The following is a 230,686-nucleotide window of genomic DNA, read 5'->3' as shown; positions in this document are numbered from 1 at the left end:
GATCCGAAATATGGACCGAAAAAGACAATAGACTTCGGCGGACAAGTATTACATGCTGGAATTTTAGGATTCGATCACCCTGCATCTGGAGAATATATCCAGTTTGAAGCACCACTTCCTGCTGATTATGAACAATTATTAAATGATTTACGAAATAGGGATTGACGGATAGTAAAAGAAGGTCTATACTAACGACAGTGAAATGAACAACTTAACTAAATATTCACCTTTAATGGCAGTCCAGAGAGGCTGAGAAGGTATATGTGATTGTGTTGTGAAAATTTGTGCTGCAAATTTTTTCGACATGCTATTTAAACATGTATTCAACCCTCTCAGGCTATTCGCCTCGAGAGGTTTTTTTATGGACACATGACCAACAATAGATAGAAGAAAGGAGGAAATTTACATGGCACAAAATGAGCTATTAGATGGCCCATCAATGGCAAGAGCATTAACACGAATTGCTCATGAAATTATTGAACGTAATAAAGGGATCGATGAATGTATTTTAGTCGGCATTAAAACGCGAGGTGCTTTTCTCGCGAGACGCCTTGCAGAAAGAATTGAAAAAATTGAAGGTAAAGCAATTCGTACCGGAGAGCTTGATATTACACTTTATCGAGATGATCTATCAACAAAGCATGAAAACGAGCAGGCACATGTTGAGCAAGTTGATATTGATTACGTTGTAGCGAATCAAAAGATCATACTTGTTGATGATGTATTATACACTGGGCGTACAGTACGAGCAGCACTAGATGCAGTGATGGATTTAGGGCGACCTGGACAAATTCAACTGGCAGTCCTTATCGACAGAGGTCATAGAGAGCTTCCAATACGAGCTGATTATGTTGGTAAAAATGTTCCAACATCTGGATCCGAGCGTATAGTCGTAAATTTACAAGAGGTAGACGACGAAGATTGCGTCATTATTTATAAAGAAGACTAACAATAAAGTGAGGAAACACTATGTCAAAAGCAGTATTAGATATTCAGGATAAACCGACTCCAGTCCAACTAGTGACATTAAGTTTCCAACACATGTTTGCCATGTTTGGGTCAACGATCTTAGTCCCTCAATTGGTAGGTCTTAGCCCAGCAATTGCTCTTTTAACGAGTGGGATTGCTACACTTGTTTTCTTATTAGTAACACAGTTTAAAGTACCAGCATATCTAGGTTCATCATTTGCTTTCATCTCACCAATTCTAATTGCAGCGAATGGATTAGATGCAAATAATGCTAGTGTGAATCCGGGGAATGCTATGATTGGGGCACTAGCAGTCGGCCTAGTTTACGGAATTGTGTCTTTAATCATTTGGAAGACAGGCTATAAATGGTTAATGCGTTTGCTACCACCAATTGTTGTGGCACCCGTTATTATCGTAATTGGTTTAGGACTATCAGGTACAGCAGTAAATATGGCAATGAATATAAATGTAGAACAGGTGAATGAGACAACAGGGGTTGTTGAAACAGTATCTCAATACAGTGGATTACATTTTTCAGCAGCTTTAGTTACTTTATTAGCAGCCATTATATTCACGGTATACTTTAAAAATATTTTAAGTGCTATGCCTATTCTGATGGGTCTAATTGTTGGATATATCTACTCAGTGTTTATTGGAATCGTTGATTTCACTCCAGTAAAAGAAGCATCATTATTCGCTTCACCGGATTTTTTGATTCCAGGTGTGGACTATGAATTCAATATTACAGCTAAAATTTTACTTGCAATGGTACCAATCGTCATCGTAACGATTTCAGAACATATTGGTCACCAATTAGTTTTGGGGAAAGTAGTAAATCGAAATTATGTCAAAGATCCAGGCCTTCACCGATCAATTTTAGGGGATGGTTTAGGGACATTACTGAGTGCCTTAATCGGCGGACCACCGAAAACAACATACGGTGAAAATATAGGTGTTTTAGCAATCACACGTGTCTATTCCGTATATGTTATCATGGGAGCAGCAGTCATTGCGATTGTCGTGTCATTCTTTGGGAAAGCCATGGCATTAATTTCAACAATACCAACCGCAGTTCTTGGTGGTATTTCAATCTTATTATTTGGTATTATCGCGTCTAGTGGTTTACGTATGCTAGTTGAAAGTAAAGTAGACTTTGGGAATAATCGAAACATGGTTATTTCATCTGTAATTTTAGTAGTTGGAATCGGCGGTGCTGCACTTAGATTCTCTGAGTCATTTGCCCTTGAAGGTATGGCATTAGCAGCAATTATAGGTGTGATTTTAAACTTAGTATTACCAGGGCGAGAGAAAGAAATTTTAGAAGATTAATTAAATAAGTAGTACCTTTTAATGAATTGTCCAGAGAGGCAAAAAAAGGGAAGTTGTAGACAAGCTAAACGTAGGAATATGTTCTGCTCTAGTTTGTCACGCCTCCTTATGCCTCGCTGATGACATCAGCGGGGCTTTTACTATATTCAGCTTACTGAATACGGAACGTTTATACATAGACGTTCACGAAACACAATCTAATGGAGGCATATGATGAAGAACTTATTATCGATGGAACATTTAACAACTGAAGAAATTAACCACATTCTAGATCGTGCGCAAGCTTTTGAAAATGGTGAAGCATCATTGTTATCTAGAGAATACAACGTAGCAAACTTATTTTTTGAACCGAGTACACGTACGAAAACGAGCTTTGAAATGGCAGAGCGTAAAGTTGGCTGTATTGTTATCCCATTTGATGCGGGTTTTTCAAGTGTCACTAAAGGGGAAACAATGTACGATACGGTAAAAACGTTAGAAATGATTGGTATAGATGCAGTAGTCATCCGCGCAAAAGAAGACGAGTATTACAATGAACTGCTAGAAGGCATTAATGTGTCAATCATTAACGCAGGTGATGGTGCAGGTCAACACCCATCCCAATCATTATTGGATCTTTATACAATCAAAAAAGAGTTTGGTTCTTTTGAAGGGTTGAATGTAACAATCGCTGGGGATATATCCCATAGCCGTGTAGCAAAATCAAATGCATCAGCGTTACAGCGATTGGGGGCAAATGTTCATTTCCTTTGTCCAGAAGAGTGGGCCGGCGGTTTCGAAGCACATCACTCTTGGGATGATTTAATCGAAATAAGTGATGTGATTATGTTACTTCGTGTGCAGCATGAACGTCATAAGGTAAATAAAAGCTTCTCAAAAGAGAGTTATCATAACGAGTACGGTTTAACCATTGAACGTGAAAAACAAATGAAGGAAAAGGCAATTATTATGCATCCAGCACCGGTCAATCGTGATGTGGAAATTGCTTCAGAGCTAGTAGAAAGCGAGCGTTCTCGAATTTTCGAGCAAGTTCGAAATGGTGTCTATACTCGGATGGCTATTGTCGAAACAATTTTAAAGGGGAGAGAATAATATGACAAAGGTTCTTCAAAATGTACAAATGTTAAATGAACAAGGCGAGCTGCAAACAGTCAATATCGCTATGGTAGATGGCAAAATTACTGAAATTGGACAAAACGTAAATGTAGCAGGCGCAGAAATTATCGAAGGTAAAGGTTTAGTTGTTGCACCAGGCTTTGTCGATGTACACACACATTTACGTGAGCCAGGCTTTGAACATAAAGAAACAATTGCTACAGGTTCTGCATCGGCAGCTAAGGGCGGTTTCACAACAATTTGTGCGATGCCAAACACAAAACCAGTGCCAGATTCAGTAGAAAACATGCAGTTGATTAACGGTCTGATTAAAGAAAGTGCAGTCATTCGAGTACTTCCATACGGCTCTTTAACAAAGGACATCTCAGGTGAGGTTCGCACAAGTATTGAAGAATTAAAAGCACATGGAGCTGTTGCATTTTCAGATGATGGTGTTGGGATCCAGCTTGCATCAACAATGTATGAGCAAATGAAAGATGCGGCACAGCATGATGTGGTAGTTGTAGCACACTGTGAAGACAACTCATTAATTTACGACGGTGTTATGCATGAAGGGAAGCGTAATCAAGAACTTGGTTTACCAGGAATTCCATCGATTTGTGAATCCGTTCAAATTGCACGTGATGTTCTACTAGCAGAAGCTGCTGGCGCACGCTACCACGTATGTCACGTATCCACAAAGGAATCTGTACGTGCAGTACGAGACGCTAAGGCAGCAGGTATTCGTGTCACTGCAGAAGTTTGCCCGCATCATTTATTACTTGAAGAAATGGATATTCCATCAGATGATGCAAACTGGAAAATGAACCCGCCATTACGTGCTGCTGATGATAAAGACTCACTTCACGCAGCGATGCTAGATGGCACAATCGATTGCATCGCTACGGATCACGCTCCACATACAGTAGAAGAAAAATGCTGTGGCATGGTAGGCGCACCGTTTGGCATTGTAGGCTTTGAAACAGCCTTCCCACTACTTTATACACAATTTGTAGAAACAGGGAAATGGACGTTAAAACAGTTGATCGACTGGATGTCTGTAAAAGCAGCTCAAATTTTCGATTTACCATATGGCACACTAGAAGTTGGATCTTCAGCAGATATGATTTTAATAGATTTAAATAAAGAACAAACAATTGATGCAGAAGGCTTTGTATCTAAAGGGCGCAATACACCATTCAATGGATGGGTTGCAAAAGGATGGCCAGTTCTTACAATTTTTGAAGGCAATATCGTATACCAGGAGGCAGAGTAATGAAAAAACGTTTACTTATTTTAGAAGATGGCACATTATTTACAGGTACAGCGTTCGGTAGTGAGCGAGCTTCACAAGGTGAGGTCGTATTTACAACAGGGATGACAGGTTATCAGGAAACAATTTCAGATCCTTCTTTCTACGGACAAATCGTAACGTTAACTTACCCTTTAATCGGTAATTACGGTATTAACCGTGATGATTTTGAATCAATCACGCCTGCTATTCGTGGCTTTGTAGTTCGTGAATTAGCAAAAACACCTTCAAACTTCCGCTGTGATTTAACAGTTGATGAGTACTTAACATCAAAGGATATTCCAGGGATTGAAGGAATCGATACACGAAAATTAACGCGTATTATTCGTAGCAAAGGGTCAGTAAAAGCTATTTTAACAGCGGCTGATGAAGAAGTGAATGTGGATGAAATCGTGGCAAAATTGCAGGCAACACCAGCTATTACAAACCATGTACATGAAGTATCACCGAAAGCAGCCTACCCATCACCAGGTCGTGGCAAACGCGTAGTATTAATAGACTTTGGTATGAAACATGGTATTCTTCGTGAGTTAAACAAACGTGATTGTGATGTGCTAGTTGTACCTTACAATACTTCAGCAGCAGAAATTTTAGCGTGGCATCCAGATGGCATCATGCTTTCTAACGGCCCAGGTAACCCTGAGGATGTGCAAGAAGGTATTGAAACAGTTCGTAATTTAATTGGAAAAGTACCGATGTTCGGTATTTGTTTAGGGCACCAAATCTTCTCACTAGCATGTGGTGCACGAAGCTTCAAATTACCATTCGGTCACCGCGGTGGTAACCATCCAGTAAAAGATTTACGTACTGGCCGTACGGATTTAACATCTCAAAATCATGGCTATGCAATCGACATCGATTCATTAAAAGAAACAGATTTAGAGTTAACACATATCGCATTAAATGACGGTACTTGTGAAGGGGTACGCCATAAGAAATATCCAATCTTCACAGTGCAATATCACCCAGAAGCATCACCAGGTCCAGAGGATTCAAATCACTTATTTGATGAATTTATCGAAATGATGGAAGTAGAAGCAGGGAAGGGGAAACAACATGCCTAAACGTACAGATATAGAAACTATTTTAGTAATCGGATCAGGTCCAATCGTTATCGGACAAGCAGCAGAATTTGACTACGCAGGAACACAAGCTTGTCTTTCACTAAAAGAAGAAGGCTATCGCGTTATCTTAATAAACTCAAACCCTGCGACAATTATGACAGATACAGAAATTGCAGACAAAGTATATATTGAGCCAATTACACTTGAGTTTGTATCACGAATTTTACGTAAAGAGCGCCCAGATGCCATCCTACCAACACTTGGTGGTCAAACTGGTTTAAACATGGCCATTGAATTAGATCAATCAGGAATTCTAGATGAGCTTGATATTGAAATTCTTGGTACAAAATTAGAGGCGATCCATAAAGCAGAAGACCGTGATCTATTCCGTAATTTAATGTATGAGCTAGGTGCTCCAGTACCTGAATCAGATATTATCCATAACTTAGACGAAGCGAAAAACTTTGTAGCGAGAATTGGCTATCCAGTAATCGTTCGCCCTGCCTTCACACTTGGTGGTACAGGCGGCGGTATTTGCTACAACGATCAAGATCTAGAGGAAATTGTGACATCTGGTCTAAAATATTCTCCAGTAACACAATGTTTACTAGAAAAATCAATCGCTGGTTATAAAGAAATCGAATATGAAGTAATGCGTGATGCTGCTGACAACGCAATCGTTGTATGTAACATGGAAAACGTTGACCCAGTTGGTATTCATACAGGTGACTCCATCGTAGTTGCACCTACGCAAACACTTTCAGATCGTGAAAACCAAATGCTACGTAATATCTCTTTAGATATTATCCGTGCACTAAAAATCGAGGGTGGCTGTAACGTACAATTAGCTCTTGATCCATATAGCTTTAATTACTATGTAATCGAAGTAAACCCACGTGTATCTCGTTCATCAGCGTTAGCGTCAAAAGCAACAGGCTATCCAATTGCAAAGCTAGCAGCAAAAATCGCAGTTGGTTTAACATTAGATGAAATCAAAAACCCTGTAACAGGTTCAACGTATGCTTGCTTCGAGCCAGCTCTAGACTACATCGTGGCGAAAATCCCACGCTGGCCATTCGATAAATTTGAATCAGCAAAGCGTAATCTTGGTACACAAATGAAAGCGACTGGTGAAGTAATGGCACTTGGTCGTACATTTGAGGAAGCGATGCTAAAAGCAGTGCGTTCTCTTGAAACAGGTCAAGTTCACTTAGAGCTGAAACATGCAGAAGAAAACACTGATTCTTGGATTGAAAAACGTATTCGTAAAGCAGGTGACGAGCGTCTATTCTTCATCGGTGAAGCACTTCGTCGCGGTGTAACAATTGAGCAAATTCATGAATGGTCAGCTATTGACTTATTCTTCTTAAATAAATTCAAAAACATCGTAGATATGGAGCAAACACTTGCTGACAATAAAAACGATAAAGACGTATTACGTACAGCAAAACGTCTAGGCTTTGCAGATAAGAAAATTGCCGAGCTTTGGGAAACAACTCAAGAGGAAGTATACGCATATCGTAAAGACCATGGCATTATCCCAGTATATAAAATGGTCGATACATGTGCAGCGGAGTTTGAATCTGAAACACCATATTTCTATGGCACATATGAGGATGAAAACGAATCGATTAAATCAGACAAGCCATCAGTTATTGTACTTGGTTCTGGTCCAATCCGCATTGGTCAAGGGGTGGAATTCGACTACGCAACAGTACACTCAGTATGGGCAATTCAAGAAGCGGGTTACGAAGCAATTATTATTAACTCGAATCCAGAGACAGTATCAACGGACTTCTCGATTTCAGATAAATTATACTTCGAGCCATTAACAATCGAAGATGTTATGCATATTATCGATCTTGAGCAACCGATTGGAGTAGTTGTACAATTCGGTGGTCAAACAGCTATTAATCTTGCTGATAAATTAGCTGCTTATGGCGTGAAAATCCTAGGTACATCACTTGAAGATATCGACCGTGCGGAAAACCGAGACAAATTCGAGCAAGCATTACGCGACTTGAACATTCCACAGCCACTAGGTCAAACAGCTATATCTACGGAAGAAGCACTTGCTATTGGTGAACGTCTAGGCTTCCCAGTGCTAGTTCGTCCTTCATATGTATTAGGTGGACGTGCGATGGAAATTGTCTACAACCAAGAGGAATTAAAACACTATATGGAGAACGCGGTAGAAGCCTCTCCTGATCATCCAGTTTTAGTAGACCGCTACTTAACTGGTCAAGAAATTGAAGTAGATGCCATTTGTGACGGTGAAAATGTATTAATCCCAGGTATTATGGAGCATATCGAGCGTGCAGGGGTTCACTCTGGCGACTCCATCTCTGTATACCCTCCACAAAAACTAACGCAAACGCAAAAAGATACGTTAGTGGATTATACGACTCGCCTTGCAAAAGGCCTTGGCATCATAGGCTTAATGAACATCCAATACGTTATTTCACAGGGCGAAGTATATGTCATCGAGGTTAACCCACGTTCATCTCGTACAGTACCGTTCTTAAGTAAAATTACAAACATTCCGATGGCGAATATTGCGACGAAAGCGATCCTTGGTAAATCAATTGTAGAACAAGGCTATCCAACAGGCTTAGCGGCTGAGCAAAAAGGTGTCTTCGTTAAAGTGCCAGTATTCTCATTTGCTAAATTACGTCGTGTAGACATTACACTAGGACCTGAAATGAAATCAACAGGTGAAGTAATGGGTAAAGATGCAACATTAGAAAAAGCACTTTACAAAGGCTTAGTTGCAGCAGGTATGGAAATCCGCACAGAAGGCACAGTATTGTTCACTGTGTCCGATAAAGATAAAGAGGAAGCAATTGCGCTGGCAAAACGCTTCTCAACAGTAGGCTATCGTATTGTCGCTACTGAAGGTACAGCTAAAGCGTTTGAAGCAGCAGGTGTACGTACAGATGTAGTTGGTAAAATCGGTGCAAAAGGTCAAACATTAATCGATTTAATTCAAAACGGTGAGGCACAGCTTGTTGTCAACACATTAACAAAAGGTAAGCAACCGGCACGTGATGGCTTCCGAATCCGTCGTGAGTCAGTTGAAAACGGCGTACCTTGCTTAACTTCATTAGATACAGCAGAGGCGATGGTACGTGTTATTGAGTCAATGACATTTACAGCAGAACAAATGCCAAAAGCGGAGGTAGTACACTAATATGATTCGTCAAGAGAAAATGACGGTCGTCTCTCAAAAGCAAATTGCGACAAACATTTTCGAATTGACACTTCGTGGTGAACTGGTTCAGGATATGACTCCTGGCCAGTTTGTCCATGTAAAGGTGTCAGATTCAATGGAGCCGCTTTTACGTCGACCAATCAGTATTGCAAATATAGATAAAGACAGCAACGAATTTACGATGATCTATCGTGCGGAAGGTCGCGGAACAAAAGTTTTGGCGACAAACCGCGAAGGGCAGCTCGTCAATGTACTCGGTCCAATTGGAAATGGTTTCCCTGTTGAGGCGGTAAAAGAGGGCGGTACTGCACTTTTAGTTGGCGGAGGAATCGGAGTACCACCATTACATGAGCTTTCTAAACAATTGAATGCTCGTGGTGTTAAAACAATTCATGTACTTGGCTTCCAAACAGAAGATGTATGCTTCTATGAGGAACAATTCAGTGCGCTTGGAGAAACACATTATGTAACGGTTGACGGCTCTAAAGGAACAAAAGGCTTTGTTACAAATGTATTAGAGTCACGAGCACCTGAATTCGATGTATTCTATTCTTGTGGTCCGCTACCAATGTTAAAAGCATTAGAAGGCTTCTATCCAGAAAAAGAAGGTTATTTATCATTTGAAGAGCGTATGGGCTGCGGTATCGGTGCTTGTTTCGCATGTGTATGTAAAACAACAGACCAAGTAGCAAAAGATTATGTCAAAGTATGCTCTGACGGTCCAGTTTTCCCGAAAGGTACGGTGGCATTATGAGTCGATTAACTATTCAATTACCAGGTTTAGAATTAAAGAATCCAATAATGCCAGCTTCAGGCTGCTTCGGCTTTGGTCGTGAATATGCGCAGCTTTACGATTTATCAAAGCTTGGCGCTATTATGATAAAAGCAACGACTGTAGAAACACGTCCTGGTAATCCAACTCCGCGTGTAGCAGAAACAGCGGCAGGGATGTTAAATGCAATTGGTTTACAAAATCCCGGCATTGAAAAAGTAATGAATGAAGAATTAAAGTTTCTAGAAGCATATGATGTGCCAATCATTGCGAACGTAGCGGGAACTGAGACAGCGGATTACGTAGAAGTAGCACAACGTATTTCGACTGCACCAAATGTGAAAGCATTAGAGCTTAATATTTCTTGTCCGAACGTTAAATGTGGTGGGATTCAGTTTGGTACAGACCCAGCAACAGCGCGCGAGTTAGTGAAAGCTGTAAAAGCTGTTTCTGAAGTGCCTGTATACGTGAAATTGTCTCCTAATGTAACGAACATCGTAGAAATTGCACAAGCTGTTGAAGCAGGCGGTGCAGATGGTATTACAATGATCAATACATTAATCGGTATGCGTTTAGACGAGCGTACAGGTAAGCCAGTGATTGCCAATGGTACAGGTGGCTTATCTGGTCCTGCTGTAAAGCCAGTTGCAATTCGCATGGTCTATGAGGTGTATAAGGCTGTCAATATTCCGATTATTGGCATGGGTGGCGTGACAGAAGCGCAAGACGTTATTGACTTTATGTCGGCCGGTGCATCAGCAGTTGCTGTTGGAACAGCAAACTTTGTCGATCACTTCGTTTGTCCTACTATTATTGATGAATTACCAGCAAAGCTTGATGCCTTAGGTATAGAGCATATTTCAGAAATTATCGGAAGGAGCCATCGTTCATGAATACAAAACCAATACTTGCACTAGATTTTCCTGGAGAAGCAGAAGTATTCAATTTTCTAAAGCATTTTAATGAGCCTCTTTTCGTGAAAATTGGTATGGAATTATATATGCAGGAAGGACCGGATATTGTCCGCAAGGTAAAAGATCTAGGTCATGATATTTTCCTTGATTTAAAGCTACACGATATTCCGAATACAGTTGGCTCTGCTATGAAAGGCTTAGCAAAATTAGGGGTAGATTTAGTCAACGTTCATGCGGCAGGTGGACGTCCGATGATGGAAGCAGCACTTGAGGGGCTTGAAGCGGGTACTCCTGCAGGGCGTGAACGTGCGGCATTAATTGCAGTAACACAACTGACTTCTACAACAGAAGAGCAAATGCAGGCAGAGCAAAAAATTGCTTTATCTTTACAGGAATCTGTATTACATTATGCAAGCGTAACAAAACAAGCTGGTTTAAATGGAGTTGTCTGCTCCGTACATGAGGCAAAAGCAATTGCTGAAGTATGCGGTGAAGATTTCTTACGTGTGACACCTGGTATCCGCTTAGCAGGCGGCGACGCACACGACCAAAAGCGCATTGCAACACCAGACGGCGCAAAACGTGACGGTTCTTCGCTAATCGTCGTAGGACGTGCCGTAACAGGTGCACAAGATCCAGTAGCAGCATATAAAATCGTAAGTGAATTATGGGAGGCATAAATATGACATTACAAAATGAAATCGCACACGCTATGTTAAAGGTAGGTGCAGTAGAATTAAATCCAACAGAACTATTCACATGGGCTTCAGGCATTAAATCGCCAATCTACTGTGATACACGTCTAACAATTTCTGACCCTGTAATTCGTAAGCAATTAGCAAACGGTTTAGCATCTCTTATTAAAGAAAACTTTGGTGCAACAGAAATCGTAGCAGGTACAGCAACAGCGGGCATCCCACATGCTGCTTGGGTAAGTGATATTTTAGAATTACCTATGGTTTACGTACGTTCTAAAGCAAAAGAACATGGCCGTGGCAACCAAATCGAAGGGAAATACGCAGCTGGTCAAAAAGTTGTAGTCGTAGAGGACATCGTTTCAACAGGCGGCTCATCCATTACAGCTGTAGAAGCCCTACGCGCAGCAGGCTGTGAAGTACTAGGTGTAGTTTGCGTCTACACATACAACCTTCCACGTGCTGAACAAGCATTTGAAGAGGCTGGCATTAAATATGTATCTCTAACAAACTTTGATTATTTAATTGAAGCAGCTAACGAATCAGGCGCTATTAATGAAGGAGACATCCCATTCCTTAAAGAGTGGCATGGCAAATTAAAAGCAGGCGAGCTTTAATTGATTTAAAAAAGGGTGGTATGAAAATTTCTCATACCACCTTTTCATTTGCTGAAAAACTATTGCGTCAAAATAAATAAAGCATGGCTCTTCAGGCAAAACGAGGGGTTGATTTCCGTTCCGACTGGGCGCTTTGCCGCTGACGCTTCGCTTTCGCGCAGATAAAACATTGTCGCTGACGCTTCGCTTTCGCACAGATAAAACATTTGCCGCTGACGCTTCGCTTTCGCGCAGAGCAAAGCTTCCTGGGGGCGTCCGATGCTCCAAAATGCCAATCGCTGATAAAGTGCCGAGAATCGCTGATAAAATGCCAAGAATCGCTGATAACAACATGAAAATCGCTGATAAAATTTCGAGAACCGCCGATAGCATCATGAATCGACCTGTAGTAAAGCGGTAGGCTGGAATGGAAATCATCCTCATTTTAAGCGCATCAACATTAACAAAGATTTCCTTGGCCATTTAAGACTGTAAACATACCCGAACAATATCGGGTATGTTTACAGTCTTTTATATTTTTTAACTTAAAGTAGGGGAGAAATGAGTCGCATAAGAGATTCGAGCATGCGTTTTTGAATACTTCGCTTTTGAAATGACGCCCATGTAATTTCTATGGAGTCTTTAAAATCTTGTTCAAAATCATTTTTTATATCTAGAACCGTGTTAGATTCATATAGGACCGCAATGAGTTCATAATTAAGCTCAAAGCTACGAATATCCATATTTGCTGTACCAATTGTTGCAACTTCATCATCAACAAGTACAATTTTAGCGTGCATAAAGCCATCTTTATAGCTGTAAATGGAGACTCCCGCTTTTAGAAGTGGTGTAAAGTATGATTGGGATGCTTGATCACTAATGACGCTATCGCCTTTTCCAGGATATAAAATTCGAACATCTACTCCGGAAAGGGCACTCAAACGTAATAATGTTAATGTTTCCTGATCAGGAATGAAGTATGGAGTGGCAATCCAAATTGACTTTTTGGCAGAGCCCATAATTTTCAATAGAGCATTTCGAATACTTGTATCATCTGAGCTAGGTCCACTTGCAATGATTTGAACGGCACCTTGCGCCTGATGAATTCCTTGACTTGGAAAGTATGCTCTATCCATAAATTGATTCCAAGAATAAGCATTTAAACTGTTAGTGGCATAAAGAAAATCTTCTAGGAAAATGGCCTGCAGTTTATATAATGCTTTTCCTTCTATTTTTAAATGACTATCACGCCAAATAGGAAACTTCTTCGAACGACCAAGATATTCATCCCCGACATTGAGTCCACCTGTAAAACCGATTGTCCCATCTACAATAACAATCTTACGGTGATTACGATAATTGACGGTTTCTAATAGCCAAGGTGAAAGTATAGAATCAAATTCGATTACTTCAATCCCTGCTTCTTTCATTGGTTGTAAGAAACTCTTCCGTAATTTATTACTTCCGAGCCCATCGTAAAGAAAGCGTATGATCACGCCAGATTTTGCTTTCTTTATTAAGGCATCTCGAATTTCTGTGCCGATTTCATCTGATCGATAAATATAGTATTGAATATGAATATGATGTGTAGCATTTTCAATCGCTTGTATGATTTCAGTAAATGTTTCATCACCGTTTGTTAAGAGCTTTGTTGTAGTTTCATTAGCAGCAGGACCACCACCAAATTTTTGTATAACTTGAGTCAAATAGGTGGATCGTTCATTTAAAGGAGGGGAGTTTTCTAAATTAAAACTTTTCCCTTCTAAAATCTCACGAAATATTATTCTCCTTTCTTCTGAACGATGTAAATGCTTCCTTCTTCTCCAGTGACTTCTTCCGAAAAGTAAGTACATAAATACACCAATACCAGGGAGAATAGCTAAAACTAAAAGCCAAGCTAATGTACTTTGCGGAGAACGGTTTTCAATAAAAATAACGAAAGCAATCCCTATAAGTGTGATGGGCCATAATAAGCCGATTAAGGTAGATAAGGGAATGATGGACTTATTTAAGAATATGAGCATAATTGCTGCAATTGTAAATAAAAATAGTAATTGGACAACCCGATTTTTCATATGATGCATTTTCACCTAGTCTTTCTTAAATATAATTTTCATAAGAGGAAGTTGTACTTTTATAGTTTTATGATAAATTGTTTTCTTTTTTTAACAATATAGGCATTTCCGCATGTGCCTTCTATAACGTATATTTTTACGTTTCTAGTTAATGAGCAAATCCACCTCCTCCTACTCGATTAAAATTGAACACTGAAACCGTTAAAATGATGGATTCCCGTACCGAATTTTACAAGATCCTCTTCTCTCAACGTAGTAACTGCCTGTTTTACTTCTATTAAAATAGAAGAATCAAGCCCCAATGTATTATGAGACCCGAAAATCTTCGTAATATTAGGTAAGTTCGCTATCTTCTCTAAGGAATCTACTAAATCTACTGGATTTGTTGTAGGAAAAAAAGCGTAAATCGGCGTTTTATCATACAGTAAATCACCAGTAAATAAATAACCGTTGTTATGATCTAAAATAGATATATGCCCTGGTGAATGGCCAGGAGTATGCAGTATAGTCAATTTTCTATTTCCGATATCTATAATATCTCTATCTTCCAAAATACCTGTAGGCTGTCCTTGGAAAGGTTTATATGTTTCAGGATTAAACGTTTTGGGCGTAGGTATCGTGATATCACGACTAACGTCTTTTCTGATCTGTTCAATCGATAATTTTTTAATGCCATTTACTAGCCAATCTGCTTCTTCCTTGTGTACGGAAATATGTTCAAATTGTCCATGACCACCGATATGGTCCGATACGAAAAACATATACATTTCTTAAAAAATGTAGACATCTCTACTGTGACACAACTTATATCTTCCGACTTTCGTATTTGTGTCTTCCTTATTCTCCGAGTCTGGTTTCGCCAAAGCTACTGCCATTTTGTATGACTCTCCAAAGGCTTAAATTCCGCAGTATCGTTGCGTACACATCTAAGGCTTAGTTTCAGTTAAGCTTCTTAGATTGAATAATTTGCTAAGTTAATGCTTGCGTTCAAATCCCTATCCAACTTTAATCCACAAGAGCAGATATATAATCTGTCTTTCAGTTTCAAATCGGTTTTGATTTGTCCACAAGAAGAACAAGTTTTTGATGATGGAAACCATCTGTCGGCTTCAACAAATTCAATTCCGTATTTTTTACATTTGTATTGAATTTGCCGTTTGAATTCATATAACTTTTGCCTGGCTACCGCCTTCGCCAGATGTTTATTTTTCATCAACCCTTTTACATTTAAATGTTCCATTACAATACGAGATGGCTTGGTTTTCACAATCTCATTAGAACACTGATTTAAATGATTTGTTCGGATGTCGTTAAGTCGCTTATATAAATTACGGATTTCAGTGTTTTGTTTTTGAATATTTTTCATATTCTTTAAAGGTATTTTATAGATTGGCTTTCGTTTTTTAGTATACGCTTTCGTGTTGGCTTCAAGCTTACGAGCTAGTTGTCGTTGTTCTCGCTTCAACTTTCGCTCTAATCGTTTGACTTCTTTGGTTTTGTTGATGTTCTCTTTGAACTCACCATTAGAACAAACTGCCAATTTTTTGATACCCACATCAATTCCTAAACTCTCATCTGTCAAATTAAATTGCTCAAATTCTTGCTCATATCCAATGGATAAGAACCAATTTCGTCCGTCAAATGAAATACGTGGATTCGAATATTTATGACCTTTTTTAAGCTTAGGAAGCGCATTGCAGGTTTTTACACTGCCAACCTTTTCACCTCTAAAACCTTCACCTGTTCGTTTTAAACTTTCATAATTTACATAAAAACTAACTTTACTTCTTCGTCTGCTTTTGAACCTTGGCTTTTCAGTCATGCCTTCGAACCAACGCTTTCTAGCAATATCGGCATCTTTCACCGCCTGTTTCATCACATTGCTTCCGACTTCCTTCAGCCATTTATGCGTTGTTGGTTTCAGCTCGTTATTGATTTTCTTACGAACTTCGCCCTCTTTGACTGTACGCTTCTCGTCGTTATAAATACGTTCGCTTTCAGCCAAGAAATAATTGTAAGCCCATCTCGCAGTCCCCGCAGACTTCCAAAACAAAACCTCTTGTTCTTTAGTTGGTTTTAGTCTGATTTTTGTCCCTAGCGTGACAACATTTACACCAACATGTTTAGCAAATTTCCCAATGGACATTAATTCCATGCGTACCACCTCTCTTTCACTAGGATAAAATCACTTTACCCTATTTAGAGAGGTTGTTAACATTTTTATATTTGTATATGTTTTTCTTGTTCACACAAAGGCGCAACCCTTCATGCAGTCTTTCTCTCACGAGTAGACCTCTTATGCTTTCACATAAGCGCAGACTATATCTTCATCTTATCTTCTGATAAGAGCCACAGTTTTCTTCCGCCATTCGCTTGCGGTTTTACTCTCCCTCAAGGAGATAGTCGTTGAACGTCTTCCATGTCTCAATAGAGATTTAGGAGTTCGCTGCTAAACATCCATTGTCAAAGCACTTAGCGCTACCGTTTTCCGTTGTCACGATGATCCTTTACGGACACTGAGTAATTTTTTTCAGCTTATGCCATCCTTGTTGTTTTTTCTACTTTCGCACCGTTACGTCTGCCGTTTCCAGCTCCGCGTTGGTCACAAGGCTTTAGGAGTTAAAAGCAATTAACGTGGAGTTCGCACCAATCGCTTGATACGAAGGGTATTCTGTTATAAATCTATATTTCTATACAGGTTTGTATAGTTTTGCCTAAATTTGTCGTAACAGTTTAGTTACCCAATGAACATGGGTAGTGAGGACCGTAATAGGTAAAGATGTTAGTTGGTTACATATCCTTTCGATGTTATCGATGCCTAATCCAGTATCAATTAAAACAGCTTTATCTGTCCCAATCAGTAAAAATGAATGAACTTTTTCCCAATGTCCATATTCACTTATTGCAAACGTTTCTTCATTAATTTCTTCTACTGTAAACCAAGAATCCTTAATAATAACCATTAAATATACGCCCCTTTAAATTAATTAATCTATTATAACTTCGAAAAACATCTGCGCTGACGCTTCTCTTTCGGCAAAAAACACTTGCAGCTGACGCTTCGCTTTCGCGCAAAAAACATCTGCTGCTGACGCTAGCAAAGAGCCGATTCCGGACGCAATTATGCCGAGGCATAATTGAATATAATGCTTTTATTCGAACTTTTATCATATTTTTCCTTTAATTCTACATATATTATTTATAAAGTTAATTTTTTTTTTAGAAAAAATATAATTAAGTGTAATCAAGAAGTACGTAAGTGGATAGGAAGAAGATATCCAAAAATTACTTACTTCAGTATAGCAATAATGATTTGTAGTTTTTAACGCTTTAAATGAGAAAACTATATATTAAAACGAAAATGACTTAATTGGAAATATATATGGGAATAAGAATTGATAACTTTTTACTGTTAAATAGAATTAATCAAAAATTAAAGTGTATTTTTACAAATAAAGAAAACATTTTTTGTGAAAGGAAATTATATTTGGATAATAAAAATCGAGGAGTTTAGTTAATAGATTAAAAAAGAAGCAAATAATCATGTAAAGAAAAAATTAAGCTTATAAAATGATTTGATCAAGATGTAAGGACTTGATTTGTTTATATATTTTTAATATTTCAAAAAAACTACTTGATTTAATGTATTATTTCTAGATAAAATAATGTTACATTTAATTTTCAGATAATTCCCGCATCGGATTTTGTTGTCTGAAGAAGTAAAAAAATTATTAAGGGTGTTTACAAATATAAATGGAGGTGTAAAGAATATTTCAAAGAATATAATTCTGAAATAAATTTATAGCCAAGTGAAATCATTTTTCAGAATATTGAATATGGGAGGGGAGATTGTTTGAATACAGCAAATGACCTACTAACAATTAGAAATTTAACTACAAGTTTTCGCATTAAAGAAACTTACCACGCTGCTGTAGAGGATGTCTCGCTTTCGCTTAAAAAGAATGAGGTATTAGCAATCGTTGGAGAATCTGGTTGTGGTAAAAGTACATTAGCAACTACTATTGTAGGCTTGCACAATGAAGTTAACACAAAGGTTACAGGGGAAATTCATTATAATAATCAAAATTTAACGCAATTAAATGAGCAGCAATTTAATAGTTTACGAGGTAATGATATTGGTTTTATTTTTCAGGATCCTCTTTCAGCTCTCAATCCGTTAATGCGGATAGGAGAACAGATTGAAGAGGGGCTGGTATATCATACAAAGCTCTCAAAGCAACAGCGCGCGGAGAGAGTATTAGAATTGTTGAATCAGGTAGGCATTTCTAATCCTGAACGTGTGGCAAGACAATTTCCTCATCAATTGTCAGGGGGGATGCGTCAACGTGTCATGATTGCCATTGCCTTGTCATGTAAACCATCTATTTTAATTGCAGATGAACCGACAACAGCTTTAGATGTGACGATTCAAGCTCAAATACTTGATTTATTAAAAGCACTACAGTCAGAAACCGAAACAGGGATTATCTTAATTACCCATGATTTAGGCGTTGTGGCAGAAATGGCTGATCGAGTTGCAGTAATGTATGCGGGTGAAGTAGTAGAAGAAGCACCTGTTCAGGAATTATTTAAAAATGCTAAACATCCTTATACTCGTTCTCTATTGAATTCTATTCCACAAACACATAGTGAAAATGAAAGACTTGAAGTTATTCAAGGTATGGTGCCATCGCTGAAGAATTTGCCTCGGGAAGGCTGCCGATTTGCAGCACGAATACCGTGGATAGATGCATCTGCACATGAAAGGAAACCACAATTACATGAAATTGCACCAGGTCATTTTGTTAGATGTACCTGCTGGAAACACTTTCATTTAGAAGGTGAAGAAGGAGGCGGGGCTGTATGAGCTTTATGCAAATTAATGATTTAAACGTTCATTACCCAATTCGAGGCGGGTTTTTTAATACAGTAATCGATAAGGTATATGCGGTTGATGGCGTCACAATGGAATTTGAAAAAGGAAAAACATATGGTTTAGTAGGAGAATCAGGATCAGGAAAATCTACTACAGGAAAGGCCATTATTGGTTTAGAGAAAATCACTTCAGGTCAAATTTTTTATGAAGGTGAGGATGTAACAAACCAACGCAGAAATCGTAATTCAGCTTATAACAAAGACATTCAAATGATTTTCCAAGATTCCCATTCTAGTATGAATCCTAGAAAACGGGTACTAGATATTTTAGCAGAGCCTATTCGGAATTTTATGAAGCTTAGTGATCAAGAGGAGCGTAAGCGCATAAAAGAGTTACTAGCAATTGTAGGGATGTCTGAAGATGTATTGTTAAAATATCCGCATGAATTTTCTGGTGGTCAAAAACAACGTCTAGGAATCGCGCGAGCCGTTGCTTGTAATCCAAAAATGATTATAGCTGATGAACCTGTATCTGCGCTGGATTTATCGGTACAAGCACAGGTGCTAAACTTTATGAAAGATATTCAAACTGAATATGGGCTTACTTATTTATTTATTTCACATGATTTAGGTGTTGTGAAACATATGTGCGATCATATATCCATTATGTATAAAGGACGCTTCGTTGAAACAGGAACGAGACATGATATATATAGGGATCCACAACATGTTTATACAAAACGTCTGTTATCTGCTATTCCAAATATTGAACCAGAGACACGCTTAGAGCGCAAATTCATTCGACAAAAAGTAGAAGAGAACTATCAAAAAGAGCAACATCAATATTATGATGAGCATGGAAAAGTATACCCGCTTAAATCCATTTCAGATACACATATGGTTGCGATGTCAGGGGGTATATAAAATGTGGAAAACGATTCTTAGACGAACACTTTTGATGATTCCTCAAATGTTTGTGCTAAGCCTAATTATCTTTATTTTGGCGAAGCAAATGCCAGGTGATCCATTTACAGGATTGATTACACCAGAAACAGACCCTTCACGCATTGAAGAATTGAGAATTCAGGCAGGATTTTATGACCCATGGTACGTGCAATATTACCATTGGGTAACAAATGCCTTGCAGGGGGATTTTGGACAAAGCTATACATATAAAATTGCGGTGTCCACACTGATTGGTGAGCGCGCATTAAATACATTTTGGCTCGCTCTACTTAGTGCAATTCTCGTTTATGCGATTGCAATTCCATTAGGAATGATTGCGGGGCGCAAGCAAGATTCATTGTACGATAAGTCGATTACACTCTATAGCTTTATAAGCTACGCGATACCGACTTTTGTCTTGGGTTTAATTTTCTTATATATTTTCGGTTATCGTTTAATGTGGTTCCCGACGAGTGGAACAGTTGATGTAGGTGTAGAACCGGGAACGATGGAATATTATTGGAATCGCATCTATCATTTAATATTACCTGCGATGACATATGCAATTTTAGGTACGACAACGATTATTCAATATTTGCGTTCAGAAATAATTGATGCTAAGACACAGGATTATGTTAAAACAGCACGTAGTAAAGGCGTACCGATGAAAAGAATCTATAGAAGACATATTTTCCGCAATTCCTTATTGCCAATTGCAGCTTTCCTAGGTTTTACAATTACAGGCTTATTAGGTGGTTCGATTTTTATAGAAACAATTTTTGGCTTCCCGGGCATGGGGCAATTATTCATCCATTCTATAACGAGTCGCGATTATAGTGTGATTACAGCTCTCGTTATGCTTTATGGCTTCTTAGCATTATTAGGTAGTCTACTGTCAGATATTATTATGAGCATTGTTGATCCACGTATCCGCATAGACTAACTGCTAAATTTAATGTTTAAGGAGAGGTGAATAAAAATGGAACAAAAAAATGACACAATGACAGTTGAAAGTACTCCACCAACAGGGATACAAGTTGTAATACGTGAATTTCGAAAAGATAAGCTAGCGTTAATTTCATTCATCGGTATGAATTTACTGATTATTTCGATATTAATTGCAGCAATGCTTATGGATCAGGAAGAAATTTTAAAAATACAATTGTTAGAGCGCTATACAGAGCCGGGTGTAAATGGTTATATTCTTGGAGCTGATGAAGCTGGGCGCGATATGCTAGGACAGCTTATTATCGGCGCGAAAAACTCCATATTAATTGCGATCGCTATTACGCTTATTGCCAATACAATAGGAGTCGTGCTCGGCATAGTAATGGGCTATTATGGTGGCTTTATTGATAATTTATTTATGCGTATCATCGATTTTCTCATGACATTGCCAACTTTAATGATTATAATTGTTTTAGTTACAATTATTCCCAAATATGGTGTTGCTGAGTTGATATTAATATTAAGTGCCTTCCAATGGATAGGGACAGCACGTTTAGTCCGCAGTAAAGCTTTATCAGAAGGACGCCGTGATTATGTGAGTGCCTCAAAAACAATGGGTACTAGCGATTTTGCTATCATGTTTAAGGGGATACTACCAAATTTAAGCTCGTTGCTAATTGTAGAATTGACATTAAATTTTGCAGGGAATGTTGGGATTGAGACAGGTCTATCATTTTTAGGCTTTGGTTTACCACCTTCTACACCTAGCTTAGGAACTCTCGTAAGCTATGCAACGAATCCAATAGTACTATCTAGTAAGTGGTGGGTATGGTTGCCCGCATCAATATTAATTTTAATTTTGATGCTTGGTATAAATTATGTCGGTCAAGCACTTCGTCGTGCAGCTGACGCAAAACAAAGAATGGGATAAAGGGGAGGATTTACTATGAAAAAAAATTGGTTAATACTATCCGTTATTTTTGCAGTGATGCTTGTATTGGCAGCCTGCAATAATGCCGATAAAGATTCGGCTAAAACGGATGATGGTAACAAAGACAAACCAGCACAAACAGAAGATAATAAAGTGGATACAAACACGCTTCCTATGGATATAACAAATGAAGGGGATGCTATTAAAGGTGGTACTTTAAAAGTAGGTCTTGTAACAGATACGCCTTTCAAAGGAGTTTTCTCTTGGGAATTATATGATGATGCATACGATGCAGATATTATGGCATACTCAACAAATTCTCTTTATGAATTGGACGGGGATTTCCAGGTAAAAGATACAGGTATTGCGAAATTAGAAGTGGATAAGGACAATAAGAAAGCAAAGATCACTATTCAAGGGGACGTTAAGTGGTCTGATGGTAAACCATTAAAGGCTGAGGACTTAATTTACCCATATGAAATTATTGGTCACCCTGATTATGAGGGAGTACGCTATGATGACGACTTCAAAAATATTGTTGGTGCAGAAGAATATCATGATGGAAAGGCAAAAACAATTTCTGGTATTAAAAAAATCGACGAAAAATCAATTGAAATTACGTTCAAGAAAGTATCTCCAGCTATTTATTCAATTGGGGATGGGTTATGGGGTTATGCAGCACCGAAGCATCAGCTAGAGTCAATCCCTGTAAAAGATCTAATTTCTTCAGATGCAGTTCGTAAAAATCCTGTAACACTTGGTGCATTTAAATTTGACAAAATTGTTAATGGTGAGTCTGTACAATTTGTTGCGAATGAACATTATTTTAAAGGCAAGCCGAAGTTAGATAAAGTAGTTGTCGAAGTGGTTCCTTCAACTTCAATCGGTGAAGCTATGAAAACAGGGAAATATGATATTGCAACTTCATTCCCAACAAATCAATATGATGGTGTAAAAGATCTTTCAAATGTATCGCTTTTAGGCCGTCCAGAGTTAGCATACTCTTATGTAGGGTTTAAATTAGGGAAATATGATAAAGTGAGTAGTAAAAATATTTTTGATGAGAAGTCAAAAATGAATGATGTAAATTTACGTCAAGCGATTGGCTATGCGATGGATATTGAATCTGTTACAGAGAAATTCTATCAAGGTCTACGTGTAAGAGCAAACTCATTAATTCCACCAGTGTTTGCATCTTACTATGATGATACGCTAGAGGGCTATCATTATGATCCGGAAAAAGCTAAAGAATTACTAGATAAAGCTGGGTATAAGGATAAAGATGGAGACGGATTCCGTGAAGATAAAGACGGGAAAAAATTCACTATTCGTTTAGCAGCAATGTCTGGTTCAGATACAGATGAAGCAATTGCTGAGTACTATCGCCAAAACTGGAAAGATGTTGGGTTAAATGTAGAATTAACTACTGGTCGTCTAATTGAATTCAACAGCTTCTATGATAAAGTACAGGCTGATGATCCAGAAATCGATATGTTTATGGCAGCGTGGGGAACAGGCACAAACCCATCTCCGATAGGCTTATATAGTGAGGGTGCAGAGTTTAACATGAGTCGTTTCGTATCTGCAGATTTAACAAAAATGTTAGAAGATATTGATTCGGAAAAGGCGATGGATCCAAAATTCCGATCAGAAGCATTCCGTACATGGCAAGAATATATGAGCGAACAAGCAACGACAATTCCAATGTACTTCCGTACGGAAATCATTCCAGTAAACAAACGTGTGAAAAATTACGATTCAGCTTATGAGAATGGTTCTATTGAAAATCTTCACACAGTAGAATTAGTAGCTGACCAACCAGTAAAATAGTTTAAAATCAAAAAACAGCTTTTCTTGTCACAAGAAAAGCTGTTTTTTAAAAATAAAGGTACCAAAAGAATAGGTATAGTAAAAAAACTAAATCAACATCTTATATAAAATTTAACATCTGATAAATCAATGAAAATTAAAGATGATATCAATCATAATACCAAACAACAGCCTAATTGTATGTAGGTTGTTGACTGAAATTACTTTGTAGAAAAGGCCAGTCTTTGTAAGGCTTAAAACCAAATGCTGGAGTATAAGAAACATCCTTGACGCTGGGGCCTTCTATAAATGCAGTAAGACAAAAGCAGCGATAATCATTTCCACACTCTTTTCATATTATCTCACTTTATTGAATTAACACTATTGGTTGAATATAAGTTGCAGAGCATTGGAGCAATAAAAAACTCCCATCAACAGCACTTATACTGTTAATGAGAGTTCTGATAGTTATCGATTAGCAACCCAAGTTTTCACAAGATCTGCAGTCCCATAAACGTAATGCTGATCGCCTACTTCATGGTATGTTGCGCTATCGTCAACCTCTGTATGCTTGTACGGAATACGTTGACGGCGTTTTTCTGACATTGGATCAGGAAGTGGAATTGCCGATAATAATGATTTTGTATACGGATGAACAGGGTGATTGTAAATATCATCTGCTTTACCGATTTCCATAATTTTACCACGGTACATAACAGCAATACGGTCACTGATGTACTTAACCATTGATAAGTCATGGGCAATGAAAAGATATGTTAAACCACGTTCTTTTTGTAGCTGTTTTAATAAGTTAACAACTTGTGCTTGAATCGATACGTCAAGTGCTGAAATTGGCTCATCGGCGATAATAAACTTAGGATCTAAGCTTAGTGCTCGAGCAATCCCAATACGTTGACGTTGACCACCAGAGAATTCGTGTGCATAACGGTTTGCGTGCTCTTTGTTTAAACCAACAGCCTCTAGTAGTTGATTAATTTTTTCACGACGTGCTTTTTTATCCTTGTGTAGACCGTGAATATCAAAGGCTTCACCAATGATTTCACCTGCTGTCATACGAGGGTTTAAAGAAGCGTATGGATCTTGGAAAATCATTTGCATTTGACTATTAAATTTCTTTAATTCTTTTTTAGATTTTTTCCCATGAACGTTTTCGCCGTCGAAAATAATTTCACCATCTGTAATGTCATACAGGCGAATAATGGAACGACCAGTTGTTGACTTACCGCAGCCCGACTCACCTACAAGACCGAGTGTTTCACCTTCGTATACATCGAAGCTAATACCGTCGACCGCTTTAATAGGATTACTTGGTGAACCGAAATGCTGCTTTAAATTTTTGATTTCAAGAATTTTTTTTGCACCCGATTTAGTCATTTTCTTGTGCCTCCTTTGCTAAATAGCCCTCAATACGTTTAGCAACTGCATCTGGAAGCGGAATTTTTGGCGCATCAGGATGCAACAACCAAGTTTTAGCAAAGTGTGTGTCACTTACTTGGAACATCGGAGGCTCTTGTTCATAGTCAATAGCCATTGCGAATTCATTACGAGCAGCAAACGCATCGCCCTTTGGAGGGTTGATCAGATCCGGTGGTGAACCAGGAATCGTGCGTAATAGCTCATCTGTATCGTTATCTAAGTCTGGCATTGAACCAAGTAGACCCCATGTATATGGATGCTTCGGATTATAGAAAATATCATTAACAGTACCATATTCGACGATTTGGCCTGCATACATAACTGCCACTCGGTCAGCAACGTTTGCAACGACACCTAAATCGTGAGTAATGAAAATGATAGATGTTTTCGAATTTTTTTGGATTTCTTTCATTAGCTCTAAAATTTGTGCTTGAATTGTAACGTCTAATGCTGTTGTTGGCTCATCGGCAATTAGAAGCTTTGGATCAGCTGCAAGTGCAATGGCGATGACAACACGTTGACGCATACCGCCTGAAAATTCATGCGGGTATTGGTTAAAACGTTTTTCAGGGAAGGGGATGCCTACCTGAGTTAATAGTTCGATTGCACGTTTTTTAGCATCATCTTTAGATACTTTTTTATGTTGTAAAATAACTTCAGTTATTTGACGTCCGACCTTCATAGTAGGGTTTAAACTTGTCATCGGGTCTTGGAAAATCATAGCAATTTCATTTCCGCGTACTTTTGACATTGCTTTATCGCTTAACGGAATTAAATCACGGCCGTTAAATAAAATTTGTCCTGATGCATAAATACCAGGTGGCTGTGGAATTAGTTTCATTAATGCGTTACTCGTAACACTTTTACCAGAACCAGATTCACCAACGATTGCGAGTGTCTCACCTTCTTTTAGGTCAAAGTTTACGCCACGAACAGCGTGGACAAGTCCTGCATACGTTTTAAAGTTTATTCTTAAATCTTTTACTTCTAAAATAGTTTTATTACTCATTGTCGGCCACCTCCTTATTTACGTAGTTTTGGATCTAATGCATCACGTAAGCCGTCACCAACTGCGTTAAATGCAAAGATTGTGAGTGAAATGAACACTGCTGGGAAAATCAAACGCCATGGAGCATTACCAATCGCTTTATTCCCTTCAGAAGCCATTGTACCCCAAGAAGCTGTTGGAGCAGGAACCCCAAGGCCAAGATAACTTAGGAATGATTCTGTAAAGATAGCAGATGGAATTGTTAATGTCATCGTTACTAAAATCGCTCCAAGTGCGTTAGGAACTAAATGTTTAATAATTAGGTGACCAGTGCTAGCACCTAAAGTACGAGCAGCTAGAACATATTCTTGATTTTTAATCGATAATACTTCACCACGTACAATACGAGCCATGTTAATCCAACCCGTAATTGAAAGTGCGATAATCATAGGAACTAAACCAGGCTGCATAACAACTAATAGTACGATTACTACTAATAGGTAAGGTACAGCAGTTAAAACATCGGCAATACGCATCATAATATTATCAACGCGTCCACCAGCTAAACCAGAAATACTTCCCCAAATAACACCAATAATTAAGTCGATGATAGCTGCAGCGATTCCGATAAATAATGAAATACGTGCACCTTCCCAAATACGAACGAAAATATCACGGCCTAAATCATCCGTACCGAACCAAAATTCAGCAGATGGTGGGGCATTATAAACACCAAGTTGATCACTTGCTTTATATTGAGAGAACATAGGCACGAAAGTAGCCATTAAAATAATAATAATTAAAACGATTATCCCTAGGATGGCCATTTTGTTATGAGAGAAACGGAGAAATACTTCCTTCCAAAAGGAGACTGATTTATCAGCTAATTTTTCCGTTGCTTCATGATTACCACCGACAATTTTAAACTTATCTTTTTCAATTTGTTGCTGTGTCATTATTTTTTCGCTCCTTTCAGTTTAATTCGCGGATCGATCACACTATATAGAATATCAACGATTAATACCGCAAATAAAAGGATGATGGAATAGAACACAGTCGTACCCATAATTACTGTATAGTCACGGTTTGTAATACTTTGTACAAAGTGTTTACCAAGACCAGGAATAGCGAAAATTTGCTCAACAATGAAACTACCTGTTACAACACCTGCTGTTAATGGACCAAGGTAAGTCACCACTGGAAGTAATGCGTTACGTAAAGTATGACGGAAGACGATTGTCCATTTACCAAGTCCTTTTGCACGTGCCATTTTTACATAATCACTATTATTTTGTTCAAGCATACTTGAACGTGTTAATTTTGCGATAAAGCCCATGTGGCTGAAAGCGATTGCAAGAGCCGGCAATATACTATAAATAAAGCCTTTCCATCCACTTACCGGGAACAAGCCTAGTTTGTAGGATAAGAAATACTGCATTAAACCCGCTAAAATAAATGAAGGTACTGAAATACCTAGCACCGCAAAGGACGTTGCCAAATAATCCGGGAACTTATTATGATAAAGCGCGGAAACTACGCCTATTAAAATACCGAATCCAACTGCCAATAGCATAGCTTCAATCCCTAATGTTAAAGAAACAGGGAAACTTTCTTTGATCATATCATTTGTAGAACGCGCTTTATATTTCATTGACTCACCGAAATTGAAAGTGGCCGTATCGATTAAATAATCTTTGTACTGAATATACCAAGGGTTATTTAATCCATACGTTTCGTTTAACTTTTCCTCAATTTGAGGAGGGAAATTACGTTCACTCGCAAAAGGACTACCCGGAGCAAGACGCATTAAGAAAAACGTAACCGTTACGATGACGAAAAGCGCGAGAAGTATATACATCAGCCTTTTCAAAATATATTTAATCACATGAAACTCCTCCTTCTATTTGTCAATTTTCAGACAAATATATGCCTTCGTATTTTAAAAAGAGCTGACTCGCGCCGAAGTGGCTACGAGGCAGCTCTTCGCTGTAGAGCTAAATAAGCGATATGAATTAGATTATTTTTCTTCTACTACAACGTCTTTAAGTTGGATGTTACCAAGTTTATCTGCTTTCATGTTTTTCACGTTATCATGTACTACAGAAAGGTTCGTGTAGTAGTAGATAGGTGCAACTGGGAATTCTGAAACAGCAACTTTTTCTGCTTGTTTTAGAAGTTCAATACGTTTAGCAGGATCTGTTTCCTTATTAGATTGAGCTAATAATTTTTTGTACTCAGCATTTTCCCAGCCAGTATCGTTGTTACCGTTTGCAGCAGTATCATACATTTCTAAGAATGTATAAGCATCATTGTAGTCACCAATCCAGCCCATACGTCCAACTTGGAAGTCTGCTTGGTTAAGTTTTTCTAAATATACTTGCCATTCAGAGTTATCAAGACCTACTGTAATACCAAGGTTTTTAGTCCAGCCCTCTTGGATAAATTGAGCGATAGCAGCGTGTGCTTCACTTGTGTTGAATGAAACGTTAATTTTAATGTCTTTTGGATCTTTAATGCCAAGTTCTTTCATACCTGCTTCAAGTGCTGCTTTAGCACCTTCGATATCGTTGTCTTTGAAGTAACCGCGGTCTTCTTCAAAGCCTTGAACTGTGATAGGAACCATACCTAATGCAGGTTTTTGTTCACCTTTAGTAACGTTGTCAATTAATCCTTGACGGTCAATTGCTAATGTTAACGCTTTACGGATGTTAGCGTTTCCAGTGATTTTATCTTTTGTATTGAATTTGTACCAATAAACAGAAGCTTGGTCAGCAATATTTAATACTTTAGATTCTTTAAATTCATCAATTGAGTCAAGAGCTACAGATTGGAATGGTGCTCCAAGGTAGTCGATTTCTCCATTTTTGTACATTGTAGCTGCAGTTGCTTCAGATTCTACCATGTCAATATTTACAGTTTCTAAAGATACTTTATCAGCATCCCAGTAATTTGCATTTTTCTCTAATACAACTGTAGCATTGTGTTGCCAATCAGCTAAAGTGAAAGGACCGTTTGTTACATAGTCTTCACCAGCATCTGCGTACCAGTTTTCTTTGCCTTCAACAACTTTTTGATTTAACGGTGCATATGTTTTAAATGCTGTTAATTCTAAGAAGTAAGGTGTTGGATTTTCTAAAGTAACTACTAAAGTTTTTTCGTCTTGAGCTTTAATGCCTACAGCATCAACAGAGCCTTCACCTAAATTGTAAGCTTGAGCACCTTTAATAGGATAAAGGATTGAAGCATACTCAGATAGATTATCAGGGTTTAATGCAAATTTCCACGCATATTCAAAGTCACCAGCAACTACTGGATCACCATTTGACCATTTAGCATCACGTAGTTTGAAAGTATACGTTAATTTATCATCGCTAATTTTCCAGCTTTCAGCAGCTGCTGGAACTGGTTTTGCATCATCATCTAAAGTTGTTAATCCTTCAAAGATGTTTTTAAGAATAACACTAGAAGTTGAATCTGTTGCTAATTGTGGATGAAGTGATGGTGGTTCAGAAGCAACTACTAGATCTAACTCTTGAGAAGCTTTTCCAGATGAACCAGAATCTTTGCCTTCGTCTTTTGATTTTTCAGACGAATCTCCACCGAAGCCACATGCAGCTAGTACTAATGAAAAGACTGCAAGGACTGTTAATAATAAAAACTTTTTGTTTTTATTCATGTGAATCCCCCTTATACAATTTTTAAGCCTTTTGTGAAGCTCTTATTTAATATACCAAAAAAATCATTTGCACAAAATAAAAAAGATTCAAATTTATATAGTATTATCTGACATCTAATAGAATAATAATTTTTTTCGATTCATTACATTAACGTGTTAAAGTAATATGATAATAAAAATTTGATATTTATTTGTTCTGAATATCAAAAATAAAATAAAAATTAAAAAATGATTTATTATACCGAAAATTCATATTCTTTAGATAACATTATTGTTATTCGAAAAATGATTCAATAGTCACAGGTGTGATACTTTGAGAGATTTGTATGGATTTGTAGAAAATCATTGTAAAACTGAGTGATTTAGCTTCAAGTTCAGGTATATTTTTGTAATTTCTAATCGCGAAGAATGAATATTTTTAGCTATTAATGATATATAGGAATCTTGTTTTGTATTTATCTAAGGTTATCTGGTATAAAAGAGAAAAAAGAAGAAATAGAGTAAATGTTGAAAAAATGAACATTTATTAAGTGAAAAGTGTATTGTATTTTGGTTAAATATATTTTTTTGAAATAATTTACACATTGCTTGCATATACAACTATGTATGAAAAAACACTATATATTATTAATTATATGCGAACAGAATTTTGCGTATGTAAATGGAAAAACATACATGCTTCTAAGTACTTTTATGTTGCTGTTTTATGGAGAAAATCATTTGTCCTGCTTAGGAGGAAGGCTTCTACAGATAATTACTAAAAAACTGTGTCAGTAGAACTTAATGAGTAGAAAATTTACTTAACTTCTATATATGGTCGATTTTACCATATTATGATTTCTATATAAAAGGCTTTTTAAAAATAAACAGTAAATGCAGGTGGGTGAATGAGAAGCCGCCCAGGGCAATCTGATGTTGACCGTCGAGGTGATGGGGGCTCGGCATTTTTATCAGCGATTCATAGCATTTTATCAGCGGTTTTCTTGATGTTATCAGCGATTCATAGCATTTTATCAGCGGTTTTCTTGATGTTATCAGCGATTCACGGCACTTTATCAGCGGTTTTCTTGATGTTATCAGCGATTCACGGCATTTTATCAGCGATTTTCTTGATGTTATCAGCGATTCATGGCATTTTATCAGCGATTGGCATTTTGGAACATCCAGCCACTCCGCTTTCGCACAGATTTGCTTAAGTGACAGGTCAGAAAACATACGCTATGTGAGGTGGTTGATCTTCGTTCCCACTGAACGACTCATCGGACGCCCCTAGGAAAGCGCCCAGTCGGAACGGAAATCAATCAAATGTTATGGTGATGATCCTAAAAAAAGGAATACGATACATTTCATATCGTATTCCCACTTTTAAGATTGTTTTTTTAACTGTAAAATGACAGTTTCATCTGGATCGATGTATAAAGTTTTTTGTTCAAAGTAAATAACAAAACCAGGTTTAGCGCCATTTGGCTTTTTTACCTGACGTATTTCTGTGTAATCGACTGGGACAGAGGAAGAGTCTCTTGCTTTTGAAAAATAGGCAGCAAGAGTAGCAGCTTCTCGTAATGTTGTATCGTCTGGTTCACTCGTATGAATGACAACATGAGAGCCTGGAATATCCTTTGTATGTAGCCAAGTATCTGTACGTTTAGCCATTTTAAATGTAAGCATGTCATTTTGCTTGTTATTTTTCCCAACTGAGATGGCTACACCTGTAGAAGAGACATAGCGTTCAGGCTCAGGCTTCACTTGCTTTTTCTTTTTTCTTGCATGACGTAATTTTAAATAACCTTGCTCTGCTAATTCTTCACGAATTTCTTCTATATCCCCAGGGGCAGCTTGTTGAACTTGCTGAGCAAGCATTTCAAAATATGCTATTTCTTCCTTCGTTTTTTCTAGCTGTTCTTGAACCATAATAAGGGCATTTTTTGCCTTTGTATATTTTGTGTAATAACTTTGAGCATTTTCAATCGGTGTTTTACGTTCGCTCACTGGAATGGTGATTTCGTCTTCTCCAGTCTCACTATAGTAGTTAACGACAGTTACTTCCTTTACACCTTTTTCGAACGAGTAAATATTTGCCATCAGTAATTCTCCATATAATTGGAACTGATCAAGTTTAGATGCACGTTCGTAGTCTTTGTTTAACTTTTTAGTTTTTAATGTAAGCTTATCAATTTCATTTTGTAACCATCGCTCTAAATCACCTGCCTGCTGTTTGACGCGATCTCGCTCGGCTCGTGCAAAAAATACGCGGTCAAGCAGCTCGTGTACATTTGGATAAATCGTTACATCTCCTTGTAAATGTGTTAGAGCGATTGGTGAGAAGTAAGTTTTATTATTAGCGATGACATACATTGGCTCCGTTCCACCATTATTAAAGGAAGAAATAAAATTTTTAAAGCAATTTACTTGATCATCTGCATCTGTTAAACGGAACAATAATTCTTCTGCATGATTGGGTGAGAAGCCGACAAATTGCGCAACAATTTCCTTAGCGGTTTTTTGTTCAGAGAAAAAACTAGTAAGCTGTTCGTCCGTAACTGCTAAAGGATGCCATTTATTTTGGGCAGGCGGCGCGATATAAGGTTGACCAGGTAACACTGTTCGAAAACTATTCACAGAAGGCGGCAAATGTTTTAAGCTGTCGACTATTTTTCCCTGCTCCTTATCTATTAACAACAGATTACTGTGACGGCCCATAATTTCAGCATGTAACTCCCTGACAATAGGGTCTCCAATTTCATTTTTACTGTGAATTTCTACTATTATAATGCGATCAAAATCATGCTGTTTAATAGAAGAAATAAAACCGCCCTCTATATGCTTGCGCAACAGCATACAAAACATAGGGGGTTCTGCTGGATTCTCGATAGACTGCTCAGTAAGATGGACACGTGCGTAAGAAGAATGAATTGAAAAAAGTAATTTGTGATTGCTTCCGTTCGCACGAATATGTAGAACAACCTCCTGAGCGTTTGGTTGATGTATTTTAGTGATCCGGCCTGTTACTAATTGTTGTAGGTCGGCCGTCATTGCATAAGTAAATAAGCCATCAAATGCCATATGAATTCCTCTTCCCAAGAATATAAAGCATCTTGGTACTTTCGTCTTTTTAATATTTTAATGGTGCATTGTTACACAAGGTTAGTGTTTAGGTAGCACAAATGCACTTTTCTTATGTTTATCATAGCATTTTTTAGGTGAATATTAAAATATAGCTTCAATTGTGGTAGAATTATTGCTCTATCTAATTTTTTGCGGAGAGACGTCATAAATGACAGAGCTTATGTTATAATAATCCCAGTATGCAAAGAAAGGTGTGACGAACCTTGGTGCGTAGTATGACTGGTTTTGGCAGAGGTGTCACAACAACAAAAGACTTTCAATTAACCGTAGAAATGCGCTCGGTCAACCATCGTTTTTTAGAAATTCATGCAAAATTTCCGAAAGAATGGCTTGAAGCAGAAATTTTTGCAAAGAAGTTAATTTCACAAGCTTTGTCACGTGGCAAAATTGATGTGATGGTATACGTTAAGGACTTAGATAACGTCGAGCAAACTATTGAAATTAATTGGTCATTAATTGAAGCGTATCGTAAGGCAAAAGAGCAATTAGCAAGTAAAGTACCACTAGAAGAAAAATGGACGATGCAAGAGCTACTATCGCTTGAACAAGCACTTGTACAGGAAAAACCACAGCTTACACCTGAGGATTTACTTTTGGCTGTTGAAAAGGCTATTACGCAAGCAATTGAGCAGTTGATTCAAATGCGTGAGCGTGAAGGGCGAGAATTACAAGATGTTGTTGTACAATTTAAAGAACAGTTAATGGAACAAGTGAAACAGATTCGTTCATGCTCCTCTCTTGCTGTTAAAAAATATCGTACACGATTATTAGAACGAATTTCTGAAGTGGCGGATGGAGTGTTGTTAGAAGATCGCCTACTTGCAGAAGTAGCGATATTTGCAGAACGTGTGGACATCACCGAAGAATTGGACCGATTAGATAGTCACTTTCATCAACTGAAAGAAACGTTACAAGAAACGATTTCGGTTGGCCGTAAACTAGACTTTTTAATGCAAGAAATACACCGTGAGATCAATACGATTGGTTCAAAAAATCAATCTACAGAGGCGGCCATTGCAGTGGTTCAGGCGAAAACAATTTTAGAAAAGATGCGTGAGCAAGTTCAAAATATCGAATAGCTCGCATGTATCTGTTATAAATTAAGGGAGATATAGAGAAAAAATGATAAAAGAACGTGGATTATTAATTGTTCTGTCTGGCCCATCTGGTGTAGGTAAAGGGACAGTGCGTAAAGAATTATTTTCTCAGCCGAATACGAATTATGAGTATTCCATCTCGATGACAACACGAAATCCTCGCGAAGGTGAAGTAGATGGTGTAGACTATTTTTTCAAGACACGTGAAGAATTTGAAACGTTAATTGATCATGGTGGTTTATTGGAGCATGCTGAATTTGTAGGCAATTATTACGGAACACCGTTAGCCTATGTAAATGAAACACTTGATGCAGGACGTGATGTGTTTTTAGAAATCGAAGTGCAGGGTGCTGCACAAATCCGTAAAAAGGCACCAGATGCATTATTTATTTTCTTAGCCCCACCAAGCTTAACAGAACTAAAGGACCGTTTAGTTGGTCGTGGGACAGAAACAGCAGAAGTTATTGCAAAGCGTATTGCTACTGCAAGTGAAGAGCTCGAAATGATGAGCCTATATGATTATGTGGTTGAAAATGATGAAGTGACTAATGCCTGTGATCGTATAAATGCGATTATTAAAGCCGAGCATTGTCGTAGAGAACGTGTTGAAAAAAGATATTTGTCAATGTTGAGAGGAGAATAAACCTATGTTATACCCATCAGTAGATAGATTAAAAAAAGAAATCGATTCAAAATATTCATTAGTAAGTTTAGCATCTAAACGTGCTCGTCAAATGCAAGAAGAAGAAGGCACTGAACGTTTACACAAGTATGTTTCTTACAAATACGTAGGAAAAGCGCTTGAAGAAGTAGCGGCAGGTGTACTTACGAAAGTGTCACAGGATGAGTCAACTGTATACGAAGACGAAATCTAACATTGATAAATAAGCTGTTGCCAAATTAATGTTAACTTCTTTCAGCAAAAGTCTTTTGTACCGAAAGCCTAGCGACAGGTACAGAAGTCTCCCACCTCTCTAGGTGGTGAGATAAATGCCGATTTAAGCTACTTTTCAGCGGATGTTCAAACACAATTATGCCGAGGCATAATTGATCGTCAGCAGTGGATTTTTGATTATACAGAATGTCGAGAGCTCCCGAGGAATTTTCCTTTGGGAGCTTATCATTTGAAAGGACGATTGTGCATGAATAAAAATATTTTACTTTGTGTTTCAGGTGGTATAGCGGTTTATAAGGCTGTCGCTCTAGTTAGCAAGCTATCTCAGGCAGGAGCAAATGTAAAGGTTATCATGACAGCATCAGCAAGGCAATTTGTGAATCCGCTGAGCTTTCAAGTTATGTCCAAAAATGATGTTTTTTTCGATACTTTTGATGAAAAGGATTCGAGTGTTATTGCCCATATTGATTTGGCCGATTGGGCAGATTTAATTTTAGTTGCACCAGCTACTGCAAATGTCATCGGGAAACTGGCGAATGGCATTGCAGATGATATGGTAACGACGACATTGCTTGCAACAACTGCCCCTGTATGGCTTGCACCAGCGATGAATGTACATATGTATGACCATCCAGCGGTAAAACGAAATTTGGCTCAGTTAAAATCTGATGGCTATCAATTTATTGAGCCTTCGGAAGGATTTTTGGCATGTGGCTATGTTGGTAAAGGTCGTTTAGAGGAGCCAGAAAAAATAACGGCGATTGTGCAAGAATTTTTTTCAGAGAAGGCCAAGCGACTAGCTGGTAAAACGGTAGTGGTCACAGCTGGAGCATTTTATGTACCATTGGACGAGCACCATGTTATTAGTACACAAGCGAATGGTAGAATTGGTCAAGCAATTGCAGAAGAAGCAAAAAAACTTGGGGCAAATGTTATCCTGATAAATGAAAAAGAAGCAAATGTGCATAAGCTTTTTGAACAACTTGAGGATTATCAAAAACAATATCCATCTGCATATTTTATCCATGCTGCAAATACGCCTACAATTGAAGGGGCACCGATATTATCCGTAGAAGGAAAAACTGCTATAACCTTTGGACAAAAAGTTATTGGGGATCAAATGTTAACAATCGTATCTGACACGTGGATTGATTTTAGTGACACGGCAGAAGTAAATGGTCAATTTTGGGATACGACAGATGCCACGCAGTTTTCTAAAGCATTTTGGACATATGTTTTAGATGGTGAGAAGCAATGAGTTTTTTGATTGCAGAAGTTATAGTGGATGTTTCAACATATCATGTAGATCGTCCATTTGACTATGAAGTACCTACAGAATGGATAACTATTATAGAAATGGGCTGTCGTGTAAAAGTACCGTTTGGACCAAGAAATGTGCTAGGCTTTGTGGTCGGATTAAAAAATAACACAGATGTACCATCTAACAAATTAAAATCTATTGCGCAAATTTTAGATATTGAGCCTGTGCTAACAGAAGAAATGCTATCAATGGCAAAGTGGCTGAAAAACGAAACGATTTGCTATGAAATTGATGCCTTGCAGGTCATGCTTCCATCAGCGCTTCGAGCGAAGTATGAAAAAATCATCATGATGCAAGAGGACAAAGATGCTTTACCGGAAGAGGCTAAGGCTATTTTCGGTAAGCGACAACAGGCTAATTTCAAGGATTTTGAGCGTGCAGGATTACTCCCTTTATTAAAGCAGCTTATAACTAATAAAATTGTAAGAATTGAAAATGTTGTGAAGCAACAAGGGAATGTGAAAGAAATACGAATGGTCAAAATTTCAGATAATCAGCAAGATATCGACAAGGCGATGGAAGAGGCAGCGAGAGCAGCTAAACAGCGCCTGCTGATAGAATGGATGAATGCACACCTTGGAGAAGTTCTTTTGCCACAGAAAATCTATGAGGAAACAGGTGTATCTTCGGCAGTATTACAGTCAGTTATTGACAAAGGAGCCGCTCACTTTATACAAGAAGAGGTGTATCGTGATCCTTTTACGAAGGAGGTTTCCCGTACTCAATCTTTACAATTAACGGATGAGCAACATGTTGCCCTAAAGGCTATTACTACATCGATAGAAGAACAGACTGCGAAAACTTTTTTACTACATGGCGTCACGGGGAGTGGTAAAACGGAGATCTATTTGCAAGCAATACAAAAGGTGTTAGATGAAGGTAAGGAAGCCATTATGCTAGTGCCTGAAATATCATTAACACCACAAATGACGGAACGTTTCCGTAGTCGTTTTGGTGAGATGGTTGCTGTGATGCATAGTGGGTTATCTGTCGGCGAAAAGTATGACGAATGGCGTAAAATTCAGCAAGGAAAAGTAAGTGTTGTTGTTGGAGCTCGTTCAGCAATTTTCGCACCTTTTACAAATATAGGGCTTATTATTTTAGATGAAGAGCATGAATCAACATATAAGCAAGAAGATTCACCACGTTATCATGCTAGGGATGTAGCGATATGGAGAAGTGAATTTTACAAATGCCCTGTTATATTAGGTAGTGCAACGCCTGCACTTGAATCATTTGCGAGAGCAAAAAAGGGCGTTTATAGTTTGCTATCCTTAAAGCAACGTGCTTTGCATCAACCGTTACCAACTGTTTTTATTGCCGATATGCGAGAAGAACTTCAAAAAGGGAATCGTTCTATGTTTTCGGAGCAACTTATTGATGCTATACGTGTAAGACTTGAGAAAAAAGAACAGATGGTGATGTTTTTAAATCGTCGTGGCTATTCTTCTTTTGTGCTTTGTCGTGATTGTGGGACGGTTGTGCAATGTCCAAATTGTGACATCTCGTTAACATATCATCGAACAACAGAGAAATTAAAATGTCATTATTGTGGTTATGAGGAACGTGTTCCACAAATATGTCCACAATGTCAGAGTGAGCATATTCGCTATTTTGGTACAGGAACTCAAAAAGTCGAGGAAGAAATTTATAAGCTATTTCCTGAGGCAAGGGTTTTGCGGATGGATGTTGATACAACTAAACAAAAAGGTGCACACGAAGAAATTTTGCAGGCATTTGGGGAAGGGCAGGCAGATATTTTGCTAGGTACGCAAATGATTGCGAAAGGTCTTGATTTTCCTAATATTACGCTTGTTGGTGTACTTAGTGCTGATACATCTCTACATCTACCAGATTACCGTGCAGCGGAGCGTACATTTCAATTATTAACGCAGGTTAGTGGTAGAGCTGGCCGTCATGAAAAGCATGGTGAGGTTATTATTCAATCGTATACGCCAGAGCATTATGCGATTGAATTGGCAAAAATACAAGATTACGAGCCGTTTTACGAACGTGAAATGTTTTTACGCCGTCGCTCAGGCTACCCACCGTATTATTTTGTAGCGCTTGTTCAAATATCTCATGAAGATGTCATGATGGCTGCAGAGTATGCTGGACGAGCGGCAGATTGGCTCAGGGAAAACTTATCAAACCAGGTTGCCATTATTGGTCCAACAACGGCAAGTATTAGTCGTCTCCAAAATAGATATCGCTATCAATGTTTGATAAAATATAAAATTGAACCAAATCTAATTCCTGTATTACAGCGCCTGCTAGCGATGTATCGAGCGGAATGGATTAAACAGGGTATATTAATGACGGTAGATTTAGATCCGTCAACTATATAAAATAGTTCATCACCAAAAGTCAGGGATGACATTTTTAAATGAACTAGTTAGATTATGATGTGGCGTTACAATTAGACAAGGTATATGCCTTAAATATAGAAATGAGGAATAGAATATGGCAATTAAAAAAGTTGTTGAACATCCAGCAAAGGTATTATCAACACCGTGTGCGGAAGTAACAGAAATTAATGAAGAAATTATTGCTTTACTAGATGATTTATATGACACAATGGTTGAATATGATGGTGTTGGTATTGCAGCACCACAAATAGATGTAGGCTTACGAGTTGCAATTGTTGAGCTTGGCGAGGAACGAGATATTTTAGAAATGATTAATCCGACTGTTATTGTAACGGATGGAGCTGAAGTAGATATTGAGGGATGCTTAAGCTTCCCGGGATTATACGGTGAGGTTGAACGACCTGACTATGTAAAAATTGAAGCGTGTGACCGTGAAGGACGTGTATATGAGCTAGAAGCGGGAGGCTTTGATGCACGAGCAATTTTACATGAAATCGATCATTTAGATGGCGTGCTATTTGATTCAAAAATCAAACGTATTCTAACTGAAGAAGAGCTTGAAGCAATGTACGCTGAAGAGGAGGAATAACATGACTTCAATAATTTTTATGGGAACACCTGATTTCTCAGCGCCAATTTTGCGTATGCTACATCATGAAGGCTATGATATTAAAGCGGTAGTTACTCAGCCAGATCGTCCAGTTGGGCGTAAGCGTGTGCTAACACCGCCACCTGTTAAGGCAGCAGCTTTAGAATTAGGTTTACACGTTATTCAGCCTGAAAAGCTACGTGGTTCAGAGGAATTACAACAAATTATTGATTTACAGCCTGACCTAATCGTAACAGCAGCTTTTGGCCAAATTTTGCCGAAGGAATTGCTAGATGCACCACCGCTTGGTTGCATTAACGTCCATGCGTCACTTTTACCGAAATATCGCGGTGGAGCACCTATTCACCAAGCCATTATTGATGGTGAAAAAGAGACTGGTGTAACGATTATGTATATGGAGCAAAAGCTCGATGCTGGTGATATCATATCTCAAAAGGCTACCCCAATTGAAGAGGGAGATCATACAGGTGGACTATTTGATAAGCTAAGTGTTGTAGGCTGCGAATTATTAAAAGAAACACTTCCTTCTATTATAAATGGAACAAATAATCGTACCGTACAGGATGAAGCACAAGTAACCTTTGCAAGCAATATTTCACGTGAACAGGAACGAATCGACTGGGCAAACGATGCTACAACTTTATACAATCAAGTACGTGGTCTTCATCCATGGCCAGTTGCCTATACAACATTTGAAGATGGGAGCTTTAAAATTTGGTGGGCGAAGGTTGGTAACGCAAAACATGATACTATTCCTGGTACGGTCGTTGTGATTTCAAAGGATCATTTTGAAGTAGCGGCAGGAAATGGAACAACACTTGCCCTGTATGATGTACAACCAGCTGGTAAAAAACGCATGACAGCAGAGGAATATTTGCGTGGTACAGGTTCTAAATTACAGATTGGGGACCAATTTAAATGAGTAAAAAAAGCGTAGTAATTTGGGATGGAAATGTGCGTGATGCTGCACTTTCTATTTTGTTAGCAGTGGATAAAAATCAAGCCTATAGTAATTTACTTTTAAATGAAACGATAAAGCGCCATAAAATTGAAGCGAAGGATCGTGCGCTTTTAACAGAAATTACGTACGGCACTTTACAATTTAAAATGACACTTGACTACTATTTAGAGCCATTTATTCGTGGTTCAGTAGATCATTGGGTGCGCTGGCTTTTACGTTTATCTTTATATCAAATGCATTATTTAACTCGTATACCACCACATGCAGCGGTGAATGAAGCTGTAGAAATTGCCAAGCGACGAGGTCACAAAGGTATAGCTTCAATGGTTAACGGTATTTTACGCTCTATTTTACGTCAGGGTGTGGCTTCTACTGATGAGATTAAAGATCCGATCGAGCGTCTGGTCATTGAAACGAGTCATCCGGAGTGGTTAGTGCAACGTTTTGTCGAGAATTATGGTATTGAAATAGCGTCTGAAATGTTACATGAAAATAATGTACCTCCAGTGCAAACTGTACGTGTAAATACGACAAAAGTGAGCGTTGATCAAGCGATTGCTAGCATAGAAGCGGAAGGCTTAACAGCGAAAAAAAGCGATATAATGCCTGAATGCTTACATGTAACAAATGGTCAGCCAGCTCGAACAAAGGCATTCCAAGAAGGGCTTATTACTATTCAGGATGAAAGCTCAATGATTCCAGCAAAAGTCTTGAATCCATCCTCTGGCATGCGTGTCTTAGATATGTGTGCAGCTCCAGGTGGAAAGACAACACATATAGCTGAAATTATGAAAAATGAAGGTTCGATTTTAGCGACCGACCTTCACCCTCATAAATTAGATTTAATCGACCATAATACTGATCGTCTAGGGATTGATATAGTAGAGACTGCACCGATTGACGGACGTAAAGCACCTGATTTTCTACAACTAGAATCTTTCGACGCTATTTTAGTCGATGCACCTTGTAGTGGTTTAGGTGTCATGCGCCGCAAGCCAGATATTAAATATACAAAACGAGAAGAAGATTTAGAAAACCTCCAAAAGATACAATTGGCGCTATTAAATGCTGCAACAAAAGTATTGAAAATTGGTGGCAAGCTTGTGTACAGTACATGTACAGTCGATAAAAAAGAAAATGAAGGCACTGTAGAAGCCTTTTTAACTACGCATCCAGAAATGGAAGCTATACAACTAGAATCTTTACCAACAAAATTAGCGGAAAAGCAAGCAAATGGCATGCTTCAAGTCTTTCCACAAGACTTTGGCAGTGACGGTTTCTTCGTTGCCGCCTTTCGTAAAAAAGGAGAATCCAACTAATGGTGGATCAAGAGAAATTTAATGAGCGCATTAGCGACTTAGTTGAGGAAGCAGAAGACAAGCCTGTACAACGCGCGAAAAAAGAAAAACCAAATTTAAAGGAATCGGTATACTCATTACAGCCGGAACAGTTAGAAGAATGGTTAAAGGAAAATGGTGAAAAACCATTCCGTGCAGCACAAATTTTTGATTGGCTTTATAATAAACGTGTAAAAACATTTGATGAAATGTCTAACCTTTCAAAAGGATTACGTGACAAGCTTGAAGCAAGTTTTGTATTGACGACATTGTCAACAATTATTCAACAGGAATCAAAAGATGGTACTATCAAGTTTTTATTCCAGTTACAAGATGGCTATTCTATTGAAACTGTATTAATGCGTCATGAATACGGGAACTCTATTTGTGTGACGACACAAGTAGGCTGCCGAATTGGTTGTACGTTTTGTGCGTCAACTTTAGGTGGATTAAAACGTCATTTACTAGCAGGGGAAATCGTAGAGCAAGTTGTCAAAGTACAACAAACTTTAGATGAAGTGGGCGAGCGTGTATCACATATCGTTATTATGGGTATTGGAGAACCTTTCGATAATTATGATGCAATGATGAACTTCTTAAAAGTCATCAACCATGAAAAAGGGTTAAACATTGGTGCTCGTCACATCACTGTATCGACATCGGGGATTGTTCCGAAAATTTATCAATTTGCTGATGAACAGTTACAAATCAACTTCGCAGTATCCTTGCACGCACCAAACCAAGAGGCTCGTCAAAAACTAATGCCAATTGCACGTGCTTACAAATTGGATGAATTAATGGAAGCTGTCCGTTACTATACTAAAAAAACTGGCCGACGTGTAACTTTTGAGTATGGTTTAATGTCTGGTGAAAATGATTCAGTTGAAGTTGCTGAAGAATTATCTGCATTAATAAAAGGAATTAAATGCCACGTGAACTTAATTCCTGTAAACTACGTACCAGAACGTGATTATGTTCGCACATCTCGTAGTCAAATTTTTGCCTTTGAAAAAACTTTAAAGAAAAATGGTATTAACGTAACGATCCGCCGAGAGCAAGGTTCAGATATTGCAGCTGCGTGTGGACAGTTACGTGCGCAAGAGAGATCTGAAGAGACGAGGTGACCAGTGTTGAAATACACAGTCGAAAGTGATATTGGGTTAAAAAGAGCAATTAATGAAGACCGTGCGGCTTTTTTTAAACGTCCAGACGGGCTTGCACTTGCACTTGTAGCGGACGGCATGGGAGGTCATAATGCTGGCGATGTAGCAAGTGATATGGCAATGAAACAGATAGAATCCGTTTTTTTACAGGCAGAGGCACATCATTTTGCATCAACAACATCAAAAAAAGAATGGTTATTACAAGCAGTTAAGCAATTAAATAAAAATATATATGACTATTCTTTATCACATGAAGACTGTAAAGGAATGGGCACGACGTTTATTGCGGTGTTAATTGAAGATAATCATTGCTTTATCGCACATGTTGGCGATAGTCGTGTGTATTATTTCTTTGATGATGGTGCACAACAAATAACAAGAGATCACTCATATGTAAATGTTCTCGTTGAAAATGGTGAAATAAGTGAAGAGGAAGCGTTGACGCATCCAAAGAAAAATTTCATCTTAAAAGCTGTTGGTACAGAAGAAACGATTGAACCTGACTTTTATGAAGTTGATTTAGCATCAGAATCGTATTTACTCATTTGCTCTGACGGTTTAAGCAATAAACTAACCGTGTATGAAATGGCATCAATTATTACGTATCCAGATTCAATAGAAGAAAAAGGACGGAAACTTGTGGAATTAGCAAATGCAAGCGGGGGGGAAGACAATATCTCCCTCGTGCTACTCACAAGGCAAGATGAGGAGGTGTAAGTATGTTTGTAGGCAAACGAATTAGTGACCGCTATAAAGTTAAAGAGCTCATTGGTGGCGGTGGTATGTCCAATGTTTATTTGGCGCATGACATGATTTTAAACCGTGATGTAGCGATAAAAATATTGCGCTATGATTTTACCAATGAGGATGAATTACATCGACGTTTTCAACGTGAGGCACTTTCTGCTACAAGTCTTACACATCCGAATATTGTTAGTGTTTATGATGTAGGTGATGATGGTGATCTACATTATATTGTAATGGAGTATGTCCAAGGAAAAACATTAAAGCAGTACATACAGGAATTTGCACCAATTTCTCCTGCCAGAAGTGTGCATATTATGAAGCAGTTAACATCTGCAATTGCCGATGCTCATGAAAATCATATTATTCATCGTGACATTAAACCTCAAAATATTTTAATGGATGCTGAGGGCGATGTGAAAGTAACTGATTTTGGCATCGCGATGACGCTTAGTGCAACGTCATTCACACAAACAAACTCCGTGCTTGGAACTGTGCATTATTTATCACCAGAGCAGGCTCGTGGCGGTACAGCAACAAATAAATCTGATATTTATGCACTTGGAATTGTTTTGTATGAATTATTAACAGGGGAATTACCGTTTTCAGGAGAATCAGCTGTTTCGATTGCGCTTAAGCATTTACAAGCGGAGACACCGTCAGTTCGCGCATTCGATGCTACAATTCCACAAAGCTTGGAAAATGTTGTGCTGAAGGCTACTGCAAAAGACGCATCGCACCGATATTCAACTGTTGAGGAAATGCAAGAGGATTTAGAGACAGTTTTATCGCCAAATCGTATCAACGAACCAAAATTTGTCATACCTGTAGATAATGATGTTACAAAGGCAATTCCCATTATAAAAGAGTCAGTTGTACGTAAAGATGAAGATTTAACGAAGACAAGAGCGATCGAACCAATTACGCAATCAAAGCCTAAACCAGAAGTTAAGAAGCCAGTTGAGAAATCAGCGCCTATAAAGAAAAAGAAAAAATGGCCAATATATGTCGCTGGATTAGTAATAGCAGCCATTGCCATTCTCCTATTCCTGATATTTGCAACAGATGTATTTAGTCCGAAAAAGATTCCTGTTCCTAGTGTAGCTAATTTGACAATTGAGGAAGCTACTAAGAAATTAGAGGCTGAAGGTTTTATTGTTGGTGAACATCAGGAGCGTTTTGATGAGAACGTTGAAAAGGATAAAGTTATTGAAACAGACCCTTCGGAGGGGACAGAGCGTGTAGAAGGTACGGAAGTAGACTTAGTCGTTAGTCTTGGAGTGGAAATGACGAAAGTGGATGATTATAGAGGGCAGCAAATCAGCCAAGTCCTATCAATGTTAAAGGGGAAATTTTTAGAGCCACAAATTAGCTACGTGCATTCAACAGCACCAGAAGGACAAATTATTGAACAAGAGCCGCAACCACAAGAAGAGGTAATCGCTAAAGATACATCGATGAAATTTACGGTAAGCGCAGGTGTAAAAATGGTGACTGTAGATAATGTTGTGAATTACACAAAGGCTCAAATGGATGACTATGTAAGTAGAAAAGGCTTAAAATGGCGTGTTGCTCGTGAAGACTTTGATGATACAGTACCGGCTGGAAGTGTTATTTCACAATTGACAAAAGAAGGGGCAGAAGTTGAAGCGGGCTCTACAATAGCTGTTGTTTTAAGTAAAGGGCCCGCTGAAAAACCTGTTAAAACTTGGGTGAAAACTGTGGAAATTCCATATGAGCCAAAAGAGGAAGGTATGGAGCAAACCATTCGAATTGATATTCAAGATAAAAACCATTCGATACTAGAAACATTTAAGGAATTTACGATCACGGCTGATACACAATACCAAATACAGCTTGTTATTGAAGAGGGGCAGGAAGCGGCCTATAAAATTATACGTGATTCGGAAATTATCGCTGAAGAAAAAAAGGGATATGATGATATTAAATAAGGGGGAATTGGATGGCGCAAGGCCAAATTCGTAAAGCATTAAGCGGTTATTATTATGTATATGATGGAAAGCAGCTTATACAATGTCGAGGACGTGGGGTATTTCGCAATCGCGGGGAATCCCCACTCGTTGGCGACATTGTAGAATACACAGTGGAAACAGAGGGGTCAGACGGTACCATTCAAAAAATTATGGATCGCCAAAATGAATTAGTACGCCCTCCGATTGCTAATATTGATCAAGGTATTCTGGTTTTTTCTGTAAAAGAACCTAATTTTAATACCATTTTACTGGATCGATTCTTAGTTGTTTTAGAGTCATTTCATGTCCATCCGATTATTTGTTTAACAAAGATGGATTTGCTAGAAGAGCATGAACGTGAGGAATTACAAAGCTATATTGAAGATTATGAAAGCATGGGGTATACCGTGCTGCAAACCTATAAAGATGAGGAAGAATTAGTTGAACGCTTGCAACCTATATTAAAAGGGAAATCATCTGTTTTAGCAGGACAATCTGGAGTGGGGAAATCCACACTACTAAATACATTAATCCCAGATTTAAATTTAAAAACGGGCGTTATTTCACAAAGCTTAGGGCGTGGAAAACATACGACACGCCACGTCGAATTAATCGAGGTATGTGACGGTTTATTAGCAGATACACCTGGATTTAGTTCTTTTGATTTTGATGAAATAGAAAAAGAAGAGTTAGGCGCATGCTTCCCTGATATGGCACGAGTTGCCGAGGATTGTAAATTCAGAGGCTGTTTACATTTAAAGGAGCCAAAATGTGCGGTAAAGGCAGCAGTGGAAGCGGGAGAAATTCGTGATTATCGCTATAAGCACTACGAACAATTTATACAAGAAATTATGGATCGAAAGCCGAGGTATTAATGATGATACAAATAGCACCATCAATTTTAGCAGCTAACTTTGCTAAATTAGGGGAAGAAGTAAAGGAAGTAGAAAAAGCGGGTGCACAGCTTATTCATATTGATGTAATGGATGGTCATTTTGTGCCGAATATTTCCTTTGGCTCCATCGTCTTAGATGCAATCCGTCCTTTAACTGATTTACCGTTGGACGTTCATTTAATGATTGAAAATCCTGATCAGTATATAGAACAATTTGCAAAAGCAGGAGCAGACTATATTACAGTGCATGTAGAGGCTTGCCGTCATTTACACCGTACAATTCAGTTAATTCGCTCATATGGAGTCAAACCGGGTGTTGTATTAAACCCACATACACCCATAGAATCAATTCAACATGTTTTAGAGGATATTGATATGGTGTTGTTCATGACTGTGAATCCAGGCTTTGGTGGACAAAAATTCATTCATTCTGTAGTACCAAAAATTGAAGCATTAGCAGCTATTATTAAAGAACGTAATCTTGATATTGCTATCGAAATCGACGGTGGTATTAATGCAGAGACTATTATTCCTTGTGCAAAAGCAGGAGCAACTATTTTTGTAGCTGGCTCGGCAATTTATAGTAAAGAAGATCGTACAGCGGCACTTCAGGAAATATTAGCTGCTGGTGAGGCAGCGATAAAAGAATGACAACAGTCGTTGTTTGTGCAGGTGGACCAAAAGAGGAACTCTGTTCATTTAAACCGTTTAAAGAGCAAAATGATATCATTTTTATCGGAGCTGATCGAGGAGCACTTTATTTGGTTGAGCAAGGAATTACACCACATGCCATAGTAGGAGATTTTGATTCACTCTCACAAGAGGAATACGAAATGGTGATGACTCATACAAATGATAGTCAACGATTTCAGGAAGAAAAAAATGAAACAGATACGGACTTAGCGTTGTTAAAAGCCTTGACGTATACGCCGCTAGAAATTGTTCTTACAGGTGTTACAGGTGGGCGCTTAGATCATTATGAGGCAGCGGTTCGTTCGATGTATCGCTTCCAAAAAGAGCATCCACAGGTAGTGTTGAAGATTAGTAATCATGCAAATATGTTGCAATTTTTAATGCCGGGCAAACATAACATAGAAGCAAACGAGCAATATCGTTATTTGTCTTTTTTTGCACATGAAGAGCCGATTAAAGATGTGACATTAAGGCAAGTGAAATATGAAACAACAAATGAAGAAATCTCTCTAGGGACATCCCGCTTTACAAGTAATGAAATAATAGGGAATTCGGGGTCTATATCTTTCTCGCAAGGCATATGTTTAATGATAAGAAGCATAGATTAGCGTGAGGGGGAGAGGGTCCTGAAAGTATATACGTTCCAGCTACCGAAATTTGTGAGTAGTATTACGCGTACGTGTATCAATCTTTTTAAAAAAGAAAAGAAAGTAAAAAAATCCGACTAACACTAGTCGGATTTTTCTTTTAGTGTTGAAAAACAAAATGATGTGATTGTATACCTGTTGTTGCTGACACTTCGGTTTCGCGCAGAAAACAATTGTTGTTGCTGTCGTTGCACTTTCGCACAGATAAAACATTGTTGCTGCCGCTTCGCTTTCGCACAGACAAAACCCAGTTGCTGCCGCAACGTTAACACTATGCTTTCGCACAGAAAACAATTGCCGCTGAAGTTCCGTTTTTATCACTATAAATTAGAGTACCGTGTCAGAAGATACACACTATGTGAAATGGTTGATTGGAGTGGAGACTGGGCGACTCCTTGGGGATCAGCGATAGAGGAACGAAGGCTAAGAGCATTACGTCCTATGATAACACCTTCGTGACCAACATCGGTGCTGTTGCTGTCGCTGCGCTTTCGCACAAACAAAACCCTCTGCTGCCGCTACGTTAGCACTACGCTTTCGCGCAAAAAACATCTTGCTGCTGCCGCTACGTTAGCACTACGCTTTCGCGCAAAAAACATCTTGCTGCTGCCGCTACGTTAGCACTACGCTTTCGCGCAAAAAACATCTGTTGGCCCGAGACCCTGCAGCGTAGCGGTATGGGGAACGAAGGCTAAAAACATCACGTCCTGTGATAACGCCTTCGTGACCAACTTCCTGTCGCTGCCGCTACGTTGCACTGCGCATTCGCACAAAAAACATCTGTTGCCCCGACGCCCCCAGGAAGCTCTGCTCTGCGCGAAAGCGAAGCGTCAGCGGCAAATATTTTATCTGTGCGAAAGCGAAGCGACAGCGGCAAAGCGTCCAGTCGGAACGGAAATCAACCCTTTGTTTTGCCGGAGAGCCATACTTTAGTATATTGTAACTGCGGTTTCTCTAGATAAAAGGCGATTGTTGTGCTGACATGAGGCTGTTATATGTAAAGAAAGCCGCTAGTAATTACAACGAGATTGTAATTACTAACGGCTTAGTCATTTCATTGTATTTATGGTCGTCCACTAGAAGGATGTTTAAATACAACTTCTACTTTTATCTAAATATTCACAAAGGCGGTTGGTAGTCTGCCCAGTAATTAGAAAGAAAAAAATCGATTTGCGCCAAATGCCAAATCGATTTTTTGGAAGCAACGATTAAACGCGCTCAATTTTACCTGATTTTAATGCACGAGCAGAAACCCATACACGTTTTGGTTTACCGTCTACTAAGATACGAACTTTTTGAAGGTTAGCACCCCAAGTACGTTTGCTAGCGTTCATAGCGTGGGAACGGTTGTTACCAGTACGAGCTTTACGTCCAGTGATTACACATTGTTTTGGCATGTTGTATTCCCTCCTTACTGTTTATGCTGAAAGATTATTATTTCAGTTCGGTATTTCACATACCATAATAATTTAACATACGATGACGTTCAGTGCAACAGTTTTCACGTAACCTTTCAAGAAAAAAACCTTTACAGACATAAATAATTGTCAGATAAGAGGGAATCAATTTCTGGATACAGCAAATTTAAGCTAATATAATTAAAAGTCTTTCAATATTATTTTTCTCGATAGCCAAGCTTCATAGAAACACGTTTACCAGTTTCCACTAAACGCGCCGTAAGGGTGTTAATATGTTCTGTTGAAACGTTAAAGCTAACAAAACCTATACTGACAGCACCTACTACTTCATTAAAACCATTTAAAATGGAAACTGCAATTGAGGATGTTCCTGCTGTTCTTTCTCCATGACTAATGGCAAATCCTTGCAATCTTATTTGGTCAAGTTGTACCTCTAATTCAGCGATTTCTTCATGCGGGAGAAGCTGTTCAATAATTTCCCTTGCTTGAGAAACGGGCATTGTGGCTAAGATTGTCTTATTTGCGGCGCCAATATGCATCGGAATCCGAATTCCTAACTGATCATAAATACGAATTGGATTAGCTGCACTGTCTATTCTTTCGATAATGATCGTATCTAAACCGGCAGGCTTACTTAAATAGACGCTTTCCTCGACCTCACTAGCTAAACGCTCTAATTCTGGCCTAATTTTACTAATGTAGTCCATCGTATCATACACTTGTAGGCCGAGCTCCATCCATATTGTACCAAGACGATATTGTTTCGTTTGATCGTCTTGTTCAATCATTCCTTCCTTAATCATCGCTTTTAAAATTCTATGTAATGTACTTAGTGGCAAATCGCATTTTGCCGCAAGCTCTGAAATGGACAAGCTGCTTTCACTTGCTTCCGAAGCTAAAACTTTAGCAATTGTCATAGCACGTTCTAATAATTGCATTAATGTCCCACCTGTCCTTCACTCATTTTTATACTTTGTCTACGTCTAGCTTAAACATAGAACTATGGTTTAGTAAACCTCTCTCTCCGTATCATAAGTTGAATGAATATAAAAATTTTTCTAAATATATTGACAGTATAACATAAAACAAATATATTCTTCATATAAACTTTCCTCTTAACGGAAACGTTTTCCACTACACGGAAAAGGGGGTGAAGGGAATGCATTATTGTTCATCAATGTATGCACCTTTGAAACACGTAATAGTAAAACATCCAAAAGATGCTTTCCGAAGCCAAGAGCATCTTAGTGATGGATGGAAAACATTTAACTACCTATCAGAACCTAACTATAATGAGGCTCTTAGAGAATATGCTGAATTTACAAGTATTCTCAAAAAATATGTTGAAAAAATTGATTATCTACCAGAATCAGAAGAAGTAGGGTTGGATTCTCTATATGCACATGACCCTGTCAAATTTACGCCAAAAGGGGCAATAATCTTAAAATCTGGCAAAAAATTAAGACAGTCAGAAGCAGCTGTTTATAAAACATTTTTACAAGAAAAGGGCATTCCGATAATCGGTGAATTGACAGGAGATGCTGTTGCAGATGGTGGCGATATCGTTTGGCTTGATGGCCGTACACTTGTTGTAGGTCGAGGCTATCGAACGAATGATGAAGCAATTCGTCAGCTAAAGGATATGACGGCGGATATTGTCGATGAATTCATTATTGTCCAGCTATCCCATGATTTAGGTGAAGCAGAATGTTTACACTTAATGTCCTTTATTAGTATGGTGGATAAGGATTTAGCGGTTGTACATTCACGATTAATGCCAGTTTTTTTCCGTCAGCTTTTGATCGAACGAGGTATTCAATTAGTTGAGGTACCGAAGGATGAGTATGATGCGCTAGGCTGTAACGTCTTAGCGCTTGCGCCTAGAGTATGTATGCTTCCAAATGGAAATCCAAAGACAAAGCAACAATTACTTGATGCAGGCGCAATAGTTTATGAATATAAAGGAAATGAAATTACAGTAAAAGGGACAGGTGGACCTACATGCCTAACTTGTCCAGTAGTAAGAGGATAAAAGAATAGAAGAATAAAAGGGGACGAAGTAAATGTTTAAAAATGTGATCGTAAAAAATCCAGGAAATAGTTATATAAACGGTTTAACGACTAGTGACTTAGGAAAACCAATTTTAGAGAAATTATTTGAGCAGCACGGAAAATATGTAGAGGCTTTAAAGAAATGTGGCGTAGAGGTTACACAGCTTCCAGCGAACGAAGCTTTCCCAGATTCGACATTTGTAGAAGATACAGCTGTTTTAACACCTGAGTTTGCCATTATTTCAAACCCTGGCGCAGATGCTCGTAATCGTGAGATTGAGGACATTGAACCAGCTGTTAAAAAGTTCTATGAAAAAATGTACTATATCGAAGGTCCAGGAACACTTGATGGTGGAGATGTATTGCAGGCAGAAAAGAAATTTTATGTTGGTATCTCTGATCGTACGAATGAAGAAGGAGCACGACAATTTAAAGAAATCGTTGAAAAAGAAGGCTATGAGGCAACGATTATTCCGTTAAAAGAATTTTTCCATTTAAAAACGGGTATCGCCTATGTTGGTGAAAATCGAATGGTGCTAGCGGGAGAATTTGTCGATCACCCTGCGTTTGAATCTTACGAAAAAATTATAATTCCAAAAGAGGATGAGTATTCAGCAAACTGTATTCAAGTAAATGATTATGTCATTATTCCAGCAGGCTATCCAGAAACAAACCGTAAATTAAATGATTTAGGCTATCAAACAATTGAACTTGAAATGTCTGAATTTAGAAAACATGATGGTGGGTTAAGCTGCCTGTCATTACGTTTTTAGTTTTACAAATACCCAATCAATTTAAATGGGATAAATTGGTTGGGTACTTTAGTAGTATTGATGTCAGAATTTTTAAACAACGACTAGAGGGTGGGGATGGATATTGAGTAAAGGGGAACAACGGCACGATGATCAATTAAATCGTTCAATGAAAAGTCGTCATTTATTAATGCTATCACTCGGTGGAGTTATTGGGACAGGCTTGTTTTTAAACGTTGGCTATACCATTAATCAGGCAGGTCCTGGGGGAGCATTAATTGGTTATTTATTTGGTGGTTTAATATTGTACATGGTTATGAATTGTCTTGGGGAATTAGCTGTTTATATGCCTGTAACGGGTTCTTTTCAAACGTATGCAACAAGATTTATCAGTCCTTCAGCAGGCTTTTCTTTAGGGTGGATGTATTTTGTCGGGTCAGCTGCTACAGCGGGGGTAGAATTTACAGCAGGGGGAATATTGATGCAACATTGGTTCCCAAATGTACCTATTTGGATCTGGTGTGCGGTTTTTATGGTTCTTCTGTTTGCATTAAACGCGTTAACAACGAAAGGTTTTGCTGAAGCGGAGTTTTGGTTTGCGAGCATTAAAGTAATTGCAGTGATAGCCTTTATCATCATAGGGGGCGCGGTAATTTTTGGTTTGATTCCATTAGCTGATCGCCCTACGCCACATCTAACAAATTTAGCGCCGACAGGATTATTCCCGGCTGGTATTGCGATTATCTTTGTCACAATGATGAATGTTATCTTTTCTTATCAAGGGTCTGAACTTGTTGGTATTGCAGCAGGGGAAACTGAAAATCCAGAAAAAAATATTCCGCGAGCAATCCGGACAATTCTTTTTAGAATAATAGTTTTCTATATTGCTTCTATTATTGTTTTATCTGCCATATTCCCGTCATCGGAGCTTGGGCTACTGGAAAGTCCTTTTGTCACATTGATGAGTTTAGCGGGCGTTCCTTATGCTGCTGGTATTATGAATTTTGTTATTCTAACTGCGATTTTATCGGTAGGTAACTCATGTCTATATGCTTCAACACGATTATTATGGTCGATGTCAAAAGAGGGGATGGCTCCAAAATTATTTGGACGACTAACGAAAAATAAAGTGCCATTAAATGCACTCGTTTTCACGATGCTTTTCTCACTGCTCTCTTTATTAACGAGCGTGATGGAAGCAGATGCAGTATTTGTTTTACTCATGTCAGTTGCAGGGATTTCTGTCACAATTTCATGGATGGGAATTTGTGCTTCCCAATTGATGTTCCGATATCGCTATGTGAAAGCAGGGGGAAATGTGGCTGATTTAAAATTTAAAACGCCATTTTATCCATTGATTCCAATATTCTGTATTAGTTTTTGTATGCTAATTCTTATCTTTTTAGCATTTGATCCAACACAAAGAATTGGTTTACTATACGGTATTGGATTCTTCATTGCTTGTATGATTTTCTATAAATTGAAATTGAGTAAAATAAATACAGTTTCTTCTGAGATTGAAGTGAAAAATGAGGAATCGTTTGATTTACATTGAAATGAAATGCATTCGATTTTGAGGCATCGGATAAAGGAGAATGATTATGACTAATTATCTTTGGAATACACCTGAAAAACTGCGTGCATTATTATGTGAAATTGTCAGTTGGGAAAGTAGGACATTAACGCAAGGTGAAAATGAATTTGCCTATAAATTAACAAATAAATTGCAAACGCTCTCTTACTTTCAAAAAAGGCCAGAATTGATTGAGTTACATGATGCAGGGCTTGGGCGCAATGCTGTGACTGCTTTGTACAAGCACCCATCTGCGACAGAAACGGTTGTGTTAATTAGTCATTTTGATACTGTTCATACGGAAGAATATGGTGAACTTGAGCCGCTTGCCTTCTATCCTGAAGAATTAACAAAAAAGCTAATGGAACCTAAATACAAAAAGGATTTACCTGAAGCGGCAAGAATTGATTTGGAATCAGGAAACTATTTATTCGGTCGTGGAACGATGGATATGAAAATGGGACTTGCTTTGCATATGCAATTAATAGAAAAAGCAAGCATTGAAGAGTGGCCAATTAATCTCATTTTAACGGCTGTGCCAGATGAAGAAGTGAACTCTGCTGGGATGCGAGCAGCAGTTGTTGAGCTTGTAAGGCTTCGTGACCAGCATGGATTATCTTATAAACTATTTTTAAATAGTGAGCCTTCTTTTTCACAAGGTCCAGCTGATACGAATGAATATATTTATTCAGGAACAATCGGTAAAATTATGCCTGCTGCCTTATTTTATGGAAAAGAGACACATGTAGGTGAGCCGTTAAAAGGAATGACAGCAAACTTTATTGCTTCATATATGACGCAGCATATGGAGTGGAATCCAGTTTTCCGTGAAACAGATCTTGGTGAAAGTACGCCATTACCTGTATCCTTGCAATTAAAGGATTTGAAAAGGGAGTACTCTACACAAACACCATATCGTGCAGCAGCTCTTTACAATGTGTTTTTATTAAAGCGCACAGCATCTGAAGTAATGGATATTTTTGAACAAGTTGCATTGGAGGCAATGGCAGCTTGTAATGAGCAGTATAAGCAAATTTGTGAGCGAGAAAAGGTAAAGGGTGTAGGTGAAGTAAAAGTACTTCGTTATGAAACGCTTTTAGAGCATGCGATCATTAAATTAGGAACTGAGGAAGTAAATACGATAAAACGTCATGTTCTTGATAATCATTTATGGGATGATCGAGAGAAATCCATTCGCATCGTGGATCAGCTAATGATCCGTTGCCAGGAACTGACGCCGGCAACAGTGCTGTTGTATGCACCACCTTACTATCCTGCAATCAATTCGTCGAACCATCCACTTGTCATTCAATCGATAGAGTTGATGAAGAAAACGGCAAAAACGTTTGATATTGAAGTGGAACAAATTCACTATTTTAATGGTATTTGCGATTTGAGTTATGTCAATTATTCAGATGACTCAAATGAATGGACATCATTCGAACGTAACACACCTGTATGGGGAGATACATATAGCATCCCGTTTGAAGCTATGTCTGCATTGCAGGGCCCTGTATTAAATGTTGGACCTTTTGGAAAGGATGCCCATCAAAAGACAGAAAGATTACATGTCGACAGCGCATTTAAGGAAATGCCAGTGATGATTGACACGCTTATTAAGAGCTTGATTTAGATCATAAAAATGGATTTAAGTAAGGAAGCTGATGCTAAAAATGGTATCAGCTTTTTTTAATGATTTGTACCGTTTTTGCCGATGTCCCTTATTATTTCAATGGGGCTAATTATTCAGCGTCACACTTATAAAGTACAAAGGCAATTTACGAAACAGCATATTTTATTAGATGAAGAAATGACAAAATCCAAGAAACTATCAAAATTATTAGCTGAGAAAAATGATGTACTATCAGAGCAAGCACTTCGTGCCACGTTGACAAACCTTCCAAATCGGCGAGCATTTAATAATAAATTGACACAAATTGGGCAACAATTTAGTAAACCAAAGTCTCTAGCAGTGATGATGGTGGATATTGATTTCTTAAAAGATTTCAATGATTATTATGGTCATTTACAGGGTGATGAAGCGTTAACAAAAGTGGCAGCTCTGTTAGATGGAATTTTAGAAAAGTATAATGCATTTGCTACACATTGGGGAGGAGAAGAATTCGTAATCGTTAGCCAACATGCCGCAAAATTTGCAGAGCATGTTTGTGAGGAAATTTTAGAGGAAGTCTGCAACTTAAACATTCTTCGCGAGCGTTTGAACATAGCTGATGTTGTAACAGTTAGTATTGGGATGTGCCATGCCAAAATCTCAATTATCGAGCGTTCGAAAACGTGTTGTGAATTAGCCGATCAAGCATTATACACAGCAAAACAAAAAGGTCGTAACAACTTTTATAGCAAAAATGAATATTTCGATGAAGTGGTGTGTTAACCTGTAATGTCAGTAAAACGTTGATACAGTGCGTTTTCGTCCCCTCCTAGGTTGCTTAATGTATAACGAAAGTGTTACAATATAGTTTAGTCAAAAAGAGCCAAGGGGGCATTTCTATGTCGATTGAATTAAACAATGAATTCGGCCAAATTGATATTTCAACAGATGTACTTGCACAAATTGCTGGTGGCGCTGCTGTAGAATGCTACGGTATTGTTGGCATGGCATCTAAACATCAAATTCGTGATGGTCTAACTGATATTTTACGTAAAGAAAATTTTGCAAAAGGTGTTGTTATTCGAAAACAGGACGACGATTTACATATTGATATGTACATTATTGTTAGTTACGGGACGAAAATTTCAGAAGTTGCTTATCAAGTACAATCAAAAGTGAAATATACAGTGGATAAAACATTAGGTATGAGCGTAAAATCTGTCAATATCTTTGTGCAGGGCGTTCGTGTAGCGAATGATTAAGAGGAGGAACTAAATCGAATGCAGTCTTTAGACGGAATAAAGTTTGCAGAAATGGTGCAAATGGGTGCCCATCACCTATTCCAAAATGCAAATTATGTTGATTCATTAAATGTATTTCCAGTACCGGACGGTGATACAGGAACAAATATGAACTTGTCGATGACATCTGGTGCGAAGGAAACGGAGCAATTTGCGTCAGAACATATCGGCAAAACAGCTCAAGCTTTATCAAAAGGTTTACTTATGGGAGCGCGCGGAAATTCTGGGGTTATTTTATCGCAGTTATTCCGTGGCTTTGGTAAGGCTATTGAAAAAGAGGCGACAATTGATGCCAAGGGCTTTGCAGGGGCCTTCCAAGCAGGTGTTGATACAGCTTATAAAGCAGTGATGAAGCCAGTTGAAGGAACGATTTTAACGGTAGCACGTGAAGCGGCTAAAAAAGGCGTGGAAGTGGCAGAAACTGAAAACGATATCATTAAGGTGATGGAAGCATTTACTGCTGAAGCACAGGCTTCGTTGGAACGTACACCTGAGCTTCTACCTGTTCTTAAAGAAGTAGGTGTTGTAGATAGTGGTGGTCAGGGTCTTCTATTTGTGTACGAAGGGTTCTTAGCATCTTTAAAAGGTGAGCCATTACCGCAGAAAAATGAAGCAACTTTAGATGATTTAATCAATGCAGAGCATCATAGAGCACAAGATTTTATGAATACTGCTGATATTGAGTTTGGTTATTGTACAGAAATAATGGTACGTTTAGAAAATGGGAAAGAGCCATTTAGCGAAGAACAATTCCGCAATGAATTAAACCCTCTAGGTGATTCTTTACTTGTTATTTCGGATGAAGAGATTGCAAAAGTGCATATTCATTCCGAGCAACCTGGCGCTGTGTTAGCTATGGGTCAAAAATATGGTAGTCTTATTAAAATTAAAGTCGACAATATGCGTGAACAGCATTCTGCCATCGTTGGTGAGGATCATAAAGTGCCTACTCCAGCCAAAAAAGTAGAAAAGCATCCGTATGCAATTGTAACGATTGCAATGGGCGAGGGAGTTGCTGAATTACTTCGTTCAATTGGTGCTTCTTATGTTATTGAAGGCGGTCAAACAATGAATCCTTCAACTGAAGATATTGTGAAGGCAGTACAAGAAATTGGTGCTGAAAAAGTGTTGATTTTACCGAATAATAAAAATATCGTCATGGCTGCAGAACAAGCAGTTGAGCTTTTAGATATTGAAGCGGCTGTAGTGCCAACGAAAACAATCCCTCAAGGTATGGCGGCGATTCTATCGTTTAATCCAGAAGCGGCAGTAGAAATGAACCAAGCAACAATGACGGAAGCTTTTGCAAATGTGAAAACAGGCCAAGTCACTTATGCAGTTCGAGATACATCTATTGATGGTGTAGAAATCCATAAGGATGATTTCATGGCTCTTGCGGAAGGAAAAATTGTATTATCTACTCCAGCATTAAAAGATGCTGCTGAGAAGGTAATTACTGATTTAGTAGATGAAGATGCAGAAATTGTAACAGTCATCTATGGTGAGGACACAACGGAAGAAAATGCCTCAGCATTAGTGAAATTTATTGAAGAACATTATCCAGAGGTCGAAGTAGAGTTATTTAATGGTAAACAAGGATTATATCCATATATTATTTCAGTAGAATAATTTAATGCTACTTTGCGCATAAGTAGACAAAGCAGTGCACACGCCGTGTACTGCTTTTGTTTATGGTACAAGGAGATTAGAGGATAATAAACGATAGAGATTAGCCAAAAATGAATCATTTGATGTATGTACCGGGAGGACGACGGACTTGGAAATACTGGAATATTAGCCTTTTGAAATTTTTGTGTATATGGAGTAGACAAAAGTTAAACAATATTTCCAATGTGTAAATTATAGTAGAGTAAATTTTCTGAAATTTGATAAATAAGTGCTTTACTTTTGTAGTAACAATCAAGCATGATATAGTAAAAATCGATTTTATTTATATGGATAGAATAGAGGGGTGTTTGTATGAAGTTTACTTCAGTATTTGATATTATTGGACCAGTGATGATTGGGCCTTCTTCCTCTCATACGGCAGGTGCAGCACGAATTGGCCGCGTTGCCAGAGATTTATTTGGAAGACAACCAAAGTGGGCGAAAATCCACTTATATGGTTCCTTTGCTGAAACGTATAAAGGACATGGAACAGATGTAGCGCTGATAGGAGGCTTATTAAATTACGATACATTTGATGAGCGGATTAAAACAGCTTTTGCCGATGCAGAGAAGGCCGGATTAGAGTATGAGTTTATCCCAGAAACAGCTAACACAGAACATCCGAATACAGCTCGCCTAGTGATTGGCGATGATGATGGAGAGATGTCTGTTGTTGGAATTTCTATCGGTGGCGGTAAAATAGAAGTGAGTGAGGTTAATGGCTTTAAGCTACGATTAACAGGAGGCATGCCGGCTATCCTTGTAGTTCATGATGATCGAGCTGGCTGTATTGCCAATGTAGCAAATTGCTTAGCAATGCATGCAGTCAACATTGGACATATGGAGGTTTCACGAATTGAACGTGGTTTAACAGCACTTATGGTGATAGAAGTCGATCAAAACATCGAGGATAAAGTACTACAACAAATTTCTTTAATACCACATATTACAAAGGTTTCTAAAATTAATAACAACTAAGGGGGTGTCCCAGTATGGACGTATTATTTCATAATGTTCGTGAGCTTGTTGAACGAGCCGAGCAAGAAGGCAAACTAATTTCTGAAATTATGATTGAGCAAGAAATGTTAATAACTGGACGTACAAGAGAAGAAATTATGCAGCAAATGGACCGTAATTTAACGGTGATGGAGGAAGCTGTTGAAAGAGGCTTGAAGGGTGTGCAATCTGTAACGGGTTTAACAGGTGGCGATGCAGTATTGCTTCAAAATTACATTGCGCAAGGAAATTCGTTGTCAGGGGATTTATTATTAGACGCAGTGAGTAAAGCGGTTGCAACTAATGAGGTGAATGCGGCAATGGGTACAATTTGTGCAACGCCCACTGCAGGCTCAGCTGGTGTTGTGCCAGGGACACTGTTTGCAGTGAAAAACAAGCTAAACCCAACACGTGAGCAAATGATTCGTTTTTTATTCACATCAGGTGCTTTTGGCTTCGTTGTTGCCAATAATGCTTCGATTTCAGGTGCTGCTGGTGGCTGTCAAGCAGAGGTTGGCTCAGCTGCTGGTATGGGAGCGGCAGCAATTGTAGAGATGGCTGGTGGTTCTCCACAGCAATGTTCAGAAGCATTTGCGATTACACTTAAAAACATGCTTGGGCTTGTTTGTGACCCAGTAGCTGGATTGGTAGAGGTTCCTTGCGTTAAAAGGAATGCTATGGGTGCAGCGAATTCGCTTGTGGCAGCGGATATGGCACTTGCGGGTGTAACAAGTCGCATCCCGTGTGATGAAGTAATTGGTGCGATGTATCGAATTGGACAATCAATGAGTCCGAATTTAAAAGAAACTGCTCGTGGAGGATTGGCTGCAACGCCGACAGGTAAAGCTATCAGCAAAGCTATATTTGATAATGGCAATTTGGAGAGTATCCAATCACTTCAAAAATAAAATTAAAAAACACGCGCCTAGTGCGTGTTTTTTTGTGAGCTTCTACATAGTGTAGATGGGTTTCATCCGTGACGTTAATTCCTAAGTTAATTTATATACAGGGCATCCCCTACTTTTGGCGATGATCCCTATTACAGCCAATAAAAAAAGAAAAAGCCTTTTGGAATTTTAGTAAGGGGTAGGGGTAGGATAACAGGCAACAGCATCGATTAATCCTTCATCAAATCCGTAGAACGACCAGTAGGCACCGTTCCATCTATATCCAGATACTTCACCCATTTCTATCCGAGTAGGATAAAACCAAAATTCTCTCCCGTTTCTAAGCCATACATAAGTATTTTGATATACACAATCAATGATATAGGACACAGAAGGTTTTGGTGGTTTGAAGTTTGGTGGAGGTGATTGTGGTCTCATGGTCCCTTGAGGTGGAAAATATCCCAAGTGATTTCACTCCTTTTTCAACAGTATATGCTGAGAAAAAATAAATGCATTTATTTAACGGGATTATTAAAAACCTAAAGAATGTAAAGCAATGTATTTCAACTAAAGGTTGGCTATATCTGAAGTTCGAAATACCTAAGAAGGCATTGAAGTGATTGATTCTTTATTTGCTAAAGGTGAAAAAGTTCATGTTCTTTATGTTGGCTACTTAAAGATATAACTATCAATCAATTATTGATGAATTGAATTGCTATGTTAGTGAAATTGAAAAGTTATATAATAGTATTGGAAATACAGATGAACAGCATGAACTGTTGGGAATAGCTAACCACAAGCAACATTATTATAAAAGCCTAGAGTAATCGTAAAGAAAGGGGAAAACTCATATGCTAATGACTACAAATAAAGCACTTGCGGTGAAAATCTTTGGAGGAGCTGTCGTGCAAGGTGACTGATTTAACGAGTGCCGTAACTGATTTAAAAGGAATCGGGAAAGAAACAGCAGGACATTTAGAGGCGTTAGGCATCGAGACGATCGCGGATTTATTATGGACGTTCCCTCATCGGCATGAAGATTTTCGTTTAAAGGATTTAGCGCAAACACCACATAATGAACGTGTCACTGTTGAGTGTAAAGTTGAACGTGAACCCACAGTATTGTTTTTAGGCCGCAATAAATCACGATTACAAGTGACAGTGCTGGCAGGTCGACATTTAGTGAAGGTTGTTTTTTTTAATCAAGGCTATTTGAAGCAGAAGCTGGTACCAGGAGCTATTATTACCATCACAGGTAAATGGGACCGAGGTAGACAGGTAATCAATGGAACGTCTGTTACATTTGGCCCGAAAATAGATCAGGTAGACTTTGAACCTGTTTATAGTTTGAAGGGTTTGATTCCGCAAAAACGTTTTCGTAAATATATGCGACAAGTGTTAGATGAGTTTGGTGTAGAGATACCGGATGCTGTTCCGCAACGTTTTCAGGCAGACTATAAGCTTGTTTCAATGCGTGAAGGGCTTGAGGGAATTCATTTCCCACTTGATGCGGGGCATGCAAAGCAGGCTAGAAGACGCTTTGCCTATGAAGAGTTACTAAACTTTCAGCTACGTATTCAAGCTTTACGTAAAATTCGAAAGGATAGTGAGCACGGTACAGTTATTCAATTCGATTTGCAAAAACTACGGGCTTTTATTACATCGCTACCTTATGAATTAACAGATGCTCAAAAACGTGTTGTCAATGAAATTTGCAAAGATTTAAAAGAGCCGCATCGCATGAACCGCTTACTTCAAGGTGATGTAGGATCAGGTAAAACCGTTGTTGCGGCAATATGTTTATATGCAGCTGTAACTGCTGGTTTTCAGGGGGCATTAATGGCACCAACAGAAATTTTAGCTGAGCAGCATGCTGAAAATTTGAAAGAATGGTTTGAACCATTTGGTGTACGTGTAGCTTTACTATCAGGATCGACGAAAGTAAAGGAGCGTCGGTTACTTTTAGAAGAACTAGCAAACGGGGAAATAGATATTTTAATTGGTACGCATGCGCTTATTCAGCCTGAAGTCATCTTTTACAAGCTTGGTTTTGTTATAACGGATGAACAGCATCGTTTTGGTGTTGAACAGCGTAGAATATTGCGTGATAAAGGGGAAAATCCAGATGTGCTCTTTATGACGGCGACACCTATTCCGCGTACGCTTGCGATTACAGCATTTGGAGAAATGGATGTTTCAGTGATTGATGAAATGCCAGCGGGGCGTAAACAAATTGAAACACATTGGATGAAAAAAGAGCAATTAGGCTCAGCTATGTCAAAGTTAGAATTAGAGCTTGCTGCTGGAAGACAGGCGTATGCTATTTGTCCCCTTATCGAGGAATCAGACAAGCTTGATGTACAAAATGCTGTAGAAATCTATGAACAACTTGCTACATATTTTAGCGGGCAATACAATGTTGGATTAATGCATGGTCGTTTGACGGCAGATGAAAAAGATGCTGTTATGCGAGCATTTAGTGAAGGGACTATTCATGTGCTTGTATCAACAACAGTAGTTGAGGTTGGGGTTAACGTGCCGAATGCAACGTTTATGATTGTTTATGATGCTGAACGCTTCGGCTTAGCTCAATTGCATCAGCTACGTGGGCGAGTTGGACGAGGTGAACATCAGTCATACTGTGTATTGCTTGCTGATCCTAAATCCGATGAAGGCAAGGAGCGCATGCAGTCAATGACGGAAACAAATGATGGTTTCCGCCTAGCTGAAAAGGATTTGGAATTACGTGGTCCAGGTGATTTCTTCGGACGTAAACAAAGTGGTTTGCCTGATTTTAAAGTAGCGGATTTAGTGCATGATTATCGAATACTGGAGACGGCAAGAAAAGATGCAACGACTATGCTTGAGACAGATGCATTTTGGCATGATGATGAGTATAAATATTTACGTAGTATGCTTGAAGAGTCGGGTGTTCTACAGGGAGAACGCTTTGATTAACTGAATTTTATACCCGATTTGGAATGTAAGCACTTGTTTTGAAAACAAGTCTTGCATTCTTTTTTTATACTCTATATACTGATATTAGTACCAAGTGCTAATAACAACTAAAAAGGTGGCGAATGATGTTGAGACGAACGAAAAAAGAGCGACAGCGACTATTATCTGAAACGATAGCTGAAAATCCATTCGTCACAGATGAACAGCTAGCAACGCAGTTTCAGGTTAGTGTCCAAACAATCCGTTTAGATCGTATGGAGTTAGCAATTCCTGAATTACGAGAACGAATTAAAGATGTTGCTTCGAAAACATATGAAAACGAAGTGAAATCACTTCCAATAGATGAAGTAATTGGTGAAATTGTTGATATTGAATTGGATAATCGTGCATTATCTATTTTTGACGTAAAAGAAGAGCATGTTTTTCAGCGCAATGGCATCGCACGTGGACATCATTTATTTGCACAGGCAAACTCATTAGCGGTAGCGGTAATTGACGATGAACTAGCTTTAACAGTACATTCAAACATTACCTTTGTGAAACCTGTTAGAGCTGGAGATCGTGTTATTACAAAAGCAATCGTTATTGGACGTGATGACGAAAATCATCGTACAAAAGTAGAGTTAACATCCACTGTTAACGGTGAAACAGTTTTTGTTGGTGAATTTGATATGTACCGCACGAAAGGTAAAGGTGAACAACAATGAAATTAGCGCTTGATGGAATGGGTGGCGACAACGCACCAAAATCAGTTGTTGAAGGTGCTTTATTAGCATTAGAGCAAATTCCAAATTTAGAAATACAATTATATGGTCAGCGTGAAAAGCTTGAACCATTATTAAAAATACATGATCGATTGACAGTAGTACATTGTGAGGAAGTTGTGGAAGGAACAGACGATCCAGCACGCGCTGTTCGTCGGAAAAAGGATTCATCGATGGCGCGAATGATGGATGCGGTTGAAGAAGGAAAGGCGGATGCTTGTCTTTCTGCGGGTAATACGGGTGCTTTAATGGCAGGAGGATTATTTAAAGTAGGACGTATTGAAGGGATTGCTAGACCGGCTTTAGCCACTACATTACCGACATTGGACGGTAAGGGCTTTTTAATGCTTGATTTAGGGGCAAATGCAGATGCGCGCCCTGAGCATTTATTGCAATATGCGATTATGGGCGATATTTATGCGAAAAAGGTTGGCGGCTTACAAAAGCCACGTATCGGCTTGTTAAATATCGGTACTGAGGATAAAAAAGGGAATGAATTAACAAAGGCTACTTTCGAGCTATTAAAAGAAGCGGACTTGAACTTTATCGGCAACGTAGAAGCTCGAGATTTACTTGAAGGGGTAGCGGACGTTGTTGTAACAGATGGTTTTACAGGTAATATGGTGCTGAAATCGATTGAAGGTACGGCTGGCGCGTTATTTTCAATGCTTAAAGAGGCGTTTATGTCTTCAACAAAAACAAAAATATCGGCAGCCCTTATGAAAAATAATTTACGTGACTTAAAAAATAAAATGGACTACACAGAGTATGGTGGTGCAGGTTTGTTTGGTTTACAAGCACCTGTAATTAAAGCGCATGGTTCATCCAATGCAAAAGCAATATACAGTGCGATTCGCCAAGCAAATACGATGGTAGAGCATACAGTCATCTCGACGATTACAGATACAGTACGCCACTCAGAATTTAATTAACTTCTTTCAGCTGGTGTCCAAACACCCTCTGAAATAGAGGAACTCAGTCTAAGAACGCCACGTCCTGTGGCAACGACTGAGTGACCAACATCATGTTGCTGACGCTACGTTAGCACTGCGCTTTCGCACAAAAAACATCATGTTGCTGACGCTACGTTAGCACTGCGCTTTCGCACAAAAAACATCTGTTGGCCTAAAGCCTCCGGCCGATTCCGGACGCAATTATGCCGAGGCAAAATTGATTAAAAAGGGGATTAATACAAAATGACGAAAATAGCATTTGTTTTTCCAGGACAAGGTTCTCAAGTAGTTGGAATGGGGCAAGAGTTTGTTGAGAATGCGGCAGAAAGTAAAGCATTTTATGATCGTGCAAATCAATCACTTGGTTTTGAGCTATCTAAGCTTATGTTAACGGGACCAGCTGAGGAGCTAACATTGACATACCATGCACAGCCAGCACTTTTAACTACTGGTGTAATGGTTGCAGAAAAATTACTTGCAGCAGGAATTAAGCCAAACTATGCAGCTGGACATTCACTTGGAGAATACAGTGCGTTAGTAATCGCCGGTGTGTTAACGTTTGAGGATGCTGTTTCTGTCGTTCATAAGCGTGGTCTTTATATGAATGAAGCTGTACCAGCAGGGCAAGGTGCAATGGCAGCCATTTTAGGGATGGAGCTTGAAGCACTACATGAGGTAACTGAACAAATATCTGCAGCAGGTGATGCGGTTCAGGTAGCGAATGTAAACTGTCCAGGACAAATCGTTATCTCTGGTACAAAGGAAGGGGTCGAAAAGGCTTCGTTAGCGGCAAAGGAAGCGGGCGCAAAACGAGCAATTCCTTTAGTTGTTAGTGGACCATTCCATTCAGAGCTAATGCGTCCTTCATCTGAAAAATTAAGCGGAGCGTTAGCTGAAATATCATTGTCAGCTCCGCGAATCCCTGTAATCGGCAACGTCATGGCGAAAGAATTAGAGGATGTTCCTGCTATTCAACATGAGTTAGTAGAACAAGTATATAGCGCTGTGCAATGGGAAGCATCTGTGCGTGAAATGATTGCACAAGGTGTGGATGTCTTTATTGAGTGTGGACCAGGCAAAGTGTTAAGTGGATTAGTGAAAAAAATCGACCGATCTGTTGCGACTTATTGTGTTTATGATGAAGCATCATTAGAGGCTGTGCTAGAAGCGGCGAAGGAGTGGACAATTAATGCGTAAATTAGAGGGGAAAGTAGCTGTTGTAACTGGTGCTTCGCGTGGAATAGGACGCGCTATTGCATTAAAGCTTGCTGATGAGGGTGCTAAAGTTGTTGTTAACTACAGTGGCTCACAGGCAAAGGCAGAAGAAGTTGTCGCGATGATTCAAGAAAATGGCGGCGAGGCTATTGCTGTACAAGGGAGTGTTTCAAAAACAGAGGAAGTTACAGCATTAATGGATGCAGCTGTGAAAACATTCGGTTCACTTGATATTTTAGTAAATAATGCTGGTATTACTCGTGATAACTTGTTAATGCGTATGAAAGAAGATGAGTGGGATGATGTGTTAGATACAAACCTTAAAGGTGTTTTCCTTTGTACAAAAGCAGTAACACGTCAAATGATGAAGCAACGTGCAGGTCGTATCATCAACATTTCATCGATTGTCGGTGTAGCTGGTAATGCGGGACAAGCAAACTATGTAGCTGCCAAAGCAGGTGTTATTGGATTAACTAAAACGACTGCAAAAGAATTGGCATCACGCAATATTTTAGTAAATGCGATTGCACCAGGATTTATTGAAACAGAAATGACGGATCAACTACCAGATGATATAAAGCAAGGAATGCTTACTCAAATTCCTCTTGCTAAACTTGGGCAGCCAGAGGATATCGCAAAGGCAGTAGTATTCCTAGCTTCAGATGATGCAAACTATATGACGGGGCAGACGCTACATATAGATGGCGGCATGGTGATGTAATTTCAATTAGTCATAAATAATAATTTTTTGTATAATCATTTGAGGGGAGGTGAATGTTTTGACTACAGTATTAGAACGCGTAACAAAAGTAATCGTGGACCGTTTAGGTGTTGAAGAAAGTGAAGTTACTCTAGAAGCTTCTTTCCGTGATGATTTAGGTGCTGACTCATTAGACGTAGTTGAGCTTGTAATGGAGCTTGAAGACGAATTCGATATGGAAATTTCTGATGAAGATGCTGAAAAAATCTCAACAGTTGGTTCTGCAATTTCATACATCGAAAGTAAAATAAACTAATTTCGTTTAGCTTTATTCAGCATAAATTTATCACCGCTATCGGTGTTGACATGAACGCAGTCATAGTTTTTATACAATAAGTGTTTATGAATTAGTTGAATAAAGTTAAAGCCTATGGCAGAGATTACTCCTGTTTTTTGCTTAAATGTGAAGAGCAGATACTATACTAAGGTGTATTTAAAAGGGTACGAAACGGTTCGTTTTTCGAACTGTGAACGTCCCTTTTTTATTTTGGATAAAAATTTGCGAAAAAATTTCCAAAACGTTGTATTTCAGCCGAAATACTTTTGCATAAATGCCGTGAAAAAGGTACACTAAAACGGTAGAAACTATTAGGAAGGCAGATTGTTCAATGGCTATGAAAAGAAGAGGAACTATGCAGAAATCTGGCGTACTTCCTGAAAAAGTACGCAATCAATTCGAGCTGTTACAGCATGAATTAAATATCACATTTATTAATAAAAATCTATTGTATCAAGCATTCACACATTCATCTTATGTGAATGAGCATCGCCGTAAATTGTTTACGGATAATGAGCGTCTTGAATTTTTAGGAGACGCAGTACTTGAACTGTCTGTTTCTAAATACCTTTTTGAGAAATACGCTAATATGAGTGAGGGTGAGCTAACGAAGCTACGAGCATCCATAGTATGTGAGCCATCACTTGTGATCTTTGCAAATGAATTAGGATTCGGTCGCTTTGTATTACTCGGAAAAGGTGAGGAATTAACAGGTGGACGGGAACGCCCAGCGCTACTTGCAGATGTATTTGAGTCATTTGTAGGTGCCCTTTATTTAGATCAAGACTTACAAACGGTTGTGTCCTTTTTAGAACGAATCGTATTCCCGAAAGTAGAAGTCGGTGCTTTTTCGCATGTGATGGATTTTAAAAGTCAATTGCAAGAAATGGTACAGCAAACAAATAACGGTCTTCTTCATTATGAAATTATTGATGAAAAGGGTCCTGCACATAATCGTACCTTTGTATCGAGTGTCCTATTAAATGGACAGGAGCTTGGTATTGGGCGTGGGAAATCAAAAAAAGAAGCCGAGCAGCAAGCTGCGCAATGTGCAATGCGTGCAATGCGTGACCAAACTGCAAAAGAGGAGGCTTAATAGATGTTCCTAAAACGACTCGAAGTGATTGGCTTTAAATCTTTTGCGGAGCGCATTGGAATTGATTTTGTACCCGGTGTTACAGCGGTTGTTGGACCAAATGGCAGTGGAAAAAGTAATGTCACTGATGCTATTCGTTGGGTACTTGGGGAGCAATCTGCAAAGTCGTTACGTGGGGCAAAGATGGAGGATGTTATTTTTGCTGGGAGTGACTCACGTAAGCCACTAAACTTTGCAGAGGTAACGTTAATTTTAGATAATACCGATGAACAGCTTGCTTTTTCATATACAGAAGTCAGCGTAACAAGACGCGTATACCGTTCAGGTGATAGTGAATATTTATTAAATAACCAGCAGTGTCGCCTGAAGGATATTACGGACTTGTTTATGGACTCAGGACTTGGAAAAGAGGCCTTCTCCATTATTTCACAAGGCCGTGTAGATGAAATTTTAAATAGCCGACCTGATGACCGTCGTTCGATTTTTGAAGAGGCAGCTGGCGTATTAAAGTATAAATTACGAAAGAAAAAGGCAGAGCATAAACTTGTTGAAACAGATGAAAATTTGTATCGTGTTTTAGATATTTTACATGAACTAGATAGTCGCCTGGAGCCGTTAGAAATTCAGGCATCAAGTGCAAGAGATTATGTGCAAATGTCAACAGAGTTAAAGGATTTTGATATCGCCATCCTTGTGCACGATTTGAAAAATTGTGCACAATCTTTGCGTGCTTTGAAAAATGAGTACACAGAGCTATATGAGATAGAACAAAAACAAGCACATAATATTTCTTCAATTGAAAAGCAAACTGTAGGCATTCGTAAGCTTTTAAAAGAGCTAGATAGCTATTTAGATACTACTCAGGCTGAGTTTGTTAATGCGACGATGGAGGTAGAGCGTTGGGATGGTCGTAAAGCGTTAATGGCTGAAAAGCGACAAAATACTTCTAATCAACTACTACAATTGAATACAGCATTACAAGAAGCAAAAAATGAGGTTGAGGCTCTCGTTGTTCAAGAACAAGAGAAAAAAGAATTGTTCGCTGAAAAACAACAAGAAGTATCAGAGCTAAAACAAAGCCTCAAGCAATTGGAACAATCTTTAAACCGCTCTGTTTCTGAAATTGAACAAGAAATTGAAGAACAAAAAAACCGATATATTGATTCCTTAAACGAAGAAGCAACAATCAAAAATGAATTAAAAAATATCGATCAGCAATTAGCACAACAAAAAGCGACGGCAGCACGAATGACAGATCAAACTGATGAAATCGGGCAAGAGCTTGCGCAAATTTTAGCGGAGAAAGAGAAGCTAGTGGCTGCCCATGCAACAACAACTAATGAATTGCAGGAAAAGCTTGAGCAATATGAAACATTGCAAATACAGCTTAAGAACGTCAATGCATCGTTTAATGAAAAGCAGGATATGCTTTATAAAGCCTATCAGCATCAGCAGCAATTGAAGGCTAGAAAAGATACGCTAGCTGAGCTTGAAGCAGATTTCTCTGGGTTCTTCCATGGAGTAAAAGAAGTATTGTTAGCACGTGATAAAGGTGAATTAGTTGGAATTGAAGGAGCTGTTGCGGAGTTAATCCAAGTTGGTGGAAAATATTCTCAGGCTATTGAAACAGCATTAGGAGCAGCCTCTCAGCATATTGTGACAACCGATGAACGACATGCTCAGCAAGCCATTCATTGGTTAAAACAAAAGAGAGCTGGACGCGCAACATTTTTACCTAAAACAGTCATAAAGTCACGTAAAATCAATCTTTCTGCGATTCAGGTAGCTACTGAGCACCCAGCATTTGTCCAAATGGCTGATGCACTTGTTACGTTCGATGAAGACAACCGCACAATTGTCGAAAACCTCCTTGGCAATGTAATCGTTGCATCAAATTTAGAAGGTGCAAGCCAAATTGCTCGTTTATGTGGTTTTCGATATCGTGTTGTAACACTGGAAGGTGATATCGTCAATGCAGGCGGTTCATTAACAGGTGGTGCTGTGAAGCAACAATCTTCACTCTTTACTAGAAAAGCGGAATTAGATGGTTTAATCGTGAAGCTACAATCGTTAGAAGCTTCCATCTATAGTGCTGAACAGGCTGTTGTAGCTGAAAAAGAGAAACTTGCAACATTACGAGAAAAAGTGGAGCAATTGAAGCTTGACGGAGAGCAATTACGAAAAGATGAAATGCAGCAGGCAAGTCGTATTCGCGAGCTAGAGGTTGTCGAGAAAAGCTTATCTGCTCGAGTATCTTTTGCTTCTAATGAGACACAAGATGTAAAAACACGAGAAGAAGCATTGTTAGCTCAAAAGGAAGCAGCTACAGAGCGTTTAGTGGCACTAGCAACCGAACTGTTAGAAATTAATGAAACAGTGGAACAACTAAGTAAGGCGAAGCTGCAAAGTGAGACGGAGAAGGATGTACTTCGTGAGCAATCGGCGGAAAAACGCTCGCAGTTAGCGGTTATGCAGGAGCAAATGTCGCAAGTGCAAATTGCTACTGCTGAGTTAGACCTACAATTAAACAAAGCTCGTCAAAAGGTCGAAAAAATTTCTCGGGAAATAATATGGCTTCAATCTGATGAATCGACAAAACTTTTAAGCGATGAAGAAGTGGATGAGCAGGTTGCTACATGGAAAGCGAGAAGAGATTCACTACAGGACATAATTTCACAGAAAAAAGATGAAAAAGTAGCACAACAACAAGAGCTTACTACTTTAGAAGAACAGCTGAAGGAATTGCAACGTACACATAAAGGCTATCTTGAAGCAATACGTGCTAATGAATTGAAGCGAAGTCGCGTAGAATTTGAAATAAATAATTTCAATGAACAGCTAGAAGAAAACTATCAGCTAACAGTAGAGGAAGCTGAGGAGTTGGCCCTTGTTATTGAAGATGAAGAGCATATGCGACGTCGAGTGAAACTGCTGAAGAAATCTATAGAGGAGCTAGGTCCTGTTAATTTGAGCGCCATTGAGGAATACGATCGAGTGCTTGAACGTCATTCATTTTTAACAGAGCAGCGTGAAGATTTACTTGCTGCACAGGAAACGTTACATGAGGCTATTAAAGAGATGGACGAGGAAATGACGCTACGCTTTAGCGAAACCTTCTATGCCATCCGTGAGCAATTTAAACATGTATTCCGTGAATTGTTTGGTGGAGGACAGGCAGATTTAGTGTTATTGGACCCTCAAAATCTGCTAGAAACAGGTATAGAAATAGTAGCACAACCACCAGGAAAAAAATTACAAAATCTAAGTTTGCTTTCAGGTGGTGAACGTGCACTAACAGCAATCGCTTTATTATTCTCTATCTTAAATATACGACCTGTACCATTCTGTATTCTTGATGAGGTAGAGGCGGCATTAGATGAGGCAAATGTTGTTCGATATAGCCAATATTTAAAAAGATTTAGCCGTGACACGCAATTTATTGTGATCACACATCGTAAAGGAACGATGGAGGGAGCGGATGTGTTGTATGGTATTACAATGCAGGAATCTGGCGTATCTAAACTTGTATCAGTAAAATTAGAAGATGAACCCGTACTTGCGGAGCAAAGGAGCGAACAAGCATGAGTTTTTTTAAACGTTTAAAAGACAAATTGGTTGGCAACCCAGCCGAGGAAGAAAAAGTAGTTGAGATAAATGAGGAAGAAGTTGCTGAACAGAAGCTAGATGATGCAACAGAGCCTGCTCAAATTGAAGCAGCTATAAATGAAGTAGAGGAGACTTCTGTAACGGACAGTCCAATTGAAACAGAAAATCCTGTAGTAATTGAAGATCAAGAACAACAAGAACAAGAACAAGAACAAGAACAAGAACAACAAGAAGTGCAAGAGGTCGCGATAGTGGAAGAACCTGTGAAGGAGAAAAAACCTTCTGCATGGTCTATTACACAAAAATTCAAAGCCGGACTAGAAAAAACGCGTAATTCATTTACTTCAAAAGTGAACGACCTAGTTGCTCGTTATCGAAAAGTAGACGAAGATTTCTTTGAAGAATTAGAAGACCTATTATTACAGGCAGACGTAGGCTTTGAAACAGTAATGGAGCTGATGGACAAATTACGCTTCGAAGTCCAGCGTAAAAATATAAAAGATACAAATGGTATTCAAACGATTATTTCTGAAAAACTTGTAGAAATTTATGAGCAGGGAGAAGAAGATTTAATCGACCTTAATATACAGCCTCAAGGTGAGCTTACTGTTATTTTATTCGTTGGCGTAAATGGAGTTGGGAAAACAACAACAATCGGTAAACTTGCCCATCGTCTAAAATCACAAGGTAAAACGGTTGTCTTAGCAGCAGGTGATACTTTCCGTGCTGGTGCCATCGATCAATTACAAGTTTGGGGAGACCGTGTTGGGTGTGAAGTGATTAAACAATCGGAAGGCTCCGATCCAGCAGCGGTTATGTATGATGCAATTCATGCAGCGAAAAATCGTAAAGCAGATGTGTTAATTTGTGATACAGCTGGACGTCTGCAAAACAAAGTGAACTTAATGAATGAGCTTGAAAAAGTTCATCGAGTAATCTCTCGAGAGGTACCGAATGCTCCGCATGAAGTACTATTAGCATTAGATGCAACAACAGGTCAAAATGCACTTGTGCAAGCACAAACGTTTAAAGAAGCTACTAATGTAACGGGAATCGTTTTAACAAAACTTGATGGTACTGCAAAAGGTGGTATTGTCCTTGCCATTCGCAATAAATTACACATTCCTGTGAAGTTTATTGGTCTTGGTGAAAAAATGGATGATTTACAGCCGTTTGATGCTGAACGTTATGTGTATGGCTTATTTGCTGATGGTTTAGATAAAGAATTACAAAATAGTGAGGATTAGGTTTATCATCAAAAGTTGTGAATGACTTTTGTTGAAACGTATACTATGTTAATAAGTTGATTGGAGTGGAGGCTGGACGCCCCAAGGAAAGCGCCCAGTCGGAACGGAAATCAACCACACGTTTTGGTGATGGTCCGAGGATTAACATTTAAGTAAGTAAATTTGTAATTGCGCTCGTCTGTGCAGGGGAATCGCATTGTTTAAAAGGGAAATACTAGCTATAGGTGAAAAACGCCTGTAAAGCAGTTAATTAAGGCTTTTAGACAAGGAGATTACCTTGACACATGCGGGCGCTTTTCGTTATGATACAAATGACTAATTACGGGAGGAGAAATATTCGATGCTACTTGAAAAAACAACACGCATGAACTTTCTCTTCGACTTTTATCAAGCATTATTAACAGATAAGCAACGGAGTTATATGGAGCTCTATTATTTAGATGATCACTCACTTGGAGAAATCGCTGAATCGTATGGAGTTTCACGTCAAGCTGTTTATGATAATATTCGTCGAACAGAAGCGATGCTTGAAGAATATGAAGAAAAACTATGTTTATTGGAAAAATTTCAACAACGTACACAAATGCTTGCGCAGCTAACAACGGGGATTACAGAACGAAGTATGACAGTTGAAGAGCAGTTAGCGCTTATAGAACAGTTGAAAGAATGGGATTAGGAGGCGAAAGCAATGGCTTTTGAAGGATTAGCGGAACGACTCCAAGGGACAATCCAAAAGATTAAAGGTAAAGGAAAAGTATCGGAACAAGACGTTAAAGAAATGATGCGAGAAGTCCGATTTGCTTTAATCGAGGCGGATGTTAACTTAAAAGTAGTCAAAGAATTCGTTAAAAAGGTCAGTGATCGTGCTGTCGGTGTAGATGTTATGCAAAGCTTAACACCAGGTCAGCAAGTTATTAAAATCGTACAAGACGAATTAACAGAATTAATGGGTGGCGAACAAAGCCCAATCAAATTTAATACGAAGCCGCCAACTGTCATTATGATGGTCGGCTTACAAGGTGCGGGTAAAACGACGACTACAGGGAAACTGGCAAATGTGTTACGAAAAAAATATAATCGTAAGCCACTACTAGTTGCAGCAGACGTTTATCGCCCAGCAGCTGTTCAGCAATTACAAACATTAGGAAAACAGTTATCACTACCTGTTTTTGCATTAGGCACTGATGTATCCCCAGTAGAAATTGCACGTCAGGCAATTGAATTGGCAAAAGAAGAGCATCATGATGTTGTGATTATCGATACGGCTGGTCGCTTGCATATCGATGAAGATTTAATGCAAGAATTAAAAGATATTCGTGCATTAAAAGAGCCAGATGAAGTATTCCTTGTTGTGGATGCTATGACGGGTCAGGATGCTGTAAACGTAGCAGAAAGCTTTAATGAGGCAATCGGCATTACTGGGGTTGTTTTAACAAAGCTTGATGGTGATACACGTGGTGGTGCGGCATTATCAATTCGTTCAGTAACACAGAAGCCGATTAAATTTGTCGGGATGGGCGAAAAAATGGATGCACTCGAACCTTTCCATCCAGAGCGTATGGCGTCTCGTATATTAGGAATGGGTGACGTGCTATCGCTTATTGAAAAGGCTCAGGCAAATGTTGACGAAGCAAAGGCTAAAGAACTAGAGGAAAAATTTAAAACCCAAACCTTTACTTTAGATGATTTTGTTGAACAATTGCAGCAAGTAAAGAAAATGGGGCCTTTAGATGAAATTTTAAAAATGCTACCAGGCGCTAACAAAATCAAAGGCTTAGACAATGTTAAAGTTGATGATAAGCAAATGGGCCACGTAGAAGCGATTATTTATTCGATGACAACTGCCGAAAAGACGAATCCAGAAATTATTAATGGCAACCGTAAAAAGCGCATAGCGAAGGGTTCTGGGACTTCAATTCAAGAGGTGAATCGTCTATTAAAGCAGTTTGATGAAATGAAGAAAATGATGAAACAAATGACAGGCATGGCGAGCGGTAAAGGGAAGAAAAAGATGAAATTGCCGGGCTTTGATTCATTGTTTAAATAATAATTTATAGGTGTTAAGAAAAAACACTTTACAAACAACCTAAACATTGATAATATACTATCTTGTGTGAAACTTATTCGGAGGTGCTATTAAAATGGCAGTTAAAATTCGCTTAAAACGTATGGGAGCTAAAAAATCTCCTTTCTATCGTATCGTAGTTGCAGACGCTCGTTCACCACGTGACGGTCGTTCAATTGAAACAGTTGGTACTTACAACCCACTTACTCAACCAGCTACTGTAAACATTGATGAAGAGAAAGCTCTTAAATGGTTAGCTGACGGTGCAAAACCATCAGATACAGTGCGTAACTTGTTCTCAGAACAAGGTATCATGGAAAAATTCCATAACCAAAAATTCAGTAAATAATCGGGGGCGACATTTTTGAAGCAGCTGATTGAAGCAATCGTTTTACCGTTAGTCGATTATCCAGAAGAAGTTCGTATAGAGACGGATGAAAATGCAAATCGAATTGTTTATAAACTTTTTGTTCATCCAGAGGATCGAGGGAAAGTCATAGGCAAACAAGGGCGAGTAGCAAAAGCGATTCGTACAATTGTTTATTCAGCGGCGGGTAGTCACCATCAAAAAAAGACCTACGTCGATATATTGGATTGATAGAAAAGATTTTCACGCTCTTTTACATGCAACAAGCACTTGAGAGTCCTGATAGGTATGTTTACATGCATTTAGGAATTCGAAGTGGCTTTGAGGTGAAGCGTAAAATCTGGACTAAGAAGGAAGGAGCTTGCGAGTTCCTTCCTTTTTTTATCTTTATTCATTATTGTAATTACATTGAGAGGTAATTGACCATAATGACATGGAGGAAGACTGGTCAACGTCTTAGCTAAAACATCATCCGCCAAAAGTTAATCTGCTTTCTTAGATAAAAGTGAGAGATGGTTACTTTTGATCTGGCTAGCTAGTAGCTTGACGTGGATAGCATTTTTTATATGAGGTGAGATTTAAATGGAATGGTTTAATGTAGGTCGTATTGTCAATACGCATGGTATTCGCGGTGAGGTACGTGTATTATCAACAACAGATTTTGAGGAAGAGCGCTTCGTAGTAGGAAATAAGCTTGCGGCGTTTAAAAAAGACGATAAAAAGCCAACATGGGTAACAATTGAATCAATGCGTCGTCATAAAAACTTTATTTTATTAACTTTTGAAGGAATGCACAATATTAACTTGGTAGAGCCTTTCAAAGAAGGTATGCTCAAAGTGACGAAGGATCAAATGTCAGATGATTTATTAGCGGAAAATGAATATTTTTTCCACGACATAATTGGTTGTTCAGTGGTTTCTGAAGAAGGTGAAACAATCGGAACGGTGATTGACATTCTTCAAACAGGTGCAAATGATGTGTGGGTAGTCAAAGGTGCTAAAAAAGAGCATTACATCCCGTATATCGAAGACATCGTCAAGGGAATTAAAGTTGATGAGAAGAAAATTGTGATCCACGTAATGGAAGGCCTGCTATGATGAATATTCATGTGTTAAGTCTGTTTCCTGATATGTTTACAGGCGTTTTTGGTGCATCAATTTTAAAGAAAGCACAGGAAAAAGGTGCAGTAAAGCTGGAAGTAACTGATCTCCGTGGATTTTCGGGTAACAAGCATAATCAAGTGGACGATTATCCGTATGGTGGTGGCGCGGGAATGGTGTTGAAACCGGAGCCGATGTTTAGCGCTGTCGAGGCCATTACTGCAGGAAAAAATCCTCGTATCATTTTGATGTGTCCACAAGGTGAACGCTTTACGCAAAAAAAGGCAGAAGAGCTAGCACAAGAACAAGAACTAGTATTTTTATGTGGTCATTATGAAGGCTATGATGAACGTATTCGTCAGCATCTTGTCACAGACGAGATTTCAATTGGAGATTTCGTCTTAACTGGTGGAGAGCTAGGGGCTATGACGGTAATAGATAGCGTTGTACGACTTCTACCGGGGGTTTTAGGACAAGAGGACTCTCACATACAAGATTCGTTCTCAACGGGTCTTCTAGAGCACCCGCATTATACACGCCCTGCTGAATTTCGCGGAATGAAAGTACCTGATGTTTTACTATCGGGCAATCACGCAAAGATTGAGCAATGGCGTACGGAAGAATCCTTGAAAAGAACATTCGAGCGTCGTCCTGATTTACTCGAGAATTATCCATTAACAGACAAGCAAAAAATGTATGTAGAAAAACTTAAAAACAACAATAAAGATACTTGATTGCTATCTATATTTATGATAACATCTAATCTGTACTTCTATGTGAAGTACTGAATTACGGTGTTCCGCTGTGGCATAGATTGCGTGCAAGAGCATCTGTCTAAGGAGAGAAAAACAATGTCAAACATTATTACAGAGATTACAAAAGCTCAGCTTCGCACTGATCTACCAACTTTCCGTCCTGGTGATACTGTTAAGGTACACGTGAAAGTAGTAGAGGGTACTCGTGAACGTGTCCAAGTATACGAAGGTGTAGTAATTAAACGTCGTGGTGGCGGTATTAGCGAAACTTTCACAGTTCGTAAAATTTCTTACGGTGTAGGTGTTGAACGTACATTCCCTGTACACACACCAAAAATCGCTAACTTAGAAGTTGTACGTCGTGGTAAAGTACGTCGTGCTAAACTTTACTACCTACGTAACCTACGTGGTAAAGCTGCTCGTATTAAAGAAATTCGATAATAATGACTTAAAAGTGAGGGGCTTGTGCAACAAGCCCCTTTTCTTTTTGCTTGTCATCTTAAATAACTATCATCTAAAATGAAGATAGACAAGGGGGCAAATCTCGATGGAAAAACAAGTGAAAGAAAAGAATGAATTATGGGAATGGACAAAGGCACTTCTAATTGCATTTGCGATTGCGGCAATTATTCGTTATTTTTTATTTACACCCATTGCAGTAGATGGCGAGTCCATGATGCCAACCCTTGAAAATGGGGACCGTATGATTGTCAATAAGATTGGTTATAAAATAAGTGAACCAAAACGCTTTGATATTGTGGTGTTCCACGCTCCAGAGCAGAAAAACTATATTAAACGTGTTATTGGACTACCAGGAGACACGCTAGAATATAAAAATGATCAATTATACATTAATGGTGAACCAATAGACGAACCTTATTTAGATGCCTACAAATCACAAATTACGGAAGGTACATTAACAGAAGATTTTACATTAAAAGACATTGATGTAAAACTAGATGTAATTCCAGAGGGTTATGTTTTCGTTATGGGAGATAATCGTCGATACAGTAAGGACAGTCGTCATATTGGACTTGTCGATCAAAAAGAGATTATTGGAAATACAAGTCTAATTTTCTGGCCGTTTAGTGATATAAAAATTGTAAAGTAACGCATGAAAGGGAGGTCTAACACTCCCTTTTTCTTTTAGTTTAGGAGGAAATGAAAGATATGACTATACAATGGTTTCCAGGGCATATGGCGAAGGCCCGCAGACAAGTAACAGAAAAATTAAAGCTCGTTGATATTATTTTTGAATTAATAGATGCACGTTTACCTCTATCTTCGCGTAATCCGATGATAGACGAAGTGATTAATCAAAAACCGCGTCTCCTCATCTTAAATAAAGCAGATATGGCAGATGAGCAGGAAACACGTAAGTGGGTAGAGTACTTTGCACAACGTGGTCATAAGGCAGTAGCCATCAATTCTCTTGAAGGCAAAGGATTACAGCAAGTGACAAAGGCTGCCCAAGAAATATTAAAAGAAAAATTTGATCGTATGAAGGCACGTGGGATGAAGCCAAGAGCCATTCGTGCAATGATTGTTGGGATCCCGAACGTAGGGAAATCGACGCTAATTAATCGCTTAGCGAAGAAAAATATCGCAAAAACAGGGAATACTCCAGGGGTAACTAAGGCTCAGCAATGGATAAAAGTTGGTAAGGAGCTTGAATTACTCGATACACCAGGTATTTTATGGCCGAAGTTTGAAGATCAAGAAGTAGGCTACAAATTAGCCTTAACAGGTGCTATTAAGGATACGATAACAAATATGGAGGATTTAGCTGTATACGGCCTACGCTTTTTATCCAATCATTATCCAGCACGTATGGAGGAACGCTACGGCTTCCAATTTGTCCATGAAGATTTAGTTGAAACCTTTGATCATATAGGTAAGCTACGTCGTGTTTTCGGTCCTGGAGGAGAAATCGACTATGATCAAGTAGCTCAACTGATCGTTCGAGATATTCGTGGATTACAATTAGGCAAACTAACATTTGACTTTGTTGACGAACAACTTGAAAAAGAAGCAGAGCAGCAATAAGTTAAAAACTGTCATACTCACTTTGCAGATCGTGAGCATGGCAGTTTTTCTTTTAGGAATGCCTCTTCTTGCCGATAAATGATATAGAGCGAGAAAAATAATGATAACTTAAAACGGGTGTTAACTCTTCATTTTGGTGAAGAACCACAAAAAGGGAATACATACTGGGAGAGACGCCCGAGACAAATTGATACGTAAAATTAGCGATTAACTTTTAAGAACCAAAAAGGGAGTAAATTTATGAAAACGATTAAAGAAATAACAGCAGCATTGAAGGAAGCTGAGGAATGGCAGGACTGGATGACAGAAGTAGCAACTGATGAAAGAGCAGGTGTGCAAAGGGCTTGGCAAAGCTGGAACAAGCGTCAAGATAAAAAACAACAGTTATTACAGGAGCATCAAGCAAAAGTTGATTTCGATCGAAGCTATGGAGGAGTAAGTGCTTTAATCGCAGGTGTAGATGAAGCAGGGCGTGGACCATTAGCGGGCCCAGTAGTAACAGCTGCTGTTATTTTACCTGCAGACTGTGAGATGCTTGTCGGATTAAATGATTCAAAGCAATTATCTCAAGATAAACGTAATGCCTACGCTGCTTTAATAAAAGAACATGCAGTAAGTTATTTTATCCATTTCCAATCAACACAACAAATTGATGAATTAAATATTTACGAAGCGACAAAGCAATCGATGAAGATAAGTGTAGAATCGTTAACTAGTAAGCCTAATTATGTCCTAGTTGATGCTATGACACTGCCAATCTCCATTCCACAGGATTCAATTATTAAAGGAGATGCAAAAAGCTTAGCTATTGCAGCTGCATCGATATTAGCGAAAACAGCTCGTGATGATTATATGGATCAATTGGACAAAGAATTCCCTATGTATGGTTTTGCTCAGCATGCAGGATATGGTACAAAGCAACATTTAAAAGCACTTGAAGAATTCGGTCCAACCATTCATCATCGCAAATCGTTTGAACCGATAAAGTCAATGTTTTAATAACTAGCATACTAAAAATAAAAAATAGGACACCAATTACGCCAAAGAGTAATTGATGAAAGGAGTATGTATATGACAGCGACATCTTTTAATCCGATTCAGATGCAACAAGCTGCTATAACCGCAACTAATCAGCCACTTGCTTTGAAACAGGGACAAGTATTTCATGGTACGATTAAACAATTATATCCAGATCAAATGGCAGAGATACAAGTTGGCCATCAGAAGTTTATTGCTAAACTTGAAGTTCCACTAAAAGCAGGTGATGCCCATTTCTTTCAAGTAACTGGTACAAACCCGCAAACCGAATTAAAAGTTGTTACGGGACCTATGACGCAAACGGCTTCCCAAAGTCAACAAATCAATCAGTTACTTGAATCGATGAATTTGCCTAAGTCAGCTGAAATGCAACAGCTTCTAGCCCATTTTATGAAAGCACAGCTACCGATTTCAAAGGATCAGTTGATGCAGGCAGAAATGTGGATAAAGGCATTACCAGATGGCATGACTAAACTAGATGCTCTACAAGCTATTCAAAAAATGGTGGAGCTTAAAATGCCAATGACAAATGACGTTTTTCAAGCTCTTATTAGTGGGCAAAAAACTACCGGCATGATTTCTGTAATGGAAAACTTTACACAGCTTTTAGCTAAAGATACAGCTTTACCAGAAAACATCAAGCAAAATCTAATGCAACAGGTACAGGCAATTGCAAAACCTTTTGAAGTAGAAACAGGTGGTTTAGTACTAGCCAAGTCTATACAAATATTAACGAATAATGCGTCTTCTATGAGTGAAAAGATTCAAGCTATGAATATGTTAAAGGAGGCTGGGATATTACCTCAGCAGGCAACCTTGCAAAACTGGTCAAGTCTCAGCGGTGTAAACTCCGTTCAGCCTAATCAGCTTCAACACGCTGGACAAGTTATTCAAACGATTCTAACGGCACAACCTGACAATACAAATCAGCTTGTCGACCAACTTAAATTATGGACAGCGAATCAAAGCTTGTTAACCAATGAACAAAAGCAACAAGTAAATCAACTGATCGATCGATTGAATCAGCTACCAGCAACTAAACAAACGCTAGAGATTTTTGCAAAGCAGATGCAAGAACAACTTATCAAAGCATTTGCTGAAAATTCCTCGGAGCGTTTATTTACACAAGACGCCAATGCTCTTTCAGTGAAGGACCACTTACTATCGCTTTTAAAGCATGGAGCAACTACCCCATTACAAAACGACGCATTCATGCGAAATCTTATGAAAAATAGTGTTGAATCGCCGCAATCAATGATTCAGCAGATTGTTACGCAAGCAGATGCCCATGTACAAAATTCCATGGATAGTAAAGCAATGGAACATGCACTGAAAACGGTATTAAAAAATCTAGGAATTAGCTATGAGGCGACACTTAGTAATAAGTCAGCCGATTTACAGGAGATTGCCCATCAATTAAAACCTCAGCTTCATACGTTATTGCAGGAGACACATACTACTCCACAGCTGAAGGAAGCGGCAGAAATGTTAATGGCGCGTATGAACGGTATGCAGCTAGCATCAGGCGAGAATGGTCATCAGCATCAGCTTGTTATGCAAGTACCATTGGAATTCTTCGGCAAGAAAATGGATGCAACATTACAGTGGAATGGACGCATGAAGGATGATGGTAAAATTGATGCCAATTATGCGCGTATATTATTTTATTTACAAATGGAATCAATGAAAGAGACGGTTATTGATATGCAGGTTCAAAATCGTGTCGTTACTGTGACGGTATTTAATGAAAATGATGATATTATTCCACTTGCAGAACCACTAAAAGCAGCTTTAAAAATAGGCTTAGCTGAAAAAGAGTATCAACTTTCAGGCGTTTTTATTAAGCAATTTGAAAAAGCTCAACCTGAAAAAACAACCTCTGTATTAGAACAGCAGGAGGAACATAGTGGGGTGGATTTCCGCGTATGAGTGAAGAAAAATTTACTCGAAAAGAGGCTATTGCGCTCACGTATAAGTTAGGAAGCTTTGATAGTCCAACGGTAGTAGCGAAAGGAAAAGGTAAAATAGCAGAAAATATTTTAGCGCGTGCGAATGAGTATAATGTGCCGATTTATGAGGATCCTAACCTTGTTCAATTGCTTGGACAATTAGATTTAAATGAGTCGATTCCTGAAGAATTGTACCAAGCTGTCGCTGAAGTTTTTGCATTTATTTATCGGTTAGACCAACAACATGCGCAAATATATAGAAAAGATAGATAATTCTAATTTTCGCAAAAATCTGTTTTAGTACACAAAGTAGAAGAAAGTGTAATATTAAAAGATAAAAAACGAACAAAAGACAAAGTGTAGACTTTATCAGAATCTTTAGTTAGAATAGATTATGTTAGTAAAACAATTTTATGCAAATGTTTGATGGGAGGATGTATTATGAATATCCATGAATATCAAGGGAAAGAGATTCTTAGAAAGTATGGTGTAGCTGTACCAAATGGAAAAGTTGCTTTTTCCCCTGATGAAGCAGTGAAAGTAGCGAAGGAACTTGGCTCTAATGTGACAGTAGTCAAGGCGCAAATTCATGCAGGTGGACGCGGTAAAGCGGGTGGTGTAAAAATCGCTAAAAACCTTGACGAAGTGCGTACGTACGCAAAAGAATTATTAGGAAAAATCTTAGTGACTCATCAAACAGGTCCTGAAGGAAAAGAAGTAAAACGCTTATATATTGAAGAGGGTTCTGATATTCAAAAAGAATACTATTTAAGTTTAGTATTAGACCGCGCAACATCCCGTGTAACAATGATGGGATCTGAAGAGGGCGGCATGGATATTGAGGAAGTAGCGGAAGCACATCCAGAAAAAATCTTCAAAGAAGTTGTGGATCCAGTAGTTGGATTAACAAGCTTCCAGGCACGTCGAATGGCGTTTAATATGAATATTCCAGCAAACCTAGTGGGGAAAGCTGTCAAATTAATGTTAGGCTTGTATCAAGCGTTTATCGACAAAGATGCTTCGATTGTAGAAATTAATCCACTTGTTGTAACTGGACAAGGCGAAGTTGTAGCATTAGATGCTAAATTTAATTTCGATGCAAATGCGTTGTATCGTCATAAAGATATTGTCGAATTACGTGATTTTGATGAAGAAGATGCAAAGGAAATCGAAGCATCAAAATACGACTTAAGCTATATTTCACTAGATGGCAACATTGGCTGTATGGTGAATGGAGCTGGTCTTGCGATGGCTACTATGGACACAATTAGTTATTACGGCGGAAGCCCTGCTAACTTCCTAGATGTAGGTGGCGGTGCAACAGCTGAAAAAGTAACAGAAGCTTTCAAAATTATTCTTTCCGATCCGCATGTAAAAGGCATTTTCGTTAACATTTTTGGCGGAATTATGAAATGTGACATTATCGCTGAGGGTGTTGTAACGGCTGCCAAAGAAATTGGCTTAGCTGTGCCGTTAGTTGTACGTTTAGAAGGTACAAATGTAGAACTTGGAAAAGAAATTTTAAATGCATCTGGTTTAAACATCGTTGCAGCGGATTCAATGGCTGACGGTGCACAAAAAATTGTGGGACTAGTAGGCTAAGGAAGGCAGGGAGAACAATGGCTGTATTTATAAACAAAGATACGAAAGTAATTGTACAAGGGATTACGGGCGAAACAGCGCTTTTCCATACGAAGCAAATGCTTGAGTATGGTACGAAAATTGTAGCAGGTGTGACACCAGGTAAAGGTGGTCTTGAAATCGAGGGAGTCCCTGTGTTCAATACTGTAGCAGAAGCGGTAGCTGCAACAGGCGCAACAACTTCAGTTATTTATGTACCTGCTCCATTTGCGGCAGATGCAATTTTAGAAGCTGTTGATGCTGAATTAGAATTAACAATCTGTATTACTGAACATATTCCTGTCCTTGATATGGTTAAGGTTAAACGATATATGGAAGGAAAAAATACACGCCTAGTAGGTCCAAACTGTCCAGGCGTTATTACGGCAGATGAATGTAAGATTGGTATTATGCCTGGGTATATCCATACGAAAGGGCATGTAGGAGTTGTTTCTCGCTCTGGTACGTTAACATATGAAGCAGTACACCAATTAACACAAGCTGGTATTGGTCAAACTACGGCTGTAGGGATCGGTGGAGACCCTGTCAATGGTACAAACTTTATCGATGTTTTGGAAGCGTTTAACAATGATCCAGAAACATATGCAGTTGTGATGATTGGGGAAATTGGAGGTACAGCTGAAGAAGAAGCGGCTGAGTGGATTAAAGCGAATATGACGAAACCTGTCGTTGGCTTTATCGGTGGACAAACAGCGCCTCCAGGTAAACGTATGGGTCACGCTGGTGCTATTATTTCTGGTGGTAAAGGAACAGCAGCAGAGAAAATTAAGGCAATGAATGCTGCTGGCATTGAAGTAGCGGAAACGCCATCTGTTATTGGTGAAACGCTTATTAAAGTAATTAAAGAAAAAGGGCTATACGAAAAGTGTAAAACCCATTAAAATGGAAGATGTAGCACGTTGTGGCTACATCTTTTCTATTTCCTTTTTAGACATTGTTTAACATGCTTCTAATGGAACTGTGTTCAAGCGATGCAATTTCTAACTTCCTACTTACTCTGTTTAAAAAGCCTTTCCTAAAAAAGTTGTGTCACGTTGTTTTTCAAGATTTGATGTTGTGATGTAAATTTATAATGCGGTCATTTAATTTTCTTCTATTAAAAGGAGGTTTTTAAATGATTTTTTCAGTCGATACACAGAGATTACTAGCTTTACATTATGTATACCCATTACCACTTCAAAAACTTCAGCAATTACTGTCCCCGGTGGATATATTAAGTTATTTTGAAGAAGCGCCCCCCTACGAGATTGCAAAAGCACTGCAACTATCATTGCAAAGAGCTTTGCAAATTTCTGAGAATTTTAGACAAATTATGACATTGTCGTTTGAAGATGCCTATGAACGGGCCGATATTTCCCCCATCCCTTTTTATCATCCTTTTTACCCGGCGCAATTATTTGAAATATCCAGTCCACCTACTGTATTGTATGTGAAAGGTCAGTATTCTCTACTAACGAAAGAAAAACAAGTAGCCATTATAGGCTCTAGAAAGGCTACAGTTTATACAAAAACTGCAATGGACTTAATTGTTCCACCTCTTATTGAACACGGATATACTGTTGTCAGTGGGCTTGCAAGAGGAGCGGATACGATAGCTCATGAAACAACTATAAAAGTTGGTGGTTCCACAATTGCAGTACTTGGTCACGGTTTTAATTATATATACCCTAAGGAAAACCAGTCACTCGCTGAGCATATGGCGGAGCATCAGTTGCTTGTCACAGAGTACCCCCCATATATGAAGCCTGAGAAATGGCATTTTCCAATGCGTAACCGAATAATTAGTGGATTGTCCAAAGCTTTAGTTGTCACAGAAGCTGCATTAAGAAGTGGTACGCTTATTACAACAGAACACGCATTAGAGCAAGGTAAGGATGTATTTGTTGTACCAGGACCAATTAATGCTGAGCAATCAAAAGGCACAAATAAATTACTATTAGAAGGGGCTATACCAGTGTGTAGTGGTCAAGAAATCGTTGAAACACTTGCGCTCTTTTCTAACAAAAATTGAAAAAAAGTTGCATTATCTTAAAATCTGTTATACATTTTGCAACAGGTAACTTAAAAAAATAAGCAATAGACCTCGCTAAGGGGGAGACATAGATGGCGGATTATTTAGTGATTGTAGAATCACCAGCAAAGGCAAAAACAATTGAACGTTATTTAGGTAAGAAATACAAAGTGAAAGCGTCAGTCGGGCATGTTCGTGACCTACCACGTAGCCAAATGGGCGTTGATTCAGAAAATAATTATGAACCTAAGTATATTACTATTCGTGGAAAAGGGCCTGTTTTACAGGAATTAAAGTCTGCGGCTAAAAAAGTGAAGAAAGTGTTTCTAGCGGCCGATCCAGACCGCGAGGGAGAAGCGATTGCTTGGCACCTTGCGACTGCGTTAAATATTGATATTCATTCAGATTGTCGAGTTGTTTTTAACGAAATTACAAAAGATGCGATAGTAGAATCTTTTAAAAATCCACGGGCTATCAACATGGATTTAGTAGATGCACAGCAAACAAGACGTATACTGGACAGACTTGTTGGTTATAACATTAGCCCGATTTTGTGGAAAAAAGTTAAAAAAGGATTATCAGCAGGACGGGTACAATCTGTAGCACTGCGCATGATTATTGATCGTGAAAATGAAATAAAAAACTTCCAACCTGAAGAATATTGGACAATTGAAGGCTCTTTTGAAAAAGGCAAAAAAGCGTTCGATGCTCTTTACTATGGCAATGGTAAAGACAGAATTAAATTAACAAATGAAGAACAAGTAAAATCTATTTTAAAAAATGTTAAAGGTACAAACTTTGATGTTGTAAATGTATCTAAAAAAGAACGTAAACGAAATGCAGCACCTGCTTTTACAACTTCTTCTTTACAGCAAGAGGCAGCACGTAAGTTAAATTTCCGTGCTAAGAAAACGATGATGCTTGCTCAGCAATTATATGAAGGTATTGATATTGGTAAAAAAGAGGGTACAGTCGGTTTAATCACTTATATGCGTACTGACTCAACACGTATTTCGGAAACAGCGAAAACAGAGGCAATTGCATATATTGAATCCAAATACGGCAAAGAATACATTTCTACAGAGACGAAGCAGACGAAAAAAGCATCAAATGCACAGGATGCCCATGAGGCTATTCGTCCAACTAGCACGATGCGAACTCCAGAAGAGTTAAAAGCGGTGCTTAGTCGTGATCAATTGCGTTTGTATCGTTTAATATGGGAGCGCTTTATCGCAAGTCAGATGGCACCAGCTGTACTCGATACAGTTGCTGTAGACCTTCAAAATGGTGATGTTTTATTCCGTGCAAACGGCTCGCAAGTTAAATTTGCAGGCTTTATGAAGCTATATATTGAGGGTACCGATGATCAGACAGAAGAAACAACTAAGCTTCTACCAGAGATGGCGGTTGGTGATCAGGTAAAATCCCTTGAAATCGAGCCTAAGCAGCATTTTACACAGCCACCACCACGTTATTCCGAGGCGCGTCTTGTAAAAACAATGGAAGAGCTAGGTATAGGGCGCCCGTCCACGTATGCACCGACCCTCGACACAATTCAGCGCAGAGGCTATGTCGTGTTAGATGCCAAACGATTTATGCCGACAGAGCTGGGTGAAATCGTACACCAACTCGTACTAGAGTTTTTCCCTGATATCATAAATATCGAATTCACAGTAAAAATGGAACAAGATTTAGATGATATTGAAGAAGGTAGTCGACAATGGGTAGAGGTTGTAGATGAGTTTTATAAGGATTTTGAGGTCCATGTAAAACATGCGGATGAGGCTATGGAAAAGGTTGTCATTAAAGATGAACCAGCTGGCGAAGATTGTGAGCTATGTGGTTCTCCAATGGTTTATAAACTTGGACGATATGGGAAATTTATGGCTTGCTCAAACTTCCCAGATTGTCGTAACACGAAGGCGATTATGAAGCCGATTGGCGTAAAATGTCCTTCCTGCGAAACAGGCGAGATCGTAGAACGCAAAAGTAAAACAAAGCGTTTATTCTATGGTTGTAATCAGTACCCTGAGTGTGAATTTGTCTCGTGGGACAAGCCGATTAGTAGACCATGTCCGAAATGTAGTGCATTATTAGTAGAGAAAAAAATAAAAAAAGGTGTGCAAATTCAGTGTACGAAATGTGACTATGAAGAAGCACCTACTCAATGATAGAAAGATGGTAAGAACATGACTGAACAAGTAGTAAATGTAATAGGCGCGGGTCTTGCAGGCAGTGAAGCGGCTTGGCAAATTGCCAAACGTGGTGTGAAAGTTAAACTTTATGAAATGCGCCCAGTAAAGCAAACGCCGGCTCACCATACTGATAAATTTGCGGAGCTTGTTTGTTCGAACTCACTACGTGCTAATGGATTAACAAATGCCGTGGGTGTGATTAAAGAAGAAATGCGCGTTTTAGAATCTGTGATTTTGAAGGCAGCAGATGCGTGTTCAGTACCAGCAGGCGGTGCTTTAGCAGTAGATCGTCATGAATTTGCAGGATATGTGACAGAGGCAGTGAAAAATCACCCTCTTGTTGAAGTCATTCATGAAGAAGTCACTGAAATTCCAGAAGGCGTTACTGTTATTGCCACAGGACCACTGACATCGAAAGCTTTAGCTGAAAAAATTCAAGGCTTAACAGGTTTAGACTATCTGTATTTCTATGATGCAGCAGCACCAATAATTGAAAAAGATAGCATTGATATGGATAAGGTTTATTTAAAATCTCGTTATGATAAAGGGGAAGCGGCGTATTTAAACTGTCCTATGACAAAGGAAGAATTTGATCGTTTCCGTCAAGCGTTAATCGAAGCAGAAGTTGTGCCGTTAAAAGAATTTGAAAAGGAAATTTACTTTGAAGGTTGTATGCCTATCGAAGTAATGGCTACACGTGGGGAGAAAACAATGTTATTTGGACCGATGAAGCCAGTAGGTCTAGAAGATCCAAAAACAGGAAAACGCCCTTATGCTGTTGTCCAATTGCGTCAAGATGATGCAGCAGGTACTCTTTACAATATTGTTGGCTTCCAAACACATCTAAAATGGGGCCCGCAGAAAGAAGTATTACAACTAATTCCAGGTTTAGAGAACGTTGAAATCGTCCGTTATGGAGTTATGCATAGAAATACGTTCATTAATTCACCAAAAGTTCTAGAGAAAACTTATCAGCTTCGCGAGCAAAAAAATATTTTCTTTGCGGGTCAAATGACAGGAGTCGAAGGATATGTTGAATCTGCTGGTAGTGGATTAATTGCTGGTATTAATGCAGCTCGATTAGTATTAGGTCAAGAACCGATTATCTTCCCATTCGAAACGGCGTTAGGGAGTATGGCGCGTTATATAACAGAAGCGCAATCGAAAAACTTCCAGCCAATGAACGTCAACTTCGGGATTTTCCCTGAACTACCACCGGGTCGTCGTTCAAAACCAGAGCGTGCAGAGATGCATGCTACACGAGCAATAAGTACAATTCAAAATTTTGTGAATTCACAAACAATTTAATTGCAAAAAGCCTCTAAAAGTTGATATACTCTTAGAGGCTTTTTCTTTTTTGTAGACAAAATGCTGATTTACACGTATTTTATTATTTTGTATGGAGATTTTCTCAAAATATAACCTTTTTCACTTGCTATATGATGAAGATAGGTATAGTGTCAGTATGTATGTTTATCTTCACTTTAGTCAGTGCAATTCCGGACGCAATAAGAAGGATAAACAAATTAGTACATCCTTTCATGCAAGTGTTAGTAATTTGAGACGGTTATCAATAATTCGTTGGTGGTGAATCTTTCATGTTAGTTTCGTCCCAAGATGCACTTGAACAGTTCATGCTTTATATCCAAGTTGAAAAGAACTTCTCTGTTCATACAGTACGAGAATATGAATCAGATCTACTAGATTTTTTAGCGTTTTTACAGGCTGAGGACGTAAATGATTTAGCTAGTGTTGAGTATATACATGCACGTCTCTATGTAACAAAGTTGTACGATGAAAAAAGAGCAAGATCATCTGTTTCAAGAAAAATTTCCTCAATACGCTCCTTTTTTCGTTTTCTAAATAGACAATACGGATTAGATGATGGAGCGTTTAGATCACTATATCATCCAAAAAAAGAATCACGTTTACCTAGTTTTTTCTACGAAGAAGAATTGAAGCAACTATTTGATGCGAATGCTGGCGATGATTTGAAATCATTAAGAAATACAGCTATATTAGAGCTGTTATATGCGACAGGTATTCGTGTAAGTGAGCTCACTTCCATACAAGTAGCAGATGTGGATTTCCATTATTCGATTATTAGGGTAATGGGGAAAGGGCGAAAAGAACGTATTATTCCATTCGGTCAATTTGCGAGTTTAGCCATGCAGGATTACATAGAGCAAGCTCGTCCACGATTGATGAAGAAAACAAGTCATCAGCAATTGTTTGTCAACATGCGTGGTGGGGAACTTACTCCACGAGGTGTACGTCATATTTTAACAGAAATGATTGACAAGGCCTCGCTTCATACGAAAATATATCCACATATGCTTCGTCATACTTTTGCCACACATTTATTGAATAATGGCGCAGATTTACGAACGGTACAGGAATTATTAGGCCACGCTCATTTATCTTCTACGCAAGTTTACACACATGTAACAAAAGAGCATCTTCGTCAAACATATATGAATGCTCATCCAAGGGCATAATAGAGCTAAGGAGGAAGGCAAATGGGACAAATTCATGCGACAACGATATTTGCAGTTCATCATAATGGAAGTTGCGCTATGGCTGGTGATGGTCAAGTAACCCTAGGGAATTCGGTTGTGATGAAAGGTACAGCAAGGAAGGTCAGACGTCTGTTTAATGGGCAGGTGCTTGCTGGATTTGCAGGATCGGTTGCTGATGCTTTTACGCTTTTTGAGATGTTTGAAGGAAAGCTAAATGAATACAATGGCAACTTACAACGTGCAGCAGTAGAAGTTGCCAAGCAGTGGCGCGGTGATAAAATGCTACGTCAATTAGAGGCTATGCTACTTGTAATGGATAAAACTACACTTCTTCTTGTTTCAGGTACGGGAGAAGTAATTGAACCAGATGACGGTATTTTGGCAATAGGTTCTGGGGGTAACTATGCATTATCAGCAGGTCGTGCTTTAAAAAAATATGCGGGTGATACAATGTCTGCTCGCGAAATCGCGGAGGCGGCATTAGAAACTGCTGCTGAGGTTTGTGTATTTACGAATCATAATATTATCGTGGAGGCGCTTAACTAATGAAACTAAATAATTTAACGCCAAGACAAATTACTGAGCATTTGGATCGTTATATCGTTGGGCAAAATGAGGCAAAGCGAGCAGTAGCTATTGCATTACGTAATCGTTATCGTCGCTCGCTGCTAAGTGATGATATGAAGGCTGAAGTAATTCCGAAAAATATTTTAATGATTGGACCTACAGGTGTCGGAAAAACAGAAATTGCTAGAAGAATTGCGAAGTTAACGAATGCGCCATTTGTAAAGGTCGAAGCAACGAAGTTTACAGAAGTAGGGTATGTTGGACGCGATGTAGAATCGATGGTACGTGATGTAGTAGAAGCTTCACATCGTCTTGTAAAAGAAGAAATGATGGAGTCTGTGAAGGAACAAGCAGAAGAATTAGCCAACGAAGCAATTGTTAAGCTATTGGTTCCTTCTTTACGAAAAAAACAATCCATGCAAAATCCGTTTGAAATGTTGTTTGGTGGTAAAGATCAGCAAACAAATGACGATACTTCATCTGAAGAGACCGAGGTGCGTTCTAAACGTGCGCAAATCACTATTGATTTACGGAACGGTAAATTAGAAAATGAATGGGTTACCGTTGAAGTGACGGAACAAACTCCTTCTATTTTTGATGCCTTACAAGGAACGGGCATGGATATGTCTGCAAACAATGGCATGCAAGATATGCTATCTAGTTTAATGCCTAAAAAGCAGAAGAAACGCCGTGTACAAGTGAAAGACGCGCGTCGTATTTTAACAATCGAGGAAGCAAATAAGCTGATAGATGCAGACGAAGTTGCACAAGAAGCCGTTTCAAGAGCTGAACAGTCAGGAATTATTTTTATTGATGAAATTGATAAAATTGCTAGTAAAGAAGGTAACTCTTCTGCAAATGTATCACGTGAGGGTGTACAACGTGATATTCTACCAATCGTTGAAGGTTCTACTGTAACGACGAAGTACGGTGCTGTAAAGACTGACTTTATGCTTTTCGTTGCTGCAGGAGCATTTCATATGTCAAAGCCGTCAGATTTAATTCCTGAGTTGCAAGGTCGATTCCCGATTCGCGTAGAGCTTGAAAAATTATCGAAACAAGATTTTGTGCGTATTTTGCAAGAACCAGATCAATCACTTATTCTGCAATACAAGGCATTGTTAGAAACAGAGGGTGTAGAAATAAACTTTACGGAAGATGCGATTGAACGAATTGCTGAAATTGCTACCGAAGTTAATCAGGAGACTGATAATATAGGGGCTCGACGTTTGCACACAATTTTAGAACGCTTGTTAGAAGAATTGTCATTTGAAGCATCTGAAATTGCACCTGCAAATATTCCAATCACAGCTGCATATGTCGATCAAAAACTTGCGGGTATAGTAAAAAACAAAGATTTGTCACAGTTTATATTGTAAAATAAGTCAAAATAGTATCATTCGGTTGTAAAAACCTTTAGAATATTAAGTAAATACTCTTCGGATTATTTATAGGAGGAACATATAATGAATTTATTAGAAAAAACACGTAAAATTAACTCAATGCTCCAAGCATCTGCTGGTAAGCCAGTAAACTTTAAAGAAATGGCAGATACATTAGGAGACATTATAGACAGTAATGTATATATTGTAAGCCGTAAAGGGAAACTTTTAGGTATTTCAATTCATCAACAAATTGAAAACGAACGTATGAAAAAGATGTTCGAAGAGCGACAATTCCCAGAAGAATACACACATAGCTTGTTTACAATTTCTGAGACATCTTCAAATCTAGATATTCATGACGAACACACTGCTTTCCCAGTTGAAAACAAAGAGTTATTCCAAAATGCGTTAACAACGATCGTACCGATTGTTGGTGGTGGTGAGCGTCTTGGTACATTAATTCTTGCTCGTTTAGCTGCACAATTCGAGGATGATGATTTAATTTTAGCTGAATATGGTGCAACTGTAGTTGGTATGGAAATTTTACGTGAGAAATCAGAGGAAATCGAAGAGGAAGCACGTAGTAAAGCGGTTGTACAAATGGCGATAAATTCTCTTTCATACAGTGAGTTAGAAGCTATTGAACATATTTTTGAAGAACTTGATGGGCATGAAGGTTTACTTGTTGCTTCAAAAATTGCAGACCGAGTAGGTATTACACGTTCAGTAATCGTAAATGCATTACGTAAACTAGAATCTGCAGGTGTTATTGAATCGCGCTCTCTAGGTATGAAAGGTACTTACATTAAAGTACTAAACGATAAATTCTTAAATGCATTAGCGGAAATTAAAATGAAATAATGATAAGTTCCCTTTAGATCATGGGAACTTTACAAGGCATCTGGAGCAATTTTGTTCCAGATGCTTTTTTTATGTGCTCGGCATGCGCAATAACTTGATGGTGACGGTCCACTGCAGGCTTGATAGTAGGAACTGTTAGCGAAAGACAAGGATGTGCATTCCGTTGAGAAGGAATGGACACTTAAGAAGCTAAACCGCCGAATACGGGATTGTATGTACGGGTGTGAGAGGTCGACTAGTCAATTAATGGCTAGTGTCCTACTCGGTTAGTTAAAAGAGAGCTGATACCTTTATGGATGATTGGTGTAAATTACATCATAGTAAACAAAACACTATAGTGAAGCTTTAATCAGTGAGTTGGTCTTTATCCCGACTGATTATTAGTTTTCATAGTCTTTTGTGTCGAATTTTGTGGTGGGGTCATATATCTGACGATTCGCTTTCGGTACAGCTAAATTACTGCCTGTTATTATGGGTAAAGTAGTGCTAAAAGATGAAGCGTAAATTAACTTAAATAATCCTGAGTTCTATAACTTGAATAACTCCGTTGCTTTCTCCCTAAATATTTTCACCAAAATCCCACTACTATTAGCATAAAAAACGAAAGTTGCGAATACCCCTTTTGTTACCTGCCTGGAATGGTAGAAAATTCTTTCGATAGTTAACAGAATATTCAGTATAATACTCAGAAGTAGTAAAAATGAACCTTAAATTAGACATCGTGTCGAATGCGATAAAGTGAAAAAAAGGGAATAATCTGATACTATGCCCTTAAACACTGTCGAAATAGTGTAAAATTACTAGAGTTTGTAGAATCCTCGCGAAAGCAGGCGGATCAAGGGTTCCGGCATTATTGTCCTGGTTAGGTGAGGTAAAAAATGGGTCGTATAGACTATCGAAAAGTGACAAAAGACAATAGACACAACGTATCATCTTAATTACAATTGTATTATTGGATAAAATAAGAAATACATAAAAAGAAATAAATGAGGTGAATGGTTTTGAATTTATTTGGAGGAACTATTAGTAGCCTGGAAAACGGACTTTCCTATGCAACTTTGAATCATAAAACAATCGCCAATAATATTGCGAATGTCGATACACCAAATTATAAGGCGAAAAATGTAAGTTTTAAGGATATGTTGGAGAAAGAACAACAAATATCAATTTCGGCATATCGTACTGATAATAGACATTATGATTTTACGATTCGACAATCTACACCTGGTGTAAATAATGTAGACGGCTTGCGTTATCGAAATAATGGTAATGCTGTAGATATGGATGCAGAACAGGTGAAAATGGCAGAAAATCAAATCTATTACAATGCATTAATTGACCGTATGAACGGTAAGTTAAATACATTAAACACTGTTATTAAAGGAGGTAAGTAATAAATGTCTATTTTTCATGGAATGAATACCACTGCCTCAGCTTTAACAGCGCAGCGTTTACGAATGGATGTCATTTCTTCTAATATGTCAAACATGGATTCAACGCGTGCTAGACAAGTGAATGGGGAGTGGGAACCATACCGCCGGAAGTCTGTGACATTGACAGCTCAAGAAGGACAGTTTTCAAAGTTCTATAATGCCGCACTTGGGAAAAATGCGAAAAGCGGCGTTGGCAACGGCGTAAAAGTTACACAAATAAAAGAAGATAGAGAAACACCTTTCAAACTTGTGTATGATCCAACTCATCCAGATGCTAACGCAGATGGCTATGTAAATATGCCAAATGTAGATCCATTAAAAGAAATGGTAGATTTAATGTCAGCCACTCGTTCCTACGAGGCAAACGTAACTGTATTGAATGCAAATAAGTCTATGCTGACAAAGGCTTTAGAGATTGGTAAATAAATAAGAAGAAAGGAAGATACATAATGGCAATTTCGTCCGTTTCACTAATGACACCTACACAGGTTGTAAAAGAAACAAATAAACTTAACACGACACCTTATGAAGCACAACAAAGCTTTGCGAACTCGTTAAAAGAAGCGATAGCGAAAGTTAATGACCAACAAATTACTTCTGATAATCTTACTCAAAAGCTAATTGCTGGTGAAGATGTAGAGTTGCACGAAGTGATGATTGCATCACAAAAAGCGAGTATTACATTAAATGCAACAATGGAAGTTCGCAATAAGGTGATTGAAGCTTACCAAGAAATAATGCGAATGAGTGTCTAACTTTATTAAACAAGTGATTCACTCACTATTGAAGTAAAGATTTTATCCCGCAATTTTGACTAAATGAATGTGGCGGGATATCACTGTTTTCGCAAATTATTAGATGGATAGGTTATTCACTATAACCGGAGGATTCATAATGAATGAACGATTGACGAAAATAAAAAACGACACCAGCCAATTTTGGACAAGTCGTAGTAAAAAACAAAAAATTGTAATGATTAGTTCAGTAGTAGGTATTTTAGTGCTGGCTGCCGTTATTACACTTTTTGCTACAAAAACTACATATGTACCACTTTATAAAGATTTATCGACTAGAGAAATCGGTCAAGTAAAGGAAGCGTTGGACTCCCAAGGTGTAAAATATGAAATTGCACCCGGGGGGACAGCAATTTTAGTGCCTCAGGAACAAGTTGATGCATTGTTAGTGCAATTAGCTTCGGAAGGATATCCGCAAACAGGAACGATTGATTACTCATTTGCGAACAGCTCTGGATTTGGTATGACGGATAATGAGTTTAACTTATTAAAAAAGGCAGCAACTGAAACAGAAATTGCCAAACTCATTAAAAATCTAGAAGGTGTAAAAGATGCAAAGGTAATGATAAATGTTCCTGAAGAAGGCGTTTTCTTGAATGATACAAAAGAGGAAGCGACAGCATCTATTGTATTGAATACAGACCCTGGCTATAAATTTACGGAGCAACAAATTGCTACTATGTACAACTTAGTAGCAAAAAGTGTACCAAATTTAAAAACAGAAAATATCGTTATATCTAACCAATTTTCTGAGTACTTTGATTTGAATGCTACTACGGCTGATGGAACTTCAACAACGACAGCTGAAGGTCAGTTACAGGCGAAGAAAATGGTTGAGCGTGATCTACAACGTCAAGTGCAAACTATGTTAGGTACGCTTATGGGACAAGACAAAGTAATAGTTTCTGTGACAACAGACATCGATTTCAAAAAAGAAAATCGTGAAGAAAACCTAGTTTCGCCAGTTGATGAAGAGAATATGGAAGGGATTGCTATTAGTGCCCAACGTATAACAGAGCAATATTCTGGTACAGGAGCTGCTGCTACTGGAACACCTGAAGCTGAAACGACGACAGATAACTTTACAACTTATAACGAAGGTGCAACGGGTAATGGGGATTACGAGCGTTCTGAAGAAACAATTAATAATGACGTAAACCGTATACGCAAAGAAATCCAAGAGGCACCATATAAAATCCAAGATATTGGTATCCAAGTAATTGTTGAACCTCCGACAGCAACTGAAGCAGCGTCATTACCAGATGGGGTTCAAGAGGATATCGAGAAAATTTTAAGTACTATTGTTCGTACGACGATTTCTAAAGATGTAGCAGCAGAGCTTACTCAAGAGCAAATTGATGAAAAAGTAGCTGTTTCAGTACAACCTTTAAATGGTAAAGCAACAGATGCAGTTAGCGAAAAATCTATTATCCCATGGTGGGTTTGGGTAATCGGCGGAATATTACTAGCTGTAATATTATTGCTTGCATTCTTCATTATCCGTTCACGTAAACGTGCGAAGGAAGAAGAAGAGTTTAGCATCCTAGAAGAACAAGAAGAACTAATGATTGAAGATATTAATGAAGAAATTGAAACGGAAGCTACAATGCGTCGTAAGCAGCTTGAAAAAATGGCAAAAGAAAAGCCAGACGATTTTGCGAAGTTACTGCGTAGTTGGATTGCGGAAGACTAACTAGGAGGTTCGGCTGTGTCCAAGAAAGAAAAGGATTTAACCGGAAAACAAAAGGCCGCTCTCTTGTTAATTTCATTAGGGCCTGAGGTTTCAGCTGCTGTTTATAAACATTTAACAGAGGAAGAAATTGAACGTTTAACATTAGAGATTTCAAGCGTTAAAAAAGTAGAAGCAAATGTTAAAGAGGAAATTATTGAAGAATTCCACAATATTGCACTTGCACAAGATTATATTACACAGGGTGGTATTGGTTACGCGAAGACAGTATTGGAAAAAGCACTTGGGGTAGAACAGGCGCAAACAATTATTAATCGTCTAACATCATCTTTACAAGTGCGTCCATTTGACTTTGCGCGTAAAGCTGATCCAGCACAAATTTTCAACTTTATTCAAAATGAACATCCACAAACAATTGCCCTTATTCTATCTTATTTAGAAGCGGGGCAAGCGGGTGTTATTTTATCGTCATTACCGCAGGAAGTTCAGGCTGATATTGCTAAACGTATAGCTGTAATGGAATCAACTTCACCAGAAGTTATTAGTGAAATTGAATCTGTTTTAGAGCGTAAATTATCATCGACAGTTACACAGGATTACACAGAAACAGGTGGCGTTGATGCAGTTGTTGAAGTGTTAAATGGTGTAGACCGACAAACGGAAAAAACGATTCTCGATGCACTCGAAATTCAAGATCCAGAGCTTGCAGAAGAAATCAAAAAACGTATGTTTGTATTCGAGGATATTGTTACGCTCGACAACCGCTCGATTCAACGTGTTATTCGTGATTGTGAAAATGAAGATTTGCTGCTTTCAATGAAAGTTTCAAGCGAAGAAGTAAAAGATATTATTTTCCGCAATATGTCACAACGTATGGCTGAGACATTTAAGGAAGAAATGGAAATTATGGGACCTGTGCGTCTGCGTGACGTAGAGGAAGCGCAATCTCGAATTGTTGCGGTTATTCGTCGCTTAGAGGATGCTGGTGAGATTATTATTGCACGCGGTGGAGGAGATGACGTCATTGTCTAGAATCATCCGTTCTGTATACACACAGTCCAATGGCGATCATGTCAAAAAGATTCAAATTCGTGACATGTTTGAGATGCAAGAGGTAGAAGATGGTGAAATTTCACCTCAAAAACAAATTACTATGGAAGAAGTGCTTGAAGAGCGTGAACGTTTATTTGCAGAGGCTAGAGCTATTTTACAGGCTGAGCGTGAGGCTTTTGAACAAGAGAAGCAAATGTTCTTTCAGGAAATTGATCATTTAAAGCAAGGTTGGGAAGAAGAACGACCTGATCGAGTGCAAGAAGCTTATGATGAAGGATTTGGTCAAGGCTATGAGGATGGGACAAATAAAGCGAATGAAGCGATGGCACATTCTCTCCAAACAGCCAATGAAGTAATCCTTCATGCGAAGGAAAATGCACGAAAATATATTGAAGATCAGGAAGCGATTATTTTAGAGCTAGGTTTAACTGCAGCAGCGCGAATTATTGATGCATCTTTAGAGCGAGACAATGAATTATTTGTTTCTATCGTTCGTAGAGGGCTTAAAGAAGCTAGAGAAATGAAAGAAATAAAAATTTATGTTTCACCTACCTATTATGCATTAATTACTTCAAATCGAGATGAACTAGCTGAAATGTTCCCAACAGACGTACCATTTATGATTTTTGCAAATGAGGATTTAGAAAACGCAACAGATTGTTATATCGAAACAAATCATGGGCGTATTGTTGTAAGTATTGATGAGCAATTAAATGAACTAAGATTGAAGCTACATGAAATATTAGAAAGTAAGGAATGATCTAGATGAAAACGGCTCAATTGATCAAACAAATTCCTCAAATGCCAACCTTTAAAAAATTTGGTAGAGTCACTAGAGTTGTCGGCTTGATGATTGAGTCGCAAGGTCCAGATAGCTCCATTGGTGATGTCTGTAAAATTCATGTGGAAACTTCAAAAAACGGCCATCAAATCATCTTAGCAGAAGTTGTCGGCTTCAAAGATGAAATTGTCGTCTTAATGCCTTATACATCTCTTCGAGAAATATCCATTGGCTGCCTAGTTGAAGGTACAGGAGCACCACTAGAGATAAAAGTGGGTCCTGAGCTCATCGGTAAGGTACTTGATTCTATGGGAAATCCAATAGATGGAACTGTATTACCAAAAGGATTAATGACAGTACCGACAGAGCAGGACCCACCAAATCCACTGACACGTCCACCGATTGATGAAAGACTTGAAGTTGGGGTTAAAGCGATTGATGGTATGCTAACAGTCGGAAGTGGACAACGTGTAGGTATTTTCGCTGGTTCTGGGGTCGGGAAAAGTACATTGCTCGGAATGATTGCGCGAAATACGCAAGCCGATTTAAACGTTATCGCACTCGTAGGAGAGCGTGGACGTGAAGTGCGTGAGTTTATAGAGCGTGATTTAGGAAAAGAGGGTTTAAGACGCTCAATAGTGGTAGCTGCTACTTCTGATCAGCCTGCACTGATGCGAATTAAAGGGGCTTTTACCGCGACAGCGATTGCAGAGTATTTTAGAAATCGTGGTTTAAATGTAATGTTGATGATGGATTCTGTGACACGTGTTGCAATGGCACAGCGAGAGATTGGCCTTGCGACAGGTGAACCACCAGCTCAAAAAGGATACACACCATCTGTATTTGCGATTTTACCTAAACTATTAGAGCGCACAGGTACTAATGAGAAGGGCACTATTACTGCCTTTTATACAGTATTAGTAGATGGTGATGATATGAACGAACCAATTGCGGATACTGTACGAGGGATATTAGATGGCCATATTGTTCTTGATCGAAACCTTGCTAATAAAGGTCAATATCCAGCTATTAATGTATTAAAAAGCGTCAGCCGTTTAATGAATCATGTGGCAGAGCCAGAGCATAAAAAGGCTGCAGAACGCTTAAGAGAGCTCTATTATACATATGACAAGTCGGAGGATTTAATTAACATCGGTGCTTATAAGCGGGGAACATCAAAAGAAATTGATGAAGCGATTTACTATGAACCTCTTATTACCTCTTATTTAAAGCAGGGCTATTTGGAAAAAGTGACGCTTGAGGAAAGTATGAATGAGTTAATTACATTATCGAACGGTGGTGGCAAATAGATGACAAGTTATATATATCGTTTTGAAAAAGTATTAACCATTCGAGAGCAGGAAAAAAATGAAACTGAAATGGCCTATAAAGAATCTGTACGTTCTTTTGAAGAGATAGCATCAAAGCTATATAGTTTGCTAAAAAAGAAAGAAGATTTACTAGACTTTCAGCAGGATCGTTTATCTGTGGGTTCATCAATAGAGGAGATTCATCATTATGCCCGATTTATTGATAGTCTCGAAAAAACAATTACTGATGTACAGCAAAAAGTTGTACAAGCTCGTGCAAAAATGAATTGGCACGAAGAAAAATTATTAGAAAAAAACTTGGAAGTACGTAAATTTGAAAAAATGCGAGAGAAAGATTTTAAGTTATTCCAGCAAGAACAGGATCGCATCGAAGGCATTTTTTTAGATGAGATTTCATCACTTACGTATAACAAGAGAGAAATCAGGTGATTTCATGGCAAAAAAAGATAATCGATTTACAACGGAGTTAGAAGAACAACCATCTAAACGAAAATCAGGTGGCTTTCGAAAGTTTTTTATGTGGTTTGTAATACCTATTATGTTTGTAGTAGCGATTCTACTTGTTGTTGCAACACTAATGAATACGAATGTCTTTGATTTAGGAAAGAAGGCATATGAAAGCTTACCATTCGTACCTTCAGAAGAACAACAAGCAAAAGAGGCTGTTGTTAGTAATGATTCGAAGGTAGTAAAATTACAGGCTGATATACAAGAAAAAGAAGCGGAAATCGCCCAACTGCAAAAAAAGTTGGATACGGCAACGACTGAAAAAGAAAAGTTAACGACAGAAATTGAGCAGTTAAAATTTGAAGTTGAAAAAATAAATAGGGAACAAGATGACGTAAAGGGTGATTTTAATGACATTTTAAAAACATTTGATACGATGTCTCCTAAAGCAGCAGCGCCAGTGCTTGTTAAAATGAGCGATGTTGAAGCACTTCGTATTTTAACGAACTTAAAACCAGATAAATTAGCAGCAATTCTGGAAAAAATGGATCCACAAGATGCAGCGAAATATACAGAAATGATGGCTAAGCAATAAGGAAACAAGAAAGGAGGTGAAATGATGGATGTGGCAATGATGCAAATGATGTCCAAGACTATACCAACTAAAACAGCAGCTACCAAACCTGGACCAGCGGGCAATGCCGATGTGAAAGCAAGTGAAACGTCGAAGAAAGAAAATCTATCAACGTTTGGTTCTGTTTTTGGACAAATTATGTCTTCTTCAAATCAAACACAGCAGTCTAAACAATCAACAGAAACAAATGATACTGCAGAATTAACAGAAGTTTTAAATGCTGAATCTATTGAAGATGTTCTAGATTTACTAGGTATTTCACACGACGATGGCTTATTAATGCTTCAAATTGGTGAGGGGGGCAAAGCTGTTGCAATCGATGAAATGCTAAATCTTGAAAATTTAATGGATGCAGTAGGAATTGATTCCGAGCAACTTCAAAAACTAGTTCAACAGTTGCTAGGAGAAGATAAAGCAGCAAGTGATGTTTGGGAGCTTTTAGCATTAGTAGATGCTCAGGCCCCGATGCTTCAAGCACAAGTTGTAACAGCTTTACAAGGTGAAGGTCAAGTAACGCCGAAAGAAGCAACACAATTACTTCAAGTGTTAAAGTTGGCACAACTGGTCGGACAAAAAACAGATTTAACAGCACCACAAGAAAGCTTGCTAACTAACATTAAGAGTCTTTTAACTACAATGCAAACACAAGTAGAGACGCTTCAAAGTGCTCAGCAGGTCACAACTAAAACAACAGTAACACTTCCGTTACAGGGCTTCCAGCAAGTAGTGCAGCAAGTTCAAGTTACAAAGCAGACTGACACAAGTGCTAATGAAATGGTGACTGCCAATACAATCCAAACAAAAGCAGACTCATTCCAAGTTACACTGCCAGCTGCAAAACCAGCACAGTCTGAGGCACTACTGAAAGAGATGCAAGCGATCATCAATAGAGCGCAAATCTCTAATGCACAAGGGATTACACGTTTAACATTGAAATTGTACCCAGAAAATCTAGGAACAATTCGTATCGAGCTTGTACAAAATGATGGAGTCCTAACAGCACGACTACTTGCTTCAACAGCTCAAGGACGTGAATTATTAGACAGTCAGGCACATCAACTTAAGCAAGCCTTTGTACAGCAAAATATTCAAGTTGATCGTCTCGATATTGCCCAGTCATTGCAAGATGCAGATCGCCAACAACGCGACCAAAGCTTCTTCAACAATTTCTTTAAGCAACAGCAGGAAGATGAGCAGGAGCAAAACAGCGAAGATGATGATGAAAGCAAGTCCTTTAGTGAATATCTAATAAGTGAGGAGGTGTAAGGATGGCAGATGCAATAACTAAAACACCGAATACACCTAAACCAATGAATACACCTAAATCAACAAATACACCTAAAGCAACAAATACAACAGTATCGGGTGACTTTCAGTATTCCAATTATAAGAAACCTACGAAGCAAACAGGAAATAGTGAACTTGGGAAGGATGCTTTTCTTCAATTGTTAATTACACAATTACAAAACCAAGATCCAACGAATCCAATGGATGATAGAGAATTTATTTCGCAAATGGCACAGTTTTCTTCCTTAGAGCAAATGCAAAACATGACAAAAGCGATGGAATCAATGCTCGCTTCACAGCAACAAACACAGATGATGAATTATTCAACATTTATTGGTAAGGAAGTTAAATGGCATGAGCTAACAGATAAGCTGGATGAAAAGGGCAAACCTGTTGTCGAAGAAGGAACAGGCATTATTGAATCGTTGAATTTTGTAGACGGTGATGTAGTGTTTAAATTAGCAGATGGTAAGGAAATTACCCCTGGCAATATTTCAGCAATTTTAGGTAGTTCAGGAACGGATTCGAATGATAATACGATACCAGAATCCCCGCTTGTACAGGCAAGTAAGTTAATCGGTAAAAAGGTTACTTATAAGGAAGGCGACCAGGAACTACAAGGACGAATCGTTTCTGTAACGAATAAAGATGGCGTCATTCATTATGTATTAGACAATGATAAAAAATTAATAGATAAAGATTTTACCGTAATAAGCGAATAAAGGTGGAGAAAAATGATGGATAAGTTTTCAATTCATCGTGTACCATTGCATCCATCTATTCGCCAGACACAACCTACGCCATTAAAATCACAGCAATCGTTTAAGGCTCATTTACAGGATGCTACCAATCAACAAGAACTAAAAGTGAGCAAGCACGCGCATGAACGTATTATCGAGCGTAATATAGCGATTTCTGAACAAGAATGGCAAGTTGTATCAGACAAGGTATTTGAAGCGCACTCAAAAGGTGTTAAACAACCATTAGTCTTGATGGATCAAGCAGCTTTAATTGTCAGTGCTAAAAACGCTACTGTCATTACAGCAATGGACCGCACGGAAGCAAAGCAGCAAATATTTACAAATATTGACGGCACAATTGTGCTGTAAGGGCTGGACCTTTGAAAGGAAGCCTAGGTGTGCTGATTGATAGAGGCGCACAATTTTAAATGAAGGGAGAACGGTATTATGTTACGTTCTATGTATTCAGGTATTTCAGGTCTTAAAAACTTCCAAACAAAGCTAGATGTTATTGGTAATAATATCTCAAACGTTAACACAATTGGTTTTAAAAAAGGTCGTGTTCAATTTAAAGATTTAATGTCTCAAACGCAAGCAGGTGCTTCAGGATCTACTGCAACAACTGGGGGTGTAAACCCAAAACAAGTAGGTTTAGGTTCACAAATAGCGGCTATTGATACCATTCATGGTGGTGGATCCTTACAACAAACAGGACGTGGATTAGATTTAGCTATTGAAGGTGATGGCTTCTTTATGGTGGCTGATGCTAATGGTGCACCAGATCCAGATAGTGGCTTTATTGATGAAGAAGGATTCAATAACACGTTATTTACACGTAATGGTGTTTTCTATATGGATAATAATGGCTATTTAGTAAATGCTGACGGTAAATATATGGTAGGTATTTCAGCTGGTGACGAACTTGTTATCGAGAAGGATGATACAGGTATCTTAGCAGACGCTGGACCAAAAGCATCTGGTGATGAAGGTGCTAACTTATTTGATGATACTGGGGAATTAACACCTGCTGACGGTACTGTAGGACCAATTCGTATTCCGCCTACAGCTAAAGAGGTAAACATTGCTCAGGATGGTACGATTACTTATACAGATTTAAATGGTGACCTACAATGGGCTGGTCAATTGATTATGGCTAAATTCCCGAATGCTGGTGGACTTGCTAAAGTAGGCGGCAATTACTATCAACAAACAACAAACTCAGGTGTAGCATATGCACAAGTAGGTACTGTGGCAGGTATGGGTAGTGTTCAAGCTGGGAAGGTAGAAATGTCTAACGTTGACCTATCTGAAGAATTTACTGAGATGATTGTTGCACAACGTGGTTTCCAAGCGAATACTCGTATTATTACAACATCAGATGAAATTCTTCAAGAGTTAGTAAATTTAAAACGATAGTCTGAAATAATTGGAATATTTTCAGTTTGGCTCGCCAAGTGTGTTAAGGAAAGCCATTGAAACGCTTATAATACTAGGACATAAGCTTGGTAGAAATAGCTGGCGTTCAGACTGTAGAAAAACATAATTTCATATGAGGGAGGGTCGGGCCGGCTCTCATGTAGACCCGGCCCTATTTCAATGATTGAACTAACACGTCTAAATGGCAAAGCATTTACATTGAATGCTTTATACATAGAAACGGTCGAATCTTTTCCAGACACGACCATAACATTAACGACTGGAACCAAAATCATTGTTTTACAGAGTGAAGATGAGGTGCGACAAAAGGTAAGAGCCTTTTATAAAAATATACAAATACTATCAAACCCGCATCTACGAGGTGATGAAGATGAAGAATAACAAAATGTTAACGATGATTATCATCGTACTAGTAGCAATCATACTTATCGGGGTTATTGCGTTTGTTTTGTTTACCCAATTTAATAAGCCAGCAGGACCTATTGAACCAACAATTGATGAAATCGTAGAAGCTTCTGTAGAAGTTCCCGAAATTACGACAAATCTAGCTGATAACAAAGTTGTACGTATGTCTTTAAAAATTCAAACAACAAATAAAGATGCAGCTGCCGAGTTAACAAAGCGTGACTTCCAAGTGAAAAATATTGTTATTCAAGAGCTTTCCGAAATGGAACAAAAAGATTTAGAAGGTAAGAAAGGTAAACAAGTTTTCCAAAAATCATTAAAAACACGAATAAATGAATTGATGCAAGAGGGAGAAATACAAGAGATTTATATTACCTCCTTCATTACTCAATAAATAAAGAAACTGCTTGAAATGGAGGTGGGCAAATGGCAGGAGATGTGTTATCTCAATCCGAGATAGATGCGCTGCTTTCCGCAATATCAACTGGGGAAATGTCAGCGGACGACATAAAAAAAGAGGACGAAGGGCGCAAGGTTAAGGTATATGACTTTAAACGAGCACTGCGTTTCTCAAAAGATCAAATCCGAAGTTTGACCCGAATACATGAAAATTTTGCACGATTACTGACAACATTTTTTTCTGCACAGCTAAGGAGCTATGTGCAGATTACTGTTGCATCAGTGGACCAAATACCATTTGAAGAGTTTGTACGTTCGATTCCGAATATGACACTCATTAATGTATTTGAAGTACCACCATTGGATGGTAATATATTGATGGAAATAAATCCGAACATTGCCTACTCGATGTTAGATCGTTTAATGGGCGGTAGCGGGGCGAGTCATAGTAATGTGGATAACTTAACAGAAATTGAAACGAAGATTATGACGAACCTTTTTGAACGGTCATTCGATAATTTACGCGAGGCGTGGGAAAATGTTGCGGAAATTGATCCGATTTTAGTAGAGCTTGAGGTCAACCCTCAATTTTTACAAATGATTTCACCCAATGAAACGGTTGTCGTTATTTCATTAAATACGATCATCGGTGAGACAAGCGGAATGATTAATATTTGTATTCCGCATGTTGTATTGGAGCCAATTGTTCCAAATCTTTCTGTTCGCTATTGGATGCAGACAAATACAAAAGAGATGTCCCCAGAGCAAACAAAAATGCTTGAAACACGTGTGAAACAAGCACAACTACCTCTTTCCGTCGAACTTGGTATTACAGACATCACCATTGAGGATTTCCTCACGATGCAGGTTGGGGATGTCATTCAATTAGAACAAAAAATTGAAGACCCGTTACTATTAAAGGTAGGGACATTACCGAAATTCACAGTTCAACCAGGAAAACACGGTAAAAAATTAGCAATCCAGATTATCGACCCTTTGAAAGGAGGAGACGAAGATGAGTGATGAAATGCTCTCCCAAGAAGAAATTGAAGCGTTATTAAGGGGCGAGACGTTGGAAGATAAAAACAGCGACACTGAAGCTTCTACAGATGAAGAAATAAATGATCTACGAGTGGAGGATTATCTCGATTCGTTTGCCCAAGATGCATTAGGTGAAGTAGGAAATATATCTTTTGGTAGCTCTGCTACAGCACTTTCAGCGTTATTAGGTCAAAAAGTAGATATTACTACCCCAAGTATTTCAATGATTAACCGTAACAAATTAGAAGAGGAATTTCCTCATCCTTATGTAGCCGTACAAGTTGAATATACGATTGGATTATCAGGTATGAATTTACTTGTTATTAAGCAATCCGATGCAGCGATTATTGCTGATTTAATGTTAGGTGGAGATGGCTTAAATCCGAAACCAGACCTAGGTGAAATTCAGCTAAGCGCTGTTCAAGAAGCTATGAATCAAATGATGGGTTCTGCGGCTACTTCAATGTCAACGGTATTCAATAAAAAAGTGGATATTTCTCCACCAACCATTGATTTAATGAATATTTCTCAAAATGAAGGGCGAGAAAATATTCCTGAAGATGATTTACTCGTAAAAGTATCCTTCAGATTGAAAATCGGTAATTTAATTGACTCAAATCTAATGCAATTATTACCGCTTAAATTTAGTCAAAACATTGTAAAATCTCTATTAGGGGAAACAGAGTCAATCGAGGAACCTGTGGCTGCAACTATAGCGCCTGAAGCACCAGTAGCGTCGCTTGTGCAACCACAAGCACCTGTAACATCAGCGCCGCCTGCACAGCCAGTTTATCAGCAGCAGGCAGCACCAGTACAGCAACCCATGTATCAAGAGCAACAACAAATTCCTCATGCAACACGACCTGTTCAACCGGTCAATGTTCAACAAGCACAGTTTGCTAGTTTTGATTCAAATGTTATCTCGCAACCTGAAGCTAGAAATTTAAATATGCTACTTGATATTCCGTTGCAAGTTACTGTAGAGTTAGGACGTACAAAGCGTTCTGTAAAAGAGATTTTAGAACTATCTAGTGGTTCGATTATTGAACTAGATAAATTGGCTGGTGAACCGGTTGATATTTTAGTAAATAGTCGTTTAATCGCTAAAGGTGAAGTCGTTGTTATTGATGAAAACTTCGGTGTCCGCATTACGGATGTTTTAAGTCAAGCAGAGCGTTTAAATAATTTAAGATAGTTTCAATTGGAGGAGTTAACCATGTCAAAAAGAATTTTGATTGTAGACGACGCTGCATTCATGCGCATGATGATCAAGGATATTTTATCGAAAAATGGATTTGAAGTTGTTGGTGAGGCAGCTGATGGTTTACAGGCTGTTGAAAAGTACAACGAATTAAAGCCAGATTTAGTAACGATGGATATTACAATGCCTGAAATGGATGGTATTGCAGCTCTTAAAGCAATTAAGGGTTCAGATCCAAATGCAACTGTAATTATGTGTTCAGCTATGGGTCAACAAGCTATGGTAATCGATGCAATTCAAGCGGGTGCGAAAGACTTTATCGTTAAGCCTTTCCAAGCCGATCGTGTAATTGAAGCGATTCAAAAAGCTCTAGGATGATTGCATGCGAATGTTAAAATCATTTCGTCTAACGATGATTTTCGCATTTCTTGTATCCTTCCTGTTTTTGTACCCTACAACGACTTCAGTGTATGCAGACTCTAACACGAATAGTGTAAATGACTGCATAAATAAAGGAGATTGTACAGAAGATAAAGATCCAGCTGCTAAGCAAGATGATTTAAATCTAGAAGCAGCTGGAGACATATCTGCATGGGAATACATAAAAATGGTTTTGGCGCTTATTTTTGTTGTAGCTTTATTCTATGGATTGATGAAGTTTTTAAATAAAAGAAATTTAAACTTTCAACGTAATCAATTGGTACAAAATTTAGGCGGTTTATCGTTAGGTGCTCAAAAGTCGGTACAGCTATTACAAGTAGGTAAAACACTGTATTTAGTTGGGGTTGGTGAGGATGTACAGTTGTTACGTGAAATTACTGATCCTGATGAAATTGCATCACTATTAGCACTTTATAATGAACGACAAGAACTTGCAGCAACATCACCGTATATTGCAGAAGTATTTTCGAAGTTTAAGAGAAAAAATAATGAGAGTTCATCAACAAAGCAAAATCAAAACGCTTTTGGTGAACTATTTGAAAAGAAGATTTCCGAAATTAAACAGGAGCGTAGTGAAGAACTGGATAAATGGAAGCAAAAGGAGAACGATGATAAATGAATGATGTAATCAATACTTTTTCCAACAGCGATCCGACAAACGTCTCAACTTCTGTTAAGCTCCTTTTAATGTTGACTGTTCTATCACTAGCACCAAGTATTTTAATTTTAATGACATCGTTTACACGAATTGTTATAGTGCTATCGTTTGTTCGTACGGCATTGGCGACACAGCAAATGCCACCAAACCAGGTCATTGTAGGTCTTTCCTTGTTTTTAACTTTCTTTATCATGGCTCCAACATTTCAAGAGGTCAATAAAGAGGCATTACAGCCATTATTCGCTGAAGAAATTGGGCTTGAGGAAGCGTATGATCGGGCAAGTGTACCATTTAAAGAGTTTATGAGTAAGCATACAAGGCAAAAGGACCTTGATTTGTTTTTAAAGTATAATCAGGCAGAAAAGCCAGCATCTGTAGAAGAAATTCCCCTTACAATGCTAGTACCTGCTTTCGCGTTGAGTGAGATTAAAACAGCGTTCCAAATTGGTTTTATGATTTTTATTCCATTCCTAGTAATCGATATGATTGTCGCAAGTACGCTAATGTCGATGGGGATGATGATGTTACCGCCGGTTATGATTTCATTGCCGTTTAAGATTTTATTATTTGTACTCGTTGATGGTTGGTACCTGGTGATAAAATCATTACTACAAAGTTTTTAGGGGATGATACAGTATGACAGGTGAATTGGTTATTTCAATTGCAGAGCGTGCCATTATGATTATCCTTCTAACAAGCGGTCCGCTACTATTAGTTGCTTTAATCGTTGGTTTAGCAGTAAGTATTTTTCAGGCAACAACTTCGATTCAAGAGCAAACGTTAGCATTCGTTCCAAAAATCATCGCTGTATTAGTAGCTATCGTATTTTTCGGTCCATGGATGTTATCACAGGTGACAAGCTATGCGAGAGACATTTTTGAGAATTTAACGCGTTATATAGGGTGAGTAGATGAATGAATTAATCCCGCATTTTACGGTTTTTTTATTAGTACTTGTGCGCGTTTCAGCTTTCTTTGTGAGTGTACCTTTATTCTCATATAGAACGATTCCGGCAAAAGTCAAAATAACTCTCGCAATAGTTTTAGCTTGGATGATGTATTATACAATTGACGTTGAACCATTTGTAGTTAATGGTGATTACATACTTTTAGTGGTGAAGGAAGCGCTCATTGGGCTGTTACTTGGTCTAATAGGCTACATCATCATGTCGGCAATTCAAATTGCCGGAAGCTTTATAGATTTTCAAATGGGGTTTGCCATTGCCAACATTATTGACCCGCAAACAGGTGCACAAAGTCCATTGATTGGACAATTTTTTAATACGCTAGCATTACTCTTTCTGCTAGCAATAGATGGACATCATATGATTCTCGATGGAATTTATTATAGCTATCAATTCTTACCGATGGATCAGGGATTCCCTAATTTCGCAAATGCCGATTATATCGAGTTTATCATCACAACATTTACGGCTGTTTTTGCGATTGCCTTTCAAATGGCTGCTCCAGTCGTAGCAACTTTATTTTTAGTCGATTTGGCGCTAGGAATCACAGCGAAAACTGTACCACAATTAAATATTTTTGTTGTCGGTTTTCCCATTAAAATTGGTGTTAGTTTACTAGTGTTATTCACAATGATGGCTGTCATGGTTCAAGTTATTCAAAAACTTATTACCATTATGATTTATGCTATGCGTGATTTAATGGCTATTTTAGGTGGTGGGTAAGATGCTGCTACTGCTGGATTTAGATTTACAGTACTTTGCGGGAGAAAAAACGGAAAAGGCGACACCCAAAAAACGACAGGATGCTCGAAAAAAAGGTCAGGTTGTCAAAAGTCAGGATATATCCAGTGCGATTGTCATGCTTATGGTATTTATCTTTTTATTCTTCTTTGCAGGTTCACTGCGAGACGAACTCCTAGCTTTTTTCAGGCAAACTTTCATTCATAACATACGCGTAGAAACACTAACAATTGATAGTGTGATGCGCCTATTTACAGAAACATTAATGCAAATGGCTATTATTGTCGTACCAATTATGGCAATTGCATTTGTTGGAGCATTGGCAGGTAACTTTCTACAGTTCGGCTTTCTATTTACATTAGAGCCGATGAAGTTTGATTTGAAAAAGATGGACCCGATTAAAGGGTTAAAAAAAATATTTTCTGTTAAAGCCATTGTAGAGCTTTTAAAGTCAGTATTAAAGATTGGCTTTATCGGTGGTGTTACGACAATTATTATATGGACAAATTTGCCAGAGGTTTTGGCGTTATCCTTTAAAAGTCCATGGATGACTCTAATTACAGTGGGTAAGCTTGTTGGTATTATGGGAATTGCAGCTTCCCTCGTTTTACTTTGTGTATCTATTTTAGACTGGGTATATCAAAAACTTGAATACGAAAAAAATCTTAAAATGTCGAAGCAAGACATTAAAGATGAATATAAAAATAGTGAGGGTGACCCGCTGATTAAATCGAAAATCAAACAACGCCAACGCGAAATGGCGATGCGTCGTATGATGTCAGAGATTCCAAGCGCTGATGTTGTCATAACAAACCCTACTCACTATGCGATTGCCCTCAAGTATGATGAGGAAAGTATGGAAGCCCCACGCGTCGTTGCGAAGGGGACAGACTTTATCGCTCAAAAAATTAAACTGATTGCCAAAGAAAATGATGTGATTATGGTTGAAAATAGACCATTAGCACGAGCAATGTACGATCAAGTAGAAATCGGCGATCAGGTACCAGATGAATTTTTCAAAGCAGTAGCAGAAATACTCGCTTATGTTTATCGAATTAAGCGGAAAATTTAAAGCTTTTAGTAGGAGGGACACAAATGAAAGTTCGCGATATAGGGGTTTTAGGTGCGGTTATTTTAATCGTTGCGATGCTCATCATCCCTCTTCCTCCGTGGATGTTAAGTTTCTTAATCGTCATTAATATTACACTAGGAATAATAGTACTGTTAACAGCAATGAGTATGAAGGAAGCGTTAGATTTTTCTATTTTCCCTTCAGTTATTTTACTGTTAACCTTGTTCCGACTCGGACTGAGCGTTTCCACAACACGTGCTATTTTAGCGACTGGAGATGCTGGTTCTGTTGTTGAAACCTTTGGTGATTTCGTAGTCGGCGGGAATGTTCTTGTTGGTTTAGTTGTATTCTTAATTCTTGTGTTAATTCAGTTTATCGTTATTACAAAAGGGGCGGAACGTGTAGCAGAAGTAGCAGCACGTTTCACTCTTGATGCGATGCCGGGTAAACAAATGAGTATTGATGCTGACTTAAATGCAGGAGTTATTTCTGAGCGAGAAGCACGTGAACGACGCGACAAAGTAGCGGGTGAAGCGGACTTCTACGGAGCAATGGATGGTGCCACGAAATTCGTAAAAGGGGATGCCATTGCCTCAATGGTCATGGTTATTATCAACTTATTATTTGGGATCATCATCGGGGTTGTGCAGATGGATCTTCCATTTGCAGAAGCAGCAACTCATTTTTCTAAGTTAACAGTTGGAGACGGTATTGTATCACAAATTCCTGCATTATTGATTTCCACAGCGACAGGGATTGTTGTAACACGTGCATCCTCTAAAGGGAGTCTTGGTGAAGATATTACAGGACAGTTATTTGCCCAAGCAAAACTGCTATATGTAGCGGGTGGCACAATACTTTTACTTGGATTCTTTACACCGATACCTCTCTGGGTAACACTTCCAATTGGTGTTTCACTAGTTGCTGGTGCTTATATGATGGAACGTAAGAAACCAGAGGATGCAGAAGAATTACTTGAAATTGAGGAAGAAGTGGCAACAGACGGCATGAAGAGCCCTGAAAATGTTGTGAATTTATTAAATGTGGACCCAATCGAGTTTGAATTTGGCTATGGCTTAATACCTTTAGTAGATGCTGCCCAAGGTGGCGATTTATTAGATCGAGTCATTATGATCCGTCGACAGTTAGCATTAGAATTAGGGATTGTCATTCCAGTTGTACGTATTCGTGACAATATTCAATTACAACCAAATGAATATCGAATTAAAATAAAGGGTAACGAAATGGCACGTGGTGAACTTCTTCTTGATCATTATTTAGCAATGAGTCCAGGAGACGATGATTCTATCGAGGGTATTGACACAGTTGAACCGTCATTTGGTCTACCTGCTAAGTGGATTACTGAGCAAGTTAAAGAGGATGCCGAAATGTTCGGCTATACAGTTGTTGATCCACCGAGCGTTGTATCAACCCATTTAACGGAAATGATTCGTGCAAATGCTTATGAATTACTCGGTCGTCAAGAGACGAAGCAGCTAATCGATCATTTACGTGAAACACATCCAATTTTAGTCGAAGAACTGACACCTACACCATTATCAACAGGTGAAATTCAAAAAGTATTGGGTAAACTTTTACGAGAAAATGTTTCAGTCCGAAATCTACCAATTATTTTTGAGACGCTAGCAGACTACGCAAAGTTAACGAGCGATACCGATATATTAACCGAGTACGTACGCCAATCATTGGCACGTCAGATTACTTCTCAATACGTAGGAGACAGCTCGTCATTGAAGGTCATAACTGTTTCGGGTAAAGTTGAGAAAATGATTGCTGATAGTATTCAGCAAACTGATCACGGAAATTACTTAGCGATGGATCCACAAGATTCTCAAACGGTCTTGGAAACCATTGCTGCAGAAGTAGAGCGCGTTTCCTTTATGGAACAATCTGCTATTATTTTATGCTCGCCAGCAGTTCGTATGTATTTACGTCAACTAACGGAGCGTTATTTCCCGCAAATTCCAGTTCTTTCATACAATGAACTTGATGCTTCGGTTGAAATTCAAAGTGTTGGGGTGGTGAATGTTGAATGAAAATGAAAAAATATTATGCATCCTCCATACCAGAGGCCATGAAGCTTGTGCGTGCGGAATTAGGTGAGGACGCTGTCATTTTGAATTCAAAAGTAGTGGTCACTAAAAAATTTTTTGGAATCATTAAAAAGAAAAGTTTTGAGGTTGTAGCAGGGATCGATTCAATGGAGCCAAGTAATACGGCTCCAGCACCTGCAGCTTTACCTATAACAAAAGAGAATGCAAGGTTACTAAAGATTACGAATGCTGTTCAAGCCAAGATACATCAGCCACAGCATCCTGCAGTCTTACATGAGGAAAGTGGCATTTCTGAAGAATTGAGGAAAGAAATTACAGATCTTAAGACTTTAATGCAGTCCATGCATAAGAAGACCACACAAGCTCAATATCCCGATGAACTCTTACCCTTCATTGAATACTTAAGACAGCAGGAGCTAAATGAAGAGCTCATCACAACGATTGGTGATGAGCTTTTTATGCATTTCAGAGAAGCGTCAGAAATCAATTTCTCTCAATGTAAGATGATTACGAAAAATTTATTGCGCAAAGAGCTTGAGAATCTTTCGGTAGGAGGCTTATCCTACGAAAAAAAATATATTAATGTTTTAGGTCCAACAGGTGTCGGAAAGACCACGACAATTGCGAAAATGGCAGCTAGAGCAGTTTTAGAGAAAAAGAAAAAAATAGGCTTTATTACAACCGATACTTACCGGATTGCCGCAATTGAGCAATTAAAAACGTATGCTGGACTATTGCAGGCACCTGTCGAAATTGCCTATAATGCTACTGATTTTGAACAAGCAATCCAACGATTGTCCCATTTAGATCTAGTGTTTATAGATACAGCAGGTCGCAATTATAAAGAGGTTAAATATGTAGATGATCTACAGCGTCTCATAAAATTTGATGATCAAGCAGAATCCTTCTTAGTACTTGCGATGACGACGAAAGAAAAGGACATGACAAACATTGTAGATCAATTTAAGCAATTACCAATTGAAAAATTTATTTTTACTAAGATTGATGAAACAAATTCTATTGGCACAATGATTAATTTAATGATTAAATATAATAAAGGACTTGCTTACTACACGAATGGTCAAGAAGTACCAGAAGATATTGAAGAAGCTGATTTAGAAGTAGTACTAAATTTAATTTTCCAAGGTGAAGAAAAATGAGAGACCAAGCTGAAACATTACGTTTGAAAATGTTGGGGCAGCAGGGTGAATTAGGTAGAGCAATAGCAGTTGTAAGCGGCAAAGGTGGGGTCGGCAAAAGTAACTTCACAATGAATTTTGCCACTACATTGGCTAATAAAGGGAAAAAAGTTCTAATCGTTGATATGGATATTGGTATGGGGAATATCAATATTTTAATTGGAAAAAATGTTTCTAATAGTTTGAAAGATTACTTGGATGGGAATAAGGTTCTAGACGATGTAATTTTTGAAGGCCCTTATGGTTTAAAATATATTGCAGGTGGATCCGGTATGTCGAGTGTCCTCGAGTGGTCAGAGGCGATGTTTGAACGACTTGTTTATGGATTTGAACAGTTTCAAAAAAACTTCGATTATATCTTATTTGATATGGGGGCAGGAGCTACTAGTTGGTCATTAGATTTACTAGCCTCAATAAATGAAATCATTGTTGTATCAACCGCAGAGCCGACCTCTATTACAGATGCATATTCGATGATGAAATACATTCATTTACGAGATGCGGACAAGCAATTTTATATACTCTGTAACCGTGCTTTTAGCAAGGAAGAAGGAATAGAAACCACTGAACGACTAAGGCTTACGATGAAACGTTTTTTGGAAAAAGAGGTTACTGTGTTGGGTTCATTACCTGAAGATTCTGTTGTGCGTAAGGCTGTGCGTGAGCAAGTACCTTTTTCACTTGCTTATCCAGACGCACTTATTTCAAAGACACTTCAACTTATAGTGGCGCGTTTTATAGAACACCGTGCGGAGGAAGTTCATGCACATGATCAGTCAGCGGGTAAATTCTTAACTAAATTAAGAAGTATTTTTTCGAAAGGACGTGATTAATTGGACTTTTTACATAAAAGCAAGCTGTTAGTTGTTGATGATTCTGCTTTTATGAGAAAGCTAATTAGTGACTTTTTTGTTGGCAACTCGAAGGTTGAAGTAGTTGGAACAGCTCGAAATGGGAAAGATGCGATAAAAAAAATTCAAACATTAAAGCCAACAGTTGTGACAATGGATATTGAGATGCCTGAAATGAATGGGCTTGATGCTTTAAAAGAAATTATGACTGTATGTCCAGTACCTATTGTTATGCTTTCTAGTACAACTCAACGAGGGGCTGAAAATGCTTTAACAGCAATTGAATTTGGCGCAGTAGATTTTGTCGCGAAGCCTAGCGGAACAATTTCTCTTGATTTACATAAAATTCAAACTGAGCTTGTCCACAAGGTTGAACAAGCAGCATTGGTACCTATTTCAAAATTAAAGAAACCTTCTGGTAGTAAAAAACAACAAGAACAGGCATTAAATGCGAGTACCATTAGAAGAGAACCACTTAGTGAAAGTAGGGTGACTCCTCCTGTCCATGTTTCTCCGACAAGGACAGAACTATCGAAGCCACATGTGGAATGGAGTAAAGTGAGTAAGAAAATTGTACTAATTGGTACGTCTACTGGTGGACCAAGAGCGCTGCAGGAAGTAATTACAAAGATTCCTAAATCAATTCAAGCACCCATTTTAATTGTCCAGCATATGCCAGCAGGATTTACAAAATCTCTTGCTACTCGTCTAGATCAATTGAGTGAGATTACCGTAAAGGAAGCTGAGCAAGGAGATATTCTCCAAATTGGAGTGGCGTATATTGCACCTGGTGGGTATCATTTAAAACTTAGAAAAGTAGGTACCTCCTTTGGCATAGTCCTTGATAATAATGAACCACCTAAATCTGGACATCGCCCTTCTGTAGATGTGATGTTCGAAGATGTGAGCCAAATTAAAGATTTTGATAAAGTGGCAGTTATTATGACAGGTATGGGCCATGACGGCTCTAATGGGCTAAAAGCACTGAAAAGTTCTGGGAATGTGATTGCCATTGCTGAGTCAGCTGAAACTTGCATAGTGTATGGTATGCCAAAAGCCGCAGTAGAAACGCAACTTGTCGATGAAGTTGCAGATGTAGATGATATTGCACAAACAATAATGAAATATTTGCCTTAAAAGGGGTGTCCTCTTATGGAAGTCAATCAATATTTAGAGATGTTTATCGAAGAAAGTAAAGACCATTTACAAGCATGTAGTGAACATTTATTAGAACTAGAAAAAAATCCAGATGATTTGGCAATTGTTGGAGAAATTTTCCGCTCTGCACATACATTAAAAGGTATGTCTGCAACAATGGGCTTTGAAGATTTAGCGGATTTAACTCATAAAATGGAAAACGTGTTAGATGCAATCCGAAACGAGAAAATCCATGTAACTCCTGAAATTTTAGATGTTGTCTTTGAGTCTGTAGACCATCTAGAAGAAATGGTAATGGACATTGCGAATGGCGGAGATGGAAAGCGTGATGTATCCTCAACTGTAGCGCAGTTAAAGCGTATTGAATTAGGTGAGTACGCGATTCCTGAAGTAGTAGCAACTACTGAGACACCAGTTACTGCTGTAGCTAGTGTTTTAGAGTATGACAGCTTTGAACAAACAGTTATTACACAATCTGCTGAACAAGGTTTCAATGCATTTGAAATATCAGTGCGATTACGTGAGGACTGTCTTTTAAAAGCAGCACGTGTATTCATGGTGTTTGAGATTTTAGAAAAAGATGGGGATGTTATTAAATCAAATCCATCTGTAGAAAAGCTTGAAGACGAACAGTTCGACCAACAATTTTGCGTAGCTTTCGTAACTAAAGAATCTGCTGAAGATATACAGAAAAAGATTATGAAAGTTTCAGAAGTTGAGGAAGTGATTGTCGCAACTATTGGGACAACAGTTACTGCTGTAGCAAGTGTTTTAGAGTATGACAGCTTTGAAGAAACAGTTATTGCACAATCTGCTGAACAAGGTTTCAATGCATTTGAAATTTCAGTGAGACTACGTGAGGACTGTCTGTTAAAAGCGGCACGTGTATTTATGGTGTTTGAAATCTTAGAAAAAGATGGGGATGTTATTAAATCAAATCCATCTGTAGATAAGCTTGAAGATGAGCAGTTCGATCAACAATTTTATGTAGCTTTCGTGACAAAAGAATCTGCTGAAGATATGCAGAAAAAGATTATGAAAGTTTCAGAAGTCGAAGAAGTGATTGTCGCTACGATCGAAGAAAAGCAATTTAGTAAAAAAGAACAAGCGATTCAAGAAGTAACAGCTACAGCAACGATAGAACCGGAGGCTAAACCTGCTACTGCACCTGAAAACACTACTCCAGCACCTAAACCTGCAAAAGCGGCAGCTCCTGCTAAAGCTGATAAAAGCCATGCGCCTGTTGGTAATAAAACAATTCGTGTTAATATCGAGCGTCTTGATATTTTAATGAACTTATTTGAAGAGCTTGTGATAGATCGAGGGCGACTACAGTCCATTTCAACTGAGGTTAATCACGGTGAGTTAAATGAAACTGTAGAGCGTATGAGCCGCGTCATGGGTGACTTACAAACAATTATTTTAACGATGCGTATGGTTCCGGTTGAAACAGTATTCAACCGCTTCCCAAAAATGATCCGTCAGTTATCTCGTGATCTTAATAAGAAGATTAACCTGGAAATTATCGGTGCCGAAACCGAGCTAGATCGTACTGTAATCGATGAAATTGGAGATCCACTTGTTCATTTAATCCGTAACTCTGTCGACCATGGTATTGAAAATCCTACAGCTCGCCTTGCGAAAGGAAAGCCAGAAGAAGGAACGGTTGTACTACGTGCTTATCATAGCGGTAACTATGTCTTTATTGAAATTGAAGACGATGGAGCAGGTATTAACCGTGAAAAAGTACTAGCGAAAGCTATTTCTAAAGGTATTGTTACACAAGAACAATCATACTCAATGTCAGATAAGCAAATTAATGAGCTTATTTTGGCTTCTGGATTCTCAACAGCAGATGTTATTTCTGATGTATCAGGCCGAGGCGTAGGATTAGACGTTGTTAAAACAACAATAGAATCATTGGGTGGAAATATTTCCATTGAATCTACACAAGACGTAGGCTCAATATTCTCGATTCAATTACCACTGACATTATCGATTATTTCTGTCATGCTAGTAGAAATTGAAAAAGAGATTTATGCAATTCCACTTTCATCAATTATTGAAACTTCCATTATCCGTTCATCAGAAATTATGAATGCGCATAATCAAAAAGTAATCGATTTCCGTGGCAAAGTAGTACCACTAGTATTCTTAGAAGAAATCTTTGAGGTACCTCGCAAAGAACCACAGGTTGACGAATTCCATTCAGTGGTCATCGTTCGAAAAGGTGAGAAGCTTGCTGGTTTAGTAGTGGATTCATTCATTGGTCAACAAGAAATTGTTCTGAAATCATTAGGAAATTACTTAACGAATATCTTTGCAATTTCAGGTGCAACAATTTTAGGTAATGGGAAAGTAGCCTTAATTGTGGATTGTAACGCACTTATTAAATAAAGTGAATGAATAAGAGAGGTGTAAACAATGACAAACGCAGTGGAACAAGAAAGTATTAAAGTGATTGTTTTTCAATTAGCAGATAAAGAATATGCGATTCCTGTATCGCATGTTCAAGGGATTGAAAAACTAATGCATATTACACGTGTACCAAAAACAGCGAAATTTGTAAAAGGTGTTATTAATCTACGCGGTGTCGTAACACCAATTGTGGACTTACGTGAACGATTTGAGTTACCGATCTCTGAGCATGAAGAAACAACTCGTATTATCATTATTTCATTAGAGGATATGGAAGTAGGCTTCGTAGTAGATTCTGCAAATGATGTGTTAGACATACCTGCAAACTCAATTGAACCACAGCCAGAAGTAGTTGGTTCACTTGGAGAAGAGTTTATTTCAGGCGTAGCTAAAATAGATAAACGTTTATTAATATTATTACATTTAGAGAAAGTACTAAATCCACTAAAGTAGGGGTCGATAATGATATTTAATCAAAAAATTACATCACTACATTTAGACGTATTGAAAGAAATTGGAAATATTGGTGCTGCGCATGCTGCTACAGCACTTTCCAATTTACTTGGTAAAAAAATTGATATGCGAGTACCAAAGGTTGAAATGGTGTCATTTAATGACATGATGGAGCTTGCTGGAGGATCTGAAAATGTCGTAGTTGGAATCTATCTACGCATTGAAGGTGATGCTGAAGGTAGTATGTTTTTTATCCTACCAATTGAACAAGCAAATCGTTTTATCCGTCGTCTCATATACGATGAATCATTCGACTTTAAAAAACAACCTGTTTCAGAGTTAGGTTTATCAGCTATGCAGGAAATGGGTAATATTTTATCTGGCTCTTATTTATCAGCGTTATCTGACTTTACAAATTTAAAAATTTATCCGACAGTCCCAGGACTAAGTGTTGATATGTTTGGTGCCATTATTAGTATTGGTTTGATTGAATTATCACATGTTAGCGATAATGTAATCGTAATAAATACATCCATTTTTGAAGACGGTGCAGAGGACCAAGAAACAGTAAAAGGACATTTTTTCTTATTACCGGATCCAGATTCATTTGATGCTATTTTTAAAGCATTAGGAGTTTCATAGATGATACTGAGTAATAGTAATGGACAAGTGATAAAAGTTGGAATTGCACAAATGGATGTAGTAAAGTTACCAAACACGATCAGAACATCAGGTCTTGGATCTTGTGTAGGTGTTATTTTATATGATGAGTCAAAAAAAATTGCTGGTTTAATACATGTAATGTTGCCAGATTCGAGTTTAGGTAGACAAGAGTCAATAAATGTGGCTAAATTTGCTGACACAAGCGTTGCGGCAATGATTGACCTATTAAAGTTAGAAGGCGTTCAAAAATTTAAGCTAAAGGCAAAAATTGCGGGTGGTGCGCAGATGTTTCAATTTACCTCTGACAAAGATTCAATGCGTATCGGTCCGCGTAATGTAGAAGCGGTAAAGTTTGAGTTAAAACGCCATGGAATTCCTTTAGTTGCCGAAGACACGGGTGGTAATAGTGGGAGAACAATTGAATTTTCTCCTGCGACGTCGACATTACATATTCGAACGGTAAACCAAGGAGTGAGTGAAATATAATGTTTGGTTCTATTTTTTATAACCTATGGGGTGCGTTAGCTGCCTTTTCTCTCTATTTTTTTAGTACATTTCAAAAACCTTTTACACCATTACGTATTATCATAGGATCATTTGTAGCGGGAATAATTATGTTTTTTGTCATGTATATTATAAGGTTTTTAATTGCCTACGTTTTATTCACACCAGAGGGCGATGAAGAAGTCGTTGAAGGTGAGCTAGAAGAAAGCGAATCTGTCAATTCCAAGGAAGATCAAGAAACACCGACGGCTAACTCAACCGTTGAGTTTCAGGATGAAAGCTCAGATGAAATTGCCCAGGTTGTACGAACGATGATGAATCGTGAGGATGAACAGCAAATAAATGCATAAACATACGAGTCGCGAATAGCGGCTCTTTTTTTGTGAAAGCTACTGTTCGGTGGAAAACCAAGGGCATAGTTTTCGTCTTGGCTAAAGAGCTACATCCTGATTCTCTTTTAAAACTAGACGGATTTTGGCTATAACCAAACTAAAATATGGCCGACAAATAAATTTAAAGAATCTGTGATAGAGTAGGAGAAACAAATGAAATTAAAGTCGATTCTTGTTATAATATAGGAAAGAAGGGCAATGTTTTTTATGTGAGAGGCTTATGGCTAACGCCCCTATCGATTGAACAGAATTTTGGCAGGAAAAAGAACAATAAGGTACATATTTCTTTCTAGAAGGTAATCGTAGTCAATGGCAAACAGGCGCGTAAATGCGTTTTTCTTAAGAGAGGTGGATTACATGACACAACCAATTCTGAACGATGAACAAAAGCTGTGGAATCGTTGGATACATGAGCGCGATCCAGATGCTGGTGATATGCTAATAAAAAAATATATTTCTCTAGTATCATATCATGTACAGCGCATTGGTACGGGTTTACCAAAGAGTGTATCTCGAGACGATTTAACGAGCTTAGGCATGTTAGGTCTTTTTGATGCATTAAATAAATTTGATATTAATAGAGACTTGAAATTTGATACATATGCTTCTTTTAGAGTAAGAGGAGCAATTATAGATGGTTTACGTAAGGAAGATTGGTTGCCGCGTTCAGCTCGTGAAAAGGCAAAGAAATTAGATGCACAAATTGAACATTTAGAACAAAAATATATGCGTCATGTAACACCTGAAGAGCTTGCGGAGCATATGGCTTTACCTATTGAGGAAGTTCACCAAACTGTACAGGAACATTTCTTTTCAAATGTTCTTTCCATTAATGAGCAGCAAGATCAAGATGAAACGGATGGAAAGTCATTTGTTATACGTGATGATACGACTGAGACCCCTGAGCAAGCGATCGTTAAGTCAGAATTACTGGAAGACTTAGCTGAAAATATCCAAAAGCTAAATGATAAAGAGCAACTGGTGCTTAGTTTATTTTATACAGAAGAATTAACATTAACAGAAATTGGGGAAATGTTGGAACTATCTACGTCACGTATTTCACAAATCCACTCTAAGGCGTTATTAAAGTTACGAAAATTATTATCTAACGAAATGATTAATGCGTAATGACCTTATATACCTACTATTGAAGGAGGAAGTCTAATGAGTTTAAAGGGTGTCGAACTACAAATAGCTATTCCGAAAACATTTGAAGCTGGGAAAATGGCAGATCAGGCACATCAACAAACTTTGGCTCAGCAAGCACATGCAAATGAAGCGTTAAAAAAAGAAATTGAACGCAAGCAAAAAGTTGTGAATACTTCTGAGGGTATGGATGAGATTGGTGAAGATGAAGAAGCGGGTGTCGAGTATATAAAAGGTACTCGAAAAAAGAAAAAAAATAATAACGAAGAGCCGAAAAAACAGGTTCAACATCCGTTTAAGGGTAATTTCGTGGATTTTAGTGGATAGGAGTTTACAATGACAACCATACTAATTGTGGTACTATTTTTTTTACAATTACTTTCATTTTATTTCCTCATCATTTTAAATACAAAACTAGCAAAATTTAAAGAATTAGAAAAAAAGCAAGAACGTTTAATGCGTGAAATGGATGATACTATAAGTGTCTATTTAGCTGAAATGAAAGATGAAAACGATCGCCTAATTCAAGAGTTGCAAAGTGTTTCAATGACTGCAACTAAAACGAATGCTGTTAAACAGGTAGAGCAGATTGCGAGACAAAAGGAGCAGGAGCAATCTCCTTCGCTGACAGAGGAAGAAAGCACAGTAGACGGTTCTAATAGTGTAGATCATGAACCGCGTATTTATGTGCCAAAAAAGATCGTAGCCAATGCTTATTCACGTCAGCAACAACCTGGAGTTAAGACTGAAGCAAAGGTTGTACATTCAGCCGAACAATTAAATGAAGCAAGACGAAAAGACGAAGTAAAGCCATTAACAATAGAACAACAAGTTATTGAATTAGCGAAACAAGGTAAAACATCAGAAGAAATTGCAAAGCAGCTTCAAAGAGGAAAAACAGAAATCGAGCTATTATTGAAGTTTCATAACTAAAACAGTTGCGAATGGGATAAAGCTATGATATAGTTGCAAATGGTGTTATTAATACACACGCATTTTGATGTAGTAAGTGGTGCTCTAAGCTTAGGGTAGCTTGTTGCAAGTGATAAATGCGGAGGATAAAAACCAAACATACTAGGAGGAAATACACATGTCAGTAATTTCTATGAAACAATTACTTGAAGCTGGTGTACATTTCGGTCACCAAACTCGTCGTTGGAACCCAAAAATGAAGAAATATATCTTCGTTGAGCGTAACGGGATCTACATCATCGACTTACAAAAAACTGTTAAAAAATTAGAGGAAGCTTATGACTTCATGCGTCAAGTTGGTCAAGACGGTGGTAAAGTTCTTTTCGTTGGTACGAAAAAACAAGCACAAGAAGCGATCAAAGATGAAGCTGAACGTTCAGGCAACTACTACATCAACCAACGTTGGTTAGGTGGTACTCTTACAAACTTCGGTACAATTCAAAAACGTGTTGCACGTATGAAAGCAATCGAAAAAATGGAAGAAGATGGAACTTTTGAAGTTCTACCTAAAAAAGAAGTAATCCAACTTAAAAAAGAACACGAACGTCTAATCAAATTCTTAGGCGGTATCCGTGATATGCAAGCTCTTCCAGACGTAATGTTCGTTGTTGACCCACGTAAAGAACGTATTGCTGTTGCAGAAGCTATTAAATTAAACATCCCTCTAGTAGGTATTGTTGATACAAACTGTGATCCAGATGAAATCGACTACGTAATCCCTGCTAATGATGATGCTATTCGCGCTGTTAAACTTTTAACTGCTAAAATGGCTGACGCATTAATCGAGTCAAAACAAGGTGAAGAAGAAGCTCCAGCTGTAGAAGCTGCTGCTGAGTAATTCACGTTTACAAAAAGGTGATAAGTGGCTCAGGACCCTTATCACCTTTTTTAGAACCTATCAATAAAATTTGTTCAACCAACTTAAGGAGGAAACACTAAATGGCAAACATTACTGCACAATTAGTAAAAGAATTACGCGAAAAAACTGGCGCTGGAATGATGGATTGTAAAAAAGCGTTAGTAGAAACTGATGGCAATTTAGAAGCTGCAATCGATTTCCTACGTGAAAAAGGACTTTCTTCAGCTGCTAAAAAAGCTGACCGTATCGCTGCAGAAGGTACAACATACATTTTAGAAAATGGTAACGAAGCAATCATCCTAGAAGTAAATGCTGAAACTGACTTTGTTTCTAAAAATGATAAATTCCAAGTATTAGTTGCTTCATTAGCTGAACAATTACTTGCTGCTAAACCTGCATCAATTGAAGCTGCATTAGAGATTGCAAATGCTGAAGGTGTAAAAGTTGTTGACCAAATTTCAACAGCAATTGCAACAATCGGTGAAAAAATTACTCTTCGTCGTTTCGAAGTGAAAACAAAAACTGATGCAGATGCATTCGGTTCTTACTTACACATGGGCGGCCGCATCGGTGTATTAGTTACTTTAGAAGGTTCTACAGATGCTTCTGCTGCTAAAGATGTTGCTATGCACATCGCAGCTATTAACCCAACTTATGTTTCTCGTGATGAAGTTTCTGCTGAAGAAGTTGAACGTGAGCGTAAAGTATTAACTGAACAAGCACTTAACGAAGGTAAACCAGAAAATATCGTAGCGAAAATGGTTGAAGGACGTCTTGGTAAATATTTCGAAGATGTTTGCTTACTTGACCAATCATTCGTTAAAAACTCAGATCAAAAAGTACGTGACTTCGTTGCTTCAACTGGCGGTTCAGTAAACGGCTTCGTACGTTACGCTGTAGGTGAAGGTATCGAAAAACGTGAAGATAACTTCGCTGAAGAAGTAATGAGCCAAGTTAAAGGTAACTAATTTAGCTTGCATTTGATCCTAATCAAATAATATCTAGATTTTCTAGACTAAAAATGGGGAACACAACATAGCGTGTTCCCTATTTTTCCGAAATGAGCAAAAAAAAGATAGCGTTGGTTCATCTACCAAAAGTTGTGGATAACATTTGTTAAAACATATGCTATGTATATAAGTTGATTGAAGTGGAGGCTGGACATCCTCAGGAAAGCGCCCAGTCGGAACGGAAATCAACCACACGTTATGGTGATGAGCCATATAATTTCCTATTCTGCCTTATTCACAACTAGCAATTATTGTTATATATATTATAATGGAAAAGGGAATAGAGATGTTTTAAATAAAGTCTGATGGAGGTTTACAATGAGTGTGCCACAATATAAACGAGTAGTTATAAAATTAAGTGGTGAAGCGTTAGCTGGAGAGGCGGGCTTCGGTCTATCACCAAAAATAATCAAGTCTGTTGCAGAAGAAGTAAAAGAAGTAGTAGATCTTGATGTAGAAGTTGCTGTTGTTGTAGGTGGCGGTAACATATGGCGTGGAAAAATTGGTAGCGAAATGGGCATGGATCGTGCAGCAGCCGATTATATGGGTATGCTAGCAACAGTTATGAACTCCTTAGCGTTACAAGATGCACTTGAAAAATTAGGGATTGAAACACGTGTACAATCTTCCATCGTGATGACACAAGTAGCAGAGCCTTACATTCGTCGTAAAGCAGTTCGTCATCTAGAGAAAAAACGAGTTGTAATTTTTGCGGCAGGTACAGGTAACCCGTTCTTCTCTACTGATACTACTGCAGCATTACGAGCAGCAGAAATCGACGCAGATGCAATTTTAATGGCAAAAAATAATGTAGATGGTGTTTATTCTGCAGATCCAAAGGTAGACACGACTGCCGTTAAATACGAAACACTCACATATTTAGACGTTATTCAACAAGGTTTACAAGTAATGGATTCTACAGCTTCAACTTTATGTATGGATAACGATATTCCGTTAATTGTCTTCTCGATTACGGAACCAGGTAATATTAAACGTGCCGTACAAGGTGAAAAAATTGGAACTGTTGTTAGGAGGAATGCATAATGACTAAACAAGTTTTAGAACAAACTACAGAAAAAATGAATAAAACAATCGCTGCTTTCACACGTGAACTATCTTCAATCCGTGCAGGGCGTGCAAATGCATCTCTATTAGATCGCATTTCAGTTGAATATTATGGTGCACCAACACCAATTAATCAGCTTGCAGGTGTTTCGGTACCAGAAGCGCGTTTATTAGTTATTGCACCTTACGATAAAACGATTTTAGGTGAAATTGAAAAAGCAATTATGAAATCAGATATTGGTATTACACCAACAAACGATGGTTCTGTCATTCGTTTAATGATTCCTGCTTTAACAGAAGAGCGTCGTAAAGATCTTGTGAAGCAAGTGAAAAAAGAAGCAGAAGATGCAAAAATCGCTGTACGTAACGTTCGTCGCGATGCCAATGATGATCTAAAAAAACTTGAAAAAGCTGGCGAAATCACAGAAGATGATCTACGTGGCTACGGTGAAGACATTCAAAAATTAACGGATGATTTCATTGTAAAGGTAGATCAAGTAACGAAAGACAAAGAAAAAGAAATTCTAGAAGTGTAAAAAACTCAATTTGCATGTCTATGATGGAACTTTTTAATGAGATGAAGGCGTCCTATAAATAACAGGACGTCTTTTCTCTTTACTGTTAAATTATTATGTAACAGAATATATTTAGTTTTAATGAAAATAACCTATCATCTATTTTTGCTTAAGATTTAAGAGGAACTGTTTTTTACGCGATTTGAGGGGAATGCCTCGGATTAAGTCTTCGTAGATGGTGTGATACAATTATCAGACTTCTTTACAGGCTTTTCTTTATAAAATTGTTGTTCTAAAATAAGATAGTTCATACATAGTCAATTTAGAGGGAAAAAAAAGACAAAAAGCGCTTTTGTTTGTTATGATAGGTTAGAATACGTCCGATTAGTTGTAGTGGGGGAGTTAGCATGTTTAAAAAGCTATTAGGTAAACAAATAAAAATGGATACACTATCATTGGAGGAACGTGTTGCCCATGCTAAAAACGAGCCGATTCCTGCCCATGTAGCGATTATTATGGACGGAAATGGACGTTGGGCGAAGAAACGTGCCATGCCACGTGTTGCTGGACACCATGAAGGTATGAAGACGGTGCGAAAGGTAACTAGATTTGCATCAGATCTAGGTATTAAAGTTTTAACGGTGTACGCGTTCTCTACGGAAAATTGGAAACGACCAAAAACAGAGGTCGATTTTCTAATGCGTTTACCTGTTGAATTTTTAGGTTCCTTTTTACCTGAAATGATGGAACGCAATGTACGTGTTGAAATGATCGGCGATTCATCTTTGTTGCCTGCACATACACAAAAAGCATTGTATGAGGCGATGGAGGAAACGAAGCATAATACAGGATTAATTTTAAATTTTGCTCTGAATTATGGAAGTCGTTCAGAAATGGTTGGCGCCATGAAAACAATGCTTCAAAAAGTGCAAGACGGTCAATTAACGATGGAAGACATAACAGAAGAATGCTTGACATCTCATTTAATGACGGCCCATCTGCCAGAGCCAGATTTGTTAATTCGTACAAGTGGTGAAGTACGATTAAGCAACTTTATGTTATGGCAGCTCGCTTATACAGAATTTTGGTTTACAAATACATTGTGGCCAGATTTTAGCGAGGGAAACTTACTGGAAGCGGTGGAAAACTATCAGAAACGTAATCGCCGTTACGGTGGGCTGAAGGGAGAAGAAACAACTTGAAACAACGAATTATCACAGCAATAATTGCAGCAGCGCTATTTATTCCATTCGTTATTTATGGAAAAGTGCCATTTACACTACTTGTGCTTGCAATGGCTGTTGTCGGCTTTTATGAAATACTAAAAATGAAAGGTATTTCACTTTTTTCAGTGCCTGGCTTTTTAGGGCTACTAACATTAATATTGCTTGTTATACCAAAGGACTGGTCTAGTGAAGTCGTAGAGGCAATTGGCTATTCGTCCACGCTAATGGTTGTTTATGGACTTATGATGTTATTGCTCATATACGTAGTCCTTGTGAAAAATAAAATAACATTTGATGAAGTTGCTTTTATATTATTAGGTGCGTTTTATGTTGGCCTAGGCTTTCATTATTTAAATGAAACAAGAAATGTCGGTCTTGAATATGTTGTCTACTGTTTGCTAGTTGTTTGGACAACTGACTCAGGCGCATACTTTGTGGGAAGAAAGCTAGGTAAAAATAAGCTATGGCCTGAAATTTCACCTAAGAAAACTGTAGAGGGCTTTGTAGGTGGGATTGTCATTGCGGTGATCTTTGCTATCGGAATGCAAGCGATTTATCCATTTATGAATAGCTATGTTTCACTTATTTTCGTGACAATCTTTGCCTCAATTATCGGTCAAATGGGCGATTTAGTGGAATCAGCTATAAAGCGTCATTTTGACGTCAAGGATTCAGGTAATATTTTGCCTGGGCATGGTGGTATTTTAGACCGCTTTGATAGTCTATTATTCGTCGTGCCATTACTACATTTTTTACATCTTTTCGGTAACTAAGAACAATAGAAGCATTGCTCTATATCGTACATTTTTATTTGCTTAGATAGAAAAAGGGGACAATTTGTCGTGAAAAAAATAAGTTTACTTGGTGCAACTGGTTCAATCGGTTGGCAAACCTATGATATTTTAAAAGAACAACGTGAAGCCTTTCATTTAGTGGCCTTTTCTTCTGGAAAAAACATCGATAAAACTCGTGAAATGATCGAAACTTTGAAGCCTGAGCTAGTATCTGTTCAATTAGAGGAAGATGCACTTACGCTCGCTAAGGAATATCCACAAGTCCATTTTACGTTTGGAGCAAAAGGACTAGTAGAGGTGGCTACACACCCTGATTCAACAGTGCTTGTAAACGCTGTTCTCGGGAGTGTTGGACTAGAATCGACATTAGCCGCAATTCGTATGGGCAAAACCATTGCAATTGCCAATAAAGAGACACTTGTCACTGCTGGACATTTAGTAATGGCGGAGGCAAAGAAATATAATGCAACAATTTTGCCGGTTGATAGTGAGCATTCTGCAATTTTCCAATCGATGAACGGTGAGAATCCGAAAAATATTGAACGTTTAATCATTACAGCTTCTGGTGGTAGCTTCCGTGACAAAACACGTGAGGAATTGAAGCATGTAACAGTTGCAGATGCACTAAATCACCCGAACTGGTCAATGGGGGCGAAAATAACGATAGATTCAGCTACAATGATGAATAAAGGGCTAGAAGTCATTGAAGCACATGTCTTATTCGATATGCCTTATGATAAAATTGATGTACTTTTGCATAGAGAAAGTATTATTCACTCATTAGTTGAGTATCATGATACTAGTGTCATTGCACAGCTAGGTACACCGGACATGCGTGTACCTATTCAATATGCCTTAAGCTACCCAGATCGTATGCCGCTACATAACGGACAACGACTTAATTTAGCACAAATTGGTCAGTTACATTTTAAAGAAATGGATTTTGAACGTTATCCAGCATTGCGTCTAGCTTATGAGGCTGGGCGTACAGGCGGTACAATTTTAACGGCGATGAATGCGGCGAATGAAGCGGCAGTTGCGGCATTTTTACAAGGGCAAATAACATTCCTTGAAATTGACGAAACGATTGAGCGTGTAATGCAGGCACATAACAACATATTAGTGCCAGATTTGCAAACAATTTTACATGTAGATGGTGAAACAAGAAAAACAGTGTTAGACATGGTAAAATAACGAGAGAAGATATCGTTAACTATTCGTTTTTAAAGGTGGGGTATTATGCAAACAGCTATTGCATTTATTTTAATATTTGGCCTACTCGTATTCTTCCATGAATTCGGTCACTTCTTGTTTGCGAAACGCGCAGGAATCATGGTTCGAGAATTCGCCATTGGTATGGGACCAAAAATTTATTGGAGAACACATGGTGAAACAATCTATACGGTACGTTTATTGCCGATTGGTGGATACGTTCGTATGGCTGGTGAAGACATGGATGGCGCCGAATTACAGCCGGGCTACCGCGTAGGGCTTATTGTAGATGAAGATAATGTGGTGAAGAAAATTATTTTCAATCAAAATAATAAGCAATTACCAGATTTATTATTTTTAGAAGTTGAGCGTGCCGATTTAGAAAAAGAATTGTTTGTAGAAGGCTATGATGAAGAAGAAAAATTAGTTCGTTACAATGTTGCAAGAGATTGTATGCTCGTAGAAAACGGTAGAGAAACGTTAATTGCACCATATGATCGTCAGTTTAACGCTAAAACAGTTGGTCAACGTGCCATGACAATCTTTGCAGGTCCATTGTTTAACTTTATTTTAGCTTTTGTTATTTATTTGTTAATTGGATTATTTTACGGGGTACCAACGTATGAGCCAATCATAACAGAAGTTGTAGCAAATGATCCAGCTGCACAGGCAGGAATGGTTGCCGGTGATAAAGTAACTGCCATCGACGGACAAGCGGTTGAAAAATGGCAAGATTTAGCTGGAAATGTACAAGATCGTCCAGGTGAAACAATTAATGTAACAATTGAACGAGATGGACAAACAAAAAATCTTCCAATGACGGTTAAAGAAATGACAGATGAAAATACGGGTGAGACGTTTGGTCAAATTGGTGTTAAGTACGAGAGCCCACGTGAATTTAATCCATTGAAGGCAGTTGTTTATGGCGCTCAAGAAACCTATAATATGACGGTTCGAATATTTGAGTTGCTCGGTATGTTAGTTACCGGTAAATTCACGATAGATGCTCTATCAGGTCCAGTTGGTATTTATAAAGCTACAGAAGCAGTAGCTCAATATGGATTCATGAATTTAATGAATTGGGCTGCAATGTTAAGTATTAACCTTGGAATTATGAACTTACTACCGCTCCCAGCACTTGATGGTGGTCGTCTATTATTCTTCGGCTACGAAGCATTACGTGGTAAGCCAATTGATCGTCAAAAAGAGGGTCTTGTGCATTTTGTAGGTATCGTACTATTAATGATTCTAATGGTCATCGTTACATGGAACGATATACAACGATTTTTCTTTTAACTAAATTATCAAGTAAAACATAATTTAGAAAAAGCCTAGCGAATATCACAATGACCGCCAAGGTGAAAACTGATTGAAAAGATAGCTTTGAGCGCAATTTTTTTGAAACATTGCGCTCAAAGCTAAATTTGTTTATGCTAATTAGAGTATAAAAACATATTTATTAAAAAAGGTGGAACACTGAATGAAGCAAAGTAAAACATTAATCCCAACGCTACGTGAAGTACCTGCTGATGCAGAAGTAAAATCACATAAGCAATTACTACGTGCAGGGTTTATTCGTCAAAATACAAGTGGGGTATACTCGTATTTACCGCTTGCAAAACGTGTGTTGACAAAAATAGAAAATATTATTCGTGAAGAAATGGAAGCAATCAATTCAATTGAGCTTTTAATGCCTTCATTACAATCTGCGGAACTTTGGCAGGAATCAGGTCGCTGGGAAAAATACGGACCAGAATTAATGCGTTTGAAAGACCGTCATGACCGCGACTTTGCATTAGGACCAACACATGAAGAAGTGATTACGACTTTAGTACGTGATGAAATTAAATCATATAAAAAGTTACCGTTAACACTTTATCAAATTCAAACTAAATTCCGTGATGAAAAACGTCCTCGCTTTGGTTTGCTACGAGGCAGAGAGTTTATTATGAAAGATGCGTATTCTTTCCATGCAACACGTGAAAGTTTAGATGAAACATATGATGATATGTATCGTGCTTATTCAAATATTTTCTCTCGCCTTGGTTTAAACTACCGTGCAGTTATTGCAGATGCAGGCTCAATCGGTGGTAAAGGGACACATGAATTTATGGTGCTTTCCGAAATTGGAGAAGATACAATTGCCTATTCTGACACGTCTAATTATGCTGCGAACATCGAAATGGCAGAAGTTCTTGTAGACTATCAACCATCAGGTGAAGCATTAAAAGACCTAGAAAAAGTGGCAACACCTGATCAAAAAACAATCGAAGAAGTATCGGCTTTCTTAAATGTTGAGCCTTCTACTGTCATTAAAACATTAGTGTTTGACGTTGATGGTGAATTAGTTGTGGTACTTGCTCGCGGAGATCACGAAATTAATGATATTAAACTGAAAAATGCGCTTAATGCTGATTCTGTTGAACTTGCTAGTGAAGAGGCAATCCGCAATTTATTAGGCTGCGGAGTTGGTTCAATTGGTCCTGTTAAATTACCAGTAGACATAAAAGTAGTAGCTGACAATGCTATTAAATCAATCCGTAACGGTGTAGCTGGTGCAAATGAGGATGGATTCCACTTAGTAAGCGTTAATCCAGAGCGTGATTTTGCAATAAATGAATACTTAGATATTCGTTTTATTCAAGAGGGTGATCCATCTCCAGATGGACAAGGTACTATCAAATTTGCAGAAGGTATCGAGGTTGGACATATCTTTAAATTAGGAACAACTTACTCTGCAAAAATGAATGGTACATTCTTAGACGAACAAGGGAAGACACAGCCATTTATTATGGGCTGCTACGGTATTGGTGTATCACGTATTTTAGCTGCTGTTGCTGAGCATTTCCAAGATGAAAATGGTTTTATTTGGCCAACACAATTATCGCCTTATGATATCCATGTTGTACCTGTTAATACAAAGGATGAAACACAAGTAGCCTTAGCTGATGAGCTGTATGGCTTATTGAAATCATACCGTTATGATGTGCTAATAGATGATCGTGCTGAGCGCGCTGGGGTTAAATTTGCAGATGCTGATTTAATTGGTTTACCAGTCCGTGTAACAGTAGGTAAAAAAGCAACTGAAGGTATTGTTGAAGTAAAATTCCGTCAAACAGGTGAAACGTTTGAATGGAAAAAAGAAGAGGTCATCGATCGCTTAAATGAATTTTTTCGCAGAAATTAACTCCTTTCAGCTGAAGTCTCCATCTCAATGGTGGTGAGATGAATACGGGTTTTAAGCTACTTTTTAGTGGGTGTCCAAGCACAGCTGAAATAGAGGAACTCAGTCTAAAAACGCCACGTCCTGTGGCAACGACTGAGTGACCAACTTCGTGTTGGCCTAATGCCTCCGGCGGATGTCATGGAATCGGAGAGGAGTTCTTAGGGGATGTTAGCCTAAAATCATCGCATCCATGCGATAACGGCTAACTGACCTGCGTCGTGCAGGCCTAAGCACAAAGCCGATCCCAGACGCAATTATGCCAAGGCATAATTGATTTTCCTTTAAATGCTTGTCCCAAAAGGATGGAAATGGCATTAAATAGATAATAAATTCGCGCCACTTCCCAGGGACAGCGAGCCAAGCATGAATTCATAGATGTTTAGGATTTGTGAGGCTTGACGGTCACCTGCGGAAAGGGAGCGAATTTTTTCTTTGATTCGTAAACGTTGGTAAGGAAATAAAATAAGGGGCTTTGATACGGCCTCTTACTGAAAGTAGGTGTCAATAGATTGGAACAGCAACAAGAAGCAAGAATGAGGTTTCAAATGTTCTTGCAGCAACTAGAGTTAACAGATGATGTGTATATGTCCTTTTTTGAAGAAGGTGAATTATCACGGCTAACCGTACACAAAAAGAACAGGCTGTGGAATTTTACCATTAAATTACGAGATATACTCCCTTTCCCGCTATACCAACTTTTTCGTACTCGTTTGACTGAAAAATTTTCAGCTATCGCTCAAATTCACACCACTTTTGATACGGTAGAAAAAAATGTTACGGAGGAGCTTGTCCAAGGATATTGGTTAACTGTAGTAGAGCAAATAGATGAGATGGCGCCAACTTTAAAAAATTGCCTCGTTTCGCAAATGCCAATGTGGAATGGGCAAAAAATTACATTATCCTGCATGCAAGAAATGGAATTTATGATGCTGAAAACAAAGTATGCAGAAAAGCTTTCCGAAAGCTATAGTCAATTCGGCTTCCCACACATTGCAATAGATTTCGTGCTTCAAGATCAATCGGAAGAAATGATTGCGGCGCAGAAAGCTTTCAGAGAACAGAAGCAATTAGAGGAGGCAGCTTTATCTCAGCAAGCGATACAAGATTACAAAAAGCGTGAGCAGGAGAAGAAAGAAAATCCAGCCATTGCTAACCTTGGTGACCGTCCATTCCAGCTCGGTATGTTAATTAAAGACGATGAAACTATGGAAATTAAACGCATTGTTGAAGAAGAACGCCGTGTTATTATTGAAGGATTTGTTTTTGATACAGAAGTTAAAGAACTAAAAAGCGGCCGTTCTTTATTGCAAATTAAAATTACCGACTATACGGATTCCATCGTTGTAAAAATGTTCTCACGTGATAATGATGATGCGGAACTTATGCAATATTTGAAAAAGGGTATGTGGGTAAAAGTCCGAGGCTCCGTACAAACTGACACATTTATTCGTGATTTAATCGTCATGGCAAATGATATTAATGAAATCAAAAAAGCAACACGACAAGACAAGGCACCAGAGGGAGAGAAACGAGTAGAATTGCATTTGCATACACCAATGAGTCAAATGGATGCTGTGACACCAGTTGATCGACTTGTTGCGCAGGCTGCAAAATGGGGTCACCCAGCCGTGGCTATTACCGACCATGCTGTTGTGCAATCCTTCCCAGATGCCTATGCAGCAGGGAAAAAGCATGGAATAAAAGTTATTTACGGCTTGGAAGCTAATTTAGTAGACGATGGTGTACCGATTGCTTATGCTCCTGAGCACCAATTATTAGCGGATGCTACCTATGTCGTGTTTGACGTAGAGACGACAGGTCTATCTACTGCTTACGATACGATTATTGAGCTTGCTGCAGTTAAGATTAAAGATGGAAATGTGATCGACAAATACGAAAGCTTTGCCAATCCACATCACCCATTGTCAGCGACGACTATTGAATTGACAGGCATTACAGATGATATGGTACGAAACGCGCCTGAAGTGGAGCAAGTCATTAAGGAGTTCCATGCATTTATTGGAGATTGTATTGTCGTAGCCCATAATGCATCGTTTGATATTGGCTTTTTATACACAGGCTATAAAAAATTTGGGCTAGAGGGAACAATTCATCCAGTTATTGATACGTTGGAGCTTGCCAGATTACTTTATCCAACGATGAAAAACCATCGTTTAAATACACTTTGTAAAAAATTCAATATTGAATTAACCCAGCATCACCGAGCTATTTATGATACAGAAGCAACGGGTTACTTGCTTTTACAGCTGTTGAAAGATGCAGATGAATTAGATATTAAATACCATGATGACTTTAATAAGCATATTGGTGGTGGAGATGCTTATAAAAAGGGACGACCAATGCACTGCACAATATTAGCAGTAGATAATGTTGGACTAAAAAATTTATTTAAAATAGTCACACACGCCCATACAAAAACTTTCTATCGTGTACCTCGTGTAACACGAGCAATCTTAGAGCAATATAGAGAAGGTTTATTAGTGGGCTCAGGTTGTAGCAACGGTGAATTATTTGAAACCATGATGAATAAATCCCCAGAGGAAGCAGAGCAAATTGCGAGGTTTTATGATTACATTGAAGTTCAACCTAAAGCAGTATACGCACCGTTAATTGAGCGCAATGTCGTACGTGATGAATGGACACTTGAAGATATTATTCGCAAGTTAGTGAAGCTCGGGAAGAAGATCGATAAACCTGTTGTAGCAACGGGTAATGTGCATTACTTAGATCCGATAGACGGGAAGTTCAGACAAATACTAATCGGCTCTCAAGGTGGTGCCAACATATTAAATAGATCGAAGCTACCTGAGGTTCATTTTAGAACGACTGATGAAATGCTTGAGGAATTTGACTTTTTAGGACCAGATCTTGCGAAAGAAGTAGTTGTGACAAACTCACAAAAAGTCGCCGATATGATTGGTGATGTTAAGCCAATTAAAGATGATTTATATACACCAAAAATTGAAGGCTCTGATGATGAGGTAACAAATTTAACGTATGAAATGGCCCACCACATATATGGAGAAGAGCTACCAGAAATCGTGAAAGCCCGAATTGAAAAGGAATTAAAGTCAATTTTAGGACATGGTTTCGGTGTAATTTACTTAATTTCTGCGAAGCTTGTGAAAAAGTCATTAGCGGATGGTTACTTAGTAGGTTCTCGTGGTTCGGTAGGATCTTCATTAGTGGCAACTTTTATGGAGATTACTGAGGTAAATCCACTTCCACCTCATTATGTTTGTCCAAATTGTAAGCATTCCGAGTTTTTTGATGATGGTTCAGTAAGCTCTGGCTTTGACTTACCAAATAAAGATTGTACAGAATGCGGTACACCTTATAAAAAGGATGGGCAGGATATTCCATTCGAAACGTTCCTTGGCTTTAAAGGAGATAAGGTACCTGATATCGATTTGAATTTTTCCGGTGAATATCAACCACAAGCTCATAACTACACGAAGGTTTTATTCGGTGAAGATTATGTATATCGTGCTGGAACAATCGGTACAGTTGCAGAGAAAACAGCGTATGGCTACGTTAAGGGCTATGCTAATGATAACAACCTACATTTCCGTGGCGCTGAGGTAGATCGGTTAGTGCAAGGCTGTACAGGCGTAAAACGTACAAGTGGACAGCACCCTGGGGGGATTATCGTAGTACCAGACTATATGGATATTTTCGACTTCTCACCAGTGCAATTTCCTGCGGATGCACAGGATGCAGAGTGGCGTACAACCCACTTTGATTTCCATTCTATTCACGATAATATTTTAAAACTTGATATTCTAGGGCACGATGATCCAACTGTGATTCGGATGTTGCAGGATTTATCAGGAATAGATCCAAAAACCATCCCAACAGATGATCCAGTCGTTATGAAAATCTTTAGTTCCCCAGAATCTTTAGGCGTAACAGAAAAACAAATAGGCTGTAAGACAGGGACACTTGGAATTCCTGAATTTGGTACTCGTTTTGTACGCCAAATGCTTGAAGATACAAAGCCATCAACATTTTCGGAGCTTGTGCAAATTTCAGGACTTTCACACGGAACAGACGTGTGGCTTGGTAATGCACAAGAATTAATTCAAAATGGTACATGTGTACTGAAAGAAGTAATTGGCTGTCGTGACGATATTATGGTGTATTTAATTTACCAAGGGCTAGAACCGTCACTGGCGTTTAAAATTATGGAGTCTGTGCGTAAAGGGAAAGGTTTATCTGAAGAGTTTGAAGCAGAGATGTTAGCGAATAAGGTGCCAGGCTGGTATATCGAATCATGTAAAAAGATTAAATATATGTTCCCGAAAGCCCACGCTGCTGCTTACGTTTTAATGGCAGTTCGTATCGCATGGTTTAAAGTGCATTTCCCGATTCTTTACTATGCGGCGTATTTCACAGTACGTGCAGATGATTTTGATTTAATTGCCATGGTACAGGGTCCCCAAATGATTCGGGCAAAAATTGATGAAATCAATATGAAAGGCTTAGATGCTTCAACAAAAGAAAAAAACCTATTAACTGTAATGGAACTAGCACTTGAAATGTGTGAGCGCGGCATGAGCTTCCAAAAGGTGGACTTATATCGTTCGCAGGCTAGTGAATTTGTCATTGAGGGGAATACTTTAATTCCACCATTCGATGCGATTCCTGGACTTGGTACGAACGTTGCTAAACAAATTGTGGTAGCACGTGAGGACGGAGAATTTTTATCGAAGGAAGATTTACAGCAACGTGGTCGTGTATCCAAGACATTAATAGAATACATGGATCAATTGGGCTGTTTAGAAGGGATGCCTGATGCCAATCAGCTTTCACTTTTCTAATGTCCTTCAATATTGAAGCGGTCAGTCTAAAGACATCACCATTAATAATGAATAACTTATTTGATTTATGAACAAATTAAGCACAAATTTCAGATTCCAGACACAATTATGGCTTTGCCTAATAGATATCTAGAAAAAGGAAATTTGCATTGTGCTGTAAACTATGCTATCCTTATGGTAATAATTTGTTGATAGTTTTCCAGCAAAAGAGTGGGGCCTTCCCGCTCTTTTCTGTTGTTATACCGTAGCAAAACAAATTTTTTACTAACAGCAGGTAAGACCGTTAAATTTCACCAAAGCTACTGGTGGAATTTCTGTTTTATTACGCCAGAATTTGATAGATACAGGAGGAAACAATGAGCAAAGTACCATCTTTAATAGAAGAGCTCGCCAAACCGATTGTTGAAGAGTTGAATCTTGAGTTAGTGGATGTCGAGTTCGTAAAAGAAGGACGTAACTGGTTTTTACGTGTTTATGTGGATACACCTGAGGGTGGAATTGACATTGAACAATGTGCTCAAGTTAGTGAACGACTAAGTTTGCTATTGGATGAAAATGATCCAATTACACAAAACTATTATTTAGAAGTTTCTTCACCTGGAGCAGAACGTCCATTAAAAAAAGATGCTGATTTTGAAAAAGCGATTGGCAAATTTATTTATGTTAAAACCTATGAGCCCGTCAAGGACATGAAGGAATTCCAAGGCTACTTAACGTCATATGATGAACATACATTAGTGATAGAAGTACGCATTAAAACGCGTAAAATTACAGTAACAGTTGAACAAGAAAAAATCGCATTGGCACGACTAGCTATCGATTTTTAAGCATAATGCATATTTAGGAGTGAAAACAAAATGAGTAGTGATTTGTTAGATGCGCTCAATGCGCTAGAAGAACAAAAAGGAATTTCAAGAGATGTGTTAATTGAAGCAATTGAAGCCGCATTAGTTACAGCTTACAAACGCAACTTCAATCAAGCACAAAATGTCCGTGTTGACCTAAACTTAGATAAGGGCTCTATCCGTGTCTTTTCACGTAAAGATGTTGTTGAAGAGGTAGAGGATGATCGTTTAGAAATTTCTGTTGAAGATGCAAAGGCTATCAATCCTGCATACCAGTTAGAAGATGTGGTTGAACAGGAAGTGACTCCACGAAACTTTGGTCGTATTGCCGCACAAACAGCGAAACAAGTTGTTACTCAACGTGTACGTGAGGCAGAACGCGGCCTAATTTACGAGCAATATGTAGATCGTGAAGATGATATCGTGACTGGTGTAGTTGAGCGTCTAGATGCTCGTAATATTTACGTAGGTCTAGGAAAAGTAGAAGCTGCTTTACCACAAAACGAACAAATTCAAGGTGAAACATATCGTCCACATGATCGTATCAAGGTCTATATTACAAAGGTTGAACGTACAACACGCGGACCACAAGTCATTGTTTCACGTACACACCCTGGTTTATTACGTCGCTTATTTGAGATGGAAGTACCTGAAATCTATGAAGGTATTGTAGAAATCAAATCAATTGCTCGTGAAGCAGGAGATCGTTCTAAAATCTCTGTTCATGCACATAACGAAGAGGTAGATCCAGTAGGTTCATGTGTAGGAGCAAAAGGTGCTCGTGTACAAACAATTGTAAATGAATTAAACGGCGAAAAAATCGATATCGTTGAGTGGTCAGAAGATCCAGTTGTTTTTGTAGCAAATGCACTTAGCCCATCGAAGGTTTTAGATGTTCAAGTAAATGAAGAAGAAAAATCTACTACGGTTGTCGTACCAGACTATCAATTATCATTAGCAATTGGTAAACGTGGTCAAAATGCACGTTTAGCTGCAAAGCTAACTGGCTGGAAAATTGATATTAAGAGTGAAACAGATGCTCGTGAGTCAGGTATTTATCCATCTGCTACAAGCACTTTCATACCTGCTGAGGATGAAGAAAGTGATTTTGCTGATGTTGCAGTTGACTTATATCAAGACGACGAAGAATAAGTAAGAAAGCCCGTGTGACTAGTTAGCTGCCATTATTCAGTGGGCGTTGGGTTGCGCCGACTGAATAATGGCAGAGCCTACAACGAAAATTGTCATGGATTTATTGATTGTAAATCTGGACTCTGACCAAGGTAGAGCATGGCTAGTCCACCTCTTACGACAAGCTTCAGAGAGGAAAGGTGATTCTTATGGCTATTAATAAAAAAGTACCTCTTCGAAAATGTGTAGCTACTGGAGAAATGCTACCTAAGAAAGAAATGATTCGTGTCGTTCGTTCGAAAGAGGGCGAGGTAAGTGTTGATGTTTCCGGAAAAAAACCCGGACGTGGTGCCTATGTGTCTAAATCGGAAAAGGCAATTGAAATTGCCCGAAAGAAAAATGTTTTAGGGCACCAACTTGATGTGAAAATCCCTGAAGAAGTCTACGATGAGCTTATTATGCTAATTCGTAGGGAGTCTATTATATGATGAATCAAGCAGTGTTTAATTTGCTTGGGATAGCGGCAAGAGCACGTAAAGTTATTTCAGGAGAAGAGTTAGTAGTAAAGGAAGTCCGCAATGGGAATGCTAAGCTAGTACTGCTTGCAAACGATGCTTCTAAAAACTCTGGCAAAAAAATTCAAGATAAATGCACGTACTATAACGTTGAGTATCATGTAATTGGTGATCGTTATGATCTAGGACATGCTACAGGTAAGGAGGCCCGAGTGGCTTTAGCTATTACCGATAAAGGTTTTGCAAGCAAATTGTCTAGTCTACTCAACGAAAAATAATCGGGGGTGAGCAGATGACCAAAATCAGAGTTCATGAATATGCGAAACAAGTGAATAAAACGAGTAAAGAGGTTATTGACGCACTAAATCAATTAAATGTGAGTGTAACCAATCATATGTCAATGTTAGAAAAAGACATGGTATCAAAGTTAAACCAATCATTTAAAGCTACAAAAGAAGTGAAGAATCCTACTCAAAACGTATCGCAAAAATCACAAGCTAATGGCCAACAAAAACCACAGCAATCGGTGAAAAAGCAAGAAGGGCAAAGGCAGCAATCTGCTACTTCTAAGCCTAAAGTTAATAATCAGCAACAAACGCATCAAAACTCAAATTCGTCTAACGAAAAATCTAAGAATATAAAAGGTAACCAAAATCGAAATATGACACAAAATAATAATAATAATAATAATAATAATAATAATCGCAGAGGTGGCGGTGGTTACAACCAACGTCCAAAACCAGGAATTCACGGCGGAAAACGTCGCCATCCAAAAACACATCAACCAAGTCTACCAGTGAAACAAAAGGAATTACCAGAAAAAATTACTTTTGTTGAATCACTATCAGTAGCAGAATTAGCAAAAAAACTGCACCGTGAACCATCAGAAATTATTAAAAAATTATTTATGCTTGGTGTAATGGCAACAATTAACCAAGAATTAGATAAGGATGCAATTGAATTAATTTGCGCAGACTATGGTGTAGAAGTTGAAGAAGAAATTCGTGTAGATATTACGGATTTAGAAACACACTTCGAGCAAACAGAAGAAGTTAACGAGGCGGAATTATCAGAACGTCCTCCTGTAGTGACAATAATGGGGCACGTTGACCATGGTAAAACTACATTATTAGACTCTATTCGCAATACAAAAGTTACAGCTGTAGAGGCTGGGGGTATTACTCAGCATATCGGTGCTTATCAAGTAACTGAAGGCGACAAAAAAATTACGTTCCTTGATACACCAGGACACGCAGCTTTCACAACAATGCGTGCACGCGGTGCAAAAGTAACAGACTTAACGATTTTAGTGGTAGCTGCGGATGATGGCGTTATGCCACAAACAGTAGAAGCGATTAACCACGCAAAAGCAGCAGAAGTACCAATTATCGTTGCAGTCAATAAAATGGATAAACCATCAGCTAATCCAGACCGTGTAATGCAAGAGTTAACGGAGCATGGTCTAGTTCCGGAAGCTTGGGGCGGAGAGACTATTTTCGTACCAATCTCAGCATTAAAAGGTGAAGGCATTGACACATTATTAGAAATGATTTTACTTGTTGCTGAAGTTGGAGAATTAAAAGCGAACCCAGATCGCTTAGCACTTGGTACAGTAATTGAAGCACAACTAGATAAAGGTCGAGGCTCTGTTGCAACACTTTTAGTACAAGATGGAACATTAAAAGTTGGGGATCCAATTGTTGTCGGCCATACTTATGGGCGAGTACGTGCAATGGTGAATGACAAAGGCCGTCGTGTGAAAGAAGCTGGACCATCAACGCCAGTAGAAATCACAGGCTTAAATGATGTACCACAAGCTGGTGACCGTTTCGTTGTCTTTGAAGACGAAAAAACAGCACGCCAAGTTGGGGAAACTCGTGCAATGTCAGCGATTCAAGCACAACGCTCAGAAAAACAACGCGTAACGCTTGATAACTTATTCGAACAAATGAGTCAAGGCGAAATGAAAGAGCTAAACTTAATTGTTAAAGCTGACGTTCAAGGTACTGTAGAAGCTATGGCTGCATCATTAATGAAAATTGATGTTGAAGGCGTTAACGTGAAAATTATTCACACTGGCGCTGGGGCGATTACAGAATCAGATATTTCTCTAGCTGCGGCTTCAAATGCAATTGTTATTGGTTTCAATGTTCGTCCAGATGTCAATGCAAAACGTGCAGCAGAAGAAGAGGGCGTAGATATTCGTCTACACCGCATTATCTATAAAGTAATTGAGGAAATTGAACAAGCAATGAAAGGTATGCTTGATCCAGAATTCGTAGAAAAAATTATTGGTCAAGCAGAAGTTCGACAAACAATTAAAGTATCAAAAGTTGGTACAATTGCTGGCTCATACGTAACAGAAGGTAAAGTAACTCGTGATTCTGGCGTACGTATAATCCGCGAAAATGTAGTAATTTTTGAAGGTGAATTAGATACACTAAAACGTTTCAAAGATGAAGTTAAAGAAGTTGCAAAAGGTTACGAATGTGGTATTACAATTACAAACTTCAACGATATTAAAGAAGGCGACATTATTGAAGCCTACATTATGGAAGAAGTTAAACGCGTATAATGATTGTTTATGCAGAGGTTGAATTTATTATTCAAACTGCCCATTCTTTGAAGGAAAAACGTGCTGTTCTACAGCGTATGATTACCCGCACGAAGCAAAAATTTAATGTATCCATTGCGGAAATTGACCATCAAAATGTATGGCAACGCACGAAATTAGCGCTTGTTGCTGTTTCTTCATCAAAAGAAGCAGCAGAGCGGGAAATTAATCATGCGCTCCATTACTTACAGTCAAATCCATCATGGGAACAGCTAAATGTGTGGCGAGACTATTTATAAGTAACAAAAGATGTTGTGTTATGCGTGATTAAGCCTTACCTTGCGAGTAAATATTTGTGCAAGTGAAGGACACAACGATCTGTACATCGAAATTGAGGTGACAAACTATGTCTCTACGCTCAAACCGTGTCGCTGAGCAAATGAAAAAAGAGCTTGGTGATATTATTGGACGTAAAATAAAAGATCCGCGTGTTGGTTTCGTTACTGTTACTGGTGTTGAGGTAACAGGTGATTTACAGCAAGCGACCATTTATATTACAACTCTAGGCAATGAACGTGAAAAAGAGGAAACACTAAAAGCTTTAGTAAAGGCTTCTGGTTTCATTCGCTCAGAAATCGGTACACGAATCCGTTTACGTCGTACACCAGAACTAATCTTTGAATTCGATTCATCGATTGAATATGGGAACCGTATTGATTCATTGCTACGTAATTTACACAAAGAATAAGCCTAACATAAAAAGTCTGCCAAATGCATGTTTATGCAGGCAGACTTTTTACATTCATAGAAATGCTATTGCAGATTTTTCTTAGATAAAATGAAGCACAAAATTAAATATACGAAAAACAAATTGATTTTAGGAGGAAATTTATGAACGGTATTTTACCGCTGTGGAAGGAACGTGGCATGACGAGTCATGATTGCGTCTTTAAATTGCGAAAAATTTTACGTACTAAAAAAGTAGGACATACAGGCACGCTTGACCCAGGTGTAGAGGGCGTTCTTCCGATTTGTATAGGGCAAGCAACACGTATTGCAGAATATTTAACGGATGCAGGAAAAACCTATGAAGCCGTGATTTCAATTGGACGTACAACAACAACTGAGGATGCAGAAGGAGAAACGGTTGAGCAAGATCATACGATTAAAAAGTTCACTCGTACTCAATTGCAAGAAGTTTTAGCTTCGTTAACAGGTGTCATTACTCAAACACCACCAATGTTTTCAGCGGTCAAAGTAAATGGTAAACGCCTCTACGAATATGCTCGAAAAGGCGAAATAGTAGAAAGACCTTCACGTCAGGTTACTATTTATGCATTAGAGTTGCTAGAAGATGTAGAGATATATGAAGGTCAAGACATTATATTTCCAGTCCGAATAGCATGTAGTAAAGGGACGTATATTCGTACACTAGCTGTGCAAATTGGAGAAGCACTTGGCTATCCTGCACATATGAAAGAGCTCGTACGCACAGCCTCAGGTACATTTACGCAAGAAAATTGCTTTACATTGGCGCAAGTTGCTGAGCTGATGGAGGCTGAACAAATCGATACATGCATTTTACCAGTTGAGTATGCACTAACAGATTATCCATACATTGAGATCACTTCTGCCAATGAAAAAGAAATTTTCAATGGACAAGTACTTCCCGCAGATGCATTATTAAAGATACATGATAAAATTGTTTTTGGAATCAATGGGAAAGCAATTGCGGTGTATCAAGCCCATCCTACAAAGGAAGGGTTTATGAAGCCACATAAGATGTTTCCGACGATAGAGTAGGAGGATTTTTTGTATGGAGGTCATTCATTTAAAATACCCACATCAACTACAGCAACGAGAAAGCATGCAGCCGTATTCATTGGCACTTGGCTTTTTTGATGGTGTACATAGAGGGCATCAGGCAGTTATTAAAGCAGCGAAGGAAGAAGGAGACAAGCGTCAAATTCCAACAGCTGTTATGACATTCGATCCACATCCTTCTGTAGTGCTAGGCGGACGTAACGAAAAGGTTTTTTATATTACGCTACTACAGCAGAAATTACAGCTTTTTGAAGAACAAGGTGTAGATACAGTATTTGTTGTACATTTCACATCTGATTTTGCAAAGCTCTCACCTGTTGCATTTATTGATACATTTATTCGTGGGTTGAACATCCAACATGTTACAGCTGGCTTTGATTATTCTTTTGGTTCTTTTGGTAAAGGCACAATGGAAGATATGCGTACATTGAGTAATGGCGATTATGGTGTGACGGTTGTTGACAAGAAAACTGACAACATCGAAAAAATTAGCTCTACACGTATCCGTAAGCTTTTGCAAGAGGGAGATATGGAAGAAGCAAGATTGCTTTTAGGACGACCATTTGAAATTACGGGTATCGTTGTCCATGGTGATAAGCGAGGACGTACAATAGGTTTCCCAACTGCAAATGTTCAAGCATTAGAGGGTACTTATATTCCAGCAAGCGGTGTGTATGCGGTTCGTTTACTTGTCCAAAATAATTGGTATGATGGTGTATGTAATGTAGGCTATAAACCAACATTTAAAGATCCAAACGACAAGCAATTGTCCATCGAAGTCCATATATTAAACTTCGAAAAAAATATCTACGGTGAAGAAGTGCATGTCGCTTGGTATAAACGTATAAGAAGTGAAAGAAAATTCGATGGTATTGAAGCTTTGAAAGCACAAATCGAAAAAGATAAACAAGAAGCGATTGAATATTTTAAGGTTATTACCAAAAGTTAAAGCGTATACCATGAATATAAGTTGATTGGAGTGGAGGCTGGGCGACTCCTTGGGGATCAGCGAATAGAGGAACGAAGGCTAAAAGCATCACGTCCTGTGATAACGCCTTCGTGACCTACATCGTGTAGGCCCAAGCGGCTCATCGGACGCCCAAAGCCGGAACGGAAACCAACCCCACTTTATGGTGATGAGTCATATTTTATTGAGTTAATGCACATTAAAACTACTTTAACATATGACTAGGATGACGTTAACGCTTGCTTGACCTATTGATTTATGGTAACATTCATAAGTGCATAATATGCTTAACCTTAGCTCGGTATATCGATGACTCCAACGTTTACTGTGCTAATGGGGATTAAAAATTATTTAGGAGGTCCATACAAATGGCTATTTCAAAACAACGTAAAAATGAACTTATTGCTGAGTTCCGTACTCACGAAAGTGACACTGGTTCTCCAGAAGTACAAGTTGCAGTATTAACAGAGGAAATTAACGCTCTAAACGCTCACTTACGTACACACAAAAAAGATTTCCACTCTGAGCGTGGTCTTCTTAAAATGGTAGGTCGTCGTCGTCACTTATTAAAATATCTTCGTGAAACTGACGTACAACGTTACCGTGAACTAATCACTCGTTTAGGCTTACGTCGCTAATTGTCATCGAAAAGCGGGATTAATCCCGCTTTTTCTTTATGTTTAATAAACTTTATTATTGAGAAAAAAAGCATATATGACATTAATTTTAAGCAAAAGAACACTGTTCCAATAAAATACAGAAATAAATCCTAAATAAATTGGCAATAACTGAATTTAAATGTATGATTATTTCATGAAATATTTAGCATAGAACAAGCATTTTTGGTACACTTACTATTAGTACATACAGACGAAGTAAGTGTTTTTATAATAGAGAGGGGTTCATTGAATGAACGAAAAGAAAGTCTATTCCTATGAATGGGCTGGCCGTCCACTTGTAATTGAAGTTGGACAGTTAGCAAAACAAGCAAATGGGGCCGTATTAGTACGCTATGGTGATACATCTGTACTTTCAACAGCAACAATGTCAAAATCACCGAAACCACTTGATTTCTTCCCATTAACAGTAAACTACGAAGAACGTTTATATGCAGCAGGTAAAATTCCTGGTGGCTTTATTAAGCGTGAAGGACGTCCATCTGAAAAAGCAATACTAGCAAGCCGTTTAATTGACCGTCCAATTCGTCCGATGTTCCCAGACGGTTTCCGTAATGAAGTACAAGTGATTTCAATGGTTATGTCTAACGATTCGGATTGCACGTCTGAAATGGCTGCAATGCTTGGTTCATCATTAGCGTTAGCTATCTCGGATATTCCATTCGACGGACCGATTGCAGGTGTACAAGTTGGATATATTGACGGTAAATTTATTGTGAACCCAACAGTGGAACAATCTAATCAATCAACAGTCCATTTATCTGTAGCAGGTAACAAGGATGCTATCAACATGGTTGAAGCAGGTGCACTAGAAGTACCGGAAGAAATAATGCTAGAAGCCATTATGTTCGGTCATGAAGAAATCAAAAAAATTATTGCTTTCCAAGAGCAAATTGTTGCAGAAGTAGGGAAAGAAAAATTACCAGTAACATTATTTGAAATTGATGAAGCGATTCAATCAGATATAAAAGCAGCTTGTGAGACTGACATGCATGATGCTATTCAAACTGCTGAAAAACATGCACGTGATATGGCTATTCAAGCGGTAAAAGACCGTGTTATTGCTTCTTATGAAGAGCAAGAAGCGGATGAAGTAACAATGAAGCAAGTTTATACAATGCTAGATAAAATGGTTAAAGACGAAGTACGTCGTCAAATCACAGAAGATAAGGTTCGTCCAGATGGTCGTAAGTTAGACGAAATCCGTCCACTTTCTTCTGAAACAGGCTTATTGCAACGTACTCACGGTTCAGCATTATTTACGCGTGGACAAACACAAGCCCTTTCTATTTGTACATTAGGTGCACTTGGTGATGTACAAATTATCGACGGTTTAGGTGTGGAAGAATCAAAACGCTTTATGCATCACTATAACTTCCCGCAATTCTCTGTAGGGGAAACTGGACCAATTCGTGGACCAGGTCGTCGTGAAATCGGTCATGGTGCACTAGGAGAACGTGCTCTTGATGCGGTTATTCCAGATGAATCTGTATTCCCATATACAATCCGTTGTGTATCAGAAGTACTTGAGTCAAACGGTTCTACATCACAAGCTTCTATCTGTGCTTCAACGTTAGCGATGATGGATGCTGGTGTTCCATTAAAAGCACCTGTAGCAGGTATTGCAATGGGTCTTATTAAAAAAGGCGAACATTACTCTATTTTAACTGATATTCAAGGTATGGAAGACCACCTTGGAGATATGGACTTTAAAGTTGCAGGTACAGCTAAAGGTGTAACAGCACTTCAAATGGACATTAAAATTGATGGTTTATCACGCAATATTTTAGAAGAAGCATTAACACAAGCTAAAATTGGCCGTATGCATATTTTAGAATCAATGATTGCTACTCTTGCACAACCACGTGAAAAATTATCTGCATTTGCACCGAAAATTGTAATCGTGAAAATTAATCCTGATAAAATTCGCGATGTCATCGGACCTGGTGGTAAACAAATTAACAAAATTATTGAAGAAACTGGCGTAAAAATTGATACAGAGCAAGATGGTACAATTTATATCTCTTCTGCAGATGAAGAAATGAACGCTCGTGCAAAACAAATTATCGAAGATATCGTACGTGAAGCAAAAGTTGGCGAGTATTATTTATCAACAGTTAAACGTATTGAAAAATTCGGTGCGTTCTGTGAAATATTCCCAGGTAAAGATGGCTTACTTCACATCTCTGAAATTCAAGAGGAACGTACAAAACAAGTTGAAGATGTATTGAAACTTGGCGATCAATTACTTGTAAAAGTTATTGAAATAGACAAGCAAGGTCGTGTGAATTTATCTCGTAAAGTAGTTATACAAGAGGAAAAAGAACGCGCTGAGCAAGATAAATAAAAAATTGTAGAAAAGGCTGCGTATAATGCGTAGTCTTTTTTAAATCAAGCAATGTTGATAGGGGGAGATTTTTTGGTACAAGTACATACATGTCAGAATGGTGTGCGTATTGTCTCTGAGCAAATCGATCATGTAAGGTCTGTTGCGCTGGGTATTTTTGTTAATGCGGGATCTCGTTATGAGCTGCCTGAGGAAAATGGCATTACACATTTTATAGAACATATGCTTTTTAAAGGGACTAAAACTAGAACAGCTCGTCAAATTGCTGAAGAATTTGACCGAATTGGTGGGGAGTTAAATGCCTTTACATCCAAAGAAAACACTTGTTATTATGCAAAGGTTTTAGACCATCATGCTGAGCTTGCAGTCGCAATATTAGCAGATATGTTCTTTAATTCTACGTTTGCAGAGGAAGAATTAGAGAAAGAACGACAAGTTGTGCTAGAAGAAATATTAATGAGTGAAGATGCACCTGATGACGATGTCCATGAAAAACTATGGGAAGTTATGTATCCAAACGATGCACTCGGTCGTCCGATATTGGGCACTGCGGCTACTTTAAAAACATTTACAGCAGATATGATACGTAACTATATGGCTAAACATTATGGTCCAGAATCAGTTGTTATTTCAATAGCGGGAAATATCTCTGCAAAGCTCATCCAAACGATTGAAGATCTATTTGGCCATTATCAGCCATCTCCACTTGCTGTTGCACCTGTGTTAACGAATCCTCAATTTTATCCTGGAGAGATTTCAAAAACTCGCGATACAGAGCAAGCGCATTTAGCCATTTCTTATCCAGCTATGGGTGTAAAAGATCCAGATATGTATAGCTTTATTGCACTTAATAATATTATTGGTGGTAATATGAGTTCTCGTTTGTTCCAAGAAGTACGCGAAGAACGTGGTTTAGCCTATTCAATATTTTCTTACCAATCTTGTTATGCAGATGTTGGCGCATTTACGATTTATGGTAGTACAAGTCGTCAGCAATTATCACAGCTTCAGCATACAATTGATGCGACATTACTTGATATCGTGGCAGGTGGCGTAACAGAGGAAGAACTGGATAATGCGAAAGAGCAACTTAAGGGGAGTTTTGTGCTCGGTCTAGAGGGGACAGGATCGCGTATGAATCGCAACGGTACAAGTGAATTAGTGCATCGTAGACATCGATCAGTAGACGAAGTATTAGCGTCAATCGATGCAGTCTCAATGGAATCAGTCGATCGTTTAATAGCAAAAATCTTGAAAGCTGAGCCAGCCATTTCAATTATTGGCCCTGAAGCTTAAAAAAGGTTGCCCATTTAGGCAACCTTTTTTCGTTAAGGAAACTATAGATTTTTTGCTTGTGGATATATCAAAGGCTCCATTACGCTTTCTTATTATAGCGTGCTCTGGTATTTCGTTTAGTTCCTCATTACTTCCTTTAAATATGCCGTACTCACAAATCAGTACCATCTTTACTTTCATAATTGGGTCTAGTCCACTTGTTAGTTCATCTAAAAATAGTAGCTTTGGATGAAGTGACAGTGCTAATGCAATGGACAGCTTCATCCTCATTCCTCGAGATAATTCTCTTGCCTTTTTCCTCTCTAGAATTTTAAATTGTGCTAATCGCTCAAAATAATGTCTGAATCCCACGTTTTAAATACTTTTTTCGTAATTTGTCGAGTTGCGTCACATTGAGCGCTTCAAGTACATGAAAATCGTCAAAAACCACACCGATGTCGTTTTTTATCGATAATTCATGTTCGACAACATCCTTACTAATTAGCAAAATTTCGGCATTTTCTATTTTTAGTAAATTCCAGCATCATTTCGTACTTTGGGTAGGGGTCACGAATTGCAAAAACTCGGCATATATTGAGGTAATGGTTCAAGGAGGGAGATGAGGCATGTTACTATCAGAGATGGTGGATAAAGAGTTAATTCAAGTTGAAGGTGGCGTACACTTTGGCATACTGGCACATACGGAATGTCTCCTAGATGTGCAAACAGGAAAGATACATGGCTTTGAGATTGTTAAAGATAAATTGCCATTCCAAAAAAAGAAAGTGAAAGTTAGTGAAATGATCCCTTGGCATGAAATTATACTAATTGGTGAAGATCGGATTTTATTTAACAAAACAACGACGGTACAGTCAGAATTTTTACAGTGAGGTGAGCTTTTGAAAAACGAAAAATGGCTTGTTATCGGTGAAGATCTAAGATTAAAGGAATTAGCTACAATGCTAAGAAGCCCATCGAGAACTGTATTTTATAAAAGAACGTCAGTTTGGAATGAGGAGTTAAATAAGCTTGTATTAGAATTCCAACCAAATAGGATTATTCTGCCTATTCTCCCACTAAAAATTGAAGTAGAGCAACTATATGGCATATCCCAAGTTAAATTTTATACAGGGCGTTTGACGATGCATTGGAAGCATTTACTTGAGAAAAATGAAACAAATTGCTATTTACAGCAAGAATCTTTTATTTGGCAAAATGCCAGATTAACAGCGGAGGGATTTATCGCCACGTTTTACGGTCTTGAGCAGAAATGTATTTACGGACAAAACTTTACGATCGCAGGGTTTGGGCGCACCGCCAAAATGCTCGCATCTTTACTCGTTAAGATGGGTGCTAATGTCCATATTGTAGCGCGTTCGGTTGTACAAGTGAGTGAAGCAAAAGCATATGGTTATAGAGCTACGAATTTAGATGATCGCGAGTGGTCAATTAGTGATGGAATTTTTATAAATACAATTCCAGCTAAGTGGATTACTGAATCATTCCAAGAGCATGTCCCGACTGTGCTATATGATTTGGCTTCTGAGCCTGGATGTTTAGATATAGACGCTGATCAACTACAAACGTACGTGCTATTGCCGTCATTACCCGGGAAATACTTTGCACATGATGCGGCTACAATACTGTGCAAGGCAATAGAGGAGGAAGAAAATTGTTAACGGGGAAACGAATTGGTTTAGGTATTACAGCCTCGCACTGTACGTATGAGGATGTAGTACCTAAAATTCAAAACTTTATAGATGCAGGGGCAACAGTTATCCCAATCATTACGCACTCCGTTTTACATGCGGCTACGCGTTTTGGTACTGGGGAAGAGTGGATTGCAAAAATAGAAGAATTGACTGGTGAAAAGGTTATTTCTTCTATTAAAGAGGCAGAACCATTCGGACCATCTAATCCACTTGATGCGATGGTTATAGCACCAATGACAGGCAATAGTATTAGTAAATTTGCTAATGCAGCAACAGATAGCCCGGTGTTAATGGCTGCTAAGGCAACGTTGCGTAATGGTTCGCCTGTTATTCTAGGCATTTCAACAAATGATGCTCTTGGCTTAAATGGCTTGAATATTATGAAACTGCTAAATACCAAAAACATTTACTTTATTCCATTTGGGCAGGACTCACCACATTCAAAACCCAATTCTTTGATTGCTGATTTTGAACAAATGGTCGGCACTGTTCACGAAGCTATTACTGAGAAAAAGCAATTACAACCCCTGTTGATACAATATTTAAAATAATTCATGAATTACACACAATTTTCAGTATTTTTATGATACAATAGCACACATTATGTAACTTGTACTCAAGGAGAGATGATAGATGACAAAGCAGTTAACAGTTGCAGTGGTTGGGGCAACAGGAGCAGTAGGAACAAAAATGATGGAGCAACTAATTAAACGTAATTTTCCAATCGGAGATATAAAGTTTTTAGCTTCTGCTCGTTCAGCAGGAAAAACAATCGAGTTTAATGGTAAGACCTATACAATAGAAGAAGCGACACCTGAAGCTTTTGAGGGCGTGAATGTCGCTTTATTCTCAGCTGGTGGTTCGGTCTCAGCCGTGCTAGCACCAGAAGCGGCAAAACGCGGTGCAGTAGTGATCGATAATACGAGCCATTTCCGCATGGATCCAGAAGTGCCACTAGTTGTACCTGAAGTAAATCGAGGTGATCTTGCTAAGCATAAAGGAATTATTGCGAATCCAAACTGCTCTACCATTCAAATGATGGCAGCACTTGAGCCTATTCGTAATGCATTTGGCTTAACAAAAATTATCGTATCGACATACCAAGCAGTTTCAGGTGCAGGTGTTTCTGCTATTCAGGAATTAAAGGCACAAAGTGAAAACTGGGATGCAGGTAAGGATGTAGCAGCAAATATTTTGCCTTCTGGTAGTGACAAACGTCATTATCCAATCGCTCGTAATGTCATTCCGCAAATTGATAAATTTACAGACAATGGCTTTACATATGAAGAAATGAAGATGATTAATGAAACGAAGAAAATCTTGCATGCACCAGAACTTAAAGTAGCTGCAACTTGCGTTCGTGTGCCAGTCGTTTCAGGACATTCTGAATCTGTTTATATTGAGTTAGAAAAAGAAGCAACGGTACAAGAGATTTTTGAAGTATTACGCAGTGCACCAGGTGTGATATTACAAGATGATATTGCAACACAAACTTACCCAATGCCTATCTATGCAGAAGGGGAAGATGCTACTTTTGTAGGACGTATCCGTCAAGATTTAGACAACAAAAAAGGATTCCACCTATGGATCGTTTCCGACAATCTTTTGAAAGGCGCTGCATTGAACTCAATCCAAATTGCAGAAGCATTGCTTGAGGATAACTTACTATAAGAGGGGTGTAAGGATGAATTTAGGTCGAATTGGTACGGCGATGATTACGCCGTTCAAAGAAGATGGCACGATTAATTATCCAGAACTAGAACGTATTATTAATCATTTGATTGATAATGGTACAGATTGTATTGTTGCATGTGGCACAACCTCTGAGAATCCAACTATGTCCACAGAAGAAAAAATTGAAGTTGTACGCTTTACAGTAGAAAAAGTAGCTGGTCGTGTACCCGTTATTGCAGGTACAGGGGATAACGAAACTGCTTACTCTATTGCAATGACGCACAAGGCTGAAGAGAATGGTGCAGATGGTATTATGCTTGTAGCACCATATTATAATAAGCCAAATCAACGTGGTATTTTTGCACACTTTGAAACAATTGCTAAGGAAACAAGTTTACCTGTCATGCTGTATAATGTGCCAGGACGCACAGGCGTTAATGTTGCCTATGAAACATCCGTTGCTTTAAGTAAAATTCCTAATATTGCTTGGATTAAAGAAGCGAGCGGCAATTTAGTTCAAATGGGCGATATTATTGAAAATGTTGATTCAGAAGATAATTTCTTAGTGTATAGTGGGGATGATGGTTTAACACTTCCACTACTAGCAATTGGCGGAGCAGGCATTATTTCAGTGGCTGCCCATGTTGTTGGAAACGATATGCAATTAATGATTAAAGCGTTTGAAGAAGGTAATCACGAGCTAGCAGCCAAAATTCACCGAGCATTACTACCACTTGTACGTGCGCTGTTCGCACAACCAAACCCTTCGCCTGTAAAATATGCGATGACCAAATTAGGCTTTGATACAATCAATGTTCGTCTGCCAATGATGGAAATGACGGATGAAGAAAAAGCAAACTTTGACCGAATTTGGGATACGTATCAAGAAAAGGCGAGAAGCTTTAGAAAAATAAGTAGCTTTAGCTAAATTGTAATTGGGGCTAATTCATATTAGCCCCTTAAGACTTTAGACAAACTTGAAATTTAGGCTTGTCTAAAGTCTTTTTTCTTTTTAGGAATAGGACGTGAAAATCGCTCAAGCAACGGCGGAATTTGCTTGGGTAGAAAGAGACCAGCTCAAGTAACATCAAAAACCGCTCAGGCGCTAGTACCATCTATGCAAAAGTATATGAACATCCTAGCAATGATAAATCCCGCCTGCTTTAAATGGTTTTTGCATTTAAAAGACAAAATTTAGACCCTTCACTACACTATATCCTCACATTCATTTCCACCTAATGGTAATATAATTTCACAATTATTTTCTGTTCCCATTACAAAACATGTATTTTTAATTTGTGCAAAAGCTTTGCAAATCGTATAATGAATGTTAAGTGGTTGCTGTTCGGGATATTTTTTAGGAGGAAATAAATTGACAAAAAAGAAAAATGAATTAATTCGCATCATCCCACTTGGTGGCGTGGGCGAAATTGGAAAAGCAATGTACGTAGTAGAAATTGATGAAGAGCTATTTGTAGTCGATAGCGGCTTAATGTTCCCTGAAGACGAAATGTTGGGCATTGATATCGTCATTCCAGATATTGCGTACTTGGAGGAAAATAAAGATCGTGTAAAAGGGATTTTCTTAACGCATGGTCATGAAGATGCAATTGGCTCGATTGCCTACGTATTACAAAAATTGAAAGCGCCAGTGTACGGGTCAAAATTAACAATTGCACTTGCAAAAGAACATTTAAAGGATTTACCTGCACCACATCAGGTGAAATTCTTTGAGGTTACAAACCGTAGTCGTATGAATTTTAACTCAACGTATGTGACATTCTTCCATACAACACATAGTATTCCCGATTCGTTAGGGGTAGTGTTCCATACATCTGAAGGAGCAATTGTTCATACAGGTGAGTTTAAATTCGATCAATCAGCGACAGGTAAATTTAAGCCTGATTTAGCAAAAATGGCACAGTTAGGGGAAGAGGGCGTATTTATTCTGCTATCTGAGTCGTGTGAAGCTGAGCGACCAGGTTATACGACATCTGAGATTGTGATTGAAGAGCAATTATCAAAAACATTCCATTCAGCGCCAGGTCGTATTTTAGTTGCCGTTTATGCATCGAATTTTATTCGTATTCAACAAGTATTTACACAAGCTCAAAAATCGTTCCGTAAAGTAGCCATTGTAGGAAAACCTTTAGAGAAAGCTGTGGATTTAGGTGTACAGCTAGGCTACTTAACGGTAGAGGAAGATACAATCATCCCTATCTCAGAAATGCAAAAGTATCAAGATGATGAGATTATTATTATAGCAACAGGTAATAAAGGGGAGCCACTTGATGCATTAGAAAAAATTGTCCGTAAACATCACCGAGACATTAAAATTAAGAAAAATGATACAGTATTAATTACTTTTACACCATCTCCAGGTATGGAAGTTCAGATGGCTAATACGATGAACTCCATCGCAAAAGCAGGTGCTGAAATTCTGACATCTAGCAAAAATGTACATGTGTCAGGTCACGGTAGCCAAGAGGATTTAAAGTTAATGCTTAACTTAATGCAACCAAAGTACTTTATCCCTGTGCAAGGTGAATACCGCATGCTGATTGCTCACTCTAAGCTTGCTCAACAGCTAGGTATGCAAAAATCACAAATTTTTATCGCTGATAAAGGTGATATTGTAGAGTACAAAAATGGTAAAATGCGAATGAGTGGTCGTGTACAAGCTGGTAATGTTTTGATAGACGGTATTGGTGTTGGCGATGTAGGTAACATTGTACTACGCGATCGTAAGTTATTATCACAAGATGGTATTTTCATTGTTGTAGTAACATTAAATCGTGCTCAAAAGAAAATTGCATCTGGTCCAGAAATTTTATCGCGTGGTTTCGTATATGTACGTGAATCAGAGGAATTAATGGTGGAAGCTTCTGATATTGCTAAAAATGTTATTGAAAAATACGTGGGTAAAGATACGTTTGAATGGACAAACATAAAACAAGAAATTCGAGATACACTGAATACGTATTTATTCCAAAAAACAAAGCGCCGCCCAATGATTATCCCAATCATTATGGAATATTAAAAATAACTCATCGTTGAAGCTTTGAGTAAGAAATGAATGAAAAAGGATTTTCTAGCCGAATGTGAACGGTGGAAAATCCTTTTTTTGGCCCATTACTAAAAGTTGGGGATTGTATTTGTCGTCACAGAAAACATATGTTGCCCCGACGACCACAGGAAAATACCTAGCCTGAACGGAAATCAACCCCACTTTATAGTAATGAGCCTTTTTTTTGAAATAATCAAGTTCTACATGTTATTATTCGCTACATATATAGAATGGACTGCAAAGAAGGTGGAATAGATGGCGACTAGTAAAAAGCGAAAAATTACTAAAGGAAAAGCAACAACAGAAAAAAAAGAAATGCACCCGCTTATGTATGAAATTTTAGGACTCATCTTAATTGCGTTTGCGGTTATTATGATTTTTGAATATGGCATGATTGGACGTGTCCTGCAAACAATAGCAATGTTCCTTTTTGGAAATATACATTTTGCTGTGCCATTTATGCTTATATTTATTGCACTGTTGCTTATGATTGGTCGAAAAAAAGTAAGCATGAAGGATCGTCTAATATTAGGTATGCTCCTAATCGTTATGAGTTTAACCATTTTTAGTCATGGTATTCTTTTTGAACAATTATCGAAATCTGGTGGTTTATTATCAGATTCTGTTTTGCGAGAGTCTTGGCGAATTTTAATTAATACAGAGGGTGTCATTCATCGAAGTGATGCACTTGGTGGTGGTATGATGGGTGCACTGTTATTTAGTGCGCTACATGTATTATTTGAGGCAACAGGAGCGAAGGTCGTCGCGTGGGTTATTTTCTTTATTGGGTTAATTTTAGTAACAGGAAAGGCGCTTGTTCCATATTTAGCGGAAAAAATGCCCGACCTTTTTGGCAAATGGCAAAAGAAAAATCGTGAAAAGAAAAAAAATGTGCCAAAGAAACCTAAAAATCGTCGTTCAAAAGTAGAAAGCAAGGATGAAATTGCTGCTGTCAATCAGACACCTGAGATACATGAGGAAGAAGAGGAAGAGGTTTCTCATGAACCAATTATTTCTGCTTTTACTCAAAATGTATCCCATGAACGAGAAGTATTTGCAACTGCTGAAAATGAAGATGTTGAACATGGAGAGATAGTTGATGATGTCCATATTGAAGGGGCAGATGCTGTAGAAAATGCAGATTATCAACTTCCTTCGTATAGTTTATTACAATTACCACCACAACATGACCAAAGTGGTGAATATTCTGTTATTCAAGCAAATGCAAAAAAACTTGAGCAAACATTGCAAAGCTTTGGTGTAAAGGCCAAAGTAACGCAAGTTCATTTAGGTCCGGCTGTAACGAAATACGAGATATTACCAGATGTGGGCGTAAAAGTGAGTAAAATTGTAAACTTACAAGATGATCTTGCCTTAGCACTTGCCGCGAAGGATATTCGTATGGAGGCACCTATTCCTGGAAAGTCTGCAATCGGCATTGAAGTACCGAATAGTGAGGTAGCCATTGTTACACTGCGTGAAGTGTTAGAATCTAAAGATGGAGCAAAGCCGGAAGCGTTATTGCAAGTCGCATTTGGTCGTGATATTACAGGGCAAGCGGTACTTGCAGAGCTTAATAAAATGCCGCATTTACTTGTTGCAGGTTCAACGGGCAGTGGGAAAAGTGTGTGTATAAATGGTATTATCGTGTCCATACTAATGCGTACGAAACCTCATGAAGTAAAACTCATGATGATTGACCCAAAGATGGTGGAATTAAACGTCTATAACGGAATTCCGCATCTACTGGCACCAGTAGTTACAGATGCACGCAAAGCGTCTCAGGCACTAAAGAAAGTAGTGTCAGAAATGGAACGCCGCTACGATTTATTTTCTCATACAGGTACACGTAATATTGAGGGTTATAATGGCCATGTACAAAAGGTAAATGAGCAAACTGATGAAAAACATCCGAAATTACCTTATATTGTGGTAATTGTAGATGAGTTAGCGGACTTAATGATGGTTGCATCCGGTGATGTTGAGGATTCTATTACACGTTTAGCACAAATGGCACGTGCTGCAGGGATTCATTTAATAATTGCAACTCAACGACCAAGTGTAGATGTCTTGACAGGTGTTATTAAAGCAAATATTCCTTCGCGCATTGCCTTTGCAGTATCGTCAGCAATTGATTCAAGAACGATATTAGATATGGGGGGAGCAGAGCGTTTACTCGGTCGAGGAGATATGCTGTTTTTACCTGCCGGTGCATCTAAACCAAAAAGGGTGCAAGGTGCCTTTTTATCAGATCAAGAAGTTGAATCGGTCGTTAATTTTGTTATAGAACAGCAAAAGGCGCAGTATCAGGAAGAGATGATACCGACCGAAGAAGAAACCATTTTAGAGGAAACGGATGAGTTATTTGATGAAGCTGTGCAATTAGTGGTAAGTATGCAGACAGCTTCTGTTTCCATGTTGCAGCGACGCTTCCGTATCGGCTATTCAAGAGCTGCGCGTATTGTTGATCAAATGGAACAACGCGGTATTGTCGGGCCTTCTGAGGGTAGTAAACCTCGTCAAGTGCTCATTCATCAATATGATAATTAACACAAAAATAATGACAAATTAGTGGATAATATTGTATTTTTGTCTATTAATTTGAAAAGGTTGTGGAGAAAGGGTGAATTCTATAACAGATTTTATTTAAAACTGTTTATTTCATTCTGCAAAAATGTTATATTTATGAACGATTAGTAGGAATGTTGTACATCAGATGTCTGATCTCTGATTTTGGTGGTGATATATGTGACTATTAAAGCAGATCATCGTCATCTCTATCTTCAAGTAATTGATCGTTTAAAGTCTGACATTGATACAGGCGTTTTTAAAGAAAATGAAAAACTGCCTTCAGAGTTTGAATTATCGAAATCACTAGGAGTAAGTCGAGCAACACTTAGAGAAGCGCTACGGCTGTTGGAAGAAGAAAATGTCATAGTGCGTCGACATGGGGTGGGGACGTTTGTAAACCCTAAGCCATTGTTTACATCAGGTATCGAGCATTTATCGAGCATTTCTTCTATGATCGAGTCAGCAGGTATGGAACCCGGTTCCCGCTTTTTAAAAGCGACGGAAAACATACCTTCTGAGGAAGATTTAAAACGCTTCCAATGTGATGGCGGAGATAAAATACTCACGATTGAACGTGTCAGAACAGCAGATGGTGAACCAGTAGTATACTGCATTGACAGACTACCTGCAAGCTTTCTGCCAACTGACTTTGTAGAAAAAAAAGAAGTTTCACTTTTCTCGGCACTTGAACAATCCGGTAAAATTCATGTTGCCTATGCTGTGACATATATTGATCCAGTTGGGTATCATGAGCAAGCATCACCGATTTTAAATTGTGGCCGTGAAACAGCTCTTTTAGTATTAAAGCAGTTGCACTACGATGATCATGATCAAGTAGTGTTATATTCAAAAAATTATTTCAGAGCTGATAAATTCAGCTTCCATGTAGTTCGTAAACGGGTGTAGAACATTTCTAAATATTTTTCCTGCTAATTACATTACCTTTGGGGGGTTATCAAAATGAAAAAACGTAAATTTGGCTTAGTATTAACATCAGTTTTAGCAGCTAGTGCAATCCTAGGTGCATGTGGTGCGAAAGACGAAGAAAAACCTGCAAAAGAAAATGAAAATGCAACATCAGGCGAAAACAACAAAGAAGAAGCGTTCTCAGTAGCAATGGTTACTGACGTAGGTGGCGTTGATGATAAATCATTCAACCAATCTGCTTGGGAAGGTGTTCAAGCTTACGGCAAAGAACACGGCCTAGAAAAAGGTGATGGTGGTTTCGACTACTTACAATCAAAAACAGACGCAGATTATGAAACAAACTTAAATAACTTAATACGTCGTGACTTCGATTTAGTTTATGGTATCGGTTTCATGATGGCTGACGCAGTTGAAGCTATTGCTACAGAAAACCCAGATAACAATTTTGCATTAATCGATGCTGAAGTAAAAGCAGATAACGTTGTTAATGTAATGTTCAAAGAGCAAGAAGGATCTTTCTTAGCTGGTGTAGCTGCTGCAAAAATGTCTAAATCAGGTAAAATTGGTTTCGTAGGTGGCGTAGATATTCCAGTTATCAACCGCTTCGAGGCTGGATTTGTTGAAGGCGCAAAAGCTGTAAATCCAGATATCGAAATCCAATCAAAATACACTGGTGCATTCGATAAAGCTGATCTTGGTAAAATTACTGCAAACAGCATGTACTCTTCAGGTGTAGATGTAATCTTCCACGCTGCTGGTGCAACTGGTAACGGTGTATTCTCTGAGGCAAAAGAACGTAAGAAAAAAGATCCTAATGCAAATGTATGGGTAATTGGTGTAGACGCTGACCAATACGAAGAGGGTAAAGTTGACGATAAAACAAATGTAACTTTAACTTCTATGTTAAAAGGTGTTAACACAGCAGTAATAGATATTTCTAATAAAGCGAAAAATGGTGAATTCCCAGGTGGTCAAACGCTTACTTATGGTTTAGCTGAAGACGGCGTGAAACTTGCGGATTCTCGTGGTGCAATCCCAGCAGATGTTCAAGCTGTCATTGACGAATATAAAGAAAAAATTGCTAAAGGTGAAATTAAAGTTCCAGAAAAAGTGAAAAAATAATTCATCTTTTGATCATCATAAGGGGCTTTTAGAAGACCCTTATGATGATTTTTCAATCTATCGTTATATTTCGACTATTTGCAATACTCAATTAGACTATATTTTTATTTACCATAGAGGTAGTAATTTTTCTATGAGTTTATCGTAAGAATAGTAATGATGGTAACAAGTTAATAGAAGAAAGGTTTCTAACGATGACCTTTCCTGTATTAATTTTTCTTCATTCAGAAGATATCTACCTCTATTGTTGGGTTAAGATATGCGTGAGTTTATGGTTAATTGGGTTTCATAATGCCCACTGAAAGAAGATAAAACCTTTGGCTGAAGTCAATGTTATACGATGTGAAAAACGTTGGGCTAACAGTGATCATGGCTAGCATTTAGATTAGTAGACTAGTTTATTAATATCAAATTAATGTTGTCTCAAACAAATCTAAATAACATTTCAAAAACTGGACGTATTGCTTATCTGTACCAAAAGTCAAAGCGGCAGATACTAATACGCACGGCAAATTTTATTTTACAAAAGTGCCTATTAAGGGAGTGACAAATTTGGAATACGTGATTGAGATGCTAGGAATCCGAAAAGAATTCGGTGGTTTCGTGGCGAATAATAACATCACCCTCCAACTGAAAAAAGGCGAAATTCATGCATTGCTAGGCGAAAATGGTGCAGGTAAATCGACTTTAATGAACGTCCTTTTTGGTTTGTATCAACCAGAGGGTGGCGAAATTCGAGTTCGTGGGAAGGCTGTAAAAATTACAAACCCGAATGTGGCCAATGATTTAGGGATTGGTATGGTCCATCAACACTTTATGTTGGTGGAAAATTTTACAGTGACAGAGAATATTATTTTAGGTTCTGAACCTACAAAAATGGGGATTGTTAACATTAAAGATGCGGCAAAGAAAGTACAAGCACTTTCTGAAAAATATGGTTTAGATGTTGATCCATATGCCAAAATCGAAGATATTACTGTGGGGATGCAACAGCGTGTTGAAATTTTAAAAACATTATACCGCGGTGCAGAAATTTTAATCTTTGATGAACCTACTGCATCTTTAACACCACAAGAGATTACAGAGCTTATTCAGATTATGCGACGCCTAATTGAAGAGGGTAAATCTATTATTTTAATTACTCATAAGCTAAAAGAAATTATGGAAGTCTCTGACCGTGTGACGATTATCAGAAAAGGTGAAGGGATTGGAACAGTTACAACAGCTGAAACAAATCCTGACCAATTAGCGGAATTGATGGTAGGTCGTCAAGTCGAATTTAAAACTGAAAAAACAGAAGCAAAACCGACTGATGAAGTACTTGCAATTGAGAACTTGGTTGTTACTGACTACCGTAATATCGAAAAAGTAAAAGGTCTAAACTTAAAAGTTCGTAAAGGTGAAATAGTTGGTATTGCTGGTATTGACGGTAATGGACAATCCGAGTTAATCGAAGCTATTACAGGCCTACGTAAAATTAAAAGTGGTAACGTTAAACTAAATGGCAAAGATATTACAAATATGAAGCCTCGAAAAATTACAGAGGAAGGCGTTGGGCATATCCCTCAAGACCGCCATAAGCACGGTTTAGTATTAGATTTCCCAATTGGCCATAATATCGCACTGCAAACATATTACCAGTCTCCAATCGCTAAGGGCTTTGTCATGGACTACAAGAAGGTCTCTGAAAAAGCACGCCAAATTATCGAAGAGTATGATGTGCGTACTGGTAATGGTGAAATGACACCAGCACGTGCCCTTTCAGGTGGTAACCAACAAAAAGCAATTATCGGTCGTGAAATTGATCGTAATCCAGATTTATTAATTGCAGCATTACCAACGCGTGGTCTTGACGTAGGTGCTATTGAGTTTATTCACTCTCGCCTGATCGAGCAACGTGATAAAGGAAAAGCAGTACTGTTAATTTCATTTGAATTAGATGAGGTCATGAATGTTTCGGACCGCATCGCTGTTATTTATGATGGTCAAATTGTTGATGAGTTAAATCCGAAAGAAACAACAGAACAAGAGCTTGGCCTATTAATGGCAGGACAAAGTAGTAAAAATAACATGAATGGTGCGAAGGAGGGGAACGACTAATGTCAAATCGTGTCATTAATATACTCGTTCCTATCATCTCTATCATTATCGGTTTAATTGTTGGGGCTATCGTGATGGTAGTCAGCGGCTATGACCCAGTACAAGGTTATATGGCCCTTTGGACAGGTATTTTTGGAGATTCATATTCAATTGGGAACACAATTCGTCAAATAACACCGTACATCTTGGCTGGTCTTGCAGTAGCATTTGCCTTCCGTACAGGCTTATTCAACATCGGTGTTGAAGGTCAGCTAATTTTAGGTTGGCTAGCAGCAGCTTGGGTAGGATATGCATTTGAACTACCTAAAGTTATTCATTTACCATTAGCATTACTGGCGGCTGCAGCTGCTGGTGCATTTTGGGCCTTTATTGCAGGTTTCTTAAAAGCGAAATTTAAAGTTCACGAAGTAATTGCGACAATTATGTTAAACTATACTGCGCTTTATATTGCGAATGCAGTGATTAGTAAATTGTCCGACGGTGGCTTTAAAACAGAACGAATTCATGAATCGGCTTCTTTACGTTCTCCGTTTTTAAGAGAGCTTACAGACAATTCAAGTCTTCACTATGGGATCATTGTTGCACTGTTAATGGTAGTTGTTATGTGGTTCATATTAGAAAAAACAACACGTGGGTATGAGTTAAAAGCAGTAGGATTTAACAAGAATGCTGCAGAATATGCTGGTATGAGCGTTAACAAAAACATTATTTTAGCTATGACGATTTCAGGTATGTTCGCAGGTCTTGGTGGTGCGATGGAGGCACTAGGTACTTTCGGAAACGCCTCTATTAAACCAGGCTTTACTGGTATAGGTTTCGATGGTATCGCCGTGGCCTTACTTGGTGCCAACACACCACTAGGGGTAGTGTTTGGGGCTTCATTATTCGGCTCACTTAAATACGGAGCGCTAAATATGCCAAATGCTGCGGGTATTCCAGAGGAAATCGTATCTATTATTATTGCGTTAATTATTTTCTTTGTAGCATCAGGTTATATCATACGAGTAGCATTACAAAAATTGAGCAAGAAAAAGGAGGGGCAATAACATGAGCTTTTTAGAAATGTTATATTTCATCATCCCTTCTGCAATTCTTTATGCAACACCTTTAATTTTTACGGCAATCGGTGGCGTATTCTCTGAACGTTCTGGTGTAGTAAATATCGGACTAGAAGGTTTAATGATTGTTGGTGCATTTGTTGGTATTTATGTCAATTTAGAATATGCTTCAACATTCGGTGAAGCAACCATTTGGGTGGCAATGCTGGCAGCTGTCATTGTTGGAGGTATCTTCTCTCTGTTCCATGCAGTTGCTTCAATTTCCTTCCGTGCCGATCAAACGGTATCGGGGGTTGCTATCAATTTATTAGGTTTAGCAGTATCCGTATTCTTAGTAAAACTGATTTATGATAAAGGTCAAACGGATATGATAACTCAACCAATTGATCGTTTCGCTATCCCTTATTTAGAGGATATTCCATTCTTCGGTCCATTGTTATTCCAAAACGTCTACAGTACATCGATATTAGCTTTTGCTGTAGCTATTGGAGCATGGTTTATCATTTTTAAAACACCGTTTGGTTTACGTTTACGTGCTGTTGGTGAGCACCCAATGGCTGCAGATACAATGGGCGTAAAAGTTAATAAAATGCGCTATATTGCTGTAGTAATCTCTGGGGCATTAGCTGGTCTTGGTGGTGCAGTATACGCGCAAACAATTACACACGATTTCTCACATGCAACAATTGCTGGGCAAGGCTTTATGGCGATTGCGGCAATGATTTTCGGGAAATGGCATCCAATTGGTGCGCTAGGTGCAGCATTATTCTTTGGATTAGCTCAAACGTTAAGTATTGCAGGGAACCAAATTCCTTACATTCAAGAAATTCCTGCTGTATACCTACAAATTTTACCGTATGTATTAACAATCTTTGCATTAGCAGGATTTATCGGTAAAGCGAATGCACCAAAGGCTAGTGGGCAACCTTATATTAAAGGTAAACGCTAATAAAATCAGATCTATCGAGGAAGACTGGGCGAAAATGCTCAGTCTTTTTTTGTACATAGCACTAATGTTTGGAAAAATAAGGGTTGGAGATTAATCGTTTATCAACAAACCTCATGTAATTTTACATATTTATATACATACTTTGGATTCTTTTTGCAATTATAGACAATAGACATGTATAGTATGTGTAGTACATTGTTATATTAAGAAAGATAGGAGGGTTCCCATATGTTTAAAACAATACCTTTTGCAAAAGGTGTCAATTTGCATATCCGACAAACAACCCAATTTAAAACCGTAAATTTTTCAATTAAATGGAGAAGAGCATTAACGGCCAAAAGTGCCTCTGAACGCACGGTGTTAACAAATGTATTGCAACACAGCAATGCCAAATATACAACAACAGCTGCATTCCGTAGTTTTTTAGATGACTTGTATGGCACAGTGTTGTATTTTGACACATCTAAGCGTGGCAATGAACATACAGTACTGATGAATGTAGAAGCCGTTAATGATCATTACTTGGCAAATACAAGTGTTTTAAATGAAGTGATTGGTTTATTGCACACAGCAATATTTGAACCGAATATAGAAAACGGTGTATTTAAGGAATCTATTGTGGAACGTGAAAAGAAAACGGTTATTCAGCGTATTGAATCCATTTTTGACGATAAATCTCGTTTTGCACAGCAACGCCTTCAGCAAATTTTACGACCGAATGAACCGGCGTCTATTTCTGCTAATGGAACTGTCGAGGACATTCAAAATATTACCTCAGCATCATTGTTTGAAGCATACCAATCCATGCTTGCTAACGATAAAATAGACATTTATGTCGCAGGTGATATCAATGAAGACGAAATCGTGGCGAAGTTGAAAAAAGCGCTACCATTTAATGATCGTATACCTGAAGAAATTCCTGCTGTACTTCCACAACAGCATCCACAAAATGATTATGTACGTGAACAACAAGAGATGAAGCAAGGAAAGATGCATATTGGCTTTAGTACACCAGTACGATTTGGTAATCCAGATTTCGCAAAAATGCAAATCTTTAACGGCGTTTTCGGTGGTTATCCTCATGCCAAATTATTTATGAATGTTCGCGAAAAGGAAAGTTTAGCCTACTATGCGTCTAGCTCATATGCATCACATTATGGCTTAGTCTTTGTTGTGTCTGGCATCGAACCAAAGAATGAAGAAAAGGCACTTTCACTTATTAAGGAACAACTTGCTGTTATGCAAGCAGGCGATATTACGAATTTAGAATTAGAGCAAACAAAGGCAATGCTGACGAATCAGCTAAAAGAATCATTAGATTCTGCCCGAGGACAAATAGAAATTTTTGACCAATATAAAGATTTACCTGAGGAATTCGCTGTTGAAACCTGGGCAAATAAATGGAAAGCTGTGACGAAGGAAGATGTTGTTGAAATGGCGAAGCAAGTACAGCTAGAAGCGGTCTATTTCTTATGTGGAAAGGAGCAAGCCGCACAATGAAAACAATTGAATTCAAACAATTAGATGAAACATTGTATTATGAAAAACTAGAGAATGGCTTAGATGTCTACATTTTACCGAAAAAAGGCTTTTCGAAAACATTTGTGACGTTCACAACAAAGTACGGCTCTGTTGACCGTACATTTGTGCCAATGGATGAAACAGAAAGCATTACTGTGCCAGATGGTATTGCCCACTTTTTAGAGCATAAAATGTTTGAAAAAGAAGATGGAGACGTCTTCCAAAAGTTTAGTGAATATGGTGCTTCGGCCAATGCCTTTACGTCATTTACACGTACGGCGTATTTATTTTCATCGACAGACAATATTTACAAAAGTACTGAAACATTATTAAATTTTGTTCAAGAGCCTTACTTTACAGAAGCTACAGTCAATAAGGAGAAGGGCATTATTGGTCAGGAAATTACGATGTACGATGATCAGCCAGATTGGCGCCTGTATTTTGGTACAATCGAAAACATGTACCATAATCACCCAGTGAAAATTGATATCGCAGGCACAATAGAGTCGATTGACGGCATTACAGCGGATCATTTATATACGTGCTTCAATACATTTTATCATCCGTCCAATATGTTATTATTTGTCATTGGTGCTGTGGATCCTAATGAAATGATGACGTTTATTCGTGACAATCAAAACAAAAAAGAATTCCCTGAACCAACTCCAATTCAACGCTTCTTTGATCAGGAGCCGACAGAGGTTGCTGTCAAAGAGCGTGAATTGCATATGGATGTACAAAAGCCTAAGGTCTATGTAGGCTTAAAAGCAAAAGAAACGAATCTTTCTGGTCGTGACATGTTAAAGCATGAGCTGTCTGTTCAAATTGCACTTGAACTTATTTTTGGACGTACATCTAATTTTTATGAGCGTGTCTATGAAGATGGTTTAATTGATGAAACGTATGCCTTTGATTTTACGTTAGAAAATGGTTTTGGGTTTGCTATGATTGGTTCGGATTCAACCGAACCTGTTGCATTGGAAAAGGCAATTAAAGAAGAATTGGCAAAGTATGAAGGAAATGCACAATTTGAAAGTGCCGATTTAGAACGAGTGAAACGTAAAAAAATAGGTTTCTTCTTACGTGCACTGAACTCTATTGAATTTATCGCAAACCAATTTACACGTTATTCGTTTAATGAGATGAATTTGTTCGATGTTGTGCCGGTACTTGAAGAACTAACGATTGATGATTTGAAAAAAGCATTTTCTTCGATTCAAGGTGAAGCTCAACAAACTGTCTTTAAAATTTTACCTACAGAGAAGGGCGAACAGTGAAAAAGTTTGCCCTCGTGTTAGGTGCATCGGGTGAGATTGGCCGTGCTATTTGTCGGAGTCTGGCAGATGATGGTTGGTCCATCTACATACACTTTTCAAACAATGAGAAAGCAGCTCAGGCTTTATACTGCTCACTTTCAGAAAATTTCCCTGTACAGGAGTTTATGCTTGTACAGGGGGATTTTTCGAAAATATCTGGGGCGCAATCGCTAGCATCTCAAATTTTTAATGTGCAAGCGATTGTATTTGCGAATGGTCAGGCGCATTATTCTCTACTTGAAGATACTACAGTGGAGGATATGGAAGCATTATGGCGTGTGCATGTACAAAATCCTATGCGTCTGACGGCATTGCTTTCATCAAAGCTTCGCGCTCATGATGTCAGCTACGTACTTTTTATCGGTTCCATTTGGGGAGAGGCTGGGTCTGCTGGTGAAGCACTTTACGCCACTGTGAAGGGAGCCCAGCATGCTTTTGTGAAGTCCTATGCGAAAGAAGCGGCATTGTCACGAATTCGTGTTAATGCTATTGCACCGGGCTTTATTGATACATCGATGAATGGTCATTTAAGTGAAGAGGAGCTTGTATATATTTTGGAGGACATTCCTTTAGGTAAAATTGGGCAAACTACGGATGTTGCTGAAATGGTTCGCTTCTATCTTTCTGGAAAAGCAGATTATGTTACGGGACAAATAATTCGATTAAACGGTGGCTGGTACATATAATTTTCTTTTTTGCACATACTACATGTGTAAAGGAGGAGGAACATATGACCATTTTAGAAAACTGGCAAAAATGGACATCGTTTTTAGGACAAAATGTTATGCAGGCAGAATCAAGCGGTATGCCAAAGAAATTGATTCAACAGGCTGCGGTACAAATTGGCGAATATTTGGCGACAAATGTCGATCCTAAAAATGAACAAGAGCGAGTGCTGTCGGATTTATGGGGCGTTGCCTCTGAAGATGAAAAAGAAGCATTGGCGAATTGTGTCGTTAAACTTGTACAAAATAAGCATGTGCAGTAAAAAAAGAGGAGAGTTTATCTCCTCTTTTTTCTATATGAAGAAGCAATTTTGGCATAGAAAAGGGAACGTATGTAAGCCTATTTTGAATGCTTTTTAAAAAAATAGTAAGTTTTTAAAAATAACGCCGTAATTCCATATATTCGAACTTTTCATTACATAAAAAATCAGCTATGATGGAACTTATAAAGGATTTATTACGTTAACTAATAGGAAGGGAACGAGTGTGTTTGAGCGATTGGTACTTTGAATATGAAATTCAGGTGAATCGCCCTGGATTATTAGGAGATATTGCTTCACTTTTAGGGATGCTTCGTGTCAATATTATTTCAATAAATGGTGTCGATGAGGATCGACGTGGTATGTTAGTGCATACAGACAACGATGAGGCAATTGAACGTTTTCGTACAATTGTTTCGACAATGGAACATATCAACGTTACCAAATTTCGACAACCTAAACTCCGTGATCGCTTAGCTCTGAGGCACGGTCATTATATTCCTCGAGATGCAGATGAAAAAAATACTTTCCGCTTTGTACGAGATGAACTTGGTATTTTAGTTGACTTTATGGCTGAACTCTTTAAAAAAGAGGGGCATAAGCTCATTGGAATACGAGGAATGCCTCGTGTTGGGAAAACCGAGTCGATTGTAGCGGCTAGTGTATGTGCCAATAAAAAATGGATTTTTTTATCATCTACAATGATTAAGCAGACCGTCCGCAATAAACTTGCTGGTGATGAATTCAGTGACAATAATATTTTTATATTAGATGGCATTGTGACGCGTCGTTCGTCTGATGAACGGCATTTGCAACTAGTACGTGAAATGATGAGTATGCCTTCTATTAAGGTCGTCGAGCATCCAGATATGTTTGTTCAGCATTCAGAATATAAGATTGAGGATTTTGATTATATCATTGAATTACGTCATCACCCAGATGAAGAAATTACGTATGAAATAATGGAAAAAAACCATATGATGTCCGAATCCGATTCATTTGGAGGATTTTAATTTTTAATTTAATATTAAAGTAGGTGTTATGAGTGGCAGAATTGGGGACTCGACTGAAAGAGGCGAGACTGTCTAAAGGCTACAGCTTAGACGATTTACAAGAAATAACGAAAATTCAAAAGCGTTATTTAGTAGGAATTGAAGAGGGCAATTATTCGATTATGCCTGGTTCGTTTTATGTACGAGCTTTTATTAAACAATATGCAGACGCTGTAGGTTTGAACGCAGAGGAAATTTTAGAAACCTATAAGAGCGAACTGCCAGGTACAAAAAATGATCAAGTAAGTCAATCGATGACGAATAGCCCAAGTAGAAGAAAAGTTTCAAAGGGACCTTCCAATAAAATGATGGAGTCAATGCCAAAAATAATCGTTGGTTTATTTATCATTGTCATTATTGTGGTGATTTGGGTGCTAATGCAGTCTAAAAATAATGCAATGCCAGATGTAAAAGACGATATTCCATCAGAAATAGAATATGATACAAAAGTAAAACCAATAGATACAGAAAAAGAAAAAGAAAAAGAAGATAAAAAAGCTCAAGCGAATGCTAAACAAGACTCAAAAGATTCAGCAAAGGAAACATCTGATGAAAAACAAACTGAAGAGGTTAAGCAATCGATTTCAGCGGGAGCTATTGAAGCGGATAGAGCTACGACTTCTTATTCGTTAACAGGTACAGATACATTTAAAATACGTATTGAGGTATCAGGCCCTACATTTATCGGGATTCGAAATCAACAGCAACAAGAATTACTAACAGATACACGTGTATATAATGCAGGAGAAGTAGTGGAATTCGACGCAACATCTCAAAATTATGCTCGTATCCGATTAGGTAATTCAGCGCAAGCTAAGATATATATTAATGACGAGCTTTTAACGTATGCACAGCAAATTGTAACGCAAAACATCGTCATCAATTTCAATAAAGAATAGTAGTCATCTAGTGATGACTACTTTCTTTCATCATGAAAGGTGTTAGAAAAATGAACATTCCAAATAAAATTACCATCTCTCGAATCTTACTTATTCCGTTCTTTGTCATTGTTATGATGTTTGATTTCAACTGGGGAACAATGTCACTATTCGGTGCGAAGATGCCTGTTCATCATTTTATAGGTGCACTTATTTTTATTTTTGCTTCAACAACTGATTGGGTGGATGGTTATTATGCACGTAAGTATAATCTTGTGACAACATTTGGGAAATTTTTAGATCCACTAGCGGACAAGTTGCTAGTTTCAGCAGCTTTTATTTTAATGGTAGAGCTTGATATGGCGCCTGCCTGGATCATAATAATTATTATTAGCCGTGAGTTTGCGGTAACTGGTCTTCGTTTAATATTGGCAGGTGAAGGAGAAGTTGTGGCGGCAAATCAGCTTGGTAAAATTAAAACATGGACTCAAATTATGGCTATTGCAGCAGCGCTTTTACACAATACAATCTTTACACTGATTGGTATTCCATTTGATGAAATTATGCTATATATTGCATTGTTCTTTACAGTATGGTCTGGATGGGATTATTTCTATCTAAATCGACGTGTCTTACTTGAGTCTAAATAAGAAAGGTCTTGGGGATCATGAATGCTGAAATTCTTGCAGTTGGCTCAGAGTTATTGCTTGGTCAGATTACGAATACAAATGCGAGGTTTATTTCTAACCAGTTGTCTGAGTTAGGGATAAATGTGTATTATCACACTGTTGTAGGGGATAATGCGCAACGTTTAGAAAAGGCTATTTCTGTTGCAGAGACTCGTGCTGATTTAATCATTTTTTCTGGTGGGCTTGGTCCTACAAAGGATGATTTAACAAAGGAAACGATTGCTCGTCATCTTGGCGTTTCACTCGAATTTGATGAGATCGCACTGACGTATATTGAGCAATTTTTTGCAAAACGAGGACGTCCAATGACGGAAAATAATCGTAAACAGGCTTTAATTCTAGCAGGTAGTGAGGTGCTTGCAAACCATCACGGTATGGCACCTGGCATGATACTAACAAAAGATGAGCGTACGTATATTTTGCTTCCAGGGCCACCCAAAGAACTTGAGCCGATGTTCCAGTTTGAGGCAAAGCCAAAGCTTAGTGTGATGTTAAATACTGGAGGGGTAATTGCATCTCACGTTATGCGCTTTTATGGAATTGGTGAGGCAGAGCTCGAAGTACGTGTCCAAGATATTTTAGATTCACAAACAAACCCAACTGTTGCTCCACTTGCTTCTGATGGCGAGGTTACATTACGTGTAACTGCCAAGACAGAAACGGAGCAAGAAGCGCAGCAGCTTATTGCCGCAAAGGTGGCAGAGATTCAAGCGCTTGTTGGTGACTATCAATACGGCAGTGATGATGATTCTCTTGCCTCTAAAACAGTTGAAATGTTACTAGATAATAAGTTAACAATTGCTGCGGCAGAGAGTTTAACAGCAGGGTTATTTCAGTCAGAGCTTGCTGAGATACCAGGCGTAGGGGATGCCCTTGTCGGTGGCGTTGTTACGTATACAGAAGGGGCTAAAATTAAGCAGCTCGGTATTTCTAAAGAATTATTAGATACACATGGGATTGTAAGCAGTGAATGTGCAGCGGCCATGGCTAGTACAGTACGTAAAAAATTCGGTACGGATATAGGTATTGGATTAACAGGTGCGGCAGGTCCTACGGCGCATGATCATCAACCAGTAGGGACGGTTTGGATTGGTATTGCAATTGGTGATGAAGAGCCAATTACGTATTTACTTCATTTATCGGGCATGCGCAATACAAATCGACTTCGCGCGGCGAAATTTACTTGTCATTATTTAATGCAGCTTTTAGTAGAAAGAGGCTTTAAAAAACGTTAATCAATTATGCCTCGACATAATATAGGTCATCCCTAAAAGTTGCGGATTACTTTTGTTAAAGCGTTACTATGTAAATAGTTGATTGGAGTGGAGGCTGGGCGACTCCTTGGGGATTAGCGTCACAGATGAGACCCTGGAGCGAGCAACGCGAGTGAAGCGGCTCATCGGACGCCCCCAGGAAAGCGCCCAGTCGGAACGGAAATCAACCACACGTTTTGGTGGTGATCCATAATATAGTTGAAAATAGAAATTTGGGTAATGGAAAGTTACCCAAATTTTTATTTTGAAGAAAAACGAATAAATGTTCGCTTTTTTCTTGCGTCCTATCTCAAAAACAAGTATAGTAGAGATAGAGAAAAACAGTGAACAGTTTTCGAAGGAGGAAAAGGAATGAGTGATCGTAAAGCAGCCTTAGAACAGGCGTTAAAACAAATTGAAAAGAACTTTGGTAAAGGTTCTATCATGAAACTTGGTGAAAAGACGGATTTAGAAATCGCTACATCTTCAAGTGGTTCGTTAGCACTTGATGCTGCATTAGGTGTTGGCGGTTATCCACGTGGACGTATTATTGAAGTATATGGCCCTGAATCATCAGGTAAAACAACGGTTGCTCTTCATGCCATTGCAGAGGTACAAGCGAATGGTGGACAAGCAGCATTTATCGATGCCGAGCATGCACTAGATCCAATTTACGCACAAAAATTAGGTGTCAATATTGATGAATTATTATTATCACAACCAGATACAGGAGAGCAAGCACTTGAAATTGCAGAAGCTTTAGTACGTAGTGGTGCTATCGATATTATCGTCATTGACTCCGTTGCAGCTTTAGTTCCAAAAGCTGAAATTGAAGGAGATATGGGTGACTCTCATGTCGGACTACAAGCTCGTTTAATGTCTCAAGCATTACGTAAGCTTTCAGGTGCTATTAATAAATCAAAAACAATTGCTATTTTCATCAACCAAATACGTGAAAAAATTGGTGTTATGTTTGGTAATCCAGAAACAACACCTGGTGGTCGCGCGCTTAAATTCTACAGCTCTGTTCGATTAGAAGTGCGTCGTGCGGAAGCTATTAAACAAGGCAATGACATAATGGGTAACCGTACAAAAATTAAAATTGTGAAAAACAAAGTAGCACCACCGTTCCGTACAGCTGAAGTTGATATTATGTACGGTGAAGGCATTTCAAAAGAGGGCGAAACTGTCGATTTAGGTGTTGAATTAGACATCGTTCAAAAAAGTGGATCTTGGTATGCTTACGGTGATGAGCGCCTTGGTCAAGGCCGTGAAAATGCCAAGCAGTATTTAAAAGAAAATACAGCAGTCCTTGATGATATCGCGAATAAAATCCGTGCTTCTTATGGCATGGCATCTGCTTCTTACACAATTGCTGCGCATGATGAAGATGAAGAAATGGACGAAGAGTTACAACTTCTACTTGAAGATGAAAAATAATTTTTAACTTATTGAAATAAGTTAAGATGCATTGTTCCCACTCTTAAGAGTGAGAGCAATGCATTTTTTTGTATTTATACATACTAGAAAATAAGGATGAATAGAATTATCGAAACGACGGATAGAACGTCATCATAAAAATGTGTTTATCTATGTACTACTTTTTATATTTTTAATAAAAAATTATAAATGTGGGTTAGTGTAAAAGTAGTGGGAATTAATTCTCTTAATGGAGGTGACTTACTTTTTTCTTAAGAAGGGCGAACAGATGCCCGACTATCCTTGACAGAGCTTGAGGCTAGCTATACAATTAAATATGTATAATTTCTGAATTATGACTTTAAATAGGCAATGCAATGTATGCGCCTACTGAAACTGTATTACCCAAATAGCAAGAGGAGGTGTTCATATGGATGGAATTACTATCATCTCCGCTTTGCTTGGACTCATCGTTGGTGCCGCTGTTAGCTATATCTACATGAAAAAAGTGAATGACTCAAAAATCACTGGTGCTAAACACGTTGCTGAAACAATCGTTGAAGAAGGAAAACGAGAAGCGGAGGCATTGAAGAAAGAAGCACTACTTGAAGCCAAAGATGAAACTCACAAATTTCGTACTGAAGCAGAAAATGACATTCGTGAACGTCGTTTAGAACTTCAGAAACAAGAGAACCGTTTATTGCAAAGAGAAGAGAATCTTGATCGCAAAGATGATGCTCTAAATAAGAGAGAAGCAGGCTTAGAGAGAAAAGAACAGGCTCTAGCCGAAAGACAACAGCATATTGAACAGATGGAAAGCAAAGTGGACGAGCTCGTTGCCTCGCAAAAAACAGAGCTAGAACGAATTTCTGCTTTAACTAGAGATGAAGCAAAAGCTATTATCTTAGGAGAAGTAGAAAAGGAGCTAGCAACTGATATTGCTGTGATGACGAAGGAAGCTGAAACACGTGCGAAGGAAGACTCAGATAAAAAAGCACGTGAAATTTTATCACTGGCACTGCAGCGCTTTGCAGCAGACCATGTTGCAGAAACAACAGTTTCTGTCGTGAACTTGCCAAATGATGAAATGAAAGGTCGTATTATTGGTCGTGAAGGTCGAAATATCCGTACGCTGGAAACGTTAACCGGTATAGATTTAATTATTGATGATACTCCAGAAGCGGTTATTTTATCAGGCTTTGATCCAATTCGTCGTGAAACTGCTCGACTTGCACTTGAAAAACTTGTACAGGATGGCCGCATCCACCCTGCTCGAATTGAGGAAATGGTGGAAAAAGCTCGTCGTGAAGTGGATGAACAAATCCGCGAAACTGGTGAGCAAACAACATTTGAAATTGGCATTCATAATTTACATCCTGATTTAATGAAGATTTTAGGCCGCATGAAATATCGTACAAGCTATGGACAAAACGTTCTAAAACATTCAATTGAAGTCGCGTATTTATCAGGCCTGCTCGCTGCAGAACTTGGTGAAGATGTAGCATTAGCTCGTCGTGCAGGCTTATTACATGATATTGGTAAGGCAATTGACCATGAAGTTGAAGGTAGTCACGTCGAAATCGGTGTGGAGTTAGCAACAAAATACAAAGAACATCCAGTCGTTATAAACAGTATTGCTTCTCACCATGGTGATACAGAAGCAACATCTGTTATCGCTGTTTTAGTAGCTGCAGCTGATGCATTATCAGCAGCTCGTCCAGGTGCTCGAAGTGAGACACTTGAAAATTATATCCGCAGACTTGAAAAGTTAGAAGAAATTTCTGAAAGCTATGATGGTGTAGAAAAATCATTTGCGATTCAAGCTGGTCGTGAAATCCGTATTATTGTACAACCTGAAAAAATTGATGACTTGGCTTCACATCGCTTAGCGCGAGATATCCGTAAGCGTATCGAAGAAGAACTTGATTACCCAGGTCATATTAAAGTAACAGTCATTCGTGAAACACGTGCAGTGGAGTATGCGAAATAATATTGAAAGTTAGAGGTTTCTCTAGATGAAAATCTAGAGAAGCCTCTTTTTTATTGTTTCTATCATAGGAGAGCCGAAGCGACGGATAGAAAGGCGGAGCGACGGAAAGGAGAGTCAAAGCGATGGATAGAAAGGGCAGAGCGACGGAAAGGAGTCAAAGCGGCGGATAGGAAGGCGGAGCGACGGAAAGAAGCCAAAGCGACGTATAGAAAGGCCTAACGACAGTTAGAATAGTCCGAAGCACCGATTGAACTTTAACATCTGATACATATCTAGAAAAAAGCACTATGTTAGTCATGTTTAACAAGTATTTTTCATAAAAGAGAAGAAGGCCAATTAGATAATCAGTCATTAAAGAAGAAAGTTGTGATATAGATGATTGATATACATGCTCATTTATTATTTGGTGTTGATGATGGGCCAAAAAATAAAGCGGAATCATTAAAGATGTTGCAGCAAGCATCCGGTGAAGGAATAACAGAAATAATTTGTACGTCCCATGTGATGCATCCACAATATCATGTTAATTATTCACTTGTAGAGGAGCAAACAATATATTTACGACAAGCATTAGAGGAGCATCAGATACCAATCATACTGCATACAGGGCATGAAGTGCGTTTACATGAAGAACTACATACTTTGATTATGCAAAAGCAGCTTCATACATTAGCGAATTCTAACTACATTCTTTTAGAATTACCCTCTAGCACAATCCCTGCGTATACGAAAAGAATGATTATACTGTTGAAGGCAGCGGGGTATACACCAATCCTTGCGCATCCTGAACGAAACTATGCCATTCGAGAAAAACCGACGCGACTTGAAATATTGATTCAAGAAGGTGCATTAACGCAAATAACGGCTGGAAGTTTAACAGGTCTTTATGGTAAAGAGGTACAGCGTTTATCGTTAGCGTTAGTGCGAGCGAATTATATTCATACATTTGGATCCGACGCGCATAACGTAACATCGAGGCCATTTCTTTATAACAGAGCTCTCAATTACCTTGAAAAGCAGAAGGAGCTAGATGCTGTTGATCAACTTTTAAAGAATAATGCACTTGTCATCGCAAACAAGCCGATATTTCCACTTGAATTGGACAAAATCTACACGAAGAAATGGTGGGATTTTTTTACAATCTAACTAGAATTGAGCGTGATTTTCAGATGAAATTGTGTTCCACGCTACTGTTTAGCGCCCTTATATTTATGAGCTTAATGCAACCCGTTGAAGGGATTTATCATAAATTAACATTGTTGATTAGCCTAGTAATAATCCTTCTATCCTTTCTAATGCATAAAAAAATAATCATCCAAAATGTACAAGCCAGCCTATTTTTTAGTTTATATACTTTTTTTTGTGTTATATCCGCAGGGGTCAACCAGGATATAGGGCTATTAAAAAATAGCCTTCAGTTATTTTGCATTTTTTTAGCTGTAGCGATTTTCTTTAATGATATCGTGAGAAAGCATGTGAAAGAAGTTGTCCTTAATGGTGTTTTATTAGCATATATACCATTTTTTATTTTATGTTTTCAAGAAAATCATTTTATGTTCGGTGCTTTTTCAGGGATATTTGAAAATCCAAATACATTAGGATTTTCTATGATTGGTTTGATGGTTGTGGTACTTATGAAGCTATATGAAATAATAGTGGCCATGCTGGAGGGGCACCGACAGCTGAAATTAACTATTCTTTTAGGGATTTATACAATTATTTATTTATTTGCTTTGTATGTCATTATGCTGTCAAACGCACGTACATCATTATTAACAATTGCCATTGTGACAATAGTTATGATTGTCTTAGTAGTAAAAAGGATGAAAAAAAGATTTATACCATTATTAAAATTTATTTTTTTATTGATAGCAGCTTGCTCAATACTAGTAATAGCTATTAATGAAGTTGAAATGATGCAGAAGGCGTTTCAAAGTATTCTTTTGAAAATGGAGAAAAAATCTACAAATATTACAGATGGTCGTCTTGAAATATGGAAATATGTATTTGAGCATATTAATTTTTGGGGACATGGTGCTGAATCACTATGGGCAATTGGCGTTTCCCATGCCCACAATACATTTGTCAATATATTGCAGGAGGCGGGCTTACTGTCGCTAGTATGTTATGCTGTCTTTCTTATTTCGATTGCGAAAGGCCATAGTCAAATGGACAAACAACTAGTGGTGTTTACAGTCTTCGTCGTTGTTGCTGCACTTGGTGTATCTACATTTGAAATTCTCTATTTTAATGTGCTTCATATACTTGTCTTCGTAGTAAGCGGATTTGACAGAAATAAAAATTCGACTTAGTTATTGTAAAAATATTTTCCCGAATAACTGTAAGGTTTACTTAATATACTTAATTAATAGTACAATAATCCGCATTTGTAGGAGGGAATCTATTTTTGTGAATGAAGAAATTACAGTGCAAAGTATAGTAAAAACATTGCAAAAACGCTGGTTCTTTATCCTGGTGCTTACAATGTTGTCGATGGGTATAGCTGCTATGTTAAGTTTTTTTATTTTAACACCCATATATGAAGTGGAAACACAAATAATAGTGAATCAAAAAAGCTATGATAATCAGCAACTAGTAGGGGCACAAAATGTTGATACGGATCTTCGGTTAATCAATACGTACAACGTCATTATTAAAAGCCCCGCTATTTTAACGAAGGTAATTGATAAGCTGTCACTAACGACCACACCTGAACGATTAATGAATCAAATAGACGTCTCTAGTGCGAGTAATTCTCAAGTAGTGAATATTCGTGTACAAGATGAGAAAGAGTCTAGGGCTGTAGAAATTGCCAATACTGTCGCCGAAGTTTTTAAAGAAGAAATTCCTGTGCTCATGCATGTAGACAATATCAATATTTTGTCTGTAGCGAAATCTAGTGAAAATGCAGCAGCTGTTAAACCAAACAAAATATTAAACATACTAATAGCAACTATCGCTGGTTTTTCTCTTGCCCTTGTGCTTGCTTATATGATGGAAACATTTGATAAAACAATCAAAACTGAACGTGATATCGAAGAAATTTTATCATTACCGGTTATCGGGGTGGTCAGTAATATAGAGTCGCAAATAAGGAAAAAGTCTAAGTCTAGGGGGAACCCATAATGTTTTCGATGCGAAGGAAAAAGAGGAATAAATCATTGATGGCTCGCAAGCTAGTTACTGTTTCTGATGCTAAATCAATTCCATCTGAGCAGTTTCGGACGATTCGTACAAATATTAAATTTGCACAGCCAAATCAAGATGTGAAAACTATTTTAGTAACTTCCTCTATTCCGGGGGAAGGAAAGTCTACAAACGCAGCGAATATCGGTGTAGTTTTTTCACAAGAGGAGAAGAAGGTCTTAATTGTCGATGCTGACATGCGTAAGCCGACTCTCCACCATACATTTCATCTCGCCAATAGTGTAGGCCTCTCCTCTATATTATCTAGGCAGGAAAAGTTTATAGATGTGATCCAAAAAACGTTTGTAGAAGGAATAGACATTGTTGCAAGTGGACCAATTCCACCAAATCCAACTGAGCTACTGGCATCTGAAACAATGATATCTTTTATGGCGATTGCAAAAGAAAAATACGATATCGTTATTTTCGACGCTCCGCCTTTATTATTTGTATCTGATGCACAAATTTTATCCAATAAGTGCGATGGAACCTTACTGATTGTCAATTCTGGTGCAGTTGGGAAAGCCGCAGTTTTAAAATCAAAGTCCATATTAACAATTTCACAAGCCAATATTTTGGGAATTGTATTAAATAATTTTAAAATGAAGCGCAATATGTATGATCAATATTATGGGATAGAGTAAGGGTGACTAAAAAATCTATGAAGAAGATTTTGCATATTATTCCGACTACAGATTTTGGTGGCATTACAACGATGATATTAGACATTTGGGCTAATACAAATAAGTCATTGTACCACTTTGACTTTGTCGTGTTTAATAAGGGAAGATCTCATGACTCTTTTATAGAACATGGTTCCCAATTGTTTTATCAAAAATTTATCACAAAGCAAGGTCCTCTTGCCTATATGATGAAAATATACAAAATAATTAAAGACAATGGATATGATGCAGTCCATGATCATACGGGTTATCGAGCTATTTTTACATTGCTAGCGGCACGTTTGGCTGGCGTCAAATGTAGAGTGTTACACAGTCATACAAATGTTGCTGAAGAATGGAGTAATAAATATCTTTTGTCTTTCCTAAAAAAAATGAGTGTCATGAATGCGACGAAGCTAGTTGCATGTAGTGCACATGCAGGGGAATTTTGTTTTGGAGAGAAACCCTTTGACATATTATTTAATCCAATGGATATCAACAAAATAAAATATCTCTCACAGGCAGAAAAGAAATTATTAAAAAAAGAATTAGGAATTCGTGATAATGATTTAGTTTTAGGACATATTGGACGTTTTGTTCCTGTGAAGAATCAGCAGTTTTTATTGAAACTTGCCACGAGATTAAAGCAAAAAGGTATTAATTATAAATTTATATTTATTGGAGAGGGTCCTTTAGAGGAAGAAATCCGTTTGTTGGTCGAACGCAATCAATTACAGGAATCTGTAAAACTGTTAGGGCAACGTGCTGATATTATCAACCTTCTTCAGTTGTTCGATAAATTTATTTTACCATCTAAATATGAGGGATTTGGAATTGTCCTATTAGAAGCACAAGTATGTGGCACGCCATCAATTGTTTCTGCAACTGTACCAAGAGCAGTAGATCTTAATGTTGGTCTAATTCAGTATTTAGATATAAACGGAAATATTGAAGATTGGCTACATGAAATTATTAAAGAAAACGAACCGATTGAACTAAGCAATATAATAAATGGGATTGACAATAAAGGATTGAATGCAGAAGATATTGCACAAAAGATGTGTACTTACTACATATAAAATGAAGCTATAAATACTCAAGTAATCTAAGCCTCGCTCGGAAAGGGCTCTTAACTGCTCAGGTAACCGGAGAAACTGCTCGGGTAAACCGCTCATGTACAAATTCAAAATCAAGTATTCGTTCAGCTAAAAGCACTACCCCTTTAGGCCCTGATGTAAGCTGATATAATCTAAACTCATAATTAAAAAGAGGATGATCGTATACAAAAAAAGATTAAAGTTACTCATATTATAACTGCGATTGGCTTTGGTGGAGCGGAAACTATGCTTTATCGATTATTGCAATCTGTTGACAGGGATTTGTATGAGGTAGATGTTATTTGTTTGACTGAAATGGATGTGTATGGCGAGTTAATTCAACAGCAATTAAATATGAATGTTTATATTTGTGATTTGAGATCTAATTTTCTACGCTCATTCCTAACGTGTTTTAAAGTATGTAAAAACAGCGACATTATCCAAACATGGATGTACCATTCAAACTTATTGGGTTATCTTATTTCAAGAGTTCGGAGAAAAAAGCTAATTTGGGGGATTCATCATAGCAATTTAGATAAAAAGGAAAATAAATGGACAACTATCTTAATTGCAAAGCTTTGTGCGAGATTATCTAAAAAGGTGGATATAATTATTTCCTGTGGTCCAAAAGTAAAAGAGATTCATGAAGAAATTGGCTATGATAGTCATCAACATAAGGTCATCGTCAATGGCATTAATACGGATTTATTTAAGCCTAGTGTTAAGAGGCAATATTATTTCGAGCATTTTAATGTAGAGAATCGACATATTTTATTACACGTTGGCAGATGGGATCCTTTAAAGGATTATAAAAATTTAATTGCTAGCTTACAGCTGTTAAGGGTTGAAAGACAGGATTTTTATATGTTTTTAGTAGGGCTTGAAATAGATGCGAATAATAGTGAGTTACTTCAAATGATAAAGGATGCCCATTTAGAGGATGTCATTTTTTTATTAGGCGGTAGAGATGATATATCTCAGTTAATGTCGGCAGCAGATCTGTTTGTTTTATCCTCCTCAGGTGAGGGATTACCAAATGTATTAGTGGAGGCATTAGCGAGTGGAACATGCTGTATCACGACAGATGTTGGTGATTGCAAATATTTAGTGAGAGAATTTGGTGAGACGGTCACTGCAAAGGATGCTCATGCGTTAGCTCAAGCCATTAATAAAGCATTAAATTATAGTTCAAAGCAATATGCTGAAAAGGCAAAACTCGGTAGAGAGCATGTACTAGCTAATTTCAATATTAAACAGGTAATAGAGCAATATCAATCTTTGTATCCAATGGTGTTGCCTAAAAGTTATTCAAAATAAAGAAAAGGTGTGTTTATGAAAGAAATTAAAATTGCAGCAGTTCTTTCATATATAACAATCGGTTGTACGATTATTTCTTCCATAATATTTACGCCAATCATTATCTCGAAACTTGGTCAAGAAGAGTACGGTTTATATTCACTTATGATTGTACTTGTTGGCTACCTTTCCATTTTAGATTTAGGGTTAGGCAACGCCATTGTACGCTATATTTCTAGAAACAGAGCGACGGATGATAAAGCATTAGAAGCATCGTTAAATGGTTTCTTTCTAAAATTATTTATTGGCATTGGTTTCATTACATTACTAATTGGCTTCCTTTTATTTTCACAAGTGGACGTTATTTTTGGAAAAAGCTTGACTGTTGAGCAGCTAAATAAAGCCAAGATCATGGGCTATATTATGACAATAAGCTTGGCAGCACAATTTCCACTAAGCGTATTTTCCTCTATCTTACAAGCCTATGAAAAATTCATTTTTATTAAATTAACAGCATTACTACAGGTCATTATACAGCCTTTAACGATGTTGTTTTTTCTTTTACAGGGTACAAGTGCTGTTACGTTGATTTACATTGTAGCCATCTACAATGTGTTATTTTTACTAATTGATGCGATATTCTGTCTAAAAGTATTGGCTATTAAATTTACGTTTAAATTGAATAATAAAGCATTTATAAAGGAAATCTTCGTCTATGCCATTTTTATTTTTATTACGGTTATTGTCGACAAAATTTATTGGCAAACAGATCAAGTTCTTTTAGGAATATTAAAGGGAACTGAGGATGTGGCAATTTATGCAGTTGCTATACAAATTGTCTTAATTTTTATGTCGCTGGCCTTGGCAATCAGCGGTTTATTTTTGCCTCGAATCTCGATGTTAGTGACACAAGAAGATGGGTTAGAGCAAATAAATAAGTTATTTATAAAAGTAGGATCCATGCAGTTTTTAGTAGTTGGCTATATTTTGGGAGGCTTTTTTCTTTTTGGAAAAGAATTTTTAACGTTATGGTTAGGGAAAGAATTTATAACCGTCTATTATATTGTGCTAATCATTATGATGCCTTTTATCATAGACCTCATACAAAACCTGGGATTAAGTGTGTTGAAGGCAAAAAATTTATTTAAATTTAGAACGATTTTATTAATAAGTGTAGCGGTGGGGAATATTTTTATGTCGATTCCTGCTATTTATTATTATGGGAAAATTGGCACAGCAATTATCACAGCGTGTTCCTTATTGATTGGCAATGTAGTGGTCATGAATATTTATTATTATAAGAAAATAAAATTAGATATTTATGGATTTTGGAAAGCAGTAGGTAGGTTAGCGCTAGCATTTGGACTTGCTATTAGTTTAATAAAGCTTTTATGGCTAGTGGCAAATCCTACGATTACTTGGTTTTCAATCATTCTATATATTTTTTACTATAGTGTAATTGTGGGCGTTAGTCTTTTATGTGTAGGCTTAAAAAAAGAGCAGAGAAAAAAATGGCTTGAGCAGCTAAAAGTCATTCTTGTTAATAGGGGAGGCGCAAAATTTTGGAACCCAAAATCTTAGTGAGTGTCATCCTTCCTGTTTATAATGCAGAAAAATATTTAGAAAAATGTTTAACTAGCATATGTCGGCAAACGTTAAAAAACATTGAAATTATTGCTATTAATGATGGTAGTAGTGATCAATCTTTGATGATCTTACGTAAATTTGCAGAAGAAGATGGACGAATCACTGTTTTTGATATACCAAATGGAGGGGTAAGTAAGGCAAGAAATTTAGGCATTGAGCATGCAAATGGTCAATATGTCACCTTTGTTGATGCAGATGATTGGATTGAGGTAACAATGCTCCAAGAATTGTATCTTGCTTGTCGGTTAACGGGATCGAATATTGCGAAGTGTGATTTATATTGGCAGGAGACGACTGGTAGTAGGCAATTGAATTATTCATCTCATGTTTATTGTACTGTTAGTGCAGTAGATTGCTTAAATCAGTTATTTACTGAAATAGGAGAAAGGCATTTCGGCTTTGCTAGCTGTAAATTATATTTAAAAGCCTTTTTAGATAAACATGCTTTACGATTTGATGAAGATATGAGTTTTGCAGAAGATACAGTTTTTATTACGAGAGCCGTCATTAAAAATAAAGCTATTTGCTATGTTCCGAAGCAGTTATATTACTATAATGTTGGTAACCAAAACTCGTTAACGAGAGGGACGAATATAAATGTACGTCAAAAGTACGATGTATTGTATGAAAAGCTAAAAATAGAGCTGAAAATAGGCAATGTATATAATGAAGTAAAAAACAGCTTTTTAAATTATCAATTTGAAGGTTTGCTTGTGATTTTGCATCGTATACAGACAAGTAGAGTCAGACAAGATATCAAAATAGAGATACAATCATTTGTAAAAAGGTATCCGGATCTATTAAAGGTCAAACTTATTAATAGGAATGTGAAGCAATTACTCTTTTTTAGGCTAGTAAAGATGAATTGGCTCAATTTATCCTCCACACTTATTTATGTTAATTTGAAAAAGAATAAAATAATTTAGAGAACTGCCGAATAATTAGTGTTTTATATTTTTTTTGCTTAATGTTCTTACTGAGGTTACAATTAATGATGATATTGATCGTCAATGAAAGCAAAGTAGCGGTTATTTTTGGTATGTGTAATGAAGAGTAGGTCTCACTATATCATTAGCAGGAAACCAAAATGACTGTAAGGCGTAATGGATAGAAAGAGTGGTATTGTAAAAATGAAAGTTTTATTTATAGGTGATATTGTAGGTTCAATAGGGCGAGATGCTGTAGAAAAATATTTACCTCGCTTGAAGAAAAAATACAATCCAAATGTTGTTATTGCAAATGGTGAAAACGCAGCAGCAGGTCGTGGGATTACGCAAAATATTTATAATGATCTATTGCAAATGGGTGTAGATGTTATTACGATGGGCAACCACACTTGGGATAACAAAGATATTTTTGATTTTATAGATGATGCTGATTATTTAATACGCCCGGCAAACTTTTCAAGTGAAGCACCAGGTAAAGGGATGGTGCAAATTTCAAAAAACGGTGTAACATTATCTGTAATTAATCTTCATGGTCGCGTGTTTTTACCTCCTCATGAGGATCCATTTGCGATGGCTGAGAAATTAATCGAAGAAGCGCATAAAACGTCACCGCTTGTATTCGTGGATTTTCATGCCGAAGCGACAAGTGAAAAGATTGCTCTTGGATGGCATCTAGATGGAAAGGCCTCGGCGGTCGTTGGGACACATACACATGTACAAACAGCCGATGCACGTATTTATCCAAATGGCACAGCCTATATTACTGACGTTGGTATGACAGGCCCATACGATGAAATATTGGGAATGACGAAGGAAAGTGTTATTTATAAATTCCAAACCAATATGCCATCCCGTTTTGAAGTGCCGAAAAAGGGACGCGATGTGTTAAGTGGGTTCTTTGTAGATATTGATGATAAAACAGGGAAAGCCAAGCATTGTGAGCGAATTTATATAAACGAAGATTATCCGTTTCAAGGATAAGGAGAGAAACTATTGTGTATGAAAAAATGCACAATAGTTTTTTTATGTTGAAAAACTGTTATGTCAATGAAATTAAAGTATGGCTCTTCGGCAAAGCGAGTAGCCTGGAACGGAAATCATCCCCTCGTTTTGTCAAGGAGCCCTCAGTTATTTAAAATGGCACCTTTATTTCATTGACATAGTAATGTTTTAACGAAAATTTTCAGTCTTTTTTGATTTATTTAAATATATAAGAAACGAAAATAGTCTATTTCCTTTTTACCGAGCATAAAATGACCTATCGACAATAACTTGAGGTCCAAAAAAGGGGGACATGAGTTGTTGAGCGTAAACACTATTCGCGAAACGGGGAGGAATAATTGTGGATTCATTAAAAGTATCGTCACGCTCTAATCCAAATTCAGTTGCAGGTGCATTAGTCGCGGTAATCAGAGAAAAAGGGCAAGCAGAAATGCAAGCAGTTGGGGCAGGTGCACTTAACCAAGCCGTGAAAGCAGTGGCCATTGCACGCGGATTTGTAGCGCCAAGTGGCACAGATTTAATTTGCGCACCGGCGTTTGCCGATATTTTAATTGCTGGTGAGGAACGTACAGCTTTAAAGCTTCTTGTAGAAAAACGTGTTCGATAATAAGTTATGAAGTAAAATGCCTTGCACAATAAGTTGCAAGGCATTTTTTTTGTTTGAGGAGCTTGATTGTTCAGGATTCATATTTGGATTGATTATGAAGAAATAAAGGAAATGTGAGTAACAACAAACATCTTTTATTACAGTCTGGGCTTTCAAATGTATAAAAGAGAAGGCATAGTAAAAATTATAGATGGTTCTAAAAATATCAATGAAATGTTAGGGCTACATTAGTCTGTACTGATCACGAATAAAGGGGATAATTAACATTTTTGTTTAGACTAATTTATTTTTTATTTAATGTACCCGGAGTAATAATAGCTGTTCACATATTATTTTTTGAAAATTACAACTTTATGAACAAGGTTTTCGGTCAAAGGTCTGAATTTCGCTGAAATCGTGGAATAACAATAGTGCAGAACGATTCTTCATGTTAAACTTATGAAGGAAAAAATAAATAGTACACATTGGATTTAAGGAGTTGTTGACATGTTACATCAGCTTTCATGGAAAGTCGGTGGGCAACAAGGTGAAGGGATTGAAAGTACAGGGGAAATTTTCTCAATGGCAATGAATCGTTTAGGTTACTTCCTATACGGTTATCGTCATTTCTCTTCTCGAATTAAAGGTGGCCATACGAATAATAAAATTACAGTTCGTCCAACAGAAGTACGTTCTATTGCGGATGATTTAGATATTTTAGTAGCATTTGACCAAGAAACAATCGACGTCAATTATAAAGAGCTAACAGAGACTGGCATTATTTTAGCGGATTCAAAATTCGATCCAGTGAAGCCAGAAGATTCAAAAGCGCCATTATTTGCGGTACCTTTTACAGAGGTAGCGGCAGAGCTTGGCACTTCGTTGATGAAAAATATGGTGGCAATCGGAGCAACAGCTGCATTGCTGAATTTAGAGGACGAAGTGTTTCAAAATGTTGTAGATGATATTTTTGGCAAAAAAGGCGAAGAAGTTGTTCAAAAAAATATGGAGGCCATTGCACGCGGTCATGAATTAATGAATGAGCTTTTAGGCGAACGTGTAGGTGAATGGGCATTAGCGCCAGCAGATGGCAAACGCCGTATGTTCATGATTGGGAACGATGCTGTAGCACTTGGTGCACTTGCAGCTGGGACACGCTTTATGGCAGCCTACCCAATTACACCAGCATCTGAAATTATGGAATACCTTATTAAAAAATTACCGAAATTCGGTGGTGCGGTTATTCAAACAGAAGATGAGATTGCTGCAGCGACAATGGCGATTGGGGCAAACTTTGGTGGTGTCCGTTCTTTCACAGCTTCCGCTGGTCCAGGTCTTTCATTAATGATGGAAGCGATTGGTCTTTCAGGTATGACAGAGCAGCCACTAGTTGTTGTTGATACACAACGTGGTGGTCCATCAACAGGGTTGCCAACAAAACAAGAGCAATCAGATTTAATGGCGATGTTATATGGTACGCATGGTGAAATTCCTAAAGTAGTAATTGCACCTTCTACTATGGAGGAAGCATTCTTTGATACAATCCAAGCGTTTAACATTGCAGAGGAGTTACAATTACCAGTGATTTTAGTGACTGACTTACAATTATCACTAGGTAAACAATCTGTTGAACCATTTGATTACAATAAAATTGAAATTCGTCGCGGTAAAATTGTTTCTGACAACATTGAAGAAGCGGCTGATAAAGCATACTTTAAACGTTTTGAAAATACGGAAGACGGTATTTCACCACGTGTACTACCTGGTACGTTAAATGGTATTCACCATGTAACAGGGGTTGAGCATGATGAAACAGGTAAACCATCTGAGGCAACGGGTAACCGTCAAGTACAAATGGATAAACGTTTCCGTAAGTTAGCTGCATTGAAATTTGATAATCCGGTATACTCAAATGCACCACACGAAGATGCTGATATTTTATTAGTGGGCTTTAACTCAACTCGTGGAGCTATTGAAGAGGTACAAGAACGCTTAAATGCTCAAGGTATGAAGGTGAACCATGCGCATATTCGTTTAATTCACCCATTCCCATCTACTGAGGTGGCACCGCTTGTAGCAAAAGCGAAAAAAGTAATTGTTGTAGAAAATAACTACACAGGTCAATTAGCAAATATTATGAAGATGAATGTTGGTGGTCACGATAAAATCGAGACTATTACAAAATACAATGGTACACCATTCTTGCCAGGTGAATTAGAAAATCGTGTGAAGGAGTTGACTCGCTAATGGCAACATTTAAGGATTTTCGTAATACAGTTAAACCAAACTGGTGCCCAGGCTGTGGAGACTTCTCTGTACAAGCTGCAATTCAGCGCGCTGCGGCCAACGTAGGTATTGAACCAAACGAACTAGCTGTCATCTCAGGAATTGGCTGTTCTGGTCGTATTTCTGGTTACATCAACTCTTATGGTTTCCACGGTATTCATGGTCGTGCATTGCCGATCGCACAAGGTTTAAAAATGGCAAACCGTGATTTAAAGGTGATCGCTTCTGGTGGTGACGGGGATGGCTTTGCGATTGGTATGGGGCATACAATTCATGCCATCCGTCGTAATATCGACATCACGTATGTTGTTATGGATAACCAAATTTATGGTTTAACAAAGGGGCAAACATCTCCACGCTCTGCTGCAGGGTTTATTACAAAATCTACGCCAGGTGGTGCGATTGAGCCGTCATTAAAACCATTAGAAGTAGCTTTAACAAGTGGCGCTACATTTGTCGCACAAGGTTTCTCAACGGATATTAAAGAGTTAACTGCTTTAATTGAAGCTGGTATTAATCATAAAGGCTTCTCGTTCATCAACGTATTCTCACCTTGTGTAACATACAACAAAGTGAACACGTACGATTGGTTTAAAGAGAACTTAACAAAGCTTGCTGATATCGAAGGCTATGACAATTCTGACCGCGGTATGGCGATGCGTACAGTAATGGAGCATGAAGGTTTAGTAACCGGTATTATTTATCAAGATACTGAAACAACTTCATATCAAGAAAAAGTACCAGGCTACTCAGAACTACCATTAACGGATATTGATATTAAAATGAGCGAAAATGATTTTAATGAATTAGTGAAAGAATTTATGTAAATCAAATTTTAAATAGCATGACAAAAAGCATTTGGGATGTTCTCATTCCAAATGCTTTTCGTGTGTGCGCCCGGCATGCGTATGAACTATAGGGTGCAAGTCCCGAACCTCGAAGACAGAAGTAGAGGTTAGCCAAGAGCAAGGGTGTCCGTGGCGACGCGGAATCTGAAGGAAGCTGGAGGCAAAACACCGGTCCGAGGAACACAAATCTCATATAAGGCTAGGTATGATTGGATGAGTGTGCACAACAACACAAAGTCCTTTCTGTCGAAGGTCATATCGAGTAAATGAGGCGGATAGATGGTGTGAAAGTGCATACGCTTACCCGGGGAGGTCTGATGGAAACGCAAAGTACACTTTGTAACCTACTTAGCGATAGGTAGCTGAACCATCAGAAGTCAGCAGAGGTCATAGTACCATTCACTTCTAGAATGAATGGAAAGGACCGAACAATTCGGAGAGAATAGCCCTTGGCATGCAGTTTTCTATGATAAACACAGAAAATCCAGAAGGACCGACTTAATGGAGGTAATGGTGAATCCCATGAGGGACATTGAGCGGGTGCAGTAGAAACTGTTATAAGAAGACAAGCTATTCACGGAGGAGTCGAACGAGATGTTAATGAATCAAATTTTATCACGAGAGAATCTGCTTCTCGCACTCAAACGGGTGGAACGAAACAAAGGGAGTCATGGAGTAGACAAAATGCCCGTAAAATTCCTACGACAGCATGTAGTCGAAAACTGGCTAACGATTAAGAAGCAAATTCTTGAGGGAACCTACCAACCACAACCAGTTCGCAGAATCGAAATCCCGAAACCTGACGGCGGTGTGCGACTATTAGGAATCCCAACCGTGACAGACCGACTCATTCAACAGGCAATTGCCCAAGTGCTATCCAACCTATACGACCCGAACTTCTCGAATCATAGTTACGGATTTCGACCAAAACGAAGTGCTCACGATGCAATCCGAGAAGCCAAAGGCTATATAAAAGAAGGATATCGCTGGGTAGTAGATATGGACTTAGAGAAATTCTTCGACAAAGTAAACCATGACCGTCTAATGAGTACATTAGCGAAGAAAATTTCTGATAAACCTCTACTCAAGCTGATTCGTAGATACTTGCAATCGGGTGTCATGATAAATGGTGTCGTTTATGATACAGATGAAGGAACACCCCAAGGGGGTCCACTGAGTCCACTTCTCTCAAACATTGTGCTGGATGAATTAGACAAAGAATTAGAGAAACGTGGTCATAAATTTGTCCGTTACGCCGATGACTGCAATATTTATGTGAAAACAAAACGAGCAGGAGAACGAGTGATGGCAAGTATCAAAACCTTTATTGAGAAGACGCTGCGATTGAAAATAAATGAGAAGAAATCCGCAGTGGCTCGTCCTTGGCAACGTAAATTCCTAGGATTTAGCTTTACCTCCCGCAAAGAACCACAAGTTCGAATTGCGAAAGAGAGCATAAAGCGAATGAAGAACAAAATTCGGGAATTAACAGCTAGAAAGAAGCCATTTCCAATGGAGTACCGAATTCAACAATTGAATCAATACTTAATTGGGTGGTGTGGCTACTTTTCATTAGCGGATACGAAATCAATATTTGAATCACTGGATGGATGGATTAGAAGAAGACTTCGCATGTGTTTATGGAAGAATTGGAAGAAGCCTCGTACGAAAGTGCGCAACCTTATTCGCTTAGGAGTTCCAGACTGGAAGGCTTACGAATGGGGCAATACTCGCAAGAGTTACTGGCGTATTTCGAAAAGTCCAATATTACACAGAACCCTTGGTAACTCTTATTGGAGTAACCAAGGGCTCAAAAGTCTGCAAGCTCGTTATGAAATCTTGCGTTATTCATCTTAATTGAACCGCCGTATACGGATCCGTACGTACGGTGGTTGGAGAGGTCGGGAGTTAGTCACTCCCTCCTACTCGATTTTTGCTAGACTGTTATGTCAATGGAATTAAGATGACTTATAAATAAATATGGTTCTTCTGCAAAGCGAGGGGTTGATTTCCGTTCCGACTGAGCGCTTTGCCGCTGACGCTTCGCTTTCGCGCAGAGCAGAGCTTCCTGGGGGCGTCCGATGAGCCGCTTCACTCGCGCTGCTCGCTCCAGGGTATCGGGCCTACACGATGTAGGTTACGAAGGCGTTATCACAGGACGTGATGCTCTTAGCCTTCGTTCCTCTACCGCTAATCCCCAAGGAGTCGCTCAGTCTCCACTCCAATCAACCACTTCACTTACCGTGTATCTTTTGGCATGCCACTTTAGTTAAAGTTAAACTTCAGCAATTATGTTTATCTGTACGAAAGTGAAGCGACAGCAAATGTAAATCACTTCACTGTAACAAACTATTCTGTTTGATTATGGTGAGTAGTCATAGTGTTCATTTTTGGAATGGACAAAAAGTTCTACTATATCGTTGATTTCCGTTTATTTAAAGCGTTACAACATTCACAAGCCTTGGCCAAATTGATTTTCATAGTGACCACAAAAATTTTCGATATCCTTATAAAATCCTTATAATCATTTTTTACACTATAGTCATCGAAAGGAAGATGATGACTTACTATGGATGATTTTATTTTAAAAACTGAGAATCTTAGTAAAAGCTTTAAAGGACAAACAATTGTAGAAAACCTGTCTTTGACTATACCACGGAATACAGTATACGGTTTACTCGGTCCTAACGGCGCTGGGAAATCTACAACGTTAAAAATGATAACAGGTATGCTGTGCCCAAATGCAGGGAAGATATTTTTTAATGGACATGAATGGAATCGCAATGATTTACAAGACATTGGCGTATTAATTGAAACACCACCACTTTACGAAAACTTAACGGCAAGAGAGAATCTTAAGGTTCGAACAATTGCCCTTGGATTGCCACAGTCACGTATTGATGAAGTATTAACAATTGTTGACTTGACCAATACAGGAAAGAAACGAGCAGGACAGTTTTCATTAGGGATGAAACAACGCCTAGGGATAGCTATTGCGCTTTTAAACTATCCAAAGCTGTTAATTCTTGATGAACCAACAAATGGTCTTGATCCAATCGGTATTCAAGAGCTTCGAAAATTAATCAGATCTTTTCCGGAGCAAGGTATTACAGTTATTTTATCAAGCCATATACTTTCAGAAGTAGAGCAGGTCGTTGATGAGATTGGCATCATTGCAGATGGTAAATTAGGATATCAGGGGGTTGCCCCACAAGGTCAGGAATTAGAATCATTATTTATGCAAGTAGTGTCAGCTAATAGAAAGGCAGGCATATAAAATGATTTCTATAATGAAGGCTGAAAGATTAAAATGGAAAAAGACTTTTATTCCTAAATTAGTTTGGCTAGCCCCCATCGTGACACTGTTACTGAGTGCAGTTTTAATGGGAGGGAGTTTTTTTCAAAAGGGTGCTTATAATTGGTGGTATTCAATGCTCCTGCCGGGTGCACTGACAATATGTTGTGCGTTAGTGGTAGAGAAAGATGCTAAATTAAAATATCATAGCATTCTCGCAATGCCGATTGACCTTAAAAAGATATGGTTTAGCAAAATACTTGCTTGTAGTGCCTGGTTGTTACTTATTACGCTCATTTTCTTTGCAGGTATTACTACTGGCGGAATACTTTTTGGTCATAGTTTTCCTTTAACAAAAAGTCTTGCAGGTAGTTTATTAATTTTCTTAACGATGTTATGGCAAATTCCACTTTGTCTATTTCTTGCGGCAAAATTAGGTACTTATATAGCTATTTTAATCAATCTAGTTGGCAATATTGTGGGGATCGTAGCACTTGCAGATGGGGATTTTTGGTTTAGCGTTCCTTATAGCATTACAGCAAGACTAATTTGTCCAACTCTTGAGATTTTACCAAATGGCTTGCCGGTACCTGAGGGCAGTCCATTATTAAACACATGGGTTATAGCTCCGGGTATATTAGTTGCCTTAGCATGGTTTGCTTTAATAAGCTTCATTACTGCACGTTGGTTTCAAAAAAGGGAGGCCAAATAGAGTATGGTAATGTTAAGATTACTTAGAGCAGAGCTTCTTAAAACAAAAAGAACGCCGTTTTTGCTTACACATCTAATTGTACCGATCATTATTTCAGGGGTGTTTTTAGCGTACTATACTTATTCACCATGGGATTTTAATGGGAAAGTATCGGCTTATTTTGAGGGGCTTTCGTGTGGGTTTCCAATTATTATTGGATTAGTTTGTGCAATGGTAGCGGAGCAAGAAGCAACGGCAGGACATTTTCAGGAGATGCTAAAAGCTACTAAAACAAAAATAGTGGCCTTTTTAAGCAAACTACTACTGTTATTGTTGTTTAGTTTTGGGGCAATATTACTGTCCGTCGGTATTTTTAGTGTTGGATTTATTGAACTTTTGCATGAAGATACGTTGGGTTTTCAATTTTATTTAATAGCTGGATGCATTTTGTTTGTAAGCTATGTATTTTTATATATTTTACATCTTTTTGTTAGTCTTCATTTTGGGAAAGGTGCCTCAATCGGATTAGGTATTGTGGAATCACTTTTAGTAACCTTACTGCTTACTGGCCTAGGTGATGGTATTTGGTCATTCATACCTTATGGATGGGGCGGTCACTTTGTTTCGTTATGGATACTAAAGGCGTCGGGAATTGAACTATCAATGGTGGACACAGGACTACAGGCTGGAATTTTGGCTGCTATTAGTGGAACATTGCTAGCATTAACCCTGTCTTGTTTATGGTTTTGGAAGTGGGAAGGAAGAAAATCTGAGAATTAGGGTATGAAGGAATGATGAGGGTAGTAGTATGGGGAAAATATTAGCAGTAGATGATGAAAAAGATATTTTAGTATTGATAAAAAATGCATTACTAAAAGACGAACATGTAGTAACGACAGTCTCTGATGCGACAGAAGTAAGTAAGATGGATCTTGGTGCCTTTGATTTAATTTTACTAGATGTGATGATGCCCGAAATAGATGGGTTTACAATATGTGGTCAAATCCGTCATGCGGTAGATTGTCCTATCCTCTTTTTAACGGCTAAATCATTAGAGGCAGATTTAATGTATGGTCTAGGCCTTGGCGCGGATGATTATATGATTAAGCCTTTTGGAATTGGAGAGCTCCGTGCCCGAGTGAATGCGCATTTAAGGCGCGAAAAAAGGGAGAGACGAAGCATTCTCTTTGCAGATCAAGTTCATTTCAATCTATCTGGTAAAGAGCTGTTTGTAAATGAGGAGAAGGTAATACTGACAAAAAGCGAATATGAAATATGTGAATTTTTAGCTCGAAATCGAGGACAGGTTTTTTCTAAAGAAAAGATTTATGAAACGATTTTTGGATTTGATGGGAGAAGTGACAGTACCGCTATTACTGAGCATATTAAAAATATTCGTTCAAAGCTACATGCCTTTGAAATTGATGTCATTGACACTGTTTGGGGGATTGGATATAAATGGAGACAATGAAGCCGAATAAAGGGACACGCCTTCATACTTTTTTCCTTCGATATCTCCTTTTCCTATGTATAGGCACTATTCTATTAGTAGTACTACTGTTTAGTTTATTTTTATTTTCCTTTTCTGCCAACATCGTTTTGCCAGCAAATTATGCAGAAACTCAAATTTCATTATCAAGGGATCGTATTGCGTCTAGTAGTTCGGTTACAGCTGATATTATCCCAGACCTTGTTGACTACGCTGTCATTTCTAAAGATGGACAATTTCTTGCAGGGAATCTTTCAGAAAAGGAAGCTTTTAAAGCTTGGGATGTCATGAAAAAAGGGGAAACTCAAGGTGGTTCCCAATTTTATTCGTTTATAGAGCGAGAAAATGAGATTTGTATATTACGGTATTATTTAGTACCCCAGTATCGTTCAGAAATTTTAAGAAAATATTTGCCTAATCCGCAGCTGTTAGTGTTCCTAGTGTTTATAGTAGGAATAGTGGCGTATGCAGCTGTGCTTGCGATCCACTTTGGCAGAAGTCTAAAGAAAAAAATGTTTGGTTTACAGGAAGCGATTGAAAAAATACAAAATCAAAATTTGGATTTTACGATTAACTCTTCAGGAATTCGTGAAATAGATGAAATATCGATTTCTCTTGAGCAGATGAAAGAGGCCTTAAATAGTTCGTTAAAACAGCAATGGGAAAATGAGCAGACTCGTAGAGAACAAATTTCTGCTCTTGCCCATGATCTGAAAACACCACTTACAATTATTCGGGGAAATGCAGAGCTCTTACAGGACACGGTTCAAGACGATATACAAAGAGAATATAATGACTATATTTTGAAAAATACAATTAAAATAGAAAAATTCACGAAAGAGCTAATTGATTTATCGAAGATGGAGAAAAATATCGTTCGTGAAAAAACAAATGTTAAAATGGATGCATTTATGGCAGAAGTAGAGCATCAAATGAGAGCTCTTTCCTTAGAGAAAAAGCTTCAAGTGGCTGTCCAAAAGGAAATGCTTCCTGCCCTTGTATTTATCGATGAAGAGCATTTCTATCGAGCAATTTTTAATGTCATTGCCAATGCTGTAGAGCACACACCTGAAAATGGAACGGTGACCTTAACTGTTCAAGGTGCTGCGGATTTTATGCAATTTACGGTTACCGATGGCGGTTGTGGATTTTCTCTGAGAGATTTAAATGAGGCTACCAAACAATTTTATCGCGGAGATCCAAGCAGAAATGCAGGAAATCACCATGGCATGGGACTTTATATTGCCCAATCAATTGTTCAGAGTCATGATGGAACACTGCAAATTGCCAATGATTTATCAGCTGGTGGAGGAAAAGTAACCATAACAATCCCAATCAATTTCTCTTTGGCATAATTGTGGCTGACGAAATAGAGGTATATTATTTATCGAAGGAAATTTGTGCCATCTAATGAAGTTCATTCACCAAAAGTTGAATATGACACGTATTCCATGTTTATGTGTTGATTGGAGTGGAGGCTGGGCGACTCCTTGGGGATTAGCGTCACAGATGAGACCCTGGAGCGAGCATAGTGAGTGAAGCGGCTCATCGGACGCCCCCAGGAAAGCGCCCAGCCGGAACGGAAATCAACCTCACGTTATGGTATGAGCTTTATAAAAATGGTTGGTTAACACTACTGATAAAATATCTTGAGAAAAGAATGATTTTGGCAAATTTGCTACTATCATTCTTTTTTTGTTTTGGCAGAAAGGAAAAAAGGGGGGAGCCTGTCCGGGCAATATTATTGTAAAAAATGCTACAATAAAAGAAAAAAGAAGAGGCGATGCACGTGGATAACGTCATTGATTTTGTCGCAAAGAAAAGAGAGCGTGAGGAAAGGCAACGTGCGCAGGATTTAGAAAGGTACGTTGCGACACAATGTAATTTTCAACAACCAGAAAAAATTGATGCACTTGTTGATGAAAAGATAATTGAAGTGAAAGATCATACATTATTTCTAGGTTTCTTATCCATTTTAAAAGATGAAAAAATTGACCCGCTTGATATTTTTCAGGATGTTTTTACATTAGAGCCTGCTCGCTTTGAGATGTCCTACAATATGAGATGGTGGTCGGTTGTGCAGCTTGCATTTACATTTTTAACAATTTTAAAGGAGAACGAGCCGCATACATATGCAGATTTTCTTGGTTTTTCTGAATAATCTAGAGTGTGTGCACGTCTTGAAATACTACACAAACGTGCGCATACCTAACTAGATCCTTTTTATCTTCCCCTCAAATAAATGAATATCTTTACAATTTCCCCATTAAATCAATAATTCCTAAATAATTTTTACTGAATATTTTAAAATCCTCCATACTTGCTTAATGTTTGTTTTATAACATAACTGTTGTAAGCAAATAAAAATAAACAAAAACAAATGGAGGTTCCAACTCATGGCAATTCAAAAGTTGTGGAAGAAAGGTCTAATCGGTGCATTAGCAATTTCGATGTTGGCAGCTTGTTCTGACAGTTCGTCTAGTTCCAAGGAGGTAAACAGTGATTTAACGCTTGAAGAAATTACGAAAAAAGCAAAAGAAGAAGGCACTGTAAATTCTGTCGGTATGCCAGACACGTGGGCAAACTGGGTGGAGACTTGGGAAGAACTTGGTACGGAATATAGCCTGAAGCATAAGGATACCGATATGTCGAGTGCCGAGGAGCTAGCAAAGTTTGAGGCAGAAAAGGACGATGCGACTGCAGATATTGGCGACGTAGGAATTGCCTTTGGTCCGATTGCTAAGGACAAAGGTTTAACATTACCTTACAAAACATCTTATTGGGATGAAATACCTGACTGGGCAAAGGATGATGAAGGGCATTGGGTTGTAGGTTATACAGGTACGATTGCCTTTTTAACTGATAAAAACAACGTCAAAAACGCTCCAAAATCTTGGGAGGATATTAAAAACGGAGATTACACTGTCAGCATTGGTGATGCACTTACAGCAAACCAAGCACAGTTTGCTATTTTAGCAGCTGCTATGGCATTTGGTGGCGACGAATCAAATATCCAACCAGGAATAGACTTTTTCGCAGACTTAGCAAAGCAAGGGCGTTTACAAGGTGATCCATCTGTAGCGAATTTAGAAAAGGGTGAAATTGACGTAGCCATCTTATGGGATTTTAATGCGCTTGGCTATCGTCACCAAATCGATGAGAAACGTTTTGATGTTGTCATTCCATCAGAAGGCTCTGTCACATCAGGATATGCAACGATCATTAATAAATACGCAAAAAATCCTCATGCAGCCATGTTAGCTCGAGAGTATATTTTATCTGATGCAGGTCAAGAAAATTTAGCGAAAGGTTATGCCCGTCCAATTCGTGACAAGGTTCAATTGTCTCAAGATGTTAAGGAGCTATTATTACCTGCAGAAATGTACAAAAACGCACAGCCAGTAAAAGATCAGAAGAAATGGGAAGAAACTACAAAACAAATTCCACAACTATATCAGGAGCAGGTATTGATTCATGCAAAATAATAAAGTTGTCTTAATTGTCGTAGATGCTCTTCGTTTTGATACAGCTTGTACCCATATGGGATTTATGCACCATTTAGTTGAACGCAATCTTGCAGCACGTTATAAGGTTTGTTCGGAGGTCCCATCTTTATCAAGACCTTTATATGAAACGATTTTAACGGGGACACCACCTATTGTACATGGCGTGACGAGCAATATGACCGTACGTTTGTCCACGCAAAATAGTTTATTTCATTTAGCGAAAGAAAACGGTCTGTCTACAGCGGCAGCTGCCTATTATTGGGTAAGTGAGCTATACAATCGTGCTCCATTTGTGCATATGGAGGACAGGCTACAATTAGATACGCAGTTGCCGATTGAGAATGGCTTGTTCTATTTTGAGGATCACTACCCAGACAGTCATTTATTTGCTGAATCTGCATGGCTAATGGATCAAAAGCAACCAGATTTCTTGTATATTCATCCGATGAATGTAGATGATGATGGTCATAAATTTACAGCTGACTCAGCACAGTATCGTAATCGAGTTTTAGCAGTCGACGCCTTATTATCATTATTTATTCCAAAATGCCTTGCACAGGGTTATGAGGTGATCGTGACAGCTGATCATGGGATGACGAGTGATGGTAATCATGGAGGAACAACAGCTGAGGATCGTCATGTACCAATGTTTGTTATTTCAAATCGCGTTAAAGCAGGCATTAAGGATGAAATTGTATCACAGTTACAAATTGCTCCGCTGTGCTGTCATTTATTGAATATCGAACCTTCTGATGAAATGGTGCCCCTGTTATTAGAGGGGATGCAATCTTTAAAAAGGGCTTAATTTTAATTATTTATTCAGACTTTGAAGATATATCGGAACAATTTTAGCATTTATCGGAACAAAATCACATTTTATCGGAACAATTTCAGTTTTTATCAACTATGGGCGACTTCTGGGGATTAGCGGCTCATCTGACGCCCCCAGGATGCTCTGCTCTGCGCGAAAGCGAAGCGTCAGCAACAATGTTTTATCTGCGCGAAAGCGAAGCGACAGCAACAATGTTTTATCTGCGCGAAAGCGAAGCGTCAGCGGCAAATGTTTTATCTGTAGCGAAAGCAAAGCGTCAGCTACAATGTTTTATCTGCGCGAAAGCGAAGCGTCAGCGGCAAATGTTTTATCTGTAGCGAAAGCGAAGCGTCAGCTACAAAGCGCCCAGCCGGAACGGAAATCAACCCCACGTTATGATGATGAGCCTTCTAATTAATAAAAATGATTAATCTAAATAGCCGCTATTAACTATAGAAAGAAGTGATTGTTTTGATATCGAAGCGGCAAACAGTTGCCTGGCTTTCTCCGTTCCTAGTACTTGTCTTGTTATTTTTTTTAGTACCGTTACTGTATATGCTAATAACAAGCTTTCAAAATAGTGATGGATTTACACTTGCACACTATCAATCTGTACTAACGAATGATTACATTTTACAAGGCTTTAAAAATAGTATTACACTGTCTGTCATTTCAGCAGTAATTGCCTTAATCGTTACTTTATTTGCGGTTTATGCGATTATGAGATTTTCTGAGCCAGTACGTGAGAAGATTCTAATATTAACAAACTTAACATCAAATTTTTCAGGAATTCCATTAGCATTTGCCTTTATTGTATTACTCGGAAATAGCGGACTCTTTACCTTGCTATTCGATCAATGGGGGATCGACGCATTATCGTCATTTTCTCTTTATAGCTGGGGTGGCTTGTTACTTATTTATATTTATTTTCAGCTACCGTTAGCGCTAATGCTTTTATACCCAATTTATGATGGAATTCAGCAACAATGGAAGGAAGCGGCGGCACTGCTTGGAGCGTCTACATGGCAGTTTTGGGTGAAGATTGGTGTTCCTGTTATGCTTCCCGGGATAGTTGGAACATTTAGTGTATTGTTTGCCAATGCAATGGGAGCGTATGCCTCAGCCTATGCGCTAACGAATAGTAGTTACAATTTAGTCGCCATTCGTATTGGTTCTCTTATTCAGGGAGATATTTTTGCCCAGCCAGAGCTGGCAAGTGCGATTGCAGTGATATTAGCAGTAACGATGGTGACGGCAATGCTGTTAAGTGAATGGAGTATTTCAAAAACAAGGAGGAAGTTATAGTGAAAAAAAGAGGTTTTGCTGATTTATTCTTCCTCCTGTTAGTAGTGTATTTGGTATTGCCAGTTGGTGCAACAATGCTTTATGCCTTTGCGACGAATTGGAATAAGACCATTTTGCCAGAAGGATTGACATTTAAATGGCTTGCTACCTTATTTCAGGATGCAGAATTTATACAGGCGTTTGGACGCTCTGTTTTATTGTCGAGTGGGGCTGTAATAATTGCATTGCTCGTGATCGTACCAGCCATTTTCGTCATCGTGTTGTATTTTCCAAAATACGAAAAATGGATTCAGATTGCAGTTGTTATGGTGTATTCATTTCCGGGAATTATTTTAGCAGTCGGACTCATTCGTGTTTATAGCCAATTTGATGTGCCAATGATTTTAGTCGTTTTAGGGGCCTATGTCATCGGTATCCTTCCGTACATTTACCAAGGGACACGCAATAGTTTACGCAATGTAGATGCTCGGCAGCTTTTAGATGCAGCGCAATTACTTGGAGCATCGAAATTGCAGGCATTTAGCAAAATATTGTTACCTACTGTTTACCCAGGCTTATTTGCAGGTGCATTATTATCGTTTTCCGTACTTTTTGGAGAGTTTGTACTGATTAATCTAGTTGTGGGTTCTCGCTTTGAAACGGTACAAATTTATTTAATGAAAAAACTTAGTACAAGTGGACATATTGCCAGTGCAGTTGTCTTTATTTATATCGTTCTTATGGGCTTATTAACGTTCGTGATTGCAAAATTAATGAAACGATCGAAAGGTGCTACAAATCTATGAGTTATCTTGTTATTGAAGGACTTCATAAAAAATATGGACAATCAACAGTTTTGACAAATATAGATATGAAGATTGAAAAAGGTGAATTTATAACTCTTTTAGGTCCTAGTGGGTGTGGTAAGAGTACTATTTTACGTATTGTAGCAGGATTAACAGATGCATCGGCTGGCCAAATTGTCATTGAAGGCAAGGATATGATGGGTATTCACCCAAAGGATCGCCAAGTTGGCATGGTATTTCAATCATATGCATTATTCCCAAATATGACGGTGAAGGAAAATGTAGCCTTTGGTTTACGCATGCAAAAAGTAAATACTGCTGAAGTTGACCAGCGTGTTCAAGAAATGCTTGCGCTTGTCCACTTATCTGAAAAAGCAAACGCTTATCCGAAAGAATTGTCTGGCGGTCAACAGCAGCGTGTTGCCCTTGCTCGTGCTTTAATTGTCCGACCAAAGGTGTTGTTGCTAGATGAACCACTCAGTGCACTAGATGCCCAAATTCGTAAAAAATTACAGGCTGATTTACGAGCCATTCAACAAAAGCTAGGCATAACGATGATGTTAGTAACGCATGATCAAGAGGAAGCGATGGCTGTTTCTGACAGAATATTTGTAATGAACAATGGGATGATTGCGCAATGTGGAACCCCTACTGCGATTTATACAAGCCCTGAAAGTGAATTTATCGCTAATTTTATCGGACATTACAATGTTTTTACGCGTCCAGCTCTTGAGAATATGATTGGTGAGACGTTACCAAAAGAATGCTCAAAATTTGCAATTCGACCAGAAGCCATTCATCTCGATCAGAAACCGGGAGATGTTTGTTTTACTGGAAAGGCGAAGCAGTCGTTAATGAGCGGCAATGTTATTCGAACAACGTTTGAGGGTGAATGTTTCTTTACAATGGAACAGCTGCATCAACGAGGATATTCGTTTGAGCTGGGCAAAAAATATACGTGCTATGTGGCAAGAGAAGATGTGATTGCATTATCATGACGTATGCAAAAATTGAACGATTTGAGTTTATTTTAAAGCAATTAGAGGTTGATGAGAAAATTATTGTTGCCAATATTGCGGAAGAATTACAAGTGGCACCTGAAACGATTCGCAGAGATTTTGATGAGCTAGAGCAGCAGCATTTATTAACGAGAGTACACGGAGGAGCTGTCAAGTATACACACGTTAGAAATGAACCAGTATTTTTGCGCAAGCTGCAAATGCAAAAAGAGGCAAAATGCAATATAGCTCGTTTGGCAGCTAGACGTATATGTGATGGGGATACAATTGCCGTTGATACCGGTACAACGACGGTGCATATCGCAGATTTTTTACTGGCAGTCGATGATATAACGGTCGTAACGAATTCCATAGCTGCTGCAGTACAATTTAATTTGGCTATTGAAGAGCGACGAATGACGGGGAAGGTAATTTTACTCGGAGGAACGACGAATCCAAGGCAATCCTCAGTAGCAGGAGCTATGACTTTGGAGGTATTAGGGAATATGAATTTTGATAAAGCATTTATATCATGTGGCGGTATTTGTGATGGTATCGTATACGATTACGATTTGGATGAATCGTTAATTTCTAAAAAAATGCTTGACCGTAGCAAGATGAACTTTTTATTAGCGGATGCAACTAAAATAAATGGTAAGTCCTTTTATCAAATATGTCACATCGAGGAGTGCTCAGAAATTCTTTGTGATATCACTTGCCCAGTAGAGTGGCAAGCATACGAGGAAAAGTGGACGGTATGTAATGGAGGGAAGAGCGGATGATTGATTATCATGTACATTTAGAAGAAGGTCCATATTCATTTCGTTGGCTAGAGCGTACTTCTCAAGCTATTCGATTTTTTAATGAAGATGAAGCGGCAGCACAAGGTTCTAAAGCATTTGTGGAGTTGCAAATACAGCAGTTGGCAAAGCGATTACAAAGTGGCTGCTATAGTGAGGAATGGTTAGATTTATATCTACAACAGGCTAAACAGCTTGGTTTGCGCGAGGTTGGCATTGTCGACCATCTATATCGTTTTAAGGAGACGCGAACATATTTTGAGCGTTATATGCAGTTGGGTGATAATGAAGTTGGTAAAGTGCAGCGTTACTGGCTTGATCGTGTGATGACGGAAAGCATGGATGATTTTGTGTCAGCTATTAATCGAGCAAAGGCAAAGTGGAGTTGTCATGGTATTTCCTTAAAGCTTGGCATTGAGGCGGATTATTTTGTCGGTGGTGAGGAAGAATTAGCATCATTATTAGCAGCATACCAATGGGATTATGTCATCGGATCTGTCCATTTTGTGGAAGGCTGGGGCTTTGATAACCCTCAAACACAATACATATTTGAGGGTATGAATACAGCTACATTACAGCAGAACTATACGCGTTTTTTTGCCACAGTAGAAAAAATGATCCTCTCCAATATGTTTGATTTTGTGGCACATTTGGACAACTTTAAAGTATTTGACTATCAAGTGAAGGATACGGTTTTTCTTGACTCTTGGTATGAAAAAATTGCAAAGGCACTTATCACAACACAAACTGCCACTGAAATAAATGCCGGCTTATATTATCGCTATCCAGTAAAGGAAATGTGCCCAGGACCTCGTTTCTTGCAAATTTTAATTGACCATGGTGTAGCCTTTACAATTTCCTCAGATGCACATTTCCCAGACGATTTAGGCAAGTATACATTTGTCAATGCAGAATTACTTAAAAGCTTTGGTGTACAATCGATTGTAGGCTTTGAACAACGTAAGAAAAAATTAATTCAGATTTAGCACACTGTAGTTCATAAATAGAAAGGCACTGAAACAAAAATGAGGTTTCTTAAGAAATTCATTTTTGTTTCAGTGCCTTTATTTACTCTTAGTTACATAAGTACAAGACAAATTGCATACAAATGATTAAATTCATTTATAAATGAGAGGCGAGTAAATTTGTCAATAACAATAGATCAAACCTTTTTGCCAGTTATCATACAATCTGGCCAAAATGCATATGGAGTAGCCCGCTCCTTTTACGAAGCGTATCGTATAAAAAGTCTTGTATTAGAACCCGCATTGAAAACAAAAGGCATTCGAACACTCTTGCTAGGTGGGTCACGAGGAATAGCAACTCAAAATAGTCAAATCATCGACTTTCAATATGTGGACCGATTAGATGAACCAGACTATTTTGTACAAGCTTTAATAGACGTCGCGAAGCAGTTCAAAAATAAGAAACTGATCTTACTTGTAGGTGATTGTTACTATGCGGAGCTTATCATTACCAATAAACAGACGCTACAGCAATATTTTATTTTGCCTTATATAGATGAAGATTTAATGAAGCGGATTCGAACAAAGGAAGAGTTTTATAAGTGTTGTGATTTATATAATATTAAATATCCAAAAACGGTGGTAGTGACAAAGGAACATGCAATAAGTGATGTTCCATTTGATTATCCGATAATTATTAAACCATCGAATTCTGTCGAATATACAAGTTGTTCCTTCCCTGAGAAGAAAAAAGTATTTCTTGCAAAAAATGAAGAAGAGAAGCAGCAGATTATTCGCAGTATTTATCGTTCTACATACAAAGATTCTTTAATTCTTCAAGAATTTATTCCAGGTGATGATTCTTATATTCGTGTATTAGATGTTTACGTAGGGAAGGATAAGAGGGTTAAATTGATGTGTTTAGGTAACAAGCTTCTCGAAGATCCCTCGCCACAAAATATTGGAACTTCTCTGGCGATTATGACGGATTTCGACGAACAGCTAATGGACAATATCCGTTATTTTTTAGAAGATATTGGATATGTTGGGTATGCGAACATTGACATGAAATTAGATGTCCGTGACGGGGAATATAAAATATTTGAAATGAACTTACGATCGGGTGCTTCTAGCTATTATGTGACAGCGAGTGGTCATAATTTAATGCAGTATGTCGCTGATGATTATATATTCAATGCAAGTCAAGAGCTAACGTATGTTCAGACTAAGCATTTGTGGTCACTTATTCCAAAAAGTGTGTTGTTTAAAGGTTTGAAAAATGAAAAATTGAAAATAGAAGCCAAGCGATTAATAAAACAGGGCAAATATTCGAATGCCCTATATTTTAAAGAAGATATGAACGTAAAGCGATGGTCAAAGCTGAAACTATATAATTTTTATTTGAATCTAAAATATAAAAAGTACTACAAATAAGGTCGAGCTAAGTGCAGGGAAACCTTTGATACAGAATCCTATCAAAGGTTCCCTGTTTTTTTGGGGGGAAACACTGAAATTTAGAAAGTGAGGATAGCTAAGAGTAATTAAGTCTAAACCACGACATTTAGTACGCAAACCTTGTAGGATGTAGCAATTATTAAGTATAATAGTAAAATGGAATTCAAGTGTATGGAATTCGTTTGAAAGGAGTTACCTGATTGCGATGAATGAGGAACAACGTTTAGCTAATCAACAAGTCAATCAACCAAAAAAAGAAGACAAGCCTGAAAAGGATTATAGTAAATATTTTGAAACGGTCTTTACGGCACCTTCATTAAAAGATGCTAAAAAACGTGGGAAAGAAGAAGTTAAGTACCGTAAAGACTTTAACATTGCAGCAGAGTTTGCAGGTATGGGCATAGGACGTACATTTTATATTCGTACCTATGGTTGCCAAATGAATGAGCATGATACAGAAGTAATGGCTGGGATCTTTATGCAGCTTGGTTATACGCCTACAGATGTGATCGATGAGGCTGACGTAGTGCTACTGAATACGTGTGCCATCCGTGAAAATGCAGAAAATAAAGTATTTGGAGAACTTGGTTTCCTGCTGAAATATAAACGTAAAAATCCAGAAATGCTTATTGGGGTTTGTGGCTGTATGTCACAGGAAGAATCCGTTGTAAATAAAATTTTAAGAAGCTATCCTCATGTCGATATGGTGTTTGGTACACACAATATTCACCGTCTACCAAACATTTTGAAAGAAGCATATATGTCAAAGGAAATGGTCATTGAGGTTTGGTCTAAAGAAGGCGATGTAATTGAGAATCTGCCGAAAAAACGTCTTGGCTCTATCAAAGCTTGGGTAAATATTATGTACGGCTGTGATAAGTTCTGTACGTATTGTATCGTACCTTATACGCGTGGTAAGGAGCGTAGTCGCCGTCCGGAAGAAATCATTGCTGAAGTTCGTGAACTAGCAGCTTCTGGCTATAAAGAAATTATGCTACTTGGACAAAATGTCAACGCTTACGGTAAGGATTTCGAGGATATTGATTACCGACTTGGTGATTTAATGGACGAATTACGAAAAATTGATATCCCGCGTATTCGCTTTACTACGAGTCATCCACGCGACTTCGATGATCATTTAATCGAAGTCCTTGCAAAACGTGGTAACTTAGTAGAGCATATTCACTTACCAGTACAATCTGGTTCAAATGAAGTGTTGAAAATTATGGCACGTAAATATACACGTGAACATTTCCTTGGACTAGTAGCAAAAATTAAAGCGGCAATTCCTGAAGTAACACTAACGACTGATATTATTGTTGGCTATCCAAATGAAACAGAGGAGCAATTTGAAGAGACATTAGCCTTGTACCGTGAAGTAGGCTTTGAAATGGCCTTTACTTATATTTACTCTCCTCGTGAGGGTACACCTGCTGCCAAAATGGTCGATAATGTACCTGAAGAAGTGAAAAAAGAACGTCTTCTACGATTAAATGAGGTTGTAGGGGAATACTCTCGCAAAGCATTAGAGAGCTTGAAGGGTGAAATTGTAGAAGTTTTAGTCGAAGGTACAAGTAAAAGACGCGATGATGTGTTAGCTGGCTATACTCGTAAAAATCGACTTGTAAATTTTAAAGCCCCAGCAGATCTAATTGGTCAATTAGTGAAGGTGAAAATAGTTGAAGCTACTTCATATTCATTGAGTGGTGAATTCGTAGAAGTAGTAAAAAATGAAAAGGTGGAAGCGTAAATGACACAAGTATTATATACAAAAGAAGATCTAATCAAGAAGTCACACGAAATTGCGCATATGATTGCCAATACGCCAGAAGTTGAATTTTTCAAAAAGGCAGAAGCACAAATTAATGAAAACCAACAAGTACGTGAGCGTATTGCAAGTCTAAAAAGCCTACAAAAGCAAGCTGTAAACTTCCAACACTTAGGAAAAGAAAAAGCGCTGAAATTGATTGAAGACAAAATTGCTAAAATCGAAGAAGAAATCAACGCAATTCCAGTAGTACAACAATTTAAAGAATCTCAAGGTGATGTAAATGATTTGTTGCAATTAGTTTCGAATACGATTGCTAACAATGTCACAAATGAGATTGTTCGCTCAACAGGTGGCGATGTACTACGTGGAGAAACTGGCTCGTACGTAGCCAATACAACGCCAGGCAGTTGTTCATAAAAATAATAGAAGAAATAGCTCGAATGAATGATTTCATTCGGGCTTTTCCTATTGCTGAAAAAACTATTGTGTCAATGAAATTAAATAAAGCATGGCTCTTCGGCAAAACGAGGGGTTGATTTCCGTTCCAGCTGGGCGCTTTCCGAGTCGTCACTGTTATGAGTCTATTCCGTTTGATTAAGGTGAATACTTGTGGAAGTTATCGTGATTTAGACAACGTAATATGAAGTTAAAGCCTCTGGCGGATGTCACGGATTTTAAAAGGAATGAATTGTGCTGGCACAATTCAAAATCCGGACGCAATTTAATTCTATAAAAATATATGTTCACCCAATGGGCGCTACCTGCATATGATGGAGTGAAAAGAGTCGAAGGAGGAATTGCGCTGAAACGTTTACGACAAATCGTGACGAAAGCAGTAGTTGCCAAAGGGAAGAAGAGAACGGAAGAACGTGTAACATTATGTCCATCAAATAAACCGACGAGTATTCTGGGTTGCTGGGTCATCAATCATACTTGCTCCGCAAAAAAAGTCGGTAAATTTGTAGAAGTATCAGGGAAATTTGATGTCAATGTCTGGTATGCCTATAGTAATCATTCGAAAACAGCAGTGTTTTCTGAAACGGTTCACTATAAAGACAAAGTGAAGCTCCAATTTAGAGATGGCGAAGTGAGTGTTAGTGATGAAGTTCGAGTGCGTGTAGTTCAAGAACCAAACTGCATAGAGGCAATCATTTCTCCATGCGGCACGAAATTTGAAATTGTAGTAGAACGCGAAGTCGTTGTAGAGGTAATGGGTGAAACGACGATTTGCATTAGTGTACATCCACTAGATTTCGAAGAGGAATGGAACTTTAAAGATGAGAGCTCATCTTCGTCTTCATCTAGCTCAAGCTCTAGTTCAAGCTCATCGTCTAGTTCTAGCGGAGAAGGAAGGTTTGTTTTAGAGTCCTCATCGTTTCCTGGTGAAAAATCAAGATAATACTAAAAGCCATATTTCTTTCATACATGCGAAACGCTAACATCTTAAAAAAGGTGAATGAAGCGTTTCGCATGTATCTTTTGTTATAATAAAAATATCTATATGGCAAGAGCGAGGTAAATATAAAAAATGACAACTTACACACCAATGATGCAACAGTATTTGCAGGTAAAGGAAGATTATAAGGATGCCTTTTTATTTTTTAGACTAGGCGATTTTTACGAGATGTTTTTTGAGGACGCAATTAATGCCTCACAAATTTTAGAAATAACATTAACGAGCCGGGATGCTGGCGCAAAAGAGCGTATTCCAATGTGCGGCGTTCCTCATCATTCGGCGAAAAATTATATTGAAACACTTGTGCAAAAGGGCTATAAGGTTGCCGTTTGTGAGCAGACAGAAGATCCGAAGCAAGCAAAGGGTGTAGTGAAACGTGAAGTCGTACAACTTATTACACCGGGTACGATTATGGAAGGGAAAGCACTCGATGGTAAAACCAATCATTTTATTGGTGCGGCAGAGCAACTTGATGACACAACATTCGGCTATGCATATTTAGACTTATCGACGGGTGAGGCAGTTGCTTCCTCTATTGAGGGCGATGGCAAAGCACTCTTAATGCAAATGCAGGCATATGGTATTCGTGAACTGATTGTAACGGATAGTTTACAGCTTTTGTTAACGGAGCACGCAATCAATGCTAGTATCGTGCTTTCTGTTGAAACGGATGAAATGACAATGGACAAAGCAGCAAGCTATTTAGAAGCGGTGCCAAATGAGTTACATGTTGTTTGTCTTCGTTTGCTTGCTTACATCGATAAAACACAAATGCGTTCGTTATCACATATTCAAACATTTACGTACAATGAAATGAAAAATTATTTACGAATTGACTCTAGCTCAAAGCGTAATTTAGAGCTTATTCAATCTATACGCGGTGGCGATCAAAAAGGTACCCTATTATGGCTATTAGATGACACAGTAACTGCAATGGGTGGGCGAAAGTTAAAACAGTGGTTACATCAGCCTCTTGCAACATGTTCTGCCATTGAAGCAAGATTAGCAATCGTGACTGATTTATTGGAAGAGTATTTTGTAAGAACAGAGCTACAAGCCTCTTTAAAACAAGTATATGATTTAGAGCGTTTAGCTGGTCGTGTTGCTTTCGGGAATGTTGGTGGACGAGATTTAGCACAGCTACGTGATTCGTTACGTCAAGTACCTGCTATTCAGCAACAATTACTTAGTACCAATAAAGAAACATTGCAAAAGCTAGGTGCAGCATTGGATATGTGTGAGGATGTAGAGGCATTATTAGCTCGAGCTATTACAGATAATCCACCAATTACGATTAAAGAGGGTGACGTCATACGCGATGGCTACAATGAGCGATTAGATGAGCTACGCTATGCTTCTCGTAATGGAAAGGATTGGATTGCGCAGCTAGAGCAAGAAGAACGGACGAAAACTGGCATTAAAAACTTGAAAATCGGCTATAATCGAATTTTCGGCTATTATATTGAAATTACAAAATCGAACATCCATTTAGCTGATTTAACACGCTATGAACGTAAGCAAACTTTGGCAAATGCCGAGCGTTATATTACACAGGAGCTTAAGGAAAAAGAAGCATTAATATTAAATGCTGAAGAAGAGAGTTTAACGTTAGAGTACAACTTGTTTGTAGAAATACGCGATGAGTTAAAGGCATTTATTCCACGTGTACAAGCGTTAGCGGCAAGTATTAGTGAATTAGATGTGCTTTTAAGCTTTGCGAGCGTTTCGGAGAAATATCGTTTTACGAAGCCTGAATTTCATGAAGGTCGTTCCCTTGAAATTATTGAGGGGCGCCATCCAGTTGTTGAGAAAATGCTTAATAAGCAAATGTATGTACCAAATGATTGTGTACTTGAGGATACTAACAATATGATGCTTATTACAGGACCGAATATGTCCGGTAAAAGTACGTATATGCGTCAGGTTGCACTGATCGTTGTCATGGCACAAATGGGCTGTTATGTGCCTGCTGAAAAAGCTAGGTTACCAATTACAGATCAGATCTTTACACGTATCGGTGCAGCGGATGATTTAGCTGCTGGACAATCAACATTTATGGTGGAGATGTTAGAATCTCAGCACGCTATTATGCATGCTACGAAAAATAGTTTGATGTTGTTTGATGAAATTGGTCGAGGGACATCTACTTATGATGGCATGAGTCTTGCTCAATCGATGATGGAATATATCCATGATAAAATTGGGGCAAACACACTGTTTTCAACGCATTATCATGAATTAACAGCACTTGAAAAGGAGCTTCCTCGACTGCAGAATGTACACGTATCTGCTACTGAAAAAAATGGCACAGTTGTCTTTTTACACAAGGTGAAAAAGGGAGCTGCCGATCAATCTTATGGAATTCATGTAGCACAGCTTGCACAATTGCCAGCGGAAATTTTAACAAGAGCACGAGTTCTGCTTGAAAACTTCGAGGCTGGAAAGGTAGTAGCTGAGTCACAGGAGGAGGTTGCTGAACAGCCAATGCAAATGTCACTATTTGCGGAGGCGGAACCAATCGCTCCAGCAGAGGCAGAGGTGCTTAAAAGCTTAGAAAAGGTAAATATTCTGGGCACTTCACCAATGCAAGCGATGAATATTTTATATGAATTACAGCAGCAATTATTAAACGCAAAAAAGTAAAGGAGTGATGCGCTATGGGAAAAATACAAATTATGGACGAGTGGCTGTCTAATAAAATCGCTGCAGGGGAAGTAGTTGAAAGGCCAGCCTCTGTAGTCAAAGAGCTTGTTGAAAATGCCATTGATGCAGGAAGTACGTCCATTGATGTTTTTTTACTAGAAGCGGGCCTCACTTCAATTCAAATAATTGATAATGGTAGTGGCATGGATGAAGAGGATGCATTAATATCATTCTCTCGCCATGCAACAAGTAAAATCCATCAGGAGCATGATTTATTTCGAATTCGTACACTTGGCTTCCGCGGTGAGGCGTTAGCATCAATTGCATCGGTGTCGAAAATGACACTCATTACGTCAAATGGTGAATCAGGTACTTATTTAGAGCTTGAAGGTGGACACGTCGCTACACATAAACCTGGTCCTTTGCGTAAAGGAACAGATATTACAGTGGCACAGTTATTTTTCAATACACCTGCTCGATTAAAATATATGAAAACAATACAGACCGAGCTTGGGCATACCATTGACCTAATGAACCGTCTTGCACTTGGGAATCCACAAATTGCGTTTAGATTGCTACATAATGGTCAGCAATTGTTACAAACAAATGGACGAGGTGACGTGCAGCAAGTATTAGCTGCCATTTACGGTGTGCATAATGCTAAGAAAATGGTGTCCTTCAATGGACAGTCACACGATTATAAAGTTTCTGGCTTCGTGTCACTACCGGAGGTGACTCGTGCTTCGAAAAACTATATGTCGTTGTTTGTTAATGGTCGCTGGGTGAAGCATTATTTAGTACAAAAAGCGATTGTAGATGCCTATCATACGTATTTACCAATTGAGCGTTTTCCGATTGTGGCACTCTTTATCGAAGGTGATCCCTATTTAACAGATGTCAATGTTCATCCTGCTAAGCATCAAATACGTTTAAGTAAAGAACCAGAGCTTCTTAAACTAATTGAGGAAACAATACGAGAGCAAATACGCCATGTTATTCGAGTGCCGCAAATGGAAAAGAAGGAAAAAGTCGCGAAGCCTGCGACAGAGCAGTTAAATATATGGAAGCCGGCACCAAAGCTTAATGTGGAGAAAATGAATGCCATTGTAGAAAAGCTTTATGATGTGCAAACTGTTCAGGAACAAAAACAATTAGACCCTATAGTGGCAGAGCCCGTCCCTACTGTTATTGAAGATGGCTGGCAGCCAACACCAATGATGGAAGCAAATCCTCCTGAAGAAATGACGCTAGAGGAACCAAGAGAAATTTTACACGATGAGTCTATTAAAGAACCATTCCCTGCGCTTGAAGTAGTAGGGCAAATTCACGGTACGTACATTGTTGCACAGATGGAGGATGGCTTTTATTTAATCGATCAGCACGCGGCACAGGAGCGTATTAAATATGAATTTTTCCGTGAAAAGGTCGGTCAGGTAAACCCGAATGAACGACAGGCTTTATTGCTCCCATTGACCTTCCATTATGCAGCTGATGAGGCGCTTCTTTTAAGAGAAAATAGACAGGAATTAGAAGCTGTCGGTGTATTTTTAGAGGAGTTTGGACAGTCCTCATTTGTCGTGAGAGAGCATCCTAGCTGGTTTCCTAAAGGGGAAGAACAGGAAATTATTGAGGACTTAATTGAACAGGTGCTGACAACTAAAAAGGCGGACGTTAAAAAAATGCGTGAGGCAGCAGCGATTATGATGAGCTGTAAAAAATCGATCAAGGCCAATTATTATTTAACGAAAGAGCAAATGGAAACGTTATTACAAGATTTACGTAATGCTGATAATCCATTTACATGCCCACACGGACGTCCAGTACTTATTCATTTTACAACTTATGAAGTGGAGAAAATGTTTAAACGGGTAATGTAGTTGTAACGCCTGACATTTTAGAAAGGGGGACAATGTATTGCCACTCGTACATTGCTGTATAATATCTACGACTTGAAGTGGGATGAAGAACTTTGTACGCTATTAAATATTCCAATGTCAATGTTACTAGAGGTGAAAATTTCTCCAGAGATTTATACAAAGACTGCGCTAAGTATATTCTTTGGTGAGGATATTCCGCTAGCAGGTACAATAGGTCTTACGTCGAATAAGGAGACAATATCCGTATTATGAATGAATAACCAAACTTATCAATCAGAAATGGATGCACAATAAGGACCGGCTCTTTAAGCAATCTGGCACAAAAGTTGTAGAGGTTACATGTATTTTCAAATCATAGCTAATGGGGGAAAAAGGTATGTTTTCATTTGAACATCGTCCTAAAATTATACATTTTTTAGAGCAATATAGCTTTGACGTATTAGTCATTGGTGGCGGGATTACTGGTGCTGGCATTGCGCTTGATGCTGCATCTAGAGGTTTATCAGTCGCTTTGATTGAGAAGCAGGATTTTTCTGCTGGCACATCAAGCCGTTCAACAAAGCTTATTCATGGTGGACTGCGTTATTTAAAGCAATTAGATGTAGGTGTAGTAGCTGAGGTTGGTCGTGAGCGTGAAATTGTTTATGACAGTGCGGTTCACGTTACAACGCCAGAAAAAATGCTACTGCCATTATATAAGAAGGGCTCACTTAGTCCATTAACAACATCACTGGCATTGAAGGTATATGATCGATTAGCAGGTGTCAAAAAGCATGAACGTAGAACAATGCTGAATGCTCAGGAAGCAGCAGCACTAGAGCCTTTACTCAATCGAGATGAGCTTGTCGGTGGTGGTTATTACGTTGAATATCGTACGGATGATGCCCGTCTGACAATAGAGGTGCTGAAAAAAGCGGTTGAATACGGGGCACTTTGTCTAAATTATGCGGAAATGACAGAGTTTTTATATCAAAAGAAAAAGCTTGTAGGCATAAAAGTAAAGGATCATGTGACAGGGAAAATGATCGAAGTGCATGCTGCGCAAATCGTTAATGCTACTGGACCTTGGGTAGATGAGGTCCGACACAAGGATAAAGTAGCAGACAAAAAGCAATTACGACTCACAAAAGGGGTTCATATTGTTCTTGATCAAAAGGATTTTCCATTAAGGCAAGCAGTATATTTTGATATATTGGATGGACGTATGGCCTTTGCAATTCCACGTGATGGCAAAACCTATGTTGGGACAACAGATACAGTTTACGAGGGAGACCCTGCACATCCTGTCGCAACCAAAGAGGATGTTGATTATTTAATGGATGCTGCAAAAACTGTTTTTCCAACTGCAAATATTTCAAGAGAAACGATTGAATCGTCGTGGGCAGGTGTACGTCCCCTTATTTTTGAAAAAGGAAAGGATCCATCTGAAATTTCACGAAAAGATGAAATATGGACAGCTCCAAGTGGACTAATGACAATTGCAGGTGGCAAACTAACAGGCTACCGTCAAATGGCAGAAACGATCGTTGATAAAATTGTGAAAACACATAGATATAAGCACGCAGGTCCATGTATAACGCGTGAATTATCGCTTTCTGGTGCGAAAGGCATCAACGCTCTCAATTTCCCTGACTATACTGCGTATAAAGCAAGAGAAGGCGTTCAATATGGTCTTAATTATGATGAAGCGAAGACACTTGTTCAAAAATATGGCACGAATGTAGATGCGTTATTTAACCAGGTGAAATATTTGCATGAGCATGGAAGTACGATGCCCCTTGCCTTACATGCAATGTTACTTTATGGCATAGAAGCAGAAATGGTGTACACACCAAGTGATTTCTTTATTCGCCGTACAGGCTTATTATACTTCGATATTGATGCGGTAAAACGTTATAAACAGCAGGTCATTCAAGTTATGCAACAACATTTTCACTATACAGAGTCACAAAGAAATACTTATATCGCTCAACTAGAGCAAGCTATTTTAGATGCAACAAGTTTTGTATAGGAAGGAGTGTAGGTAATGGAGCGCTATATTGAAATGTCAGATGGCCATTTCCTGTTTACTCGAACATTCAAGCCGTCGAATCCATGTATTGGTCATATTCATATTTTACATGGTATGGCGGAGCATAGTGGACGTTATGTGAAATTTGCTCGTACTCTTAATGAAGCTGGCTATGCAGTGACAATGCATGATCATCGAGGACATGGAGAAACGGCAGCTTATAATGGCACTCTAGGTTTTTTTGCTGAACAAAATGGGTTTGACCGTGTAGTAGAGGATGCACATGAGGTAGTGACATTATTGCATGCACAATTTGCAGATGTACCTTTGATTTTATTTGGTCATAGTATGGGGTCGTTCATTACTAGAAGATATATTCAATTGTATAGCGAGCAAGTGGATAATGCGATTCTTTGTGGAACAGGGAATGTTACAGCATTGCATAAGATGGGGAATTTAGTAGCAAAAGCATTGGCCAAGCAATTTGGTAAAGAGACGGAGAGCAAAATATTAAATAAGCTTAGCTTTGGTAGTTTTAATAAGCAGTTCCCAAGTTCGAAGACTGCGTATGATTGGTTATGTTCGGCAGAGGATGAGGTGCAAAAATATATAGATGATCCATATTGTGGCTTTATCCCAACAAATCAATTTTTTGTGGATTTAACAACTGGTTTTAAGTCGTTAAATCGTAAAAAAGAGATAGCGAAAATAAAGAAAGAGTTACCGATATTATTGATAAGTGGTAGCAAGGATCCAGTTGGAGAACAAGGTCAAGGCGTATACTCTGTGGCAGAACAATTTGCAGCAGCGGGCTTACAGGATGTGACGGTCTACTTATTTGAGGATAAGCGTCATGAAATTTTGAACGAAGATAATCAAGAGGCAGTCTATCAAGTTTTATTACGGTGGTTAGAAAAATATGATACAAGATAAAATACAGCGAGCAGAGGTTGTAGCAATCGTAGGACCTACTGCTTCTGGTAAAACGGCACTAAGCATTGAGTTAGCGAAAAAATATAATGGCGAAATCATTAATGGTGACTCCATGCAGATTTATAAAGATTTAGATATTGGTACAGCGAAAATTACGGAAGAAGAGATGGAAGGTGTGCCACATCATTTAATTAGCTTCAAAGAGCCAACGGAACCTTTCTCAGTAGCTGACTATCAAAAATTAGTGCGTGCTAAAATTGCGGAAATTCAAGCACGCGGCAAGCTACCGATTATTGTAGGGGGCTCAGGCTTATATGTACAGGCAGTGCTCTATGATTTTCAATTTACTGAGGAGCAGGTAGATGAAGTAGCAAGAAAAGCCTATTATGAAGAACTGGAGAAATTAGGTCCAGAGGCTATGCATGCTAAACTTAAAAACCTTGATCCACAAACAGCAGAGACCATTCATCCAAATAATACTCGCCGTGTCATACGTGCGTTAGAAATGATTGAACTTAGTGGCGTTTCAAAGGCAGCAGAAGCACATAATCGTGGAGAAGTTCCACTTTACAATCATGTGATTATAGGGCTTGGGCAAAATATGTCACGTGAAGAGCTCTATGATCGTATTAACCTTCGCGTTGATATAATGATGGAAAAGGGGCTTTTGGAAGAAGTAAAGGGTTTATGGCAGCAAAATATTCGAGATGTACAGTCAATCCAAGCGATCGGCTATAAGGAATTATATGATTACCTAGATGGAAAATGTTCTTTAGAAGAAGCCATTGACAGTTTAAAACAAAATTCTCGCCGCTATGCGAAAAGACAGCTAACATATTTCCGCAATAAAATGGATATTTACTTTCTTAAAAATGAAGAACAACTATAGTTGATTGATCTCGCCTTATCGTAGATTTTGTTTTTATACTTTTGATAAATTTCTAAAAATTACTAATTGATAAATTGGTAGAACGTGCTAATATAGGAATGAAGAGGTAGGAAGAGAGCAAGGGGAGGCATATTTGATGAAATCAATTAACTTGCAAGATACATTCTTGAACCATCTACGTAAAAACAGTGTTTTTGTTACTGTGTTTCTGTTAAACGGATTCCAGTTAAAAGGGACTGTGAAATCCTATGATAATTTTACAGTGTTATTAGTAGATGTTGAAAGTAAACAGCATCTTATTTACAAACACGCTATTTCTACATTTGTTCCAGCAAAGCAAGTCGATTTTTTAGAGACAGAAGAATAGAAACATTAGAGTAAAACAGTTAGTGTTCATGACACTAGCTGTTTTTTTGCCTTCAGGCTATAATGTAAAAGGAAATCGATATATTGGAGGACTACACAGATGAAAACTATGGAGACAACAGAAATATTAGAACTATTAGATGCGAACGAAGATCTATACATTATTGATGTTCGTGAAGATGATGAGGTAGCACATGGTATGATTCCTGGTGCTCAACATATTGCTCTTGGGACAATCCCTGATCGCGTAAATGAATTAGATGCTTCAAAGCCATACATTATCGTTTGCAAAGCTGGCGCTCGTTCAGCAAATGCTTGCTCATACTTAGAAGCTCAAGGGTTTGACGTGACAAACCTTGAAGGCGGCATGCTTGCGTATGATGGAGAGTTAGAATTTAAATAATGACATACTTTAAAGAGAAAGAGCCTATTAATATTTGCTCTTTCTTTTTTCTTGTTCTTATTTTTTAGTGAGTTCATGATGAGGCTAAAAATTTTTTCGAAATTATTGTATGGATTATCCTTTTTTTGCTCATGAATCTTTAGGTTATAACTGGCAAAGTTTAAACTGGTATATCTAATACCTACGTCCGTGATGCTTCATTATTATCTCTTACACCTAATGATCCTTATATCGATAGACCACTCGCCCAAATCCCATTTAAACCAACTTCCTCTACAACTTTTGCGGAAAGACCGTTATAGGTATCCATTAAAAAATTAAGTGTGTCTGAGTATATTTTTTCATTAAAAAATTTTGTTGTTTTTCCGATATCTTCCATCTTGTGACTCGACATTATCATATGACTAAAAGTAAAGATTAGCAGGGCAGGTATATTAGAAACTAATGATGTTGAAATCAAAAAATGGTGTATTGAGAACAATCATAATGCTACTTTTCTAGTGTAGTAAATATAATTATGGGACTCAAAATGAAAAATATGAGATATCGCGTTACCAAGTCTCACTCACCTATGCAAGATAAATCTATTTACATACAATACAGTAACCTCCATAAGTGGAGAGGACTACACTATCAATACAAAAGAAATAAAAATATCTAACTAAATGAGGTGAGTTTATTGAAAAACGGACTTGGAAAATGGGAACAATGCTTACTTTTAAAACAAAATCCTTTAACAACTAACTGCATGCCAGAATCAACACTTTACAGTCTAGAAAACCTAATCTATTTATTAAATAAGTATGAGTATATTTATGTGAAACATAATACCACTGGACAAGGAAGAGCAATGTATAAAGTCTACAAAAGAAAAGATGGACACTATTGTTTTAACGGATTTACCATGCAAGGTGAAGAAATAAGTAAATGTGTAGCAGCAATTGAGGATTTCCACCAAGTTCTACATCCATATGAGAAACACGGTAGATTAAGCGGAATTTATATTATACAAGAGGGGGTCAAAAGTCTAACCCCTGATGGGAATTCAATATCTATTCGTGTTCATGTTCAAAATCTAAAGGGAAAATGGGTAATTGGTGGGATTTACGGAAGGGTGGCAACTGAGGATCATGGGATTGTCAATTCAAATCGGGGTTCTAAAGCAATATCGATTGAGGAATTATTATCAAGTTATTTGATGATGGATAATACAAAGAAAGATCAAACAATAGATTCTCTAAAAGAGGATTCAATTTTAGCAGCTGAAGTAATAGCATCCCACTTTCCTTGTAGAGAATATGGCATTGATTTTGGAATAAATCTTGAAGGAAAACCTATATTATTTGAAGTAAATACAACGCCAAGCATACGTAGTTTTGCCAAAGTTGATAGGGCGATCTGGAAGAATATTGTTGAGATTAGGAAAATGCAAAATGAAGGCTAAGTTTGAAATGTAGTTATTTTTCATGTTAGTCATCAGCATATTTTTATTCAATAGACATACATCAAAAAATTACTTTCCCTACTATATTTATAGGAAAGAAGAAACTTAATTGCATCCGTTACTTGTGAACGATTAGGAATTTACCTAGAAAAAATGGATTATGGTTGAGTAGGCGCGTTATGAATCAATTTTCTATTGGAGAAGATTCAGCATGGGCTCAATTTGCCAGCCCTCAGGAACCTGAATTCGCGTACGTTAGATTTATTTGGTTATTCGAAGTGTTAAAAGATTCCTTTGCTGGCATTCACTCCAAAAGAGTGAATGCCAGCAAAGGAATCCTTGGAACAATTTTTCATTTAATCAAATATATTGACACAAAAAACACTTTATCGTAAATTTAAAATAATTGCATAAAAGCATTAGGTGCCCATTGCGGGAGAATAGGGAATAAAGTGAAAAGCTTTAGCGGTCCCACCACTGTAAAAGAGAGTTTCATAGAGAATGCCACTAGCATAGTCTGGGAAGGTTCTATGAAATGTTGAAATTGAGCCAGGAGACCTGCCTAACTGCTTCGTATTATATAGACGATGGAAAAGTCTGTAGTTTATTTGTTATGAAATAAACTACAGGCTTTTTATTTTTTTCTCTAAATCATATCTTCGAGTAATGGGGCAAAAAAGAAAGGGGAAATTTTCATGCAATTATTACAACAGACGATACAAAACATTCAAAGTACTGACCACAAAATGATGGAGAAGGCAAGAGAACGCATAGATGCACTTTGCAAGCCTCCTGGAAGTTTGGGAAGACTAGAAACCCTTGCTGTGCAACTATCTGGGATTACAAGAGAACTATTTCCTGCGATTGATCATAAAGCGATTATTGTATGTGCCGCAGATCATGGTGTTTGTGATGAAGGGGTGACATCTAATCCACAAAATGTGACGGTCTTTCAAACATTAAATTTTCCTAGAGGTGGAACTGGTGTCTGTGCTATCGCAAGAATCACAGATGCTAAAATTGTCACAGTAGACGTTGGCGTAAAAGAAGATATTCCGCATGATGCTGGTGTTATCCTAAAAAAAATTAAATATGGAACGGACAATATGGCAAAAGGTCCTGCCATGTCAAGGGAAGAAGCCATTCAATCTATTGAAGTAGGAATTGAAGTAGCTACGGAAGAAATAGCAAAAGGGGCGAATGTACTCGGGACAGGTGAAATGGGGATTGGAAATACAACACCGAGTGCTGCAATATTATCGGTTCTTCGTGCGTGTCATCCGATTGAAGTGACAGGGGTCGGTGCAGGTGTTGGGCCAGGTGGAATCGACCATAAAATAGAAGTTATTCATAATGCTATTACATTAAACAAACCAAATCGTGATGATGCTATTGACATTCTTGCAAAAGTTGGTGGTTTAGAAATAGGTGCTATGGCTGGAGTTGTACTCGCTGCAGCTGCAAATCGCAAGCCTGTTGTGATTGATGGCTTCATTTCTACTATTGCTGCACTTATTGCATACGAACTCGAACCAAAAGTAAAAGACTATATCATTCCTTCTCATGCTTCCGAAGAACCAGGTGCTAAAATTGCTGCTGAAATGCTCGGAGTTGAACCGATGTTGCAGATGAATATGCGATTGGGCGAAGGCTCTGGTGCAGCTTTAGCGTTTCCTATTTTGGACGCAGCATGTTCCATGATGAAAAACATGACAACATTAGAGGAAGCTATGCTGCTGTTAGAAAAGTAATTAAATATTATGAGATTCTAAAAACAAGTTCTTATGAAAGTAGTTAGTCAGCAAGTACAAAGTTTACTTAGGCTAACATACTATTTCTATTAGGATATATTGTTTCTAGGCGCTGCTACACATAAACAAAAGTTATAGTTAAAGGATTTAAAATCTGCTATTGATAAAAAATAAGAGGCTGGGACAAAAAGAAAAAATGTTAGACCGATTGCAATTGGTCTAACATTTTTTTGATTTAGGAAGGAACACTCTACTCATTGAAGCGGAAAAGTTATTATCTGTTTTCGTTATTTTTCAAAATAATCGAGTTCTGTCCCAGCCTCTTGTTGTTATACGGTGATGTAAGGAAACTTGCTATGCCCGTTGCAACTTCCGCAACGGTAAACGCCATTTCTTCATATATGAAAGAACTCTTAGTGCTGTAATTACACCAAACAATATATATAAATAGATATCCCCTGAAAATAATTCAAGCCCGATGATAAGTCCAGCTAGTGCTGCCCACACACCATAGACTTCATCACGGAGAATTAATGGTTGTCGTCTAGCTAATAAATCTCGAACAATCCCACCACCTGACCCTGTTAAGACCGCAGCCACAATAACTGCACTAATGGGCATGTCGAGCTTCACGGCATAGAGAGCACCCTGAATTGCAAATGCCGATAAACCGATAGCATCAGTGAAATTGCCCCAGCGATGCCAATGTTGAATGAGTCGATGTGGAAATAAGAAAAAAATTGTAATGGCTGCAATGGCAATTTGGAACATCATATCCTGTCCCCACAGTGTTGTTACAGGCAAACCTATGAGCAAATTTCGTATAGCTCCTCCGCCAAAAGCGGTTACAATCCCGAGTATATATACACCGAATAAATCGTATTCTTCCTCCATTGCAATGATTGCCCCAGAAATAGCGAAGGCAATTGTTCCAATAATACTAAAAACCTCCCAAGCCAACCCTTTCACTCCCTATATGAATAAATCTTTTTGATTAGTTGTAAACCCTTTTTGTAGCGTAGAAGTGTTTGCTAAGAAAAGTATCAACTTATGCTTTGGAATTATCAGATATTAAATATCCTATTATAGTAGGACATAATAGATGAAGTCCGCAATTTAGATTAGCGCAAAATGCAATTAGAAACAATAGCAAGTTTTGCAGGCAAGCTCACAAATTGTTAAGATAAGATTTGAACAAATGTGAAATGGAGAAGGATATAATGACTTTTACAACTAATTTAATGGAAGAAACACTAGCGTTAGCTACTAAAATAGAAGAAAAGGTGCGCCCGTTTCATGCAAAGGTAGAAGACATGGCGTTCTTCAATCAACAAAAAGTGCTTGCTGCGTTCCGAAAGCATCAAGTAAGCGATTATCATCTGCATCCGTCTAATGGTTATGGCTATGATGATGAGGGGCGTGACAATCTAGAACGTGTTTATGCAGAGGTCTTTGGAGCGGAGGCCGCCATTGTACGTCCGCAAATTATTTCTGGAACACATGCAATCACACTTAGCTTATTCGGAGTGCTACGTCCTGGTGATGAATTACTTTATATTTCGGGTCAGCCGTATGATACATTGCAATCAATAGTCGATGGAGGAGACAAGGATACTGGCTCGTTAAAAGATTATAAAATCGGTTATAGCCATGTAGATTTAATCGATAACAAAACGATTGATTGGGAAGGTGTTGCCGCTGCTATTACGCCAAATACAAAAATGATTGCTATTCAGCGTTCGAAGGGTTATGCAACACGACCATCCTTTACCGTTTCACAAATTGCAGAAATGTGTGCGAAAATTCGTGAATTAGCACCAAATGCCGTTATTTTCGTTGATAATTGCTACGGTGAATTTGTGGAGGCACAGGAACCAACGGAGGTTGGGGCTGATTTAATGGCAGGCTCGCTCATTAAAAATCCAGGTGGAGGATTGGCGAAAATTGGTGGCTATATTGCTGGTCGTGCAGATTTAGTAGAAAAATGTGCTTATCGTATGACATCACCAGGTATTGGAGCTGAAGCTGGTGCAACGTTAAATACACTCGGTGATTTCTATCAAGGCTTTTTCTTAGCACCACATGTTGTTTCGCAAGCATTAAAAGGTGCGATTTTTACAGCTGCGATGCTGGAAGAAATCGGCATGGATACATCGCCAAGCTATGCTGCTGATCGTACGGATTTGATTCAATCTGTTTCATTCCAAACAGCGGAACAGATGATAGCCTTTTGTCGAGAAATTCAAGCGAACTCGCCGATTAATGCGCATTATGCACCAGAGCCAGCCTATATGCCTGGTTATGAGGATGATGTCATAATGGCGGCAGGAACATTTATTCAAGGTTCCAGTATTGAGCTTACAGCAGACGGTCCTATTCGCCCGCCATTTACAGCATTTATTCAAGGTGGGTTAACATACGAACACGTGAAATTTGCTATTTGTAGTGCAGTACAAAAAATTCAAAAATAAGAAATGAAAAAACTATTCAATACTTTCGTTTTGAATAGTTTTTTACAATTTTTCATCAATTCGAAAAAAATATTTTAATTCATGTCAGGAAACCTTACATGACTAGTTGACAGTGTAAAATTTTCGTTATATGATTAGCGGGTATTGGAGGGACTTAAATGAGTCGTGAAATTAGACGAACTATGCCGTTATTATCCATGAATATTGTGATGCAATTGACCGAGCTTTCGGCACGTCAAATTCGTTATTATGAAGAACACCATTTAATTGAGCCGCACCGAACAGAAGGCAACCGTCGAATGTTTTCATTAAATGACGTCGACATACTGCTTGAAATTAAAGATTACTTAGAACAGGGTATGAATATGGCGAAGATTAAAAAACTATTCGCTAAAAAGAATGACGCTGTTGCAACAGAAGAACCAAATTTAAGTGATTCAGAATTACGTCGCATTATGCGTGAAGAAATGCGTCAAGCACAGCGCATGCAAAAATCTTCCATCAGACAAGGGGATTTATCTCGATTCTATTAATTAATGTAAACGTACGCTTCTGGTGAACAGTTTAGATTATTTTAATAGGGTAGGGTAATAATAAAAGCTAGACAATTTATAGGAGTGTGGAAAACTGTGGGTAAATACACAAAAGAGGACATTAAACGCCTTATCGAGGAAAAAAACGTAAACTTTATTCGATTACAATTTACGGATATTCTTGGCACAATTAAAAACGTTGAGATTCCTGTAAGCCAATTAGACAAAGCGCTAGAAAATAAAATGATGTTTGATGGCTCATCCATTGAAGGTTTTGTTCGTATCGAAGAATCGGACATGTATTTACATCCTGATTTAGATTCTTTCGTAGTGTTCCCTTGGACTTCTGAAAAAGGGAAAGTAGCACGTTTCATCTGTGATGTATACACTGCTAAAGGCGAGCCGTTTGCTGGTGACCCACGTAACAACTTAAAACGTATCCTTAAAAAAATGGAAGAGTTGGGCTTCTCAAGCTTCAATTTAGGGCCTGAGCCAGAATTCTTCTTATTCAAATTAGATGCAAAAGGTGAACCAACATTAGAAGTAAACGACCATGGTGGTTACTTCGACTTAGCACCTACAGATCTTGGCGAAAACTGCCGTCGTGATATCGTATTAGAGCTAGAAGAAATGGGCTTTGAAATCGAAGCATCTCACCATGAGGTAGCTCCTGGACAACATGAAATCGACTTTAAATATGCAGATGCAATCACAGCTTGTGATAACATCCAAACGTTCAAATTAGTTGTAAAAACAATTGCACGTAAACATGGCTTACATGCTACATTCATGCCGAAACCATTATTCGGTGAAGCTGGCTCTGGTATGCACTTCAATGTTTCATTATTTAAAGGTAAAGAGAATTCATTCTACGATGAATCGACTGAACTAGGTCTTTCTGAAACAGCAATGCAATTCATGGCGGGTGTCCTTACTCACGTTCAAGGTTTCACAGCTGTAACAAACCCAACAGTTAACTCTTATAAACGTCTTGTACCTGGTTACGAAGCACCATGTTATGTAGCATGGTCAGCTCAAAACCGTTCACCACTTATCCGTATTCCATCAGCACGTGGTCTTTCAACTCGTGTAGAAGTACGTTCTGTGGATCCATCTGCAAATCCATATTTAGCAATGGCTGTTATTTTAGAAGCTGGTCTTGAAGGTATTCGTCAACAATTAACACCACCAGCTGCGATTAATCGTAACATCTATGTAATGACTGAAGAAGAGCGTAAAGCGAACGGTATTGAAAACTTACCACCAGCACTTGACGATGCTTTAGCATTACTAGCTAAAGATAAAGTAGCGCAAGGAGCTTTAGGGGAGCATATTTATGCAAACTTTAAAGAAGCAAAAGAAATCGAGTTCGATATGTACCGTACAACAGTACATCAATGGGAACGCGATCAATATTTAAAAATGTACTAATATATTAACCGAGTACCTAGTCAAGGTACTCGGTTTTTCTTTTGGAATTAATAATTTGATAGTAAATACTATAACAAGAACTGATAGGCGCTAGACATTTTCAATCAAAATAAAGAAGCGATGAGGCGTATTATAACCTCATCGCATATTCCATTTAATAGCCCATATATTTTTGATGGTGATGATGATGGTGGTGTGGCATGCGATGATGATGGTGCATATGGCAAGGATCAGGTCGCATATCGCAAAGTGTATGATTTTCGCAACATTCATTCACTACACATTCTGTGAAAGGGAAGTAATATTGATGATCAATCATATGTTTGTTAACTGTTGTAATATGTGCTGGTTGTACATGTGGCACGACCGTATGGATGTAATTGGTACGGATATATTCTTCTGGTGGTAAAAAATGTGGTGGATCAAATTGAGTTGGGCATGCTTGTGGTGGACAACAATGTGGACCTTTTGCATGGTGATGCATACGTTTAAACATGTTATAACCTCCTGTTTTGATAAGTTGTGGTTCATACTTAAGATATGAGATGAAAGACAATGTGGTCTATTTGTATGCCTATTAAGAGCTGGTTAAATCTCTTAGGCAATCAAAATAGGTATGATTATTGAAAAATTTCATCAAATGTTAATAATGTAAACTACTATCGAAAACCGAAGTGATGAAATGCATGTCGAAATTTAAAGTATTTATGACCTTTTCAATAATTTTTTTATGATAGGTATGCTTTATTATAGTTTGAAAGTGCCAGTATGTAAGGAAGATCCGTCCTTTGAACAAGGTTGGATACATTAAATGTTACATATATAATTTAGACAACATTTTAGCTATTGTAAAATTGAGCTTTGTTGAAAGGTAATGATACAAAGAAGAAGTGCTGGATGATATCAGATGAGAATTATAACAATAACTAATATTTTACATTGAATAAAAATTCATTTTGTTGTAGAATTAACCGGATGTGTTGTTGGGTTTACGATATTTTTGTAGCTCATAAATGTAAATTATGAATAATGTTGGGATTGTTAAAATTTTGCATTGCAGATGTTAATTATAAAAAAGTAGTGTTTAGGCGTTCCTTTATTACTTTTTAGAGGAATGCTTTTTTTATTTTATCCCTCATTAACCGCTCGTAAATGCCCAATTGGCGAATAATAATCAGGGAGGATAAAGAAATTTCCACTGATTAAAGTTTCGCTTTATACAGATATACTTCTTGGCGGTTGAACAGTATATAACTAACAAGCCTGATGTATACAACTTTGATAAAACTAGAGAAATGAGGCTTTTAATTATGAAAAAATATCCTACTTCTTCATACTTTTACTTCATAATCCCCTCTCTTATTGGTGTCCTATTATTCATGACACCAGTCTTAACAGATGAGGGATGGAAAGTTCCGATTGCTATTTTAGCAAATATATTAGCGGGTGTTGTTGCGCCTGTTATTAGTTATTTTACTATCATTATGTTTGCGATTTCGGCAATTGGTTCACTTATTGCCAAATTCATTCCTCGCGATAATACAAAGAAGCCTAGTATTTTAGATACATTATTTTATGTCAATTGGTTTTGGACAATAATACGAATTATCGGTTTAATATTTGCTTCAATGGTTGTGTTTGATTTTGGACCATCAGCGATTAATAATGAAAATACTGGTGGGTTATTAATGAACCCTGATGGTGGTTTGGTAACGTTTTTATTTACGATTTTCTTATTTGCGGGTCTACTATTACCATTTTTAACAAACTTCGGCTTACTTGAATTTTTCGGAACAATGATGGTGAAAATTATGCGTCCTCTCTTTAAAAGTCCTGGTCGTTCATCAGTTGACGCACTTACATCGTGGGTTGGTGATGGAACAATTGGTGTTCTGATGACGAGTAAGCAATATGAAATGGGGAACTACACGAAAAAAGAGGCTGCCATTATTGCAACAAGCTTCTCTGTAGTATCCATCACGTTCTGTATCGTCGTATTGGATACAGTGCACTTGTCACGCTATTTTATTCCATATTATATAACTGTTGTACTTTGCGGTCTTGTGTTAGCGATAATTATGCCGCGAATTTATCCACTTGCTAACAAGGAAGATACTTATATTGATGGTACTCCAGTAGATTTATCACGTGAGGAATTACCGAAAGGTTATAATTCGATGTCACATGGATTAGAAAATGCTTTAGCAGTCGCACATGCAAATCGTGATCCTCTTCAATTTATTAAAGATGGGTCTAGAAATGTCTTGGATTTATGGATTGGTGTAGCGCCCGTTGTTATGGCATTTGGTACCATTGCTTTAATGCTTGCTGAATTCACTAGTATTTTTACCGTTTTAGGGAAGCCGTTTGAACCTATTTTAACAGTGCTTGGTTTACCTGAAGCAGCTGAGGCGGCACAAACAATGGTTGTCGGCTTTGCTGATATGTTCTTACCTTCGATTTTAGGAGAAGGAATCGAAGCTGAAACTACACGATTTGTCATTGCTGTCGTTTCTGTTACACAGCTTATCTATATGTCAGAAGTCGGTGGACTAATTTTAGGTACGAAAATTCCGCTGAAGTTTTTTGATTTAGTTGTTATTTTCTTATTACGTACGATTATTTCACTACCAATCGCAGCATTAGTTGCACATTTACTTTTCTAATCTAAAAAGCAATTGTTCGCATTTAATGAGTGCGAATAATTGCTTTTTCTTTATTTAAATCCGTGTAACAGAGAGAATACTTCGCGTCAGAGCAGAATACCCGCGTACTAGAGGTGATTCTTTGCATATAGACTTCCTGTGCAAAAAAATATCTTTTTCACCACGCTTTAAAACAAGTTGGATCTAGTCATGATAAAAAAAGAATAAATAACTGTGAACATAATAAAACTTGCCGCATAAATTCATTGAGTTGGGAAAAACTACACCTAAAGTGATACTGAGGTGATAAAATGGACAGAATTTTTTCTCTCTGCTTAAGTTCCTTTTATTTGTTATTTTCTCAACCAAATAATGCCTATCTAAATGATTCGTTCAGTCCTTATGAAGAAATTTATCCTGAAATAGGCTATAAAACGGTTGAAGCAGCTGCCTCCGATTTTGAGCGGCACTTTCATCAAGAACTAAAGCTACCACTTCGAGTACCTCCTATTAGTTTTACACATCATTTTGGTCGATTTAATAATCTGGATGGTGAGAGGAATGATTTTTATGAAGTTACATTTATTAATAATCGACTTCCAGAGCATCATTATAAAATAACTGTTCGACCTAATCATTTTAAGTTACCGTCTAAAAAGGAATATATAGTAAAGACAGTCGAATTGAAAAACGGAACGACTTCAATCTATATGGAAATATCAGGTTTCAATGTACTCGCTTTTGAAAGAGGAGATTGGCAATATATGCTGTGGATTGATAAAAGGGTTTCAGAAAAGGTGACACCTGAAGTGTTAGTCGATATCGCCAATTCCATTGACTATACAACTCAAGGATGAGTGTGGTTAATTCTCCAGAAATTAATACAAAAATGCCAAGACCTTTAATTTGGACTTGGCATCATTTTTTTGAATAGCCTCTAGAATTATGCTGGATTGACAGAAGCATTTCGGATCGCCATTGTTATGATAGAGTAGATGAATGCACTAAAAATTAATAAACTACTTAATAGAGTAAAGGTAGATAAATTTGATAGTAGGTTAAACAAAGAAGAATACCACTTGAAAATGATTGTAAGAATTGGAATTAAGCAGAGTAACCCTATAAAACTGTAACCGCCAAGAATTCCTAAGCGATAAAAGACAACATTCAATAAAAGACCAGATGTAAGGAAGAAGAGCAGTAAAACAGTATCCAATGCCATCGTTTGTAAAAATGATGGGGAATTATCAATTAGTAAAATAGGGTGGATAATGAATAGGTTAGAACCGTAAGGAATTATTTTTTGTGTACAAGCAATAATGAAGGCACCTATTAAGCTCCATGAGATGAAAGAGAGTCCTACATTGAACATATATTGTAAGCGACTTAAACCAAGTTTTAAAAAATAGGGCAAAGTTTTATTTAGTAGCTTTGCCGCCATTATACTGTAAAAGATATAAACAGGTATAGAAACAGAGATGGCAATGAAAATCTTTTGCCCAAAGAAATTATCTAAGAATAGCGAAAATAGAACGATTGAAAATAAAATGCACCAAAAAGTTATAATCTGTTTTTTATAGCTTTGAAATAATACATAAAAGCTACCCTTTACTGTATTCATTTAATTGTCCTCGCTTTCTGCTGTTTACTTAAATACACCAACATATCCTGTAATGAAACACGCCCAAGAACAATGTTCTGTCCTTCGATGGATTGCCCATTAGCGTAGACAATTGCAGTTAACTCCTGCAT

General features: G+C 38.2%; 217 protein-coding genes, 1 pseudogene and 1 riboswitch (2 of these 219 cut by a window edge). Of the genes and pseudogenes, 197 read left to right on the top strand and 21 right to left on the bottom strand.

Features of this window, described 5'->3' with window-relative positions; all coding sequences use genetic code 11:
* The 11 genes from ACB089_RS19640 to pyrE all read left to right on the top strand — a co-directional run.
* Positions 1-165: the end of an RluA family pseudouridine synthase gene (locus ACB089_RS19640; protein WP_374963568.1), read on the top strand. 747 nt of this gene lie to the left of the window's left edge; the window shows 165 of its 912 coding nt (coding positions 748-912); its start codon lies off the left edge, out of view; its stop codon occupies positions 163-165.
* 241 nt (positions 166-406) lie between these two features.
* Positions 407-949 carry a bifunctional pyr operon transcriptional regulator/uracil phosphoribosyltransferase PyrR gene (gene pyrR / locus ACB089_RS19635; protein WP_368635523.1) on the top strand — a complete coding sequence of 181 codons (543 nt, stop codon included), beginning with the start codon at positions 407-409 and terminating at the stop codon, positions 947-949.
* Between the two features lie 20 nt (positions 950-969).
* Positions 970-2,298 (top strand): solute carrier family 23 protein, encoded by a 1,329-nt coding sequence (locus ACB089_RS19630; protein WP_374963567.1) that lies wholly within the window; start codon positions 970-972, stop codon positions 2,296-2,298.
* 213 nt (positions 2,299-2,511) lie between these two features.
* Entirely contained in the window at positions 2,512-3,390 is an 879-nt protein-coding gene (locus tag ACB089_RS19625) for an aspartate carbamoyltransferase catalytic subunit (protein ID WP_368635589.1), read from the top strand.
* Between the two features lies 1 nt (position 3,391).
* On the top strand, positions 3,392-4,669 hold the full coding sequence (locus ACB089_RS19620) for a dihydroorotase (RefSeq protein WP_374963566.1): 1,278 nt from the start codon (positions 3,392-3,394) through the stop codon (positions 4,667-4,669).
* Positions 4,669-5,769, top strand: a complete 1,101-nt coding sequence (locus ACB089_RS19615; RefSeq protein WP_374963565.1) for a carbamoyl phosphate synthase small subunit — start codon at positions 4,669-4,671, stop codon at positions 5,767-5,769. The genes ACB089_RS19620 and ACB089_RS19615 overlap by 1 nt, the downstream gene beginning before the upstream one ends.
* Positions 5,762-8,959 (top strand): carbamoyl-phosphate synthase large subunit, encoded by a 3,198-nt coding sequence (carB, locus tag ACB089_RS19610; RefSeq protein WP_374963564.1) that lies wholly within the window; start codon positions 5,762-5,764, stop codon positions 8,957-8,959. Before ACB089_RS19615 ends, carB begins: the two co-directional genes overlap by 8 nt.
* A 1-nt stretch (position 8,960) precedes the next feature.
* Complete coding sequence (locus ACB089_RS19605) at positions 8,961-9,734, top strand: dihydroorotate dehydrogenase electron transfer subunit (RefSeq protein ID WP_374963563.1); 774 nt, start codon at positions 8,961-8,963, stop codon at positions 9,732-9,734.
* On the top strand, positions 9,731-10,645 hold the full coding sequence (locus tag ACB089_RS19600; RefSeq protein WP_374963562.1) for a dihydroorotate dehydrogenase: 915 nt from the start codon (positions 9,731-9,733) through the stop codon (positions 10,643-10,645). Before ACB089_RS19605 ends, ACB089_RS19600 begins: the two co-directional genes overlap by 4 nt.
* The gene (pyrF, locus tag ACB089_RS19595; protein WP_068983221.1) at positions 10,642-11,346 is read left to right on the top strand and encodes an orotidine-5'-phosphate decarboxylase; all 705 of its coding nucleotides are present in this window, start codon (positions 10,642-10,644) and stop codon (positions 11,344-11,346) included. The genes ACB089_RS19600 and pyrF overlap by 4 nt, the downstream gene beginning before the upstream one ends.
* Positions 11,347-11,348: 2 nt before the next feature.
* On the top strand, positions 11,349-11,978 hold the full coding sequence (pyrE, locus tag ACB089_RS19590; RefSeq protein WP_374963561.1) for an orotate phosphoribosyltransferase: 630 nt from the start codon (positions 11,349-11,351) through the stop codon (positions 11,976-11,978).
* Here the strand turns inward: pyrE and ACB089_RS19585 are convergent.
* The 5 genes and pseudogenes from ACB089_RS19585 to ACB089_RS19565 form a co-directional block, all read right to left on the bottom strand.
* A complete protein-coding gene (locus tag ACB089_RS19585; RefSeq protein ID WP_374963560.1) occupies positions 11,958-12,401 on the bottom strand; it encodes a hypothetical protein in 444 nt (147 codons plus the stop codon). The two genes, pyrE and ACB089_RS19585, sit on opposite strands and share 21 nt — an antisense overlap.
* Positions 12,402-12,502: 101 nt before the next feature.
* Positions 12,503-14,032: a cardiolipin synthase gene (locus tag ACB089_RS19580; protein WP_374963559.1), complete on the bottom strand. Its 1,530-nt coding sequence runs from the start codon at positions 14,030-14,032 to the stop codon at positions 12,503-12,505.
* Positions 14,033-14,211: 179 nt separating this feature from the next.
* Positions 14,212-14,799, bottom strand: a complete 588-nt coding sequence (locus ACB089_RS19575) for an MBL fold metallo-hydrolase (protein ID WP_374963558.1) — start codon at positions 14,797-14,799, stop codon at positions 14,212-14,214.
* Between the two features lie 185 nt (positions 14,800-14,984).
* Entirely contained in the window at positions 14,985-16,187 is a 1,203-nt protein-coding gene (locus ACB089_RS19570; protein WP_374963557.1) for an RNA-guided endonuclease InsQ/TnpB family protein, read from the bottom strand.
* A gap of 586 nt (positions 16,188-16,773) precedes the next feature.
* Positions 16,774-16,995, bottom strand: a pseudogene (locus tag ACB089_RS19565) (MBL fold metallo-hydrolase); the annotation flags it as partial.
* An 890-nt stretch (positions 16,996-17,885) separates the two neighbouring features.
* Between ACB089_RS19565 and ACB089_RS19560 the strand changes: the two are divergent.
* Genes ACB089_RS19560 through ACB089_RS19540 form a run of 5 tightly spaced genes read left to right on the top strand, consistent with a single transcriptional unit; the run spans position 17,886 to position 23,561 of the window.
* The gene (locus ACB089_RS19560) at positions 17,886-18,899 is read left to right on the top strand and encodes an ABC transporter ATP-binding protein (RefSeq protein ID WP_374963556.1); all 1,014 of its coding nucleotides are present in this window, start codon (positions 17,886-17,888) and stop codon (positions 18,897-18,899) included.
* Positions 18,896-19,831 carry an ATP-binding cassette domain-containing protein gene (locus ACB089_RS19555; RefSeq protein ID WP_374963555.1) on the top strand — a complete coding sequence of 312 codons (936 nt, stop codon included), beginning with the start codon at positions 18,896-18,898 and terminating at the stop codon, positions 19,829-19,831. The genes ACB089_RS19560 and ACB089_RS19555 overlap by 4 nt, the downstream gene beginning before the upstream one ends.
* 1 nt (position 19,832) lies before the next feature.
* Positions 19,833-20,795 (top strand): oligopeptide ABC transporter permease, encoded by a 963-nt coding sequence (gene opp4B / locus ACB089_RS19550; protein ID WP_374963554.1) that lies wholly within the window; start codon positions 19,833-19,835, stop codon positions 20,793-20,795.
* A gap of 36 nt (positions 20,796-20,831) precedes the next feature.
* Positions 20,832-21,731 (top strand): ABC transporter permease, encoded by a 900-nt coding sequence (locus tag ACB089_RS19545; RefSeq protein WP_374963553.1) that lies wholly within the window; start codon positions 20,832-20,834, stop codon positions 21,729-21,731.
* A 15-nt stretch (positions 21,732-21,746) separates the two neighbouring features.
* A complete protein-coding gene (locus ACB089_RS19540) occupies positions 21,747-23,561 on the top strand; it encodes an oligopeptide ABC transporter substrate-binding protein (RefSeq protein WP_374963552.1) in 1,815 nt (604 codons plus the stop codon).
* Between the two features lie 447 nt (positions 23,562-24,008).
* Here the strand turns inward: ACB089_RS19540 and ACB089_RS19535 are convergent, their stop codons facing one another.
* The 5 genes from ACB089_RS19535 to ACB089_RS19515 all read right to left on the bottom strand — a co-directional run bounded on the left by ACB089_RS19535 (position 24,009) and on the right by ACB089_RS19515 (position 29,641).
* Positions 24,009-24,935 (bottom strand): ABC transporter ATP-binding protein, encoded by a 927-nt coding sequence (locus tag ACB089_RS19535; RefSeq protein WP_374963551.1) that lies wholly within the window; start codon positions 24,933-24,935, stop codon positions 24,009-24,011.
* Positions 24,928-25,986 carry an ABC transporter ATP-binding protein gene (locus ACB089_RS19530; protein WP_374963550.1) on the bottom strand — a complete coding sequence of 353 codons (1,059 nt, stop codon included), beginning with the start codon at positions 25,984-25,986 and terminating at the stop codon, positions 24,928-24,930. Before ACB089_RS19530 ends, ACB089_RS19535 begins: the two co-directional genes overlap by 8 nt.
* Positions 25,987-26,000: 14 nt before the next feature.
* Complete coding sequence (locus ACB089_RS19525) at positions 26,001-26,921, bottom strand: ABC transporter permease (RefSeq protein WP_374963549.1); 921 nt, start codon at positions 26,919-26,921, stop codon at positions 26,001-26,003.
* Positions 26,921-27,850 carry an ABC transporter permease gene (locus tag ACB089_RS19520; protein ID WP_368635505.1) on the bottom strand — a complete coding sequence of 310 codons (930 nt, stop codon included), beginning with the start codon at positions 27,848-27,850 and terminating at the stop codon, positions 26,921-26,923. The genes ACB089_RS19525 and ACB089_RS19520 overlap by 1 nt, the downstream gene beginning before the upstream one ends.
* A gap of 132 nt (positions 27,851-27,982) precedes the next feature.
* Complete coding sequence (locus ACB089_RS19515) at positions 27,983-29,641, bottom strand: peptide ABC transporter substrate-binding protein (protein ID WP_374963548.1); 1,659 nt, start codon at positions 29,639-29,641, stop codon at positions 27,983-27,985.
* Between the two features lie 887 nt (positions 29,642-30,528).
* On the opposite strand from ACB089_RS19515, the gene ACB089_RS19510 reads away from it, so the two are divergent.
* Positions 30,529-30,837: a hypothetical protein gene (locus tag ACB089_RS19510; protein ID WP_374963547.1), complete on the top strand. Its 309-nt coding sequence runs from the start codon at positions 30,529-30,531 to the stop codon at positions 30,835-30,837.
* Positions 30,838-31,006: 169 nt separating this feature from the next.
* Here the strand turns inward: ACB089_RS19510 and ACB089_RS19505 are convergent, their stop codons facing one another.
* Complete coding sequence (locus ACB089_RS19505; protein WP_374963546.1) at positions 31,007-32,704, bottom strand: NFACT family protein; 1,698 nt, start codon at positions 32,702-32,704, stop codon at positions 31,007-31,009.
* A gap of 266 nt (positions 32,705-32,970) precedes the next feature.
* Here ACB089_RS19505 and ACB089_RS19500 point away from each other — a divergent pair, with 266 nt between their 5' ends.
* The 15 genes from ACB089_RS19500 (at position 32,971) to ACB089_RS19430 (ending at position 47,553) form a co-directional block, all read left to right on the top strand.
* Positions 32,971-33,846 (top strand): YicC/YloC family endoribonuclease, encoded by an 876-nt coding sequence (locus tag ACB089_RS19500; protein WP_374963545.1) that lies wholly within the window; start codon positions 32,971-32,973, stop codon positions 33,844-33,846.
* Positions 33,847-33,889: 43 nt separating this feature from the next.
* Complete coding sequence (gmk, locus tag ACB089_RS19495; RefSeq protein WP_068983204.1) at positions 33,890-34,507, top strand: guanylate kinase; 618 nt, start codon at positions 33,890-33,892, stop codon at positions 34,505-34,507.
* A gap of 4 nt (positions 34,508-34,511) precedes the next feature.
* Positions 34,512-34,739, top strand: a complete 228-nt coding sequence (gene rpoZ / locus ACB089_RS19490) for a DNA-directed RNA polymerase subunit omega (protein ID WP_368635500.1) — start codon at positions 34,512-34,514, stop codon at positions 34,737-34,739.
* 267 nt (positions 34,740-35,006) lie between these two features.
* Positions 35,007-36,017 (top strand): bifunctional phosphopantothenoylcysteine decarboxylase/phosphopantothenate--cysteine ligase CoaBC, encoded by a 1,011-nt coding sequence (gene coaBC / locus ACB089_RS19485; RefSeq protein WP_374963544.1) that lies wholly within the window; start codon positions 35,007-35,009, stop codon positions 36,015-36,017.
* Positions 36,014-38,428, top strand: a complete 2,415-nt coding sequence (priA, locus tag ACB089_RS19480) for a primosomal protein N' (RefSeq protein WP_374963543.1) — start codon at positions 36,014-36,016, stop codon at positions 38,426-38,428. Before coaBC ends, priA begins: the two co-directional genes overlap by 4 nt.
* Before the next feature lie 115 nt (positions 38,429-38,543).
* Positions 38,544-39,038: a peptide deformylase gene (def, locus tag ACB089_RS19475; protein ID WP_068983202.1), complete on the top strand. Its 495-nt coding sequence runs from the start codon at positions 38,544-38,546 to the stop codon at positions 39,036-39,038.
* 1 nt (position 39,039) lies between these two features.
* The gene (gene fmt, locus ACB089_RS19470) at positions 39,040-39,981 is read left to right on the top strand and encodes a methionyl-tRNA formyltransferase (RefSeq protein ID WP_374963542.1); all 942 of its coding nucleotides are present in this window, start codon (positions 39,040-39,042) and stop codon (positions 39,979-39,981) included.
* Entirely contained in the window at positions 39,978-41,339 is a 1,362-nt protein-coding gene (rsmB, locus tag ACB089_RS19465; RefSeq protein WP_374963541.1) for a 16S rRNA (cytosine(967)-C(5))-methyltransferase RsmB, read from the top strand. Before fmt ends, rsmB begins: the two co-directional genes overlap by 4 nt.
* Entirely contained in the window at positions 41,339-42,481 is a 1,143-nt protein-coding gene (gene rlmN / locus ACB089_RS19460) for a 23S rRNA (adenine(2503)-C(2))-methyltransferase RlmN (RefSeq protein WP_368635495.1), read from the top strand. The genes rsmB and rlmN overlap by 1 nt, the downstream gene beginning before the upstream one ends.
* A 6-nt stretch (positions 42,482-42,487) precedes the next feature.
* Positions 42,488-43,237: a Stp1/IreP family PP2C-type Ser/Thr phosphatase gene (locus tag ACB089_RS19455; RefSeq protein ID WP_223552766.1), complete on the top strand. Its 750-nt coding sequence runs from the start codon at positions 42,488-42,490 to the stop codon at positions 43,235-43,237.
* A 2-nt stretch (positions 43,238-43,239) separates the two neighbouring features.
* Positions 43,240-45,216 carry a Stk1 family PASTA domain-containing Ser/Thr kinase gene (gene pknB / locus ACB089_RS19450; RefSeq protein WP_374963540.1) on the top strand — a complete coding sequence of 659 codons (1,977 nt, stop codon included), beginning with the start codon at positions 43,240-43,242 and terminating at the stop codon, positions 45,214-45,216.
* An 11-nt stretch (positions 45,217-45,227) separates the two neighbouring features.
* Positions 45,228-46,112 carry a ribosome small subunit-dependent GTPase A gene (rsgA, locus tag ACB089_RS19445; RefSeq protein ID WP_374963539.1) on the top strand — a complete coding sequence of 295 codons (885 nt, stop codon included), beginning with the start codon at positions 45,228-45,230 and terminating at the stop codon, positions 46,110-46,112.
* Between the two features lie 2 nt (positions 46,113-46,114).
* Positions 46,115-46,783 (top strand): ribulose-phosphate 3-epimerase, encoded by a 669-nt coding sequence (rpe, locus tag ACB089_RS19440; RefSeq protein ID WP_368635588.1) that lies wholly within the window; start codon positions 46,115-46,117, stop codon positions 46,781-46,783.
* The gene (locus ACB089_RS19435; protein ID WP_374963538.1) at positions 46,780-47,433 is read left to right on the top strand and encodes a thiamine diphosphokinase; all 654 of its coding nucleotides are present in this window, start codon (positions 46,780-46,782) and stop codon (positions 47,431-47,433) included. The genes rpe and ACB089_RS19435 overlap by 4 nt, the downstream gene beginning before the upstream one ends.
* Positions 47,434-47,484: 51 nt before the next feature.
* On the top strand, positions 47,485-47,553 hold the full coding sequence (locus ACB089_RS19430) for a hypothetical protein (RefSeq protein ID WP_374967600.1): 69 nt from the start codon (positions 47,485-47,487) through the stop codon (positions 47,551-47,553).
* Positions 47,554-48,680: 1,127 nt separating this feature from the next.
* Here ACB089_RS19430 and rpmB read toward each other — a convergent pair.
* On the bottom strand, positions 48,681-48,869 hold the full coding sequence (gene rpmB, locus ACB089_RS19425; RefSeq protein ID WP_049668398.1) for a 50S ribosomal protein L28: 189 nt from the start codon (positions 48,867-48,869) through the stop codon (positions 48,681-48,683).
* A 218-nt stretch (positions 48,870-49,087) separates the two neighbouring features.
* Positions 49,088-49,828, bottom strand: coding sequence for an IclR family transcriptional regulator (locus tag ACB089_RS19420; RefSeq protein ID WP_374963537.1), 741 nt, complete (start codon positions 49,826-49,828; stop codon positions 49,088-49,090).
* A 221-nt stretch (positions 49,829-50,049) separates the two neighbouring features.
* On the opposite strand from ACB089_RS19420, the gene ACB089_RS19415 reads away from it, so the two are divergent.
* From ACB089_RS19415 to sdaAA, 9 genes are all read left to right on the top strand, one after another.
* Positions 50,050-50,922, top strand: a complete 873-nt coding sequence (locus ACB089_RS19415) for a dimethylarginine dimethylaminohydrolase family protein (protein WP_374963536.1) — start codon at positions 50,050-50,052, stop codon at positions 50,920-50,922.
* 31 nt (positions 50,923-50,953) lie between these two features.
* Positions 50,954-51,715, top strand: coding sequence for a dimethylarginine dimethylaminohydrolase family protein (locus tag ACB089_RS19410; RefSeq protein WP_374963535.1), 762 nt, complete (start codon positions 50,954-50,956; stop codon positions 51,713-51,715).
* A 100-nt stretch (positions 51,716-51,815) separates the two neighbouring features.
* Positions 51,816-53,249: an amino acid permease gene (locus tag ACB089_RS19405; protein ID WP_374967599.1), complete on the top strand. Its 1,434-nt coding sequence runs from the start codon at positions 51,816-51,818 to the stop codon at positions 53,247-53,249.
* A 46-nt stretch (positions 53,250-53,295) separates the two neighbouring features.
* The gene (locus ACB089_RS19400) at positions 53,296-54,900 is read left to right on the top strand and encodes a M20/M25/M40 family metallo-hydrolase (RefSeq protein WP_374963534.1); all 1,605 of its coding nucleotides are present in this window, start codon (positions 53,296-53,298) and stop codon (positions 54,898-54,900) included.
* Positions 54,901-54,981: 81 nt separating this feature from the next.
* Entirely contained in the window at positions 54,982-55,662 is a 681-nt protein-coding gene (locus tag ACB089_RS19395; protein ID WP_374967598.1) for a GGDEF domain-containing protein, read from the top strand.
* 116 nt (positions 55,663-55,778) lie between these two features.
* Positions 55,779-56,141, top strand: a complete 363-nt coding sequence (locus tag ACB089_RS19390) for an Asp23/Gls24 family envelope stress response protein (RefSeq protein ID WP_053594173.1) — start codon at positions 55,779-55,781, stop codon at positions 56,139-56,141.
* An 18-nt stretch (positions 56,142-56,159) separates the two neighbouring features.
* On the top strand, positions 56,160-57,809 hold the full coding sequence (locus tag ACB089_RS19385) for a DAK2 domain-containing protein (RefSeq protein WP_374963533.1): 1,650 nt from the start codon (positions 56,160-56,162) through the stop codon (positions 57,807-57,809).
* Positions 57,810-58,160: 351 nt separating this feature from the next.
* Entirely contained in the window at positions 58,161-58,826 is a 666-nt protein-coding gene (gene sdaAB / locus ACB089_RS19380) for an L-serine ammonia-lyase, iron-sulfur-dependent subunit beta (RefSeq protein WP_374963532.1), read from the top strand.
* 14 nt (positions 58,827-58,840) lie between these two features.
* Complete coding sequence (gene sdaAA, locus ACB089_RS19375) at positions 58,841-59,752, top strand: L-serine ammonia-lyase, iron-sulfur-dependent, subunit alpha (protein WP_374963531.1); 912 nt, start codon at positions 58,841-58,843, stop codon at positions 59,750-59,752.
* Positions 59,753-59,920: 168 nt separating this feature from the next.
* On the opposite strand, the gene ACB089_RS19370 is transcribed toward sdaAA, so the two are convergent.
* Complete coding sequence (locus tag ACB089_RS19370) at positions 59,921-60,196, bottom strand: transporter (protein WP_374963530.1); 276 nt, start codon at positions 60,194-60,196, stop codon at positions 59,921-59,923.
* Between the two features lie 447 nt (positions 60,197-60,643).
* On the opposite strand from ACB089_RS19370, the gene recG reads away from it, so the two are divergent.
* The 87 genes from recG to ACB089_RS18935 all read left to right on the top strand — a co-directional run bounded on the left by recG (position 60,644) and on the right by ACB089_RS18935 (position 150,391).
* On the top strand, positions 60,644-62,689 hold the full coding sequence (recG, locus tag ACB089_RS19365) for an ATP-dependent DNA helicase RecG (protein WP_374963529.1): 2,046 nt from the start codon (positions 60,644-60,646) through the stop codon (positions 62,687-62,689).
* A 128-nt stretch (positions 62,690-62,817) separates the two neighbouring features.
* Complete coding sequence (gene fapR, locus ACB089_RS19360) at positions 62,818-63,396, top strand: transcription factor FapR (RefSeq protein WP_368635484.1); 579 nt, start codon at positions 62,818-62,820, stop codon at positions 63,394-63,396.
* Positions 63,393-64,385 (top strand): phosphate acyltransferase PlsX, encoded by a 993-nt coding sequence (gene plsX / locus ACB089_RS19355; RefSeq protein ID WP_374963528.1) that lies wholly within the window; start codon positions 63,393-63,395, stop codon positions 64,383-64,385. The genes fapR and plsX overlap by 4 nt, the downstream gene beginning before the upstream one ends.
* A 264-nt stretch (positions 64,386-64,649) precedes the next feature.
* Positions 64,650-65,603 carry an ACP S-malonyltransferase gene (fabD, locus tag ACB089_RS19350; protein ID WP_374963527.1) on the top strand — a complete coding sequence of 318 codons (954 nt, stop codon included), beginning with the start codon at positions 64,650-64,652 and terminating at the stop codon, positions 65,601-65,603.
* The gene (fabG, locus tag ACB089_RS19345) at positions 65,596-66,342 is read left to right on the top strand and encodes a 3-oxoacyl-[acyl-carrier-protein] reductase (protein WP_068983181.1); all 747 of its coding nucleotides are present in this window, start codon (positions 65,596-65,598) and stop codon (positions 66,340-66,342) included. Before fabD ends, fabG begins: the two co-directional genes overlap by 8 nt.
* Positions 66,343-66,400: 58 nt before the next feature.
* Positions 66,401-66,637: an acyl carrier protein gene (gene acpP, locus ACB089_RS19340; RefSeq protein ID WP_068983180.1), complete on the top strand. Its 237-nt coding sequence runs from the start codon at positions 66,401-66,403 to the stop codon at positions 66,635-66,637.
* Positions 66,638-66,989: 352 nt separating this feature from the next.
* Complete coding sequence (rnc, locus tag ACB089_RS19335; protein ID WP_368635480.1) at positions 66,990-67,754, top strand: ribonuclease III; 765 nt, start codon at positions 66,990-66,992, stop codon at positions 67,752-67,754.
* Positions 67,755-67,757: 3 nt separating this feature from the next.
* Positions 67,758-71,339, top strand: coding sequence for a chromosome segregation protein SMC (smc, locus tag ACB089_RS19330; protein ID WP_374963526.1), 3,582 nt, complete (start codon positions 67,758-67,760; stop codon positions 71,337-71,339).
* Positions 71,336-72,607, top strand: coding sequence for a signal recognition particle-docking protein FtsY (ftsY, locus tag ACB089_RS19325; RefSeq protein ID WP_374963525.1), 1,272 nt, complete (start codon positions 71,336-71,338; stop codon positions 72,605-72,607). Before smc ends, ftsY begins: the two co-directional genes overlap by 4 nt.
* A 340-nt stretch (positions 72,608-72,947) precedes the next feature.
* Positions 72,948-73,283 (top strand): putative DNA-binding protein, encoded by a 336-nt coding sequence (locus ACB089_RS19320; RefSeq protein WP_068983175.1) that lies wholly within the window; start codon positions 72,948-72,950, stop codon positions 73,281-73,283.
* Positions 73,284-73,295: 12 nt separating this feature from the next.
* On the top strand, positions 73,296-74,654 hold the full coding sequence (gene ffh, locus ACB089_RS19315) for a signal recognition particle protein (protein WP_374963524.1): 1,359 nt from the start codon (positions 73,296-73,298) through the stop codon (positions 74,652-74,654).
* 94 nt (positions 74,655-74,748) lie between these two features.
* A complete protein-coding gene (rpsP, locus tag ACB089_RS19310) occupies positions 74,749-75,021 on the top strand; it encodes a 30S ribosomal protein S16 (RefSeq protein WP_024362057.1) in 273 nt (90 codons plus the stop codon).
* 15 nt (positions 75,022-75,036) lie between these two features.
* Positions 75,037-75,270 (top strand): KH domain-containing protein, encoded by a 234-nt coding sequence (locus ACB089_RS19305; protein ID WP_004269410.1) that lies wholly within the window; start codon positions 75,037-75,039, stop codon positions 75,268-75,270.
* 351 nt (positions 75,271-75,621) lie between these two features.
* A complete protein-coding gene (gene rimM / locus ACB089_RS19300; RefSeq protein ID WP_374963523.1) occupies positions 75,622-76,137 on the top strand; it encodes a ribosome maturation factor RimM in 516 nt (171 codons plus the stop codon).
* On the top strand, positions 76,137-76,874 hold the full coding sequence (gene trmD / locus ACB089_RS19295) for a tRNA (guanosine(37)-N1)-methyltransferase TrmD (RefSeq protein WP_374967597.1): 738 nt from the start codon (positions 76,137-76,139) through the stop codon (positions 76,872-76,874). Before rimM ends, trmD begins: the two co-directional genes overlap by 1 nt.
* 117 nt (positions 76,875-76,991) lie before the next feature.
* Complete coding sequence (gene rplS, locus ACB089_RS19290) at positions 76,992-77,336, top strand: 50S ribosomal protein L19 (RefSeq protein WP_049668419.1); 345 nt, start codon at positions 76,992-76,994, stop codon at positions 77,334-77,336.
* Between the two features lie 106 nt (positions 77,337-77,442).
* A complete protein-coding gene (gene lepB / locus ACB089_RS19285; RefSeq protein ID WP_374963522.1) occupies positions 77,443-78,006 on the top strand; it encodes a signal peptidase I in 564 nt (187 codons plus the stop codon).
* Positions 78,007-78,065: 59 nt separating this feature from the next.
* On the top strand, positions 78,066-78,941 hold the full coding sequence (gene ylqF, locus ACB089_RS19280; RefSeq protein ID WP_368635475.1) for a ribosome biogenesis GTPase YlqF: 876 nt from the start codon (positions 78,066-78,068) through the stop codon (positions 78,939-78,941).
* A gap of 240 nt (positions 78,942-79,181) precedes the next feature.
* Positions 79,182-79,940 carry a ribonuclease HII gene (locus ACB089_RS19275; RefSeq protein WP_374963521.1) on the top strand — a complete coding sequence of 253 codons (759 nt, stop codon included), beginning with the start codon at positions 79,182-79,184 and terminating at the stop codon, positions 79,938-79,940.
* A gap of 72 nt (positions 79,941-80,012) precedes the next feature.
* Positions 80,013-81,908: a hypothetical protein gene (locus ACB089_RS19270; protein WP_374963520.1), complete on the top strand. Its 1,896-nt coding sequence runs from the start codon at positions 80,013-80,015 to the stop codon at positions 81,906-81,908.
* Positions 81,905-82,201: an EscU/YscU/HrcU family type III secretion system export apparatus switch protein gene (locus tag ACB089_RS19265; protein ID WP_374963519.1), complete on the top strand. Its 297-nt coding sequence runs from the start codon at positions 81,905-81,907 to the stop codon at positions 82,199-82,201. Before ACB089_RS19270 ends, ACB089_RS19265 begins: the two co-directional genes overlap by 4 nt.
* Positions 82,202-82,369: 168 nt before the next feature.
* Positions 82,370-83,530 (top strand): ADP-forming succinate--CoA ligase subunit beta, encoded by a 1,161-nt coding sequence (gene sucC / locus ACB089_RS19260; protein WP_374963518.1) that lies wholly within the window; start codon positions 82,370-82,372, stop codon positions 83,528-83,530.
* 17 nt (positions 83,531-83,547) lie between these two features.
* Positions 83,548-84,450, top strand: a complete 903-nt coding sequence (gene sucD, locus ACB089_RS19255; protein WP_374963517.1) for a succinate--CoA ligase subunit alpha — start codon at positions 83,548-83,550, stop codon at positions 84,448-84,450.
* Positions 84,451-84,683: 233 nt separating this feature from the next.
* A complete protein-coding gene (gene dprA / locus ACB089_RS19250) occupies positions 84,684-85,580 on the top strand; it encodes a DNA-processing protein DprA (RefSeq protein ID WP_374963516.1) in 897 nt (298 codons plus the stop codon).
* Positions 85,581-85,672: 92 nt separating this feature from the next.
* Complete coding sequence (gene topA, locus ACB089_RS19245; RefSeq protein ID WP_374963515.1) at positions 85,673-87,751, top strand: type I DNA topoisomerase; 2,079 nt, start codon at positions 85,673-85,675, stop codon at positions 87,749-87,751.
* Between the two features lie 18 nt (positions 87,752-87,769).
* On the top strand, positions 87,770-89,083 hold the full coding sequence (gene trmFO / locus ACB089_RS19240; protein WP_374963514.1) for an FADH(2)-oxidizing methylenetetrahydrofolate--tRNA-(uracil(54)-C(5))-methyltransferase TrmFO: 1,314 nt from the start codon (positions 87,770-87,772) through the stop codon (positions 89,081-89,083).
* 290 nt (positions 89,084-89,373) lie between these two features.
* On the top strand, positions 89,374-90,273 hold the full coding sequence (gene xerC, locus ACB089_RS19235; RefSeq protein ID WP_368635466.1) for a tyrosine recombinase XerC: 900 nt from the start codon (positions 89,374-89,376) through the stop codon (positions 90,271-90,273).
* 21 nt (positions 90,274-90,294) lie between these two features.
* Positions 90,295-90,840: an ATP-dependent protease subunit HslV gene (gene hslV / locus ACB089_RS19230; protein ID WP_374963513.1), complete on the top strand. Its 546-nt coding sequence runs from the start codon at positions 90,295-90,297 to the stop codon at positions 90,838-90,840.
* Positions 90,840-92,240: an ATP-dependent protease ATPase subunit HslU gene (hslU, locus tag ACB089_RS19225; protein ID WP_374963512.1), complete on the top strand. Its 1,401-nt coding sequence runs from the start codon at positions 90,840-90,842 to the stop codon at positions 92,238-92,240. Before hslV ends, hslU begins: the two co-directional genes overlap by 1 nt.
* A gap of 87 nt (positions 92,241-92,327) precedes the next feature.
* The gene (gene codY, locus ACB089_RS19220) at positions 92,328-93,107 is read left to right on the top strand and encodes a GTP-sensing pleiotropic transcriptional regulator CodY (protein WP_068983160.1); all 780 of its coding nucleotides are present in this window, start codon (positions 92,328-92,330) and stop codon (positions 93,105-93,107) included.
* A gap of 1,001 nt (positions 93,108-94,108) precedes the next feature.
* The gene (gene flgB, locus ACB089_RS19215; protein WP_068983159.1) at positions 94,109-94,501 is read left to right on the top strand and encodes a flagellar basal body rod protein FlgB; all 393 of its coding nucleotides are present in this window, start codon (positions 94,109-94,111) and stop codon (positions 94,499-94,501) included.
* Between the two features lie 3 nt (positions 94,502-94,504).
* The gene (gene flgC, locus ACB089_RS19210; RefSeq protein ID WP_374963511.1) at positions 94,505-94,966 is read left to right on the top strand and encodes a flagellar basal body rod protein FlgC; all 462 of its coding nucleotides are present in this window, start codon (positions 94,505-94,507) and stop codon (positions 94,964-94,966) included.
* Positions 94,967-94,989: 23 nt separating this feature from the next.
* Complete coding sequence (fliE, locus tag ACB089_RS19205; protein WP_068983157.1) at positions 94,990-95,295, top strand: flagellar hook-basal body complex protein FliE; 306 nt, start codon at positions 94,990-94,992, stop codon at positions 95,293-95,295.
* A gap of 139 nt (positions 95,296-95,434) precedes the next feature.
* Positions 95,435-97,027 (top strand): flagellar basal-body MS-ring/collar protein FliF, encoded by a 1,593-nt coding sequence (gene fliF, locus ACB089_RS19200; protein WP_374963510.1) that lies wholly within the window; start codon positions 95,435-95,437, stop codon positions 97,025-97,027.
* Between the two features lie 15 nt (positions 97,028-97,042).
* Positions 97,043-98,056 carry a flagellar motor switch protein FliG gene (gene fliG / locus ACB089_RS19195; RefSeq protein WP_374963509.1) on the top strand — a complete coding sequence of 338 codons (1,014 nt, stop codon included), beginning with the start codon at positions 97,043-97,045 and terminating at the stop codon, positions 98,054-98,056.
* Positions 98,049-98,837: a flagellar assembly protein FliH gene (gene fliH, locus ACB089_RS19190; RefSeq protein ID WP_374963508.1), complete on the top strand. Its 789-nt coding sequence runs from the start codon at positions 98,049-98,051 to the stop codon at positions 98,835-98,837. The genes fliG and fliH overlap by 8 nt, the downstream gene beginning before the upstream one ends.
* A 5-nt stretch (positions 98,838-98,842) precedes the next feature.
* The gene (fliI, locus tag ACB089_RS19185) at positions 98,843-100,168 is read left to right on the top strand and encodes a flagellar protein export ATPase FliI (RefSeq protein ID WP_374963507.1); all 1,326 of its coding nucleotides are present in this window, start codon (positions 98,843-98,845) and stop codon (positions 100,166-100,168) included.
* Complete coding sequence (gene fliJ, locus ACB089_RS19180; protein ID WP_068983152.1) at positions 100,169-100,618, top strand: flagellar export protein FliJ; 450 nt, start codon at positions 100,169-100,171, stop codon at positions 100,616-100,618.
* A gap of 4 nt (positions 100,619-100,622) precedes the next feature.
* Positions 100,623-101,231 carry a MotE family protein gene (locus ACB089_RS19175; RefSeq protein WP_374963506.1) on the top strand — a complete coding sequence of 203 codons (609 nt, stop codon included), beginning with the start codon at positions 100,623-100,625 and terminating at the stop codon, positions 101,229-101,231.
* Between the two features lie 21 nt (positions 101,232-101,252).
* A complete protein-coding gene (locus ACB089_RS19170) occupies positions 101,253-102,536 on the top strand; it encodes a flagellar hook-length control protein FliK (protein ID WP_374963505.1) in 1,284 nt (427 codons plus the stop codon).
* Positions 102,537-102,580: 44 nt separating this feature from the next.
* Positions 102,581-103,279: a flagellar hook assembly protein FlgD gene (gene flgD / locus ACB089_RS19165; protein ID WP_374967596.1), complete on the top strand. Its 699-nt coding sequence runs from the start codon at positions 102,581-102,583 to the stop codon at positions 103,277-103,279.
* A gap of 15 nt (positions 103,280-103,294) precedes the next feature.
* Positions 103,295-103,666 carry a TIGR02530 family flagellar biosynthesis protein gene (locus ACB089_RS19160; RefSeq protein WP_368635584.1) on the top strand — a complete coding sequence of 124 codons (372 nt, stop codon included), beginning with the start codon at positions 103,295-103,297 and terminating at the stop codon, positions 103,664-103,666.
* A gap of 78 nt (positions 103,667-103,744) precedes the next feature.
* The gene (gene flgG, locus ACB089_RS19155; RefSeq protein ID WP_374963504.1) at positions 103,745-104,713 is read left to right on the top strand and encodes a flagellar basal body rod protein FlgG; all 969 of its coding nucleotides are present in this window, start codon (positions 103,745-103,747) and stop codon (positions 104,711-104,713) included.
* Positions 104,714-104,893: 180 nt separating this feature from the next.
* Entirely contained in the window at positions 104,894-105,115 is a 222-nt protein-coding gene (locus ACB089_RS19150; RefSeq protein WP_068983147.1) for a flagellar FlbD family protein, read from the top strand.
* Positions 105,105-105,533: a flagellar basal body-associated protein FliL gene (gene fliL / locus ACB089_RS19145; protein ID WP_374963503.1), complete on the top strand. Its 429-nt coding sequence runs from the start codon at positions 105,105-105,107 to the stop codon at positions 105,531-105,533. Before ACB089_RS19150 ends, fliL begins: the two co-directional genes overlap by 11 nt.
* A gap of 32 nt (positions 105,534-105,565) precedes the next feature.
* A complete protein-coding gene (gene fliM / locus ACB089_RS19140) occupies positions 105,566-106,561 on the top strand; it encodes a flagellar motor switch protein FliM (protein ID WP_374963502.1) in 996 nt (331 codons plus the stop codon).
* Positions 106,554-107,774 carry a flagellar motor switch phosphatase FliY gene (fliY, locus tag ACB089_RS19135; protein ID WP_374963501.1) on the top strand — a complete coding sequence of 407 codons (1,221 nt, stop codon included), beginning with the start codon at positions 106,554-106,556 and terminating at the stop codon, positions 107,772-107,774. Before fliM ends, fliY begins: the two co-directional genes overlap by 8 nt.
* Positions 107,775-107,795: 21 nt before the next feature.
* Positions 107,796-108,158 (top strand): response regulator, encoded by a 363-nt coding sequence (locus tag ACB089_RS19130; RefSeq protein ID WP_049668450.1) that lies wholly within the window; start codon positions 107,796-107,798, stop codon positions 108,156-108,158.
* 4 nt (positions 108,159-108,162) lie between these two features.
* Positions 108,163-108,840 (top strand): flagellar biosynthetic protein FliO, encoded by a 678-nt coding sequence (locus ACB089_RS19125; RefSeq protein ID WP_375122117.1) that lies wholly within the window; start codon positions 108,163-108,165, stop codon positions 108,838-108,840.
* Positions 108,837-109,502, top strand: coding sequence for a flagellar type III secretion system pore protein FliP (gene fliP / locus ACB089_RS19120; RefSeq protein WP_368635452.1), 666 nt, complete (start codon positions 108,837-108,839; stop codon positions 109,500-109,502). The genes ACB089_RS19125 and fliP overlap by 4 nt, the downstream gene beginning before the upstream one ends.
* Before the next feature lie 13 nt (positions 109,503-109,515).
* Positions 109,516-109,785 carry a flagellar biosynthesis protein FliQ gene (gene fliQ, locus ACB089_RS19115; RefSeq protein WP_368635451.1) on the top strand — a complete coding sequence of 90 codons (270 nt, stop codon included), beginning with the start codon at positions 109,516-109,518 and terminating at the stop codon, positions 109,783-109,785.
* A gap of 4 nt (positions 109,786-109,789) precedes the next feature.
* Entirely contained in the window at positions 109,790-110,566 is a 777-nt protein-coding gene (fliR, locus tag ACB089_RS19110; RefSeq protein WP_374963500.1) for a flagellar biosynthetic protein FliR, read from the top strand.
* A 1-nt stretch (position 110,567) separates the two neighbouring features.
* Complete coding sequence (gene flhB, locus ACB089_RS19105) at positions 110,568-111,656, top strand: flagellar biosynthesis protein FlhB (RefSeq protein ID WP_374963499.1); 1,089 nt, start codon at positions 110,568-110,570, stop codon at positions 111,654-111,656.
* 23 nt (positions 111,657-111,679) lie between these two features.
* Positions 111,680-113,713 carry a flagellar biosynthesis protein FlhA gene (gene flhA / locus ACB089_RS19100; RefSeq protein WP_374963498.1) on the top strand — a complete coding sequence of 678 codons (2,034 nt, stop codon included), beginning with the start codon at positions 111,680-111,682 and terminating at the stop codon, positions 113,711-113,713.
* Positions 113,710-114,891 (top strand): flagellar biosynthesis protein FlhF, encoded by a 1,182-nt coding sequence (gene flhF / locus ACB089_RS19095; protein ID WP_374963497.1) that lies wholly within the window; start codon positions 113,710-113,712, stop codon positions 114,889-114,891. Before flhA ends, flhF begins: the two co-directional genes overlap by 4 nt.
* Positions 114,888-115,763: a MinD/ParA family protein gene (locus tag ACB089_RS19090; RefSeq protein WP_374963496.1), complete on the top strand. Its 876-nt coding sequence runs from the start codon at positions 114,888-114,890 to the stop codon at positions 115,761-115,763. The genes flhF and ACB089_RS19090 overlap by 4 nt, the downstream gene beginning before the upstream one ends.
* Complete coding sequence (locus tag ACB089_RS19085) at positions 115,764-116,918, top strand: chemotaxis response regulator protein-glutamate methylesterase (protein ID WP_374963495.1); 1,155 nt, start codon at positions 115,764-115,766, stop codon at positions 116,916-116,918.
* Between the two features lie 15 nt (positions 116,919-116,933).
* Positions 116,934-119,336, top strand: coding sequence for a chemotaxis protein CheW (locus ACB089_RS19080; protein ID WP_374963494.1), 2,403 nt, complete (start codon positions 116,934-116,936; stop codon positions 119,334-119,336).
* Between the two features lie 27 nt (positions 119,337-119,363).
* Entirely contained in the window at positions 119,364-119,810 is a 447-nt protein-coding gene (locus ACB089_RS19075) for a chemotaxis protein CheW (protein ID WP_368635444.1), read from the top strand.
* Between the two features lie 9 nt (positions 119,811-119,819).
* Entirely contained in the window at positions 119,820-120,452 is a 633-nt protein-coding gene (locus ACB089_RS19070; protein WP_374963493.1) for a chemotaxis protein CheC, read from the top strand.
* A complete protein-coding gene (locus ACB089_RS19065; protein ID WP_374963492.1) occupies positions 120,453-120,959 on the top strand; it encodes a chemotaxis protein CheD in 507 nt (168 codons plus the stop codon).
* The gene (locus ACB089_RS19060; RefSeq protein ID WP_374963491.1) at positions 120,959-121,327 is read left to right on the top strand and encodes a hypothetical protein; all 369 of its coding nucleotides are present in this window, start codon (positions 120,959-120,961) and stop codon (positions 121,325-121,327) included. Before ACB089_RS19065 ends, ACB089_RS19060 begins: the two co-directional genes overlap by 1 nt.
* Before the next feature lie 399 nt (positions 121,328-121,726).
* On the top strand, positions 121,727-122,497 hold the full coding sequence (locus tag ACB089_RS19055) for a FliA/WhiG family RNA polymerase sigma factor (protein WP_374963490.1): 771 nt from the start codon (positions 121,727-121,729) through the stop codon (positions 122,495-122,497).
* A 36-nt stretch (positions 122,498-122,533) separates the two neighbouring features.
* Positions 122,534-122,842 (top strand): RNA polymerase subunit sigma, encoded by a 309-nt coding sequence (locus tag ACB089_RS19050; RefSeq protein WP_068983131.1) that lies wholly within the window; start codon positions 122,534-122,536, stop codon positions 122,840-122,842.
* A 9-nt stretch (positions 122,843-122,851) separates the two neighbouring features.
* Positions 122,852-123,448: a hypothetical protein gene (locus ACB089_RS19045; RefSeq protein ID WP_374963489.1), complete on the top strand. Its 597-nt coding sequence runs from the start codon at positions 122,852-122,854 to the stop codon at positions 123,446-123,448.
* A gap of 157 nt (positions 123,449-123,605) precedes the next feature.
* Positions 123,606-124,325: a 30S ribosomal protein S2 gene (rpsB, locus tag ACB089_RS19040; protein ID WP_349660877.1), complete on the top strand. Its 720-nt coding sequence runs from the start codon at positions 123,606-123,608 to the stop codon at positions 124,323-124,325.
* Positions 124,326-124,426: 101 nt separating this feature from the next.
* Complete coding sequence (tsf, locus tag ACB089_RS19035) at positions 124,427-125,314, top strand: translation elongation factor Ts (RefSeq protein WP_374963488.1); 888 nt, start codon at positions 124,427-124,429, stop codon at positions 125,312-125,314.
* A gap of 360 nt (positions 125,315-125,674) precedes the next feature.
* Positions 125,675-126,400 (top strand): UMP kinase, encoded by a 726-nt coding sequence (gene pyrH, locus ACB089_RS19030; protein WP_374963487.1) that lies wholly within the window; start codon positions 125,675-125,677, stop codon positions 126,398-126,400.
* Complete coding sequence (gene frr, locus ACB089_RS19025; protein WP_368635436.1) at positions 126,400-126,957, top strand: ribosome recycling factor; 558 nt, start codon at positions 126,400-126,402, stop codon at positions 126,955-126,957. Before pyrH ends, frr begins: the two co-directional genes overlap by 1 nt.
* Positions 126,958-127,343: 386 nt before the next feature.
* Complete coding sequence (locus tag ACB089_RS19020; protein ID WP_374963486.1) at positions 127,344-128,138, top strand: isoprenyl transferase; 795 nt, start codon at positions 127,344-127,346, stop codon at positions 128,136-128,138.
* On the top strand, positions 128,135-128,935 hold the full coding sequence (locus ACB089_RS19015; RefSeq protein ID WP_374963485.1) for a phosphatidate cytidylyltransferase: 801 nt from the start codon (positions 128,135-128,137) through the stop codon (positions 128,933-128,935). The genes ACB089_RS19020 and ACB089_RS19015 overlap by 4 nt, the downstream gene beginning before the upstream one ends.
* A 69-nt stretch (positions 128,936-129,004) precedes the next feature.
* On the top strand, positions 129,005-130,150 hold the full coding sequence (gene dxr / locus ACB089_RS19010; RefSeq protein ID WP_368635434.1) for a 1-deoxy-D-xylulose-5-phosphate reductoisomerase: 1,146 nt from the start codon (positions 129,005-129,007) through the stop codon (positions 130,148-130,150).
* A 45-nt stretch (positions 130,151-130,195) separates the two neighbouring features.
* Complete coding sequence (gene rseP, locus ACB089_RS19005; protein ID WP_374963484.1) at positions 130,196-131,464, top strand: RIP metalloprotease RseP; 1,269 nt, start codon at positions 130,196-130,198, stop codon at positions 131,462-131,464.
* A gap of 184 nt (positions 131,465-131,648) precedes the next feature.
* Positions 131,649-133,355 carry a proline--tRNA ligase gene (locus ACB089_RS19000; protein ID WP_374963483.1) on the top strand — a complete coding sequence of 569 codons (1,707 nt, stop codon included), beginning with the start codon at positions 131,649-131,651 and terminating at the stop codon, positions 133,353-133,355.
* Between the two features lie 548 nt (positions 133,356-133,903).
* Positions 133,904-138,235 carry a PolC-type DNA polymerase III gene (locus ACB089_RS18995; protein WP_374963482.1) on the top strand — a complete coding sequence of 1,444 codons (4,332 nt, stop codon included), beginning with the start codon at positions 133,904-133,906 and terminating at the stop codon, positions 138,233-138,235.
* 356 nt (positions 138,236-138,591) lie between these two features.
* On the top strand, positions 138,592-139,062 hold the full coding sequence (gene rimP / locus ACB089_RS18990; protein WP_368635430.1) for a ribosome maturation factor RimP: 471 nt from the start codon (positions 138,592-138,594) through the stop codon (positions 139,060-139,062).
* Positions 139,063-139,092: 30 nt separating this feature from the next.
* The gene (gene nusA, locus ACB089_RS18985) at positions 139,093-140,232 is read left to right on the top strand and encodes a transcription termination factor NusA (protein WP_368635429.1); all 1,140 of its coding nucleotides are present in this window, start codon (positions 139,093-139,095) and stop codon (positions 140,230-140,232) included.
* A 188-nt stretch (positions 140,233-140,420) separates the two neighbouring features.
* Entirely contained in the window at positions 140,421-140,699 is a 279-nt protein-coding gene (rnpM, locus tag ACB089_RS18980) for an RNase P modulator RnpM (RefSeq protein ID WP_368635428.1), read from the top strand.
* Positions 140,696-141,004, top strand: a complete 309-nt coding sequence (locus tag ACB089_RS18975) for a YlxQ family RNA-binding protein (protein ID WP_368635427.1) — start codon at positions 140,696-140,698, stop codon at positions 141,002-141,004. Before rnpM ends, ACB089_RS18975 begins: the two co-directional genes overlap by 4 nt.
* Positions 141,005-141,018: 14 nt before the next feature.
* A complete protein-coding gene (gene infB, locus ACB089_RS18970) occupies positions 141,019-143,301 on the top strand; it encodes a translation initiation factor IF-2 (RefSeq protein ID WP_374963480.1) in 2,283 nt (760 codons plus the stop codon).
* On the top strand, positions 143,301-143,579 hold the full coding sequence (locus tag ACB089_RS18965; protein ID WP_004225006.1) for a DUF503 domain-containing protein: 279 nt from the start codon (positions 143,301-143,303) through the stop codon (positions 143,577-143,579). Before infB ends, ACB089_RS18965 begins: the two co-directional genes overlap by 1 nt.
* Before the next feature lie 107 nt (positions 143,580-143,686).
* Positions 143,687-144,028, top strand: coding sequence for a 30S ribosome-binding factor RbfA (gene rbfA, locus ACB089_RS18960; RefSeq protein WP_068983116.1), 342 nt, complete (start codon positions 143,687-143,689; stop codon positions 144,026-144,028).
* 143 nt (positions 144,029-144,171) lie between these two features.
* Complete coding sequence (gene truB / locus ACB089_RS18955; protein ID WP_374963478.1) at positions 144,172-145,083, top strand: tRNA pseudouridine(55) synthase TruB; 912 nt, start codon at positions 144,172-144,174, stop codon at positions 145,081-145,083.
* A gap of 13 nt (positions 145,084-145,096) precedes the next feature.
* Positions 145,097-146,053, top strand: a complete 957-nt coding sequence (gene ribF / locus ACB089_RS18950; protein WP_374963476.1) for a riboflavin biosynthesis protein RibF — start codon at positions 145,097-145,099, stop codon at positions 146,051-146,053.
* Between the two features lie 386 nt (positions 146,054-146,439).
* Entirely contained in the window at positions 146,440-146,709 is a 270-nt protein-coding gene (gene rpsO / locus ACB089_RS18945; protein ID WP_049668484.1) for a 30S ribosomal protein S15, read from the top strand.
* 271 nt (positions 146,710-146,980) lie between these two features.
* Positions 146,981-149,095, top strand: coding sequence for a polyribonucleotide nucleotidyltransferase (gene pnp, locus ACB089_RS18940; RefSeq protein ID WP_374963474.1), 2,115 nt, complete (start codon positions 146,981-146,983; stop codon positions 149,093-149,095).
* A 72-nt stretch (positions 149,096-149,167) separates the two neighbouring features.
* On the top strand, positions 149,168-150,391 hold the full coding sequence (locus ACB089_RS18935; protein ID WP_374963472.1) for a M16 family metallopeptidase: 1,224 nt from the start codon (positions 149,168-149,170) through the stop codon (positions 150,389-150,391).
* Here ACB089_RS18935 and ACB089_RS18930 read toward each other — a convergent pair.
* Positions 150,368-150,655, bottom strand: coding sequence for a hypothetical protein (locus tag ACB089_RS18930; protein WP_374963470.1), 288 nt, complete (start codon positions 150,653-150,655; stop codon positions 150,368-150,370). The genes ACB089_RS18935 and ACB089_RS18930 overlap by 24 nt on opposite strands.
* A 341-nt stretch (positions 150,656-150,996) precedes the next feature.
* Here ACB089_RS18930 and ACB089_RS18925 point away from each other — a divergent pair, with 341 nt between their 5' ends.
* The 35 genes from ACB089_RS18925 to ltrA all read left to right on the top strand — a co-directional run bounded on the left by ACB089_RS18925 (position 150,997) and on the right by ltrA (position 192,067).
* Positions 150,997-151,260 (top strand): sporulation protein, YlmC/YmxH family, encoded by a 264-nt coding sequence (locus ACB089_RS18925; protein WP_053594254.1) that lies wholly within the window; start codon positions 150,997-150,999, stop codon positions 151,258-151,260.
* Between the two features lie 9 nt (positions 151,261-151,269).
* The gene (locus ACB089_RS18920; RefSeq protein ID WP_368635417.1) at positions 151,270-152,049 is read left to right on the top strand and encodes a dipicolinate synthase; all 780 of its coding nucleotides are present in this window, start codon (positions 151,270-151,272) and stop codon (positions 152,047-152,049) included.
* A complete protein-coding gene (locus ACB089_RS18915) occupies positions 152,043-152,633 on the top strand; it encodes a dipicolinate synthase subunit B (protein ID WP_368635416.1) in 591 nt (196 codons plus the stop codon). The genes ACB089_RS18920 and ACB089_RS18915 overlap by 7 nt, the downstream gene beginning before the upstream one ends.
* Positions 152,634-152,715: 82 nt before the next feature.
* Entirely contained in the window at positions 152,716-153,753 is a 1,038-nt protein-coding gene (locus ACB089_RS18910; protein ID WP_374963468.1) for an aspartate-semialdehyde dehydrogenase, read from the top strand.
* Between the two features lie 13 nt (positions 153,754-153,766).
* Complete coding sequence (gene dapA / locus ACB089_RS18905) at positions 153,767-154,684, top strand: 4-hydroxy-tetrahydrodipicolinate synthase (RefSeq protein WP_368635414.1); 918 nt, start codon at positions 153,767-153,769, stop codon at positions 154,682-154,684.
* A gap of 444 nt (positions 154,685-155,128) precedes the next feature.
* Positions 155,129-156,796, top strand: a complete 1,668-nt coding sequence (locus tag ACB089_RS18900) for a ribonuclease J (RefSeq protein ID WP_374963466.1) — start codon at positions 155,129-155,131, stop codon at positions 156,794-156,796.
* A gap of 282 nt (positions 156,797-157,078) precedes the next feature.
* Complete coding sequence (locus ACB089_RS18895; protein WP_374963465.1) at positions 157,079-159,373, top strand: DNA translocase FtsK; 2,295 nt, start codon at positions 157,079-157,081, stop codon at positions 159,371-159,373.
* 198 nt (positions 159,374-159,571) lie between these two features.
* The gene (locus tag ACB089_RS18890) at positions 159,572-160,300 is read left to right on the top strand and encodes a GntR family transcriptional regulator (protein ID WP_368635411.1); all 729 of its coding nucleotides are present in this window, start codon (positions 159,572-159,574) and stop codon (positions 160,298-160,300) included.
* Between the two features lie 54 nt (positions 160,301-160,354).
* Entirely contained in the window at positions 160,355-161,443 is a 1,089-nt protein-coding gene (locus tag ACB089_RS18885) for a BMP family protein (protein ID WP_374963463.1), read from the top strand.
* 552 nt (positions 161,444-161,995) lie between these two features.
* Positions 161,996-163,543 (top strand): ABC transporter ATP-binding protein, encoded by a 1,548-nt coding sequence (locus tag ACB089_RS18880; protein ID WP_374963461.1) that lies wholly within the window; start codon positions 161,996-161,998, stop codon positions 163,541-163,543.
* Positions 163,543-164,589: an ABC transporter permease gene (locus ACB089_RS18875; protein WP_374963460.1), complete on the top strand. Its 1,047-nt coding sequence runs from the start codon at positions 163,543-163,545 to the stop codon at positions 164,587-164,589. The genes ACB089_RS18880 and ACB089_RS18875 overlap by 1 nt, the downstream gene beginning before the upstream one ends.
* 1 nt (position 164,590) lies before the next feature.
* Entirely contained in the window at positions 164,591-165,550 is a 960-nt protein-coding gene (locus ACB089_RS18870; RefSeq protein ID WP_374963459.1) for an ABC transporter permease, read from the top strand.
* A gap of 228 nt (positions 165,551-165,778) precedes the next feature.
* Complete coding sequence (gene yfmF / locus ACB089_RS18865) at positions 165,779-167,050, top strand: EF-P 5-aminopentanol modification-associated protein YfmF (RefSeq protein WP_374963457.1); 1,272 nt, start codon at positions 165,779-165,781, stop codon at positions 167,048-167,050.
* Positions 167,047-168,348: an EF-P 5-aminopentanol modification-associated protein YfmH gene (gene yfmH, locus ACB089_RS18860; RefSeq protein ID WP_374963455.1), complete on the top strand. Its 1,302-nt coding sequence runs from the start codon at positions 167,047-167,049 to the stop codon at positions 168,346-168,348. The genes yfmF and yfmH overlap by 4 nt, the downstream gene beginning before the upstream one ends.
* Positions 168,345-169,073: an elongation factor P 5-aminopentanone reductase gene (gene ymfI / locus ACB089_RS18855; RefSeq protein WP_374963453.1), complete on the top strand. Its 729-nt coding sequence runs from the start codon at positions 168,345-168,347 to the stop codon at positions 169,071-169,073. The genes yfmH and ymfI overlap by 4 nt, the downstream gene beginning before the upstream one ends.
* A gap of 44 nt (positions 169,074-169,117) precedes the next feature.
* Positions 169,118-169,375 carry a DUF3243 domain-containing protein gene (locus ACB089_RS18850; RefSeq protein ID WP_068983095.1) on the top strand — a complete coding sequence of 86 codons (258 nt, stop codon included), beginning with the start codon at positions 169,118-169,120 and terminating at the stop codon, positions 169,373-169,375.
* 227 nt (positions 169,376-169,602) lie between these two features.
* On the top strand, positions 169,603-170,385 hold the full coding sequence (locus tag ACB089_RS18845; protein WP_068983492.1) for a DUF3388 domain-containing protein: 783 nt from the start codon (positions 169,603-169,605) through the stop codon (positions 170,383-170,385).
* A gap of 32 nt (positions 170,386-170,417) precedes the next feature.
* Positions 170,418-171,323: a helix-turn-helix domain-containing protein gene (locus tag ACB089_RS18840; RefSeq protein WP_374963450.1), complete on the top strand. Its 906-nt coding sequence runs from the start codon at positions 170,418-170,420 to the stop codon at positions 171,321-171,323.
* A gap of 50 nt (positions 171,324-171,373) precedes the next feature.
* Entirely contained in the window at positions 171,374-171,952 is a 579-nt protein-coding gene (pgsA, locus tag ACB089_RS18835; protein ID WP_068983093.1) for a CDP-diacylglycerol--glycerol-3-phosphate 3-phosphatidyltransferase, read from the top strand.
* Between the two features lie 17 nt (positions 171,953-171,969).
* The gene (locus ACB089_RS18830) at positions 171,970-173,226 is read left to right on the top strand and encodes a competence/damage-inducible protein A (protein ID WP_374963448.1); all 1,257 of its coding nucleotides are present in this window, start codon (positions 171,970-171,972) and stop codon (positions 173,224-173,226) included.
* A 390-nt stretch (positions 173,227-173,616) separates the two neighbouring features.
* The gene (gene recA, locus ACB089_RS18825; RefSeq protein ID WP_368635400.1) at positions 173,617-174,684 is read left to right on the top strand and encodes a recombinase RecA; all 1,068 of its coding nucleotides are present in this window, start codon (positions 173,617-173,619) and stop codon (positions 174,682-174,684) included.
* Positions 174,685-175,093: 409 nt separating this feature from the next.
* Positions 175,094-176,653 (top strand): ribonuclease Y, encoded by a 1,560-nt coding sequence (gene rny, locus ACB089_RS18820; protein WP_368635399.1) that lies wholly within the window; start codon positions 175,094-175,096, stop codon positions 176,651-176,653.
* A 375-nt stretch (positions 176,654-177,028) separates the two neighbouring features.
* A complete protein-coding gene (locus tag ACB089_RS18815; RefSeq protein WP_374963445.1) occupies positions 177,029-177,799 on the top strand; it encodes a tyrosine-protein phosphatase in 771 nt (256 codons plus the stop codon).
* Between the two features lie 329 nt (positions 177,800-178,128).
* Positions 178,129-178,965 (top strand): O-antigen ligase family protein, encoded by an 837-nt coding sequence (locus ACB089_RS18810; protein ID WP_374963443.1) that lies wholly within the window; start codon positions 178,129-178,131, stop codon positions 178,963-178,965.
* A gap of 97 nt (positions 178,966-179,062) precedes the next feature.
* Positions 179,063-179,779, top strand: coding sequence for a YveK family protein (locus ACB089_RS18805; protein ID WP_374963441.1), 717 nt, complete (start codon positions 179,063-179,065; stop codon positions 179,777-179,779).
* Positions 179,779-180,483 carry a CpsD/CapB family tyrosine-protein kinase gene (locus tag ACB089_RS18800; protein ID WP_374963440.1) on the top strand — a complete coding sequence of 235 codons (705 nt, stop codon included), beginning with the start codon at positions 179,779-179,781 and terminating at the stop codon, positions 180,481-180,483. Before ACB089_RS18805 ends, ACB089_RS18800 begins: the two co-directional genes overlap by 1 nt.
* Before the next feature lie 17 nt (positions 180,484-180,500).
* Positions 180,501-181,580: a glycosyltransferase gene (locus tag ACB089_RS18795; protein WP_374963439.1), complete on the top strand. Its 1,080-nt coding sequence runs from the start codon at positions 180,501-180,503 to the stop codon at positions 181,578-181,580.
* A gap of 201 nt (positions 181,581-181,781) precedes the next feature.
* Complete coding sequence (locus ACB089_RS18790; RefSeq protein WP_374967595.1) at positions 181,782-182,915, top strand: glycosyltransferase; 1,134 nt, start codon at positions 181,782-181,784, stop codon at positions 182,913-182,915.
* A gap of 15 nt (positions 182,916-182,930) precedes the next feature.
* Positions 182,931-184,475, top strand: a complete 1,545-nt coding sequence (locus tag ACB089_RS18785; RefSeq protein ID WP_374963437.1) for an oligosaccharide flippase family protein — start codon at positions 182,931-182,933, stop codon at positions 184,473-184,475.
* Complete coding sequence (locus tag ACB089_RS18780) at positions 184,457-185,467, top strand: glycosyltransferase family 2 protein (protein WP_374963435.1); 1,011 nt, start codon at positions 184,457-184,459, stop codon at positions 185,465-185,467. Before ACB089_RS18785 ends, ACB089_RS18780 begins: the two co-directional genes overlap by 19 nt.
* Before the next feature lie 204 nt (positions 185,468-185,671).
* Positions 185,672-186,469 (top strand): TIGR00282 family metallophosphoesterase, encoded by a 798-nt coding sequence (locus ACB089_RS18775; protein ID WP_374963433.1) that lies wholly within the window; start codon positions 185,672-185,674, stop codon positions 186,467-186,469.
* A gap of 361 nt (positions 186,470-186,830) precedes the next feature.
* Positions 186,831-187,097, top strand: coding sequence for a stage V sporulation protein S (locus ACB089_RS18770; protein WP_010858535.1), 267 nt, complete (start codon positions 186,831-186,833; stop codon positions 187,095-187,097).
* Between the two features lie 486 nt (positions 187,098-187,583).
* A complete protein-coding gene (locus ACB089_RS18765) occupies positions 187,584-189,323 on the top strand; it encodes a 2-oxoacid:acceptor oxidoreductase subunit alpha (RefSeq protein ID WP_374963430.1) in 1,740 nt (579 codons plus the stop codon).
* Entirely contained in the window at positions 189,323-190,189 is an 867-nt protein-coding gene (locus ACB089_RS18760; RefSeq protein ID WP_368635389.1) for a 2-oxoacid:ferredoxin oxidoreductase subunit beta, read from the top strand. The genes ACB089_RS18765 and ACB089_RS18760 overlap by 1 nt, the downstream gene beginning before the upstream one ends.
* Before the next feature lie 615 nt (positions 190,190-190,804).
* A complete protein-coding gene (gene ltrA / locus ACB089_RS18755; RefSeq protein WP_374963429.1) occupies positions 190,805-192,067 on the top strand; it encodes a group II intron reverse transcriptase/maturase in 1,263 nt (420 codons plus the stop codon).
* 79 nt (positions 192,068-192,146) lie between these two features.
* On the opposite strand, the gene ACB089_RS18750 is transcribed toward ltrA, so the two are convergent.
* Positions 192,147-192,305 carry a hypothetical protein gene (locus tag ACB089_RS18750; protein WP_375122116.1) on the bottom strand — a complete coding sequence of 53 codons (159 nt, stop codon included), beginning with the start codon at positions 192,303-192,305 and terminating at the stop codon, positions 192,147-192,149.
* Positions 192,306-192,779: 474 nt separating this feature from the next.
* Here ACB089_RS18750 and ACB089_RS18745 point away from each other — a divergent pair, with 474 nt between their 5' ends.
* The 26 genes from ACB089_RS18745 (at position 192,780) to ACB089_RS18620 (ending at position 218,659) form a co-directional block, all read left to right on the top strand.
* A complete protein-coding gene (locus tag ACB089_RS18745; RefSeq protein ID WP_374963427.1) occupies positions 192,780-193,487 on the top strand; it encodes a lantibiotic protection ABC transporter ATP-binding protein in 708 nt (235 codons plus the stop codon).
* Between the two features lies 1 nt (position 193,488).
* The gene (locus ACB089_RS18740; RefSeq protein ID WP_374963425.1) at positions 193,489-194,217 is read left to right on the top strand and encodes a lantibiotic immunity ABC transporter MutE/EpiE family permease subunit; all 729 of its coding nucleotides are present in this window, start codon (positions 193,489-193,491) and stop codon (positions 194,215-194,217) included.
* Between the two features lie 3 nt (positions 194,218-194,220).
* A complete protein-coding gene (locus tag ACB089_RS18735) occupies positions 194,221-194,976 on the top strand; it encodes a lantibiotic immunity ABC transporter MutG family permease subunit (protein WP_374963421.1) in 756 nt (251 codons plus the stop codon).
* 28 nt (positions 194,977-195,004) lie between these two features.
* A complete protein-coding gene (locus tag ACB089_RS18730; RefSeq protein WP_374963419.1) occupies positions 195,005-195,667 on the top strand; it encodes a response regulator transcription factor in 663 nt (220 codons plus the stop codon).
* Positions 195,655-197,040 (top strand): sensor histidine kinase, encoded by a 1,386-nt coding sequence (locus ACB089_RS18725; RefSeq protein ID WP_374963417.1) that lies wholly within the window; start codon positions 195,655-195,657, stop codon positions 197,038-197,040. Before ACB089_RS18730 ends, ACB089_RS18725 begins: the two co-directional genes overlap by 13 nt.
* Before the next feature lie 428 nt (positions 197,041-197,468).
* Entirely contained in the window at positions 197,469-197,846 is a 378-nt protein-coding gene (locus tag ACB089_RS18720; protein ID WP_223552643.1) for an ELKS/Rab6-interacting/CAST family protein, read from the top strand.
* Between the two features lie 235 nt (positions 197,847-198,081).
* Positions 198,082-199,170, top strand: a complete 1,089-nt coding sequence (locus tag ACB089_RS18715) for an ABC transporter substrate-binding protein (protein WP_068983073.1) — start codon at positions 198,082-198,084, stop codon at positions 199,168-199,170.
* Positions 199,160-199,996, top strand: a complete 837-nt coding sequence (locus ACB089_RS18710) for an alkaline phosphatase family protein (protein ID WP_374963415.1) — start codon at positions 199,160-199,162, stop codon at positions 199,994-199,996. Before ACB089_RS18715 ends, ACB089_RS18710 begins: the two co-directional genes overlap by 11 nt.
* A gap of 101 nt (positions 199,997-200,097) precedes the next feature.
* Positions 200,098-200,340, top strand: a complete 243-nt coding sequence (locus tag ACB089_RS18705; protein WP_374963413.1) for a hypothetical protein — start codon at positions 200,098-200,100, stop codon at positions 200,338-200,340.
* Positions 200,341-200,464: 124 nt separating this feature from the next.
* Positions 200,465-201,307, top strand: a complete 843-nt coding sequence (locus ACB089_RS18700) for an ABC transporter permease (protein ID WP_374963411.1) — start codon at positions 200,465-200,467, stop codon at positions 201,305-201,307.
* Positions 201,307-202,092, top strand: coding sequence for an ABC transporter permease (locus ACB089_RS18695; protein ID WP_374963409.1), 786 nt, complete (start codon positions 201,307-201,309; stop codon positions 202,090-202,092). The genes ACB089_RS18700 and ACB089_RS18695 overlap by 1 nt, the downstream gene beginning before the upstream one ends.
* Positions 202,089-203,090: an ABC transporter ATP-binding protein gene (locus ACB089_RS18690; protein WP_374963407.1), complete on the top strand. Its 1,002-nt coding sequence runs from the start codon at positions 202,089-202,091 to the stop codon at positions 203,088-203,090. Before ACB089_RS18695 ends, ACB089_RS18690 begins: the two co-directional genes overlap by 4 nt.
* On the top strand, positions 203,087-203,872 hold the full coding sequence (locus ACB089_RS18685; RefSeq protein ID WP_374963405.1) for a DeoR/GlpR family DNA-binding transcription regulator: 786 nt from the start codon (positions 203,087-203,089) through the stop codon (positions 203,870-203,872). Before ACB089_RS18690 ends, ACB089_RS18685 begins: the two co-directional genes overlap by 4 nt.
* Positions 203,869-204,876 carry a histidinol phosphate phosphatase domain-containing protein gene (locus tag ACB089_RS18680; protein ID WP_374963404.1) on the top strand — a complete coding sequence of 336 codons (1,008 nt, stop codon included), beginning with the start codon at positions 203,869-203,871 and terminating at the stop codon, positions 204,874-204,876. The genes ACB089_RS18685 and ACB089_RS18680 overlap by 4 nt, the downstream gene beginning before the upstream one ends.
* A gap of 165 nt (positions 204,877-205,041) precedes the next feature.
* On the top strand, positions 205,042-206,289 hold the full coding sequence (locus ACB089_RS18675) for an ATP-grasp domain-containing protein (RefSeq protein WP_374967594.1): 1,248 nt from the start codon (positions 205,042-205,044) through the stop codon (positions 206,287-206,289).
* A gap of 226 nt (positions 206,290-206,515) precedes the next feature.
* A complete protein-coding gene (gene miaB / locus ACB089_RS18670; RefSeq protein WP_374963402.1) occupies positions 206,516-208,060 on the top strand; it encodes a tRNA (N6-isopentenyl adenosine(37)-C2)-methylthiotransferase MiaB in 1,545 nt (514 codons plus the stop codon).
* Positions 208,061-208,498 carry a RicAFT regulatory complex protein RicA family protein gene (locus ACB089_RS18665; protein WP_285394548.1) on the top strand — a complete coding sequence of 146 codons (438 nt, stop codon included), beginning with the start codon at positions 208,061-208,063 and terminating at the stop codon, positions 208,496-208,498.
* Between the two features lie 322 nt (positions 208,499-208,820).
* Entirely contained in the window at positions 208,821-209,480 is a 660-nt protein-coding gene (gene cotE, locus ACB089_RS18660) for an outer spore coat protein CotE (protein WP_374963400.1), read from the top strand.
* 129 nt (positions 209,481-209,609) lie between these two features.
* Positions 209,610-212,180: a DNA mismatch repair protein MutS gene (gene mutS, locus ACB089_RS18655; RefSeq protein WP_374963398.1), complete on the top strand. Its 2,571-nt coding sequence runs from the start codon at positions 209,610-209,612 to the stop codon at positions 212,178-212,180.
* 14 nt (positions 212,181-212,194) lie between these two features.
* The gene (gene mutL, locus ACB089_RS18650; RefSeq protein WP_374963396.1) at positions 212,195-214,057 is read left to right on the top strand and encodes a DNA mismatch repair endonuclease MutL; all 1,863 of its coding nucleotides are present in this window, start codon (positions 212,195-212,197) and stop codon (positions 214,055-214,057) included.
* 51 nt (positions 214,058-214,108) lie between these two features.
* Positions 214,109-214,309: a hypothetical protein gene (locus ACB089_RS18645; protein WP_374963395.1), complete on the top strand. Its 201-nt coding sequence runs from the start codon at positions 214,109-214,111 to the stop codon at positions 214,307-214,309.
* 124 nt (positions 214,310-214,433) lie between these two features.
* Positions 214,434-216,068: a glycerol-3-phosphate dehydrogenase/oxidase gene (locus ACB089_RS18640; protein ID WP_374963393.1), complete on the top strand. Its 1,635-nt coding sequence runs from the start codon at positions 214,434-214,436 to the stop codon at positions 216,066-216,068.
* Positions 216,069-216,083: 15 nt separating this feature from the next.
* Entirely contained in the window at positions 216,084-217,001 is a 918-nt protein-coding gene (locus ACB089_RS18635; RefSeq protein ID WP_374963391.1) for an alpha/beta fold hydrolase, read from the top strand.
* Positions 216,988-217,890 (top strand): tRNA (adenosine(37)-N6)-dimethylallyltransferase MiaA, encoded by a 903-nt coding sequence (miaA, locus tag ACB089_RS18630; RefSeq protein WP_374963390.1) that lies wholly within the window; start codon positions 216,988-216,990, stop codon positions 217,888-217,890. Before ACB089_RS18635 ends, miaA begins: the two co-directional genes overlap by 14 nt.
* 136 nt (positions 217,891-218,026) lie before the next feature.
* Positions 218,027-218,257, top strand: coding sequence for an RNA chaperone Hfq (gene hfq / locus ACB089_RS18625; RefSeq protein WP_374963389.1), 231 nt, complete (start codon positions 218,027-218,029; stop codon positions 218,255-218,257).
* Between the two features lie 99 nt (positions 218,258-218,356).
* Complete coding sequence (locus tag ACB089_RS18620) at positions 218,357-218,659, top strand: rhodanese-like domain-containing protein (RefSeq protein WP_374963387.1); 303 nt, start codon at positions 218,357-218,359, stop codon at positions 218,657-218,659.
* A 226-nt stretch (positions 218,660-218,885) separates the two neighbouring features.
* On the opposite strand, the gene ACB089_RS18615 is transcribed toward ACB089_RS18620, so the two are convergent.
* On the bottom strand, positions 218,886-219,038 hold the full coding sequence (locus ACB089_RS18615; RefSeq protein ID WP_374963385.1) for a hypothetical protein: 153 nt from the start codon (positions 219,036-219,038) through the stop codon (positions 218,886-218,888).
* A 300-nt stretch (positions 219,039-219,338) separates the two neighbouring features.
* On the opposite strand from ACB089_RS18615, the gene ACB089_RS18610 reads away from it, so the two are divergent.
* From ACB089_RS18610 to cobT, 3 genes are all read left to right on the top strand, one after another.
* Entirely contained in the window at positions 219,339-220,103 is a 765-nt protein-coding gene (locus tag ACB089_RS18610) for a YheC/YheD family protein (protein ID WP_374963384.1), read from the top strand.
* A gap of 179 nt (positions 220,104-220,282) precedes the next feature.
* Positions 220,283-220,498 (top strand): hypothetical protein, encoded by a 216-nt coding sequence (locus ACB089_RS18605; protein ID WP_374963382.1) that lies wholly within the window; start codon positions 220,283-220,285, stop codon positions 220,496-220,498.
* Positions 220,499-220,507: 9 nt separating this feature from the next.
* A riboswitch (cobalamin riboswitch) is annotated at positions 220,508-220,684 on the top strand.
* A gap of 114 nt (positions 220,685-220,798) precedes the next feature.
* A complete protein-coding gene (cobT, locus tag ACB089_RS18600; protein WP_374963380.1) occupies positions 220,799-221,854 on the top strand; it encodes a nicotinate-nucleotide--dimethylbenzimidazole phosphoribosyltransferase in 1,056 nt (351 codons plus the stop codon).
* 354 nt (positions 221,855-222,208) lie between these two features.
* Here cobT and ACB089_RS18595 read toward each other — a convergent pair whose 3' ends face one another.
* Positions 222,209-222,814, bottom strand: a complete 606-nt coding sequence (locus tag ACB089_RS18595; protein WP_374963378.1) for a trimeric intracellular cation channel family protein — start codon at positions 222,812-222,814, stop codon at positions 222,209-222,211.
* Between the two features lie 260 nt (positions 222,815-223,074).
* On the opposite strand from ACB089_RS18595, the gene ACB089_RS18590 reads away from it, so the two are divergent.
* From ACB089_RS18590 to glnA, 3 genes are all read left to right on the top strand, one after another.
* Positions 223,075-224,325, top strand: coding sequence for an aminotransferase class I/II-fold pyridoxal phosphate-dependent enzyme (locus tag ACB089_RS18590; RefSeq protein ID WP_374963376.1), 1,251 nt, complete (start codon positions 223,075-223,077; stop codon positions 224,323-224,325).
* A 158-nt stretch (positions 224,326-224,483) separates the two neighbouring features.
* The gene (locus ACB089_RS18585; protein ID WP_068983053.1) at positions 224,484-224,858 is read left to right on the top strand and encodes a MerR family transcriptional regulator; all 375 of its coding nucleotides are present in this window, start codon (positions 224,484-224,486) and stop codon (positions 224,856-224,858) included.
* Positions 224,859-224,954: 96 nt separating this feature from the next.
* Complete coding sequence (glnA, locus tag ACB089_RS18580; protein WP_374963374.1) at positions 224,955-226,289, top strand: type I glutamate--ammonia ligase; 1,335 nt, start codon at positions 224,955-224,957, stop codon at positions 226,287-226,289.
* 154 nt (positions 226,290-226,443) lie between these two features.
* Here the strand turns inward: glnA and ACB089_RS18575 are convergent, their stop codons facing one another.
* Positions 226,444-226,785 (bottom strand): CotD family spore coat protein, encoded by a 342-nt coding sequence (locus ACB089_RS18575; RefSeq protein WP_368635358.1) that lies wholly within the window; start codon positions 226,783-226,785, stop codon positions 226,444-226,446.
* A gap of 814 nt (positions 226,786-227,599) precedes the next feature.
* Here ACB089_RS18575 and ACB089_RS18570 point away from each other — a divergent pair.
* Both ACB089_RS18570 and ACB089_RS18565 read left to right on the top strand, forming a co-directional pair.
* Complete coding sequence (locus ACB089_RS18570) at positions 227,600-228,955, top strand: YjiH family protein (protein WP_374963373.1); 1,356 nt, start codon at positions 227,600-227,602, stop codon at positions 228,953-228,955.
* A 290-nt stretch (positions 228,956-229,245) separates the two neighbouring features.
* A complete protein-coding gene (locus tag ACB089_RS18565) occupies positions 229,246-229,791 on the top strand; it encodes a hypothetical protein (RefSeq protein ID WP_374963372.1) in 546 nt (181 codons plus the stop codon).
* Positions 229,792-229,877: 86 nt separating this feature from the next.
* On the opposite strand, the gene ACB089_RS18560 is transcribed toward ACB089_RS18565, so the two are convergent.
* Positions 229,878-230,555, bottom strand: coding sequence for a hypothetical protein (locus ACB089_RS18560; protein WP_374963370.1), 678 nt, complete (start codon positions 230,553-230,555; stop codon positions 229,878-229,880).
* A protein-coding gene (locus ACB089_RS18555; RefSeq protein ID WP_374963368.1) for an ABC transporter ATP-binding protein crosses the window boundary here: on the bottom strand, positions 230,552-230,686 show its end. It continues 732 nt past the right edge of the window; the window shows 135 of its 867 coding nt (coding positions 733-867); its start codon lies off the right edge, out of view; it ends in the stop codon at positions 230,552-230,554. Before ACB089_RS18555 ends, ACB089_RS18560 begins: the two co-directional genes overlap by 4 nt.

It is taken from the genome of Lysinibacillus sp. RS10 (assembly GCF_041956855.1).
Lineage (GTDB): Bacteria > Bacillota > Bacilli > Bacillales_A > Planococcaceae > Lysinibacillus > Lysinibacillus xylanilyticus_A.
Note: the sequence above shows the minus strand (reverse complement) of the source record. Positions and strands in the feature narration are given on the sequence as shown.

Excerpts from the sequence above, each read along its gene's own strand:
- pyrR (WP_368635523.1), top strand. The coding sequence starts at position 407 with ATGGCACAAAATGAGCTATTAGATGGCCCATCAATGGCAAGAGCATTA.
- ACB089_RS19630 (WP_374963567.1), top strand. The coding sequence starts at position 970 with ATGTCAAAAGCAGTATTAGATATTCAGGATAAACCGACTCCAGTCCAA.
- ACB089_RS19625 (WP_368635589.1), top strand. The coding sequence starts at position 2,512 with ATGAAGAACTTATTATCGATGGAACATTTAACAACTGAAGAAATTAAC.
- ACB089_RS19620 (WP_374963566.1), top strand. The coding sequence starts at position 3,392 with ATGACAAAGGTTCTTCAAAATGTACAAATGTTAAATGAACAAGGCGAG.
- ACB089_RS19615 (WP_374963565.1), top strand. The coding sequence starts at position 4,669 with ATGAAAAAACGTTTACTTATTTTAGAAGATGGCACATTATTTACAGGT.
- carB (WP_374963564.1), top strand. The coding sequence starts at position 5,762 with ATGCCTAAACGTACAGATATAGAAACTATTTTAGTAATCGGATCAGGT.
- ACB089_RS19605 (WP_374963563.1), top strand. The coding sequence starts at position 8,961 with ATGATTCGTCAAGAGAAAATGACGGTCGTCTCTCAAAAGCAAATTGCG.
- ACB089_RS19600 (WP_374963562.1), top strand. The coding sequence starts at position 9,731 with ATGAGTCGATTAACTATTCAATTACCAGGTTTAGAATTAAAGAATCCA.
- pyrF (WP_068983221.1), top strand. The coding sequence starts at position 10,642 with ATGAATACAAAACCAATACTTGCACTAGATTTTCCTGGAGAAGCAGAA.
- pyrE (WP_374963561.1), top strand. The coding sequence starts at position 11,349 with ATGACATTACAAAATGAAATCGCACACGCTATGTTAAAGGTAGGTGCA.
- ACB089_RS19585 (WP_374963560.1), bottom strand. The coding sequence starts at position 12,401 with ATGAGGATGATTTCCATTCCAGCCTACCGCTTTACTACAGGTCGATTC.
- ACB089_RS19580 (WP_374963559.1), bottom strand. The coding sequence starts at position 14,032 with ATGAAAAATCGGGTTGTCCAATTACTATTTTTATTTACAATTGCAGCA.
- ACB089_RS19575 (WP_374963558.1), bottom strand. The coding sequence starts at position 14,799 with ATGTATATGTTTTTCGTATCGGACCATATCGGTGGTCATGGACAATTT.
- ACB089_RS19570 (WP_374963557.1), bottom strand. The coding sequence starts at position 16,187 with ATGGAATTAATGTCCATTGGGAAATTTGCTAAACATGTTGGTGTAAAT.
- ACB089_RS19555 (WP_374963555.1), top strand. The coding sequence starts at position 18,896 with ATGAGCTTTATGCAAATTAATGATTTAAACGTTCATTACCCAATTCGA.
- opp4B (WP_374963554.1), top strand. The coding sequence starts at position 19,833 with ATGTGGAAAACGATTCTTAGACGAACACTTTTGATGATTCCTCAAATG.
- ACB089_RS19545 (WP_374963553.1), top strand. The coding sequence starts at position 20,832 with ATGGAACAAAAAAATGACACAATGACAGTTGAAAGTACTCCACCAACA.
- ACB089_RS19540 (WP_374963552.1), top strand. The coding sequence starts at position 21,747 with ATGAAAAAAAATTGGTTAATACTATCCGTTATTTTTGCAGTGATGCTT.
- ACB089_RS19535 (WP_374963551.1), bottom strand. The coding sequence starts at position 24,935 with ATGACTAAATCGGGTGCAAAAAAAATTCTTGAAATCAAAAATTTAAAG.
- ACB089_RS19530 (WP_374963550.1), bottom strand. The coding sequence starts at position 25,986 with ATGAGTAATAAAACTATTTTAGAAGTAAAAGATTTAAGAATAAACTTT.
- ACB089_RS19525 (WP_374963549.1), bottom strand. The coding sequence starts at position 26,921 with ATGACACAGCAACAAATTGAAAAAGATAAGTTTAAAATTGTCGGTGGT.
- ACB089_RS19515 (WP_374963548.1), bottom strand. The coding sequence starts at position 29,641 with ATGAATAAAAACAAAAAGTTTTTATTATTAACAGTCCTTGCAGTCTTT.
- ACB089_RS19510 (WP_374963547.1), top strand. The coding sequence starts at position 30,529 with ATGAGAAGCCGCCCAGGGCAATCTGATGTTGACCGTCGAGGTGATGGG.
- ACB089_RS19505 (WP_374963546.1), bottom strand. The coding sequence starts at position 32,704 with ATGGCATTTGATGGCTTATTTACTTATGCAATGACGGCCGACCTACAA.
- gmk (WP_068983204.1), top strand. The coding sequence starts at position 33,890 with ATGATAAAAGAACGTGGATTATTAATTGTTCTGTCTGGCCCATCTGGT.
- rpoZ (WP_368635500.1), top strand. The coding sequence starts at position 34,512 with ATGTTATACCCATCAGTAGATAGATTAAAAAAAGAAATCGATTCAAAA.
- coaBC (WP_374963544.1), top strand. The coding sequence starts at position 35,007 with ATGAATAAAAATATTTTACTTTGTGTTTCAGGTGGTATAGCGGTTTAT.
- priA (WP_374963543.1), top strand. The coding sequence starts at position 36,014 with ATGAGTTTTTTGATTGCAGAAGTTATAGTGGATGTTTCAACATATCAT.
- def (WP_068983202.1), top strand. The coding sequence starts at position 38,544 with ATGGCAATTAAAAAAGTTGTTGAACATCCAGCAAAGGTATTATCAACA.
- fmt (WP_374963542.1), top strand. The coding sequence starts at position 39,040 with ATGACTTCAATAATTTTTATGGGAACACCTGATTTCTCAGCGCCAATT.
- rsmB (WP_374963541.1), top strand. The coding sequence starts at position 39,978 with ATGAGTAAAAAAAGCGTAGTAATTTGGGATGGAAATGTGCGTGATGCT.
- rlmN (WP_368635495.1), top strand. The coding sequence starts at position 41,339 with ATGGTGGATCAAGAGAAATTTAATGAGCGCATTAGCGACTTAGTTGAG.
- pknB (WP_374963540.1), top strand. The coding sequence starts at position 43,240 with ATGTTTGTAGGCAAACGAATTAGTGACCGCTATAAAGTTAAAGAGCTC.
- rsgA (WP_374963539.1), top strand. The coding sequence starts at position 45,228 with ATGGCGCAAGGCCAAATTCGTAAAGCATTAAGCGGTTATTATTATGTA.
- rpe (WP_368635588.1), top strand. The coding sequence starts at position 46,115 with ATGATACAAATAGCACCATCAATTTTAGCAGCTAACTTTGCTAAATTA.
- ACB089_RS19435 (WP_374963538.1), top strand. The coding sequence starts at position 46,780 with ATGACAACAGTCGTTGTTTGTGCAGGTGGACCAAAAGAGGAACTCTGT.
- rpmB (WP_049668398.1), bottom strand. The coding sequence starts at position 48,869 with ATGCCAAAACAATGTGTAATCACTGGACGTAAAGCTCGTACTGGTAAC.
- ACB089_RS19420 (WP_374963537.1), bottom strand. The coding sequence starts at position 49,828 with ATGCAATTATTAGAACGTGCTATGACAATTGCTAAAGTTTTAGCTTCG.
- ACB089_RS19415 (WP_374963536.1), top strand. The coding sequence starts at position 50,050 with ATGCATTATTGTTCATCAATGTATGCACCTTTGAAACACGTAATAGTA.
- ACB089_RS19410 (WP_374963535.1), top strand. The coding sequence starts at position 50,954 with ATGTTTAAAAATGTGATCGTAAAAAATCCAGGAAATAGTTATATAAAC.
- ACB089_RS19400 (WP_374963534.1), top strand. The coding sequence starts at position 53,296 with ATGACTAATTATCTTTGGAATACACCTGAAAAACTGCGTGCATTATTA.
- ACB089_RS19395 (WP_374967598.1), top strand. The coding sequence starts at position 54,982 with ATGTCCCTTATTATTTCAATGGGGCTAATTATTCAGCGTCACACTTAT.
- ACB089_RS19390 (WP_053594173.1), top strand. The coding sequence starts at position 55,779 with ATGTCGATTGAATTAAACAATGAATTCGGCCAAATTGATATTTCAACA.
- ACB089_RS19385 (WP_374963533.1), top strand. The coding sequence starts at position 56,160 with ATGCAGTCTTTAGACGGAATAAAGTTTGCAGAAATGGTGCAAATGGGT.
- sdaAB (WP_374963532.1), top strand. The coding sequence starts at position 58,161 with ATGAAGTTTACTTCAGTATTTGATATTATTGGACCAGTGATGATTGGG.
- sdaAA (WP_374963531.1), top strand. The coding sequence starts at position 58,841 with ATGGACGTATTATTTCATAATGTTCGTGAGCTTGTTGAACGAGCCGAG.
- plsX (WP_374963528.1), top strand. The coding sequence starts at position 63,393 with ATGAAATTAGCGCTTGATGGAATGGGTGGCGACAACGCACCAAAATCA.
- fabD (WP_374963527.1), top strand. The coding sequence starts at position 64,650 with ATGACGAAAATAGCATTTGTTTTTCCAGGACAAGGTTCTCAAGTAGTT.
- fabG (WP_068983181.1), top strand. The coding sequence starts at position 65,596 with ATGCGTAAATTAGAGGGGAAAGTAGCTGTTGTAACTGGTGCTTCGCGT.
- rnc (WP_368635480.1), top strand. The coding sequence starts at position 66,990 with ATGGCTATGAAAAGAAGAGGAACTATGCAGAAATCTGGCGTACTTCCT.
- smc (WP_374963526.1), top strand. The coding sequence starts at position 67,758 with ATGTTCCTAAAACGACTCGAAGTGATTGGCTTTAAATCTTTTGCGGAG.
- ftsY (WP_374963525.1), top strand. The coding sequence starts at position 71,336 with ATGAGTTTTTTTAAACGTTTAAAAGACAAATTGGTTGGCAACCCAGCC.
- ACB089_RS19320 (WP_068983175.1), top strand. The coding sequence starts at position 72,948 with ATGCTACTTGAAAAAACAACACGCATGAACTTTCTCTTCGACTTTTAT.
- ffh (WP_374963524.1), top strand. The coding sequence starts at position 73,296 with ATGGCTTTTGAAGGATTAGCGGAACGACTCCAAGGGACAATCCAAAAG.
- rpsP (WP_024362057.1), top strand. The coding sequence starts at position 74,749 with ATGGCAGTTAAAATTCGCTTAAAACGTATGGGAGCTAAAAAATCTCCT.
- rimM (WP_374963523.1), top strand. The coding sequence starts at position 75,622 with ATGGAATGGTTTAATGTAGGTCGTATTGTCAATACGCATGGTATTCGC.
- trmD (WP_374967597.1), top strand. The coding sequence starts at position 76,137 with ATGAATATTCATGTGTTAAGTCTGTTTCCTGATATGTTTACAGGCGTT.
- rplS (WP_049668419.1), top strand. The coding sequence starts at position 76,992 with ATGTCAAACATTATTACAGAGATTACAAAAGCTCAGCTTCGCACTGAT.
- lepB (WP_374963522.1), top strand. The coding sequence starts at position 77,443 with ATGGAAAAACAAGTGAAAGAAAAGAATGAATTATGGGAATGGACAAAG.
- ylqF (WP_368635475.1), top strand. The coding sequence starts at position 78,066 with ATGACTATACAATGGTTTCCAGGGCATATGGCGAAGGCCCGCAGACAA.
- ACB089_RS19275 (WP_374963521.1), top strand. The coding sequence starts at position 79,182 with ATGAAAACGATTAAAGAAATAACAGCAGCATTGAAGGAAGCTGAGGAA.
- ACB089_RS19270 (WP_374963520.1), top strand. The coding sequence starts at position 80,013 with ATGACAGCGACATCTTTTAATCCGATTCAGATGCAACAAGCTGCTATA.
- ACB089_RS19265 (WP_374963519.1), top strand. The coding sequence starts at position 81,905 with ATGAGTGAAGAAAAATTTACTCGAAAAGAGGCTATTGCGCTCACGTAT.
- sucC (WP_374963518.1), top strand. The coding sequence starts at position 82,370 with ATGAATATCCATGAATATCAAGGGAAAGAGATTCTTAGAAAGTATGGT.
- sucD (WP_374963517.1), top strand. The coding sequence starts at position 83,548 with ATGGCTGTATTTATAAACAAAGATACGAAAGTAATTGTACAAGGGATT.
- dprA (WP_374963516.1), top strand. The coding sequence starts at position 84,684 with ATGATTTTTTCAGTCGATACACAGAGATTACTAGCTTTACATTATGTA.
- topA (WP_374963515.1), top strand. The coding sequence starts at position 85,673 with ATGGCGGATTATTTAGTGATTGTAGAATCACCAGCAAAGGCAAAAACA.
- trmFO (WP_374963514.1), top strand. The coding sequence starts at position 87,770 with ATGACTGAACAAGTAGTAAATGTAATAGGCGCGGGTCTTGCAGGCAGT.
- xerC (WP_368635466.1), top strand. The coding sequence starts at position 89,374 with ATGTTAGTTTCGTCCCAAGATGCACTTGAACAGTTCATGCTTTATATC.
- hslV (WP_374963513.1), top strand. The coding sequence starts at position 90,295 with ATGGGACAAATTCATGCGACAACGATATTTGCAGTTCATCATAATGGA.
- hslU (WP_374963512.1), top strand. The coding sequence starts at position 90,840 with ATGAAACTAAATAATTTAACGCCAAGACAAATTACTGAGCATTTGGAT.
- codY (WP_068983160.1), top strand. The coding sequence starts at position 92,328 with ATGAATTTATTAGAAAAAACACGTAAAATTAACTCAATGCTCCAAGCA.
- flgC (WP_374963511.1), top strand. The coding sequence starts at position 94,505 with ATGTCTATTTTTCATGGAATGAATACCACTGCCTCAGCTTTAACAGCG.
- fliE (WP_068983157.1), top strand. The coding sequence starts at position 94,990 with ATGGCAATTTCGTCCGTTTCACTAATGACACCTACACAGGTTGTAAAA.
- fliF (WP_374963510.1), top strand. The coding sequence starts at position 95,435 with ATGAATGAACGATTGACGAAAATAAAAAACGACACCAGCCAATTTTGG.
- fliI (WP_374963507.1), top strand. The coding sequence starts at position 98,843 with ATGAAAACGGCTCAATTGATCAAACAAATTCCTCAAATGCCAACCTTT.
- fliJ (WP_068983152.1), top strand. The coding sequence starts at position 100,169 with ATGACAAGTTATATATATCGTTTTGAAAAAGTATTAACCATTCGAGAG.
- ACB089_RS19175 (WP_374963506.1), top strand. The coding sequence starts at position 100,623 with ATGGCAAAAAAAGATAATCGATTTACAACGGAGTTAGAAGAACAACCA.
- ACB089_RS19170 (WP_374963505.1), top strand. The coding sequence starts at position 101,253 with ATGATGGATGTGGCAATGATGCAAATGATGTCCAAGACTATACCAACT.
- flgD (WP_374967596.1), top strand. The coding sequence starts at position 102,581 with ATGAATACACCTAAATCAACAAATACACCTAAAGCAACAAATACAACA.
- ACB089_RS19160 (WP_368635584.1), top strand. The coding sequence starts at position 103,295 with ATGGATAAGTTTTCAATTCATCGTGTACCATTGCATCCATCTATTCGC.
- flgG (WP_374963504.1), top strand. The coding sequence starts at position 103,745 with ATGTTACGTTCTATGTATTCAGGTATTTCAGGTCTTAAAAACTTCCAA.
- ACB089_RS19150 (WP_068983147.1), top strand. The coding sequence starts at position 104,894 with ATGATTGAACTAACACGTCTAAATGGCAAAGCATTTACATTGAATGCT.
- fliL (WP_374963503.1), top strand. The coding sequence starts at position 105,105 with ATGAAGAATAACAAAATGTTAACGATGATTATCATCGTACTAGTAGCA.
- fliM (WP_374963502.1), top strand. The coding sequence starts at position 105,566 with ATGGCAGGAGATGTGTTATCTCAATCCGAGATAGATGCGCTGCTTTCC.
- fliY (WP_374963501.1), top strand. The coding sequence starts at position 106,554 with ATGAGTGATGAAATGCTCTCCCAAGAAGAAATTGAAGCGTTATTAAGG.
- ACB089_RS19130 (WP_049668450.1), top strand. The coding sequence starts at position 107,796 with ATGTCAAAAAGAATTTTGATTGTAGACGACGCTGCATTCATGCGCATG.
- ACB089_RS19125 (WP_375122117.1), top strand. The coding sequence starts at position 108,163 with ATGCGAATGTTAAAATCATTTCGTCTAACGATGATTTTCGCATTTCTT.
- fliP (WP_368635452.1), top strand. The coding sequence starts at position 108,837 with ATGAATGATGTAATCAATACTTTTTCCAACAGCGATCCGACAAACGTC.
- fliQ (WP_368635451.1), top strand. The coding sequence starts at position 109,516 with ATGACAGGTGAATTGGTTATTTCAATTGCAGAGCGTGCCATTATGATT.
- fliR (WP_374963500.1), top strand. The coding sequence starts at position 109,790 with ATGAATGAATTAATCCCGCATTTTACGGTTTTTTTATTAGTACTTGTG.
- flhB (WP_374963499.1), top strand. The coding sequence starts at position 110,568 with ATGCTGCTACTGCTGGATTTAGATTTACAGTACTTTGCGGGAGAAAAA.
- flhA (WP_374963498.1), top strand. The coding sequence starts at position 111,680 with ATGAAAGTTCGCGATATAGGGGTTTTAGGTGCGGTTATTTTAATCGTT.
- flhF (WP_374963497.1), top strand. The coding sequence starts at position 113,710 with ATGAAAATGAAAAAATATTATGCATCCTCCATACCAGAGGCCATGAAG.
- ACB089_RS19090 (WP_374963496.1), top strand. The coding sequence starts at position 114,888 with ATGAGAGACCAAGCTGAAACATTACGTTTGAAAATGTTGGGGCAGCAG.
- ACB089_RS19080 (WP_374963494.1), top strand. The coding sequence starts at position 116,934 with ATGGAAGTCAATCAATATTTAGAGATGTTTATCGAAGAAAGTAAAGAC.
- ACB089_RS19075 (WP_368635444.1), top strand. The coding sequence starts at position 119,364 with ATGACAAACGCAGTGGAACAAGAAAGTATTAAAGTGATTGTTTTTCAA.
- ACB089_RS19070 (WP_374963493.1), top strand. The coding sequence starts at position 119,820 with ATGATATTTAATCAAAAAATTACATCACTACATTTAGACGTATTGAAA.
- ACB089_RS19065 (WP_374963492.1), top strand. The coding sequence starts at position 120,453 with ATGATACTGAGTAATAGTAATGGACAAGTGATAAAAGTTGGAATTGCA.
- ACB089_RS19060 (WP_374963491.1), top strand. The coding sequence starts at position 120,959 with ATGTTTGGTTCTATTTTTTATAACCTATGGGGTGCGTTAGCTGCCTTT.
- ACB089_RS19055 (WP_374963490.1), top strand. The coding sequence starts at position 121,727 with ATGACACAACCAATTCTGAACGATGAACAAAAGCTGTGGAATCGTTGG.
- ACB089_RS19050 (WP_068983131.1), top strand. The coding sequence starts at position 122,534 with ATGAGTTTAAAGGGTGTCGAACTACAAATAGCTATTCCGAAAACATTT.
- ACB089_RS19045 (WP_374963489.1), top strand. The coding sequence starts at position 122,852 with ATGACAACCATACTAATTGTGGTACTATTTTTTTTACAATTACTTTCA.
- rpsB (WP_349660877.1), top strand. The coding sequence starts at position 123,606 with ATGTCAGTAATTTCTATGAAACAATTACTTGAAGCTGGTGTACATTTC.
- tsf (WP_374963488.1), top strand. The coding sequence starts at position 124,427 with ATGGCAAACATTACTGCACAATTAGTAAAAGAATTACGCGAAAAAACT.
- pyrH (WP_374963487.1), top strand. The coding sequence starts at position 125,675 with ATGAGTGTGCCACAATATAAACGAGTAGTTATAAAATTAAGTGGTGAA.
- frr (WP_368635436.1), top strand. The coding sequence starts at position 126,400 with ATGACTAAACAAGTTTTAGAACAAACTACAGAAAAAATGAATAAAACA.
- ACB089_RS19020 (WP_374963486.1), top strand. The coding sequence starts at position 127,344 with ATGTTTAAAAAGCTATTAGGTAAACAAATAAAAATGGATACACTATCA.
- rseP (WP_374963484.1), top strand. The coding sequence starts at position 130,196 with ATGCAAACAGCTATTGCATTTATTTTAATATTTGGCCTACTCGTATTC.
- ACB089_RS19000 (WP_374963483.1), top strand. The coding sequence starts at position 131,649 with ATGAAGCAAAGTAAAACATTAATCCCAACGCTACGTGAAGTACCTGCT.
- rimP (WP_368635430.1), top strand. The coding sequence starts at position 138,592 with ATGAGCAAAGTACCATCTTTAATAGAAGAGCTCGCCAAACCGATTGTT.
- nusA (WP_368635429.1), top strand. The coding sequence starts at position 139,093 with ATGAGTAGTGATTTGTTAGATGCGCTCAATGCGCTAGAAGAACAAAAA.
- rnpM (WP_368635428.1), top strand. The coding sequence starts at position 140,421 with ATGGCTATTAATAAAAAAGTACCTCTTCGAAAATGTGTAGCTACTGGA.
- ACB089_RS18975 (WP_368635427.1), top strand. The coding sequence starts at position 140,696 with ATGATGAATCAAGCAGTGTTTAATTTGCTTGGGATAGCGGCAAGAGCA.
- infB (WP_374963480.1), top strand. The coding sequence starts at position 141,019 with ATGACCAAAATCAGAGTTCATGAATATGCGAAACAAGTGAATAAAACG.
- ACB089_RS18965 (WP_004225006.1), top strand. The coding sequence starts at position 143,301 with ATGATTGTTTATGCAGAGGTTGAATTTATTATTCAAACTGCCCATTCT.
- rbfA (WP_068983116.1), top strand. The coding sequence starts at position 143,687 with ATGTCTCTACGCTCAAACCGTGTCGCTGAGCAAATGAAAAAAGAGCTT.
- truB (WP_374963478.1), top strand. The coding sequence starts at position 144,172 with ATGAACGGTATTTTACCGCTGTGGAAGGAACGTGGCATGACGAGTCAT.
- ribF (WP_374963476.1), top strand. The coding sequence starts at position 145,097 with ATGGAGGTCATTCATTTAAAATACCCACATCAACTACAGCAACGAGAA.
- rpsO (WP_049668484.1), top strand. The coding sequence starts at position 146,440 with ATGGCTATTTCAAAACAACGTAAAAATGAACTTATTGCTGAGTTCCGT.
- pnp (WP_374963474.1), top strand. The coding sequence starts at position 146,981 with ATGAACGAAAAGAAAGTCTATTCCTATGAATGGGCTGGCCGTCCACTT.
- ACB089_RS18930 (WP_374963470.1), bottom strand. The coding sequence starts at position 150,655 with ATGAAGCTGTCCATTGCATTAGCACTGTCACTTCATCCAAAGCTACTA.
- ACB089_RS18925 (WP_053594254.1), top strand. The coding sequence starts at position 150,997 with ATGTTACTATCAGAGATGGTGGATAAAGAGTTAATTCAAGTTGAAGGT.
- ACB089_RS18910 (WP_374963468.1), top strand. The coding sequence starts at position 152,716 with ATGACAAAGCAGTTAACAGTTGCAGTGGTTGGGGCAACAGGAGCAGTA.
- dapA (WP_368635414.1), top strand. The coding sequence starts at position 153,767 with ATGAATTTAGGTCGAATTGGTACGGCGATGATTACGCCGTTCAAAGAA.
- ACB089_RS18895 (WP_374963465.1), top strand. The coding sequence starts at position 157,079 with ATGGCGACTAGTAAAAAGCGAAAAATTACTAAAGGAAAAGCAACAACA.
- ACB089_RS18885 (WP_374963463.1), top strand. The coding sequence starts at position 160,355 with ATGAAAAAACGTAAATTTGGCTTAGTATTAACATCAGTTTTAGCAGCT.
- ACB089_RS18875 (WP_374963460.1), top strand. The coding sequence starts at position 163,543 with ATGTCAAATCGTGTCATTAATATACTCGTTCCTATCATCTCTATCATT.
- ACB089_RS18870 (WP_374963459.1), top strand. The coding sequence starts at position 164,591 with ATGAGCTTTTTAGAAATGTTATATTTCATCATCCCTTCTGCAATTCTT.
- yfmF (WP_374963457.1), top strand. The coding sequence starts at position 165,779 with ATGTTTAAAACAATACCTTTTGCAAAAGGTGTCAATTTGCATATCCGA.
- yfmH (WP_374963455.1), top strand. The coding sequence starts at position 167,047 with ATGAAAACAATTGAATTCAAACAATTAGATGAAACATTGTATTATGAA.
- ACB089_RS18850 (WP_068983095.1), top strand. The coding sequence starts at position 169,118 with ATGACCATTTTAGAAAACTGGCAAAAATGGACATCGTTTTTAGGACAA.
- pgsA (WP_068983093.1), top strand. The coding sequence starts at position 171,374 with ATGAACATTCCAAATAAAATTACCATCTCTCGAATCTTACTTATTCCG.
- ACB089_RS18830 (WP_374963448.1), top strand. The coding sequence starts at position 171,970 with ATGAATGCTGAAATTCTTGCAGTTGGCTCAGAGTTATTGCTTGGTCAG.
- recA (WP_368635400.1), top strand. The coding sequence starts at position 173,617 with ATGAGTGATCGTAAAGCAGCCTTAGAACAGGCGTTAAAACAAATTGAA.
- rny (WP_368635399.1), top strand. The coding sequence starts at position 175,094 with ATGGATGGAATTACTATCATCTCCGCTTTGCTTGGACTCATCGTTGGT.
- ACB089_RS18815 (WP_374963445.1), top strand. The coding sequence starts at position 177,029 with ATGATTGATATACATGCTCATTTATTATTTGGTGTTGATGATGGGCCA.
- ACB089_RS18800 (WP_374963440.1), top strand. The coding sequence starts at position 179,779 with ATGTTTTCGATGCGAAGGAAAAAGAGGAATAAATCATTGATGGCTCGC.
- ACB089_RS18795 (WP_374963439.1), top strand. The coding sequence starts at position 180,501 with ATGAAGAAGATTTTGCATATTATTCCGACTACAGATTTTGGTGGCATT.
- ACB089_RS18785 (WP_374963437.1), top strand. The coding sequence starts at position 182,931 with ATGAAAGAAATTAAAATTGCAGCAGTTCTTTCATATATAACAATCGGT.
- ACB089_RS18775 (WP_374963433.1), top strand. The coding sequence starts at position 185,672 with ATGAAAGTTTTATTTATAGGTGATATTGTAGGTTCAATAGGGCGAGAT.
- ACB089_RS18765 (WP_374963430.1), top strand. The coding sequence starts at position 187,584 with ATGTTACATCAGCTTTCATGGAAAGTCGGTGGGCAACAAGGTGAAGGG.
- ACB089_RS18760 (WP_368635389.1), top strand. The coding sequence starts at position 189,323 with ATGGCAACATTTAAGGATTTTCGTAATACAGTTAAACCAAACTGGTGC.
- ltrA (WP_374963429.1), top strand. The coding sequence starts at position 190,805 with ATGTTAATGAATCAAATTTTATCACGAGAGAATCTGCTTCTCGCACTC.
- ACB089_RS18745 (WP_374963427.1), top strand. The coding sequence starts at position 192,780 with ATGGATGATTTTATTTTAAAAACTGAGAATCTTAGTAAAAGCTTTAAA.
- ACB089_RS18740 (WP_374963425.1), top strand. The coding sequence starts at position 193,489 with ATGATTTCTATAATGAAGGCTGAAAGATTAAAATGGAAAAAGACTTTT.
- ACB089_RS18735 (WP_374963421.1), top strand. The coding sequence starts at position 194,221 with ATGGTAATGTTAAGATTACTTAGAGCAGAGCTTCTTAAAACAAAAAGA.
- ACB089_RS18730 (WP_374963419.1), top strand. The coding sequence starts at position 195,005 with ATGGGGAAAATATTAGCAGTAGATGATGAAAAAGATATTTTAGTATTG.
- ACB089_RS18725 (WP_374963417.1), top strand. The coding sequence starts at position 195,655 with ATGGAGACAATGAAGCCGAATAAAGGGACACGCCTTCATACTTTTTTC.
- ACB089_RS18720 (WP_223552643.1), top strand. The coding sequence starts at position 197,469 with ATGCACGTGGATAACGTCATTGATTTTGTCGCAAAGAAAAGAGAGCGT.
- ACB089_RS18715 (WP_068983073.1), top strand. The coding sequence starts at position 198,082 with ATGGCAATTCAAAAGTTGTGGAAGAAAGGTCTAATCGGTGCATTAGCA.
- ACB089_RS18710 (WP_374963415.1), top strand. The coding sequence starts at position 199,160 with ATGCAAAATAATAAAGTTGTCTTAATTGTCGTAGATGCTCTTCGTTTT.
- ACB089_RS18705 (WP_374963413.1), top strand. The coding sequence starts at position 200,098 with ATGGGCGACTTCTGGGGATTAGCGGCTCATCTGACGCCCCCAGGATGC.
- ACB089_RS18690 (WP_374963407.1), top strand. The coding sequence starts at position 202,089 with ATGAGTTATCTTGTTATTGAAGGACTTCATAAAAAATATGGACAATCA.
- ACB089_RS18685 (WP_374963405.1), top strand. The coding sequence starts at position 203,087 with ATGACGTATGCAAAAATTGAACGATTTGAGTTTATTTTAAAGCAATTA.
- ACB089_RS18680 (WP_374963404.1), top strand. The coding sequence starts at position 203,869 with ATGATTGATTATCATGTACATTTAGAAGAAGGTCCATATTCATTTCGT.
- miaB (WP_374963402.1), top strand. The coding sequence starts at position 206,516 with ATGAATGAGGAACAACGTTTAGCTAATCAACAAGTCAATCAACCAAAA.
- ACB089_RS18665 (WP_285394548.1), top strand. The coding sequence starts at position 208,061 with ATGACACAAGTATTATATACAAAAGAAGATCTAATCAAGAAGTCACAC.
- cotE (WP_374963400.1), top strand. The coding sequence starts at position 208,821 with ATGTTCACCCAATGGGCGCTACCTGCATATGATGGAGTGAAAAGAGTC.
- mutS (WP_374963398.1), top strand. The coding sequence starts at position 209,610 with ATGACAACTTACACACCAATGATGCAACAGTATTTGCAGGTAAAGGAA.
- mutL (WP_374963396.1), top strand. The coding sequence starts at position 212,195 with ATGGGAAAAATACAAATTATGGACGAGTGGCTGTCTAATAAAATCGCT.
- ACB089_RS18640 (WP_374963393.1), top strand. The coding sequence starts at position 214,434 with ATGTTTTCATTTGAACATCGTCCTAAAATTATACATTTTTTAGAGCAA.
- ACB089_RS18635 (WP_374963391.1), top strand. The coding sequence starts at position 216,084 with ATGGAGCGCTATATTGAAATGTCAGATGGCCATTTCCTGTTTACTCGA.
- miaA (WP_374963390.1), top strand. The coding sequence starts at position 216,988 with ATGATACAAGATAAAATACAGCGAGCAGAGGTTGTAGCAATCGTAGGA.
- hfq (WP_374963389.1), top strand. The coding sequence starts at position 218,027 with ATGAAATCAATTAACTTGCAAGATACATTCTTGAACCATCTACGTAAA.
- ACB089_RS18620 (WP_374963387.1), top strand. The coding sequence starts at position 218,357 with ATGAAAACTATGGAGACAACAGAAATATTAGAACTATTAGATGCGAAC.
- ACB089_RS18615 (WP_374963385.1), bottom strand. The coding sequence starts at position 219,038 with ATGGAAGATATCGGAAAAACAACAAAATTTTTTAATGAAAAAATATAC.
- ACB089_RS18605 (WP_374963382.1), top strand. The coding sequence starts at position 220,283 with ATGAATCAATTTTCTATTGGAGAAGATTCAGCATGGGCTCAATTTGCC.
- cobT (WP_374963380.1), top strand. The coding sequence starts at position 220,799 with ATGCAATTATTACAACAGACGATACAAAACATTCAAAGTACTGACCAC.
- ACB089_RS18590 (WP_374963376.1), top strand. The coding sequence starts at position 223,075 with ATGACTTTTACAACTAATTTAATGGAAGAAACACTAGCGTTAGCTACT.
- ACB089_RS18585 (WP_068983053.1), top strand. The coding sequence starts at position 224,484 with ATGAGTCGTGAAATTAGACGAACTATGCCGTTATTATCCATGAATATT.
- ACB089_RS18575 (WP_368635358.1), bottom strand. The coding sequence starts at position 226,785 with ATGTTTAAACGTATGCATCACCATGCAAAAGGTCCACATTGTTGTCCA.
- ACB089_RS18570 (WP_374963373.1), top strand. The coding sequence starts at position 227,600 with ATGAAAAAATATCCTACTTCTTCATACTTTTACTTCATAATCCCCTCT.
- ACB089_RS18565 (WP_374963372.1), top strand. The coding sequence starts at position 229,246 with ATGGACAGAATTTTTTCTCTCTGCTTAAGTTCCTTTTATTTGTTATTT.
- ACB089_RS18560 (WP_374963370.1), bottom strand. The coding sequence starts at position 230,555 with ATGAATACAGTAAAGGGTAGCTTTTATGTATTATTTCAAAGCTATAAA.